The 230,686-nt window shown below is 51.6% G+C and carries 220 protein-coding genes, 1 tRNA gene, 2 pseudogenes and 1 riboswitch (1 of these 224 only partly in view); of the genes and pseudogenes, 60 read left to right on the top strand and 163 right to left on the bottom strand.

Annotated features, from left to right (window positions below; genetic code table 11):
* Nucleotides 1-58: 58 nt before the first annotated feature.
* The 4 genes from T458_RS45525 to T458_RS45540 all read right to left on the bottom strand — a co-directional run bounded on the left by T458_RS45525 (nucleotide 59) and on the right by T458_RS45540 (nucleotide 3,760).
* A complete protein-coding gene (locus tag T458_RS45525) occupies nucleotides 59-994 on the bottom strand; it encodes a 5'-methylthioadenosine/adenosylhomocysteine nucleosidase (RefSeq protein WP_023557749.1) in 936 nt (311 codons plus the stop codon).
* 39 nt (nucleotides 995-1,033) lie between these two features.
* A complete protein-coding gene (ccpA, locus tag T458_RS45530; protein WP_031305982.1) occupies nucleotides 1,034-2,044 on the bottom strand; it encodes a catabolite control protein A in 1,011 nt (336 codons plus the stop codon).
* A gap of 117 nt (nucleotides 2,045-2,161) precedes the next feature.
* On the bottom strand, nucleotides 2,162-2,476 hold the full coding sequence (locus tag T458_RS45535) for a metal-sensitive transcriptional regulator (protein WP_023557751.1): 315 nt from the start codon (nucleotides 2,474-2,476) through the stop codon (nucleotides 2,162-2,164).
* A 186-nt stretch (nucleotides 2,477-2,662) separates the two neighbouring features.
* Nucleotides 2,663-3,760 (bottom strand): bifunctional 3-deoxy-7-phosphoheptulonate synthase/chorismate mutase, encoded by a 1,098-nt coding sequence (locus T458_RS45540; protein WP_023557752.1) that lies wholly within the window; start codon nucleotides 3,758-3,760, stop codon nucleotides 2,663-2,665.
* Nucleotides 3,761-3,970: 210 nt separating this feature from the next.
* Here T458_RS45540 and T458_RS45545 point away from each other — a divergent pair, with 210 nt between their 5' ends.
* The 3 genes from T458_RS45545 (at nucleotide 3,971) to T458_RS45550 (ending at nucleotide 8,348) form a co-directional block, all read left to right on the top strand.
* The gene (locus T458_RS45545; RefSeq protein WP_051410085.1) at nucleotides 3,971-6,169 is read left to right on the top strand and encodes a cell division protein FtsA; all 2,199 of its coding nucleotides are present in this window, start codon (nucleotides 3,971-3,973) and stop codon (nucleotides 6,167-6,169) included.
* A 749-nt stretch (nucleotides 6,170-6,918) separates the two neighbouring features.
* Nucleotides 6,919-7,605 carry a hypothetical protein gene (locus T458_RS56970; RefSeq protein WP_023557754.1) on the top strand — a complete coding sequence of 229 codons (687 nt, stop codon included), beginning with the start codon at nucleotides 6,919-6,921 and terminating at the stop codon, nucleotides 7,603-7,605.
* A 14-nt stretch (nucleotides 7,606-7,619) separates the two neighbouring features.
* The gene (locus T458_RS45550) at nucleotides 7,620-8,348 is read left to right on the top strand and encodes a hypothetical protein (protein ID WP_023557755.1); all 729 of its coding nucleotides are present in this window, start codon (nucleotides 7,620-7,622) and stop codon (nucleotides 8,346-8,348) included.
* 848 nt (nucleotides 8,349-9,196) lie between these two features.
* On the opposite strand, the gene ytxJ is transcribed toward T458_RS45550, so the two are convergent.
* The 3 genes from ytxJ to T458_RS45565 all read right to left on the bottom strand — a co-directional run bounded on the left by ytxJ (nucleotide 9,197) and on the right by T458_RS45565 (nucleotide 10,441).
* A complete protein-coding gene (gene ytxJ, locus T458_RS45555) occupies nucleotides 9,197-9,523 on the bottom strand; it encodes a bacillithiol system redox-active protein YtxJ (RefSeq protein WP_023557756.1) in 327 nt (108 codons plus the stop codon).
* Nucleotides 9,524-9,640: 117 nt separating this feature from the next.
* A complete protein-coding gene (locus tag T458_RS45560) occupies nucleotides 9,641-10,036 on the bottom strand; it encodes a hypothetical protein (RefSeq protein ID WP_023557757.1) in 396 nt (131 codons plus the stop codon).
* Between the two features lie 168 nt (nucleotides 10,037-10,204).
* Nucleotides 10,205-10,441 (bottom strand): hypothetical protein, encoded by a 237-nt coding sequence (locus T458_RS45565; RefSeq protein WP_023557758.1) that lies wholly within the window; start codon nucleotides 10,439-10,441, stop codon nucleotides 10,205-10,207.
* Nucleotides 10,442-10,648: 207 nt separating this feature from the next.
* Here T458_RS45565 and T458_RS56590 point away from each other — a divergent pair, with 207 nt between their 5' ends.
* Both T458_RS56590 and T458_RS45575 read left to right on the top strand, forming a co-directional pair.
* A complete protein-coding gene (locus T458_RS56590) occupies nucleotides 10,649-10,744 on the top strand; it encodes a YjcZ family sporulation protein (protein ID WP_023557759.1) in 96 nt (31 codons plus the stop codon).
* Between the two features lie 174 nt (nucleotides 10,745-10,918).
* Nucleotides 10,919-12,031, top strand: coding sequence for an aminopeptidase (locus tag T458_RS45575; RefSeq protein ID WP_023557760.1), 1,113 nt, complete (start codon nucleotides 10,919-10,921; stop codon nucleotides 12,029-12,031).
* Between the two features lie 91 nt (nucleotides 12,032-12,122).
* Here T458_RS45575 and T458_RS45580 read toward each other — a convergent pair whose 3' ends face one another.
* From T458_RS45580 to T458_RS45590, 3 genes are all read right to left on the bottom strand, one after another.
* A complete protein-coding gene (locus T458_RS45580) occupies nucleotides 12,123-12,656 on the bottom strand; it encodes a PadR family transcriptional regulator (RefSeq protein ID WP_023557761.1) in 534 nt (177 codons plus the stop codon).
* Between the two features lie 175 nt (nucleotides 12,657-12,831).
* The gene (locus T458_RS45585) at nucleotides 12,832-14,184 is read right to left on the bottom strand and encodes a serine hydrolase (protein WP_023557762.1); all 1,353 of its coding nucleotides are present in this window, start codon (nucleotides 14,182-14,184) and stop codon (nucleotides 12,832-12,834) included.
* A gap of 70 nt (nucleotides 14,185-14,254) precedes the next feature.
* Nucleotides 14,255-14,713: a MarR family winged helix-turn-helix transcriptional regulator gene (locus T458_RS45590; protein ID WP_023557763.1), complete on the bottom strand. Its 459-nt coding sequence runs from the start codon at nucleotides 14,711-14,713 to the stop codon at nucleotides 14,255-14,257.
* Between the two features lie 358 nt (nucleotides 14,714-15,071).
* Between T458_RS45590 and T458_RS57620 the strand changes: the two are divergent.
* A pseudogene (locus tag T458_RS57620) lies at nucleotides 15,072-15,332 on the top strand (S1C family serine protease); the annotation flags it as partial.
* A gap of 27 nt (nucleotides 15,333-15,359) precedes the next feature.
* Here the strand turns inward: T458_RS57620 and T458_RS57625 are convergent.
* Nucleotides 15,360-16,442, bottom strand: coding sequence for a YheC/YheD family endospore coat-associated protein (locus tag T458_RS57625; RefSeq protein WP_252989858.1), 1,083 nt, complete (start codon nucleotides 16,440-16,442; stop codon nucleotides 15,360-15,362).
* 243 nt (nucleotides 16,443-16,685) lie between these two features.
* On the opposite strand from T458_RS57625, the gene T458_RS45605 reads away from it, so the two are divergent.
* The 3 genes from T458_RS45605 (at nucleotide 16,686) to T458_RS57800 (ending at nucleotide 18,879) form a co-directional block, all read left to right on the top strand.
* Nucleotides 16,686-17,006, top strand: a complete 321-nt coding sequence (locus T458_RS45605) for a winged helix-turn-helix transcriptional regulator (protein ID WP_023557766.1) — start codon at nucleotides 16,686-16,688, stop codon at nucleotides 17,004-17,006.
* A gap of 102 nt (nucleotides 17,007-17,108) precedes the next feature.
* Entirely contained in the window at nucleotides 17,109-18,581 is a 1,473-nt protein-coding gene (locus T458_RS45610) for a recombinase family protein (protein WP_023557767.1), read from the top strand.
* Between the two features lies 1 nt (nucleotide 18,582).
* Complete coding sequence (locus T458_RS57800) at nucleotides 18,583-18,879, top strand: S1C family serine protease (RefSeq protein ID WP_023557768.1); 297 nt, start codon at nucleotides 18,583-18,585, stop codon at nucleotides 18,877-18,879.
* A gap of 23 nt (nucleotides 18,880-18,902) precedes the next feature.
* On the opposite strand, the gene T458_RS57285 is transcribed toward T458_RS57800, so the two are convergent.
* Together T458_RS57285 and T458_RS45620 are read right to left on the bottom strand one after the other, a co-directional pair.
* The gene (locus T458_RS57285) at nucleotides 18,903-19,052 is read right to left on the bottom strand and encodes a hypothetical protein (RefSeq protein WP_023557769.1); all 150 of its coding nucleotides are present in this window, start codon (nucleotides 19,050-19,052) and stop codon (nucleotides 18,903-18,905) included.
* 62 nt (nucleotides 19,053-19,114) lie between these two features.
* Complete coding sequence (locus T458_RS45620; RefSeq protein WP_023557770.1) at nucleotides 19,115-19,396, bottom strand: DUF2325 domain-containing protein; 282 nt, start codon at nucleotides 19,394-19,396, stop codon at nucleotides 19,115-19,117.
* A gap of 252 nt (nucleotides 19,397-19,648) precedes the next feature.
* Here T458_RS45620 and T458_RS45625 point away from each other — a divergent pair, with 252 nt between their 5' ends.
* A complete protein-coding gene (locus T458_RS45625) occupies nucleotides 19,649-20,245 on the top strand; it encodes an IMEF encapsulin system ferritin-like cargo protein (RefSeq protein ID WP_023557771.1) in 597 nt (198 codons plus the stop codon).
* A 36-nt stretch (nucleotides 20,246-20,281) separates the two neighbouring features.
* The gene (locus tag T458_RS45630; protein ID WP_023557772.1) at nucleotides 20,282-21,130 is read left to right on the top strand and encodes a family 1 encapsulin nanocompartment shell protein; all 849 of its coding nucleotides are present in this window, start codon (nucleotides 20,282-20,284) and stop codon (nucleotides 21,128-21,130) included.
* A 90-nt stretch (nucleotides 21,131-21,220) separates the two neighbouring features.
* Here the strand turns inward: T458_RS45630 and T458_RS45635 are convergent, their stop codons facing one another.
* Nucleotides 21,221-22,060, bottom strand: coding sequence for a helix-turn-helix transcriptional regulator (locus tag T458_RS45635; protein WP_023557773.1), 840 nt, complete (start codon nucleotides 22,058-22,060; stop codon nucleotides 21,221-21,223).
* 126 nt (nucleotides 22,061-22,186) lie between these two features.
* Between T458_RS45635 and fabF the strand changes: the two genes are divergently transcribed.
* Nucleotides 22,187-23,425, top strand: coding sequence for a beta-ketoacyl-ACP synthase II (fabF, locus tag T458_RS45640; RefSeq protein WP_031305985.1), 1,239 nt, complete (start codon nucleotides 22,187-22,189; stop codon nucleotides 23,423-23,425).
* Between the two features lie 62 nt (nucleotides 23,426-23,487).
* Here fabF and T458_RS45645 read toward each other — a convergent pair whose 3' ends face one another.
* From T458_RS45645 to T458_RS45665, 4 genes are all read right to left on the bottom strand, one after another.
* Nucleotides 23,488-24,966: an Lsa family ABC-F type ribosomal protection protein gene (locus tag T458_RS45645; RefSeq protein ID WP_023557775.1), complete on the bottom strand. Its 1,479-nt coding sequence runs from the start codon at nucleotides 24,964-24,966 to the stop codon at nucleotides 23,488-23,490.
* A 370-nt stretch (nucleotides 24,967-25,336) separates the two neighbouring features.
* The gene (locus T458_RS45650) at nucleotides 25,337-26,536 is read right to left on the bottom strand and encodes an aminotransferase-like domain-containing protein (protein ID WP_023557776.1); all 1,200 of its coding nucleotides are present in this window, start codon (nucleotides 26,534-26,536) and stop codon (nucleotides 25,337-25,339) included.
* A 174-nt stretch (nucleotides 26,537-26,710) separates the two neighbouring features.
* Entirely contained in the window at nucleotides 26,711-27,181 is a 471-nt protein-coding gene (locus T458_RS45655) for a hypothetical protein (protein ID WP_023557777.1), read from the bottom strand.
* A 506-nt stretch (nucleotides 27,182-27,687) separates the two neighbouring features.
* Nucleotides 27,688-28,449 (bottom strand): class I SAM-dependent methyltransferase, encoded by a 762-nt coding sequence (locus T458_RS45665; protein WP_023557779.1) that lies wholly within the window; start codon nucleotides 28,447-28,449, stop codon nucleotides 27,688-27,690.
* Between the two features lie 243 nt (nucleotides 28,450-28,692).
* Between T458_RS45665 and T458_RS45670 the strand changes: the two genes are divergently transcribed.
* Together T458_RS45670 and T458_RS45675 are read left to right on the top strand one after the other, a co-directional pair.
* Nucleotides 28,693-29,148, top strand: a complete 456-nt coding sequence (locus T458_RS45670) for an AraC family transcriptional regulator (RefSeq protein WP_023557780.1) — start codon at nucleotides 28,693-28,695, stop codon at nucleotides 29,146-29,148.
* A gap of 88 nt (nucleotides 29,149-29,236) precedes the next feature.
* On the top strand, nucleotides 29,237-29,551 hold the full coding sequence (locus T458_RS45675) for a hypothetical protein (RefSeq protein ID WP_023557781.1): 315 nt from the start codon (nucleotides 29,237-29,239) through the stop codon (nucleotides 29,549-29,551).
* A gap of 77 nt (nucleotides 29,552-29,628) precedes the next feature.
* On the opposite strand, the gene T458_RS45680 is transcribed toward T458_RS45675, so the two are convergent.
* From T458_RS45680 to T458_RS45760, 19 genes are all read right to left on the bottom strand, one after another.
* A complete protein-coding gene (locus tag T458_RS45680; RefSeq protein WP_023557782.1) occupies nucleotides 29,629-30,810 on the bottom strand; it encodes a pyridoxal phosphate-dependent aminotransferase in 1,182 nt (393 codons plus the stop codon).
* A gap of 234 nt (nucleotides 30,811-31,044) precedes the next feature.
* The gene (locus T458_RS45685; protein WP_023557783.1) at nucleotides 31,045-32,307 is read right to left on the bottom strand and encodes an MFS transporter; all 1,263 of its coding nucleotides are present in this window, start codon (nucleotides 32,305-32,307) and stop codon (nucleotides 31,045-31,047) included.
* Entirely contained in the window at nucleotides 32,304-32,792 is a 489-nt protein-coding gene (gene moaC / locus T458_RS45690; RefSeq protein WP_023557784.1) for a cyclic pyranopterin monophosphate synthase MoaC, read from the bottom strand. The genes T458_RS45685 and moaC overlap by 4 nt, the downstream gene beginning before the upstream one ends.
* Nucleotides 32,793-32,973: 181 nt before the next feature.
* Nucleotides 32,974-33,795 (bottom strand): creatininase family protein, encoded by an 822-nt coding sequence (locus T458_RS45695; RefSeq protein ID WP_023557785.1) that lies wholly within the window; start codon nucleotides 33,793-33,795, stop codon nucleotides 32,974-32,976.
* Between the two features lie 43 nt (nucleotides 33,796-33,838).
* Nucleotides 33,839-35,002 (bottom strand): iron-containing alcohol dehydrogenase, encoded by a 1,164-nt coding sequence (locus T458_RS45700; protein ID WP_023557786.1) that lies wholly within the window; start codon nucleotides 35,000-35,002, stop codon nucleotides 33,839-33,841.
* Nucleotides 35,002-36,501: a M81 family metallopeptidase gene (locus T458_RS45705; RefSeq protein ID WP_023557787.1), complete on the bottom strand. Its 1,500-nt coding sequence runs from the start codon at nucleotides 36,499-36,501 to the stop codon at nucleotides 35,002-35,004. The genes T458_RS45700 and T458_RS45705 overlap by 1 nt, the downstream gene beginning before the upstream one ends.
* Nucleotides 36,502-36,503: 2 nt before the next feature.
* A complete protein-coding gene (locus tag T458_RS0129040; protein WP_031305986.1) occupies nucleotides 36,504-37,163 on the bottom strand; it encodes a 3-oxoacid CoA-transferase subunit B in 660 nt (219 codons plus the stop codon).
* Complete coding sequence (locus T458_RS0129045) at nucleotides 37,163-37,822, bottom strand: CoA transferase subunit A (protein ID WP_031305987.1); 660 nt, start codon at nucleotides 37,820-37,822, stop codon at nucleotides 37,163-37,165. Before T458_RS0129045 ends, T458_RS0129040 begins: the two co-directional genes overlap by 1 nt.
* Nucleotides 37,823-37,962: 140 nt before the next feature.
* Nucleotides 37,963-39,579: an ABC transporter substrate-binding protein gene (locus T458_RS45710; protein ID WP_023557788.1), complete on the bottom strand. Its 1,617-nt coding sequence runs from the start codon at nucleotides 39,577-39,579 to the stop codon at nucleotides 37,963-37,965.
* A 14-nt stretch (nucleotides 39,580-39,593) separates the two neighbouring features.
* On the bottom strand, nucleotides 39,594-40,562 hold the full coding sequence (locus tag T458_RS45715) for an ABC transporter ATP-binding protein (protein WP_023557789.1): 969 nt from the start codon (nucleotides 40,560-40,562) through the stop codon (nucleotides 39,594-39,596).
* A 3-nt stretch (nucleotides 40,563-40,565) separates the two neighbouring features.
* Nucleotides 40,566-41,561 carry an ABC transporter ATP-binding protein gene (locus T458_RS45720; protein WP_023557790.1) on the bottom strand — a complete coding sequence of 332 codons (996 nt, stop codon included), beginning with the start codon at nucleotides 41,559-41,561 and terminating at the stop codon, nucleotides 40,566-40,568.
* 49 nt (nucleotides 41,562-41,610) lie between these two features.
* The gene (locus T458_RS45725; protein ID WP_023557791.1) at nucleotides 41,611-42,498 is read right to left on the bottom strand and encodes an ABC transporter permease; all 888 of its coding nucleotides are present in this window, start codon (nucleotides 42,496-42,498) and stop codon (nucleotides 41,611-41,613) included.
* A 6-nt stretch (nucleotides 42,499-42,504) separates the two neighbouring features.
* On the bottom strand, nucleotides 42,505-43,455 hold the full coding sequence (nikB, locus tag T458_RS45730) for a nickel ABC transporter permease (protein WP_023557792.1): 951 nt from the start codon (nucleotides 43,453-43,455) through the stop codon (nucleotides 42,505-42,507).
* A gap of 32 nt (nucleotides 43,456-43,487) precedes the next feature.
* The gene (locus T458_RS45735) at nucleotides 43,488-44,939 is read right to left on the bottom strand and encodes an aldehyde dehydrogenase family protein (protein ID WP_023557793.1); all 1,452 of its coding nucleotides are present in this window, start codon (nucleotides 44,937-44,939) and stop codon (nucleotides 43,488-43,490) included.
* 33 nt (nucleotides 44,940-44,972) lie between these two features.
* Nucleotides 44,973-46,349 carry an aminotransferase family protein gene (locus T458_RS45740; protein WP_023557794.1) on the bottom strand — a complete coding sequence of 459 codons (1,377 nt, stop codon included), beginning with the start codon at nucleotides 46,347-46,349 and terminating at the stop codon, nucleotides 44,973-44,975.
* Entirely contained in the window at nucleotides 46,337-47,527 is a 1,191-nt protein-coding gene (locus tag T458_RS45745; protein ID WP_023557795.1) for a thiolase family protein, read from the bottom strand. Before T458_RS45745 ends, T458_RS45740 begins: the two co-directional genes overlap by 13 nt.
* 173 nt (nucleotides 47,528-47,700) lie before the next feature.
* Nucleotides 47,701-48,027, bottom strand: coding sequence for a DUF3870 domain-containing protein (locus tag T458_RS45750; protein ID WP_023557796.1), 327 nt, complete (start codon nucleotides 48,025-48,027; stop codon nucleotides 47,701-47,703).
* Nucleotides 48,028-48,158: 131 nt separating this feature from the next.
* Nucleotides 48,159-48,470, bottom strand: coding sequence for a hypothetical protein (locus T458_RS45755; protein ID WP_023557797.1), 312 nt, complete (start codon nucleotides 48,468-48,470; stop codon nucleotides 48,159-48,161).
* Between the two features lie 59 nt (nucleotides 48,471-48,529).
* The gene (locus T458_RS45760) at nucleotides 48,530-48,790 is read right to left on the bottom strand and encodes a hypothetical protein (RefSeq protein WP_023557798.1); all 261 of its coding nucleotides are present in this window, start codon (nucleotides 48,788-48,790) and stop codon (nucleotides 48,530-48,532) included.
* 173 nt (nucleotides 48,791-48,963) lie between these two features.
* On the opposite strand from T458_RS45760, the gene moaD reads away from it, so the two are divergent.
* Both moaD and T458_RS45770 read left to right on the top strand, forming a co-directional pair.
* Nucleotides 48,964-49,668 carry a molybdopterin converting factor subunit 1 gene (gene moaD / locus T458_RS45765; protein WP_023557799.1) on the top strand — a complete coding sequence of 235 codons (705 nt, stop codon included), beginning with the start codon at nucleotides 48,964-48,966 and terminating at the stop codon, nucleotides 49,666-49,668.
* A 3-nt stretch (nucleotides 49,669-49,671) separates the two neighbouring features.
* The gene (locus T458_RS45770) at nucleotides 49,672-50,697 is read left to right on the top strand and encodes a ThiF family adenylyltransferase (RefSeq protein WP_023557800.1); all 1,026 of its coding nucleotides are present in this window, start codon (nucleotides 49,672-49,674) and stop codon (nucleotides 50,695-50,697) included.
* A 102-nt stretch (nucleotides 50,698-50,799) separates the two neighbouring features.
* Here T458_RS45770 and T458_RS45775 read toward each other — a convergent pair whose 3' ends face one another.
* Genes T458_RS45775 through T458_RS45785 form a run of 3 tightly spaced genes read right to left on the bottom strand, consistent with a single transcriptional unit; the run spans nucleotide 50,800 to nucleotide 54,303 of the window.
* The gene (locus T458_RS45775) at nucleotides 50,800-51,870 is read right to left on the bottom strand and encodes a sensor histidine kinase (RefSeq protein ID WP_023557801.1); all 1,071 of its coding nucleotides are present in this window, start codon (nucleotides 51,868-51,870) and stop codon (nucleotides 50,800-50,802) included.
* A complete protein-coding gene (locus T458_RS45780) occupies nucleotides 51,867-52,541 on the bottom strand; it encodes a response regulator transcription factor (protein ID WP_023557802.1) in 675 nt (224 codons plus the stop codon). The genes T458_RS45775 and T458_RS45780 overlap by 4 nt, the downstream gene beginning before the upstream one ends.
* Nucleotides 52,519-54,303: an ABC transporter ATP-binding protein gene (locus T458_RS45785; RefSeq protein ID WP_023557803.1), complete on the bottom strand. Its 1,785-nt coding sequence runs from the start codon at nucleotides 54,301-54,303 to the stop codon at nucleotides 52,519-52,521. The genes T458_RS45780 and T458_RS45785 overlap by 23 nt, the downstream gene beginning before the upstream one ends.
* Nucleotides 54,304-54,607: 304 nt before the next feature.
* Between T458_RS45785 and acnA the strand changes: the two genes are divergently transcribed.
* Nucleotides 54,608-57,337, top strand: coding sequence for an aconitate hydratase AcnA (acnA, locus tag T458_RS45790; protein ID WP_023557804.1), 2,730 nt, complete (start codon nucleotides 54,608-54,610; stop codon nucleotides 57,335-57,337).
* A 90-nt stretch (nucleotides 57,338-57,427) separates the two neighbouring features.
* Here acnA and T458_RS45795 read toward each other — a convergent pair whose 3' ends face one another.
* Nucleotides 57,428-58,342 carry a DMT family transporter gene (locus T458_RS45795; RefSeq protein WP_023557805.1) on the bottom strand — a complete coding sequence of 305 codons (915 nt, stop codon included), beginning with the start codon at nucleotides 58,340-58,342 and terminating at the stop codon, nucleotides 57,428-57,430.
* A 123-nt stretch (nucleotides 58,343-58,465) separates the two neighbouring features.
* On the opposite strand from T458_RS45795, the gene T458_RS45800 reads away from it, so the two are divergent.
* Entirely contained in the window at nucleotides 58,466-58,789 is a 324-nt protein-coding gene (locus T458_RS45800; RefSeq protein ID WP_023557806.1) for a DUF3892 domain-containing protein, read from the top strand.
* Nucleotides 58,790-58,910: 121 nt separating this feature from the next.
* Nucleotides 58,911-60,044: a glycosyltransferase family protein gene (locus T458_RS45805; protein WP_023557807.1), complete on the top strand. Its 1,134-nt coding sequence runs from the start codon at nucleotides 58,911-58,913 to the stop codon at nucleotides 60,042-60,044.
* Between the two features lie 57 nt (nucleotides 60,045-60,101).
* Here T458_RS45805 and T458_RS45810 read toward each other — a convergent pair whose 3' ends face one another.
* The gene (locus tag T458_RS45810) at nucleotides 60,102-60,845 is read right to left on the bottom strand and encodes an IclR family transcriptional regulator (RefSeq protein ID WP_023557808.1); all 744 of its coding nucleotides are present in this window, start codon (nucleotides 60,843-60,845) and stop codon (nucleotides 60,102-60,104) included.
* Nucleotides 60,846-61,063: 218 nt separating this feature from the next.
* Between T458_RS45810 and T458_RS45815 the strand changes: the two genes are divergently transcribed.
* Entirely contained in the window at nucleotides 61,064-61,792 is a 729-nt protein-coding gene (locus T458_RS45815; RefSeq protein ID WP_023557809.1) for a YheC/YheD family protein, read from the top strand.
* Nucleotides 61,793-61,843: 51 nt separating this feature from the next.
* On the opposite strand, the gene T458_RS45820 is transcribed toward T458_RS45815, so the two are convergent.
* Nucleotides 61,844-62,671: an aldo/keto reductase gene (locus T458_RS45820; RefSeq protein WP_023557810.1), complete on the bottom strand. Its 828-nt coding sequence runs from the start codon at nucleotides 62,669-62,671 to the stop codon at nucleotides 61,844-61,846.
* 86 nt (nucleotides 62,672-62,757) lie between these two features.
* Entirely contained in the window at nucleotides 62,758-63,396 is a 639-nt protein-coding gene (locus tag T458_RS45825) for a pyridoxamine 5'-phosphate oxidase family protein (protein ID WP_031305988.1), read from the bottom strand.
* Between the two features lie 156 nt (nucleotides 63,397-63,552).
* Between T458_RS45825 and T458_RS45830 the strand changes: the two genes are divergently transcribed.
* The 4 genes from T458_RS45830 (at nucleotide 63,553) to T458_RS45840 (ending at nucleotide 66,211) form a co-directional block, all read left to right on the top strand.
* Nucleotides 63,553-64,467, top strand: coding sequence for a hypothetical protein (locus T458_RS45830; RefSeq protein WP_023557812.1), 915 nt, complete (start codon nucleotides 63,553-63,555; stop codon nucleotides 64,465-64,467).
* 3 nt (nucleotides 64,468-64,470) lie between these two features.
* Nucleotides 64,471-64,641, top strand: a complete 171-nt coding sequence (locus tag T458_RS57290) for a hypothetical protein (RefSeq protein WP_023557813.1) — start codon at nucleotides 64,471-64,473, stop codon at nucleotides 64,639-64,641.
* Nucleotides 64,642-64,749: 108 nt separating this feature from the next.
* Nucleotides 64,750-65,868, top strand: coding sequence for a deoxyribonuclease IV (locus T458_RS45835; RefSeq protein WP_023557814.1), 1,119 nt, complete (start codon nucleotides 64,750-64,752; stop codon nucleotides 65,866-65,868).
* 37 nt (nucleotides 65,869-65,905) lie between these two features.
* Nucleotides 65,906-66,211, top strand: a complete 306-nt coding sequence (locus tag T458_RS45840; protein ID WP_023557815.1) for a hypothetical protein — start codon at nucleotides 65,906-65,908, stop codon at nucleotides 66,209-66,211.
* 47 nt (nucleotides 66,212-66,258) lie between these two features.
* Here the strand turns inward: T458_RS45840 and hutI are convergent, their stop codons facing one another.
* The 8 genes from hutI to T458_RS45875 form a co-directional block, all read right to left on the bottom strand.
* A complete protein-coding gene (gene hutI / locus T458_RS45845; protein WP_023557816.1) occupies nucleotides 66,259-67,551 on the bottom strand; it encodes an imidazolonepropionase in 1,293 nt (430 codons plus the stop codon).
* Complete coding sequence (hutU, locus tag T458_RS45850; RefSeq protein ID WP_023557817.1) at nucleotides 67,548-69,224, bottom strand: urocanate hydratase; 1,677 nt, start codon at nucleotides 69,222-69,224, stop codon at nucleotides 67,548-67,550. The genes hutI and hutU overlap by 4 nt, the downstream gene beginning before the upstream one ends.
* A 161-nt stretch (nucleotides 69,225-69,385) precedes the next feature.
* Nucleotides 69,386-70,888: a helix-turn-helix domain-containing protein gene (locus T458_RS45855; RefSeq protein ID WP_023557818.1), complete on the bottom strand. Its 1,503-nt coding sequence runs from the start codon at nucleotides 70,886-70,888 to the stop codon at nucleotides 69,386-69,388.
* 98 nt (nucleotides 70,889-70,986) lie between these two features.
* The gene (gene lepB / locus T458_RS45860; protein WP_023557819.1) at nucleotides 70,987-71,547 is read right to left on the bottom strand and encodes a signal peptidase I; all 561 of its coding nucleotides are present in this window, start codon (nucleotides 71,545-71,547) and stop codon (nucleotides 70,987-70,989) included.
* Between the two features lie 188 nt (nucleotides 71,548-71,735).
* Nucleotides 71,736-71,966, bottom strand: coding sequence for a hypothetical protein (locus T458_RS57635; RefSeq protein ID WP_252989845.1), 231 nt, complete (start codon nucleotides 71,964-71,966; stop codon nucleotides 71,736-71,738).
* Entirely contained in the window at nucleotides 71,935-72,960 is a 1,026-nt protein-coding gene (locus tag T458_RS45865) for a diaminopropionate ammonia-lyase (protein WP_252989846.1), read from the bottom strand. Before T458_RS45865 ends, T458_RS57635 begins: the two co-directional genes overlap by 32 nt.
* Nucleotides 72,961-72,999: 39 nt before the next feature.
* Nucleotides 73,000-74,748: a glycoside hydrolase family 9 protein gene (locus T458_RS45870; protein ID WP_023557820.1), complete on the bottom strand. Its 1,749-nt coding sequence runs from the start codon at nucleotides 74,746-74,748 to the stop codon at nucleotides 73,000-73,002.
* Nucleotides 74,742-75,962, bottom strand: coding sequence for a glycosyltransferase family 4 protein (locus T458_RS45875; RefSeq protein ID WP_023557821.1), 1,221 nt, complete (start codon nucleotides 75,960-75,962; stop codon nucleotides 74,742-74,744). The genes T458_RS45870 and T458_RS45875 overlap by 7 nt, the downstream gene beginning before the upstream one ends.
* Before the next feature lie 138 nt (nucleotides 75,963-76,100).
* Here T458_RS45875 and T458_RS45880 point away from each other — a divergent pair, with 138 nt between their 5' ends.
* Nucleotides 76,101-78,449: a GH39 family glycosyl hydrolase gene (locus T458_RS45880; protein ID WP_023557822.1), complete on the top strand. Its 2,349-nt coding sequence runs from the start codon at nucleotides 76,101-76,103 to the stop codon at nucleotides 78,447-78,449.
* 55 nt (nucleotides 78,450-78,504) lie between these two features.
* On the opposite strand, the gene T458_RS45885 is transcribed toward T458_RS45880, so the two are convergent.
* The 16 genes from T458_RS45885 to T458_RS45950 all read right to left on the bottom strand — a co-directional run bounded on the left by T458_RS45885 (nucleotide 78,505) and on the right by T458_RS45950 (nucleotide 97,633).
* Nucleotides 78,505-79,311, bottom strand: coding sequence for a WecB/TagA/CpsF family glycosyltransferase (locus tag T458_RS45885; protein WP_023557823.1), 807 nt, complete (start codon nucleotides 79,309-79,311; stop codon nucleotides 78,505-78,507).
* On the bottom strand, nucleotides 79,308-80,384 hold the full coding sequence (locus T458_RS45890) for an NAD-dependent epimerase/dehydratase family protein (protein ID WP_023557824.1): 1,077 nt from the start codon (nucleotides 80,382-80,384) through the stop codon (nucleotides 79,308-79,310). The genes T458_RS45885 and T458_RS45890 overlap by 4 nt, the downstream gene beginning before the upstream one ends.
* The gene (locus T458_RS45895; RefSeq protein ID WP_252989860.1) at nucleotides 80,372-81,565 is read right to left on the bottom strand and encodes a glycosyltransferase family 4 protein; all 1,194 of its coding nucleotides are present in this window, start codon (nucleotides 81,563-81,565) and stop codon (nucleotides 80,372-80,374) included. Before T458_RS45895 ends, T458_RS45890 begins: the two co-directional genes overlap by 13 nt.
* A 5-nt stretch (nucleotides 81,566-81,570) precedes the next feature.
* On the bottom strand, nucleotides 81,571-83,091 hold the full coding sequence (locus T458_RS45900; RefSeq protein WP_023557826.1) for a hypothetical protein: 1,521 nt from the start codon (nucleotides 83,089-83,091) through the stop codon (nucleotides 81,571-81,573).
* Between the two features lie 2 nt (nucleotides 83,092-83,093).
* Nucleotides 83,094-84,695 (bottom strand): N,N-dimethylformamidase beta subunit family domain-containing protein, encoded by a 1,602-nt coding sequence (locus T458_RS45905; RefSeq protein ID WP_023557827.1) that lies wholly within the window; start codon nucleotides 84,693-84,695, stop codon nucleotides 83,094-83,096.
* Nucleotides 84,692-86,098 (bottom strand): UDP-glucose dehydrogenase family protein, encoded by a 1,407-nt coding sequence (locus tag T458_RS45910; RefSeq protein WP_023557828.1) that lies wholly within the window; start codon nucleotides 86,096-86,098, stop codon nucleotides 84,692-84,694. The genes T458_RS45905 and T458_RS45910 overlap by 4 nt, the downstream gene beginning before the upstream one ends.
* 19 nt (nucleotides 86,099-86,117) lie before the next feature.
* On the bottom strand, nucleotides 86,118-87,083 hold the full coding sequence (locus T458_RS45915) for a GDP-mannose 4,6-dehydratase (protein WP_023557829.1): 966 nt from the start codon (nucleotides 87,081-87,083) through the stop codon (nucleotides 86,118-86,120).
* 29 nt (nucleotides 87,084-87,112) lie between these two features.
* Nucleotides 87,113-88,039 carry a glycosyltransferase family 2 protein gene (locus T458_RS45920; protein ID WP_023557830.1) on the bottom strand — a complete coding sequence of 309 codons (927 nt, stop codon included), beginning with the start codon at nucleotides 88,037-88,039 and terminating at the stop codon, nucleotides 87,113-87,115.
* Nucleotides 88,036-89,364 (bottom strand): O-antigen ligase family protein, encoded by a 1,329-nt coding sequence (locus T458_RS45925; RefSeq protein ID WP_023557831.1) that lies wholly within the window; start codon nucleotides 89,362-89,364, stop codon nucleotides 88,036-88,038. Before T458_RS45925 ends, T458_RS45920 begins: the two co-directional genes overlap by 4 nt.
* Nucleotides 89,342-90,691 carry an oligosaccharide flippase family protein gene (locus T458_RS45930; RefSeq protein WP_023557832.1) on the bottom strand — a complete coding sequence of 450 codons (1,350 nt, stop codon included), beginning with the start codon at nucleotides 90,689-90,691 and terminating at the stop codon, nucleotides 89,342-89,344. The genes T458_RS45925 and T458_RS45930 overlap by 23 nt, the downstream gene beginning before the upstream one ends.
* Nucleotides 90,685-91,296: a sugar transferase gene (locus T458_RS45935; protein WP_023557833.1), complete on the bottom strand. Its 612-nt coding sequence runs from the start codon at nucleotides 91,294-91,296 to the stop codon at nucleotides 90,685-90,687. Before T458_RS45935 ends, T458_RS45930 begins: the two co-directional genes overlap by 7 nt.
* Nucleotides 91,297-91,303: 7 nt before the next feature.
* The gene (gene galU / locus T458_RS45940; RefSeq protein WP_023557834.1) at nucleotides 91,304-92,206 is read right to left on the bottom strand and encodes a UTP--glucose-1-phosphate uridylyltransferase GalU; all 903 of its coding nucleotides are present in this window, start codon (nucleotides 92,204-92,206) and stop codon (nucleotides 91,304-91,306) included.
* 16 nt (nucleotides 92,207-92,222) lie between these two features.
* Nucleotides 92,223-92,915 (bottom strand): YveK family protein, encoded by a 693-nt coding sequence (locus tag T458_RS0129055; RefSeq protein ID WP_051410088.1) that lies wholly within the window; start codon nucleotides 92,913-92,915, stop codon nucleotides 92,223-92,225.
* 150 nt (nucleotides 92,916-93,065) lie between these two features.
* Nucleotides 93,066-94,055, bottom strand: a complete 990-nt coding sequence (locus T458_RS0129060) for an LCP family glycopolymer transferase (protein WP_051410089.1) — start codon at nucleotides 94,053-94,055, stop codon at nucleotides 93,066-93,068.
* Nucleotides 94,056-94,197: 142 nt separating this feature from the next.
* Nucleotides 94,198-94,599 carry a hypothetical protein gene (locus T458_RS45945; RefSeq protein ID WP_023557836.1) on the bottom strand — a complete coding sequence of 134 codons (402 nt, stop codon included), beginning with the start codon at nucleotides 94,597-94,599 and terminating at the stop codon, nucleotides 94,198-94,200.
* A gap of 307 nt (nucleotides 94,600-94,906) precedes the next feature.
* Nucleotides 94,907-97,633 (bottom strand): DNA translocase FtsK, encoded by a 2,727-nt coding sequence (locus T458_RS45950; RefSeq protein WP_023557837.1) that lies wholly within the window; start codon nucleotides 97,631-97,633, stop codon nucleotides 94,907-94,909.
* A 164-nt stretch (nucleotides 97,634-97,797) separates the two neighbouring features.
* On the opposite strand from T458_RS45950, the gene T458_RS45955 reads away from it, so the two are divergent.
* Complete coding sequence (locus T458_RS45955) at nucleotides 97,798-99,081, top strand: RNA 2'-phosphotransferase family protein (protein ID WP_023557838.1); 1,284 nt, start codon at nucleotides 97,798-97,800, stop codon at nucleotides 99,079-99,081.
* Nucleotides 99,082-99,146: 65 nt separating this feature from the next.
* Here the strand turns inward: T458_RS45955 and T458_RS45960 are convergent, their stop codons facing one another.
* Nucleotides 99,147-99,923: an inositol monophosphatase family protein gene (locus tag T458_RS45960; RefSeq protein ID WP_023557839.1), complete on the bottom strand. Its 777-nt coding sequence runs from the start codon at nucleotides 99,921-99,923 to the stop codon at nucleotides 99,147-99,149.
* 107 nt (nucleotides 99,924-100,030) lie between these two features.
* Between T458_RS45960 and T458_RS45965 the strand changes: the two genes are divergently transcribed.
* Nucleotides 100,031-100,405, top strand: a complete 375-nt coding sequence (locus tag T458_RS45965) for a hypothetical protein (protein ID WP_023557840.1) — start codon at nucleotides 100,031-100,033, stop codon at nucleotides 100,403-100,405.
* A gap of 50 nt (nucleotides 100,406-100,455) precedes the next feature.
* Here the strand turns inward: T458_RS45965 and T458_RS45970 are convergent, their stop codons facing one another.
* Nucleotides 100,456-100,935, bottom strand: a complete 480-nt coding sequence (locus tag T458_RS45970; RefSeq protein ID WP_023557841.1) for a PaaI family thioesterase — start codon at nucleotides 100,933-100,935, stop codon at nucleotides 100,456-100,458.
* Between the two features lie 195 nt (nucleotides 100,936-101,130).
* Between T458_RS45970 and ilvD the strand changes: the two genes are divergently transcribed.
* The gene (ilvD, locus tag T458_RS45975; protein ID WP_023557842.1) at nucleotides 101,131-102,810 is read left to right on the top strand and encodes a dihydroxy-acid dehydratase; all 1,680 of its coding nucleotides are present in this window, start codon (nucleotides 101,131-101,133) and stop codon (nucleotides 102,808-102,810) included.
* Nucleotides 102,811-102,935: 125 nt separating this feature from the next.
* Here the strand turns inward: ilvD and T458_RS45980 are convergent, their stop codons facing one another.
* A complete protein-coding gene (locus tag T458_RS45980) occupies nucleotides 102,936-103,436 on the bottom strand; it encodes a C40 family peptidase (protein ID WP_023557843.1) in 501 nt (166 codons plus the stop codon).
* A gap of 407 nt (nucleotides 103,437-103,843) precedes the next feature.
* On the opposite strand from T458_RS45980, the gene trmB reads away from it, so the two are divergent.
* Complete coding sequence (gene trmB / locus T458_RS45985) at nucleotides 103,844-104,488, top strand: tRNA (guanosine(46)-N7)-methyltransferase TrmB (protein WP_023557844.1); 645 nt, start codon at nucleotides 103,844-103,846, stop codon at nucleotides 104,486-104,488.
* A gap of 112 nt (nucleotides 104,489-104,600) precedes the next feature.
* A complete protein-coding gene (locus T458_RS45990) occupies nucleotides 104,601-105,239 on the top strand; it encodes a hypothetical protein (protein WP_023557845.1) in 639 nt (212 codons plus the stop codon).
* 71 nt (nucleotides 105,240-105,310) lie between these two features.
* Here the strand turns inward: T458_RS45990 and T458_RS57805 are convergent, their stop codons facing one another.
* The gene (locus tag T458_RS57805) at nucleotides 105,311-105,442 is read right to left on the bottom strand and encodes a hypothetical protein (RefSeq protein WP_290367276.1); all 132 of its coding nucleotides are present in this window, start codon (nucleotides 105,440-105,442) and stop codon (nucleotides 105,311-105,313) included.
* A gap of 10 nt (nucleotides 105,443-105,452) precedes the next feature.
* Here T458_RS57805 and T458_RS46000 point away from each other — a divergent pair, with 10 nt between their 5' ends.
* Nucleotides 105,453-106,094, top strand: a complete 642-nt coding sequence (locus T458_RS46000; RefSeq protein ID WP_144083871.1) for a GGDEF domain-containing protein — start codon at nucleotides 105,453-105,455, stop codon at nucleotides 106,092-106,094.
* 35 nt (nucleotides 106,095-106,129) lie between these two features.
* Entirely contained in the window at nucleotides 106,130-106,324 is a 195-nt protein-coding gene (locus T458_RS46005; protein ID WP_023557848.1) for a hypothetical protein, read from the top strand.
* 77 nt (nucleotides 106,325-106,401) lie between these two features.
* Here T458_RS46005 and T458_RS46010 read toward each other — a convergent pair whose 3' ends face one another.
* The 5 genes from T458_RS46010 to T458_RS46030 form a co-directional block, all read right to left on the bottom strand.
* Nucleotides 106,402-107,073 (bottom strand): hypothetical protein, encoded by a 672-nt coding sequence (locus T458_RS46010; protein ID WP_023557849.1) that lies wholly within the window; start codon nucleotides 107,071-107,073, stop codon nucleotides 106,402-106,404.
* Between the two features lie 294 nt (nucleotides 107,074-107,367).
* On the bottom strand, nucleotides 107,368-108,234 hold the full coding sequence (locus tag T458_RS46015; RefSeq protein ID WP_023557851.1) for an ABC transporter permease: 867 nt from the start codon (nucleotides 108,232-108,234) through the stop codon (nucleotides 107,368-107,370).
* Complete coding sequence (locus T458_RS46020) at nucleotides 108,218-109,165, bottom strand: ABC transporter ATP-binding protein (RefSeq protein ID WP_023557852.1); 948 nt, start codon at nucleotides 109,163-109,165, stop codon at nucleotides 108,218-108,220. Before T458_RS46020 ends, T458_RS46015 begins: the two co-directional genes overlap by 17 nt.
* Before the next feature lie 84 nt (nucleotides 109,166-109,249).
* Nucleotides 109,250-110,428: a DUF4367 domain-containing protein gene (locus tag T458_RS46025; protein ID WP_023557853.1), complete on the bottom strand. Its 1,179-nt coding sequence runs from the start codon at nucleotides 110,426-110,428 to the stop codon at nucleotides 109,250-109,252.
* Complete coding sequence (locus tag T458_RS46030) at nucleotides 110,425-110,973, bottom strand: RNA polymerase sigma factor SigX (RefSeq protein WP_023557854.1); 549 nt, start codon at nucleotides 110,971-110,973, stop codon at nucleotides 110,425-110,427. Before T458_RS46030 ends, T458_RS46025 begins: the two co-directional genes overlap by 4 nt.
* A gap of 117 nt (nucleotides 110,974-111,090) precedes the next feature.
* On the opposite strand from T458_RS46030, the gene T458_RS46035 reads away from it, so the two are divergent.
* Entirely contained in the window at nucleotides 111,091-112,515 is a 1,425-nt protein-coding gene (locus T458_RS46035) for a L,D-transpeptidase (protein ID WP_023557855.1), read from the top strand.
* 104 nt (nucleotides 112,516-112,619) lie between these two features.
* Here the strand turns inward: T458_RS46035 and def are convergent, their stop codons facing one another.
* The 6 genes from def to tkt all read right to left on the bottom strand — a co-directional run bounded on the left by def (nucleotide 112,620) and on the right by tkt (nucleotide 120,757).
* Complete coding sequence (def, locus tag T458_RS46040; protein WP_023557856.1) at nucleotides 112,620-113,198, bottom strand: peptide deformylase; 579 nt, start codon at nucleotides 113,196-113,198, stop codon at nucleotides 112,620-112,622.
* Entirely contained in the window at nucleotides 113,195-114,475 is a 1,281-nt protein-coding gene (locus tag T458_RS46045) for an MDR family MFS transporter (protein ID WP_144083872.1), read from the bottom strand. Before T458_RS46045 ends, def begins: the two co-directional genes overlap by 4 nt.
* Before the next feature lie 165 nt (nucleotides 114,476-114,640).
* The gene (locus T458_RS56100; RefSeq protein ID WP_023557858.1) at nucleotides 114,641-115,465 is read right to left on the bottom strand and encodes a helix-turn-helix transcriptional regulator; all 825 of its coding nucleotides are present in this window, start codon (nucleotides 115,463-115,465) and stop codon (nucleotides 114,641-114,643) included.
* 89 nt (nucleotides 115,466-115,554) lie between these two features.
* Entirely contained in the window at nucleotides 115,555-115,905 is a 351-nt protein-coding gene (locus T458_RS46055) for a hypothetical protein (protein ID WP_023557859.1), read from the bottom strand.
* A gap of 98 nt (nucleotides 115,906-116,003) precedes the next feature.
* Nucleotides 116,004-118,586: a transglycosylase domain-containing protein gene (locus tag T458_RS46060; RefSeq protein WP_023557860.1), complete on the bottom strand. Its 2,583-nt coding sequence runs from the start codon at nucleotides 118,584-118,586 to the stop codon at nucleotides 116,004-116,006.
* Nucleotides 118,587-118,747: 161 nt separating this feature from the next.
* A complete protein-coding gene (gene tkt / locus T458_RS46065) occupies nucleotides 118,748-120,757 on the bottom strand; it encodes a transketolase (protein WP_023557861.1) in 2,010 nt (669 codons plus the stop codon).
* Between the two features lie 117 nt (nucleotides 120,758-120,874).
* On the opposite strand from tkt, the gene T458_RS57295 reads away from it, so the two are divergent.
* Together T458_RS57295 and T458_RS46075 are read left to right on the top strand one after the other, a co-directional pair.
* On the top strand, nucleotides 120,875-121,027 hold the full coding sequence (locus T458_RS57295; RefSeq protein ID WP_023557862.1) for a hypothetical protein: 153 nt from the start codon (nucleotides 120,875-120,877) through the stop codon (nucleotides 121,025-121,027).
* A gap of 27 nt (nucleotides 121,028-121,054) precedes the next feature.
* On the top strand, nucleotides 121,055-121,528 hold the full coding sequence (locus T458_RS46075) for an NUDIX hydrolase (RefSeq protein ID WP_023557863.1): 474 nt from the start codon (nucleotides 121,055-121,057) through the stop codon (nucleotides 121,526-121,528).
* Nucleotides 121,529-121,565: 37 nt separating this feature from the next.
* Here the strand turns inward: T458_RS46075 and T458_RS46080 are convergent, their stop codons facing one another.
* The gene (locus T458_RS46080) at nucleotides 121,566-121,769 is read right to left on the bottom strand and encodes a YqgQ family protein (RefSeq protein ID WP_023557864.1); all 204 of its coding nucleotides are present in this window, start codon (nucleotides 121,767-121,769) and stop codon (nucleotides 121,566-121,568) included.
* On the bottom strand, nucleotides 121,766-122,164 hold the full coding sequence (locus tag T458_RS46085) for a hypothetical protein (RefSeq protein ID WP_023557865.1): 399 nt from the start codon (nucleotides 122,162-122,164) through the stop codon (nucleotides 121,766-121,768). The genes T458_RS46080 and T458_RS46085 overlap by 4 nt, the downstream gene beginning before the upstream one ends.
* A 146-nt stretch (nucleotides 122,165-122,310) precedes the next feature.
* Here T458_RS46085 and T458_RS46090 point away from each other — a divergent pair, with 146 nt between their 5' ends.
* Nucleotides 122,311-123,501, top strand: coding sequence for an MFS transporter (locus T458_RS46090; RefSeq protein WP_084568005.1), 1,191 nt, complete (start codon nucleotides 122,311-122,313; stop codon nucleotides 123,499-123,501).
* Between the two features lie 52 nt (nucleotides 123,502-123,553).
* Here T458_RS46090 and T458_RS46095 read toward each other — a convergent pair whose 3' ends face one another.
* From T458_RS46095 to T458_RS46105, 4 genes are all read right to left on the bottom strand, one after another.
* Nucleotides 123,554-125,197 carry a peptide ABC transporter substrate-binding protein gene (locus T458_RS46095; RefSeq protein WP_023557867.1) on the bottom strand — a complete coding sequence of 548 codons (1,644 nt, stop codon included), beginning with the start codon at nucleotides 125,195-125,197 and terminating at the stop codon, nucleotides 123,554-123,556.
* A gap of 182 nt (nucleotides 125,198-125,379) precedes the next feature.
* Nucleotides 125,380-127,323 (bottom strand): ribosomal protection-like ABC-F family protein, encoded by a 1,944-nt coding sequence (abc-f, locus tag T458_RS46100; RefSeq protein ID WP_023557868.1) that lies wholly within the window; start codon nucleotides 127,321-127,323, stop codon nucleotides 125,380-125,382.
* 148 nt (nucleotides 127,324-127,471) lie between these two features.
* Complete coding sequence (locus tag T458_RS57300; protein ID WP_023557869.1) at nucleotides 127,472-127,624, bottom strand: hypothetical protein; 153 nt, start codon at nucleotides 127,622-127,624, stop codon at nucleotides 127,472-127,474.
* 78 nt (nucleotides 127,625-127,702) lie between these two features.
* The gene (locus T458_RS46105; RefSeq protein ID WP_023557870.1) at nucleotides 127,703-128,512 is read right to left on the bottom strand and encodes a protease complex subunit PrcB family protein; all 810 of its coding nucleotides are present in this window, start codon (nucleotides 128,510-128,512) and stop codon (nucleotides 127,703-127,705) included.
* 1,005 nt (nucleotides 128,513-129,517) lie between these two features.
* Here T458_RS46105 and T458_RS46110 point away from each other — a divergent pair.
* Nucleotides 129,518-130,111: a hypothetical protein gene (locus T458_RS46110; protein WP_144083873.1), complete on the top strand. Its 594-nt coding sequence runs from the start codon at nucleotides 129,518-129,520 to the stop codon at nucleotides 130,109-130,111.
* Between the two features lie 981 nt (nucleotides 130,112-131,092).
* Here the strand turns inward: T458_RS46110 and T458_RS46115 are convergent.
* Nucleotides 131,093-132,679, bottom strand: a complete 1,587-nt coding sequence (locus tag T458_RS46115) for an esterase/lipase family protein (RefSeq protein ID WP_023557875.1) — start codon at nucleotides 132,677-132,679, stop codon at nucleotides 131,093-131,095.
* Between the two features lie 171 nt (nucleotides 132,680-132,850).
* Here T458_RS46115 and T458_RS46120 point away from each other — a divergent pair, with 171 nt between their 5' ends.
* Both T458_RS46120 and T458_RS46125 read left to right on the top strand, forming a co-directional pair.
* Complete coding sequence (locus T458_RS46120; RefSeq protein WP_023557876.1) at nucleotides 132,851-133,183, top strand: transposase; 333 nt, start codon at nucleotides 132,851-132,853, stop codon at nucleotides 133,181-133,183.
* A complete protein-coding gene (locus T458_RS46125; protein WP_023555125.1) occupies nucleotides 133,174-134,103 on the top strand; it encodes an IS3 family transposase in 930 nt (309 codons plus the stop codon). The genes T458_RS46120 and T458_RS46125 overlap by 10 nt, the downstream gene beginning before the upstream one ends.
* A gap of 197 nt (nucleotides 134,104-134,300) precedes the next feature.
* Here the strand turns inward: T458_RS46125 and T458_RS57935 are convergent, their stop codons facing one another.
* From T458_RS57935 to T458_RS46145, 3 genes are all read right to left on the bottom strand, one after another.
* On the bottom strand, nucleotides 134,301-134,345 hold the full coding sequence (locus tag T458_RS57935; protein WP_354702694.1) for a hypothetical protein: 45 nt from the start codon (nucleotides 134,343-134,345) through the stop codon (nucleotides 134,301-134,303).
* 8 nt (nucleotides 134,346-134,353) lie between these two features.
* Complete coding sequence (locus tag T458_RS57475) at nucleotides 134,354-134,740, bottom strand: hypothetical protein (RefSeq protein ID WP_023557877.1); 387 nt, start codon at nucleotides 134,738-134,740, stop codon at nucleotides 134,354-134,356.
* Nucleotides 134,741-136,915: 2,175 nt separating this feature from the next.
* Nucleotides 136,916-137,317 (bottom strand): hypothetical protein, encoded by a 402-nt coding sequence (locus tag T458_RS46145; RefSeq protein WP_023557880.1) that lies wholly within the window; start codon nucleotides 137,315-137,317, stop codon nucleotides 136,916-136,918.
* A 264-nt stretch (nucleotides 137,318-137,581) separates the two neighbouring features.
* On the opposite strand from T458_RS46145, the gene T458_RS46150 reads away from it, so the two are divergent.
* From T458_RS46150 to T458_RS46160, 3 genes are read left to right on the top strand one after another with little or no spacing between them, the layout of a single operon-like run.
* Complete coding sequence (locus T458_RS46150; RefSeq protein WP_023557881.1) at nucleotides 137,582-138,409, top strand: amino acid ABC transporter substrate-binding protein; 828 nt, start codon at nucleotides 137,582-137,584, stop codon at nucleotides 138,407-138,409.
* Nucleotides 138,396-139,091, top strand: coding sequence for an amino acid ABC transporter permease (locus tag T458_RS46155; protein WP_023557882.1), 696 nt, complete (start codon nucleotides 138,396-138,398; stop codon nucleotides 139,089-139,091). The genes T458_RS46150 and T458_RS46155 overlap by 14 nt, the downstream gene beginning before the upstream one ends.
* 20 nt (nucleotides 139,092-139,111) lie before the next feature.
* Nucleotides 139,112-139,855, top strand: a complete 744-nt coding sequence (locus tag T458_RS46160; RefSeq protein WP_023557883.1) for an amino acid ABC transporter ATP-binding protein — start codon at nucleotides 139,112-139,114, stop codon at nucleotides 139,853-139,855.
* 467 nt (nucleotides 139,856-140,322) lie between these two features.
* Here T458_RS46160 and T458_RS46165 read toward each other — a convergent pair whose 3' ends face one another.
* Complete coding sequence (locus T458_RS46165) at nucleotides 140,323-140,865, bottom strand: nitroreductase family protein (protein WP_023557885.1); 543 nt, start codon at nucleotides 140,863-140,865, stop codon at nucleotides 140,323-140,325.
* 230 nt (nucleotides 140,866-141,095) lie between these two features.
* Between T458_RS46165 and T458_RS46170 the strand changes: the two genes are divergently transcribed.
* Nucleotides 141,096-141,599, top strand: coding sequence for an SRPBCC family protein (locus tag T458_RS46170; protein WP_023557886.1), 504 nt, complete (start codon nucleotides 141,096-141,098; stop codon nucleotides 141,597-141,599).
* Here T458_RS46170 and T458_RS46175 read toward each other — a convergent pair.
* Nucleotides 141,583-142,956 (bottom strand): peptide MFS transporter, encoded by a 1,374-nt coding sequence (locus T458_RS46175; RefSeq protein WP_023557887.1) that lies wholly within the window; start codon nucleotides 142,954-142,956, stop codon nucleotides 141,583-141,585. The two genes, T458_RS46170 and T458_RS46175, sit on opposite strands and share 17 nt — an antisense overlap.
* Before the next feature lie 163 nt (nucleotides 142,957-143,119).
* On the opposite strand from T458_RS46175, the gene T458_RS46180 reads away from it, so the two are divergent.
* Nucleotides 143,120-143,701: a TetR/AcrR family transcriptional regulator gene (locus tag T458_RS46180; protein WP_023557888.1), complete on the top strand. Its 582-nt coding sequence runs from the start codon at nucleotides 143,120-143,122 to the stop codon at nucleotides 143,699-143,701.
* Nucleotides 143,702-143,727: 26 nt separating this feature from the next.
* Nucleotides 143,728-144,558: an MFS transporter gene (locus tag T458_RS46185; RefSeq protein ID WP_031306004.1), complete on the top strand. Its 831-nt coding sequence runs from the start codon at nucleotides 143,728-143,730 to the stop codon at nucleotides 144,556-144,558.
* Between the two features lie 85 nt (nucleotides 144,559-144,643).
* Here the strand turns inward: T458_RS46185 and T458_RS46190 are convergent, their stop codons facing one another.
* The 11 genes from T458_RS46190 to T458_RS46240 form a co-directional block, all read right to left on the bottom strand.
* Nucleotides 144,644-145,456, bottom strand: a complete 813-nt coding sequence (locus tag T458_RS46190) for an inositol monophosphatase family protein (RefSeq protein WP_023557890.1) — start codon at nucleotides 145,454-145,456, stop codon at nucleotides 144,644-144,646.
* A gap of 131 nt (nucleotides 145,457-145,587) precedes the next feature.
* Complete coding sequence (locus T458_RS46195; RefSeq protein WP_023557891.1) at nucleotides 145,588-145,800, bottom strand: CstA-like transporter-associated (seleno)protein; 213 nt, start codon at nucleotides 145,798-145,800, stop codon at nucleotides 145,588-145,590.
* Nucleotides 145,797-147,884: a carbon starvation CstA family protein gene (locus tag T458_RS46200; RefSeq protein ID WP_023557892.1), complete on the bottom strand. Its 2,088-nt coding sequence runs from the start codon at nucleotides 147,882-147,884 to the stop codon at nucleotides 145,797-145,799. The genes T458_RS46195 and T458_RS46200 overlap by 4 nt, the downstream gene beginning before the upstream one ends.
* A gap of 157 nt (nucleotides 147,885-148,041) precedes the next feature.
* Complete coding sequence (locus T458_RS46205) at nucleotides 148,042-148,335, bottom strand: hypothetical protein (protein ID WP_023557893.1); 294 nt, start codon at nucleotides 148,333-148,335, stop codon at nucleotides 148,042-148,044.
* Nucleotides 148,336-148,365: 30 nt separating this feature from the next.
* Complete coding sequence (locus tag T458_RS46210; protein ID WP_023557894.1) at nucleotides 148,366-149,169, bottom strand: LytR/AlgR family response regulator transcription factor; 804 nt, start codon at nucleotides 149,167-149,169, stop codon at nucleotides 148,366-148,368.
* Entirely contained in the window at nucleotides 149,144-150,871 is a 1,728-nt protein-coding gene (locus T458_RS46215; protein ID WP_023557895.1) for a sensor histidine kinase, read from the bottom strand. Before T458_RS46215 ends, T458_RS46210 begins: the two co-directional genes overlap by 26 nt.
* A gap of 130 nt (nucleotides 150,872-151,001) precedes the next feature.
* On the bottom strand, nucleotides 151,002-151,742 hold the full coding sequence (locus T458_RS46220) for an amino acid ABC transporter ATP-binding protein (protein ID WP_023557896.1): 741 nt from the start codon (nucleotides 151,740-151,742) through the stop codon (nucleotides 151,002-151,004).
* A gap of 10 nt (nucleotides 151,743-151,752) precedes the next feature.
* Nucleotides 151,753-152,418: an amino acid ABC transporter permease gene (locus tag T458_RS46225; protein ID WP_023557897.1), complete on the bottom strand. Its 666-nt coding sequence runs from the start codon at nucleotides 152,416-152,418 to the stop codon at nucleotides 151,753-151,755.
* An 82-nt stretch (nucleotides 152,419-152,500) separates the two neighbouring features.
* Complete coding sequence (locus tag T458_RS46230; RefSeq protein WP_023557898.1) at nucleotides 152,501-153,322, bottom strand: transporter substrate-binding domain-containing protein; 822 nt, start codon at nucleotides 153,320-153,322, stop codon at nucleotides 152,501-152,503.
* A gap of 99 nt (nucleotides 153,323-153,421) precedes the next feature.
* Nucleotides 153,422-154,084 (bottom strand): 3-oxoacid CoA-transferase subunit B, encoded by a 663-nt coding sequence (locus tag T458_RS46235; protein WP_023557899.1) that lies wholly within the window; start codon nucleotides 154,082-154,084, stop codon nucleotides 153,422-153,424.
* Nucleotides 154,054-154,749: a CoA transferase subunit A gene (locus T458_RS46240; protein ID WP_023557900.1), complete on the bottom strand. Its 696-nt coding sequence runs from the start codon at nucleotides 154,747-154,749 to the stop codon at nucleotides 154,054-154,056. The genes T458_RS46235 and T458_RS46240 overlap by 31 nt, the downstream gene beginning before the upstream one ends.
* A gap of 272 nt (nucleotides 154,750-155,021) precedes the next feature.
* Between T458_RS46240 and T458_RS46245 the strand changes: the two genes are divergently transcribed.
* Nucleotides 155,022-156,476 (top strand): sigma-54 interaction domain-containing protein, encoded by a 1,455-nt coding sequence (locus T458_RS46245; RefSeq protein WP_023557901.1) that lies wholly within the window; start codon nucleotides 155,022-155,024, stop codon nucleotides 156,474-156,476.
* Between the two features lie 63 nt (nucleotides 156,477-156,539).
* Here T458_RS46245 and T458_RS46250 read toward each other — a convergent pair whose 3' ends face one another.
* Entirely contained in the window at nucleotides 156,540-157,304 is a 765-nt protein-coding gene (locus tag T458_RS46250) for a MerR family transcriptional regulator (RefSeq protein ID WP_023557902.1), read from the bottom strand.
* A gap of 159 nt (nucleotides 157,305-157,463) precedes the next feature.
* On the bottom strand, nucleotides 157,464-158,561 hold the full coding sequence (gene hppD / locus T458_RS46255) for a 4-hydroxyphenylpyruvate dioxygenase (RefSeq protein WP_023557903.1): 1,098 nt from the start codon (nucleotides 158,559-158,561) through the stop codon (nucleotides 157,464-157,466).
* A 187-nt stretch (nucleotides 158,562-158,748) separates the two neighbouring features.
* Here hppD and T458_RS46260 point away from each other — a divergent pair, with 187 nt between their 5' ends.
* Both T458_RS46260 and T458_RS46265 read left to right on the top strand, forming a co-directional pair.
* Complete coding sequence (locus tag T458_RS46260; protein ID WP_023557904.1) at nucleotides 158,749-159,432, top strand: class I SAM-dependent methyltransferase; 684 nt, start codon at nucleotides 158,749-158,751, stop codon at nucleotides 159,430-159,432.
* 26 nt (nucleotides 159,433-159,458) lie between these two features.
* Nucleotides 159,459-159,905, top strand: a complete 447-nt coding sequence (locus T458_RS46265) for an aminoacyl-tRNA deacylase (RefSeq protein ID WP_023557905.1) — start codon at nucleotides 159,459-159,461, stop codon at nucleotides 159,903-159,905.
* 76 nt (nucleotides 159,906-159,981) lie between these two features.
* Here the strand turns inward: T458_RS46265 and T458_RS46270 are convergent, their stop codons facing one another.
* Nucleotides 159,982-161,403 (bottom strand): hypothetical protein, encoded by a 1,422-nt coding sequence (locus tag T458_RS46270; RefSeq protein ID WP_023557906.1) that lies wholly within the window; start codon nucleotides 161,401-161,403, stop codon nucleotides 159,982-159,984.
* A gap of 140 nt (nucleotides 161,404-161,543) precedes the next feature.
* Between T458_RS46270 and T458_RS46275 the strand changes: the two genes are divergently transcribed.
* Nucleotides 161,544-162,533 (top strand): glycerophosphodiester phosphodiesterase family protein, encoded by a 990-nt coding sequence (locus T458_RS46275; RefSeq protein WP_023557907.1) that lies wholly within the window; start codon nucleotides 161,544-161,546, stop codon nucleotides 162,531-162,533.
* 1 nt (nucleotide 162,534) lies between these two features.
* On the opposite strand, the gene T458_RS46280 is transcribed toward T458_RS46275, so the two are convergent.
* The 3 genes from T458_RS46280 to T458_RS46290 form a co-directional block, all read right to left on the bottom strand.
* On the bottom strand, nucleotides 162,535-163,557 hold the full coding sequence (locus T458_RS46280) for a C45 family autoproteolytic acyltransferase/hydrolase (RefSeq protein WP_023557908.1): 1,023 nt from the start codon (nucleotides 163,555-163,557) through the stop codon (nucleotides 162,535-162,537).
* A gap of 95 nt (nucleotides 163,558-163,652) precedes the next feature.
* A complete protein-coding gene (locus T458_RS46285) occupies nucleotides 163,653-164,603 on the bottom strand; it encodes a methyl-accepting chemotaxis protein (protein WP_023557909.1) in 951 nt (316 codons plus the stop codon).
* 15 nt (nucleotides 164,604-164,618) lie between these two features.
* Nucleotides 164,619-165,383 carry a hypothetical protein gene (locus tag T458_RS46290; RefSeq protein ID WP_023557910.1) on the bottom strand — a complete coding sequence of 255 codons (765 nt, stop codon included), beginning with the start codon at nucleotides 165,381-165,383 and terminating at the stop codon, nucleotides 164,619-164,621.
* Nucleotides 165,384-165,468: 85 nt separating this feature from the next.
* On the opposite strand from T458_RS46290, the gene T458_RS46295 reads away from it, so the two are divergent.
* Nucleotides 165,469-166,881 (top strand): RsmF rRNA methyltransferase first C-terminal domain-containing protein, encoded by a 1,413-nt coding sequence (locus T458_RS46295; protein ID WP_023557911.1) that lies wholly within the window; start codon nucleotides 165,469-165,471, stop codon nucleotides 166,879-166,881.
* An 89-nt stretch (nucleotides 166,882-166,970) separates the two neighbouring features.
* Here T458_RS46295 and T458_RS46300 read toward each other — a convergent pair whose 3' ends face one another.
* From T458_RS46300 to T458_RS46355, 12 genes and pseudogenes are all read right to left on the bottom strand, one after another.
* Nucleotides 166,971-167,207 carry a hypothetical protein gene (locus T458_RS46300; RefSeq protein WP_023557912.1) on the bottom strand — a complete coding sequence of 79 codons (237 nt, stop codon included), beginning with the start codon at nucleotides 167,205-167,207 and terminating at the stop codon, nucleotides 166,971-166,973.
* Between the two features lie 98 nt (nucleotides 167,208-167,305).
* Nucleotides 167,306-167,932: a LysE family translocator gene (locus T458_RS46305; protein WP_023557913.1), complete on the bottom strand. Its 627-nt coding sequence runs from the start codon at nucleotides 167,930-167,932 to the stop codon at nucleotides 167,306-167,308.
* A gap of 5 nt (nucleotides 167,933-167,937) precedes the next feature.
* A complete protein-coding gene (locus tag T458_RS46310; protein WP_023557914.1) occupies nucleotides 167,938-168,372 on the bottom strand; it encodes an Lrp/AsnC family transcriptional regulator in 435 nt (144 codons plus the stop codon).
* 577 nt (nucleotides 168,373-168,949) lie between these two features.
* A complete protein-coding gene (locus tag T458_RS46315) occupies nucleotides 168,950-170,701 on the bottom strand; it encodes an LVIVD repeat-containing protein (RefSeq protein WP_023557915.1) in 1,752 nt (583 codons plus the stop codon).
* Between the two features lie 57 nt (nucleotides 170,702-170,758).
* Nucleotides 170,759-171,918 (bottom strand): annotated as a pseudogene (locus T458_RS46320) (amino acid permease).
* A gap of 25 nt (nucleotides 171,919-171,943) precedes the next feature.
* The gene (gene kynU / locus T458_RS46325) at nucleotides 171,944-173,227 is read right to left on the bottom strand and encodes a kynureninase (protein WP_023557916.1); all 1,284 of its coding nucleotides are present in this window, start codon (nucleotides 173,225-173,227) and stop codon (nucleotides 171,944-171,946) included.
* Between the two features lie 212 nt (nucleotides 173,228-173,439).
* Entirely contained in the window at nucleotides 173,440-174,060 is a 621-nt protein-coding gene (locus T458_RS46330; RefSeq protein ID WP_023557917.1) for a TetR/AcrR family transcriptional regulator, read from the bottom strand.
* Between the two features lie 147 nt (nucleotides 174,061-174,207).
* On the bottom strand, nucleotides 174,208-175,674 hold the full coding sequence (locus tag T458_RS46335; protein ID WP_023557919.1) for a DEAD/DEAH box helicase: 1,467 nt from the start codon (nucleotides 175,672-175,674) through the stop codon (nucleotides 174,208-174,210).
* A 193-nt stretch (nucleotides 175,675-175,867) separates the two neighbouring features.
* Nucleotides 175,868-177,307, bottom strand: coding sequence for a dipeptidase PepV (gene pepV / locus T458_RS46340; RefSeq protein WP_023557920.1), 1,440 nt, complete (start codon nucleotides 177,305-177,307; stop codon nucleotides 175,868-175,870).
* Nucleotides 177,291-178,022, bottom strand: a complete 732-nt coding sequence (locus T458_RS46345; RefSeq protein ID WP_031306006.1) for a GTP pyrophosphokinase — start codon at nucleotides 178,020-178,022, stop codon at nucleotides 177,291-177,293. Before T458_RS46345 ends, pepV begins: the two co-directional genes overlap by 17 nt.
* A 129-nt stretch (nucleotides 178,023-178,151) precedes the next feature.
* Entirely contained in the window at nucleotides 178,152-180,236 is a 2,085-nt protein-coding gene (locus T458_RS46350; protein WP_023557922.1) for a methyl-accepting chemotaxis protein, read from the bottom strand.
* An 85-nt stretch (nucleotides 180,237-180,321) separates the two neighbouring features.
* The gene (locus tag T458_RS46355; protein ID WP_023557923.1) at nucleotides 180,322-180,795 is read right to left on the bottom strand and encodes an N-acetyltransferase; all 474 of its coding nucleotides are present in this window, start codon (nucleotides 180,793-180,795) and stop codon (nucleotides 180,322-180,324) included.
* Nucleotides 180,796-181,033: 238 nt separating this feature from the next.
* Here T458_RS46355 and T458_RS46360 point away from each other — a divergent pair, with 238 nt between their 5' ends.
* The 3 genes from T458_RS46360 (at nucleotide 181,034) to T458_RS46370 (ending at nucleotide 184,546) form a co-directional block, all read left to right on the top strand.
* Nucleotides 181,034-181,627 carry a TetR/AcrR family transcriptional regulator gene (locus T458_RS46360; protein WP_031306007.1) on the top strand — a complete coding sequence of 198 codons (594 nt, stop codon included), beginning with the start codon at nucleotides 181,034-181,036 and terminating at the stop codon, nucleotides 181,625-181,627.
* A 167-nt stretch (nucleotides 181,628-181,794) separates the two neighbouring features.
* A complete protein-coding gene (locus tag T458_RS46365; RefSeq protein ID WP_023557925.1) occupies nucleotides 181,795-184,287 on the top strand; it encodes a U32 family peptidase in 2,493 nt (830 codons plus the stop codon).
* Nucleotides 184,288-184,312: 25 nt separating this feature from the next.
* The gene (locus T458_RS46370) at nucleotides 184,313-184,546 is read left to right on the top strand and encodes a DUF1128 domain-containing protein (protein ID WP_023557926.1); all 234 of its coding nucleotides are present in this window, start codon (nucleotides 184,313-184,315) and stop codon (nucleotides 184,544-184,546) included.
* Nucleotides 184,547-184,601: 55 nt separating this feature from the next.
* Here T458_RS46370 and T458_RS46375 read toward each other — a convergent pair whose 3' ends face one another.
* The 4 genes from T458_RS46375 to T458_RS46390 form a co-directional block, all read right to left on the bottom strand.
* Nucleotides 184,602-186,278 (bottom strand): DHA2 family efflux MFS transporter permease subunit, encoded by a 1,677-nt coding sequence (locus T458_RS46375; RefSeq protein WP_023557927.1) that lies wholly within the window; start codon nucleotides 186,276-186,278, stop codon nucleotides 184,602-184,604.
* A gap of 73 nt (nucleotides 186,279-186,351) precedes the next feature.
* On the bottom strand, nucleotides 186,352-187,974 hold the full coding sequence (cimA, locus tag T458_RS46380) for a citramalate synthase (protein ID WP_023557928.1): 1,623 nt from the start codon (nucleotides 187,972-187,974) through the stop codon (nucleotides 186,352-186,354).
* A gap of 137 nt (nucleotides 187,975-188,111) precedes the next feature.
* Nucleotides 188,112-188,951: an alpha/beta hydrolase gene (locus tag T458_RS46385; RefSeq protein WP_023557929.1), complete on the bottom strand. Its 840-nt coding sequence runs from the start codon at nucleotides 188,949-188,951 to the stop codon at nucleotides 188,112-188,114.
* Between the two features lie 29 nt (nucleotides 188,952-188,980).
* The gene (locus T458_RS46390) at nucleotides 188,981-189,343 is read right to left on the bottom strand and encodes a VOC family protein (RefSeq protein WP_023557930.1); all 363 of its coding nucleotides are present in this window, start codon (nucleotides 189,341-189,343) and stop codon (nucleotides 188,981-188,983) included.
* Nucleotides 189,344-189,479: 136 nt separating this feature from the next.
* Here T458_RS46390 and T458_RS46395 point away from each other — a divergent pair, with 136 nt between their 5' ends.
* Nucleotides 189,480-189,854 (top strand): hypothetical protein, encoded by a 375-nt coding sequence (locus T458_RS46395; RefSeq protein ID WP_023557931.1) that lies wholly within the window; start codon nucleotides 189,480-189,482, stop codon nucleotides 189,852-189,854.
* Between the two features lie 86 nt (nucleotides 189,855-189,940).
* Here the strand turns inward: T458_RS46395 and T458_RS46400 are convergent, their stop codons facing one another.
* From T458_RS46400 to T458_RS46425, 6 genes are all read right to left on the bottom strand, one after another.
* Nucleotides 189,941-191,053, bottom strand: coding sequence for a YheC/YheD family endospore coat-associated protein (locus tag T458_RS46400; RefSeq protein WP_031306012.1), 1,113 nt, complete (start codon nucleotides 191,051-191,053; stop codon nucleotides 189,941-189,943).
* A gap of 126 nt (nucleotides 191,054-191,179) precedes the next feature.
* Complete coding sequence (locus T458_RS46405) at nucleotides 191,180-192,373, bottom strand: M20 metallopeptidase family protein (protein ID WP_023557933.1); 1,194 nt, start codon at nucleotides 192,371-192,373, stop codon at nucleotides 191,180-191,182.
* A 79-nt stretch (nucleotides 192,374-192,452) separates the two neighbouring features.
* Nucleotides 192,453-193,451 (bottom strand): PHP domain-containing protein, encoded by a 999-nt coding sequence (locus tag T458_RS46410; RefSeq protein ID WP_023557934.1) that lies wholly within the window; start codon nucleotides 193,449-193,451, stop codon nucleotides 192,453-192,455.
* Between the two features lie 83 nt (nucleotides 193,452-193,534).
* Nucleotides 193,535-194,011: a dihydrofolate reductase gene (locus tag T458_RS46415; RefSeq protein ID WP_023557935.1), complete on the bottom strand. Its 477-nt coding sequence runs from the start codon at nucleotides 194,009-194,011 to the stop codon at nucleotides 193,535-193,537.
* Complete coding sequence (locus T458_RS46420) at nucleotides 194,008-194,802, bottom strand: thymidylate synthase (RefSeq protein WP_023557936.1); 795 nt, start codon at nucleotides 194,800-194,802, stop codon at nucleotides 194,008-194,010. The genes T458_RS46415 and T458_RS46420 overlap by 4 nt, the downstream gene beginning before the upstream one ends.
* A 169-nt stretch (nucleotides 194,803-194,971) precedes the next feature.
* The gene (locus tag T458_RS46425; protein WP_023557937.1) at nucleotides 194,972-195,187 is read right to left on the bottom strand and encodes a cold-shock protein; all 216 of its coding nucleotides are present in this window, start codon (nucleotides 195,185-195,187) and stop codon (nucleotides 194,972-194,974) included.
* A 229-nt stretch (nucleotides 195,188-195,416) separates the two neighbouring features.
* Between T458_RS46425 and T458_RS46430 the strand changes: the two genes are divergently transcribed.
* Together T458_RS46430 and T458_RS46435 are read left to right on the top strand one after the other, a co-directional pair.
* The gene (locus T458_RS46430; protein WP_023557939.1) at nucleotides 195,417-196,649 is read left to right on the top strand and encodes a YbfB/YjiJ family MFS transporter; all 1,233 of its coding nucleotides are present in this window, start codon (nucleotides 195,417-195,419) and stop codon (nucleotides 196,647-196,649) included.
* A gap of 73 nt (nucleotides 196,650-196,722) precedes the next feature.
* A complete protein-coding gene (locus T458_RS46435; protein ID WP_023557940.1) occupies nucleotides 196,723-197,220 on the top strand; it encodes a DinB family protein in 498 nt (165 codons plus the stop codon).
* A gap of 98 nt (nucleotides 197,221-197,318) precedes the next feature.
* On the opposite strand, the gene ltrA is transcribed toward T458_RS46435, so the two are convergent.
* The 6 genes from ltrA to T458_RS46470 form a co-directional block, all read right to left on the bottom strand.
* Nucleotides 197,319-198,575: a group II intron reverse transcriptase/maturase gene (gene ltrA / locus T458_RS46440; RefSeq protein WP_023554544.1), complete on the bottom strand. Its 1,257-nt coding sequence runs from the start codon at nucleotides 198,573-198,575 to the stop codon at nucleotides 197,319-197,321.
* 605 nt (nucleotides 198,576-199,180) lie between these two features.
* Nucleotides 199,181-201,148 (bottom strand): dynamin family protein, encoded by a 1,968-nt coding sequence (locus tag T458_RS46450; protein ID WP_023557941.1) that lies wholly within the window; start codon nucleotides 201,146-201,148, stop codon nucleotides 199,181-199,183.
* Between the two features lie 9 nt (nucleotides 201,149-201,157).
* Entirely contained in the window at nucleotides 201,158-202,798 is a 1,641-nt protein-coding gene (locus tag T458_RS46455; protein WP_023557942.1) for a dynamin family protein, read from the bottom strand.
* A gap of 226 nt (nucleotides 202,799-203,024) precedes the next feature.
* Nucleotides 203,025-203,549, bottom strand: a complete 525-nt coding sequence (locus tag T458_RS46460; RefSeq protein ID WP_023557943.1) for a type 1 glutamine amidotransferase domain-containing protein — start codon at nucleotides 203,547-203,549, stop codon at nucleotides 203,025-203,027.
* 129 nt (nucleotides 203,550-203,678) lie between these two features.
* Nucleotides 203,679-203,761, bottom strand: a tRNA-Leu gene (locus tag T458_RS46465).
* 151 nt (nucleotides 203,762-203,912) lie between these two features.
* A complete protein-coding gene (locus tag T458_RS46470; protein ID WP_023557944.1) occupies nucleotides 203,913-204,392 on the bottom strand; it encodes a hypothetical protein in 480 nt (159 codons plus the stop codon).
* A gap of 146 nt (nucleotides 204,393-204,538) precedes the next feature.
* On the opposite strand from T458_RS46470, the gene T458_RS46475 reads away from it, so the two are divergent.
* The 4 genes from T458_RS46475 to fosB all read left to right on the top strand — a co-directional run bounded on the left by T458_RS46475 (nucleotide 204,539) and on the right by fosB (nucleotide 207,283).
* Nucleotides 204,539-204,775 carry a hypothetical protein gene (locus T458_RS46475; protein ID WP_023557945.1) on the top strand — a complete coding sequence of 79 codons (237 nt, stop codon included), beginning with the start codon at nucleotides 204,539-204,541 and terminating at the stop codon, nucleotides 204,773-204,775.
* 224 nt (nucleotides 204,776-204,999) lie between these two features.
* The gene (locus T458_RS46480) at nucleotides 205,000-205,605 is read left to right on the top strand and encodes a TetR/AcrR family transcriptional regulator (protein WP_023557946.1); all 606 of its coding nucleotides are present in this window, start codon (nucleotides 205,000-205,002) and stop codon (nucleotides 205,603-205,605) included.
* Between the two features lie 29 nt (nucleotides 205,606-205,634).
* On the top strand, nucleotides 205,635-206,798 hold the full coding sequence (locus T458_RS46485; RefSeq protein WP_023557947.1) for an FAD-dependent monooxygenase: 1,164 nt from the start codon (nucleotides 205,635-205,637) through the stop codon (nucleotides 206,796-206,798).
* A gap of 59 nt (nucleotides 206,799-206,857) precedes the next feature.
* On the top strand, nucleotides 206,858-207,283 hold the full coding sequence (gene fosB, locus T458_RS46490) for a metallothiol transferase FosB (RefSeq protein WP_023557948.1): 426 nt from the start codon (nucleotides 206,858-206,860) through the stop codon (nucleotides 207,281-207,283).
* 9 nt (nucleotides 207,284-207,292) lie between these two features.
* Here fosB and T458_RS46495 read toward each other — a convergent pair whose 3' ends face one another.
* The 23 genes from T458_RS46495 to rbsK all read right to left on the bottom strand — a co-directional run.
* Entirely contained in the window at nucleotides 207,293-208,396 is a 1,104-nt protein-coding gene (locus T458_RS46495; protein WP_023557949.1) for a chymotrypsin family serine protease, read from the bottom strand.
* 163 nt (nucleotides 208,397-208,559) lie between these two features.
* A complete protein-coding gene (locus T458_RS46500; protein WP_023557950.1) occupies nucleotides 208,560-209,873 on the bottom strand; it encodes a nucleobase:cation symporter-2 family protein in 1,314 nt (437 codons plus the stop codon).
* 34 nt (nucleotides 209,874-209,907) lie between these two features.
* Nucleotides 209,908-210,498, bottom strand: a complete 591-nt coding sequence (locus tag T458_RS46505) for a xanthine phosphoribosyltransferase (RefSeq protein ID WP_023557951.1) — start codon at nucleotides 210,496-210,498, stop codon at nucleotides 209,908-209,910.
* 216 nt (nucleotides 210,499-210,714) lie between these two features.
* Nucleotides 210,715-210,816: riboswitch (purine riboswitch) on the bottom strand.
* Nucleotides 210,817-210,942: 126 nt separating this feature from the next.
* Nucleotides 210,943-211,986 (bottom strand): ribosome small subunit-dependent GTPase A, encoded by a 1,044-nt coding sequence (gene rsgA / locus T458_RS46510; RefSeq protein ID WP_031306014.1) that lies wholly within the window; start codon nucleotides 211,984-211,986, stop codon nucleotides 210,943-210,945.
* 306 nt (nucleotides 211,987-212,292) lie between these two features.
* Nucleotides 212,293-212,526 (bottom strand): hypothetical protein, encoded by a 234-nt coding sequence (locus tag T458_RS46515; protein WP_023557953.1) that lies wholly within the window; start codon nucleotides 212,524-212,526, stop codon nucleotides 212,293-212,295.
* A 27-nt stretch (nucleotides 212,527-212,553) separates the two neighbouring features.
* Complete coding sequence (locus T458_RS46520; RefSeq protein WP_023557954.1) at nucleotides 212,554-213,801, bottom strand: MFS transporter; 1,248 nt, start codon at nucleotides 213,799-213,801, stop codon at nucleotides 212,554-212,556.
* A 243-nt stretch (nucleotides 213,802-214,044) separates the two neighbouring features.
* Nucleotides 214,045-214,518, bottom strand: a complete 474-nt coding sequence (locus T458_RS46525; protein WP_023557955.1) for a DinB family protein — start codon at nucleotides 214,516-214,518, stop codon at nucleotides 214,045-214,047.
* Between the two features lie 64 nt (nucleotides 214,519-214,582).
* The gene (locus T458_RS46530) at nucleotides 214,583-215,212 is read right to left on the bottom strand and encodes a YcnI family copper-binding membrane protein (RefSeq protein ID WP_023557956.1); all 630 of its coding nucleotides are present in this window, start codon (nucleotides 215,210-215,212) and stop codon (nucleotides 214,583-214,585) included.
* Nucleotides 215,213-215,235: 23 nt separating this feature from the next.
* The gene (locus T458_RS46535; RefSeq protein WP_051410112.1) at nucleotides 215,236-216,471 is read right to left on the bottom strand and encodes a copper resistance CopC/CopD family protein; all 1,236 of its coding nucleotides are present in this window, start codon (nucleotides 216,469-216,471) and stop codon (nucleotides 215,236-215,238) included.
* A 146-nt stretch (nucleotides 216,472-216,617) separates the two neighbouring features.
* A complete protein-coding gene (locus T458_RS46540; RefSeq protein ID WP_023557958.1) occupies nucleotides 216,618-217,673 on the bottom strand; it encodes a polyamine ABC transporter substrate-binding protein in 1,056 nt (351 codons plus the stop codon).
* Nucleotides 217,674-217,690: 17 nt separating this feature from the next.
* On the bottom strand, nucleotides 217,691-218,479 hold the full coding sequence (locus tag T458_RS46545) for an ABC transporter permease (protein WP_023557959.1): 789 nt from the start codon (nucleotides 218,477-218,479) through the stop codon (nucleotides 217,691-217,693).
* Complete coding sequence (locus T458_RS46550) at nucleotides 218,476-219,279, bottom strand: ABC transporter permease (protein ID WP_051410113.1); 804 nt, start codon at nucleotides 219,277-219,279, stop codon at nucleotides 218,476-218,478. Before T458_RS46550 ends, T458_RS46545 begins: the two co-directional genes overlap by 4 nt.
* 44 nt (nucleotides 219,280-219,323) lie before the next feature.
* Entirely contained in the window at nucleotides 219,324-220,310 is a 987-nt protein-coding gene (locus tag T458_RS46555) for an ABC transporter ATP-binding protein (RefSeq protein ID WP_023557961.1), read from the bottom strand.
* A 170-nt stretch (nucleotides 220,311-220,480) separates the two neighbouring features.
* Nucleotides 220,481-221,005 (bottom strand): phage tail protein, encoded by a 525-nt coding sequence (locus T458_RS46560; protein WP_023557962.1) that lies wholly within the window; start codon nucleotides 221,003-221,005, stop codon nucleotides 220,481-220,483.
* A gap of 18 nt (nucleotides 221,006-221,023) precedes the next feature.
* Nucleotides 221,024-221,524 carry a phage tail protein gene (locus T458_RS46565; RefSeq protein ID WP_023557963.1) on the bottom strand — a complete coding sequence of 167 codons (501 nt, stop codon included), beginning with the start codon at nucleotides 221,522-221,524 and terminating at the stop codon, nucleotides 221,024-221,026.
* Between the two features lie 30 nt (nucleotides 221,525-221,554).
* Entirely contained in the window at nucleotides 221,555-222,076 is a 522-nt protein-coding gene (locus T458_RS46570; RefSeq protein ID WP_031306016.1) for a phage tail protein, read from the bottom strand.
* Nucleotides 222,077-222,153: 77 nt separating this feature from the next.
* Nucleotides 222,154-225,597, bottom strand: coding sequence for an Ig-like domain-containing protein (locus T458_RS56110; protein ID WP_084568007.1), 3,444 nt, complete (start codon nucleotides 225,595-225,597; stop codon nucleotides 222,154-222,156).
* Nucleotides 225,491-226,189: a hypothetical protein gene (locus tag T458_RS46575; RefSeq protein ID WP_023557965.1), complete on the bottom strand. Its 699-nt coding sequence runs from the start codon at nucleotides 226,187-226,189 to the stop codon at nucleotides 225,491-225,493. Before T458_RS46575 ends, T458_RS56110 begins: the two co-directional genes overlap by 107 nt.
* Before the next feature lie 227 nt (nucleotides 226,190-226,416).
* Nucleotides 226,417-227,352 (bottom strand): ribose ABC transporter substrate-binding protein RbsB, encoded by a 936-nt coding sequence (gene rbsB / locus T458_RS46580; RefSeq protein WP_023557966.1) that lies wholly within the window; start codon nucleotides 227,350-227,352, stop codon nucleotides 226,417-226,419.
* A 29-nt stretch (nucleotides 227,353-227,381) separates the two neighbouring features.
* Nucleotides 227,382-228,308, bottom strand: coding sequence for an ABC transporter permease (locus T458_RS46585; RefSeq protein WP_023557967.1), 927 nt, complete (start codon nucleotides 228,306-228,308; stop codon nucleotides 227,382-227,384).
* Complete coding sequence (locus T458_RS46590; RefSeq protein WP_023557968.1) at nucleotides 228,298-229,803, bottom strand: sugar ABC transporter ATP-binding protein; 1,506 nt, start codon at nucleotides 229,801-229,803, stop codon at nucleotides 228,298-228,300. Before T458_RS46590 ends, T458_RS46585 begins: the two co-directional genes overlap by 11 nt.
* Before the next feature lie 29 nt (nucleotides 229,804-229,832).
* Nucleotides 229,833-230,228 carry a D-ribose pyranase gene (gene rbsD, locus T458_RS46595; protein ID WP_023557969.1) on the bottom strand — a complete coding sequence of 132 codons (396 nt, stop codon included), beginning with the start codon at nucleotides 230,226-230,228 and terminating at the stop codon, nucleotides 229,833-229,835.
* A 12-nt stretch (nucleotides 230,229-230,240) separates the two neighbouring features.
* On the bottom strand, nucleotides 230,241-230,686 hold the 3' end of the coding sequence (gene rbsK / locus T458_RS46600; RefSeq protein ID WP_023557970.1) for a ribokinase. Its footprint extends 463 nt past the window's final position; only the last 446 of its 909 coding nucleotides appear in the window; its start codon lies off the right edge, out of view; the stop codon is at nucleotides 230,241-230,243.

Raw genomic sequence — 230,686 nt, forward strand, 5'->3', positions numbered from 1 at the left:
CAGTTCAGGCAAACAATGCCTGTCTACACGTTTCTTCTGTTTCACATACCTTCTTGCCTTACTCGGTACTCTCCATCAAAGCCTCAAGCTCAGCCGGCTGATAGCCTTTCACGGCCTTCTCTCCTTTGACCGTCACCGGAACACCCATGAAGCCAAAGCGCTCTACCTCCTCCTGGTAGGCACGGCTGGTCATGACGTCCCGCACTTCAAACGTGACCCCTTTTGCTGTAAGCCATTGCTTGACCAAATTGCAGTCGATACAGTTTTTCGTCGAGTAAACGATAACATCCGCAGCTGGTTTGATCGAAGCCAGCATATTTTTCACGATGGCGTAGGAACGCTCGGAGGCCAGCTTGGTAAATTCCAGGAAATTGACGTGAGCTGAACCGTCTGCCTTGTCGGACATGGAGCGAACCACGACGAATGGAACATGGTTCATCGCACAAACCTGTGCGACTGCGGCTCCCTCCATCTCGGTGCAGTGAGCCCCGAACTGTTCGTAGAGGGCTGCTACTTTTTCCCGGCTGGCGACAAATTGATCACCGGACAAAATGCGGCCCGTAACGACTTGAATCCCTGCTTCCAGCGCCTTGCCAGCATCGACAGCCTGCTCCGTGAGCTTCTGATCTGCTTTCCAGATCCATTGCTCCGTGTACGGGATCTGTCCAGGCTCAAAGCCGAGAGCGGTCACATCCATGTCATGCTGCAGACAATCCGTCGAGACGACAATGTCCCCAATGTTCAACTCAGGATGCAATGCGCCTGCGACGCCCGTAAAAATGACGTGGTCCACGGAGAACTGGTCGATCAGAATCTGCGTGGTCACCGCCGCATTCACTTTTCCTACGCCGGACTTGCACAAGACCACCTGCTGCCCTTCCCACTCTCCGCTGTAATACGTGATCCCCGCTTTTTGCGTCGTAGCGGGTTGACCCATTCCTTCCATATATAAGGCGATTTCTTCATCCATCGCACCGATAATTCCGATCCGCATCGAACATCCTCCTCTTGCTGTCCATTTCCTGCCGTATGTTTATGCCTGATCAGGTTTGGTACTCTCCCGATACTCGATTCGATGCGGCAGCAAAACGACATGCTGTTCCACAGGCTCATTGTTCATGTATTTTGTCAGCAGGCGCATCGCCACCGCTCCGATATCATACATCGGCTGCACGACGGAAGTGAGGCGGGGACGAACCATTTCCGTCAGACGGATATTATCATGCCCGATCACTTCCACATCGTTTGGCACATGCAGCCCCGAATCCTGCACGGCGTGGATGGCTCCGATCGCCATCTCATCGTTGGCGGCAAAAATGGCTGTCGGCGGCTGTTTGAGCTTGAGGAACTCCTTGGTGTGGGACAAGCCGGATTCATAGAACAGATTGCCGTGGGCGACCAGTTCTTCCTCTACTTGGACTCCAGCATCCGTCAGTGCCTGCTTGTAGCCTTCATATCGCATCAAACCGCCAAGCGGGTCGCTCATCGGTCCTGTAATCATCCCGATCCGCTTGTGTCCCCGCTGGACCAATGCCTGTGTCGCATCATAAGCGGCCTGAAAATGATCGATGGTGACGGACGGCAGCTTGTTGTCTGCGTCACGGGTAGCAGCCAGGACGGTAGGTACTTGCGTGCTGGTCAAGGCTTGCAAGTGATCCTCCTTGATCTCCGCTCCCATGAACAACAGCCCGTCCACCTGTTTTTCCAACAGCGTATTGATCAATTGCAGTTCCTTTTCCAGACGCTGGTCGGAGTTGCACAGAATGATATTGTACTTGTACATCGTCGCGATATCTTCGATCCCCCGCGCCAACTCAGAAAAAAACAAGCTGGAGATGTCCGGGATGATGACACCGACTGTTGTTGTTTTTTTGCTGGCGAGACCGCGTGCAACGGCATTGGGTCGATAGCCCAGGCGTTCGATCGCTCCGAGCACCTTCTTGCGAGTCATTGGTTTTACGTTCGGGTTCCCGTTCACAACGCGGGAAACGGTCGCCATCGATACTCCTGCTTCTCTTGCCACATCGTAGATTGTAACCGGCATCATGCACCCTCGCTTTCCCTATAAAATGGTTTTCATAATTATTTTCATAAATATATGCACCTATGATACGACAAGCTGTGCCTGTTGGCAATTGTTTTGCCAGGCCATACATGCCGCTTATTTCATCAGTTTATTCATGGTTTTCAACAGCTCGTCAATGACCTCTTGGTCCCCTTGCTGGATGCGTTCGATGACGCAGCTTTTCATATGTCCTTCCAGCAGGATTTTGCCGACTGCATTCAGCGCGGATTGGACGGCTGCGATCTGATTGAGAATATCGTCGCAGTAGACGTCCTTCTCGACCATCCCGCGAATCCCGCGAATCTGTCCTTCTACCCGATTGAGACGCGACACGAGATTGGATTTGATTTTGTCCGAACGCTCCGTAGCACGCCCAGATGAACAGCAATGGTCTTGTTCCAACTCCTCCATCCGGTACCATCCTCCTTTTGCATTTCCGTATGTACTATAAGCTTACCTTGGCATTCCCGGGTTCGTCAAACGGGGAGGGCCTGGTTGCGATTCCAGCGTTTTGATCAGGAAAAAGGCTGCCCCGCAAAAATCGGTTTCCCCGATCTTTTGGGACAGCCACTCTCAAGCCATACATCCTCGTCGTGATTAGCCTCTGGCTGCTACGACTTCCCCTTTGTACAATCCAGAAGCGATCAGTTCATCCACAAAGCGGTTGAAATCCGGGATATTCAACTGCTGCTTGGCATCGGACAGAGCCACGTCCGGATCCGGGTGAACCTCTACCATAATACCGTCGGAACCTACTGCAATACCGGCTTTGGCTGTCGGCAGGAGCAGATCGCGGCGTCCTGTCGAGTGGGTCACGTCGACAAAAACAGGCAGGTGGGTTTCCTGTTTCAAGAGCGGAACAGCGGAGATGTCCAGTGTGTTGCGCGTCGCTTTTTCGTACGTGCGGATCCCGCGCTCACACAGCATGACCTGCGAGTTGCCCTCAGACAGGATGTACTCCGCAGCGTAGATGAATTCTTCAATCGTAGCGGAGAGTCCGCGTTTCAACAGGACAGGATGGTTGAGACGGCCCGCTGCTTTGAGCAGCTCGAAGTTTTGCATGTTGCGTGCGCCGATCTGAATGACATCAATGTACTGTGCCGCCAGCTCCAGGTCCGCAGGCGTCACGATTTCGCTGATGGTGACGAGGTTGTACTCATCGCCAATGCGCTTGAGGATTTTCAAGCCTTCTTCGCCCAAGCCTTGGAAATCGTATGGCGAAGTGCGTGGTTTGTACGCTCCGCCGCGCAGGGTGCGAAGACCGCGTTTGACATGGTTTTCCGCAACAGCGCGCACCTGTTCGTAGCTCTCTACCGAGCAAGGGCCAGCGATCAGGATCGGGCTTGCGCCACCAAATTCCACGCCTTTTACGGTGATGACCGTGTCTTCGGCCTTCTTCTTGCGGCTGACCAGCAGCACTTTTTTCTTATCGTCGTTTTGCAGATCAAGAGAGACCTGGAAGATTTGCTTGAACAGATGGCGAATCGTGTTATCGTTGAATGGACCTTTGTTATGTTCTACCAATTGGTTCAGCATTTGACGCTCGCGCTCAGGATCAAAGCGGTTGCTGCCCTGTTTTTCTTTCGCCTTCCCGACTTCTTGAACCAGCGCAGCACGCTGATTGATCAATTCGAGAATCTGCAGGTTGATCTGATCGATCTGTTTACGCATGGTTTCGATTTGGTCGTGTGCCATGTCTCTCCACTCTCCTCTGTCTTCTGTAAAGTAAGGTGTCGTCGATAAATTAGGGTTATTATAATCGATTCATTCTCCCTTGTCAGCAGTTTAGCGCCAAAAAGCGCGAAAGTAAATTGGAAATCGAAAACATCTTATTTTTCGACAGGATTCTTTTCTTGCAAAGTCGAATTATAGCGTTATTACAAGATCAGGAAAGATGTATGAAAAATGAGGAGTGACCTACCTTTGCTAGAGGTTGAAAAGACAGCCCAAGAAGAGCTGATATTTGCTTTAGATATTGGAACGCGCAGCGTCGTCGGCCTGATCGTGGAGGCCGTCGGTGAGAAATACCGGGTCGTCGATTGTGTCATCCGCGAGCATGACGAGCGCTCGATGCTGGATGGACAAATCCATGATGTGATGGCCGTAGCCAAAGTGATTGGACAAATAAAGGAAGAACTGGAACAAAAAAATGGTCCCTTGCACCGGGTGGCAGTCGCGGCGGCAGGACGTTCCCTGCGGACAAAGCGGGTAAAAATGGATATGCCGCTGGCCAAGCATGCCTTCATTACCCGCGAAGACGTGGTGGCAATGGAATTCGCTGCGGTGCAGGAAGCCCAGGCACAATTGGCACAGGAGCTGAACGAGCAGGATGTGACCCGCTATTACTGCGTCGGCTACAGCGTGGTCAACTACCATCTCGACGGCGAATTGATCGGCAGCCTGATCGATCAGCGCGGGGACGTAGCCAGTGTCGATGTGATCGCTACCTTCCTGCCGCGCGTAGTCGTCGATTCCCTGATCACTTCTCTGAAGCGGTGCGATCTGGACATGCAAGCCCTGACACTGGAGCCGATCGCAGCCATCAATGTCCTGATTCCGGTCACAATGCGTCGCCTGAATATCGCATTGGTCGACATCGGTGCCGGCACCTCTGACGTCGCTTTGACAGAAGAGGGCGCGATTACCGCGTACGGCATGGTTCCGGTGGCGGGTGACGAGATTACGGATGCATTGATGAATGCCTTTTTGCTCGACTTCCCGATGGCGGAAGAAGTCAAACGCGCGCTCTCCGTCCACGAATCCGTATCCTTCACAGATATTTTAGGTCTGGAGCAAACGTTGCCCGTAGCAGATGTGATTGCCGCCATCCAGCCGGATATTCAGCAATTGGCAGAAAAAATTGCCTTCAAGATATTGGAGTTAAATGGAAAAGCGCCGCAGGCAGTCATGCTGATCGGCGGCGGCAGCTTGACGCCTGGCTTGACCGATAAAGTGGCGCATGTGTTGAAAATGCCCGCTGCCCGGGTGGCTGTCCGCGGGAGCGATGCGATCAAGCAATTTATCGGAGACGATCATCCTTCACTCAATGGACCGGAATTCGTCACGCCAGTCGGGATCGCAGTAGCTGCTCGTCGCCATCCGCTGCGCTATGTGACGATTACCGTAAACGATCAAACCATTCGTATTTTTGACCTGCGAAAAATGACCTTGGGCGATGGACTTCTTGCCGCAGGGCTCGACATTCGCCGACTGTATGGACGCCCTGGTCTCGCCATGAGCGTCACGGTGAACGGACGGATGAGGATCATTCCAGGCGGCCACGGAACTCCTCCGGTCATCGAACGCAACGGTGAGCCCGCCGGATTGGACACCACCCTGGAGGATGGCGATACGATCCGGGCAATAGCGGGAACAGACGGGGAAAACGCCAAGGTGCAGATCAAGGACTTGCTGGACCGTCTGGACACCCTGGACATCCTCTGCAATGATCAGCCTCTCTCGCTCGGACCGATCGCACGGGTCAATGGCGAGGTGCAGCCGCTGGACACCTGGCTTGCTGATCGCAGCGAGATCGAGATCCGTCTCCCCCAAACGGTAGGAGAAGCTCTGGTAGAAGCGGGCTGGGAATTGGCTCCTGTCGAAGCGGATGTGCCGAGCTTCCAATTTACCGTAAACGGGCATTCCTACAGCTTGCCTGCCCGGCAAGAGATTCTGCTGCTCAACGGCAAGGCATGCTCAAGAGCGGATTACCTGCGTCAGGGGGATGAGCTGGTGTATCGCCTGGAGGAAGTGCCCGTTCCGGCAATCCGCGATGTCATTCCATTGGAGGAATGGGTCCAGGAATCGATCACCGTCCATTTCAATGGCGAGCCCGTCACCATTCCCGTCGCCCAGGTCACGATCACCATGGGCGGCCGCGAAGCTCGCCCTGAGGAACCGGTCGCGAATGATGCCGTGATCCTGGTCAAATCTACGGTAGGTTCTACACCGGTGTTCAGCGACGTGTTCCGCTATGTAGACTTCTCGTTGGATCAACCGGACCGCGAAACCATCTCCGGCTTTGTCATGCTCGTGAACGGCGAGCCTGCTACGTTCCAAACCGAGTTGAAAACAGGCGACAAGCTGGAGTTATTTTGGGATTAAATTTGTTTACAAAACAAAAAGAGCAGTTGAAAGGGAATCGCTCCCGATCAACGGCTCTTTTAATTTTTTTGAATGCTGCGGTTACGCAGGAGAAGAAAAATTCCAGGCGCAGCTCATCGCGTAGTCCAACCCTGCATTCACATCGAAGCGACTTCGAAGTTGTCCGCTGAAGATAAGGAATAAGAGTAAAGTTGTTGGATTCTTAGGAAAGTTTTAAACTACAAAATCGTCGGGCCCCGTAATTTGAGTGTTAGACTCATTCCCTAAATTCGGAACAGCGGCAATCATGGACAAAAAATTTAAGTTCCAAGGTTGCTAGGTCAAGCAGACAGATATAAAAAAGGCAGATGTGGTGACCTTCGTTCGGTAACCGACTGGGCTAATAGTTTCAATTTGTTATCAGATATAGAAGAAACACTTCCAAAATACATGCACCGTGTATCTTTTTCGATAATTAGACAGATCTTGAAAACTTTTAAATTGTTACCTGTTTGTAACCATTACAACATAATGATGTTCTAATATTCAATTAGGATATTTTTCCAAATATCCTAATAACATCATAATTTAAATGTTTTTAACAATTAATTCAATAATGTAATAACAACTATACATTATTATGACGATTCGAGATTAGTTACATAAATTGGAGATCATACGTGTGAAAAATGATTGTCGGCAGACAGTTTTCAGTCGGCTTTCAATAAAAAACATTCATTAGAATTGTTAAATGAAAAGGAGGATTTTTTATGAAGTCAATACTGGTTCGTTTTCTGTTGCTATTATTGTTTGTAACGTCGCTTCCTCAAAATATAGCGATTGCACACCATTCATACGGTGAGTCTAGTTATTTTGAAAGAAGAGATAGGCATATCACAAGCACACACCTTAGATCTGTCGATGAGTTATTTTGTGTGGATACAAAACAATCCTCGCTTGACTTGAAAGAAACCTCAAATGCAATCAGAGATATTTTGTATGAAAGAAACTACGACTATTTGGGTAATAAGCGAATAAATTTTTATCGTGAAGGCGGAACTTCTAAACATTGCAGTGATTTAACAAAAAGCGAATTAAAAGATGTTAAGATAAGATATATTTTCACGGACAATACAGCACCATATTGTGGATCCAGTTCATATTCCTGTGCAGTAAGACCTGATCTCGATTATGATAAAGAACTTAATGTTTATCACTGCACATATGGAATTGCCTATATTAGACCTCGGGATTTCCAAAATGTCCCTGATTACATCATAAACCACGAAACAGGACATTTACTGGGTATGCCAGACGGGGGACCAAACGCACCTGATAAATCTCCATGTCAAGACAGTATTATGCATTCTGCAGATTATGGGTGTTCTAACGGCCGGCCAAAAAATCCAACGGCCAATGACTTAGCGACTGTTGAAAATGAAACATATTCTGACTAAGAGGAGGGATAAACTTGTTTAAAACTAGAATGTTTAACACCAGAATGTTTGTAACCGTATCCTGCTCAATTATTTTAGTCGCTGGTTTACTTATAGGAACAAATATTTCCCAAATCGTGAGCGCCCATGATAATAGCAGCATTCATCCAAGAGATGCAGTTGATCAGAGTCAGAATTATATCGTTTGCGTAGACAATGTCTCGTCTAGTGACAGCAGTGACATGAAAAGTGAAGCTCTTGTGAAACAAGTACAAACAAGCATAGAGAAGATCAGTTTGGAGAAGCAAACGGCTTGGAAGTCTAAGGGATTGGACAATAGGCAAGTTGAAGTAAAAAAAGGTTGTTCTTTTTCTCCGTCCTTACTTGAAGAAGGCGCTGCTCACCCCATATATACCGGGTTTGCACCTATCAGAATTGTTGATAAACCCAGTCCGGAAAGACTAGGTATTTTCATTGTAGACGAGAGTGTGATTCAAAAACACTTCGAAGGAGATTTGCCAAGGTTTTCTCCCGAAGAAATGATTTGTATTTCACATGAATGTGAAGGAGTAACAAGAGGTATCTATTTAAGTGCAAAAGAAATAACAAATGTGAACTTGGAGGATTTTTATCAACAACAAATCATGTACGGATTGGGGTTAGTGTCCATGACTCAGGATGATGATCCTGAAATACAGAAAAAACGAGCTGAAGAAAAGGAAAAAGAAATAAGGGAAATGAAAGAAAACAGTTCAAGAGAGTGAAAATATTTCAAACAATTAATGTATTTTAATTCCTGTAGGTTTCCCAACCTAAGGAATTTTTCAGATGACATATCTGAATTAGACTCGGTTGATTAAACCTTCCTAAATCCTTGGTTATGAAACACGTCCGAGATAGGGACTGACCCCAGTGAAACATCAAACACCTTCAAGATAATGTAACCATGTCGTAAAATATGGGGACGATCTTGGGGGTGTTTTTTCTTTGGAAATTATAGTGATTTTGTGTACGCCTAGAAACTGATGCACACGATACCAGTATGGTTCTCCACAGCAAGTAAGTCTGTCAAAGACGCTATAAATTTAGGGTGGAATACCATTTACCATAATACCAAGAGCCATGTAAATTCGTCCACCATCATTTGCTCACAAAAGGTGATCGTATATTTGCCTTGCCGTTCCCTCAAGTAAAAATGAGATCTTTTAAAATACAAAAATTGGGTGGGAAGCAACAGCACTGCATATTGACGATTGAATTAACTCAATCATGATTTGTTTATTTGAATTTAGAGCAAGGTAATCTTGAAATCTTGCAAAAAGTACACAATTGTGAAGGAATACAGCGGAAATACTAGGAAGACAGATGTCAATCTTAAATAGACCAAATAAATAAACTGTCCGCATTAAGGCAAACAATTTATATAAATTGTTTTAGCTATACGATAATTTTACATCTTTACCCAAAGTCAGTAAAAAATTTGTTTAACAATAAATCCTGTTATGACAATATTTTGCCCTAACAGGATTTCAAAATCAAAAAGCACTTTTAGATACAATCCAATGTCAAAGTTATATATGAACAGCGAAAATATTAATCATAACTCATCATTTCAAGCTTTCAACGCTTCAACAATCGCATCCTTGGTAATTTTCCAATGAGAAGTATGCCATTTTACCTGACCGCCATCCAACAGGAAAATCTGCGGAGACTCGTGCTTGATCGCAAACCGGTCTGCCACCTCATTGGATACCGGACGATCCTCCCGTACGAGAATGACCGCTGCCGGAACCTCTTGCTCCTGCAAAAAAGACTGAAACTCCTCATATGCAGACGTGCTGATCGGGCAGATCGTGCTGTGCTTGAACAGCAGGCGTTTGCCCTCTCCCGCTACGAATTGATCCAGTTCCTCAATCGAATGAAGTTCTTTTTGTGCCATGCTATCTTCTCCCTTCTGGCGTGACGCTATGGCTTCAGTATACGAAAACATGAAGGGTAAAGTCCATGTGCCAGGTGCAAAACAAAAAACCACCCTGCTCGCAAGGTGGTCATGGAATTACACCATAATTTTCGTCAGACGATGACGCAGCTCCAGCATCCATTTTTCGTCTCCCAGCGATTGGGCCAACAAGAACAAGTCCAATAGCTCGTTGACTCGTCCTTCCAGCGCTTCCCGCACCGTGGAATCGCCCTCATTGGCAATCAGCACCAATAAATTGGACAACTCTGACATTTCCTCAAACTCAATCGCCTGCCGCTCGGGATTCTGTCCCAATTCTGTCATCAAGTCTTTCAGGTCATCTTTGACAACATCCACTACTTGTGAATGGGCGCAGCAATCGTCCACGCAGACGTGTACGGGTACATTTAATATCTTCACCCGTTTACGATACACGACGTTGCGCAGCACGACCTCCATTTCACTGCCGCAGCGGCTGCATTTCTTCTGCATGAGTTCACCCCTATCTCTATCCACATATGTATGCGTCCCTTATGTATTCGCGCCTATCTTCTTCAATCCTGCTAAACAAAAGATGGTACATGGTGGATGGAGTGGCAGACAAATCAAAAACGATGCCCTTTTGACGGCATCGTTTCCCGAAGCAGATCTGCATCCTCATCAAGCGTAAATCGCGTTTACTTTTTCACAATGCGGACATACCGCGACCTTGCCGGAGTGACCAGCTTCGTCTTCCACCCGATACCCCGTAATCTGGTCCGAAAAGCAAAACAGGCACTCGGTATTAAAGTCCATGTCGTACTGCGCTTTCCAGACAATCGACTTGAAATCTTCCCCTACATTGATCGTAATGGGAAGCAGATCGTGTTGGAGACTGTGTAATGATGATCGTTGCATCGCAATGCCATCCTTTCGTGTATTGCAAAGTCTTTTCGTATCCTCTAGCTTTTCCTGATTTTCAGAATAATAAACATGGCGCCTGCATGGAGAAAAAAAGAATCTTCCTAAAAATGGGCGTTTGCCCGTATCGGCTCTTCGCCTATCCCCATATGTTATGGGTGTAAGCACAACAGCGGCTTAACACAAAAGGAGGTTTTTGATCGCATGAGCAGCATCTTTAACGGCGGTAATTTCGACGAGTTCACTCTGGTGTTGATCCTGTTCATCCTGTTGGTCATTGTAGGTTGCGGCTGCGATTAATCCAGTCCTTCCAGATAGCACAATTCAGCAGGAAGTCGCATATACTTGAACACCGGATCCTGTTAAGCGCGTTTCATACGCCAGCTACCCACCACGCGGGTAGCTTTTTTCCATTTTATAAGTGTACAATATGAACGAACCGATTTGGAAATGGAAAGAGAGGAACCTCCATTTATGAAAGATCCACGTATCGAAAAACTTGCTGACGTATTGGTTAACTACTCCACTCGCGTACAGGCAAATGACAACGTTCTCATCTACGCGATCGGTCAAGTGCACGAACTGGTTCGCGCCGTCATTGCGAAAGTGTACGCTGCCGGCGCCAACCCTTATGTGCAGTTGATCGACCAATCCATCCAACGCGAACTGCTTCTCGGGACCAATGAAGCCCAGCTCGAAGTCATGCGCGAAGCTGATGTGAGCTTCATGAAAAAAATGGATTGCTACATCGGCATTCGCGGCGGAGACAACATCAGTGAACTGGCCGACGTGCCAGGGGACAAAATGCAGCTCTATTCCCGCCTCCTGACCCGCCCGGTACTCGATGTCCGTGTACCGGAGACTCGCTGGGTGATCCTGCGTTATCCAAATTCCTCCATGGCACAGCTCGCCAATATGAGTACGGAAGGCTTTGAAGACTTTTATTTCAAGGTGTGTACGCTGGACTACGGCAAAATGGACAAAGCCATGGACAATCTCGTCGAACTGATGGAGAAAACGGACAAGGTGCGCATTACAGGACCTGGCACCGATCTGAGCTTCTCCATCAAGGGCATACCTGCGATCAAATGCGCCGGGGAAGCCAATATTCCAGACGGAGAGGTGTTTACCGCTCCGGTACGGGATTCGGTCAACGGCACGATTTCGTACAACACGCCATCCCCTTATCAGGGCTATACCTACGACAATATCAAGCTGACGTTCAAGGACGGCAAAATCATCGAAGCGACTGCCAACGATACTGCAAAAATCAATGAAGTCTTTGACACGGATGAAGGCGCTCGCTATGTCGGAGAGTTTGCAATCGGCGTCAATCCGTACATCCAAAATCCCATGAAGGATATTTTGTTCGATGAAAAAATCGACGGAAGCTTCCACTTCACACCTGGTCAAGCCTATGACGAAGCCTTCAACGGCAATAAATCGTCCATTCACTGGGACCTCGTGATGATTCAACGTCCGGAATGGGGCGGCGGTGAAATCTGGTTTGACGACCGCCTGATTCGCAAGGACGGCCGATTTGTCGTACCGGAACTGGAGTGCCTCAATCCTGAGAATCTGAAATAATCTGCGCAAACGAAAAAAGCGAAGGACTCCCAGTGGTCCCTTCGCTTTTTTATGTGCACATGCATAGCATTGCTTCGTGCATCCTTCCCTTTTACATACTGTAGGCGGGTTCTTTGATCAGAGCGGGCGTCTTTTTCTCCAAAAATTGAATGGTCATCTCCAGATGGTGAATGGTATACTCCCAGCAAAATTTCTGATACGGATCAAACGTTTTCTCCAGCTTGATGTAGTTCGCCTTGCTCTGCGCTAACATCTGGCGCTGGATCGACATACAGTTTTCCATGAGTTCGCGCTGTTCCTGCGGCGTGCGTCCATTGCCGAAGAACACCTTCACCAGCATGTCAGAGCGCAGCACTGGCGGCAGGATCGGTGCTTGCATCTCCTGCTGGAAGGCTTCCTCCCCAGTCTTTGTAATCGAATACAGGATCTTGTTGGGCTTTCCGGATTGGATGACCTCTTGCTTGGTCACGAAGCCTTCTTCTTCCAGTTTGCGGAGCGCGGGGTAAATGGCACCAAAGCTGGCATCGTAGAAGAAACCAATGCTGTTGCTGAATGCCTGTTTGATGTCATACCCGCTCATTTCTCCATAACTCAAAAATCCAAGAATGATCGTTTTTACATCCATCTCTTCGCATCCTCCCATACCATTCCGTTCTTTTCTCTCTGTCTTGGACCGAACAAGGATGTTCAGCCTTTATGTTCAAAATATTCTTGAACTAAACTTCATTATACGTCTATTCGAATGAACATACCAATGCTAATTCTTTATTATATCAATCAAAAATAATGATACAAAGTCCCTACTCCACCCGAATGGCAGATGATTCCTTCTCGCCCTCATAAATCGTCATGCTGGGAGCTTTGTGGGATGAATCAGTGTCGAACTCTACCTCCACCGACAGGACCCGGATAAAGAATCGGGTCTGTGACATGGGAGACAGCTCCAGCCGCATTCCTCCGTCCACTTGCAGGTACAAACGGTTCTGTTCGGTTGTCACTCTTGCATGCATGCCCTCACTCAAGCGATAAGAACCTGTATAGCGTTCATAAATCGCGGGATCAACCTGTATAGCCTTCCTCTTGGCAGGGCTCTTTGGCATTTCATAAGGCTCGTCAAACAAAATCTGTTGGACTGCCCCCAGGAAGCTTTGTTCAAATTCATAATCCTGTTCTTTATTGCTCAAGTAAATCAGCGTCTTCCCGGCGTCGACATAACGAAGCATCAGAGTCGCGTATCCCGGCCATCCCCCGCTGTGGCTGACGATGGTCCCCCTACTCTCCTTCTTTTCCAAGATCCAGCCGAATCCGTAGTCAAAGGTTTCCCCATTGTTTAACTGGACAGGCGTAAAGGCCTGCTCTACAGTTTGTTTGCTTACGAGCTTTTCCGTATATAATGCTTGATCAAATCTGAGCAAATCTCCAAGTGTCGAGTTTACCGTGCCATCTCCTTGAATCCCGTCCAAATACACGACATACTCGGTCTCAGTCAACTGGTCGGGAAGCAGGTATTGATCGGTCATGGCATCGTACACATAGCCATACGCATAGTCAGAGATTTTTTCATTGGAATGTCTCCGGTTGTATACCCGCGTATGCAGCATTCCGAGGGGACGAAACAAATGCGCATCCAGATACTCGGCGTAGCTCAGCCCGGAAATCCGCTCGATCAGCAAGGCGAGCAGGACATACCCGGTATTGCTGTATTCCCATTGCTCATTCGGCAAAAATTTGCGCTCTGGTTGATGCTCTGTCAACAGCCGCAACACATCTTCATTGACAGCGATTTGTTTCCGATCCCAATGCTTCTCAAACAACTCCATATAATCGGGCAATCCTGAAGTATGGGTAAGCAGATGTCTCACGGTAATTCCGGGATAGGGAAAGCCGGGAAACCATCTGTCGATCAAATCGTCATAGGCCAAATGCCCCTGTTCTTCCAGCAGCATGACGGCTGTGGCGGTTATAGGCTTGGATAGCGAAGCCAGCTCAAATACAGAGCCGAGCGTCAACTTTCGTTTGTTCTCCAGATCTCCAAATCCAAAGACAGCCTGATACAAAATCTCCCCATGCTCAGCTACGCATATCGCTCCGTTGAGCAGTTGTTTTTCGTGCAGCTCTGTGCATAATCTCTCCAGCTGTTGTTTCACCTTCATGAAAAAACCCTCCTCCAATTGCATTAGTATATTAAACTATTAAGATACCTAACTTATTTAACGTAAAAAATTACGGCTTGCGTAATTCCTCCTCTACAATTTTCTGCAATTTCAGCGTCAGCGAACGGAGCTGCTCTATCTCTTCAATCGCCATTTTCGAATAAAAACGTTCGATAATATCCCGCTCTACCGCCTCCTGCTTGGTGAAATAGGCAACGCCCTGAGGGCCTAGTTGCACAAGGATTTCACGCCGATTCTGAAGATTGATTTCCCGCTTCACGTATCCCATTTTCTCAAGCTTTCCCACAATCTGGCTGACAGCGCTAGAGGATACTTCCATCTGATCGGCAATTTCCCGGACCGTCATCCTCTGATGCTTATGAATCAGCTCCAGAAGCAACGCCTGCTTGGTCGTAATCTCATCATCCAGCAAGGAGCGATATTCATGCAGGAGCAACGTATTGATCAGATACTCGGCTTCATTCATTTCTTTCACACAACGGATGAGCTCCTCATTTCCATGTTTCATCCCAACTCATTAACCACCTTTATTGTTAAGGTATCTAACACATAAGATACTAGATTTCCTGCGGCAAGGCAAGTGACTCCATCGAGAAAATGGGCGTCCCTCCCCTCCCGCCCTGCCATAGGATGATACATACCTATCTGCTGTAGGGGGGGAGAGTTCATTGAAGAGTAAAAAGTGGTCCCACTATACACGTGTAAAATACCCTGTGAGCAGCAGCAGTTTGCATCCCTTCAATTTTTTCGTGCCGATTGTCGAACAGGTACAGGAGGGAGTCGTCTCCATCGTCACCGAAGACGCTTCCCCAACGAAAAACGTGGATTCCTTTCTCCGCAGTATGATCTCGGAAGAAGAGCCCCCGATGTCTGCTGAGCGAAGCTTTGGTTCCGGCTTCCTTTTTCATCCAAAAGGGTACATCCTGACCAGCGAGCACGTTATTGGAAAATCGAAACATATTTATGTCAAGCTGTTCAACGGGCGGGTCTTTGAGGCAAAGCGGGTGCTTGCAGACCGCGTCCGCGATTATGCTGTCATCAAGATCGATGCGGACTGCAAACTGTTTCCCCTGCCATTGGGGAGTTCTGCGCATACCAAGGTCGGGGAATGGGTGATCAGCGTCGGTTCCCCACCTGTCGACGTAGAGGCAAAATCAAACAGGCTTTCGCTCCCCCAGCTGAAGCGCGAACTGGACTGGTCTTTGAATCGCCAGCCTGTAGGTCTCCTTCTCCCCAATCTGGCGAAACACCTCGCGTCCTGGCTTGGGATTCACTTCGATCAGCCAGGGTCTCCCCTGTGCGTCTACGCCTATGTCCAGACCGAACTCCATCATCCTGCCAAATCGCTCCTCGAGAACTTCTGCGATCCGATGCGCCAATCGGTCGCATTCCTCCGCGATCAATTGCGCGCGGCTCTCGCCGAATTTTTGTGTGAAGAAAGGTAAAAAAGGAACTGCACTGCCGCCACCGTGCAGATTGGATGTCGAGCTCCCCGCCTTGCCTACACGCACGCCGCGGCCAGTCACGCTCCATTCGCCACGCTCGTCTTTTTGGATCAGCAAGCGCACATCCGCCACGCGATTGCCGACCAAAGCCAGATCCACCCCCTGTTGAACGAGAAAATTGCCGTCGCTGATCCGCTGCTCCCGCACCCAGCGCCTCACCCAATTCTCCACGCCTTGAATCGTTCCCAGCTTGGCTTTTACCTGCGAATATGTTTTTGAACGACCGAGCAGCTCATACCCCTTGTCCCTTGCCGCAAGCTTCAGAATGCTGCGCCCCCCGGTACCATTGCCGGGCTTGATGTACAGCAGCTTATACCGCTTGAGCATCGCACGCACAGCTCCGGGAGCGTAGATCGCGGTTTCCGGGATCCACTGGCTGACCCGTTCATCCTTTGCCAGCATCAGCGTCACTCTCCACTTCTTGCTGAACGGGCTGTTGGCAAACGTGAACAGATTGCTGTGCCGAAGCCGCATATACTGAGGCACCCTGCGACGATAGCGGTCAATCACCACATCCGGCCAAGGCTGCCACCGGCTTTCCCAGCCACCCTTCTTTTTGGGCGTGAAGCCGCGAATTTTTCGTTGGGCTGCATTCACATCCTGATGAGAAAAAAGGTACACGCGCGCTCCCAGTTTGCGGCCAGCCAGAACCAGGCGCCGCAAATAGTCCGGTTCTGAGAAGCGGCTTCCTTCCCGCCAGGTCAAAATGCCTACTACTCGCTCCTGTGCCAATCGAACCACCTCACCCATCATCGTCATCCACTGCCTAGTCTATGTGCCGCAGCCTAAGGGGGAGACATCCCGCGAAAAAACGGGCTTTTAACTGCGCTATCGTCTTCTGCGCATAAAAGGCAGCAAAATAAGCCACAATCTACGGGTAACAGCACACGCTACACTTCTGTTACTTACGTCATGTAAGATCCTGTGATACAATAGGGTTTAATGTATAACAAGGTGCATAGAGGTGACGTCCACGTGAGTCAGGATTTAGCAGGAGAACACATGTGTCCAAAATACGAATGTGCGATGAACATCTTGGGTAAACGCTGGACGGGCTTGATTCTCCATGTGTTGCTTCGCGGTGCTGTACGCTTCAAGGATATCCGCGAAATGGTCCCGCATATGAGCGATAAAATGCTGTCGGAGCGTCTGAAAGAGCTGGAGGAGCTGGAAATTCTGGAACGCAAGGTGTTCCCCGAGATTCCTGTCCGGATCGAATACGAACTGACCGAAAAAGGAAAAGACCTCCGTCCCGTCATTGATTCCATTCATACATGGGGTCAAAAATGGATGTAACCCTTCCCGCTTTCTAACAGGCGGGAATTTTTTTTGTCCAGGCATAACCTTCCCTGCTTCACTGTAGACTCTAGCATCCTGAGATGACGGGAGGCTGAGACTTTGCGAGCGGCAGTGTACATCCGCGTCAGTACGGAAGATCAGGTCAGGGAAGGCTTCTCCATCGCGGCCCAACGCGAACGCTTGCTGGCTTACCTGCACTCCCAGGGCTGGGAGCTGTCCGATTTCTACACCGATGAAGGCGTCAGCGCCAAGGATCTCCAGCGTCCCGAGCTGACTCGCCTTCTGGACGATGTGCGCCAAAACAAGATGGATGTCGTGCTTGTCTACCGGCTGGATCGTTTGACTCGTTCCGTGCTGGATCTTTACCAATTGCTGCAGACGTTTGACTTGCACGGGGTCCATTTTAAAAGCTGCACAGAGGTCTACGATACGACGACTGCCATCGGGCGACTGTTTATCACGCTGGTAGCCGCCTTGGCCCAATGGGAGCGGGAAAATCTGGCGGAGCGCGTCAAAATGGGGATGGGGCAAATGGTCCGCGAGCGAAAAAGACCCGGCGGTCCCCCTCCTTACGGCTATGCCTTGCAGGATGGGCAATTGCAGATCCAGCACGACGAAGCCTGCCATGTGCGGCTCATGTTCGAGCGATACGCCCAGGGACATTCCCCCCGTCAAATCGCAGAAGAGGTGAATCTGCGGGGAGCGCGCGGCAAAAACGGTGCCTGCTGGAGTGCCAGCGCCGTTCTTCGGCTGTTGAAAAACCCTGTCTACTATGGAGCCTTGCGCTGGAACTACGCCCATTCCGCTCCCCATCTGCGCCGCCAACGGGAGCAGAATGATTTTTTGTTGGAAGAAGCCGTCCATCCAGCCATCATCGATGAACCGACTTTCCAGCGTGTCCAGCAGCGCATGGCCGCCCGAGGCTCCCGTCATCCGCGGGTGCTCGGCTCCTCTTTTCTCTTTTCCGGCATCCTCTACTGTGCCCGCTGTCATGCCGAGATGCGCGGAAAAACCACACATAGCAAGGGAAAAAGCGGAAACCACTACACCCATACGTATTACAGTTGCAGCAACAAAGGAAAAGGCCTGTGCAACGCCGCCCCCATTCGGGAGGATCGGCTGGAGCAAGCCCTGCTCCAGACGCTGCAAGAGAGTCCACCCGAGTCACACGCTTTTTGGCGGAAGGTCTGCCGTGATGCCCATACTAGGTCGGCTTTTCCTGCACCTGCACCCGTGTCCGATGCAAAATGGGAAGAACGACGCAGACGCTGGGAGGAGGCCTATGAAGCCGGTGTCCTAACCCTGAGAGAATTGCAGAGGAAGCTGCACGATCTGGAGCAAAAGCAATTGGCAGATAAGGAAAAGCTGCCATCCCTCCCCCACATGCGGCATGAGGAAGAACGGGATGAGCAGCAGTCCCTTGCTTGGAACAAGATCTGGTCCGAGTCTACGCGCGAAGAGCGCAGACAGCTCGCCACCAGCCTGATCCAGCGACTGGAGGTGGAGGCATCACCGGCTTTTGGAAACAGGCGCGGTGTCAGCGTTCAGCAGATTCTGTTTATGGAAGATTAGCTTGGTTCTTTTTTTCTCTACGTGGGCATGTGGTTCTCCATTAGGGTTGGAAAATTCGGTCACAGCGGGGATCATCAGCGCGAAGAATCGGCGTTTGCAAGTCGCCAAGCGGATGTACGAGGAGATTTTTCAGACAGACGCAGCGATTAACCCCGGCAACAGCGGAGGACCATTAATCAATCTGAACGGCGAAGTAGTGGGCCTCAATGCCTTCATCATTCAATCCAGCCAATGTATCGGCTTTGCGATCGGGATTGATGCCTTGAAGCAGCAGTTGGAACAATTCATTTTTCACTGAGGAACCTAAGAGAAAAACCCCGTCTATTGGGACGGGGCTTGTTTCTCAAAGGCAATCAGATAGACATCCTTGCCGTCTTGATTGTTCAACTCACGTTCTGTCGCCTGAAGCTGTTTCAATTGGTCAGCAGTCAGTTGGGCAATCGGCAAATCGCCTAGACGCTCTTGGTTCACGGCGCACTCCCCCGTTAAGAAATCAATTCACGCCTAGTTTGCCCACCCAAAACGCTATGTATTTAAGCAGTCCGCTGAAAGGCTTTGGCAATATCCGAGCAGGAGCGCTTGCAGAACAGAATCGGCAGCTTTCGATCCTTGGCCTGGCTCTTCACAGTCTTGGCGAGGTTATGGTTGACGAAATCCGTCAGCACAAGAATCAATTGAACACCGGTCGGGATTTTTACTCCCGTCTGCGAATTTTTCCTTCCCGTCACGTGATGAATCTCCTGGAATCCTTTTCCTTCCAACAGCTCGATAATATTCCCTAGGCGATCTCCGCCGATTACCAAAATCGATGACATGTCATAAGCCTCCTTAAATAATGGTGTGCATATTCATGTATGTAGCCAAGCTTCTTTTTAATTGATAATGAGTATCACTCTTATTGATAAATATTATCATTCCCAATTAGCTTTGACAATACTCTCCTTGATAAGTTTTTTGGAAAAATCGAAAACTAGGGCGAACACGTGAACGTCCTACATAGTGGTTGCCGGGGGCTTTTTGACAAAGGTATAATGAGGAAATAGATCATTTTGCGAGGAGGTGGCGTCGTGCAAGAGCTTTCGCAACTACACGCCATTTTTGATCGGACCCAAGGATATATCCACCGCTTCATGAGCCTGATTCAGCCGATTATTGATGCTGCGCAGGATGAGCACACACGCTTGTACTATCACCATATATTGGAGGAGGAAGAGCAGCGCGAGGATCGCTTGAAAGAGTTGATTCCCTACCTGCAATCCCTCTCGGCAGAAAAAGCCGAACAGCTAAGCGACCGCGAACTGTCCCGGTTGCTCTCCGATATCAATCTGGAGCGCTTTGGGCTGCATAACTTCCGGGAGCATCTGGAGCTGGCACTCTACGAATTCCGCGACGAAGAGACGCGTCTGGACCTGGACGGGATGCGCGCAACCACCCATGAGGACTATCTGCGCGTCAAGGATATCATGGCCAGCTTGAGCGAGCGCTTTTCGGATGTATCCCACCCGGCTCTGACCGATCATGATGAGGGACATGACATCCATGCCGTAGACCATCTCAAGGCTTCTGCCGCTCTGCCAAAAGGAGTCGCATCCGTGATCAAGCATGAGACAAGCCCTGCTCCCGCTAAAAAAGGGCTGACGGTAGGAAGTTTGAAAGGAAAATAAAGAACGAAGAAGCCGTTCTATCATGGAGGTAATACAATGGACAAACTCCGTAAATACCCTGACTCTCCCCTGACGCACGACGAGTGGAAGCAACTGGACGAAACAGTCGTCGACATGGCTCGCCGCCAGCTCGTAGGACGCCGTTTTATCGATATTTACGGCCCACTAGGTGAAGGCATTCAGACGATCACCAATGACGTCTATGAGGAGTCCCGTTTTGGCGGTCTTTCCCTGCGCGGCGAATCTCTGGAAATGACTCAACCGAGCAAGCGCGTCAGCATGACCATCCCGATCCTGTACAAAGACTTCATGCTGTACTGGCGCGATGTGGCGCAAGCCCGTACGCTCGGGATGCCGCTGGACATGAGTGCCGCCGCCAACGCAGCAGCAGGCGGAGCCTTGATGGAAGACGATCTCATCTTCAATGGCGCAGCCGAATTCGACCTGCCTGGCCTGATGAACGTCAAAGGCCGCCTTACCCATCTGAAAAGCGACTGGATGGAGTCGGGCAATGCTTTCGCAGACGTAGTGGAAGCTCGCAACAAGCTGTTGAAAATGGGCCATAGCGGTCCCTATGCCCTGGTCGTCTCCCCTGAGCTGTACGCCCTTCTGCACCGCGTCCACAAGGGAACCAACGTGCTGGAAATCGAGCATGTGCGCAATCTGGTGACCGATGGCGTGTACCAATCCCCGACCATCAAAGGACGCTCCGGTGTCCTGGTGGCGACTGGCCGTCACAATCTGGATCTGGCGATTGCCGAGGATTTCGATACTTCCTTCCTCGGGGATGAGCAGATGAACAGCCTGTTCCGTGTCTACGAGTGCGTCGTACTGCGCATCAAGCGTCCGAGCGCAATTTGCACGCTGGAAGACACCGAAGAATAAGCGAACCAGTAGAAAAATGGCGTATCCCAAAGAGCATTTCGCTCCAACGGATACGCCTTTTGCTTTGCATACCGAAACTGTGGCCGCAGCCTACTTTCGCTCCAGCAATTTTTTCAGCTTGTTTTCTGTGGTGGAATCCGCAGCAGGCGTATAAATGCTGCAGCGCAGATCCGAATCGCCATGCACCTGCAGAGACGTCAAATGAAACAGCATCTTCCCCGCCTTCGCATGTCGGAACTCGATCAAGACCTCGGGGGCGGTTTTTACCTCGCTTTGCTCCCAAAGCGCCTCGAAATCGGGATGCACGCTCTTCATTTCCCCGATAAACCGATCATACCAGCCATCCTCCACGTACTGCCCGTAGTACACCCGGAGAATGGCAAGATACCCTCTGGTAAAATGCTCCCAATTCACCGCCAACCGCTGGAGTTCTTTTCTTGTGAACAACAGCCGAATCATATTGCGCTGTTCGGCCGGAATCTGCTCAAAATCCAAAAAGACGTGTGCTGCCGCCTCGTTCCAGCCGACGATAAAAAATCGCCTGTCGGTGATGATGGTCGGGCAAAAACGCAGCTCGTCCAGTATTTTTTGTAAAGACGGGCTGATTTCCAGCGGCTCTTCCTTCTGTACGATCGCGCCCGATCCCGCTTCCATTGCCAAGGCATACAGATACTTTCGCTCATCGATCGTCAATTGCAGCGCATTCGCGATTTGCTCGAGGACCGATGTGGACATCCTGATGTCTCGCCCCTGTTCAAGCCATGTGTACCAAGTGGTGCTGACCCCGGCCAATTGAGCGACTTCTTCTCTTCGCAGGCCCGGTGTTCTTCTGCGAGTGCCTGATGCAAACCCAATCGATTCCGGTAAAATGCTGGCCCGTTTTGCTTTTAAAAAAGCAGATAAAGCCTGTAGTCTCGTCTGCCGTTCCATGTCATCATTCCCTTAAACCGTTATCCTGGTACTCATTATACTAGGATAATCTATAACTTGTAATAGGATAAAGAACATGACACGATACGGGTATCAATTCCTATCGTTCAGGGAGGGGTTATGATCATGGAACGTGTTGTCATTACCGGAATGGGCGTTATCTCGCCGCTTGGAAATACAGTAGAGAGCTTTTGGACTCGTTTGATCAGAGGTGAATCCGGCATCTCGCGGATTGATACCTTCGATGTCTCCAGACAAAAGTCAAAAATAGCGGGATTGGTTCGCGACTTTGATGCAGATGCTCTTTTGGGGCGAAAAGAAGCGCGGCGCATGGATCGTTTTTGCCAGTTTGCCTTGGCTGCCGCCAAGCAAGCACTGGAAGATTCGCGCATTTCGCTGGAGGAGGTAGATCGGGAGCGTCTGGGGATTTACGTCGGCTCTGGTGTCGGCGGCATTCAGACTTTGCTCGAGCAGGATGCGATGCTTCGAGATCGCGGTCCTGAGCGGGTGAGCCCGTTTCTGGTGCCGATGATGATCTCCAATATGGCCGCTGCATTGATCAGCATCACATTCGGTGCCATGGGTCCGACACTGTCTCCCGTTACCGCTTGTTCTATCGGCAATACCTCGATTGGGGAAGCGTTCAGGCTCATTCGTGCAGGCGGAGCGGACATCATCTTCGCGGGAGGATCGGAAGCTGCTGTTACCGAGATCTCCTTGGCAAGCTTCGGCAATGCCACTGCCTTGTCCACCCACAACGATGAGCCGACCAAAGCCAGCCGTCCTTTTGATGCCGACCGTGATGGGTTCGTCATGGCGGAAGGAGCAGGCATTCTGGTTCTGGAATCCCTTACGCATGCCCTGCGTCGCAACGCTCCCATCTATGCGGAAGTAATCGGCTATGGAGCAAGCTCGGATGCCTATCATATGGTGGCGACTCACCCTGAAGGCATCGGTGCCTACCAGGCGATGAAAATGGCGATCTCGGAAGCCGGAATTCCCCCTTCGGCGGTGGATGTGATCAGCGCCCATGCGACCAGCACTGAAATCGGAGACAGATCGGAAACCATGGCGATTAAGCGCCTGTTTGGAGATGCTGCGTACCGCATTCCGATTACAGCCAACAAGTCCATGACCGGCCATCTGTTGGGTGCTGCCTGCGCTGTCGAAGCCATCGCGTTGGTGAAGAGCTTGCAACAAAATATCATTCCTCCGACGATCAATCTGGAAACGAAAGATCCGGCATGCGATTTGGATTACGTGCCAACTGAAGCTCGCGAGACGGCATTGAGCATCGGGTTGTCCAACTCTTTTGGCTTTGGCGGCCATAATGCGGTGATCGCGCTCAAAGCCTATCGTGAATGACCTGGAAAAGAAAAACCGTCCCGCAGTCCTGTTCGAGACTTGCGGGACGGCTTTCTGCCGCATCACAGTTCTATTCTTTTCGTAGCAATCTTGTCGCAAAACTCACTGTCATGCTCCACAAAAAGGATCGTGGGCGCATGTTCAAGCAGCAGCTCTTCGATTTGAATGCGAGAGAAAATATCGATGTAGTTCAACGGCTCATCCCAAATGTGCAAATGAACCTTCTCACAAAGGCTTTTGGCGATCAGCACTTTCTTCTTTTGGCCGGCGCTGTACGAAGATATATCCTTTTCAAATTGGACCCTGGAAAAATCAAGCTTCCTCAATATCGATTTAAACAAGCTTTCATCGATTCCATGGTTCCTGGCAAAGTCCTTCAGATTGCCCTGCAAATAGGAAGTGTCCTGTGAAACGTATGATATTTTCAACTGACTCCCTTTTCTCAGGGTACCCGTATGATCGATCTCCTCTCCCAGGATGAGTTTGATGATGCTTGATTTTCCCGAACCATTTTTCCCGGAGAGAGCAATTCGATCCCCTTGCTCAATTGTAAAGCTGATATCTGAGCAGACCCTTTTCTCCCCGTAATGAATCGAGATGTGTTCCAGCTCGGCAAGCTGTCTTTTATGATAAACAAGCTGGGACAGTTTCAAGCTGTCGGCGCTCTCGATATTCTTCAGCAGATTTGCCTTCTCCTCGATGGCGGATTGCTGTCTTTGCTCGATGGATTTCGAACGCTTCATCATTTTCGCTGCCTTGTGGCCGACATACCCTTTATCTACCTTGGAGCCGGAATTTCTGGTCCCATTCTTTGTTTTTTCCACTTCATGCGACCAGTTGTTGGTTCGTTTCGCGGCATCCGACAAGCGTTTGATATCCTTTTTCAATCTTTCGTTCTCTGCGAGCTCATACTGATCCCGTCTATTTTTGTTCTCCCACCAGTCGGAGAAGTTCCCCTTTTGAACCTCTATGTCGGTCTTATTGATCGAGAGGATATGATCCACACAGTTGTCGAGAAAGGCTCTGTCGTGTGATACCAGAATAAACCCGCTTTTGGAATTGAGATACTCGCTGACAATTTGTCTGGCCTCTCGATCCAAATGATTCGTCGGTTCATCAATCAGCAAAAAACGATTATCCTGAAGAAACAACGCAGCCAGCAGCACTTTTGTCTGCTCCCCGTTGGACAATGTCTCAAAAGGCCGGTCCAAAACATCCTCCGACACCTGCAGCAATGAAAGCTCACGCATGACCTGCCAGTGATATTCTTCTGGCACCCGATCATTGATCACTTCAAGCGTGCTTCTTTTCTTGTCTTTGACGGGAAACGGAAAATAATCAAAGCTGACAGACGCCGAAATGCTTCCGCTGTATTCATAGTTGCCCAGCAATAATTGAAGAAAGGTTGTTTTCCCTCTGCCGTTTCTACCTGTAAAGCCCAGTTTCCAATCGGTGTCGAGTCGAAGATTAACATTTTCAAATATGTTATCAAAGCTGCCATCATAGGCAAACGTGAGGTTTGTTACATTGATCATTGACATATAAGAATCCCTCCTGTATGCGAAAAAATAAAAGCCACAAGAAAGTTACCTTTCTTGCAGCTCAAATGCATACAGAAAATCCACCCCGTCACGGGGCTGGACCTGGATATCGTTTGAGCGGAGAAGATAACGTAACTTTCTTGCATACGAAAAATAAAACATGCGAAATACATCGCTTTTTTGTTTTATTTCTTAGCAAGAAAAAGTCAACATTATCCTCTTCAGCTCCCTTTAAAAATGTAAGCATATTTTATCATGCTTTTTCCTTCTTGACAACCAACCCTTCTCGGAAACACGCGGCACCAAAAAAGGGGAGCATCCCTTGGCCCTGTTGATGGCCTTTGGGACATCCCCATTTCGCGTACATTCTTTACACGGTTACTTTGCTGTATCTCTCCAGCGCTTTCCCCAGACGAGAAATCGCCAGCTCTGTATCCTCATGGTTGAGCAACGTGTAGTTCAGACGCATGTTGTTCGTCTTGGTATCAGCTGCATAGAAGGCTTCGCCCGGAACGAACGCTACCCCTTCCTCGACCGCGATCTTCAGCAGGTCTGCCGACACGACATGCTCAGGCAGGGTTGCCCAGAGGAACATGCCTCCTCTTGGCTTCTGCCAGCTAAACCCTTCCCACTGCTGGCGAAGCAGCAGTTCGTTCATCCACTCCATCCGCTCTTTGTACGAAGCGCGGATTTTTGCGATGTGACTCTCCAGATCAAAATTGGCGAGCAGTTGGTGCAAAGCGATCTGGTCGATGGTGCTGGACTGCAGGTCTACGGCTTGCTTTGCCTTGACCATCATCTGGATGACGCGCTCGTCTCCGAGAGCCCAGCCTGTGCGAAGGCCTGGAGCCACGATCTTGGAGAACGTGCTGGTGTAGACCACACAGCAGTTCGTCGGATGTTCATCCAGTGAGAAAATGGAACGATACGGCGCCTCTCCATCAAATTGGATCTCGCCGTACGGATCGTCCTCGAGGATGAGAATATTGTTTTCCTTGCATTGGCGCAAGAGTCCCAAGCGGCGTTCCATACTCCATACCTTCCCGGTCGGGTTGGCGAAAGTAGGAATGACATAAGCCATTTTTGGTTTGTACTGGGCAATTTTTTTTGCGAGGTCATCCAGATCCATTCCGTCTTCATCTGCTTCCACCGGAATGACCTGAATACCGCGGAAATGGAACAATTGGATCGCAGCCAGGTAAGTCGGATTTTCTACCAGCACGACGTCGCCTTCGTCCAAATATACACGGCTGAGCAAGTCGACGGCCTGCTGGGAGCCGGTGGTGACCAACATATTGTCCACGCCAACGTGGATATGTTTTTGCTTCATGCGTTCCGCGATCCATTGGCGAAGCGGAATATAACCATCTGTCAAACCGTATTGAAGCGCAGTCGCGCCTAAATGAAAAGCACCGTCGAAGGCTTCCCGCATCTCAGCGATTGGAAAAGAATCAGCTGCCGGCAATCCGCCAGCCAAGGACAAAACCCGACTTCCTTGGGTCAGCTTCAAGATTTCCCGGACAACCGAAGATGATAAAGCTTCAGTAGATTTTGAAAATAAATACTCCATGTTCGGTTCCCCCTAGATTTTACTTATTATTGTTTTATCACTGACGTAATCTAAAGTCCAATCCTCACTGGCTATCGGGGGATAGGTTTTAGCTATGTCGAAACATTCACGGTTTTTTGCCTACAAGAAAACCCCTTTCGCTCGGAAAGGGGTTCGTATTTTTCATCTATAGGGCTAGGCGATGCGTACCACACGTGTTTTTTCCTGCGCTGGGAGGAAATCCAGATCGACATGCGCACGGGCTGTTTCCAGTCCGATGTCCTGCGCCAAATGAGTGGCCTCTTCCTGGAAGGTCAGTGTACAGCTTCCTTCATTCAATTCGCAAAGCCGCTTCAAGCGCTTGAGGCGCTCAGCTGTTTTTTCCTCGCGCATAAGGTCATTTTGGAGCTCCCAGACATCGACGTGTCGGGCGTCCGCAATCATGCTGATATCATCGACGTGAACGATCAGTCTCTTGCCTTCTTCTGTGACAAAGCCGACGGAGCAAAAATGCGTACCGGACATTTCCAGACGAGTGAGAACGGCGTTGGTATAGATTTCACCTGTGCGCAGCCGAATCGAGCCAGCTTCAATAGCTCCGCCTACTTTTCGCTCGTTGGCGATCACTGTATACATGTCTGTGTAACCGTTTATCTGATAGCGCATGGCATCCTCCTGCTATGTAGATGAATGTGAGACTCATTATCATTCGCAACAACATCATCGTATAATGAAAATCATTATCTGTCAACGCTGAGAATGATTTTTATTGTCTCCTTTTTTCATTTAGGATATGCGGCTAGTGGGCAAATGGTTAGTAGAAAAAGCTGGGGGTCATAAATCCGGGCTTGTTTGGTTGGCGGTTGGTGGTTTTCAGACTGTGGTGGCGAGGGAGGAAAAGGGGAAAACGCTCCAGGCGGGGTGGGATCTTCGCTGTGGGCTTCACTGGTATCCTCCACTCCAAAGGCGGAACCGCGGCCAAAAGCAGCCCACTTCGAAGAAGTAATTCAAGGTTGTCCGCTGAAGGCGTGTTCCGCCTTTTCCGTTCCGGCTTGGTCAAGATCCTAAATGCCTTCGCTTTTTTCCCCTTTTCCTCGACCAGCACTCCTGATCTCTGTAGGGGTTAAAAGAAAAAAGCCCCAGGACATTTCCTGGAGCCAATTGCATAGACACTAAATCGCTTCCGCCAAAATCAAGAAGCGGTGCTGGCGGATTGCGAGGTAACCCTTGGATTGCATTTCCTGGTGGATCCAGTACAGTGCCTCCATCTGCCGCTCTACATCAAAATCAGGAGCTTGCCAAGGGATTGCGCGTAAGTAGTAGATGAGGGCTCCCACATCGTAGAAGCGCTGGGTCGGGTATTCCTCTTTGGAGCACAGGATACGGAATCCGTTTTCCTCCAATTGTCGGACTGCCGTCTCCAGCTTCCACTCGGTATAATCTGTCGGGAGCGGCAGTCCTAATTTTTCATTGAGCTGGCCGCAATCTTCGCCGCCTACTTGCTGGGTCAGGAAGATGCCCCGCTCGGCGATGAGCCGGCGCACTTCTTTTGCCGAAAAAGACTCATGCTTATTTAGGATCAGTTCGAATGATCCGTCTTCAAAAGGAAGTCTGTCGTCATCTTCGACCTGTAATACTTGCACCCCTAGCGGCTCCAAACGCTCTTTTGCAACCGGGATATTGGGCAGATACCCCTCCGTTGCAGACGTTTTCGCTGGCAACGGTCTTAGCATGGACAGAAATTCTCCCCCGCCTGTTCCCATATCAAGCAGGGAAGTCGCCTTCTGAATCTGCGCTATCGCCATGCTCCCGTACGACCAGGACAAAGGCTCGCTGTGAAGGCGTCCCGTCCCTGTGATCCAGGAGAAATCCCAGCCCTGAAAAGGCTGATTGGCTCCGTTTACGTAGGTCATGAACAGTTCGTCTTGTTTCATTTTCTCATCTCCTCAGGTGGAATCTTCTTTCATTCACCGTTGTTTTAACATATTGATTTTTTCTCTGATCTCATTCGCTTCCTCTTGTCCGATGTACCTCCCTTCCAACTCCCGAAACAGTCATCTCTCATACCCGTCTTTTGAATTATCCATATTATTTGATAAAAATCGAATGAATTATTTTTTATATCATGATAGCATCCAAATTGCGGAAAATAACCATTTGAAAGGAAGATACACGTTATGGAAACAAGAGTCGAAACTCTCCCGAACTATCGTATTGCGTATGTACGACAATATGGTCCTTATGGTCCTGCCAATCTGCAGGCGATGCAAAAACTAAAAAAATGGGCGATGGAGAAAGGACTGCTTACCGAATCAGCTATTTTATTCGGAATACCGCAAGATAATCCGCAAACAACCCTTCCTGAGAAATGTAGATATGACGCTTGCATTGCCATCAGGAATGATGAACAGATAGATGATCTCGTCTGCGAAAGTGAACTACACGGCGGAGTTTATGTTATTTTTACCATCAAACATACAGCAGAAGAGGTTCAACGAGCTTGGACTGAAATTTTCCCAGCCATACACAACATGGGATTTCAGATTGACGGCAAACCTATTTTAGAAAAATACAGTGGCGACATGCTAAAGAATGATTTTTGTGAAATATGTGTACCGATAAAACCGGTTTAGCCTGATGGTTTTCTGATGTAACGCATTCCTTTTTAAGAGCGTAACCATTCATAGTATTGTACATATTTTCCATGAAAGGAGTAAAGCTATGTATGGTTTGCTTAATCTTGGCAGTCTTGTTCTTGGTCTTGTCGCTTGGATCCTTCCTACTGTAAATCTTATGAGATATAAAAAGCATGGACATCAAAATTGGGGCGTTCTCTCCATAATGAGTTTCGGCGCTTGTGCGATTTCACTAAGTTTCCAAATTTTCTATCACAATCATCTGGTGACGATTGAGGACTGGGCTGCTCTGATGGATACGACGGACGCCGTGGCGTTCGCTACAGCCGTTCTTCTGATTGGTACTATCCTATTAAATGTAATGACTCTATTTCTATATCGCGACAGAACAACAAAGTAGGAGTTACACTTGCTGAAAGTACAAAAAAGCACCGGAAAACCGGTGCTTGCCTTATGATAATGATTTCTAATCTCCGTTTACTTCCCCTTCGCTAACAATCCCAGACGCTCGATCCGCGATACCGCTTCTGCCAGACGCTGTTCATCGGACAAGAGGGCAGCCCGTACGTAGCCTTCTCCGGTAGGGCCGAAGCCGATGCCCGGAGCGACGACGACATGCGCTTTTTCCAGCAGCAGGTCGGAAAAGGATTCCGAGGTATAGCCGGCAGGTACTGGCAGCCAGGCAAAGAACGATCCTTGCGACGGCTGGGCTTGCCAGCCAATGCGGTGCAGATTGGAAAACAGCGCGTTGCGTCGTCCCTCATAGACGGCTACCAGGTCGCGGACGCATTGCTGCGAATCGGTCATGGCGCGGGCTGCCGCCATCTGGACGGCGCCAAACATGCTGACAAAATAATGGTCCTGAATCAGGTTGATCAGACGAACCAGCTCGCGATTGCCCACCATCGCTCCTACGCGCCAGCCCGCCATATTGTAGGTTTTGGAGAGCGTGTAGAACTCCACACCCACTTCCTTGGCTCCAGGGAGCTGCATGAAGCTGACTGGTTTTTTGCCGTCGTAGCTGATCGCTCCGTAGGCAAAATCATGGCAGACGACGATCTCATGCTTTTTGGCAAAGCGAATGGTTTCTTCATAGAATTCGATCGGCGCATTGACTGCCGTCGGATTGTTCGGGTAGTTCAAAAACATCAGCTTGGCGCGATCCAGGTCCGCTTGCTTCAATTGGCTGTAGTCAGGCAAAAACTGATTTTCTGCCTTCAGCGGCATCATCACCATGCGACCGTCCACTACCGCTACACCGGACCAGTAATCCGGATAGCCTGGATCGGGAACCAGCGCGACATCCCCCGAGTTCATCAGCACCTGGCAGATTTCCACCAAACCGGTTTTGCTGCCGAAGAGGATCGCTACCTCCTCTTCGGGATCGAGATCGACGTCGAATTCGTTTTTGTACCATTGCGCGACGGCTTGCTTCAGTTCCAGGCGTCCGCTGAACGGCGGGTATTTGTGATGCAGCGGATTGCTTGCCTGTGCCTGCATTTCTTCAATAATATGCGGCGGTGTCGGCAAATCAGGATTTCCTTGTCCCAGGTTGATTACGTCATGTCCGGCAGCGATCACTTTGTTTACCTTCGCCACCAGCGTGGCAAAAAACTGTGTCGGCAACCGATCGATCATGTCGGCAGGTTGGATGCGCATCTCTCTTCAGATCCTTTCGCTCCTTGGAATAAAAAACCCCTCTTTCCATACAGAAAAAGGGGTATACTCACTTTCAAGTCAAGAATGGGCACAGCATGGGAAGCTGTGGGGCTTCTTCGGGTCAGTCCCTCCACCTCTAATATGGCAGTAAAACACGCGGAATATCATGTTTTGAATCTTCTTCATACTACTTGAGCGATTTGCGTGTGTCAAGAATTTGCTTGGCCCTCCTGCCTACATTTTGCCTGCGAGAGGTGTAGGCGATAACGGCTTTTTGCCGCGCTTTAGGAACTGGTGGTGGAGCGCAAAGAATCCCACGGAAACCAGCGCCAGACCCGTCATGATGTAAAGCAATCCCTGTGCATCGTACTCCTGGAAAAGAAAGGCGCCCAGAAGCGGTCCGAGCATCCTTCCGGCGGAGCCGGTCCCCGTCACCAGTCCCTGAATAAACCCTTCCTGGCCTGCGGGGGTAAATTGTGCTGCTACGGTCGGAACAGCAGGCCACATCAGCATTTCGCCCAGCGTCATGATGAACATCGCTGCGAAAAAGCCCGCATAGGCTGTCGTCTGCGTAAGGATCAGCATGGAGAGCGCAAATACGTATGCGCCGAGCAGCATCTGGGAGATCAGTGTTTTGGCAAAGCGGCGGATCACCCAGGAAATCAGCGGCTGTCCGAACAGAATCAATCCGCCATTGAGCGTCCACAAGAAGCTGTACTGGCGCAAGGAAATACCTAATGATTGCATGTAGCTGGACAAAACCGTCGTCCATTGCACATATACGATCCAGCTAATCAGAAGCCCTGCGCAGAGCAGAAGAAGCGCGGTCCAGATGAACTGGCGCGACATCGCGGGAGCTGCGGGATGGGACGTTGGTGTCCCCCCTGCCTGCGGCTCTTCTGCAACAGTAAATGGCATGCTCTGGCTGTCTTTTAAATACCGCGGCAAAATGCATACGAAAAGCAGCAAAGCTGCGGTTTGTGTGATGGCGTTCCCAAAGAAAGTCCAGGCAAAGGAGATACTGGCTAAAAGCCCCCCTAGCGCCGCCCCGGCCGCGACTCCGGCATTTTGCGCTACGTAGATCATATTGATGCCTTTTCGTCCTCCCTGCGGCCACAAGACGACTGCGAGTGCATTAATCACAGGGGACAGCATGCCGTAAAAAAGTCCGTTCAATAACAACAGAATCGTGTACATCGTAAAATCCTGGGTAAATCCCAGTCCTGCAGATACCGTTATAATGCCGATAGAGGCGATGACCATCGTCCGCAGCTTTCCCCAGCGGTCGAACATCATTCCGCCCAATACGCTTCCAACCAAAAAAGCCCCTTGGTTCAGCAGCAGCAAAAAGCCCGCCACCGTCAACGGCTTGCCCAGATGGTCGTGGATATAGATCGTGACCAAAGGCCAGATGCAAGCCATGCCAGTAGAAGAAATAACAGCAGCAATCGCCAGAAGACGAATGCTGCCCGGATAGGACTTCCATTTTTCTATCATTTTGAATGGTCCTCTCGTGTGAAATCTCCGCTCTTCCCTCCGGTTTTGCGCAAAAGTCCGGTCGATTCGATTACCATGGCTTTGTCCATCGCCTTGCACATATCGTACACCGTCAGTGCAGCCACACTCGCTGCTGTGAGCGCCTCCATCTCGACACCCGTTTTTCCGGTCGTCTTGACGGCAGCTTCGATCTCCAACGTCCGCTCATCTGCAAAAGAAAAGCGTATATCAATGCCAGTCAAAGGCAGCGGATGACACATCGGGATAATCTCCCAGGTTTTTTTGGCTGCCATGACACCAGCGACTTGAGCCACCGCCAGCACATCCCCTTTGGCAACCCGCCCCTCGCGGATGCGTGCCAGCGTCTCTTTTTCCATCACCATGCGGCTGTACGCGACGGCTTCGCGCTTGGTGACATCCTTGTCGGAGACGTCGACCATTTTTGCCCGGTTTTGTTCATTAAAATGCGTCAATTGATCGTTCATGCAGCCCTCCCGTTAGACAACCTTTTTCCTTATCGTTCGCAAATGATTCCTACCTTCCTACCTTACTCCCGCGACGCAATAATTGCAATGAGGAAAGTGGTGGTGTGCCCAAGCATTCTGAAAAATAAAATCCCGTACTGCATTCGTACGGGAAAAGGAAAAGCAAAGAATCGTTTTTTCATTACAATTGATGATGATTCACTCTCGGATGATGCTCTCTCTCCTTGAAAATCTGGATGAACTCCACCAGGCCATCGACGGCAGCCGCAAGCAGCTTCTCCCCTTTTTCCCGCGTGGCAACTGTCGGGTCTCCCAACGTACCCGTTTCTGAGATCGCGCTCCAGTACGGCATCATGACGACAGGACGTCCTTCTCCTTTCCCGACCAGGTCCAGCCAAAAATACTTGGAGTTCTTGAATTTGTCCAGGTCGCGAACTGCTTTTTCCATTTGCACAAGGTCTTCTTTGATCGCCAGATACATGGAGGTCTCCAGCTCACAGGCATGGTTCATCCCGCCCGGATTCTCGGATTCCCGGATCTCCTCCGCCATTTCGATCAGCGGCTGCAAATCCCAATGAGAGATCGAAGCGCACATCACCTCGGGGTATTCCAGGATCGTTTGACGGGCGACTACCTGCAGCAAGGAGACGTTGCTCCCGTGTCCATTGAGCAGGAGAATGCGCTTGAAGCCTTGATGCGCGAGACTGCGGCATACATCGGTGACGTAGCTGATGAAGGTAGCGGACGATATCGAGATGACGCCGGGAAAATCCATCTGATGAGGCGCATATCCATGATTGATCGGGGGAATCACGACCATGTCCGCAGGGCTTTTTTGCGCAGCGCGCACACACACTTCATTGGCAAGCACGAGATCCGTATCCACGGGAAGATGATGGCCGTGCTCCTCGATCATGGCGACCGGGACCACCGCTACCCGCTCCTCGCGGATGACCTGCTGGATTTCAGGCCATGTCATTTCAGCGAAAAGGTATTTGTTCATCCGAGCATTCCTCCTATTCCCTTACATAGTGGAAGTTGATGTCTTACCATGCGGCAGCTATCAGCTTGCGTACATCTGCTTCTGTGAGTCGACGGGGATTGTTCGGAACGTAGCCATCCTCGATCGCCTGCTTGGCGATCATGTCGATGTTGGAAGCCTTCAGACCCAGCTCCGTCAATCTTTGTGGCATCTGAAGATCCTCGAGCAGGGAGCGTACGACGGCTGCTGCTTCCTTCGCCTTTTCTTCCAAGCTCCACGCATGCCTGCATCCCCCGCCCAACAGTTCAAAAACGTCGGCGTATCTGGCCGGATTGGCAATCCAGTTCCACTCGATTGCATGCGGTAGCAAAATGCCGTTTACCAAGCCATGCGGCACATCATAATAGCCGCCGATGGCATGAGAGATGGCATGCACCACACCAAGCGAGGCATTCCCCGCCCCGATCCCGGCAATCGTGCTGGCAATCAGCATGTTGTTGATGGCTTCCAGATTTCGGCTGTCCGCCACGGCCGGACGTATGGCGCTGTGAATCATCGCAAGCGCGTGCCGATTCAACGCATCGGTGATCGGATTGGCCTTTTTGCAGACGTATCCTTCAATCGCATGTGTCAAAGCATCGATTCCCGTAGCCGCTACCAAATACGAAGGCAGCTTCGTAAGCAAACAGGCGTCGAGAAAGGCGATTTTCGGAGCAAGCGAAGGACCGCCGACGATCATTTTCAGATGGCGCTCATGGTCGCTGATGACGCATGCACGTGTTACTTCACTCCCGGTGCCTACTGTGGTCGGCACAGCAAATAGCGGAATCGCTTCTTTCTGAAATACACCGCGCCCCTCATAATTCCGAATGGAGCCGTGATTGGTCAGCAACAGAGCAAATGCCTTCGCTGCATCCATTACGCTGCCGCCCCCGACGGCGATGATCAGATCCGTCTGCTGTTCTCGAATGGCGAGATAGGCTTTGTCGATGTGGGCAACATCCGGATTGGACTGAACCTCGTCGAATACGGAATACCTGATTTTCGCCGCATCCAGAACTCCCATCACATGCTCAAAGACACCTGAGTGGACGATTCCCTGGTCGGTTATGAGCAAGATGTTCTCGTATCCCTGCTTGCGGATTTCCTCTTCCATACGCTCCACGCAGCCCGGTCCAAAAACAAGCCGAGTTCCCAACAAAAACTCTTGGTACGAAAGCATCGCCATCACCCCTCCTCCATAAATCCGCCATCGATTTCATCCAACGGCCAGATCGGGCGCGGGATTTGCTTGTAGGCAAAATGGGTAAAGTCGTTGGAAGCCAGTCCCGGTGCGTCTACGTAGATCACCTGGCTCACCAGCGGATCGAAGGCTGCCCGGAAGTGATTCTTCACTTTCAGCCCCAAGATCCGCTTCGTCGTCGGCTCAATCCCGATGTGGCGGAACAGCTCCGGATCATTCGCAGAGAGGGCACGACCCGTCAGCAATATATCCAATCCCCCTGCCCTGATATGAGCGGCGCCATTGGTATCCACAAGAAGTCCGGTGTTCATCGGACCCTTGTTTGTGAAAACGCCATTGGTCAGCGCCATGATTTTTGCATCAACTTCTACCGGAGGTCCGAATTCCGGAGACAGCTTTCCGCCGAGAGACAATCGAATCGTGGCTCCCGCTGCCGCTTCCATGCATGCCTGAAGCGACTCCTCGTCGTACAAAGCCCCGAACAACGCATTTTCGAGGTCCAGCGCAATCATTTCCCGCAGGAGCTCCGTCGTATCCCCCGTGCCTCCGCTCAACGGATTGTCCGAAATATCTGCCAGAGCAATCGGCTTGTCAGCCTGGATTTGCAAAGCGCTCTGAAGGGCATCCCGCACTTTCGGCAAGGCAATCACAAAACGCTCCCGATTTTCCCACACCTGCTGCGCCAAAAAGCGGGCTGTTTTCCGTGTTTTTTCTTGATCTGTCCCAACGACCAGGACGCTTGCTCCCGCCTCCGGGATGTCCGCGTACGGAAAGCCTCCAAAGATTGAAGCACCGCCGATGTCCGGATCCTGTTCCTGTTTTTTGGCCAGCTCCACTAGATCGTGCATCGGCCCTTCTGCTGTGCGCATGTTCAGGCTGGGCAGCAAGGCGCGCAGCTTGACAAAGGAAGCGTAAAAGCGCGTACCGCCATCGAGCTGCCGATAGAGCATAGTCGCTGCTTTGCAGCCTTGCTCATACATGTCCACATGCGGGTAGGTCTTGAATCCGAAGTGCAGCGGCGTAAAGTCGAGAATGCGTCTGCCCAGATTGGCGTGCATGTCCAGCGTCGTAGCGATGGGCAGGGACTCTCCGACCTTCTCTCTGATGGCCGCGAGCATTTCGACCTCGGGATCAGTCACACCTTCGACGACCATCGCGCCGTGCAGCGCCAGCAGGAGCCCGTCCATTTCCCCGGCCTGCTCGATGGCGTCCAGCATTTGACTGCGGATGACCTCGTAGGTCTCCCGGGTTACCGGTCCGGATGGAATCGCTGCCGCGCAGAGGAGAGGAACCAGGGTCCCTCCCTTTTCCCTGACCACATCGATGAATCCGCCGACCTCTGTCTTGGTTCCGGTGTATGCGGCCAATATTTTCTCACCCTTGTGGTAGCCTTCCTGGATAAAGTCGTCCAGCGTCGTGCGGACCGGACTGAATGTATGCGATTCATGATAGAAGAATGCGATACCGATTCGATAGGAAGCCATGTTTACACCCCTTTTGTCTCCATGTTTTCTCTCCATTCAATGTCAAACTCGGCGCCCGTCTTTTGCCGCACTTCCTCCAGTGTCGAGTGGGGAGCCAGTTCGATCAGGCGCAGCCTGCCATCCCTTACGCAGAAGACGGCCAGCTCGGTGACAATCAGATCGACAGGGCGCAGGGAGGTAAGCTCGAGCGAAGTCTCTTTGACAATTTTCGGCTGTCCGTCCTTGTTGGTGTGCATGGTGGCAACGATCACCTTCCCGGCTCCTTCCAACAAATCCATCGCACCGCCAACTCCCAGCACAGCCTTGCCGGGAACAGCCCAATTCGCAATCTGGCCGTGCTGGTTGATTTCGAGCGTCCCGAGAATCGTCACATCGACATGGCCCCCGCGAATCATCCCAAACGATGCGGCACTGTCAAAAAAGGAGCTGCCTTCCTCGACTGTGACGGGGAGCTTTCCGGCATTGACCAGATCGGCGTCCGCATGATCAGGACTTGGAGACGGCCCTACACCCAGAATCCCATTTTCTGAATGAACGAACACCCGGACGTCTCGAGGGAGGTAATCGACCACCAGAGTAGGTATGCCGATCCCCAGGTTGACGATGTCTCCGTCTTGCAGCTCTTTGGCTGTACGAGCTGCAATATACTCCTTGACCTTCATCAGTGACACTCTCCCTTCACAATCAGGTAATCAACGAAGAGATGCGGTGTCACGATTTCTTCTGCAGACAATGCTCCCACATCAACGATTTCGTCCACTTCCGCAATGACCGTCGCGGCGGCTGTCGCCATCATCGGATTGAAGTTGCGCGAGGATTTGCGATAGATCAGATTCCCCAAACGATCAGCTTTATAGGCGCGAACCAGGGCAACATCGGCACGCAAGGAGGGCTCGAACAAATATTCCTTCCCATTGATCAGCTTGCGTTCTTTTCCTTCAGCCAGCTTCGTCCCTACCCCCGTCGGCGTATAGAAGCCCCCGATGCCCGCACCGCCTGCGCGGATGGCTTCCGCCAACGTCCCCTGCGGCAGGAGCTGGATTTCCAGCTCTCCCTGCTGATTGGCCTGCACGACATCGGGATTGGAGGTAAAGTAAGAGCCGATTGCTTTTTTCACCCTCTTCTGCAAGACGAGAACACCCAAGCCTTTTCCCGGTTCTCCCAAATTGTTGCTGATAATCGTCAGGTCTTTTACATGCGATTGGCTCAGCTCATTTACAATGGTCAACGGGCAGCCTACCAGTCCAAAACCGCCGACCATCAAGCAATCTCCGTCTTTTATCAGCGCTACGGCTTCTTTCGCATCTATGATTTTTGCCATTGGAATCCCTCCGAAAAAAGAAATCCGGCAAAGAGGAAAAAACAGTTTCCTGTTTCCGCCACGCCTTTACCGGATTTAGATGAGACCATGGAAAGAGGGTATTTCTTTCCACTTCATGAAAATCCATCATTCGTGTCTTTTTATTTGTCGATCCATACATTCCAGAGTCGCGGATAGCCTGCGCTCCAGGATTGATATCCCTTCAAGTACGACTGGTGCGCTTCGATGACGGGATAATAGTAGGTAGCGGTAAAAGACAAATCTTCGCGCAAAAGATCCTGCACCTGGCTGTAAATCTCTTTGCGTTCTCCTTGGTCTACCGTCGTCACGCCTTTGTCGAGCAGTTCATCCATCTTCGGATTTTTATAGCCGTTGAAGTTGGAACTGCTGTGCGTGTAAGCATAGTAAATTTGATTTGGATCTGGACGCGGAGTGATATGGCTGACAGCCAATTGATAATCACCGGAGTTGCTGCGCTCGGAAATGAAGGAGGCCCACTCCAGGATTTCCACCTCCACGTTCATCCCGATCTTTTTCAACTGATTTTGGATCGTCAAAGCCGCTTTTTGGTGGTGGTCATAGGCCTTGGCAGTGGAGATCACGATTTTCTCCCCGTTGTAGCCCGCTTCTTTCAGCAGTTGTTTTGCTTTTTCCAAATCCTGCTGATAGTCTTTGGCATGCGCTTCCGTGTACCACTCCGTCTCGGTATAGACCGGCGAGCTGGCTACCTTGCCCAGACTCCAGGTGGCCACATCCACGATTTCCTGCTTGTTCAGCGCGTAGGCGACTGCCTGTCTCATTTTGAGATTGTCAAACGGCGGCTTTTTAAAACCGAAGAAGAGATAGCCCCAGTTCATAGAGGTTTCCTTGGCCAATACAATGTTGCTGCTGGTTTCCAGGCGCTTTACATCCTTTGGCAAAATGTCTGTGGCGAGATCGATCTCCCCTGTCTCCAGAGCGGTCAAACGCACCGTTGCCTCGGAGATCGGCTTGAAAATGACTTCATCGACATACGGTTTTTTCGCGCCGCCGAAACCGCTTGTGTCTCCCTCCGGAGAAGCGTATTGGTCGAAACGCTTCAACACGAGCTGCTTCCCCTGCTCCCATTTTTCAAACTGGAAGGGACCGGTTCCGATTGGCTTGGTTATCGTACCGCTCTGTTCCTCCGCGATCCCTTTGGGCATGATGACTGCAGGATTGTAAGGATTGGCCAGAGAGGCCAGAAACACGCCCGAAGGCTGTTTCAAGTGGAAAACAACCGTGTAATCGTCCTTGGCTTCGATCGAATCGACCATCGAGAATTCCCCTTTGCGGGCTGCCACTTGCATGAAGCGCTCGATGGAGTACTTCACGTCTTCTGCCTTCATCTCTTTCCCGTTGTGGAATGGGACGCCTTTGCGCAGGGCAAACGTGACGCTCTTGCCGTCTTCGCTCGTCTCCCACTTTTGCGCGAGCAGCGGGATGATATTCATTTTTTCATCGATTGTCACCAGCATTTCCTGTACGTGCAAAAGAGGAATACGGTCTGACAGCACAGTCGACCCGTGCAGGTCCAGCTTGGTCAAATCCGCGCTGACTCCCACCGTCAGCTTGCCGCCTGATTTAGGCGTTCCCTGCTCTTGCGGCGACGTAGTGCTTCCATTCTCGGAGCCCGCAGGCGGGGCTGAAGCTGAACCTCCGCAGCCTGCTGTCACCCAGGCGAGCATCAACACCATTGCGAACAGCGCAAACACGCGAATCTTCCTGAACTTTTGCATGAACGAACACTCCTTTATTGGATGAGATGGCAAGCAACCGCATGACCGTTGGATTCGATCAAGGGTGGAACTGTCTTTTTGCACGCTTCCTCCGCGTAGGGACAGCGCGTATGGAACTTGCAGCCCTGCGGCGGGTTCGCCGGATTGGGAATTTCGCCTGCGAGGGTAATGCGCTCCCGTTTTTTCCGGGGGTGTTCCGCCGGAATTGACGAGAGCAAGGTGCGCGTATAGGGATGCTGCGGATTGGTGAACAGCTCCTCTGCGGTCGCCAGCTCGACGATATTCCCCAGATACATCACAGCGATCCGGTGGCTGATGTGCTTGACGACACTCAAGTCATGCGCGATAAACAACAGGGAAATTCCTGTTTCTTCCTGCAATTCCTCCAGCAGATTGATGATCTGGGACTGAATCGATACGTCCAAGGCGGATACTGGTTCATCACAGACGATCAGCTTGGGATTCAGGGCCAAAGCGCGGGCAATTCCGATCCTCTGTCGCTGTCCGCCGCTGAACTGATGGGGGTAACGCTCAGCGTGCATGGGATTGAGCCCCACCTTATGCAGCAGCCCAGTCGCTTTTTCCCGCCGCTCCTGTTTGCTCATCTCCGTATGGATGCAGTACGGTTCTTCGAGAATATCCCCAATTTTCTGACGCGGATTGAGAGAGGAGAACGGGTCCTGGAAAATCATCTGCACCTCTCGCTTGAAGGCCAGCTTTTCTTTGGCACTCATGGTGGAGATCCCTTTCTTGCCAAACTGGATCTCCCCTGCGGTGGCTTGCAAAAGCTGCACGATGACCCGTCCCAAGGTGCTCTTACCACAGCCGCTCTCTCCGACAAGGCCGAAGGTTTCACCGGGATAGACCTGAAAACTGACCCCATCCACCGCTTTGACATTTCCTGTCTGTCTGCGCAGCAAACCCTGTTTGATCGGGTAGTATTTTTTTACGTCATGCAGTTCCAACAATGGTGTTTTGTCCACTTTTTACACACCTCCTTGCTTGGCGATGACCTGATCGCTGTGCCAGCACTTGACGCGATGTCCCGGCGCAAGCTCCTGGATGGGCGGCTCTTTTTCCTGGCACAACGAGGTGGCATACGAGCAACGGGGGTGAAAACGGCACCCCTTCGGCATATCGCGCTGCAGCGGCACACTGCCCGGAATCGAATACAGCTTCACCTTTTTGCCGCTGATCTTGGGGATTGAGCGCAAAAGACCTTCGGTGTACGGATGCGCCGTTTGATCAAACAGCACTTCCGTCGGAGCTTCCTCCACAATTTGGCCCGCGTACATGACCATCACGCGGTCACATGTCTCTGCTACCACGCCCATATCGTGCGTGATCATAATGATGGCGGAGCCGAACGTCTGCCGCAGGTCATTGAGCAGATCCAGAATTTGCGCCTGAACCGTCACATCCAGGGCCGTAGTCGGTTCATCGGCAATGATCAGCTGCGGATTGCAGGCCAAGGCCATCGCGATCATGACACGCTGCCGCATGCCTCCCGAAAGCTGATGCGGATACTCGTGGTATCTCAGCTCCGGATTGGAGATGCCTACGCGGCGCAAAAGTTCAATCGAGCGCTCTTTTGCCTCGTTCGCCGCAATCTTCTGATGGAATTGCATCGCTTCGTCGATCTGGCTGCCGACGGTAAAGGCCGGATCAAGCGAGCTCATCGGGTCTTGAAAGATCATCGACATGCTGTTGCCGCGGATCGAACGCAGGTAGTCAGGAGATTGTGCAAGCAGGTTTTTCTCCTGAAACCAGATCTCTCCGCCGATCTGTTTCGCGGGTGGAGACGGGATCAGTCCCATGATCGCCATCGAGCTGACGCTTTTTCCACAGCCGCTCTCTCCGACCAAACCGACAGTCTCCCCTTTGTTCACATGAAAATCGACGCTGCTGACCACTTCGACCGGTCCGTCCGGGGTGTGGAATTGAACCGTCAACCCTTTTACATCCAACAATCTGCTATTCATGTGTGCATCATCACCTCTGCTCGTAGAATCGTCTGTTCATAGGGATTGGCTATTTCATGCGAGGGTCCAGGTAGTCACGCAGTCCATCCCCCAAAAGATTCAAACCCAGGACCGTAACAGCGATGGCCACACCCGGAAAAACGGTGATCCAGGGTGCTTCCAGCATGTACTGGCGACCGTCGTACAAAATATTTCCCCAGCTTGGCTCCGGCTGCGGTACCCCGAGCCCGATAAAGCTCAGCGAAGCCTCTGCCAGAATCGCGTAGGCGAAGTAGGTCGTCATCTGGATCAGCAGAGGCGACAAGCAATTGGGCAAGATATGCTTGAAGAGGATGCGGATATGGGAGCCTCCCATCACCTGTATCGCCTCTACGTATTCCTTGTTTTTCACTGACAAAACGGTACCCCGCACAAGTCTGGCGAACAAAGGCGCGTACACGACAGCCAGCGCCACAATGATATTGCCCATGTTGTTCCCGAGAGCCGCCATCAGCGCAATCGCAAACAAGATCGGCGGAAAAGACATCAAACCATCCACGATCCGCATCAGGACGTTATCGACCCATCGACCGTAATAGCCGGAAATCAAGCCGATTACGATGCCGATCACCGCGGAAATCGTCACAGCAGACACGGAGATGGCGATGGAGACCTGCGCCCCCATCAAGACGCGGCTGAAAATGTCTCGTCCAAACTCATCCGTCCCGAACAGATGCGTAGCGGAGGGATTGGCAATTCGATTTCCGTAATCGACATCCTCCACGGGATCAAACGGCGCTAATAAAGGAGCCAAAATTGCGATCAGGATGACAAAACAGACGATGGCAAGGCCGAAGGCGGCTATCTTGCGGATGGAGAAAACCTTCCAGAAGGCACGCATCTGTTCGGCAAACTGGCCCTTTTTCTCTGCTTCTTTCGTAATCTCTACATATTCCATGCTTTCTCACCCCTCGTTGTAGTCAATTTTGGGATCGAAGTACGCATACAGCAGGTCTACGACCAGACTGATCAAGACGTAAATCACAGCTACGCACAGGATCACGCCTTGGATGACAGGATAATCTCGGTTGAAGACCGACTGAACCAACAGCTGCCCGATGCCCGGGATGCTGAAAATCGTCTCGACGACCACCGTTCCGCCGAGCAGGAGGCCGAAGTTGATCCCAATAATTGTAATAATCGGAATCATGGAATTTTTCAGTGCATGCTTCAGGATCACGACCTTTTCCGTCCCGCCTTTGGCTCGGATTGTGCGAATATAGTCCTGCTTCAGCACTTCCAGCATGCTCGAGCGCGTCATGCGCGTGACGATTCCCGCTTGCAAAAAGCCGAGCGCAAATGCCGGCAGGGCGAGATGCTCCAGATGCTTCCAGAGATTTTGCGTCACGTCGACGTAGCCCGTAGAGGGGAACCAGCCCAAATGAAGTGAAAAGGTCATAATGAGCAGAAGTCCCGCCCAAAAGTTGGGGACCGAAACCCCGATCAAAGCGATCAGCATGGCTCCGTAATCCCAGCGGGTGTTGTGTCGAACGGCCGAGATGATGCCCAGTGGAATTGCGATCACGACGGAGATGAGGAGCGCGTACATAATCAGTGCCATGGTGGCTGGCAGACGCTCCCAGAGCAAGGTCAGCACCTCCTTGTCGGAGACCAGGGAGTGGCCTAAATCGCCGGACAGCATATGCCCAAGCCAATTGAAAAATTGTTCTGCCAGCGGTTTGTTCAAACCGAGTTGTTCCTGCAGCTCAGCCAGCTGTTGGGGAGTCGCTTCGGCCCCCAGCATGACGGCAGCAGGGTCTCCCGGCACCAGGTGAACCAACAGAAAGACCACGATGGATACAACCAAAAGTACAGGAATCATTGAAAATAATCGTTTGATGACGTAGTTTGCCATGCTTGTTTTCTGCCTCCTTTCCCATGTAGGGGCTAGACATTCGTATAAATCGTCTTCCACTCTGTCATGCTGTCAAAAGCGTGGTGGGAGACCTCGCGATGACCATTTCCGGACATTTTCATCCCGCCAAACGGGGCTCCCGTCTCCGAGCTGGATGTGCCGCTGTTGATGTAGACGAGACCGGATTCCAACTCTCTCATCGCTCGTCCAGCGTAATGCAGGCTGTTGGTGTAGATGGCGCTGGACAGCCCGTATTCCGTGTTGTTGTTGATCGCGACCGCCTCTTCAAAATTTTTCGCCCCGAGAATCGCCAGCACCGGACCGAAGATCTCCTCTCTGGCGATGCGATCCGTTGGACGAACGTTGGTAATCACCGTTGGCGCGTAAAAATACCCTGCGCGCTCCAAGCGTTCTCCGCCCGTCAGCACAATGCCGCCCTGGGATTTCGCGATTTCTGCATAACGCTCGACGGTGTCCAGCTGGCTGCGCGTAGCCAGTGGCCCCATCTCAACCCCCGGCTGCAGGCCATCACCGACCGTGATGCTTTTGGACAGTGCAACGACGCGGCGCTCTAGTTCTTCGCGGATGGATTCTTCGGCGATGACGCGGCTTGCTGCCGTACATCGCTGTCCTGCAGTCGTGAACGCCGCTTGTACGATCCCCTCCGCCGCCTTGTCCAGATCGGCATCTGCCAAGACGATTACACCGTTTTTACCGCCTAGCTCCAGCGAGACCCGCTTCAGCGTCTTGCTTCCTTTTTCCGCAAGGCCAATTCCTACTGCCGTAGAGCCAGTAAAGGAGATGACCTTGACATCTGGATGTTCCACCAGCGCCTCCCCTACTTGGCTGCCCGACCCCAGAACTAGGTTGAGCACACCTGGAGGAAGTCCGGCTAACGCGAACAGCTCCGTAAAGGCACAGGCAGATAGAGCTACGTTGGACGCCGGCTTCCAGACAACCGTATTGCCTGCGATCAAAGCGGCAAATATCTTGTATGCGGCGAGCGCGATGGGGAAGTTCCAAGGCGTGATACAGGCGACGACTCCTATCGGCTCACGGATGGTCATTGCCATTCGCTCATTGGCAGATGTCGGGATCGTTTCGCCGAACAGCCTGCGTCCCTCGCCCGCCATATACCTGCAAGCCGCGATTGTCGCACCCAGCTCGCTTCGTGATTCGGCCAGCACCTTGCCCATCTCGATGGTCATGGTTCGGGCAATCGCCTCTTTGCGGGAAGCCAGCAGATCCGAAAACGTGTACAGAATCTCGGCACGGTGCGGTGCAGGTATTCTGCGCCAGGCTTGAAACGCCTCATGGGCGGACGAGACAGCTTCATCGACTTCTTGTTTCCCCGACATCCGGCAGGTTGCGATCACCTCCTCCGTAGCCGGGTTGATGCTTTCAAAGCATGAATCTGTCTTCGGCATGCGCCAGTCGCCTTTCACAAAGTTTCCTTTGTAAACGGGGCTTTGCACCTTGCTCATCCTCTCAACCTCCTTCTCTTCCACTCCCTATCCCTACTGCAAGGAGGCGCGAATCTGCTCTTCCCACATGGTGACGGCCTCATCCAGGATCTGCACCAGCTCATCCACCTCAGCCCGCGAAATCGTAAGCGGTGGTGCTACCAGCAGATGGTTGCCCAGAATTCCGTCTACCGTTCCCGTGCCGGGATAAAAGACTGCTCCCCGTTCCATCGCTGCCTGGTTAAGCCGCTCCGCCATGTCGAGACCCGGTGGAAAATGCAGATCTTTTTCCTGATCGAGCAGGAGCTCGACTCCGAGCAAGAGCCCTTTCCCGCGCACTTCGCCCATCATTGCGTGACGGCTTTGCAGTTCCTGCAGACGTAGGAACAGGTAGTCACCTTGTTGCGCGCCATTTTCCCTTACGCGTTTTTCCCGATAGTAGCGGACCGCAGCCAAGCCTGCCGCAACAGATACCGGATGTCCGCTGAAAGTGTACCCGTGTACAAACCGGCCGTTGCCGTATTGAATCAGGCTGTCGACCAGCTTGTCGGAGACGACCATGCCGGCCAGTGGAGCGTAACCGCCTGATACCCCCTTGCCAAAAGTCAGAATGTCCGGCTCCACGCCAAAATGCTCGATGGCAAAATTCGTACCCGTCCGTCCGAAACCAGTCATCACTTCATCGACGATCATGACGACTTCGTAGCGATCACAGATCTCCCGGATGCGGCGCAGATAGCCTTCTGGCGGGACGCCTGCCCCTTGCTGGCTCCCGACGATGGGCTCGCAGATGAAGCACGAGATATTTTCGGGACCCAGTTCGCGGATCAGCCGTTCCAGGTCGTCTGCACAGGCCAACGTGTTGTCCTTTTGACAGGTCTCCGCTGTTTTTCCGTATGGACAGCGCTTACAATACGGCGAATAGATATGTCGGGCGTGATTGAGCATCGGAGTGTACATCTTGCGCCTTTTGATATCTCCTCCGGCAGACAGGGAGGCCATGGTATTGCCGTGGTAGCTTTGCCAGCGGCCAATCGCGATGTGCTTGCCCGGTTGTCCACGGTCTGCATGATACTGTCTGGCGAGCTTGATCGCACTCTCATTGGCCTCCGATCCACCGGATGTAAAGTAAACCCGATTGAGGGTCGGGGGTGCCAACTCCCCGATCTCCCTCGCCAGCTCCTGCAAAACCTCTGTTTCAAAGCGAAGCGTATGGACGAAGCCCGCTTTCATTGCTTGCTGTGCCATCGCCTCCGCGATTTCTCCGACCCCGTGACCCAGATTGGCAGCCACAGCTCCGGATGAAGCGTCCAGGTATCTCTTGCCTTGCGAATCGTACAGATAGACCCCCTCACCGTGTGTGATAAGCGGATAGCTTTTTGTAAAATCGCGATGAAACACGTAATCCTTTTCCTGCTTTACTCCTCCCATTTTTCCACCACCATTGCCATGCCCTGACCACCCGCAATGCAGAGTGTGCCGAGCCCGTATTTTGCATCTCTCTTGCGCATTTCGTGAACCAGTGTCACCAGGATCCGCGCTCCCGAGCAGCCCAGTGGATGTCCCAGGGCGATCGCGCCACCGTTGACATTTACCCGCTCTTCCGTAATTCCCCACTCCTTGAGAACAGCGAGGCTTTGTGCGGCAAAGGCTTCATTCAGCTCGATCAGTTCCATGTCGCCAAGCTCCAGCCCCGCTATAGCAAGGGCCTTTTGACTGGCCGGAACCGGTCCTATCCCCATCTCTTTGGGGGATACACCCGCAGCGGCAAAGGAACGAATTCTCGCAAGCGGCGTCAGCCCCAAGGCCAGCGCTCTCTCTTCCTTCATCATCAAAAGCATCGCGGCTCCGTCATTTCTCCCGGAAGAATTGCCTGCGGTGACGGTTCCACCCTCGCGAAAGACGGGTGCCAGCTTCGCCAGTTTTTCCAGCGTGGTTTCGCGAGGATGCTCATCTACCGCGAAGAGGCGTGTGCCCAGCTTCCCTTCCTGTATCTCCACCGGCACGATCTCGTCCGTGAAAGCATGCGTCTGGATCGCACGTCTGGCCTTCTGCTGGCTTTTCAGCGCGTAGGCATCCTGCTCCTCACGGGAAATGGCGTACTTGTCAGCCAGCCATTCCGCCGTCTCGCCCATCGTAAAATGCCCATAGCGGGATTGCGGCTGCGAGCGCGGCTGACTCTCGGTGTTGGAATCATAGAGGGTGAGATCACCCGGCTGGATACCGAAGCGGTTCCCAACAAAGTAATAGGGAGCTTGCGACATGCTTTCCACTCCTCCAGCCAGCACGATCTCGGACTGCCCCGTCGCGATCGACTGGTAGGCGTTGGCGACTGCCTGCATCCCTGATCCGCATTGGCGGTGTACCGTGTAGCCTGTGACGCTCTCTGGAAAGATGGCCTTCAATGCGCTCACGCGGGCGATGTTGGGGGTGTGTGCGCTTTGCTTGGTTTGGCCGACGATGATCTCATCTACCAGGTCAGGAGTGAGACCGGATAAAGAGAGATTGTTGTTGATGACGAGTGCGAGCAAATCTTCTGGAGGGACGCTGGCTAATGCGCCTCCGAATCTCCCGATGGGGGTACGTAGTGCATTGACAATGACAACCATTTTTTCACCTCGATTGGTTATGGGGGACCTTGTGGAAAAACGAAAAAACCGAGCTCATGGCAAACAGACCTTCCAGGAATGAGGGTTCATTCCCAAGAGTCAATGCCGAGCTCGGTTTTGATGAGAACATGGAAAGAGGTTGTCTTCCCACTTCAAAAAAACCAATCCATATGCTATTTTTGCTTCTCCAAAAGGTCCCAGTATCGTTGTACGGCTGATTGCAAAGCGACGATGATCGCCTGCTGGGACGGAGCAAAGTAGTGGCTTTGAATGCGCTGAATCAACGGCTCCAAGCCATGATCGAGCTGGTAGCCGATCAGCAGCCTCTCAAAAAAGTTTTTGGTCAAGGCGGCCACAAAGGTAAATTCCACTCCAACAATCTTGTGCGAGATAAGGTCGACTTCCAAAACAATACCCGCATGCTTGTATACCTCATACATGGAAGTACCTTGGGGAGCCTTGGAATAGCCTGTGACTAGAACTGTATTCAATTCCTCCATGGTGCACGTCCCTTATCTTTTTTCAATTAGGAACATTATAAAAATACGGAATATTTATTGTCAATCATGGATCTTGTTTTTTTTAGAATTTCTTAACTTGTGCCCTGTTTTGTAAACTTGCGATTGTATCATCAATTGCCCTCTTTTCTCTTATATTTGCCAAACCCAACCTGGTCTACCTCATGCACACCGAGATGATGCAAGATGTAGATTCCGTCCTTTTCTCTCTGCATCGTCGCGAACTTTGTATTCATCCCGGACCAGCCCTCAGTACCGTCTTCGGAGTAGTTGCCCGTGGCAAAAAGTTGCGCATTTTCCTTGCTGTTCCACAGGGTAACGGTACGTCCCTTGACCTCAGGCAGTTGGTTCAGGATGCGCAGGATGTAGAGCTTTTGCAGATCCGTGTTGCGAGGTACTTCCTCACGGTATATCGGCGAGTACACGACCGTTTTCTCTTCATCGTCGGCAATGATTTCAAATGGAAAATCCTCATCATCCCCATTCAGGACTTGCGAGACAAAACGCTGGTATGATGCAAATGCTTCTCGGTCTCCTCCAACTCTTTTTGCAGGCCTTCCTGCTCCCCCACGTTTGCTTTTACCTTCATGGACAACGTGGCGATCTGCTGCTGCAATTGCTGGTTTTCTTTTTCTGCATCGAGGGTTTTTTTAGCATGTTCGTCCTGGATCGAAGTCAGGCTGAACCACCAAATCCCTGCTGTAGCCACACACCCTACGAACAATCCGAGAAAAAATTGTTTCATATCCTGATCCCCCTTGAAAACACCCCTGCGCCTTTTCGACTTCATCATAGATAGAGACGTAATGAAGCAAAAAAAGGATACCTGCCTGTCCGCGCATTGGCATCTCCCACTAAGTATGATATCTTCAAGCCATATAGAATGGTGTTACTATCTACGGGAAGCGAGGAGTTACTTTGACGATTACGATCTTGTTGTTTGCCGGACTTGCCGAACGAGCCAACCAGCGAGAGATTCAGCTTACCCTGCCTGAACAGGCGACGGTGCGTGATTTGTTGCAGGCAGCAGCCGAACAGTATCCCGCCCTCTCTCCCTTGCTCGGCAGTTGTTTTGTCTCTCTCAATCACGAATATGCGGCACCCGATCACGTCATTCAAGCAAGTGACGAGATTGCCCTCCTGCCCCCTGTCAGCGGCGGAGAAGAGCCCTTGTTTTCGATTACGACGGAGCCGCTCAGCGCAGACAAGCTGATCCGTCTGGTGAGCAATCCGCATGCTGGCGCGGTCCTTACCTTTGTCGGAACCGTGCGTGAATTTACACATGGACAGCGTACGGTCTATCTTTCCTATGAAGCTTACGCCCCCATGGCTGTTGAAAAAATGAAGCAGATCGCCGCCGAGATCGACGAGCGCTGGCCCGGTGCGCGGGTAGCGATGCAGCATCGCATCGGAGATCTGCAAATCGAAGAAATCGCCGTGATCGTCGCGGTTGCCACACCACACCGCAACGAATCCTTTGAAGCAGGCCGCTACGCCATCGAAAGGCTAAAGCAAATCGTTCCCATCTGGAAGAAAGAGATGTGGGAGGATGGCAGCGAGTGGAAAGGACATCAGCAAGGTCCGTGGAACCCGCTGGCGACCTACGATAAAGGGGGCCAGTAACACGTGGACACGCGATATTCCCGTCAAATCCTGTTCGCCCCGATCGGACGGGCAGGCCAGGAAAAACTGCGTCAAAGCCGGGTAGCCATCGTCGGGATGGGCGCGCTGGGGACCGTCTTGTCCAACCATATGGTGCGGGCCGGGGTAGGTTTTGTGCGATTGATCGACCGCGATTTTGTAGAGCCGAGCAATCTGCAGCGGCAGATGCTGTACGATGAAGCAGACGCTGCCGAGCATATGCCAAAGTCGATTGCGGCACACGCCAAGCTCTCCCGCATCAATTCCGAGGTTGCCATCGAGCCGATTGTTGCCGACCTGACAGCTTTCAATGCGGAACAGTGGCTGACAGACGTGGACCTCGTGCTGGATGCGACGGATAATTTTCAGGTTCGCTACCTCGTGAATGACGTCTGCGTCAAACACGGGATTCCCTGGGTCTACGGCGGAGCAGTGAGCGCGACCGGAACCTTTACCACGATTCGTCCGGGTGTCACTCCCTGCCTGCGCTGTCTGTTCCCGGAAGCACCCCGTCCAGGCGAGATGGCGACGTGTGATACGGCTGGCGGGATTGGCCCGATTATCCATATCATCGCTTCGTATCAAGCGACAGAAGCCTTCAAAATCCTGATTGGAGCGGAAGAAGCCTTCAACCCCAATCTGGAGCATTTCGACATCTGGAACAACCATCATCAGCAGATCAAGGTCGCCCATGCGCGGCACGCGAATTGTCCTTGCTGCGGTCAGCGGGAATTTTCCTTTTTGAATCCAGACACCCAGGACGGACAGGCCGTATCGCTATGCGGGCGAGATACCGTGCAGATCTCGCCTCTCGACAGCATGTCGCTCGATCTGGATGCACTTGCCAGCCGGCTTGAAGCATTGGGGCAGGTGGAGCGCAACAAGTTTTTGCTGCGGTTCCACGTCGCTCCCCATACGCTGGTCGTATTCCCGGACGGTCGGGTGCTCGTGCAAGGAACGGATGACGTCAGCCAAGCCAGGACTCTCCACGCCAAATATATTGGCGCATAACGAACCATTCCTTTTTCAGGGACAACAAAGAAGGGCGATCTCAGCCGTCGGATATCGACGGCGAGATCGCCCTTCTTTGCTTGATTCGCTGGCTTAATCCAGTCATGGTTCCACTCTTTTTGCCATCTCAGGCAGCGTAACGGTAAAAGTCGTTCCCTTTCCCAACTCGCTTGACACGGCAATCGTGCCATGATGCAGATCGATGATTTTCTTCACGATCGAAAGCCCCAGCCCACTTCCGCCGCCTCCGGTGCGGGTTCGCGACTTGTCTGCCTTATAGAATCGCTCGAAAATGCGCTCCTGATCCTCTTTGGCAATTCCGATGCCCGTATCGGTTATGCGTACGATCACATCTTGTTCTTGGCGATGCATCTGAATCCCCAGTCTTCCGCCTTGCGAGGAAAACTTGATGCTGTTGCTGATCAGATTGTTCCAGACTTGGCTCAGCATCTCCTCATCGGCGACGATCTCCACCTTCTCCAAGGCGATATCCAAGTCTAAGTCCTTCTCCAGCCATTGCGGCTCACACGCCAGAATAATGCGGCGCAATTGCTGATCCAGGCTGTAGGCCTTGCGCTCGACGGGATGATGCTTACCCTCCAGCGACGTCAGTTTGAGCAGATTGTCGCTGATCTTGGACAGTCTGGCGCTCTCCGCCTCAATGATTTCGAGATAATGCAGCTGTTCCTCGCGTGTGAGATTGTCATTTTGCAATGCCCTGGCAAAGCCGCTGATCGAGGTCAATGGAGACTGAATCTCATGGGAGACGTTCGAAATAAACTCTTGGCGCAATTTCTCCATCTCACTCAGCTGTTCTGCCATGTGGTTGATGCCGTCGACCAGCTCGCCCCAGTGACGGTCCATTTTCACATCGAGGTTGACGCTGAAATCCCCCTTGGCAATTCGGCGCAGCGCATCGATCAGCATGCGAAAGAGATCGAGATGACGCCTTGGAAACAGCCTGGAGGCCAGAAACATCACCCCCAGGAAGATGAAAAATCCGAGAAAGCTATGGATCAGCGCCAGAGAAAAGTCAGTAGCCTCGGGCCATATTTTGGGGTACAAAGCTGACGTAATGCCATAGGCCGCCGACCAACAGCCGGCCAGCAGGATCAAAAAGGCAAGGAGGCCGAGCAACCTGACAACGTAGCGCCACCCACGCCACGTTTTCATGGAAGCACCTCCAAGCGATAGCCGAGACCGCGAACCGTTCGGATCAAAAAGCCGTATTCCTCAGCAGCGAACCGCTCGCGCAACCGATTGATATGCACATCCACGGTACGCTCATTTCCTTCAAAATCATACCCCCAGATTTGTTCAATCAATTGCTCGCGGGAGAGCGTTTTTCCCGAATAGCTGGCCAGCATAAACAGCAGCTCAAATTCTTTGAGCGGGATCGTCAACAGTTTGTCATCCTGCGTGATTTCGAATGTTTGCCGATTTATTTGCAAGCTGCCCACCTGCACGATATGGGAAGCAGCGATGCGGTACCGCTTCAGCAATGCCTTGACCCGGACCACCAGCTCCGCAGGCTCGAAAGGTTTGACGAGATAATCGTCGGTGCCAAGCTCAAAGCCTTTGATCTTCTGCGACGTCTCCCCCTTTGCCGTCAGCATCAGCAGCGGAATGTCGTACATTTTGCGCAGCTCACGGCACAGCTCCCAGCCATCCATGTTGGGCATCATGATGTCGAGGACAACCAGATCAGCAGGGGTGTGTTCCAGTCGGGCGAGAGCCTCCTGACCATCCGCCGCTTCCACGATGTCAAAGCCTTCACGCTGTAAAAAGACTCGAACCAGCTCGCGAATATACGGATCATCGTCAACCACCATGATTTTTGCCAACGGGCTGCACCTCCTTCACACGCAATTGTTGGGTAGCAAATTCACGGTACATCGCATGAGTTGAAAACAGTTCAGCGTGCGTACCTCTTCCGGTAATTTTTCCCTTTTCCATAAAAAGAATCTGATCAGCATCCACGACGGTAGAGAGGCGATGGGCGATGACGAGCGTCGTACGTCCCTTCATGAGATTGGCAAGCGCCTGCTGGACGATCCATTCCGATGTGCTGTCCAAGCTCGAGGTCGCTTCATCCAACATGAGAATTTGCGGATCTCGCAGCAAAGCGCGAGCGATGCCGATGCGCTGGCGTTGCCCTCCAGAAAGCTTGACACCTCTCTCCCCCACCTGCGTGTCGTACCCATCAGGAAATTCCTCGATAAACTCGTCTTCATAGGCCATGGCAGCCGCCTGCTTCAACTCATCTTCGCTGATCTCACGCGACAAACCATAGCAAATATTTTCCCGGATCGTTCCGGCGATCAACGGGCTCTCCTGTGATACATACCCAATCTTGCTACGCCAGGACGCCAATGTAAAGTCTTGGATAGCTTCGTTCCCGAGACGTATCTCGCCGCTTTGCGGCTGGTAATAGCGTTCAAGCAAGGAAAACATGGTCGTTTTTCCACTTCCGCTCGGTCCGACAATCGCCGTGACCTTCCCGGGATCAATCGTGAAGCTGACATCGTCCAGAATCCTTTCACCGCCATCCTCGTAGGCGAAGTGAATATGCTCCACACGAATAGGCATCTCCATATTCTCCACGCTTTTCCCTAAGGCATGGTCTTCCTCTTCAGCTCCCAATGTAACGATGATTCGCTCCGTCGCTCCCATCGCCTTTTGCAATTGGGTAAAAAAGTGCGTGAATTGCCCCATCGGCATGATGATTTGAACGAGGTATAAGATGAAGGCGACCAATTCCCCGGCCGTCAGCGCGCCAGTGGACACGCGCATGCCGCCATAGCCCATGATCACGACCAGAAGCACCATGATGATGAAGGACATGAGCGGCCCGATCATCGCCTGGACTCTGCCTTCCTTGACCCCGAAGCGGAACAGGTTGTCGATGCCTTTTTTTCCGTTCTCATACTCTAACGGCTCGGCATTGGAGGATTTGACCAGACGTATCTCGGAGAGCACCTGACTCATGATCGCGGTAAAGCTGGCCGTCTCATCCTGCAAGCCTTTGGAGATCCGATACATCTGACGCCCCAAGGGAAGCAGGATAGCAAAAGAGATAGGGACGGCAATGAGGATCACCAGCGTCATCTGCCAATCGAGGTAAAAGAGCGTTGCTAGTGAACCGATGATCGCAATCACACCGGTAAAGAAGTTGGACAGATGCTCGGAAATCAGACTTTTGACGACACCGGTGTCATTCGTCATCCGGCTGATGGTGTCCCCTGTCTGGTGATTGTCATAGTAGGAGACCGGCAGCACCAGCAGCTTTTTCCACAGACGATCCCGCAATGCTGCTACGATGCTTTGCCCGACATGATTGAGCAAATAGATCGAAAGCCCTCCGGCGACAGCTTGCGCGACAAAGGCGAGCGCCAGAAGCGCGATTTGCCCCCTGCTGATGTCCGAAATCGTGAAGCTATCCACGAGATCTCGGGTAAAAAGCGGAATCACCAAGCTGACCAAAGTCGTGGCAACACTGAGGAACAGTGCAATGCCGATTTTCAGCTTGGAAGGCTTCGTTTCTTTTATTAATTGAAAGAAAGGGCGCCAGCTTGCCTTTGTTCGATCCGTTTTATCTGTTTTCATGTAAGATCCTCCCTGTTTCAAGATCGCTGTCCTCCCGATACCGCAGGAGAAACGAGCGTTTTTTCCTTGCAAGAGAAAAAATACCGCATGAATGTAAACGGAATATAAACGGAATAATACGGGAGACTGGGTCATTTTTTTATTTTATTTCGTTCCAATTTTGTTTTCAGATTATTTTTGTATATAAATGATGAATTTGGGGTAGAAGACAGGAGCCAAATCGAGTATAATAGGTTCGTAATTAATAAACGAAACTTAGTTTCATCAGATGAAACCCCAAGTTGACCAAGGGAGGTTGTATACATTGTCTAACAAAGATGCTTACAAAGTGAAATCTTCCCTTCAAGTAGGCGGCAAATCTATTGCATACTATCGCCTGCAAGGGTTGGAAGAACAAGGCGTTGGAGAAGTTTCCAAGCTGCCGTTCTCCATTAAAGTTCTGCTCGAGGCAGCCGTTCGTCAATTCGACGGCCGCGCGATTACCAAGGAGCATGTGCAACAACTGGCCAACTGGACAAAAGGCCGCGACGCTAACCAAGAAGTACCTCTCGCTCCTGCACGCATCGTTCTGCAAGACTTCACCGGTGTGCCGGCTGTCGTTGACTTGGCAGCAATGCGCATTGCGATGAAACGTGCTGGCGGAGATCCAAAACGAATCAATCCGCTGGTTCCTGTAGATCTGGTAATCGACCACTCCGTCATGGTTGACGACTTCGGCAACCCATTGGCGTTGGAAAACAATATGAAGCTGGAATTCGAACGCAACCAAGAGCGCTACCGCTTCCTGCGCTGGGCGCAAACTGCGTTTGACAACTTCCGTGCCGTTCCTCCTGCTACTGGTATCGTTCACCAGGTAAACCTGGAGTATCTGGCAACTGTAGTCGCTACTCGCGAAGTAGACGGCGAACTGGTCGCATTCCCTGATTCCCTCGTAGGTACTGACTCCCACACCACCATGATCAACGGTCTTGGCGTACTCGGCTGGGGTGTCGGCGGTATCGAGGCTGAAGCAGGAATGCTCGGTCAACCACTCTATTTCGTAACACCTGAAGTAGTTGGTTTCAAACTGACTGGCACTCTGAGCCCTGGTGCTACTGCAACTGACCTGGCTCTGACTGTAACCCAAATGCTGCGCAAAAAAGGCGTAGTCGGGAAATTTGTAGAATTCTACGGTCCTGGCCTGTCCAACATCTCGCTGGCTGACCGCGCGACTGTAGCCAACATGGCACCTGAGTACGGCGCAACTATGGGCTTCTTCCCAGTAGATGCGGAAACTCTCAACTATCTGCGCCAAACAGGCCGCGAAGAAGACCTGATCTCCCTGGTAGAAGCATACACCAAAGAACAAGGCCTCTTCCGTACCGACGATACGCCAGACCCAGTATTCTCCGAAACACTGGAACTGGATCTGTCCACTGTCGTACCTAGCTTGGCTGGTCCAAAACGCCCGCAAGACCGCGTAGAGCTGACTGCGATGAAGCAAAGCTTCAACGACAGCCTCCGTACGCCAATCGAAAAAGGCGGCTTTGGCCTCTCCGATGAGAAAATTGCAGCGGAAGCTCCTGTCGTCTATCCAAACGGCGAAAAAGCTACGCTGAAAACCGGTTCTGTAGTAATTGCAGCGATTACTTCCTGTACCAATACATCAAACCCAAGCGTTATGCTGGGCGCTGGTATCCTGGCGAAAAAAGCAGTGGAAAAAGGCCTGAAAAAGCCTGCTTTCGTGAAAAGCTCCCTGGCTCCAGGTTCCCGTGTCGTAACCCAATACCTGATCGACGCAGGTCTGATGGAATCCCTGGATGCCCTCGGCTTCAACGTAGTCGGTTATGGTTGCACCACTTGCATCGGTAACTCCGGTCCATTGCCAGAAGTTACAAGCAAAGCAATTGCGGACGAAGATCTGACTGTAGCAGCCGTTCTCTCCGGTAACCGCAACTTCGAAGGCCGTATCCATGCCCAGGTAAAAGCGAACTACCTTGCTTCTCCTCCATTGGTTATCGCCTATGCCCTGGCTGGTACTGTAAACATCGATCTGCAAAACGAGCCGCTTGGCGAAGACAAAGACGGTAAACCTGTTTACCTGAAAGACATCTGGCCAACTCCTGAAGAAATCGCAGCTGCGATGGACAAAGCGATGAACCCAGCTCTGTTCCGCGCTGAGTACGGTCAAGTCTTCACACAAAACGAAGCATGGAACAAAATCGACGTTCCAACTGGCGATCTGTACGAGTGGGATGAAAACTCCACCTACATCCAGGAGCCTCCATTCTTCCAAAACCTGCAAGGTGATGTAGGTCATATCGCGGACATCAAGACAGCAAGCCCAATCGCTCTGTTCGGTGATTCCGTAACGACAGACCACATCTCTCCAGCAGGTAACATTGCGCCAACAAGCCCTGCAGGTCTCTACCTGCAATCCAAAGGCGTAGAACGCAAAGACTTCAACTCCTACGGCGCTCGTCGCGGTAGTCATGATGTCATGATGCGCGGTACATTCGCCAACATCCGCATCCGCAACCAAGTGGCTCCAGGAACAGAAGGCGGCGTAACCAAATACCTGCCAACCGGTGAAGTCATGTCCATCTACGATGCTTGCATGAAATATCAAGCAGACGGTACTCCACTCGTGGTGCTCGCAGGTAAAGAGTACGGTACTGGTTCTTCCCGTGACTGGGCAGCAAAAGGTACCTTCCTCTTGGGCATCAAAGCTGTTATCGCTGAGAGCTTTGAGCGCATCCACCGTTCCAACCTGGTCGGTATGGGCGTACTGCCGCTCCAATTCGCTGACGGCCAAAGCTGGAAGTCCCTCGGCATCGACGGAACTGAATCCTTCAGCATCGAAGGTCTGTCTGACGATGTACAACCAGGACAGCGCGTAACCGTAACAGCTACACGCAAAGACGGCAGCACACTGCAATTCGACGTAATCGTTCGTCTCGACTCCATGGTAGACGTCGATTACTACCGCAATGGCGGTATCCTGCAAACCGTCCTGCGTCAACTGTTGGACGAAGGACAAAAGGTAAACGCGTAAAATCTAGTTTTTCAAATACGTCTGATACAGCACCCACCCATATAAAAGAGGCAGGCATCGCATATGCGATGACCTGCCTCTTTTGCTTGTTCATTTTTCGATCTGCTCGACGCTCACACTGCTCTTTCTTTTACCGCCGACAATCCCCGATGCAACCGTAACTCCCAGGAAGACCAGCAGACCTCCCCAGATTTGCGAAGCGGTGATGCTCTCTCCCAGCAAGACACTGATGATGGCGGTAAAGACGGGAATCAGATTGAGGGTAATCCCGGCTTTGTTGGCTCCCAGAGCACGAACCGACGTATTCCAGAAGACGAAGGAGAAGATTGACGGAAACAACACGATATAGAAGAAGCCTGTGATCGCAAGCGGCTGCATCGCTGTCAAGTCTACGCCCTGCCAGATAGCAAACGGAAGCATCATCAGGACGGCAAGTACCGTAGAGGACGCTGTCGCGGTAATGGGTGCCACTCCTTTTACCCTTCGTCCGATAATGGAATAAAACGTCCAGACCAGGACTGCCCCGATCGCCAGAAGATCTCCACGATTGTACTCCATATGCAGGAGCTGCCCGAGATTTCCCCTCGTCAATACGACGATCACTCCGAGCAAAGAGACCAAAAACCCGACTCCCTGCAAGCCTGTGATCTTTTCGCGCAGCAAGAAAAAGGAGAACAGCACGATGACACCCGGATTGAGGGCAGCCACTAAAGCCGCGTTCGTCGCCGACGTGTATTCCAGCGCCGAGTACAAAAACAGATTGTAGCCAATTACTCCGAAAAGCCCCATGAGCAGCAGCGGCAGCCATTGCCTGGCCACCTGCTTTGCGTCCGGCTTCTCCATCAGGATGGCCAACGGGATCAAGACGATCAACGCCAGCACCCACCGCGCAAAGGTGAGCCACAGCGGACTCAACACGGTCACGACGTATTTGCCAAACACAAAATTCCCTGCCCAAAACAGATTGCAGAAAAATAATAGCCACCAGGCACGGTGTTTCCCCAACCGTTCCACTCCTTCCCGCTTCCCCGACGCTTGTCCTATCCTATTTTCATTAATATTCCAACTTTACTCGAAGCGAATGGCCACTGTAAAGAGAAGCCACCCTATCACGGAGGAGGGATTGAAATGGATCGACAGGATTTCGAAAAGATTTACGAGGCTTATAAAACCGATGGCGAGCGCAGAGCAGTCGTAGAACAAGGAATGATTGAGGATCAAGCAAGCCCCGGTCAGGAACGGATCGTCGCCGTGCGCAAGAACGAGGATGGCGATCTGATCGCCTTTCAAACGGAGAGCGGACGCCAGCTGGATTACGTCACAGCCCTGCAGGAAGCGAAAGCGGGAAATCTCGCCCACGTCGATGTGTTTCACAAATACGGGCGTGATATTTTGCGCAGCGAACCAGACGGGATCAAAGAAAACAACTTGGACAATTTGCCGGAATTTTAGTTTCAGTAGACCTAAGAAAAGCAGGTGCTCTTTTCCGAAGAGACGCCTGCTTTTTGTTTTCCTCACTCCTCTCCCCCCTCTCCCATATCATGGTGAAGAGCCCTGTGAAGGAGAGAATCACGTGAGAATCTGTTTTTATTGCAATCTCATCGAGTTCAAGCCCAAGGGAAATGTCCTGCAGTTCTTCATCATGCTGCGAGCGCTCGATCGAAAATTAGCGCAGCTCAACAGCCGTGAACGGAAGCGTTACGCTTTCGACTGCGTTCTTCCCTTTTCGTTTCGCAACGGAACCGGCGGATTCCACTTTTCGCATATCCGCTTCCACCAATCGGATGATCCGACCCAAACCATCCTCTTGCTCGACCGAAAAAACAAGTATGACTTCATTTTTGTGCGCGGCCGCAATGACGCCCACAAGCTGCTGCAGCATAAGGAATCACTGTCGCAAAAACTGCTGTATTTAGCCACTCAATACAATCTGCAGGATCCGTACATCATGGGGCGGACCGATTATCTCTTCCGCAACAGTCGGATGGTATTTTTCCAGACGGAGCCCAATGCGGAGCGCTATCGCCGCTACCAGCTAAACAAGGGAAGCTACTCGGAGCAGGAGTTAACCCGTAAAATCCAGGTCTTGCCCCAGTTCGTCGAGCCGAGCCGTCACCCCCTGAAGATGCGCCAGGCGGATAAGCCGCTTCATCTGATCATGGCAGGGGTAATCCGACCGCGCTATGGACTGGCCGTCGCCGCAAAAGCCATCCAACTCATCCGCAAACATTCCCCCAAGGCGCGTCTGCGTGTGCTCTACCCGTCGATCGTCGGGACGTACAGAAAACGCGCCGAGCAATTGCTGCGCATGCCCGGAGTCTCTGACCACGGGCAAAAATCAATGTGGAAAACCAAAGAGATGATCGTGGACAGCGGGATCGGTCTCGCGCTTCTTTACGACCGGACCAGCGATCAGAACCCCTCTCATTCATACTTATCCCGCATCTTGGAGTACATGGCGCTCGGTGTCCCCGTCCTGACTACGCGCACAGTCGGCAATCTTGCATTGCTGGGAGAAGACTACCCGCTGTTCGTTGAATACGCATTTGATATCCGGGAAAAATACCTGCGGCTTTGCGATCCTCATTACTACGAGGAGATGAGTCAATATGTAAAGGAGCGAGGCAAGCGTTTTCTCGCAGAAAATGCGGTAGAGCCTCTATGGGACGCCCTGCATCGGGAATACAGGTTGGGAACAAAGAAATAAAGAAAACCAAAAAAGCCATCACTGGCATCGATCGCCTTGTCAGTGTTGGCTTCTTTCTTATCTCATCATTTTCCCCATTCGATATGCTGCCTCCAGGATATAAGGAGCGTACTGCTTCATCTTCTCTTGAGTCAACCGGTTGGACGGGCCAGATGCGGCAATCGCAGCGACGAGTTGACCGTTGCGGTTGAAGATCGGTGCCGCTACGGCAGCGGTTCCCAGTTCCCTTTCCTCCACACTGGTCGCGTAGCCCAACTGGCGGATTTGTTCCAGTTGTTCTTCATAGGAATCCCGATCTACATAATCTGGCCATTCCAATCCATTGAGGATTTCAGCCGTGACCATCGGGTCGTCATGGGCAACCAGCACCTTGCTGGAAGCTCCGACCGTCAATGGCATCCTGGCCCCTACCGGAGCAACCCTGCGAATAGCCTGCTTGCTCTGCACAGCCTGAATGCGGATTCGTTCATAGCCATCGCGCACGTACAGGCTGATCGTCTCCTCAACCAGGTCGCGCAATCGTTCCATTTCCGGCAGGAGCATCGTAGCCGGATCATCATTATGGGTGAGATTGGCAGACAATTCCCATACCCGAAAGCCCAATCGGTACTTTTCTGTCTGCACATCACGAATTAAAAATCCTTTGTTTTCGAGTGTTGCCAGCAAACGATGCACGGTACTTTTGTGCAAGGATAGACGGGTCGCGATCTCACTTAACCCCAAGTCTGTCGAATCCGTAAAGCAAAGCAGAATCTCCAATGCCCGCTCGACGGCACGCACGTTTGCTTTTGGTTCTTCCATCTGTTACACCTGCTTCCTTTTGTTGCGGTAAGTTTCACCTAATGAAACGAATGGCTACTTTTCAGTATACGAAAATTTGCACAGGAGTAAAGAAGAGATTGCAGCGACCAACTTCTTCTATCTATTTTTTCCCAATTGGACACCTCTACAAGCGACATACCGGTCCGTACATACATTAGGAGAAGTGCATCTAAACAAGGATTGGGGTTGATTTCGACTTGGGTAAAAAAAGTGAATCGAAATGGACCAAGCTTAAAATCATGCGTGCCCGTGCCTCGCTTTCCGGGGCCCTGCCCCGCACTAGCCTGTTCTCCCGCCGCAGTTTTCTTTCTTTTCTCTCACGCTATTCCAAGGTGATCGCCAAACCTGCCTCGGGGAGCGGCGGTGCCGGCGTCATTATGATCAAGCAGAAGAAAAAGAATGCGTATCTGGTGCAGCGAGGTGCCAAGCGAAAGACCATTCGCGGCAAACAAAGCACCTACCGCTATGTACGCAGGAAGCTCGGAACCCGTTATCTGATCCAGAAAAGAATCTCGCTGGCAAAGGTCGGCGGACGTCCCTTCGATGTCCGTGTCATGGTACAAAAAAGAAACGGTTCTGATTGGAAGGTGACGGGAATGCTGGCAAAAGTGGCTGGCAAGGGATATATCATCACCAATGTCAAGCGCAGCGGGGGCTATGTCCTGCCGTTATCCACGGCGATTGCGCGCTCCAATATCCCCAACTCTTCCTCTGCCGTAATCAATCGTCTGCGCCGAATTGCCCTGCTTGCTGCCAGAAGCCTATCCTCCTATTATACTGCCCAGCGCGTTTTTGGCTTTGACATGGGCATCGATGCAAAAGGAAAGGTCTGGATTATCGAAGCCAATCTGCGTCCGGATATTACGCTGTTTGCCAAACTGCGTGACAAGAGCATGTACCATACGATTCGCTCTTATAGAACATAGAAAGAAAAGCAGTCCTCCCACGCATGGAGAGACTGCTTTTCTGGTGCATGATTAAAAATTGAAATTGTCTGGATCTGGCCCAAAACGTTTATTTTCATTTAGTGCCGCAAGCCGCTCCACATCTTGTGGTTCCAAGGTAAAATCAAACACGTCTGCATTTTGGCGAATACGCTCAGGCGTGATGGATTTCGGGATCGTCACCACTTTTTGGTCCAGGTCCCAACGAATCACGATTTGGGCAGGAGATTTGCCGTATTTCTGAGCCAGTTCAGTCAGCAATGGATGATCGAGATTCCCCTGCATCAACGGACTCCAAGCCTCCATCTGGATCTTGTGATCACGGCAGTATGTAAGCAGATCTCGTTGTGTCAGCAGCGGATGGAACTCGACCTGATTGACAGCAGGAACGATTTCACTGACCTTGCGAAGCTCCTCCAGATGGTGAACGTGGAAATTGCTTACGCCAATCGCACGTACATAGCCATCCTTGTACAGCTTCTCCAATGCTCTCCACGTCTCGGTAAATTTGTCTTTCACCGGCCAGTGGATCAGGTACAGGTCCAGCGTGTCTACACCGAGCTTTTTCACGCTTGTATTGAAGGCGGCAAGTGTCGACTCATAGCCTTGATCCGAATTCCACACCTTGGTTGTCAAGAAGAGCTTGTCGCGTGCAATCCCTGACTCGCGAATCGCTTCACCTACGCCCTCTTCATTTTTGTAGATAGCGGCTGTATCGATGCTTTCATAGCCGGCTTCAATCGCCGAACGGACGGCATTTTTTACTTCGTCGCCCTCTTTTACCAGATAAACCCCAAGGCCAAGCCATGGCATTTTGACTCCATTGTTCAGTTCTGTGCGATCTGTGAGCTTTGTTGTCATACGATCTCCTCCATTCAGCGTAGAATTGGGATGTTGTCGATGTCAGTGTAGCATACACGAGGGGACAGGAAAAGCTGACCAGCACATTAGTACAAGCGGTTTTTATAGCTGTCCATAAGCCCCTCTGCCACTTCCTTCACTGTCAAGTCCGGCAGCTTGATGTGATCTGCCAGAATTTGCGCTGCGTTGGGTACGTTCTCCTTCGTAGGCCAGGTTTCCGGATTCCACAATCCCGAACGCATAAACGACTTCGCACAGTGCATATAACACTCCTCTACCTTCACGCCGATGCCGACGAGCGGCCGTTTTTCGTTCACCGCCATCTTCTCCAGAATCTCCTCATCCCGGATGACACAAGCACGTCCGTTGATGCGAAGCGTCTCCTGCAAGGTCGGAATCAGGAAAATCAGACCAATCTGGGAATTTGCCAGAATGTTGCGAAGCGAATCCATACGTTTGTTGCCTGGCCGCTCCGGGATGACCAGATGGCGATCATCGACGATATGTACAAAGCCCGGAGCATCTCCGCGCGGGGAAGCGTCGCATCTGCCTGCTTCGTCAGAGGTCGCAATGACCAGAAATGGTGATTTTGCAATAAAGTCACGGCAATGTTCATCCAGGTGATCAATGCTTTTGTTCTGCACCACGCGACTCGGCTCTCCGAACATCTCCCTCAACACCGTCTGCTCCGTTACTACATCCCGAAATACTCCGAATCCCTGCATCCTCAACACCTCTTTGTCTTTGCTTTTTTCTTGTCTGTGACCATCATAGCACAGGAAAGACATGTTTTCCTTTCACTCTCCGCGAAAAAATGGTAATGTTTACCTATTCCTTGCAATAATCAAGATTACAAACACATGAAGGTGGCGCGTTGCCAAATGAGCATGTTCATCAATATCCTTGCATCCATCGTTCTCATTGTCATGCTTGTCTATATCTATAAAAAACGCGAAGAAAACGAAACAAACCTTGGATTAAAAATCATCGGATATTACCTATTGGGCTCGTTTACTTTTCGCATGAACGAATTTCCTGTTCCCTTAGGCTTTTTAGTCTTTCTCTTCTTTTTCCGGCCCATTGCGAATCGAACAGCGAAGCACTATTCCGCTTACCTGGGTTTGGCCTTTTTTGTACTGCAATTGATCATTCCAGCAGTACAGGAGTATTGGTATGAGCGCCCACGTGACATTGCAGCCTCAAGCGCAAATATGTATCAGATATCCTTTTTACAAGACTGGTCCACCATTCGTGATCAATTGGACATCGATGAGAATGCCCGCTTGGAGAGGTTTCGAGCGGAATATGAAAAAGACGGCGAGATCATCAGGCTCTCTTATTATGTGGTCGGCCAATCAGATAACGAATTCATCCGTTATGGCATCGATTATTCATCCGAGACACAGACGTATACTGTTAAGCGCCGCAAAGTTGCCAGAAAATGGATGCAATATGAGCGCAAAGTATTTGCCTCGAGATTTTTTGAGGTTTTTGATGAGATTCAGGCCCGCAACTTGTCTCCCGAACAATCCTTTGACCGGATAATCTTGAACAGTGACGGAGAAAAAGACAAATATGCTATTGAAGATCGGAAAAAGCTTTTGATTATGGGAAAAGAGATCAGAGAGATTACAAACGAGGAACTCCCCGTCGAAGGATATATCATCAGCGCTTGCAGTATGGGAACGACTTCTGAAAACACTTCCGGCTATACCAGTTCAACCAGTTGTGAGGATATCGATTACTTTTTTGATGCGCTGCTAAATAAAGATGAATATGCAGAAAAGGATGTGTAGGTAATGGAAGGTGGATATGCAGTCGGTTGGGGAACGTTAGCCCTGATTAATGCCGGCTTGGCCCAGGGAAAGAATGAAAGCGGGCTGCTATGGTTTCTCCTCTCCCTTTTGCTTGGCCCCATTGCTACTTTTATGATTGTCATCTGGGTGAAGTTTCCCAAAAAGGATCCGTGAGTGAGAGTGGATGCCGATTCCTTTTTTGATACCTAACGCTCCAGATTGGACGAATCGGACGTCTTGCGCTATTTTTAAGTATAGTCATGATAAGGAGGTTTCCGCCCTATGCTCAAAATAGGATCGCACGTATCGTTCTCCGGCAAAGGCTTGCTGAATGCTGCCGAAGAGGCTGCCACCTACGGCTCGACTACGTTTATGATTTATACGGGTGCCCCGCAGAATCCCCGCCGCAAGCCCATTGAGGATCAATTTATCACCGAAGGCAAAGAAGTCATGGCCAAGATGGGCGTCGATGAAATTGTGGTACATGCCCCGTACATTATCAATCTGGGGTCGTACAAGGACGATACCTTTGAGCTGGCAGTCCGGTTCCTGCAGGAAGAAATCAAGCGAACCGACTACATCGGCGTCAAGAATATCGTGCTTCACCCAGGCGCTTACACGGACAAGGATGCAGAATACGGAATTGCCCGCATCGCCGAAGGATTAAACGAGGTACTTGCAGGGGTCAAGCACACTGATGTGAAAATCGCGTTGGAGACCATGGCTGGAAAAGGAACCGAGATCGGTCGCAGCTTCGAGGAAATAGCCGCCATTATCGAAAAAGTGGACGACAACAGCAAGCTGTCCGTCTGCATGGACACGTGCCACATTCACGATGCCGGCTATGATATCGTGAACGATTTCGATGGCGTACTCGAACAGTTTGACCGCATCATCGGCCTGGACCGTCTGGCTGTCGTCCACTTGAATGACAGCAAAAACTTCCGTGGTGCAGGCAAAGACCGCCACGCTCCGATTGGTGCCGGACTCATCGGGTTTGATGCGATGAACTACATCGTGAATCATGAGAAAATCCGCCATTTGCCGCTGGTGCTGGAAACGCCTTGGATCGGGAAAGAAAAAGGCAAGGAACGTCCCATGTACGAAGCAGAAATCGCCCTCTTGCGCGGCGAGGTGGAAGGCAGATTTGGCGAAGAATTCCTCGATCATGTGGAACGCCTGGACTTCTTCTTCCGCAAGCAGGATGTGTCCAGACGCGACTATGTCGTAGGAGTCTGGGAGCTGCTCAAGAACGACCCGAAGGCGAAGAAAGCAGATGGCCGCGAGCCGATGGAGCGTCTGTACGATATGGTGAAAGAAGCCAGACTGTTCCCTGATCTTTCGGAAGAACAGATCAACCATCGCTTGACTGGCTATTTTGCCTTTCCTGCTTTCACGTAAGACAATGCCCTCCCCTTGGGTAGGAGGCGGCAATCAAATGGCTTGTACATCCTGCGGTTATGAATTTGACCCGAATCAGGTCAATTGGAGATACCATACGGAGAATCTTTACATCATCCTTGCTCCTGTCCATCACGAATCCATTTTCAAGCAAATCGTCGACCATTATGTCCGCGAGATAGCAAATGGGCAGGATGATGAGGATGACATCTGGATCATCATCGATGAATACGAACCGGAATACACGCCGTGCAATGAATGCTGGCTGCAAAATAGGCGCACCAAACACCGGATGGAAAAGCTGTATGGCGAACAGAATATCACCTTTGGCTTTACATTTTAAACATATGGAAAAGCCGTCCCCCTTCAAGCAAGGGAGACGGCTTTTCTTCATGAATCCCGAAGCGGCTGCAAGCTCCCCTCCGAGACGACGACCCTGCCTTTTTTCAACACCGTATGGACGTGATTCACCCCGTAACGGTACTGGAGGGTCATGAAATCCGGCACATCGAATATCGTGATGTCCGCCTGCTTCCCCGGCTCAATGCTGCCGATCTGATCACCGCGGCGAATCGCATGTGCGGCATTGATCGTCGCTGCCGTCAGCACCTCAGCAGGGGTCATCCCCATCTTCAGACAGCCGAGATTCATGATCAGGGGCATGGAGACGGTAGGAGAAGAACCGGGATTGCAGTCCGTCGATAGGGCAACCGCTACTCCGGCGTCGATCATTCTTCGACCATTGGCAGACTCCGCCATCAGGAAAAAGGCAGTTCCAGGCAGAAGCACAGCGATCACACCTGCGTCTGCCATCATCTGGATGCCGCGCTCGGACGCCCGCAAGAGATGGTCGGCAGAGACGGCCCCGATCTCGGCTGAAAGCTCCGCCCCTTGATACGGCTCGATCTCGTCGGCGTGAATTTTGGGCAAAAGACCATGCTGGCGGCCAGCCTCCAAGATGCGTCTCGACTGCTCAGGCGTAAACACCCCGCGCTCGCAGAAGACATCGTTGAACTCAGCCAACTGACGGCGCGCTACCTCCGGGATCATCTCCCGGATCAAAAGATCGACGAAATCATCCGGGCGTTCCCGATATTCCAGCGGGACAGCATGTGCGCCCATAAACGTGCTGACGACATCGGCCGGATGCTTTTCATCCAGGAGCTTCGCCACTTCCAACTGTTTGATCTCCACATCCAACGACATGCCATAGCCGCTTTTCGCCTCGACGGTTGTGACTCCATGCAGCAAAAACTGGTCGAGCCGTTTTTTGCTCTCTGTAAACAGCTGTTCTGCCGATGCCTCGCGGGTCGCCCTGGTCGTCGCATGAATGCCTCCGCCGCTGTTCATGATCTCCATGTAGGTAGCGCCGTTAAGCCTCATATTGAATTCGTTCTGCCTGCTTCCAACGTGAACCAGATGGGTATGGGGATCGATCAGTCCTGGGGTGACCAGCTTCCCGGAAGCGTCGATGACCAGTGCCTCGCCGCTGCGCTGTCCATACTCTGCCGCGAGCTGGGCATCTGTTCCGACGCGCATGATTTTGCCGTCCTCCAGCCAGACGCTGCCATCCTCGATGATCGCCAACTGATTCATCCGTTCTCCGGTCACTGGCGCGTCTGATGTCCCCGCCAGCGTGACAAGCTGCTGCGCATGGCGAATCCATATCGGCTGGTGTCTCATATCCATTCCCCCATCATCGGGATGCGCACGCCTTTTTCCCTGGCTGTCTGCTGTGCCAGCTCGTAACCGGCGTCTGCGTGGCGGACAATCCCCATCCCCGGATCTGTCGTCAGCACACGTTCCAGACGCAGAGCTGCTTCCGGCGTTCCGTCTGCCACGATGACCATACCGGCATGAAGCGAGTAGCCCATGCCGACGCCGCCACCGTGATGCACCGATACCCAACTTGCCCCGCCAACCGCATTGACCAGCGCATTCAGGATCGGCCAGTCCGCTACGGCATCACTTCCATCCTTCATCGCTTCCGTTTCCCGATTGGGCGAAGCGACAGAGCCGGAATCCAGATGATCCCGCCCGATTACGATCGGGGCTTTCAACTCACCGCGTCCCACCATCTCGTTGATGATCTGCCCGAAGCGTGCCCGCTCGCCGTAGCCCAGCCAGCAGATGCGCGACGGCAAGCCTTGAAACGAGATGCGTTCCTGTGCCATGCGTATCCAGCGGCAAAGATGCGTATTGGCAGCAAATTCACGCAGAATGACCTCGTCTGTCTTGTAGATGTCCTCCGGGTCGCCTGAGAGTGCTACCCAGCGAAACGGCCCTTTTCCCAAGCAAAATTGCGGCCGGATATAAGCGGGGACAAAGCCGGGAAAGCGAAACGCCTCCTCTACCCCCTGATCCTTTGCCACCTGACGGATGTTGTTGCCATAATCGAAGGTAACAGCTCCTTGCTCCTGCATGGCGAGCATCGCACGGACATGTACCGCAATGCTTTCTTTGGACCGGGCCACATACACATCTGGCGACTGAAGACGCAGTGCTTCCGCTTCTGCCAAGGACATCCCCATGGGAATATACCCATTGAGGGGATCATGAGCTGAGGTTTGGTCAGTCAGCACATCGGGAATAAAGCCGCGATCCAGCATCTCGCGCAACACTTCCGGCGCATTGCCCACCAGTCCGATGGAGACTCCTTTTTTCTCGGCCTTCATCTGCTGGGCAAGATGGATCGCCTCATCCAGATCGCGGGTCATGACATCGAGGTACTTGGTGTCCAGTCTGCGCTGGATCCGAGCCGGATCGATCTCGATGTTGATGCTGACGCCGCCGTTGAGCGAGACCGCCAGCGGTTGTGCTGCACCCATGCCTCCCAGTCCAGCAGTGACAGTGATCGTACCTTCCAGCGTTCCGCCAAAATGCTGGCGCGCGCATTCGGCAAACGTCTCGTACGTGCCCTGCACGATCCCTTGGCTGCCGATGTAGATCCAGCTTCCCGCTGTCATTTGTCCGTACATCATCAGCCCTTTTTGGTCCAGCTCGTGAAAATGCTCCCAGCTGGCCCACGCAGGAACCAGATTGGAGTTGGCCAACAAGACGCGCGGTGCGTCGCGATGCGTCCGAAACACTGCTACAGGCTTGCCGGATTGGATCAGCAAGGTCTCATCGTCCGCAAGCTGCTGCAGCGTTCTGACAATCGCCTCAAAGCTTTCCCAATTGCGCGCGGCCTTGCCGATCCCTCCATATACCACCAGATCCTCTGTCCGCTCTGCTACCTGCGGATTCAGATTGTTCAGAAGCATCCGCAGCGCAGCCTCCTGCACCCAGCCTTTGGCATGCAGCTTCGTACCCGAGAACTGCTGAATCAACTGCTCGATTGTTTGTGTAACCGCCATCCTCATCCACCTGCTTTCTACTTTCTGCATTCTCTTTCTCAGTATAAAAAGGCAGGAAAACGCAAAAAAGGCACCAGCCTTTTGATTTGGTGCCTTTTTCTTTCGCTCCCTCTCCTCCCATCCGGGAGATAAGAAGGGAAAACTGTCTTTTTTTTCGATTCTTAGCTTTTCTTTCGATTTCGGTATACGCGCGGCGTGATGCCCAGCTTTTCCTTGAACACCTTGCTGAAGTAGTTCGCGTTGGAAAAGCCGCTTCGAACCGCGATCTCCCGGATTGGCAGAGAGGTTTCCGTGATAAGCTGCTGCGCTTCCTTCAGGCGCATGTTGTTTAAAAGCTGGCGAAAAGAGATGCCCAAACTGCTGCTGACCAAGGTACTGAAATAAGCCGGGCTGCGGTCCACATGCCGGGCTACTTCTTCGAGCCGAAGATCGGGATCGTTGTACTTCCCTTCCATATAGCGGATCGCCAGCTCCACGACATCTACGCGCCCTGTGTTTTCTTTGCTTTGCACCGCATCCATAAGCGCAAATATGTAGAGGAGCATCTCCTGAATCACGCGGTAGAGAATAGGGGCGTACAGGACAGTCTCAAATATCCGGTGGTACTCCTGTTCAAGCGGAGCGGCATCGAGTCCCTGCGACTTCATATAACGTCTCACTTGTGCAAGGATGCTGGTCAGCCGTATCCGCAATAGTCCAGGCTCCGGGTAAGGCTCTCTCAGATTGGTAAACTGAGCGTACATCCACATCTTGACCGCGTCCCTGTTGCCTTCCAAGAGCATGTCGATCCACGTTCGCTGTTCGGCTGGAGTCAGAAGAGGATCGATGGACGACCATGTGATGGGATCCTCGATGACGTACACCTGCCGATAGCCGATAAAGAAGCGCAGTTGCAGGGCTTGGCTGGCTTCCTCCCATTTTTCGTGCAAGCTCTTTGAAGGTGTCTGACCATGATGAATAACCAGCGATAACGGGGTAAGGTGACTTGCTTCCCACTCGCTCAACAGCCGCTTGCCCAGCTGCGGCATCGATACGGATGTCGCTGCTTCCCGGCTTGCAAAGACGAGGGCGATCACGTCAGGCAGCGGCAGAATGGCTGGCTTCTCGTGAAAGGGATATGCGTGAAGAAACGCGAGCAGTTCGGGATGCTGGCTCGGATCCTCCAATTGGGCAAGCATCAGGGGACCAGCTGCTTTCCCTCCTCCATCAGGAGCAAACAATTCTCGGTAAGAAGCGTGGGTTATCTCCGCGTCTGTTTCGGCGGCACCTGTACAGGACCTTTCTCGTCCCTTCTTTTTGCATTCCTGACAACAGCGGGTCAATACCCGCCTGATCGTCTGCGGCATCAGCGGCTTCAGCCAGAGGTCACGGGCATGCAGTTCGATCCCGAGCATCGCTTTTTCGAAAGTGGCTTCCGCTGTCATTACCAATACGATGGGGCGATACTGTTCAATCAGCACCTTGAGTCTGTCCCAACTGGTTCTGGCGATCATGTCCAGTTCCAGACAGATGACGTCAGGTGTTTTATTTTCCAGTGTATGGAATGCCTCCATCTCCGTACTCGCCGAAAATACCTGATCGTAGGGTATCGCCCAGCTGTTGAGCAGCCAGTTGATCCCGGCGCGCTCGTTGGGGTCCCGGTCGGCGATCATGATGCTGGGCATAATGCATCCCTCTTTTACGCAGAATATTCAGACATATGAGTTAGAAAGAGAAGCAAGAGCTTTCCTTGCAGAAAAACCCTTGCTCTTGCGTTCGCCATTTATTGCGAAGAAAACGGGTTGTTGATCATCGTTCCAATGATATGGTTCATCGGAATGGCGCCCAATTCACGTGAATCTGTGCTGTCATTGCGATTGTCACCCATTACGAAGACATGATTTTCGGGTACCGTCACTACCTGGTCGGACATATACTCCATCTTTTCCTTGATATATGGTTCCTCCAAAGGCACACCGTTGCGATATACCTGGTGGTCTTTAAATTCCAGCACATCTCCTGGTTTGCCGATCACACGCTTGATGTACATCGACTTGTCTTCCGGTTGCCCCGTGATCATTTTGACTAAAGGATGACCGGTTATATCATCCATCAGGGTACGGTTTCGTTTCACCCGGCTGTCGACGACCACGATGTCGCCGTAATCCGGCAGATACGAAAAGGTATGGGATAGTTTGGACACAAAAACACGTTGTTCATCCTGCAGGGTCGGATCCATCGAGTGCCCATCCACCTTGTAGGGCTGGAAGACGAAAATGCCCAGCGCAAGGGCGAGGACGATAGCAAAACAGATCGATCGGACCCATCCAAAAAATTCTTTCACGCGAGACCGACACTCCTTTCCAACAGCTCCTTCATCCATTCAACGCTATCATACCACAAAAAGCTGCCGAAACAAAAAAGAGGCAGTGCTATGCGGCTCCACTGCCTCTCTCAAGCTACCTGCAAGGGCGAAAGATCGGCTCTTCCGTCGGGACCTCAAAAGCTCACGCCAATTAAACAGATATCCGTTCATCTGCCCTTCGCGTCACTTCGGACAATCTGCTCATAGGACTCCCGGTCTGTGTCGCCCTCCGTACTAAAGCAAAGAACGACAGATGTCTCGTCCAGCTTCGCCGTTTTTCGAAAATCCTCCCACTCCTCTTGCCGCATGAACATATCCAACAGTCCGACACCGACAGCACCGCTCTCGCCGCTCACGATGGCCTGATCATCCCCGACAGGAAGCCCGAGGCTGCGCATGCCCTTCCGCCGCAACCGAATCCGGGCAGCTTGCAAAGGCATCTGCATAATCGCGGAGGATCTCCCACGCCAACGGACTCGGCTCGCCGCAAGCGAGTCCTGCCATGATCGTCCGCAGGTCGCCCATCGCGGGCAATGCCCGTCCATCTCCTGCTGCGGAGCGGTAGAAGCAGTCGGCCGCATGCGGTTCCACGATTATCGCAAACGGATATTGGGACGGGTTCCTGGCGACCACATAGCCAAGTACTGCTGCCGCCATGGAGCCGACCCCCGCCTGTAAAAAAAGATGGGTCGGGGTTTCTCCCGGGAACTGTTCCGCTATTTGCTGAAGGGCTTCTGCCGCCATGGTTGTATACCCCTGCATGATCCATGCCGGGATATCGGTATATCCCTCCCAAGCCGTATCCTGGATGACCTGCCAGCCTCGTTCGCGTGCCATCTGATCCGAAAGGCGAACGGCTTCATCGTAGTTGCCATTGATGACATGAGCATGCGCCCCGGTCTTGCGAATCGCCTCCACCCGTTGGGACGCACTCCCCTTCGGCAGATAGACGACGGCTTTTTGCCCCAATTGGGCGGCTGCCCACGCAACAGCCCTGCCATGATTCCCATCAGTCGCAGTGACGAAGGTCAGTTCGCCGAGTTGTCTTTTTACCTCCTCGGATCGCAAATAGGCGAAATCCGCTTCCTCGATCGGAATCCCAAGCTTTTCACAAAGATATCGTGCAATGGCATAGGAGGCTCCGAGCACCTTGAACGCGTTAAGTCCGAAACGATGGGATTCGTCTTTGACCAGAAGCTGTCGGATTCCGAGTTTGGTCGCCAACCCTGGCAAGCCTTCAAGCGGGGTCGGTTGATAATCGGGAAAGGTGCGATGGAAGGTTTCGGCGGTATAAGCGGCTTTCGGAGATACAAATTCCGGAATGCTCATTCCCTTTCCGTTTCGTCGATTCATCGGGTTCAAACGCACGTGAGTGGCTTCTTTTTTCACCATAGCGATTCTTCCCCCTAATCATTTCATTCTCTTCTCCAGCTAATTCCTTCTCTCATGGAGAAATCCTGCTATCACGACGAGGGGAGCGTTGTAATCAATCGCATATTCATTCGTTGCAAAAGAGCGGACATCGTCTATGTAGCTTTTTGCCCCCTGTTTGGCCACAGCGACGTTGTCATTTGCATTTGCGTTGGGACCGCCGACCAAAAGCCCCGGGACCAGTATTCCGCTGGCGGCTGCATAGCGGTGATGGGGATGGACGGGCGAAAACATGCCGATTCCGGTAACAAAGGACTGAGCCAGTGGATTGGCGCCCAGCACCCAGTCCAATTGCCGGGAAATGGCTGCCACATAGGCAGGCTTGGGCTCCAGCTGGTAAGCCACAGCGAGATGAACGCTGTACCCAAGTGCTGTCTTGGTCGAGGCCCAATCGTAATCACGGGCTTGAAGGACCGTGCCGTAAGGAGTCTGATTGATCCGGTTCACCACCTGGTCTGCATGATGAAGCAGCAGTTGACGCATCTGCAGCGTCAATTCCCAATCTGTCTGATGGTGCAAGGCCAGGGTGATGATTGTCATCGCAGAGGTATTTTGCCAATACGATGGGGCCAGCTTCTTCGGACGAAGCTCCAATTCCCCCAGATTCTGCTCGACATAGGAACGGTAGCGCACATCGCCTGTCGCGAAGTACAATTCAGCAGCCGCCCATACCCGGCTCTGCTTGTCGCTTTTGATGCGATAGGCTTGGACCGTTTCCGGGACCAGCAGCTCATTGGAACTTTCGAGAAATGCCCATGCTCTCATCGACGCGTCCAATAGCATCTGCGCGTAAGGCTCGTCATAGGATTGATAGACGCGGGCTGCCCGTGCCAACGCTGCGGCAAAGATCGCCGTATCCGGTGTCGACACAGGGTAGAGATACTGTGTCTTTCGATCCTCCTCGGGCAAAATCATCCCGGGAAACTCCGCTGTCTTCACACTGTGATGCACAGCCCCGTCCTCTCGCTGCATCTTGCGCATCCAGTCAAGCTCTACCCGAATTACAGCCAAGGTGTCCGGCTCATCAGAAAGGGCAACGCTCTCCCCCTCACCAGCCCGCGGCAAAAAGAGAGAGGTATTTTTCAGCGTCATCGGCGCCAGCTCATATGCCAGCAGCAGGTGGGCAGTCGTCATGCCTGCATTGGCCGTGTACTTGCCATAATCTCCGGCATCGTGCCAGCCTCCCGTCACATCCCGCTCCTCTCCTTGTTCGCCCATCACCTGGGCAGGTGCCAGATGGCAGGCTTCATGATGCACATGGGAGACGGGATCGGCGAGGGCAATCCCGCAGCGCTGCAATTCATAGGAACGCATGACGGTCTGATAGATGCTTTGATAGACTTGATCACTGATCGCGAAGGGGGCGCTGCCGCGTCCATTGGATAACTGAAGCTGATAAACGCCCGGTCTTTGAAACGAGGAAAAATCCATCTGATAGACTGGTTTTCCAGACTTTCGATCCTTTTGACTGATTGTCGGGACACCGCGAAATACCGCTTGATTGGCTTGCAAATCGACGAGCGAAAATTCTCCGACAGCTGTCGCCGTATACGCGATTTTGACAGCAGACGGCGCGTAGCCTGCCTGGTTGATCCCAATCTCCCGGGTTGCAGGCAGCGGGTTTACGAGATGAGGCGGAGGCATTTTGTCAACCCGGATCAAGTACAGAACAGCAAGGACTGCAAGCAGCAAAGCCAAGACGACCATCCATCCCGTCCACCGCGAGGAACGGACTTCCCGTTTTAGCATGATTGAATCTCCTTGTAGATGGACTCCATCTTCTGACCAAATGCCTCCCATGTGTGTTCACGGGCAAATGAATAGCCTATTGCCCCCATGCGCTTGCGCTCGTCAGGACGCTGAGACAGATAGGAGATTGCTTCCGCTATCTGCTTGACCGCCTGCTCCGGGTACACGACGGGTATCTTGATTCCCGCATCATCCGGCACAAAATCCCGCACACCGTGATGGTCCAGCACAATGACAGGAAGCCCGTACGCCATCGCCTCCAGCACCTGCGCGCCGAAGGAATCCCGCAGACTGGTAAACAAAAAACAATCGCTGCTCAGGTAGTGCTCCCTTACCTGCTCCCAGGGAAGCTGGCCAAGAAAGACCACCTGCTCCTCCACTCCATATTCCGCAATCCACCGCGGGACCTGATCTTCCAGCTCCCCACCGCCGATGATGTACAGTTGAACTCCCAACCCGCGATCCACCTGGGCCATCGCTTCTACGGCAAGCCTAAGCGCTTTGCGCGGCATCAACCGCCCTACCCAGAGAAGCTTCATCCCGCCTTCCGTTCTTCGTTCGGGCAGCTTGTCTGGGAAAAAATTACGGGGCAAGGAGGTATCCAGAAACAGTGAGATATTTTTTCCGCCGACCGCCTGGGCGATTTGGAGTGTATCCCGATTCGTCACCAACGTCTTGCTGGCATTGCGGATGGTTCCGCGCAGTACGGGATTCCAACCCGCCATCCTGCATCGCAAGAGGGATCGGGCAGCTTCCTGTACCCATTTATTCCCAAAATATTGTTTGAATTCAGCCGGAGCGGTTTGTCCTCCCCCGACAGGGCCGAACACCATCGGTTTTTTCAATCGCCACAGCCAGGAGCCCCCCTGCAGACTCCCCAGGGTCATATGGTGGATGACATCGAAGGAAAGGTCTGCGTCCAGCCGCTTCGCAGCCTTGTACGCCTGATGCTGCCAGTAAAAGTAATTGATAAAATAACCGGCATTCCCTCTGATCAAACGGCGAATCTGCGGGCGATCTTTTACATAGACAACATGTAAGGACGGCATATGTTCTTCAGCCAGCTTACGCTCAATGGCTGCCCTCCCCTCGGGACGGGTCAGCACCCAGACTTCGTTTCCCTGCCGGGCCAGCTCGATAGCAGCATTCCAGCCGAAGCCAGGCTCTGAACCGCGATCAGGCTCGCAGGCAAATGCAGACAGCAGTATTTTCATGCGTCTCCTCTCTTTCCAGCCCGAATCTATTTTACGCATTCCGTTGCCAATCGCCGATACAAGCAGGAGTGGATTTTCATATGCTAGGAATAGCAAGACAAGGTACGAATGTGACAAAAGGAGGTTTGATGCAATCCGATGATAAACGGCTTGCAAGTGAGTTCACCCATAGACAGGCGTTTTTTCGGGATCCAGATACAGGAACTTCCCAATATGCGCCCGCTCGGATTCGGTACGCTCCGAGTCGGTACAACCTGGAGGCAGCTCGAAGCGCAAAAAGGACGGTTTGACTTTCGTGAGGTAGATGCTTACGTCGCTTTTGCTGAGCAGGAAAAGCTCGATGTCATCATGCAGCTTGGACAACCGCCGAACTGGGCCACGGGAGGAATCTCATCTTCCCCCTACGGAGATCTGTTCAACAGCATCCCGCCACACAACATTCAGGATTGGCGCAATTATGTGGCGGCATTGGGTCAGCGCTACAAGGGGAAAATTCTCTATTACGAGGTCTGGAATGAGCCGAATCTGAGCGGATTTTACTCGGGAACATTGGCAAAGCTCGTGGAGCTGACCATGGAGGCCTACAAGATATTGAAAGCCATCGATCCGCAGATCCAGATCATCAGCCCGACTTACACGACTGTGGACGGCGTTGCGGGTATGGGAGATTTTTTGCGGGCCGGGGGAAAAGACTGGATCGATATCGTCGGCATCCATCTCTACTCTTATCCCAAGCCCCCGGAAGCCATGCTCGATCTGGCGAGAAAATATCGGCAGGTCATTACACAAGCGGGCGCGGGCGGCCTCCCTGTATGGAATACGGAGAGCAGCTGGAACAGCTTTTACTACAAAGGGGTGTTGTACGGCAGCGACGAAAATGACTACTCCGTCCAGATGCCGGACGATTTGGCCATTTCGTATATTCACCGGATGTTTTTATGCAATTGGATCGCCGGAATGGAGCGGGCCGTTTTTTACGGAATGGATCAGCCCTGGTCGCGCATCCGTCTGTTGGACCTCAATCGCCTGCCAAACGTAGCGGTTACGGGTCAATCCTACCAGCGAATGGTGGAATGGCTGACAGGCGCATCGATGCATCAGTACACCTTTTCCACACAGGGTATTCACACCCTCTCCCTTACCTACGCGGACGGACGATCCGGCTATATTCTCTGGATGGATGATGACCGCACCGCTCAGCTCTCCCTGCCGCCCGAGCTTGCCATGAGCCAGATGCAGACGGCAGACGGCAAGCAGGTCCCGGCAGCGCAGACCATCACGGTCACCTCTATGCCCCTCTATCTAAAATCCTACGACGATCATCGGGCACTTCCGGAGATTTTCCCGCAAAGCAAGACGCGCACCGAACTGCTCTACAACGGCGACTTTTCGCTGCGCCTCTCCGACGCTTCCTTCCCTGTCGGCTGGGATACAGGCGGCTTGAGCGTTAGCAAGTACATGGGAGCAGATGCACCTGCCAACCAGTCGACACTCACGCTCACCCCTTCCGTACAGTTTCAACAAATGGTCCAGCGTCTGAGAAAACCGCTCGCCAAAGGCGATCTCTATACCATGTCCATCACATACAAGCTCCCCACCGCACCCGTAGCAGGAAAATGGACGATGGGCCTGGATGTGGGGGCAATGGGAACGCCATTGCATGATCAAGCCTTTCTCGAGCTGCCCGTCCAGGATACCTTCCAAACCAGAGAAGTGACGTTCTATTACGCGCTGGAGGATCCCGATCCTTCCCCTGACCTGCGTCTTTCCATCGTCAACATGGCACCGACCGGAACCAAACAGCCACTGTATATTTCCCGTATCTCCCTGACGCAGATTAGCGACCGGGGACATGTCCTCCCTCACACCACAAACATCCTCTACTCTCCCGTCCTGCCTGCATCGGGCTCGTATTCCACGCATGATCAAATCTACTTCACAGATGCCAAATTGATCGCCACCGAGGGCCTGGGATGGGTGTGTCTGTCTTCGGGTACTTTTGGAGCCTTGAGCGGTGTCACCGGGACTTTGACCAATGGCAGCTATGTGCTCACAGTCAACAAAGCCAATTCCCTGCGTGTTGGTGATTACGTAAAGGTCGGCAATGATGCACAGGTCTATCTGATCGCCTATCAGGAAAGCCCTACCCGCTATGAGCTGGGATCGACAGCGAGAACCACGCAGCAAAACCAGACTGTCTCTTACGTTCCGCCTGTTTTTCTTCCGCTGGCAAAACCTGTGCAGCCCGTTCTCCCTGCACCTGCGGCACTGACAGCGACACGCAGCCCCTTCGTCTATAAAAATGCGCAGGTCTACCCAGTCGACGTCCTGGTAGCCAAAGGAGCCGTTTCCTTGATTGAATGGAGCCGCAATGGTTCCACCTGGTACGACACCGGTCAGACTGGCGGCATCATCTCTTTGTCGGCCGGGGATTCCCTGCGCATCACGTATACGTCTGCACCCAGACTCACAGTCGTTCCCCGCTGACGCAAGCAGTCTACCACCAATTTTCCTGCCCCCGCCCCGAATGCGGCGGGGCAGGCTATCCGAATGACTCGTCCCGCTCGTTTCGCTCCGGCAGCAAGGCCGGAATTTTTTTTAGTCCCAGCAGCTCGCAAAAGAGTGCCCAGAGATAGAGTGGATTTAAGTATAAATAGCGGCGCCATAATCTGCCCGGCTCCTGGATCAGGCGAAACAGCCATTCCAGTCCGGCTCGCTGCATCCAGCCAGGCGCTTGCGGCAGATTGCCCGCATGAAAATCGAAAGCAGCCCCGACTGCCACCAGCGGCATGGCGAGCTCGTCGCGGTATTCGTATACCCATGTCTCCTGCCGGGGGCACCCCAGCCCTACCAGGACCCACTTCGCCCCGCTCTCCTTGATCGTACGGATCACTTCTTGCTTCTCTTCCTGCGTAAGTCGGCGAAAACGAGAAGGCGAGCATCCGGCAATGATCAGGCTCGGGTATCGCCGGGTCAGATTTTGCCGCAGGCTTTCAATCGTCTCCTGTGTGCTCCCGTAGAGATAGACAGGTATCCGCTCATCCGCAGCCCTTTTCAATAAGCGCAGGGTTAACTCTGGTCCATAGACGCGGTCCGGCAGACGGATGCGGTGCAGGATTCGCAAGCCCCAGCGCACCGGTTGTCCATCCGGCACCAGCAGATCCAAAGCATTCAATCGCCTTCGCTGCGCCTCATCCAGTACACCGCACATCACACCGTGAACCGCCAGAGCCGAGACTCCGTAGCTGCTCCCCTCCCGAGCATGGGTCATGATCTGTTCTACTGCATACTCGTAATCGACGGCTGCGATCTGGACGCCAAGGACGGGGTGTCTGCCGTAATTGATCATAGGGCATGGCTCCATCTCTCTTGGTTTTCCGCATAGATTTCCTCCATGATCATGGAGATGGTGTACGTAATTCTCCAGTGCGGATAGTCTCGCATCAGCTTGCGTACATCGCTCACGTACCAAATATGGTCGCCTGCTCTGTGCTGCTCGCTATAGCGATGCTCCACTGGCCTGCCCGTAATTTTCTCAGTCAGCAGGATCGCTTCCAGCATGGAGACATTGGAAAAGATGCCGCCGCCCAGGTTGTACACCTCACCTGGCGCAGGTGGCTGGGAAAAGACTGCATGGATTGCCGCGATGACGTCTCTCGCATGGATCACATCCCGCACCTGTTTGCCCTTGTACCCCAGGATCGTGTAGGGCGTCCCCGTCATCGCGCATTTCATCAAATAGTTGATAAAACCGTGCAAGGGAACGCCCGCCTGCCTGGACCCGCTCAATACACCGCCGCGAAAACAGACCGTTCTCACCCCGAAGTAACGCCCGTATTCCTGGACGAGAATGTCGGCAGCCAGTTTGGAGGAACCAAACAAAGAATGCATGCTCTGGTCGACACTCATCTCCTCGCTGATGCCTTGGTGAAACGGATGGGTTTTTTCCACTTCCCAGCGCGTCTCCCCTTCCACCAACGGAAGGCGATTGGGCGCATCCCCGTATACCTTGTTCGTCGAGGTAAAGACGAAAACCGCATCAGGGCAAAAGCGCCGCGTCGCTTCCAACAGATGGAGAGTTCCGTTGGCATTGACCGTAAAATCCAGCAAGGGATCTTTCGCTGCCCAGTCATGGGACGGCTGGGCAGCAGTGTGAACGATCAGCGCGATTTCGGAAGCATAGCGGGAAAAGATCCGGTCCAGCTCTTCGCGATCGCGTATATCCACATCATAATGTTCGTACCGATGCTTGTAGGTGGAGAGCAGGCGCGAGCGATTCCACAAGGTGGAGCCCTCTTCGCCGAAAAAAGTCTGCCGCATATTATTGTCAATTCCGACTACATGGTAGCCTGCTTCCGCATAAAACGTCGCAGCTTCCGAGCCGATCAGTCCTGCTGCCCCTGTAATGATTACGACTGCCATATTTGCTCTCCTCCATCTGCCGCACTGCGGTTGTCTCGAGCGGCTTCCACTGCCCGGCATATGCCTCGGGCGAACCGCTCCGCCATTTCTTCAATCGTATAAGTCAGGCTCGCCTGCAAGCAGCCTTTCTGCAGCGTATTCAGGCTCTGATCATCGGTCATCAGCTCGATGACTTTGGCAGCGTATGCATCGGCATCGTCTGCCTGCTCCAGCATGACCCCGTTTTCGTGATTGCGCAGATACTCGATCTCCGGGCTGTGGTAACGGACCTGGGTCGTAACGAGCGGCACTCCCAACGCGAATGTGTCGAGGATCGCCAGCCCGACCAATCCCGGCATCAAAAACAACTTGGAGATCAAAAAATACGGTACCTTCTCCGCTTCAAATTTGGGTCCCGCATAGTGAATCCAGTCATGTCTCGCCGCTGCTTCCTTCACCACCCAGTCCTCCACACCGGCTCCGATAAAAATCATCTGAAAATCAGGGATGCTCTCGCGTATCCGTTCGCATGCCTTCAGTAAAAAAGGAAGCCTTTTTTCCGGATACATGCCGCCCGTGTACAAGCCGATGTTGTCGCTGGCAATACCCATGGACTGTTTGAAGGAAGCCAGTCGGTCCGTCGTCCAGGACTCTTTTTCCCGCACGAGCTGACGGGTGTCGATCGCATTTTGCACAGATGTGATTCGCTCCGCCGGGAACCCCAGCTCTTTTACGACCTCGGCGCTCAATTCATTGTAGGAGAACCACCAGTGGACATGACGGGACATCCAGGCCTTCATTTTTTCGCCCAGCCAGCTGGCATTATGATCCTGAAAATTGCGGCCATGTCCCCAAAAAGCAAGCCTGCGCGTGCCCCAAAGGCTTTGCAGCATCAGCACGTAATTGAGCATCAGCTTGCTCGCCTGCTCGACGATGACGAGATCGACTCCCTGCAGCAGGGGAAGGCAGGGCTGCCAGTACAGCTCACGCGGGCCCAAACGAATGATCTTGTTTTCAATCTTCTTCGCCCATGGCAAATGGATGGAATCCAGCTTGCTTGCCTCCGAGGCGCCGGGCTGACCGTAGATCAACTCAAAATCAATCCCACATAATTCCAATTGCGTTTTGAGCAGTTCATAAAACCGCCGGCGATACTGGGGTAATGATTTGTACACAATGGCTACGCGCGGACGTTTCTGCATCTGCCTCACGTCGTCTCCTCCTTGCGCTTGCTGGTCAATAGCCCGCTGCCCTTTTTCAATGCCTGGTAGCCGTAATAAAGTCCTCCGCGCAGCGCTTCCTTGCCCATTTTCCTGAGAAAGGACGGTGCCGACATCGGGTTGATGGGTTCCAGCAAGGTCTCTGGCCACATCTGCCGAATCATCTCCCGATACAAAAAATTGCGTGATCCGAAGCTGTTCTTCACTGCCAAAAGAGTGGTTAGAATTTTGCGGTTGTTGAAAGGGCTGAACTCCTCAATGGCAATATCCTGCTCAGCCGAATAGATCGCGCCCCAATTGCCGAAAATCTGTTCCCACTCGAACAAGGTCAATGGATTAATGCCCCATTTTTCATGGTCCTTGATTCCTTTCAGCCAAGCATCGAAGCTATTTATCACAAACGGGTTTTTCCCGAGCTTGGTATATCTGGCCAGAAAAGCACCCGTTACTTCTCGATTAGGATGGTAGTCGTAGTAGCACTCTCTCGCGATCTCACTGTAATTGCCGCTGATATTCACTTTTCCCTGGGAATGTAGGTAATGCTGGTAGATGATTCTCGTTTTGGCCAGATCGCGCATTTGCGCATTTTTTCTGTTGATGCGGACAAATTGTTCATCCATTTGCTCCGGTGATGGATGGATGTGAAAGGCGAGACCCAGCCGGGACAAAAGTCTTGAGGGAATCGCCACATCAGGCGAATCCTCCTCCAGACCAGGGTGAAGCGATATATAGTAATACACCTGTTTGCTTACCCCTCGGCTGGCAGCCAGCAATATCCGGCTGTCCCAGCCTGCTGTTACCGGGAGCATGATGTCAGATCGTCTGGCTATCGCTTCGATCGAGCCGATCAACATCCGGCAGGCACTGCTTACAGCCTCTTCCACGGCGAGCGGCTGCAGCTTTTTGACTGGCCAAAAACGCTCTACCTTGCCACTCTGCATGTCAAGACTGTGATTGGGAGGCAAATGCTTGATACCTGCATAGGGAGTGCCGTCTCCCGGCCATAGGTTTTCCTCGCTTTGAAAGGGCTTGGATTGTATAAACCTCCGCAGGTCTTCATTCTCATCCACTTCAGCACCGATGTATGTGGCAAGCGTGACCGCCTGAGATGCGCACCATATGCCATCGGGCTGCACACTGTAGAAAACCTGACGCATGCCGCAGGAATCGTGGAAGAGCTTTAGCGTGTTCCCTCTTTTGAACAAGAGAATCCATCTTCCCCCGCAATGCTCGACACCCTCCAAAAGCTGCTCAAATGAGGTGCACTGCTGATGGATGTCTTGAAGAATTTCTTCATCGCTCCACTCAGGATGTTCCGGGTCAATCAGATAGCCCAGCAGTGTCAGTTGGCTGTTTGGCCCGATGGATTGCACGACCTGCAAATCAGGGTGAACCGAGAGACACAAGCGATCATCAAGTGCAACCCGCTGCCAGTCGTCCATTCCCACATATCGGGTGCCGATGACAAATTGACGGCGATAGACGAGCCGTTCCGTATTGGGGATCATGATCATGACTCCTTTTGCTGCACGTCAACAAACCGATTCAACAGATTGGCCGTTACTCCCTGGATGATTTCACTTACGTTGCCTCGTGCATCTTCCCAAGGATTGGCCAGACCGAAGCACCAGTATATCGTGCCTGCGTCAAAAACCAGGGCATTCGTCCAATAGCGATAAATGGTCGTATGTGCTTCTGCCTTCTTTCCCTTCGTATTGACCAACGGAGAAGCAGCGATGATGTCCAGATTGGCCGGTGTAAAAATATCGTTTGTCACTGTGTCATACTCCCAGCCAACCAACCCCTTGACCGCCTCTCCCTTCTGGACGCGAAGCCCCTGGTACAACCAGTGATTCGGATTGCTCACGACCCAGTCATAGCCTTGGGAGACGAGACCTTCGTACATCTGTCCCAAGAGCTGATTTTCCGGTTCATTGATCTTGCGCCATTCTGTGGTCAATAATTTGCGCTGCTCGACAGGATCTTCCTCGATCGCTCGATATTTGTAGCAAACCTGCAGCTTCGGCTCTCGCCGCTCCCCAGCGTCTGTCTGCATGGAATCATCCTCGAAGCGGATCTGCCAGTACACATCGTTGGCTCCGAAGAAGGCCAGATGGACCCCTTGATCCCGCAGACGTTCCACGTACGTGCGCATTTGGCGGGAGTAGTACTCGTCGTGGCCCAAAGAGACGAATCCCTTCGGAGTCCACGGCACCCTCCCCAAATGGGTGTCGATATTCGTCACGTAGCCGATATCATAGCCCTTGGACTCCAGCCAGTAGACGGTCGGATACTCCAGGTACAAATCCCCCGAGCCGCTGTACTGTTCATATGGGCGGTTGTACGAAATCTTCACGGCGACATTTTTCGGATCGTCATCGTATTCGAGGTACTCCCCTGTCTCGTCGCCATAATGTCCGTAGTAGCCGTACCCTCCCCAGGCGCTGTAGGCATGCCACGTCGTCACGGAGGACTGGACCATGAGATCGTGCTCGTACTGCTCATCACGAACCAGAAACGGTATGTAGGACTGATAGCCGTTTGCCTCGGTCAATCGGACGACGTACAGGCCCGTCACCCAATCCTCGCCGATCACAAGCTCGAAAGAAGGCTTCCAGCCCAGATCCAACAGCTTCGTTTCCGGGTCTGGCTCCGGCAGCCCATGCCTGCCTTCCTGCTGCGACCACCATCCCTGTGCCTGGCCCGTCAGTCCCTTCTTGGAAAAAACCTGGCGCGCTCCCTTCCCCTGGTAGTACCCCAAGCGGTATACCTCCAGGTCGTATGGTTGCCCTTGGGTTTGGGTGCTGATATGCAGCTGAAGGGTATCGCCTCCTGTCACGCTGGTAGCAGAGGCATAGCCCTGTATCTGTCCGGCCGCAGGCTTTGTCACTCGCCAGTTTGCCGTTCCAGGCTTTTCATTTTCCGCTGCGATCATTGGTTTGCGCGGGAATTTCTTGGGGGCAGGCATCGCCAGAGCTGGAGCGGCTGCTGCCAGCTTCCAATTCCGGTGGATAAACGGAATGCCTCCGAGAGTGACCATCACACCGGAGAGCATCGCTACTTTCAAAAAATGGCGTCTTGAGATGTGGATTCGTTTTTTCTCTTCGTTCATTTTCCCATCACACCCAACGAAGGAGAGGCCTTTGCAGCCACACCCAGTCCTTGGTAATCAAAACCGCATGTTCGCATGCGCGAAGCATCGAGAAAATTGCGCGTATCAAGCAAGTACGGCTGCCGCATCATACCGGCCATCTGCTGCCAATCCATCTCTTGGTACATACTCCAGTGAGTCAGCAGGACCACAGCATCTGCGTCCTGTCCTGTCTGCACCGGGTCCGTGCAATACGTGATCGGCATATCGGGATTCAGCTCGCGAAACATGCCCATCCCCTGCGGATCATGGACACGAACCTGCGCCCCTTCCTCCAGCAGCTTTCCGATGATGTACGACGCCTGGGTACGACGCGCATCATCCGTATCAGGCTTGAAAGTCAGACCCAGAATGCCGATGTTTTTGCCTTTCAGGCCGTTCAGCCTGCGCTCGAGCTTCTCCACCACGTACTGGTGCATTCTTTCATTGGAGGCGACTGCCGCCTTGACTACCATCAGCTCGCTGTCCACCTTTTCGCTTGCGGACAACAGCTCCGCCGTATCCTTGGGGAAGCAGCTGCCGCTCCCGCCGCTGGATACCTGCAAGAACTTGGGTCCGATGCGGCTGTCCAGTCCCATGCCAGCCGCTACATCCAGCACATTGCCGCCGAGCGCCTCGCACAGCCTGGCGATTTCATTGATATAGCTGATTTTTACTGCCAGAAACGCGTTGGAAGCGTATTTGATCAGCTCCGCGCTCTTGGTATCTGTCTCAAAATAGACAGCGGGCGGTGCAGCCAGATCGTAGGAAAAGGAGAAATGCTGGCAGAGATCTTCGTACCCGCTTCGGTCCAGCACTCCCTGATACAGCCTGCGCATCGTCGACAAGCCTTGCGGATGAACGCTTCCGATCACGATGCGGTCCGGAAAAAAGACATCCTCCAGCGCGAAGCCCTCTCGCAGAAATTCCGGATTGCTGACGACAGTAAAATCTGATTCGGGAGTCAAGCCCGAGGCGTCAGCCAGCAAGGCTGTGACCCATTGGCAGGTGCCGACCGGGACCGTCGATTTCATCGCAATGACGGTAAAACGCTCACCTGACAGGTGCTTGCCGATTTGTTCGGCGGTCTGCTTGATGTAGCGCAGGTCAGCTGAACCGTCCGGGTTGGACGGAGTTCCGACCGCGATGAAGATCACATCGGCATCGGCTACAGCGTCATAGGACGTCGTCGCAAACAGGCTTTTTCCGATCAATGTCGGCAACAAAGTCTCCATCCCTGGCTCATAGATCGGGCATTCCCCCCGGCTCAACCGCTCGATCTTTTCCTGATTCACATCAATGATCGTTGTATGATGGTGGTTCGCAGCCAATGCCGTTCCCGTCACACTGCCGACGTAGCCTGCTCCGATACAGACGACCCTCATGTCCTCTCCCCCTTTGGCATTATGACTGGACACGCTCCACCCGCTGCTCCCTGTACGCTTTGATCGTACGGCGCAGCCCTTCCTCCAGATGGATCTGGGGCTTCCAGTCCAGCAGCAATTTTGCTTTTTCGATCACGGGTCTGCGTACTCTCGGATCATCCTTGGGCAGCGGATGGAAGGTGATTTCGCTGGTCGACTGACACATCTCTTTCACCATCCGGGCTACTTCCAGGATCTCGTACTCCTGCGGGTTCCCGATATTAATGATCTCTCCGGTCGCTACCTTCTTCTCCATCATCAGCTGCAAGGCGCGGATATTGTCATCCACATAGCAGAAAGAGCGCGTCTGCTTCCCGTCTCCGTATACAGTGATCGCTGCCCCGGTCAACGCCTGGTTGACAAAGTTGGAAATGACCCTCCCATCATCGTTGCGCAGTCCTGCGGAGTAGGTGTTGAAGATGCGCGCCACCTTTACCTGCACCCCAAAGCGCTGGTAATACTCGTAGCAAAGCACCTCGCCCAATCGCTTCGCCTCGTCGTAGCAGGCTCGCGGACCCCAGGTGTTGACATTTCCCCGATACTCCTCCGGTTGCGGATGCATCACCGGGTCGCCGTACGCTTCGCTGGTGCTCGCATACAGCAGTTTGGCGTGGTTCATCTTCGCCAATTCCAGCATGTGCTTGGTCCCGATGGTGTTGACCGCAATCGTGGCGAAGGGATCATTTTGATAAAATTTAGGTGATGCCGGTGACGCGAGATGATAGATTTCGCTCACATCCAGCAGGGAATCGAGCTGGAGCACATCCGGGTCGGACACATCGAAGTGGATAAAGTGAAAATGCGGATGATGTCTCACCTCCTCAATATGTGCCAAACGCCCAGTAGACAGGTTGTCGATCCCAATGACATGCTTTCCCTTCGCGAGCAAATCTCTCAACAGATGAGAACCGAGAAAACCGGCTACACCCGTAATCAGTGTTTTCATCGAAGCTCCTCCTGACTTTCCATGGCTCCTCATACGCCGTGCGTCTCTTCGTATTCCTCATATCTGCTGCCTGCAAGCCCCATCACCATTCCTGCGCCGATACAAATCTGCTGCAGACAACGGATCAAACGCACGGGTCCGAGCAAGACAGACGGGAGAAGCAGCAGCATGCCCCACCCGATCCGCATCACTCCCTTCACAGCGCGAAGCAGCAGGAGATGAGCAGGCAAGCGAAAATCCCGCTCGCACAGTGCATAGGTGTTTCCCGAACGGTACGCTCTTTGCAAAAGCCATCCCGGCTTGATTCTGCTCGCCGGCACCCATTCGTAGACGACGGCTTCGTCCGCCCAGATGATCTCGTGTCCTTGTTGGCGAACACGCAGGAAAAAATGGGTGTCCTCCCCGCCAGACAAGCCGTAGCGGGGGTCGAAGCGGTTAGCTGGATTTTCCAACAAGCTGGTTCGAATCAGCACATTTCCCGTTCGGGCCAATTCCATGCGAAAGCCTGTCGGATGGCGGGACCTTTCGTAAAATCTCCCTTTTTTGCTCCACGCGGGCGCTGGCTCCACCATTCGCGGCAGTACGGGACCTGTCACGACATCAGCCCCGTATTCCTGCTGGACAAATAGCAATTGATCCAGCCAATCAGGGGCCGGCTCCTCGTCATCATCGATAAAGGCGATCCCGTCATAGCCCTCCATACTTAGGTCCAAAGCCCGATTCCGCGCATGCGAGATGCCCCTGCGCGGCTCGTGGCTGTAACCCAGCTTCCATCGATAGCTTCCCTGCCGCTGTATGCAATCTTCCTGCGCACTTGCCTCTGGGTCATTGTCGATCACCAGAACGTGCACATCCGGCGTAGAAACCTTGTCAAAGGTGAGAAGCTCCAAGCCTGCCAAAAGCCTTTTTAGTCCATCCGGGCGTTTGTAGGTGAGGACACCAATCGCTACCTTCATGCTTCCCCCCTCCCCGCCGGCAAGTCATACCAGCGAATATGGCTTCTGCGTTCCGCCATTCTCCACTTTGGCAGCGAAAAGCCCAGGGCAATGAACAGCGTCCAGAAAAAGCTGTTGTGATCCAGCAAAGTGGTCTCCGTCAGATTGCACAGTACCAGGTAGAAGAGAAACAGCATGGGCCAATCATGCTCCCAGCTCTGCGAACTCATCTGATAAGGGAGCGTCCTGCGAATACGGCTGAGAAAGCTGAGCAATACGAGACCAAGACCGATCAAGCCGATGTCTAATGTGACGTCCAGAAAGCCATTGTGGGAATTGGGCGGTTCCCAGAACGTCACCCTCCAGATATAAGCGGACTCCCCTTCCCATCCAAGCCAGAAGCCGCTGTAGCCGTACCCGAGCCAAGGGTGCTGCAGAATCATTTCACTCACGATGTCCCACAGTCCTGTCCTGCCCGTCAACGTCAGATCGCGGCCAAAATAGCGCAAGATTGGCTCCAGATAGGTCAGAACCAGCACGCTGACACAGATGCCAGCCAGACCGACCGGCAGCCAGAGGAGAATTCGAGCGTATTCACTCCAGCGCAGCGTGCGAAGGAAGGGAATACAAACCAACAAAAGCAGCAAAACGATCAGAGCCGTCTTGGACTCCGACAAGAGCAGCAGCATGACACTTAGGCCAAAGCCGCCGACTGTCAACCAGCGCGGCCATACCTTCATCATGAACAGCAGGAAAAAGACGATGGCACCAAGAGACATCAACCGTCCCAACTGATTCTTGTGAGGAAAGATCCCTCTCCAGGCTGAGCTTCCCTGATACAGCATCTTTCCGATGTCCGGCATCAAAACGCTGACTACTGCGCTTATGAGCGCACCGCTCAACAAAACCCATGCGACCATTTGAAATTGTTCACGCAGGGTAAAACGCGAAGCCAGGTAGATGGCGAACAGATTGGTGCCTACGAATGCGACGCTTCTGCGTACCGTGATTTCCGGTGCGGCCGACCACAGCGCGGACAGTACGATCATCAGCAGGAGAACGAGAGAAAGCTTGTCTCGAGCCAGAACCGCCAGGACGCGTTTGCGGTGCACGAAGATCAGAACGGCGGCGATTCCGTAAATGATTTTCCAGATTGTCTGCAAGAGGGCATTGCCATCGGCTACGCTGTCCACCTGTCCAGCCTGGAAAAAAGGGAAAAACGCTTGCGCAAACAACAGGAGTGTCACGATGACGTATGCCTGCTCCAAACGCTGCCAGCGCTTTGCTGACTTCAAGCGCTTCTTCCGCGATTCTCCTCTCGTCTCAGCGATCACTCCATTGTGCAAATTTCGCCTCCTCATGGATCATGTGTCCCTCCAAGCGCACGGCGCGCTCACGACGCAACAGATATCCAATCATCACCCAGTAGCTGCAGCACAGCATCACATCGCCGATGATGCTGACCACAATCGCTCCCTTCCAGGAGTAGAGAGGCACGATGAGAATATGCAGGCCTGCCACGAGTATTGCCACCATGACCTGAATACTGGAGCGCCAGCCTTGAAACCCGGCTCCTGTCAATGCATCAGCCGCAAAAATATGCAGGCCCTTGAACAGCGGAATGATCGCCATCCAGCGAATCGCCTCGACAGCGAACAGGTAATCCTCCCCCAGCACCCATGGGAGAATCGGGGCTACCAGATAGAGGACCAGCCAGGCAATGGCGGCGTAGACAAGCGAGAACGGAATCAGCCGTTTGGCGTAGCTGACGCTTTTCACGATCCCGTTCTTGCCTTCCTGAAAAAAGCGGGAGAACGCCGCGCTCATCAGCGAATAGATCGGTGTCAACGCTACGTCTACGATTCTGCTTGCGGCAGCGTAAATGCCGGCATGCTCGGCGGAAGCATAGCGAACCAGCATGGTTTTGCCGATATCGGAATAGACGACGAGTGAAGACAGGCTGATCGAAAAATAGCTGCCCTCCTTCAGCTCTGTAATCAGTTTGCGTACGTGAAAGCGGGGCTTTCCCAACTCCTTGATCACCAGCGTCAAGGCAGCCGACATCATCACCAGCGTCGTCACCAGATAGAGAAAGCCCCACCATTCGATACTGTGATGCGAGGACATCCACGCCAGGGCGACAGCGCCCGCCAGTCTGATCCCGCCCATGAGCATATTGAATTGCGCCGTTCGCTTCAAACGCTCCAAGGCTTGATAGGATTGCCCGCAAATCGAGAACACCCGATAGAAAATCAGATCGGACAAGGCGACCCAGAGGATCACCATGGGATGGATCGTATCCGGCAGGAACAGCCCCCCCAGCGTTACGGCCAAGATCGTCAGCATAATCCCCGAGATCAGCGTCATGAGCAGGGCATTGCCCAGATATTCCGAGAATGCCGACCTGTCCCGTGATACATGCATGACGAGCAGTTCACCGCGCCCCAGGCTGGAAAACGGGGCCATGATCGCGACCAGCGTAACGACGCCCATAAACAATCCATAGCCGTTCGCTCCCAATGTCCTGGCGATGATCACGAAATACCCCATCTGCAAGACCAGCTTGACTCCCTCGCCCATCAGCATCCAGAGGGTGTTGCGCAGCAAGAGGCTGTTCCAGCTTTGGCGCCATTCCAGCAAATGCTCTTTCAAACCTCCGAGAGGCCTCAGCATGTATTGCTCCGCATGACGACCTGTATCGTCCGGCAAATGATGGTCAGATCCAGCCAAAAGGACATCTGTTCCAGGTACAGAAAGTCATGCTGCAAATTTTCATGAATCGGCTTGTTGCGGTCCTGACTGATCTGCCACAGCCCGGTCATTCCTGGTTTGACCAGAAATCGCTGCTTCTCGCGGATGGTATACAGCTCTTCCACGATCTTTTTCTGTTCCGGTCGGGGGCCGACAAAGCTCATCTCCCCGCGCAGAATATTCAGCAATTGAGGCAATTCATCCAGGCTTGTTTTCCGCAGAAATCGTCCGAATCGCGTAATTCGCGGATCCTGGTCCGAGGTCGGCGAGAAACCTTCTGCAGGCACGTCGGTATGCATGGTGCGAAGCTTGTAAATGGTGAATTCTTTGCCGTGCTTGCCGACGCGGACCTGTCGAAAGAAGATGCGTCCTGGAGAATCGAGATACAAAATGACAGCGAGTAGAAGAAAGAGGGGGAGGAGGAGGATGAGCAGGAAGAAGGCAAAAACAATGTCAAGAACACCCTTTACACAACTCGCATACAATGAGACGGTAGCCCTGGGCCGTGTAACGCGAATATAGTCCATTTCTTCATCATCCTACGGGAAGCTTCCAATTGTTTACCAAATATTTGTGCTGGATGTTGTTCAAATACAAACCAAAATCTTTGTTCAATTCCTCATTTTTCATGGCAAACTCTACCGTTGCCTTCAAAAAGCCGAATTTGCTTCCGACGTCATACAAGGTTCCCTCATAGCGATATGCAAGCAAATCCTGTTCGCGCGCAAGCATCTGGAGCGCATCTGTGAGTTGAATCTCCCCCCCTACTCCCGGCTCGATCTGCTCCAGCAGGTCGAAGATACGCGGCTCCAGAATATATCGGCCAATGATCGCCAGATTGGACGGAGGATTGTTCTGCGGCTTCTCGACCAGATCATGAATCAGATCAAGGCGCTCTCCGATGGCGACTCCTTCGATGACACCGTACTTGCTCACCTCATTCCAATCCACCGCCTCGACCGCGATAACGCTGCTTTGCTGCTGATTATAAATATCCATCATCTGTCTGAGGCACGGAATCTCGCTATCGATCACCATATCCCCCAGCAAAACCGCGAAGGGCTCATTCCCGATGAATTTACGGGCGCACCAGATCGCATGCCCCAGACCCAACGCTTCTTTTTGCCGGATGTAATGGATCTCTACCAAATTGGTCAAGCCTTCCACGATCTCGTACAAATCGGTCTTGGCGCGTTCACGCAGATTGACTTCCAGCTCATAGTTCTTGTCAAAATGATCCTCGATGGCCCTCTTGCTCCGTCCTGTCACGATGATGATATCCTCGATTCCAGAGTTGACCGCTTCCTCGACGATGTATTGAATCGTCGGTTTGTCCACGATCGGGAGCATCTCCTTGGGCATGGCTTTGGTGGCGGGAAGGAACCGGGTACCCAGGCCTGCAGCAGGAATCACCGCTTTTTTAATCTGTTTCTTCATAACCATCACCTCCCACCTATTCGTGTTGTACCATGGGCTCCGGTTCGAATCCTGGTCCTGTCACCGGTCCAGGCTGCTCAAGACTCATCCGTTTTCTGTTCGATTTTCTCCTCATCGCCTCCAAGGCCTCCATCCAGATCAGCACACCGACCATCAGCACCAGACCCACGCCAAATGCCGCTGCCATATTGACCAAAGGCTTGGGAGATACGGGCTCCATCCCCGCTTCATACTCCGCTTCGTCCACGATCATGACGTTGTCGATGTTCATGAACAAATTGACGTTCTGGGAAAAAGAGCGGGAGACTTCATTCGCAATCTGTACAGCGCGAAGCGGGTCCGTGTCGCTGTAGGTCACCGTGATGATAAAGGAAATGTTGGACGTTTTGACATCCAATCGCTCCATGAGCTGTTCCGGTGTTTGGGACAAGCCCAGCTTGCGAATGACGTCTTGTGCCATCCTCCGGGTTTGAATCAACCCGCTGTATGTCTTGATGAGCTGTTGATTGCTGAGGATGCTGTTGTAGAGGTCCTGCCTGTCCAGATCCTGCGGCTTCACCAGCATGGTCGTCGTCGCTGAATAGGTAGGGACCAGTACGAAATAACTGATATACCCACTCGCCAATACACAACACAACGGAATGGTGAGCATCAAGACCCAGCGCTTGCGAATGGCTTGGAGAACCAGCAATACAAATTCCAGATTCATATGAGCATGGACTCCTTTTTCGTTCTTTTCTAACCCACCACCCCTGGCAACCGTCAGGACGGCCCTCTAGGAAGGCCCTTCTCAGCGGTATGGATAGTCCATATTCCCCAAACTTAGAGCCAGTATATGTACAAAGCGTGGGAATATATGTCATATTCCCACGCCTTCCGTCTCCTTTTTTTCTGCCTGGATTGTTACGCTGGGACCAGGCTCGCCGATGAAACGCTCGATCTCCTGTTTGATTCTCAACCGCTCCTGCTCGGGCACAAAGTAGTAATACACGCCTTGATACATGCCGCCCTCCCCTTGCAAACGCTGGGTTTCGAGGTGGTCCAGGGAGCTTCTGTAATTCAGCATCAGCTCCTGCATGTCGCTCAGTGTGAGATTTGTTTTGAAGCTGTTGCCGATATTGGCCAGTATGTCGTCCATTTTGCCCACGGTGCTGATCTGCTTCGCCTTGCTCATCAATTCGCGGAGGATGAGCTGCTGTCTTTTATTGCGTCCAAAGTCGCCTTCCGGATCTTCATAGCGCATCCGTGCATAGGCAAGCGCCTTTTCCCCGTCCAGTGCGATCATCCCTTTGGGAAAATGATAGCCCTCATAGTCGAAGGCGAACGCATTGTCCACTGCAATTCCGCCCAAAGAATCGACGATCGCTGCAAAGCCCTCCATTTCCACCTTTACATAGTAGTCGACCGGAACGTCCAAAAAGCGCTCCACTGTCCTGACTGTCGCAGGGATCCCGCCTTTGCTGTAGGCGTGGTTGATCTTGTCCTCCTTGTCGCTGTCGGCCAAAAAGGTACGGGTATCCCGGGGAATGCTGAACATCAGCGTCTCTTTTTTCCCTGGATGGATCGCGAGAAAAATCAGGGTATCACTGCGACCGGGATCACTTCCCCTTTTGTCTACACCAAAAAGTAGAAGCTTCAGCGGTCTTTTGTCCTCCCCCTGTCTGGGTTCCTCGGGCTTGGGCTTTTCCATTTTTGCGGCTGCGACGGAAGGCACGGGAGGAGGCGGAAGTGGTTCGTAGATGCTCTTTGCTGTCTGCTGTACACGCCCAAATAGTTGGTGCACGTACCACGTCGTTCCTCCCAGACTGAGCAGCAGCAGCCCGATGATGATGAGGCGCAATCGTTTCATTTACACGCATCTCCTGGTTCTTAGGCATCTGGATTCGTCCCATTACCAAGGTATTACGCTTCCCCTGATTTCTTTCCCACCGAAAAAGAATCGCCCCCTCCTCTCAATCGAGAAAAGGGGGCGATCCATCAGCAGCGCCTGATCAGGAAATGCGGCGCAAATCCGGGTTGTATCGTTGAACATAGGTAAAAATGTCTTCTCCGGACAAAAAACGGAGTTCGGGCGAACCTTTCTGTTGGCTGAGGTGAGCCAGAAGCTGTTCCTTGCCTTTTTCCAGTCTGCGCTTGGCGGCATCAGGCAAGGTGAGCACATGAGGAACGAGCAACTGCAGATACCATCTTCCCTCTTCTTCCTCCGAGACATCGATCTCCAATTCCATATCGGAAGAATCAAACGCAAATAAATGATTAAACAAAGCCTCACGCGTTCCGGTGTCGATGGCAGACACATCTGCGAGGCTAACGCTCAGATAATATTCATCGTTGAACAAGATCATGTCGTCGTTGATTTCCTTATACGTTTTGAAGAGTGGATTCGCTTCCATACGGTTGGCCTCCTAACAGGTTCGTGGACGTTTCGTATAGCATACTATTTTTCCAAACTTTCGCGCAACTTATGGGTTGGAGGTATTCGGACTGAACAGGCGGGGTGGGGTCTTCACTGGTGGCCTCTCTGGCCGCCTCCACTCCAAAGGCGGAACCGCGGCCAAAAGCAGCCCACTTCCAAGAAGTAAATCAGGGTTGGCCGCTGAATGCGTGTTCCGCCTTTTCCATAGCGTCTGGGTCAAGATCCCAAATGCCTCTCGCTTATTTCCTTTTTTCCTCGACCAGCTGGTTCAATCCTCCATTTTTTTACACCAAACTCGAACCTTCCGCTACCGCTTGCGCGTCTTCAAGCGTGATCAGGACTGCCCTCGCCTTGCCGCCGCTTTGGCCGGCGACATAGCCGTCTGCTTCCATCATTTCGATCAGACGGGCCGCACGGTTGTACCCCACCCGGAATCTGCGCTGCAGGCCGGAAGCGGAAGCCTGTCCCTGCTCCGCGACGAAGACGAGCGCTTCCAGGTAGAGGGGATCGTCTCCGGCGTCAAAGGATTGCACCTGTTGCTCCAGATCTTCTTTGCTGAATAGGTAGGAAGGTTTTCTCTGCTTCTTGATGATGTGCGTGATTCGTTCAATCTCGTCGTCCGAGACGAAATTCCCCTGCAGCCGAAGCGGCGTGGTTCCGCTCTCCAAAAAGAGCATGTCCCCTCTGCCGAGCAATCGCTCCGCTCCGGACTGATCGAGGATCGTCCGAGAGTCGACTTGGGAAAACACCGCAAAGGCAAGGCGAGTCGGCACGTTCGCCTTGATGTTGCCTGTAATCACATCGACGGATGGTCGCTGTGTCGCCAGCAGCAGATGGATGCCGCATGCCCTTGCCTTCTGGGCGATCCGAATGATGCAGTCCTCCACATCCTGCGGGGAGACCATCATCAGATCGGCCAATTCGTCGATCACGATGACGATATAGGGCAAATGATCATCTGTCGTCTGATTGTAGCGTTCAATGTCGCGTACCCCCGCATCCACGAACAGGGCGTAACGCTTCTCCATTTCCTCGACTGCCCATTTCAGCGCGGCCGTCGCTTGCTTGGCTTCTGTGACGACTGGTGTCACCAGATGCGGCAAGTGGTTGTACGGAGCCAGCTCTACCATTTTAGGATCGATCAGCAGCAGCCTCACTTGTTCGGGCGTCGCCTTGTACAACAGACTGACGATGATCGAATTGATGCAGACGCTCTTACCGGAACCGGTGGCACCAGCGATCAGTCCGTGCGGCATCTTTTTGATGTCCGCAATAATCGGAGCCCCTCCGATATCCATCCCCAGAGCGACTGCCAATGCCGAAGGATGCTGTTGAAATTCCGCGGACCCGATGATTTTCTCAATCAGCACCGGCTGGCTGGACAGATTCGGGACCTCGATCCCTATCGCATTGCGACCCGGAATCGGCGCTTCGATCCGAATGTCCTTGGCAGCCAGATTCAGCTTGATGTCATCGATCAGGCTGGTAATTTTGTTTACTTTGACGCCTGGAGCTGGCTGCAGCTCAAATCTCGTTACAGACGGACCTTTCACGATCCCGACCACCTGCGCGCTGACATTGAAGTTCGCAAGCGTCTCCTCCAGCAGCAGCTTTTGCAATTGTGTATGCTCGTCATCATCCCCCGCAACCTCCGGGCTTGGATTGAGCAAATCCAGCGACGGCAACTGATAGGAAGGCACAGCTTGCAGGTCGTCAGGCTGCTTTTGTTCCGTCGGCTTTTGCACTGGTTCAATGCGCAATGGCTCGGTATGAACAAGCGGAGCTGCGTAAGTTACGTTGACTGGCGTTGCCGCTGTATCGTCCTGTTCTTCCTCTACAGTCGTGAGTGGACTGAATTCCGCACGTTCCAGGAGGCGAGCTATCTCGGGACTCTGCCCAGCCTCCATAGCGGCTTTCTCGAAGTCCACCTTCTCTTCCCCCTGCTCCATATCACTTTCTATGAAAACGATGCTCTCGTCTTCCCCTGCTACATCGTCTTCCTCTTGATCTGGCGAAATCTCGCTTTCAAGGAACTCCACCACTCCGCTTGATGTATCCGGAATCTGTGGTTCCTCGATCACAGTTTCTGCTTCGATTTCAGTTTCTGTTTCGATTTCAGATTCTGTTTCGTTTTCTACCTCGGCTACTGCTTCCGTCTCTATTACATGATCTGCTTTTGCTTCGGATGATTCATGCTGTGGAGCTTCTGGCCAGGCTGTCTCCTCTTCGCTTTCCTCTTCCTCGACTGGAGGCTGCTGTTTCCTTGCAAATAGAAACACCGGCTCGATTGAGGTATCTGCCTCTTTCTCCACCGTAGCCTCGCTTGCGGCCGCTGCTTCGTCAGCAGCTGTCTCCTCGGCAGGCTCGTCTGCCATTTCCTGCGGCTCATTTTCCGTTTTTCCTGCCATCTGCATCTGCTGCCACAGCTTTAATTGGTTTAGCTGCTCTTCCTGCTCCTGGAGCGGGTAGACAATGCCCGCCGTTGTATGAATGCGATGCTCCATCTCCATCGTGGCCGGCGTAATTTTTCCGTATACAGGAGAGACAATATCCGAAGGCTGATAGGCTCTTTTTTCGCTTCCTGCCGTCTTCTGATTCCCCGGCTTCGTAGAAGCTCCCCGGTGATCCACCTGTTGTTTTTTGACTGGCAAGGTCTTCTCCTCCGGCTGCTCCACTGCTTTTGCAGCCCTCCGGTTGGGCAACCTCTCACGTGAAGAAGACTGGTTCTCCTGGTTTCCTTCAAGAAGATCCGGATCCAGACCCATCTCCTTCTCTATTCTTCTGCGCTCCGGATAGTGGTCTGGGACGACCGGAAACCGGAACTGCCGCTGCTTGTCCGTTCTGAACTCGTCATGTTCCCGACTGCTTTCACGCTCTCTCGGGTAGATGCTTTTCGTTTTTGCCTGGAGCTGACGGGATTTCGTATGGTTGGGTGGATGCGTCTCATCCTCATCCACTTCCCTCTCTTCCCCCCGAAACACATTCATCAGCTTTTGGAACCACGACCACATGTTGCAACGCCCTTTCTCACTTGCTTCATTTCCCTTTTATTTTACCAGAAAAAAAGACTTGCGTTCGTTCGATTCTGTTTTTTTCGTATTTATGAAACTTTTGGTGGGTCTCACACGTACATAGTAAGGGAAAGAAAAAGTATATACATAGGGAGGAATACCGCATGTGGAAGAAGGGGAGTGCCCTACTGATAGCAGGGATGCTCGTATTGTCCGGATGTTCCGGTGAAGCATCACTGGTCCGCGATTCCATCGTCCAAACGCTGGATAAACCGAATTACGACTACCAAGGCACGTTGAAATTGACGGGTGACATCGACAAATTGCCGGAAGCATTGGGCGAGACGGTCGATCCTGAAGGAAAAGCCGTATTGGAAGCTCTGAAAGCGGGCGTCACAGTGAAAGGTTCGCAGCTTGATCTGGAAAACGCCAAGGCTGTCATTGAAGTAAACGACGACAAGCTGTTGCGCGACAACAAGCTGTGGTCCGGGGATAAAAATGCTTCGGTCGAGCTTTTGGTAAGCAAAGATTCGTTCTATTTGAAATCTCCGCTGGACAGCAAATATCTGGTGATGAGCGCTGATGTTTCTGGTGATATGGCCGCGATGGGCGCTTCGGAAGCTGCCAACCCTGCCAAATTGAAGGAATATCAGGAAAAAATGAACGACCTGACGATTTCCTTCATTAAGAAATATGTAGCAAAATACGGCTACAAGCTGAACAACGTGAAAAATCTGGGAGCGGCTACCGTTGAACTGCCAAACGGCGAAAAAGCGGAAGCTACCCACATCGCGATCAAGCTGGATGCCAAAGAACTGGTCAACATGTTCTTCTACACAGCAAATGACGCGGTTGCAAGCCAAGACGTCAAAGCTTTCGCTATCGACATGATGGTCCTCTCCACTTCCCTGCAGGAAGAGATGTTCCCAGAGGATGGCAAGACGACTGAAGCCGAAAAACGCGCCATGGCTGAACAGGCTGTAACAACCGGTCTGGCTGAAGCGAAAAAATGGCTCGAGGAATCTGGCAAAGTATACACAGCTGACAAGGTTGTCGAAGAAATGAAAGCCGCTGGTTTCCACGCTTTGAACTGGAACCTCGACTTCTACATCAACAAAGATAAATTGCCTGTTCAACAAAAAAGCGCTTTGAGCGTAACATTCCAGGTTGACGGCATGAAACAGCCTCTGACAGTAGGTCTCGAAGCTGATCAGTATGCCTACAACTTCGGCAAAGCGACCAAATACGAGATCCCTGGCAAAGATGCCGGCGTGACCATCGAACAACTGTACAATGATGAAAAAGCAATCGACAGCTTCAGTGACAAAGGCTTCTTCCGTCACTTTGTCCAGTCCTCCCTCGACCAGTACAAAGTCCAGAAAGAATGGGAAGAGGAATGGGCGAACTGGGAGCTGGAAGATGCAGCTGAGGGAGAAGCAGCTGAATAAGCATTCCTCCCATCGAAAAAAGCACGATGCCCACATGGCGTCGTGCTTTTCTGCTTTCATCTTGCCTACTCTTTGATCAAGCCGCGGATCGTCTCGTGCAAGATTCCGTTGCTGGCGACAAGGGATGCGAGCTCCTCCACCCGAAATGCCTGGTGACGATAAGGCTCTCCCTGCCAATTCGTGATGGTTGCCCCCGCTTCTTTGGCGATGACAATTCCTGCAGCGACATCCATGATGCTGGAGCGCTGCATGATGATATAATCAAGCCAGCCGTTGGCGAGCAAGCACCAGTCCAGTGCAGGCGCGATGTTGCGCATCAAGCGTTTGGTCTGCATCACGAATGGCTCGGTGAACGCCAGCTCTTGCTCCTTGGTGACGGAATGGCGCCCGCGAATATACGTACCCACGGCCTTCGTCTGATCAGCGCGTTGATTGATGGAGATGCGTTTTCCATTCAGGAAAGCACCACCTCCCTGCTCTGCCCAGAACATCTGTCCCGCTACCGGATTGTAGACGACCCCCAAAACCAGTTCGTTTTTATGCTGCAAGGCGATGGATACGGAAAAGTAAGGGTATCCTATAAAGTAATTATTGGTGCCGTCCAATGGATCGACAATCCAGAGGTACTCTGCATCCCGCTCCAACAGCCCGATTTCTTCCGAGAAGATCGAGTGCGCCGGAAAATGGCGATGTAGCACTTCGATGATGCGCTTTTCGCTTTCCTTGTCCTCGGGCAGTTTGACATCATTATGCAATTCCTCGTCTGGAACAAGCTGTTCCAGAAAACGCTCCTGCAAATAATCACCCGCCGCTTTTGCTGCAGCTTTGGCTATTTCCAGCATTCTTTCCACATCCTCATGAAGTTTCATTCGTGTTTTCGGTTGCCACTCAAGCCCTACATTTACTATGATAGATAGACGCCCTACTACAGAATGGGAGGGGATTTCACATGAACAGCGATTTTATCCGCCTGAAAAATCTGGAAGGCGAACTTAAGCTGTCCCAAATGAACAAGCACCTCGGCTGTTCGGTCACCAGCAAGGAACTGGTTTTGTATAAGCCGCATCTGACCTATCATCTGTTTCTGCACGATATCGTGAGCATGGTTCCGATCCAGCAGGATTCCATCCCCGTCCTTTTTCGCAAGCAAGGGAAGCAACGCCCTTTCTTCGACTCCCAGACCTACAAGCTGGTAGCCAAATGGGCACGGGTCGTCTCCCGCTCCGGCATCGTGGAAAAGGAGAACATGGAGTTTATCCTCCCCATCTCTTCCAAGATGCTTTCGTACATCTCGGAATACAGCGGCCTGGTAGTCATCCGCTGAACGTTTTCTATCCAAGCCTCTATCCCGCATCACCGCGGTTTAGAGGCTTTTTACTTTGCTTTTTTGTCCAAGACGATAAACGTCCCGGTACCATGCGCAACCCGCTTGTTGCGGTCATCGTAGATGCTGGTGTCCATAACCACCAGTGTTTGTCCGCGATGCAAAAATGTCGCTTCTGTGCGCAGGCTCTCTCCCAAAGCCGGACGCAGGTAATTGACCTTCAGCTCTGTCGTCACGGCATACTTATCCGGCGGCAGGGAGCGGTTGATCAGGGAACCCATCGTGGAGTCGATCAACGTAGCCAGAATTCCGCCGTGTACCGCACCCGTCGAGTTTTTCATAAATGTGGTGATCGGCACCTCGAAAGAATAGGTGCGATCATCGAGGAACCTCCCCTGCAAGCCAAGGAACCCGGATAGAAATACACTTTTTCTCTCTCGTCTTTGGCGAATGGACTGAAGCGTTAGCGCGAGCAGCTCCCGTTCCTCCTCGCTGCCTTCTTCCCAGATATTTTTCAATTCTTCTATCATTTTTTCACTCCACCCTAAATCGTCGCTTTCTCTATTTTAAAGCAATTTTCTGCATTTTTCTATGCAGCACTTGTCCAGCAAGTGTTTGACTCTGAGCAAATGTTCAGACTTTAACGGTTGTTTCTATTTAGTGAAAAGTGTTAAGATAGTGCAAAATAGAAGGCTGGATTTTCTATTCGGAAGGAGAGTTTACAAGTGGCCAGACTGAGAAGTGATATGATCAAAAAAGGATTTGACCGCGCACCTCACCGCAGTTTGCTGCGTGCAGCAGGTGTGAAAGAAGAGGATTTCGACAAACCGTTTATCGCGATCTGCAACTCGTATATCGACATTATTCCAGGTCATGTACACTTGCAGGAATTCGGGAAAATTGTGAAGGAAGCCGTTCGCGCTGCCGGAATGGTTCCTTTTGAATTTAACACCATCGGCGTGGATGACGGGATTGCCATGGGCCACATCGGTATGCGCTACTCGCTCCCAAGCCGCGAAATCATCGCAGACAGCTTGGAGACCGTTGTTTCCGCTCACTGGTTCGATGGCATGATTTGTATTCCGAACTGTGACAAGATTACTCCGGGGATGATCATGGGCGCACTCCGCGTGAATATTCCGACAGTATTCGTGACAGGCGGTCCGATGAAGGCCGGAAAAACCAGCGATGGCCGTTCGATCTCGCTCTCGTCGGTCTTTGAAGGCGTTGGCGCTTATCAAGCCGGCCTGATCGACGACAAGCAATTGGATGAGCTGGAGCAATACGGCTGTCCAACCTGTGGCTCCTGCTCCGGCATGTTCACCGCCAACTCGATGAACTGCCTGCTCGAAGCCATCGGTCTGGCGCTGCCAGGCAATGGTACTGTTCTCGCAGTCTCGCCTGAGCGCAAGGAACTGGTAAAAGCATCTGCTGAAAAACTGAAGCACCTGATCGAGCGCGATATCAAACCGCGCGACATCGTAACGCTGGAAGCGATCGACGATGCTTTTGCCCTCGACATGGCAATGGGCGGTTCCACCAATACCGTGCTGCACACCCTGGCAATCGCACAGGAAGCCGGCATCGAGTACTCGATCGAGCGCATCAATGAAGTAGCCAAACGCATTCCGAACATCTGCAAGCTGGCTCCTTCCTCCGACTACCACATCGAGGATTGCCACGAGGCAGGCGGCGTCTCCGCCATTCTCAAGGAAATCTCGAAAAAGCCTGGAGCGATCCACCCGAACCGCATTACCGTTACTGGCAAAACACTGGGCGAAAACGTCGCAGATGCCGAGATCAAAAACGATCAGGTCATCCGTCGACTGGACAACCCGTACAGCGAATCCGGCGGCCTTGCCGTCCTCTTCGGAAATCTGGCAGAACAGGGCTCGATCATCAAAACTGGCGGTGTGGATCCTTCGATCAAACGCCATGAAGGTCCTGCCATCTGCTTTGACTCCCAAGAAGATGCCCTCGCAGGGATCGCGGCTGGCAAGATCAAGCCTGGCCACGTCGTGGTAATCCGCTACGAAGGTCCAAAAGGCGGCCCTGGCATGCCTGAGATGCTTGCACCGACTTCCCAGATCGTCGGTATGGGCCTCGGCAAAGAAGTGGCTCTCGTAACAGACGGACGCTTCTCTGGAGCTTCTCGCGGAATCAGTATCGGCCACGTGTCTCCTGAAGCTGCAGAAGGTGGACCGATTGCCTTCGTCGAGGATGGCGACATCATCTCCATCGATCTGGAAGCGCGGACGATTGAACTGCATGTCGATGAAGCCGAACTGGCACGTCGTAAAGAAGCCAATTGGAAAGGGTTCGAGCCGAAAGTAAAAACCGGCTACTTGGCCCGCTACTCCAAAATGGTGACCAACGCCAGCATGGGCGGCATTCTGAAAATCTAATCCAGGACAAAAGATCAGCCCCGCATCTGCTCGGATGCGGGGCTGACTCTTTCTTTTTCTTATTTACAAAATTTGCTGTCCCTTTCGACGAAACCAATCGCCGCGTGATGCGTCTTATATGATAACTACATCATCCGCCGGGCGGTGACGAAGCGTTTCTCCCAGGAGGTCCCCCGGAATGTACTATAGGTAACCCCTGGCTTCCCATAGGTATGTAACAGTTTGTTATTTCCAGCATAAATGGCAACATGCGTAATTCTCTGCGACGATGTAGTCGTACTCGCCTTGAAGAAAATCAAATCGCCTTTTTTCAGATTGCTTTTGGAAATACGGGTTCCCACCTTCGATTGTGAACGCGAATCGCGGGGCAGCTTCTTGCCAATAGCTTCTCTGAAAACACGCTGCGTAAACGACGAGCAATCAAAAACAGCCGTCGTATTTTTGCTTGCACCAAATTTATAGGGCCTGCCCATATATTTTCTTCCGGTGTTGATGACTTTGTCTGCCTTGCTCTGACTCCATGCGGCATGCGCAACGCCAATGTCACCTGGTATCGGTGCTACTACGGCCGTCAACCCCATCGTGACGCCCATTAGAATTCCTACAATCGCTTTTCTTACCTTCATGTTGTTCATCCTCCCTTTTATGAAAAGTTTGGTTGATCTTCCGCTGTTTCTCTACTCTACCATCCCTCTTCTATCTACGAAATTGGCAAAAAGTTTCCAAGCAGACTAACCACATTCGGACGAAATTTCCACTTGACGCCTCGAAGCCGCAGTTTTATAGGCATTTGTCAAATTTTCAGTCTTCTTCATTTGCCAACATGTTCCTCCGGAATCCCCCAATTTTTTCCGCACCTTATATAGGCCTTTTCGCATATCCTGTGACTTTTCTCCTGCGTTTCATTGTAAAAAATCCCTGAACGATGCAAACAGGACTGGTCTTTCCTGGAATCATCCATTTCTACTCTCTACTTGCAACATCAGGGGAGTCATCGTAAAGTAAATAGGAGTTCGTTATCAAGGAGGAATCTATGCGACTGCGTAATATTCCAGGCGCCGAGTCGGCCCTGGCTGAATATCCGACGTTTGTGCAAAATCCTGTTTCCTACAAAGGGAAATGGAATGAACGCTTCGGGAACAACAATCCCATCCACGTAGAGATCGGATGCGGGAAGGGACGTTTCATCAACACATTGGCTGCCCAGCATCCCGACATCGACTTCATTGCCGTTGAACTGAAGGCTGAAGTGGTCTTGCGAGCCGTACAGCGCACGGAATACCGCGAGATTCCCAATCTCGCCTTCGTCCAGTACAATGCAGCGATGCTGACAGACCTGTTCGCTGATCATGAAATTTCTCGACTCTATCTCAACTTCAGCGATCCTTGGCCAAAGACGAGACATGCCAAGCGTCGTCTCACCTATTCTAGTTTTCTGCAAACCTATCGCCAGGTATTGAAGCCGGACGGTGAGATTCATCTCAAGACAGACAATGAAAAGCTGTTTGAGTTCTCGCTGAACCAGATGGCCGCAGAGCGTTTCCAGCTTCGCAACATCACCTTTGATCTGCACCAGTCCAAACTGGCTCAGGACAATGTCATGACGGAATACGAAGAGCGCTTTTCCTCGAGAGGACAACGAATCTATCGGGTTGAGGCAGCTTGTTCCTTCCATTGATACGCAAAAGTCATCTCTTTCTCTTTCTCCAGATCAGCCGCTGGCAATCCAGCAGTCTGCTCTGGAGAAGGAGTCCTTCCGTTCTCTTCCATACCTGTGTAAAGGATTGAATATGGATCAAATGAAAGCACATACAGAGAATTTCCACTATTCACACTTGTCTTTTCTGCTCAAGCGATTGCATGTCATTTCCATTGCACTCCTAGCACTCTATGCCTTTTACTTCTACGTCGATTTGGTTCTCTACCAGCATGTTGCCGGCACTCCTTTCCATACGACACTGATCCTTATCCATGCTGCCGGATTTCTGGCTTCCCTGTTCTACATGGGGATCTACCCACTCGTCAAGAAGAATCAGCGTTTTCTCCAATCGGTGGGGCCTGATCTGCTCCTCGACTTCTACGTTTTCCTCTACATCGGCTCCAGTGCGCTCGCTTCCCTAAATAGCTACAGATTGAGTGGTCACATCGATATGTACCTGGTTGTTCTCGTGGCTTCCGCTGTCCTGCTGCCGATTCGTCCCAAGCATTTTTTCTGCATTCTCGCAATCATTCATGTGCTGTTTCTCTCCCTGCTCTCATCCTTCATCGACGATCCGAATCTATTAACTTCCAAACAAATCATCTCTACCATTGCAGCTTTTATCTCCTTTTTGCTCTTGGTGCTGCTCTACTCGTCCCGGGAGCAAGAATTCCTGCATCAACAAAAACAGGATGAACTGCAAAAAACTTTCGCACCTTATTTGAGATGAATCCCTATCCGCTTATCCTGTCCAGGCTTTCCGATGGCAAATTGCAGCTCTGGAACAAAGCGGCTGCAGAATCATGCCCGCCCTCCCAGACTTCTGATTCTCTGACTGACCACCAGCTCGTCTTCAGCAGTCCGCAAGAGCGGCTTCAACTCGTCAGTGAACTGCGCATGCGAGGAAGCATCAAAAACTACATACTGAAGCAAGATCAGCCGCTTGCAAGATCAGCCGCTTGGGACAACGAAATGGGGAATGGCCCATTATGAGCTGATCATGTATGGAAGCGAGACCTGCATTCTCTCAGGAGTTACGGATATCACTCCCTTGAAGCGGGTAGAAGAGAATCTGGCAGAGCACGCCAACTACGACGCATTGACAGGAATTCTAAATCGTCGGGGTGGACTGGAGGCATTGAACAACTGGCTAGCCAATCCCCATTCAGAGGCATCTTCGTGTATCGTCTGCTTTATTGACTTAAACAATCTCAAACAGGTGAACGATTGCTACGGGCATCAAGCAGGGGATGAGATGATCAAGGAAGTCTGTACGGTGATCAGTGAGCGCTTGCATGCCGAAGATCTCTTTTTCCGTTACGGCGGAGATGAATTCATCATTCTTTTCTTTCAAAAGGATTGGCAGCAAGTCACTTCAATCTGGGCATCCATCCAGCAGATGTTCGCGGAGAAGAACAGCAGCAGCGGCAAGCCTTACACGCTATCTGCCAGTCGAGTGCTCTATCATTGCGAGAAAGACACGGATTTGTCCATCGAAGAAATCATCAAGAGGGCTGATCTTGAGATGTATAAGGATAAGCAAGGGCAGCGCCTTGCTTCCTCTCCATTTGGAGAAATGGTATAATATTGGAATGTCTGGAAGACTTGGAGGAACCTACGATGGACCTTGGATTTGCTTTTGCTTCCTTTATTCCGCTTTTGCTGATGCTGGCCTTCTACGCCCTCATCATCTACTTGATCGTGCAAGTCATTCGTTTCATGAAACAAAAAACGCTCCATGACCAACAACGAAATGAAAAGCTGGACGCCCTAATCCAGCTCTTGCGTGAAAAAGAAAGAGAACAGCAACCCTAACGTAAGACGTTCTCTTTTGAATGAACAAGAGAAAAAGCATGACCATTCACATGTAGAATAGGTCATGCTTTTTCTCTTTAATCAGTGACTTTTTTAAGTTCAAAAGATGTTGCCTCTAATAACAAGATAAGCCTATCATTATTAACAATAAAAAAACTTAGAGGTATGCCAAGTTGTGTAGAAGAGTCATTTATTACTATGTATTTTACTGTATCATTATTATTTATATTTAAAGGATCGGGATCTGTTTGAAATAAACGATAAAAAGAGTCTGAGTTATCGCATATAAAATCAAGCCTATATAATGGGTTCTTCAGTTCGTGTTGATAATCATGATAGTTTTTAAGTCCTTTTGATGAAAAGAAGTCTTTTTTGATTATCATTTCATCACCAATTATTTTTTGCCCTGTTGGATATTCAGAAGCATCATTGTATGAATTTGCAAACCCCAAAAGTTTCTCAACTTTCCAAGTTCCATAGAAAGACTTTTCCGTTTCATCATCCAAATTTGTCCATACCCCATCACAGTATTCAGCGGTACTCTTTGGAATAATGGACTCATCAGTTTCAGATTCATGCTCACTGGTAGAATTTGTTTGCGAAGTATCTGCACCTTTGGGAACCGTTGTATTTTCTACGCTATTATTCGAAGTATTTGAAGTTTTTGTAGTTGATGCTGTTTGAACATTTTCACAAGCCGATGACAGCATCAACATGATCGTAATACAAACCAAGAATCCTTTTTTCATATTGCACACCCTGTTTTAATTTTTTTTACTAACCTGCCTCGTTAAAAAAAGACTACTATTGAATTTTGACAAACGCAAACTTCTAACAGGTTTTCATTTCCTTTGAAATGCTCTCTCTTATTTCACAATTATATCCTTTACGTCAAACACTTTATTGTTAATCCGATTCGTTGAGCAGGTATAAAAAATAGGGTACGGGAACCATTGCGATTCCGCACCCACTTTGTGTTGCGAATTCAATTCAAAAGAGAACGTCTTAACCCTAATGGCCGTTCTTTTTTTTATGTCTTCCATTCATACATCTCTTCGCTGAAAAATCCGGATCGCGATCAGCAATGCGACAAGTCCGTACCCAAGGGTGTAGTATAGCATTGCGGCGCTTGGCGGAGAAGAAGTGCCGAAAATCCCTTGGGAAGCAAAAGACAAGGGATTGTCCACCGCCTCAAACAAGGAGAGCATGCTCAGCCGAAACAAGGAATCGGTCGGAAAGATCAGGCTGGAGACAATGCCGATCTGAACGAGGGACTCTTGGTGTATCAAGGAGCCCAATTGTTCGACGAAACCGCCGATAAAGCTGATGCCATAAAGAATGATCAGGAAAATGCCGCCGGTGACGGTCGTCGTCATGCTGCTCATCAGCAGGGATACGCAAACCAGGATGACCGGCAGGAGAAGAAAGTAGCCCAGCCCTGTCATGACCTGCGTTGCACGCAGCTGCACGGCCATCTCACCGCCTCCGACCCATTGATTGATGGCGATCAGTCCCAGATAGAGCATCGCTGTATAGAGAATCAGCATGCTGGCCAGTCCGAGGAATTTACCGAGCATATATTGTCTGCGTGGCATCGCGCGCGCAAGCCACGTATCGATCTGATGACTCTCGATTTCCGAAGCGATGCTCCCCACACTGCTCAGAATCGCCAGTAACGCGGCGATAATCGAGCCAAAATACAAACCCATTCCCAGCAATTGCGTCGAGAAAAACCCTTTCATCATCATCGCATCGCCAGAGACCGCGCCCATTGTTTCCCTGATCTCGCGCGCGGCGAACCAGGTCGCGACGCCGAATAAGAGCAGGAACGCCAGTGACATCAAGACGGTGATGGTAAAAATCCGTTTGGAGATCATCTCCCGGTATGTGATTTTAATGATTGGCCACATGCGTTTCCCTCTCCTTCTGCTGGACCCAGTACAAGAACACTTCCTCCAACGATTGTTGCTTGCGAACGACCTCGTGAACGGCAGCCCCACTTGCCACCAGCTCCTGCAAAAGAACAGGCACCCGTCCCTCCTGATCCAGCGTCACGAGCCAAGTCGCTTGCCCTTCCCGTTCCTTCAGCAAGCGCTGATCCGTTACAAACGGCAAATGGGCATGCCAATCCGCTGTCGCCTGCTCGATGGTGATCTCCACCTGGGGCTTTACTGCGCTTAGCTTGCGCCACTCTCCAGAGGTGACCAGCTCACTTCGGTGAATGATGCCGACATAATCACAGACGCTTTCCATCTCGCTCAGCAGGTGACTGTTGAGAAAAATCGTTTTTCCCTGATCACGCAGGCGCGCAATCAGCTCCCGCACTTCTTTTCTGCCGATCGGATCAAGCGCAGATGTCGGTTCATCCAAAAAGATCAGCTCCGGGTCACTCAGCAGGGCGCAGGCCAAACCAATTCGTTGCTGCATCCCTTTGGAATAGCCGCGAATCCGTTCGTCGACCCGCCCGCCCAGACCGACAACCTCGACAACCTCGCCGATCACCCGGTCCCGCTGGCTTTTGGACAAGCCGCAGATCTCCCCGTGATGCTTGAGCAATTGCCTGCCGGTAAGCCAGTCCGGATAACGGAACAGCTCAGGCAAATAACCGACTTTCCGGCGTGATTCCACGCTTCCGATGGGGTGGCCGAGCATCGTCGCACTTCCCGCAGTCGGGTGCAGCAAGCCCAGCATGGTGCGGACGAAGGTGCTCTTCCCAGCGCCATTTTGCCCCAAAAAGCCAAATACAGAGCCGCGCGGAACTTGCAGCGTGATCTGCTTGCAGCCGCCTTTGCCGTCGTATTGCTTGGATAAACCTATCGTTTCGATGACATTGTCAGACATAGTACCCTCCCAGACTCTCAGACAAAATAAACGGGCAAAAGCAAAGCCCACCTCGCCCGGTAAGCTCTGCCAATTTGACAGCCATTATTTGACTTTTTTTGCGAAGGACATCAGTTGCTCGGCTTTGTCTTCCGCGCCGTCCAGCATGTGAATGGAGCCATTGTGCTGCCAGATCAGGTAAGAGCGATGCGGCGATTCGATCAGCAAGCCCTCTTCGCCATTGACGTTTACGTTTTTCACCTGGCTGTCCTTGTCCTCGATGTAAGGCAGTGGCAAGGTGTGCTGCCAGTCATCCAGATTGACCATCTGTTTTTTGACGTTCTCCGGAATAAACGGCAGGGCCAGCACCGTATCGCGAAGTTCAGCAAGATCTACCCCTTCAGGAGCTTGCAGCTTCAATCCCCCCACTACATTGTAGGTAAAATCGGCATCTCCCGACTTCAGGTACAGGTTCATGGTTTGCGGTATTTGCAGCGAGAATGGCTTGCCATTCAGTTGGTCGTCGAAGCGTTTGTCCATGCCGACTTGCTCGAGCAGGCGATTCGCTTTTTCCGTATCGATTTCAAATTGGACGCGATGCGCAGCATGCACATCCACCCCATTGAAGCTGACGTCGCTCGGGAGCTCAGGAAGCTGGACGCCTGCCTTCTCCGCCTCTTCCTTCGACTCATACCAGACCGAGCCATCGCCGTTCTGATCCGAATCATCGATGCTGATTTTTCCAATTCCATTTAACTCCAATTCCCCGGCCTTTCCGGAGGACAGCCACATTTCCGCGTGCTGCAAATCCTCCGCGGTCACTTTGACGAATGCTACCTTGTCTACGCGAAAAATAGACAAGAGATCCTTGGCCGCCACTTGCACCTGCGGGATAGACAGCGCTACGGCGACTGCCGCTGCTGTCGATACACCTGTGATCCACTGTTTGGTTCGCTTGTTCATATGACTCCAACTCCTTTTATTCATCGGGCTGCTGGCAGGAGCGGCTCCTATTTCCGCATCCTGCTTGCCGATGTTCTGCTGATTGATCTGTTGGGAAAAACGTTGCCATGCTGCCTCCGTATCTACCTTCACTTCATGGGGCGAGGAGAAAAACGACTTCTCTACCTTCTCCCTGGTCCAATTCTCCAGTTCGGATAGTTCGGTAAAACGTGCTTGACAGATGGCACAGGTTTCCAAATGCTGGGAGATGTTTTGAAACTCCTCATACCCGCATTCTCCGTCCAGGTAGATTTGAAGCAAATCTTCAGCCACGCATTTCATTCAGCTTCCCCCCTCATCTGTTTGTAGATACTGCGGAATTTCAGCTTGGCGCGAGAGAGCAGCTTGCCCACTGACCCTACTTCGACACCTGTTGCTCTCGCCAGCTCCGTATAGGGAAAGCCGGAGTATTTCATGACCAGCAGTGTGCGCTCCCGTTCATCCAGTGCGGACAACACGTCGCGCACTTGCCCGATCTCATCCTGCTCCAGCCATATCTCTTCCGACGACGGCGCGGTATGTGTCCGCTCGGCTTCCACCTGCTCCTCTCGCGCATTTCTTCTCTTTTCCGATCGCAGATAGTTGTACGCTGCATATATCGAAGCTTTGGACAGCCAGGCTGGAATATGCTCGATTACGGTTCGATCCGTACGGTAAAAGGTGAGGAAGACTTCCTGAGCCAAATCCTCCGCAGTCTGCTGGTCTTTGACGATCCGTACGATTTGCCGGACGACAAACGGATAATAGGCCGTAAACAGCTCTTGAAAGTTGTCTGCATCCTGCTTTCCTCTCATGGATTGAATCGCCAGTTTGGCCTGCACACCCACTTCCTTTCCTCCTTTCGCCTCGTTCATTTTATAGAAACCGCCGAATCCGGTTTTGTGACAAGTTCACGTAAAATTTTTTGCTGTCTTTTCCGATACACCCAATAGGGAGGAGTTTACATGGAAAAGCTTTCCTTTCTCCAGGAAAAAAGTTCGTTTCACATGCGGTATCCGCAGCAGAGCGATCTCGCCTTTTACCGCTGGTTCACCGAGCAGTACCCGCAGGAAGCCATCGGCTGGTATCACCTGGGACGGGAGCATGAAGCACGCGGGGAACGAGACTTGGCGCTCGCCGCACACAGGCAAGCCTTGCACACCCGACCAGGTCCGTTCCAAGAAGAAGCGAGACAAGCCTTCCAGAACCTGCTGCGCGAACGGCAGAAGGAAGCCTGGAGGAGACGCTCCCGCCTTTTGCTTGGCTCTCTATTGTTTTTCTACCTGCAGTTTGTTTTTTCGCCAGGTTTGCTGACAGATCCGCTTCCGGCTGTTGCACCTGCACAGGCTGCATCCGAGTCGATGGCCCCCGCCACCATGGACAAGCCCCATGTGGAGGTCATTGCCGTACCGCCTTCGCTATCCGTCGAGGAAATGAAAAGTCAGGTCAGACGTTATTTGTTGGGGCGACGACCGGCTCTTGAACAGCCCTACACGGTCATGATCGTGCCTGAGGCTTTTGGCTTGCCGTTGTTTACACCGCTTTTGTTTTATCAACCCAAGGAAGTCCTTGGAATTGTCAAGTATCATCCGTCTTCACGCATGGTCCTGTCGGAGCAATGGTTTGCCCAGCCCGCAAGCTACCAGACGGAGAACGCATTGAGCCAGGCTAGAGAAGCATTCACCCGAGAGCAGATGGTCTACCAGCATATCATCACCTTGCGCAACGCCCTTTACCGCCATTATCAGCAAAAAGGAGCCTTGCCAGCCCGTCTGGAAGATCTCGCCGGAGCGTATCCCGGCAACAGTCTGCCGCAAATTCCGCTCCCGCCCGCCGAATGGGGAATGACATCTTATGCATACCATCCAGAAAAATGGGACTCTGCCCTTGCTTGGGACAGCTTGCCGGAAGTCCTGCCCCTGCCCGGATATCCGGAGCCTGTCGTACCGCTTGAACCGATGCAGCTGCATCTTTTCCAGGCGAGCCACAGAGTGGAGTTGCGAAGCGGTTCCCACGTGATTCGCAGTCATCCGATCGGAATTGGCAAAAACCAGGCAACGCCAAACGGGCTCCATACGATCCTGCAAAAAATCAACAAGCCCCGCGGTCACGACAATATTTACGGCACACGTGGCCTCGTCTTCATGCCGGAGGGCTATGCCATCCACGGTACAAACGACCCGGCCAGTATCGGTCAAAACTCGTCTCTCGGCTGTGTACGGCTGCACAATGCCGACGTCGAGGAACTGTACAGCTTCGTCTCGCTGGGGACAGAGGTCGTCATCTCCGCCATGCCTGCCAGTGCGGACTGGAGCAATCCCGCCCCCTTCGTTCTGGCTGCAGGACCCGAGGAAGAGACGCCGCATGTGGTGTACAAGTGGCTGCATTAAGGTCTGCTAGTCAGGACGTTTATGAACACCAAAAGTTACGTTCCACAAACAGGAAAGCGCGCCCTCTGAGAAGGAGGAGCGCGCTTTTTGGATACTTCCTTGTTTTACAACGCCTCGATCGGAACACCGGAAGGCAGGAGATACGGATGCTTTTTATTGATGTGATCGTAGAACATGATCCCGTTCAGATGATCGATTTCATGCTGCGTCACGATCGCCCCATATCCCTTGAACGACAGGACGACTTCTTTGCCTGCTGGATCGTAGGCCCTTACCTTGATCCGCTGATAGCGGGGAACATAGCCTTTGACAGACCGGTCGACGGACAGGCAGCCTTCCCCCTCCGACAAATAGATCATCCCGACGGAATGGCTGATAATCTTCGGATTGATGAGCATGTACGCCTGCGACTCCCCCGTCTCATCCGGAAAATATGCGGCAAACATGCGCTTATCCAGCCCGATCTGATTGGCCGACAGCCCCACGCCGGGGCGCAGGCGATATCGCTGGGAAAGCTCGGGGTCTTGACTGTTTTTCAGATACTGCAGCATGCATTGCAGTTCTTCTACATCCTCTGCCGCAGGAGGAATGCTCACTTCTTCCGTCACTTTGCGCAGAATCTTGGCCCCTTCGCGGACAATATCCTTCATCGTGATGACATAATCCTTGGTAAATTTGCTCACTTTCCAAACACCTCGTCTATCGTATCCTTCACACGTTTTTTCGTTTTCTTGCTTCTGTTCTCCTGCCGTGCAATCCTTGTATGCCTGGCTAGTCGGCTCTGGGCCACGATAAACAGCGGGATGGCGAGCAACGTCATCCCTGCCAGAACACCAAAGACCAGATGCCCCTCGGCAAATCCCAGCAGCTTGAGCAAATACCCCCCGAACCAAGGTCCGATGCTTTGTCCGAGAAAGGGAATACCGCTCGCCCCGAAGTACGTGCCTTTGGCATGCTCAGGCGCCAGCTCCTGAATAAAGACCTCCGACATGACAAAACAGAGAATCTCGCCTACTGTAAACAGTACCATGCAGAACAGAAGCGGCACAAGCGATTTGAACAGGCCAAAACCGAACAAACCAAGCGCGAACAGGACCGTCCCGAGCTGCAGCGACTTCATCGCGGGGAAGCGCCTCGCCAGGCGCAAGACCGGAACCTGCAACAGCAGGACAGCGACAGTATTCGCAGTCACCAGATATGAGAACAGCCGGACACCATCAGTAAATCCGGGAGCACTCCCCATGTATTGTACGAGAGTCGACTCCAACTGTGCATATGCTGCTGTCAAAAACATCATCCCGATGAGAAACGCGCAAAACACCTGATCGGAAATCACGACTGACAGTGCCTGTTTGACCGTAATGGCAGTCTCATCCGGCGCTTCTTTTTGCCTCACCGACGCTTGCGGCCACCTTGCTTGCAGCAAAAGGATGATCAGCAGGTAGAAGCCGTAGGTGCCGGCAGTCAGGAAAAACGGGGCCGCCGTCTGCGCGCTGCCTAGATATACACCTGCGATCGGTCCCAGCGCGGCACCCGCATTGATCGCCAGGTAACGTGCATGAAATACGGTGGCCTGCTCTTCTATGCTGGTCATATCGGACAGCAGCGCCTTCGAGACCGGCTCAAAAATATTGCGGAAAAAGCCGTTTAGTGCGCTGATGAGAAAAAAAGCGAAGGGTGATTCGGCATAAACAAAGCCCAGGAAGGTAAGCGCCCAGCCAAGCAAGGCCAGGATCATCACGGGATAGCGTCCATAGCGATCCGAGATCATTCCTCCCCAAAAGCTGCTGGCCACTCCGACCAAAAAGCTGATGCCAATCACTGCTCCGATCCAGTCCGCATCCATCCCTTTACTCTTGTATAGATAGATCGCCAAAAACGGCATGGTCATATACGTCGCCACTCTGGATAAAAAGGTCCCTGCAAGCAAACTCCACACGACAGGATGAAAACGAGCCATACGATCACCTTTTCTTTCTGATGCATTCTTTCCCCACTTTACATGGGGAGCGGTGATGGTACGGCGCAAAAATTGCCAAATAAACAGAGCAATTTTTACAGCAAAAAACCACGGAAAGTCAGCCGCGGTCACTGGGTTTGCTTGCTTTCAACAAGTGTCGGTAGTTTACTGCATCCTGCGAAACTCGCTTGGGCTCATGTGATGCTTTTGCTTAAACAAGCGCTCGAAGGTATCCAGACTGCCGAAACCGACGTCATAAGCAATCTGCGTGATGTCAGCTTTGGTTTCGATCAGTTTTTGCTTCGCTTTGGAAAGCCTGACTTCCGCAATGTAAGCGCTGGGGGTCTGCCCGAGGTACTCCTTGAACAAGCGGATGAGATAGTACTTGCTAATGCCTGCTTCTTTTGACAGGACGTCCAGACGCAGATCAAGCGACAGGTCGTCATGGATGCGGCGAAGCACTCTTTGCAGAGTCGGATGCTCCAAACGCGGCGTGCGCTGCTGCCAGCCTTCTGTATGGCTCCCTTTTCCCAGCGCAAACAGCAGCGAAGCCAGTTCGTATTCCAGCTCCAGCAACGGCGCTTGATCGCCATCTCCTTCCAGGGCAAGCTGCATCAGGCTCAACGCCCCTTTGCGTAGAGCCTCTGCCGGCCCTCCCATCCACGGCATAAACTCGACCTGCATTGCCTTCTGTTCCAAATGCTCCGCCAATACCTGCTGCAAAAAAGAATGCTCCAGGTTGATCAACAGCACCTTCGCCGGTCGGTCGTTGGCAAAATGGTAGTGCTTCTCGCCAGGAGCCGTGATGCACCACAGATTTTCTTCCAGCCTGCGCGTCTCCTGCTGATAGCGGATATACGGAGAGCCGGCCAGCGGGATACTCAACTGAAAGTCGGTGCCATGCGCATGCTCCTCGGGATCTGCTGTATTAGGAGAAAATTGAATCATCATGACTTTGCTGTTTGTCAGTTTCAATTCGATTAGCTTCATGCATCCACACCTTCATTCGGCCATTTTTCCAGTTTGCTCCATGTTTATCCAAAAAAGCGCGCCCCCTGCTGGAGACGCGCTCAACCTGACTATTTTTCTTCCTCTAGCTGGCCAATCTTCTCTTCTTGCTCCGCTTCCGGATTCCAGTAGTCGAGTACCTTGCCCTGCAAAACCTTGCCTTCGATGAACTGTACCTGCTGTTCTGTAAAGTCAGCCTTCCACTCAATCCCGAGTTCTTGGGCCAACCGCACCACAGTCAGCAATTCCGACCAAGCCACATACCTCTTATACCAGAAAAACTGGGGTTGCTCGTTCATGTATGGGTAAAGGTCATCAAAATCGGTGTGTTTACAGTCGAGAGCTCGCTCAAAATTCACCTTGGCACGGCGTAATTGCTCGATAAAAAATGGGGGTAAATCTGTTTTTGCGAAGTCAGACATAGACTTTCCCTCCTGTCTCCCGATTTATAGGTATTGTACCACGCGAAGAAAGTTGTGCAAATAGGTGAAACTGTTCGTATCTTTATCTATTCTGTCGATCAGCCGTGTGTGTCACCCGACTCTTCATCTGGCGGAGGAGGGAGCTCAATGCCCGAACCAGTTGAACCGGAATTCGGAATTCCCAAATCTGGCGGGATCACAGGGATGCCTTCACCCGAGTTCCCGGAATCCCCAGAGTTTCCGGAGTTTCCGGAGTTTCCGGAGTTGCCTGCATTTCCGGAATTCCCGTGGTTCCCCTGATTGCCTGGATTCCCAGAATTGCCTCCATTTCCCGAGTTGCCTGGAGGCCAAGGTTCATCTGTACCGCCATTGGAGTCGCCCGAATCCCAGGAATCGTCGCCTTCGATCGGATACTCGCTGCCGTCCTGGTGATGCTGCTCCCCGCCTTCGAACAAATTCTCCAACGTCTTGGTGTCAACATCCACGATAGGGGAAGGCGTTCTTTCTTCTCCATCAGGTGTTCGCGGAACGACCACATATTGGTAAATGGTTGATCCATCGAGAACATCAACGTATTTGGTATCCGCCAGATTAGACGCGATCGGAATCCGTTCTCCATTCGCCTTGACACGATAGACATCGTACGTGTATTCCGGCAAACCGCCGATCCAGCTAAGCACCACGACCGGGTTGTTGTTATCCAGCGTCAGGACTGCCGCCAATTGAATCGGGAGATCTTTTACTTCCTCTTTCTCCTCCGTCTCCCGCATCCCGGCAGGCGGAACAAACTCGCTTGCCTTCACACCTTTTAACCCTTCTCCCAACACCTTGGAAAACATGCTGGCCGTCATGCTGCTGCCTTGTGTCATCAAATGCTGTTTGTCCTCGGGATCAAAGCCCATCCAGACCGCGGCGACGTATTCAGGCGTGTAGCCGACGAACCAGGCGTCCTTGTTGACGTTGCTGCCGCCAGCGATGGACTGTGTGGTCCCTGTTTTCCCCGCTACATGACGTCCGGAGATGCGGGCTGCTTTCCCGGTCCCTTCCTGAACGGCCCGCTCCAGCATGCGATGCACTTCCCAAGCCGACTCTGGCTTCAGAGCCGCAGTCTGCTTGGCTTCATGGACAAGCGATACGCCCAGCGCTTTGTTTTCCAGCTTGCTGATGGCAAAAGGCTCTGAGACGATGCCGCCATTGGCGAAAGCCGTGTATGCCTGGGCCATGCGCAAAGGCGAGGTCCCCTTGTTGAGACCTCCCAATGCGATGGCCAGATTCCGGTCCTCAGGAGTAAGTTCAATCCCGAATTTCTCGAGATACTTCAAGCTATTCCCTACCCCGATCTCATTCAACAGCCAGACGGCAGGCACATTGAGGGAGTCGATCAAGGCGCGGTTCATGCTTACCGAATCACTGTATTTATTGTTGTAGTTGCGCGGCTCATAGCCATTGAAGCTTTGTTTTTTGTTGCTCAAGGACGAATTTCGGTTCCACTTGCTGTTCAAGTCGATCGCAGGGGCAAAGACAGCCAACGGTTTGAAGGCAGAGCCAGGTTGGCGCTGCATCTGGGTCGCGTAGTTGAACCCTTTTGCTGCGTATTTGCGTCCTCCGACCATCGCTGCGATTCCGCCGTCTTTGGAATCCAGCACGATCATGGCAGATTCCACCTGGCGTGTTGCCCCGTCTTTCGGGAAGTTTTTCGGATTGCTGTATTGTTCAGACATAGCATCCTGCATTTTGGAATCGAAGGTCGTATAGACCATCCAGCCGCCCCGGTACAGTTCTTCCTCTTTGACGTCGTATTTGGTCTCGGCTTCATTCAACATATAATCAAAGAATGCCCTGTACTCTTTTTTCACACCCGAGCTTGGTGCCTTGTGTTCTGTCTCTTCAGGCAGAGGCTCGGCTTGGGCTTGAAGCTTTTGCTCCTCTGTGATGATGCCCTGCTCCGCCATCAAACGAATCACGGTATCCCGGCGCTCTTTCGCAAGATCCGGATAATTGAATGGCGAATAGTACGTCGGCGATTTCGGAATCGCTGCCAGCATGGCTGCTTCCGCGATCGAAAATTCGGGATCATCGACCGGCATGTCAAAGTAAAACTTGGATGCATCCTCGACCCCGAACTGTCCTTCACCCAGATAGACGCGGTTCAGGTACATTTCCAAAATCTGATCCTTGGAGAATCTGCGCTCCAAGCCAATCGCGATGCTCATCTCTTTTGTTTTGCGCCAAAAGGTTTGATCCAGGTTCAAAAACACATTGCGCGCCAGCTGCTGGGTAATCGTGCTGCCGCCCTCAGCCAGCGAACGCTTCTTGATATCGTTGATGATCGCGCCGCCAATCCGTACCATGTCAACGCCCTTGTGTTCATAGAAGCGTTTATCCTCCACGGCAAGGAAAGCTTTGATCAGAATTTCCGGCATTTCGCTGATTGGTTTGTATTCACGGTTCTTCTCACGGATCAGTCTCCCGATTTCTACACCGTGCTTGTCGTATATGACAGTCGGTTCGACTTTCAAATCCAACAGTTTCTGTTCATTTTCCGCAATCATCCGCTCTCCAGCGTAAAGGAGAGAGAAGTATCCCCCGACCACACTCAAGAGCAGGAAGATGATAAACGATACGGCAATCAACAGCAATTTGTTTTTCTTTCTGACTTTTTTCTTGGCTTTTTTTGCCATTTCTTACCTCCTGTTTTCTCTCTTCCCCCATCTTATAGACGGATACGATCGAAAAAAGTTTCTTCCCCGGTCCATTGTCTATCATTCCATACGAACAACGGTTTGTCACTGGAAAAAGCCTACCCTCCATGGCAGAAGGTAGGCTTTCTCCTATCGAAATGCTATTTTTTCAACAGTTTTTCCGCTTCGGCAACGACGTTCTCCACGGTGAAACCGTACTCCTTCATGATTCGCTCACCCGGCGCGGATGCTCCGAATTGGTTGATCGCAATAACTTTTCCGCTGTCGCCTGCATAGCGTTCCCAGCCCATCGGCGATCCCATCTCGACCGCGAGACGTGCTTTTACGCCGGACGGCAGGACGGCTTCACGATATTCTTGCGGCTGGCGCTCAAACAGATTCCAGCTCGGCATCGAGACCACGCGTGCTTCGATTCCGCGTTCCAGCAATGCTGCACGAGCTTGCATCACCAGAGAAACCTCGGAACCCGTTGCGATCAAGATAAGCGCAGGCTTGCCGCTTGGCGCATCTGCCAGTACATAGGCCCCTTTGGCAACGCCTTCTGCTGCTTTTTCCAGCGTTTCCGGCAGGACCGGCAGATTTTGACGGGTCAAGACCAGAACAACCGGTTCATCTGTGCGGGAAATCGCGTATTTCCATGCTTCATTCGTCTCCACTGCATCAGCCGGACGCAGGATGGTCAGGTCAGGCATCGCCCGCAGGGAAGCCAATTGTTCAACTGGTTCATGCGTCGGTCCGTCTTCCCCGACAGCGATCGAGTCATGGGTAAAGACGTAGACCACTGGCTGTTTCATCAGCGCAGACAGGCGAATCGCCGGGCGCAGGTAGTCAGAGAAGACGAAGAAGGTACCGCCGTACACTTTTACGCCGCCATGCAGGGCCATCCCGTTCAGCGCTGCCCCCATCGCGAATTCGCGGACCCCGAACCAGATGTTGCGGCCCTCATAGGTGCCTGGGAGGAAATTGCCGCCTTCCTTGATCAGCGTGTTATTGGAGGAAGCCAGGTCAGCGGAGCCGCCCAGGAAGAACGGAATGCCTTTTGCCAACGCGTTGATGGCACTGCCGGAGGCCGCACGGGTCGCCAGTTTTGCACCTGCCTCGTAGGCTGGCAGCTGTTGTTCCCAGCCTGCTGGCAGCTTGCCGTCTACTGCCAGCTTAAACTGCTCAGCCAGTTCAGGATGTGCTTTTGCATAGGCTGCGAATTGCTCATTCCAGGCAGCTTCCGCTTTTTTCCCGTTGGCCGCCAGCTCGCTGTAGAACGCGGATACTTCTTCCGGTACATGGAATTCATTTTCATGGGTCCATTCGTAATGCGCTTTTGTCAGCTTCACTTCGTCTTTGCCCAGAGGAGCTCCGTGAGAAGCACTGGAGCCGCCTTTATTCGGGCTTCCGTAACCGATGACCGTTTTCACTTCGATCAGCGTCGGGCGATCCAGGTCCTTCTTCGCTTCTGCGATCGCCGCTTCGATAGCAGCGAGATCGTTGCCATCCTCGACGCGCAGGTATTGCCAGCCGTATGCCTGGTAGCGCTGCGCCACGTTTTCCGAGAAGGAGCGGGACAGTTCGCCATCGAGCGAGATGTCGTTGGAATCGTAGAGGACGATCATTTTGCCCAGTTTCAGATGAGCAGCCAGGGAAGACGCCTCACTGGACACGCCCTCCATCAAGTCTCCGTCTCCGCAGATGACGTAGGTGTAGTGGTCAACGAGATCAAAGCCGTCCCGATTATAGGTAGCAGCCAGATGTTTTTCTGCCATCGCCATTCCGACTGCCATCGCAATCCCTTGGCCGAGCGGTCCTGTCGTCGCATCGACGCCCGGCGTGTGTCCGAACTCGGGGTGCCCTGGCGTCTTGCTTCCCCATTGACGGAAGTTATGTAGGTCTTCCAAAGAAACATCGTATTTCATCAAATGCAACATCGAGTATAATAGCATAGAGCCATGTCCAGCCGAGAGAACGAAACGATCCCGATCGATCCAGCTCGGATTGCTGGGGTTCACTTTCATGAAGCGGCTCCACAATACATGGGCCATGGGAGCTGCCCCCATCGGCATGCCTGGATGTCCGGAATTTGCCTTCTCGATGGCATCTATGGCCAGCGTGCGGATTGTATTAATGGAAAGCTGATCAACAGTAGATTGCTGAGTCATCTTACACGATCCTCCCTGTCTGTACTTGTAATATTCGGGTAATAACATGACTGTCCAATTATAGCACAGTTCCTTTTTACAATCATGCCAGCAATTGAAAAAGGAGGGGAAACCAACTTGTCTCCTGCGTTATCCTTGACCATCGGTATTGTTCTGGCGCTAGCTGGATTTGGGATGTTGATTTTTGCCTTTTCCAGCTCGCCTATGTTTAAGAAAAATCGGGAAAAATTGCGAAAAAAACGGGCAGAACAAGAGAATCGCCCGTCCTGACAGCTAAACCTTGAGGAGCCGAATCTGATGAGCGATAAAAAACGCTTTACCATGCCCGTAGCCGTCCATCTATTCTTGTTGAAGGGAAATGAAGTCCTCCTTCTGCGAAGATACAACACAGGGTATGAAGACGGGAAGTACAGTGTCCCTGCTGGACATATGGACGGGAACGAAGAGGTCAAGCACGCCGCAATCCGGGAAGCGCGTGAAGAATGCGGAATTGACCTCGCGGAAGAAGATGTGCAGGTAGCAGGCGTGATGCATCGCCGCTCTAGTGACGAACGGATTGATTTTTTTCTCGTCGCATCAAAATGGAGCGGTGAAATCACCAATACCGAGCCGGACAAATGCGACGAGCTGATCTGGGTGGACATGCAGCGTTTGCCTGAGAATATGATTCCCTATGTTCGGCAAGCTATTACGAACTATCGGGACGGCAAGTGGTTCGACAGTTTTGGCTGGAGGGAAGCCGCAGATCAAGTGCACGCCAAACAACCGTAGGGTCAGCCTCTACGGTTGTTTTTATATGGGCGTTTCGTCAGGACCGCAGCCCGCTTCTTCTGTTTTTGACCGCCGCCAACGCCTCAATGAACTCTTCCTTGTCGATGACGTTCAACTCGTACAGCTCACGAATCTCGTCTTCGATCAGCAGAAGATCCCCTAACGGATCTCCTGTATACACAAATAATGAGTAACGCTGCAGAAACGCGTTCAAATCGAAGTCGTTCGGGCTCCTTCTCAATGTGATCCCTCCAGATCGATCTCCATCCTAGCGAGGACGGCATCGTAGTCAAACTCGACAGCAAAGCCGGTAATCACGACGATCTTCGCGTGCGGATACGTTTCTTGCCACGCCTTCTCCTCATCTGGTCGCAATCCGACGATGTACAACGGATCAGCGGATAAAAACGGGTCCGCCATGCATTGTTGCAAAAACGCATGACATCTCTGTTGTTCCTGTGCAGCATTCAGAACGAGCACCGCACGCTCCACTTCACCGGACTTTCGCTGTTCTGCCAGCATGGCGAACGTCTTGGCTGTAGGGACAACCGCGTTTACTTCAGGGAAACGATCCAGCATCTCGTCCAGCCAATCATCTTCATGCCAGGCCAGGTAGTACATCATCGCAGTAGACATGGTTTACAAACTCCTCAGAAATAGATAATTTCCATAGTAAAGTATATGGTAATTTTCACATTCATTATAGCACGTAGCTCGGAACATGCCCATTCCCTTGCTTGACTTCACTGACACCTTCACGTAAGGTAAAAACAGCTAATTTCGTGTGGAAAGAGGTATTTTCTGTGAAAAAGAAACATCTCGCCCTCTTATTCTTGATTGCGTTTCTCACCATGCTGGGCTTTGGAATTATTATTCCCATACTGCCATTTTTTGCAGAAAAACTGGGAGCCTCCTCCTTTGACCTCGGTGTCCTGTTTGCCAGTTTCAATATCATGCAATTCATTTTTGCCCCGCTTTGGGGTACCCTTTCGGATCGGATCGGACGCAAGCCGCTCGTCTCCTTTGGCTTGTTTGGATTTGCCATCACGTTTATCCTGTTTGGATTGGCGGACAGTTATACAGAAATGTTAATCTACCGCATCCTTGGCGGAATCGTCTCCGCTGCAGCCCTGCCTACGGTACACGCGATGGTCGCTGACCTGTTCCCTCCCAAGGACCGCGCAAAAGGAATGGGTATCGTCGGCGCTGGGATCGGACTCAGCTTTGTCTTTGGTCCTGTGATCGGCGGACTGCTGAGCAGTTATGGCGTGGCCGTACCCTTCTTTGTCTCGGGCGGCGTAGCGTTGCTTACTTTTTTTGTCATTTTATTTGCCTTGCCGGAAAGTCTTCCGAAAGAAAAACGCAGCTCCTCCGGAAAACGCAAGGGAGCCAATCCGTTTGGCGCCTTGTTCGGTTCGCTGTCCTTGCTGTATGCCATTCTGTTCATCGTATCGTTTGCCTTTTCCGGGCTCGAAACGACTTTTGCCCTCTACATCAGCGATTTGTACGGATTTGATTCGCGTGATCTCGGCTATATGTTTTTGGTCATGGGGATTATCGCGGCATTCGTACAGGGAGGCATGATCGGCAAGATGGTGAAACGCTGGGGGGAAGCAACCGTGTTGACCATTGGGATGTGCCTGTACGGCATTGGCTTTTTCACGATTCCGGTATTCGGGAACTTCTGGGCCTTTTCCTTGATCCTCGCATTGTTTGGCGCTGGACAAGGCATGATTCGCGCTACGGCCAATGCCATGATCACACAGCGCACCACGATCGGACAAGGAGTCACCACTGGCGCGATCAGCTCGATGGACAGCTTGGGGAGAATCCTCGGTCCCCTGGCGGGAGGAGCGGTCTACCAGTTCACCGCAAGTGGACCTTTCATCTTGGGCGGGGTCCTGATGGTCATCGTCCTGCTCTGGTTCCGTCTGCGTCATCAGAGGCTGCCTGAGCCAAGCTTGGAAGCTTAAAAGAAAGGCTGGAGAAGCATTCGATCGCTTCTCCAGCCTTTTTGATTGACTGCTACTTCATCTCGACATACTTCAGATCGCCGTTGCCTAATACATCGACGTAAATGCCTTTGGCCACATTCTCTCCTTGCAGCCAACTGTCCTTATAGAAATAGATCGGGGCAATCGGCATTTCGTCCATCAGAATTTGCTCCGCCTCGCCAAAAAGCTGCTGGCGTTTTTGGGGATCTGTTTCCTTGCTGATTTGGACCAACAGTTGATTGTACTTGTCATTGATCCAGTTCGTGCTGTTGTTTCCTTTTTTCTCCCGGAAAATCTCCATGAAGGTGATTGGATCGTTAAAATCCCCCGCCCATCCGCGCCGAGCTATTTGATAATTCGTTTCGTCCACCGTATCCAGGAATACCTTGAACTCCAAATTGGTCACTTTCACATCGACGCCGAGCGTTTGCCGCCATTGATCCTGGATTGCTTCGGCAATTTTTTTATGCGCGTCGCTTGTATTGAAGATCACCGAGATTGGCGGCAGCTGGCTGATCCCAAGCTCCCTCATGCCTTCCTCCAGCAGCTGCTTGGCACGTTGGGTGTCGTGATCCTGGAAGTAGCCCTCCGGTTTGACAGACATGGTAGGGGGCAAAAAGCCAAGTGCAGGGATCTGTCCTGTCTGCAAGATATTCTCGACAATCTCTTTTCGATTGATCGCATAGCTGAACGCTTTGCGGATTTTCACATTATTGAAAGGGGGCTGCTCAATGTTGAAGGAGTAGAAATAGGTCGATGCGACTGGCTTACCTTGCAGTTTGCCAGAGTCCTTTAGCACAGGAATAGCATCGGTAGGCAAAGTGACCATCGGGGCACCCGCCCAGTCCAGCTCCCCATTCTCAAACATGGAGAAAGACGTGTTGTTGTCTTCGATCATTGTGGCGTCTACTTTATCGACCTTGACGTTGTCCTTATCCCAATAGTGGCCGTTCTTCGTGAACTGCATGGCGCTTTTATGCTCCCATTTTGCCAGCGTGTACGGCCCGTTGCCGATGTGGGTACTGGCTTCCATCGCCCATTCGGGATTATCCTTGACCGTCTTCTGATGGACCGGATAATAGGTGGCAAATGCGGTAAGCTCCAGGAAAAACGGCGTCTGATTTTCCAGATGGACTTCAAGGGTATGGTCGTCGAGTGCTTTTACGCCGACGTCATCAGCCGTGGCATTGCCTGCGTTGTATGCTTCGCCGTTCTTGATGTAAAAGAAATTGTAGGCGTAGCTGGAAGCAAATGCGGGATCAAGCGCGCGTTTCCACGCAAACTCGAAGTCATGCGCTGTCACCGGATCGCCGTTGCTCCATTTGGAATCCCGCAAATGAAAGGTATAGACCAAACCGTCCTCAGAGATGTCGATCTTTTCGGCGACGGCATTGTGGATTTTGTCGTCCACGCCTCTTCGCGTCAAGCCATCGAAAAGGGAGGAGACGACCAGAATCGAGGTGCTGTCATCTGCCAAGCCGGGGTCTGCTGTGGAAGGCTCGGAGCCGATGTTGATCCGGAACACTTTGTCGCCAGCAGACGGGGCTGGACTGCTCGTGCCGCCTGATGGATTCGTTGCGCCAGACTCCGTAGCAGAAGGTGCCTGCCCTGTACAACCTGCCAATACTCCTGTCACCAGGATCAATGTGGCTATGGTGGACATGATTTTTTTCATGCAAGATCCCCCTTATTTTTCCAATTGCCCTTACTATAGCGCAGGAGAAAAGGGGAATGAACAGATCTGCGATAGATTTTATTATGATTTATCAAAATATTCCGTTTATATACATTAATAAAGAAAAATAACCACCAGCTCCGTCATAGAGGCTGGTGGTGCCAAGACTGCCTCACCTTCAATCACTCGTTTTCCTGCATCGCCATCCACTGCTGGAAGGAGGCATCGAGCCTCGTCTGAATCTGATCCAGCTCTTGCTGCCATTCCAGCAATCGCGGATAACTCTCTTCGCTGGCCGACAAAAGCTTCGTTACTTCATCCCGCTTTGTCTCCAGCATAGAGATCTCCCGCTCCAGTTCTTGCAGCTTGTATAGGTTGGTGCGCTTTGCAGAAGTCGCATGGACGCCTATCTCTGCATCTGTCTTCGGCGCGCTTGCCTTGGCCGCAATCGGCTTGGGCGTTTCTTCCTTTACCGGCAGCGTGGCGATCATCATCCGTTGCTTCCGCTTTTCCCTCGCCTCCTCATAGCTGCCGACATCATGCCAAAGCCGCCCATTCTCCACCCAAAACACGCCATCCACCATCTTTTGCAGAAAATAGCGGTCATGGGAGACGATAAAAAGCGAGCCGCGGAAATCCGCCAATGCCTCCTCCAGCGTCTCCCTCGCTTCGATGTCCAGATGGTTCGTCGGTTCATCGAGAATCAACAGATTGATCTCCTGATGCATCATCTGGGCGAGGCGCAGTCGCATCCTCTCTCCACCGCTTAGTTGGCTCAGCTGCTTGAAGACCTGTTCACCGTAAAAGAGAAAGCGGGCGAGCAGATGCCGCGCTTCTGCTTCAGTGACGGCGGCCACCTCCCGGAACACCTCGATGACCCGGCGTGTTTGATCTCCTTCCAACGCTTGCTGGGACAGATAGCCTACCTTCACACTGCTGCCGATGGTGACGGTGCCCTGATCCGGCACGACTTCTCCGAGCAGCATTTTGATCCATGTCGATTTGCCGCAGCCATTGGGCCCCAGCAGTGCTTTGCGTTCCCCGTACCGCAGCAAGAAGCTCGCATCAGCAAACAGTGTTTTGGCTCCGAATGTTTTATGCACACCCTCCGCTTTCAACACATCCTGTCCGCTGCGCTCCGTCTTCTGAAATTGCAGCCCCATCCGCTCTGCTTCCAGTCGCGGCTTGTCGATGCGCTCGATTCGCGCCAGCGCTTTTTCCATGCTTTTCGCCCTGCGGTGGAACGCTTCATTCGGCGGATTGGAGCGGTTGCCCCATTCTTTGAGGCGTTTGATCGTTTCCTTCATCTTTTTGATCTTTTTTTGCTGCTCCTGATAAGCGGCAAATTGGCGCAGGAGCCTCTCCTCCCGCTCCTTGACAAAAGCCGAGTAATTCCCGATATAATAGTCGGCTTCCCCGCCGTCCACATGATAGATCGATGTGACGACGGCATCGAGGAAATAGCGGTCGTGAGAGATGATCAGCACAGTCCCGGGATAGCTTTTCAGAAAGGTTTCCAGCCATTCCATGGATTCCACATCCAGATGGTTCGTCGGCTCATCCAGCAGAAGGACGTCACTTTGCTGACACAGCAGCCTGGCCAGCCCTGTCTTGGTCTTCTCGCCACCGCTTAACTGAGCGAATGGCGTATTCAGGAATTCTTCTGACATACCGAGCCCTTCTGTCACTTGCGCCATGCGCGTCTCCCACTGATAGCCATCCAGCTGCTCGAATTCCTCTTGCAGCTTCTGATAGCGATTCATGAGCCGTTCCAGGTCTTGCGCGGATTCGGCTGCTTCTCCCATCTGTTCTTCCAGTGCGCGCATCTGCTGCTGCAAGGCTCCGATCTGCGCGAAAGCCCCCGCGATCACGTCTTTTGCCAACCAAGAGGGATTGTACTGCGGCGTCTGCGGCAGATACGCCCAGACTGTCCCCTTCGCCCGGTACAGCTCTCCGCTGTCAGGAGTCTCTACACCTGCGAGCAGCTTGCACAAGGTGGTTTTGCCCGCGCCATTTGGCCCTACGATACCGACGCGTTCTCCAGCTTTTATTTCAAGCGTCACATCCTGCAGGACAGGATCTGCGCCATATGCTTTTTGTAATTGTTTCGTAGCTACAATAATCATGATTTTCCTCCTTGAAATGGGGCACATCACCGCACCAAGCGGGGGGAGAACACAAAAAAGCTGCAGGCATGCACCCGCAGCATCATTCGTGAAAAAAGTATCTGTCCAAGCACTCATCATGCTTATCCATTCTACTTCTCGTGATCGCTTACCATGCGATTCCCGCTTGATGGTTGGTACGCCTTTGAATGTTCCGTTCAGTTGTATGGGCAAAAATGGGCAGACTGATCCCGTTGACGGTAAAATCATGTGTCATACTGGAAGTTTCTACCACAAACCATACGTGAACGGCTTCAACCACGTACCTGCACCTCCCTTTCCAAAAAGAGAAAAATGGAATCTGAAACGAATATACAACATCTGTCGAAAGATCTCAATATTATTGTGGATTCGGCTCCTGGGCAAACAGCTCTTTCTTGGTGTCAGCATCAAGGAAGACGACCGTGGTATACGGAGGCAGCTCTGCCTTTGCCACAATTACGGGATAGGTAATGACTTGCGGATACATGCGATCCGGCTCTGGGGAAGTCTGCTTGACGTACACGATGAGCTGTTCCCAGGTCCATTGGGTAGCAGTCACCTTCAAGCCATAACCCGGATTCGGGGATTCTCCCCGAGCAATCACGAATAAATCGCCTTGCTGATGAATGCCACGGGTTTTCTTGACCGATTCCACAAATTTCTGTTCTTCGGCACTCAGTTGCTCCGTATTCATCAGTGTCAGTCCGCCCTCTTTGAGCGTCGTAGTGATCTGAACTTGATGCTCCTGTTCGTTCCAAGCGATCTCATGACCGGCCTGTTCCACGATCCATCGCAGCGGCAGGTAGATGTCCTGCCCTTGTACGATTGCTTGCTCCCCCTGCTCTTGCCATTCGCCGTTTACCGCGACTTTTCCGGTGTCCCATTGAAAGCCAAGCGAACGACTGTCCCCGATCTGCAGGGTGCCAGTTTTCCCGTCCAATACCCACTCGGCTTGCAAAATCCTGGCCGCGTCTTGAGCAGTGATATAGGTTTTTTCCTGTATAAGAATCGGTTCCTTCACGAGATGGGTCAACTGACCATTCACCATCAATGATGCAGGTGCTGGGGGGGAAGCGGTGATGTCTTGTGCGGAGGCTTCCGCTGAAAGAAAGGCGGAGAAACCGATTTGCAAGCCTAGGACAACCGCAACTACACTCTTGCCATACATAACGCCAACCTCCATTCATTCTGATCCTCTTTGCCAGTGCTATCCTGTAAGACTCGTGTCGGGATCGATTCGTTTCATATACTCTACCCTCATTTTACGCTGGTAAAACGTGACAGAAGTACCATCTTGGGTTGGTGGTTGTCGGGCTGCAGTGCTGGGAAGGAAAAAGGAGAAAATGCTCCAGGCGGGTTGGGATCTTCATTGGGGCAGTACTGGCCGGCTCCATTCCAAAAGGCGGAACCGCGGCCAAAAGCAGCCGACTTCGAAGAAGTGGTTCAGGGTTGGCCACTAAGGACGTGTTCCCCCTTTTTCCATTGCGCCTGGGTCAAGATCCCAAATGCCTTCGCTTTTTTCTCCTTTTTCCTCGACCAGCTTATTCAAGTCCCCGTTCCTACAATTGTGGGTTTCTCTTGGAGCAAAGAAAAAACATCATAATACTAGACAACCCAATAAAACATGTAATTTCATGTACATCATTAACGTGTAGCTTGCAAATAAAAAGCAATAGCATCAGGAATTTACGATTAGTTACAGAGTACTTAATCTGGTACATAATTTTTCTCACATATTAACCTTTTTTAGTCGCTTTATGTCGGACTATTATGAATAGTTTGTTATAATATGTACAATACTAGTTAACTTTGATGAATGTATGAAGGTAAGGGGGAATTTCATGACGAATTCTGTTGTTCATTTTGGTGGATTTTCTCATAATCCTGAAATCGATTCTTTCCGTTTTTTGTACAGACGTGGCCTTTCTACAAATAGATAATATCCGAGAATATCGTAAACATTCTGTAATCATGCTAAAGAACTCCATTACAAATCAATCAATCATACACCCTTTGACTGCATTTATCTTTTGGAAATGGAAACGGAAAGAATATAACACACAGCGGTTGCAAGCGATCCACCTTTGTCAGTTTTTAAACTACATTCTAATAGAGAAAAGAAACGTACTGCACTTCGTATAGCTCCACGAATTAGTCTCGGATTTATATGTCTATGTTTGGTGGACTGCGTGCAGGAGAAGTTGCAAATATAAGAGTAATCGATATTACGCCCTATGGTGATTCACATGCCTCAGGGGGAATGAAAGTTTCTATAGTGACCCAGGATTTAAGAAAAGACATTGGAGACAAGTCAGGCACGAGCCAAGTCAAACGGGAGAGAAAACAGTTCGTTTTTAACATCAAAGATGTGCTTCCTCTCCTTTATAAAGAACATATGAAACGCTATTCATTATCCGATCGATCACAAAAATCCTCCATTTATGATCCCCTGTTTATAAATCGAGATGGGAAAGCGATGACCGGTAAGAGCATTCGCTATTACTCCAATAAGATCAAAGCCGAATTTATCAGGGAGCTTCTTGCTTCAGACAACCCCGACGATGTAATTACCGCCCTCAATCTGCAATCGACGAAATGGTCTTTCCACATCGGAAGAAGTATCTTTACAAATCTGACAGCAAAAACCGCCAAAAATCCATATGAAGTGGCACTCGCAAAAGGTGACCTAAGCATTTATTCAGCCCTTACCTATATGTCAGATACACCTGAATGCCCTGTCCATTGCAGGCTCTACAGTCATTGTTAATTGCATCTCCAAGCAAAAAGTGGACTACTCTGCTATCACAAAAACTGTGAAAAGACTTCGAAAGATTGATTGGTCTACAAACGGAAACTTAATATTTGTTAAAGGGTTAAACAGTTCAAAAACACTCGCTTCTGACTTCGTTGCGCAAATGACATCTTAATCATACACAGTAATTTAAGGTGTTTGTTTATGCTATCGATAAAAATTCTTTACACCTTGGGAAATAAACGTTGGTGTAGGGGAACATTTTTCAAGCCGATTAACATGTAGCCCACCTTCCTTACATTTAATACCATTAGCGCATCCATGTTGTCACCAATCCACTGTAATCGACGAAGGTGAGTTGTAGTTCTCTTCTCAAGATAGTCTTCTACATTGAGACTAACCGCTAATCTGGTTCCTGTCGACTTAGTAGAATTCCATTCGTTTTGTGATACCAGGTACTCGTCGAAGTCTTTATGCTGTCTACTTCCGACAATGGAAACATCTGCGGACCTACATAATTTCTTAGTTCCATAAGAGAATCCATTTCATAGTAATGCTGATAGTTCCATCCTCATCAAACACATGTTTTTACCATCCGGACTCTAAAGAGGGTACCGCTGCCCCACGCTAAGAACTTGGATACAATAATAAAAGCTCGAGTTCATGTACGTTGAACTCGAGCTTTTTATAATGAGGATTGCTCCTATCCAGATCCGGAAATACTCGGGAGTGATTATGGTTCAAATACCAATAACTGCGCCTCGTTTTCTTGGAGTTATTTGGAACGACGTACGGCTTTACATGGAGGCGCGGGCACGATAGGTTGGGTTGCCTTGCGATATATGGTCTTCCCCATAGCCCAATTGCAAGAATCCATGCCCATCAGAGCCTCCATGTCAAGCTCGGCAGAAGCAACATCATTTTTACGTCTGGAGCTTATATAGTTACGCGTGCCAGCCATTTGCAAGTAGTTTCAAGAAGGCAGAAAAGTGGTTTTTAGTCTTTTGAATCATCATCGTAATCTCCAGTTAAGGCTCTTTCAACATAGTGAGGAACCCTTGGATGTAAACGCATACTACTATGTCCACCGAATTCATCATCCCAAATTAAGAATCTCCTATTCATCAACACTGGATCTTCATTATAAGAGTAATCCGGGTCGTAATCTGAGCCTAATGCAGAATCAATATTAACGTTTCCATCTCCAATATCAAAACGTGTCGGGTATTCACCCGTCTTGTCATAGTATTTTTCTTGTACATAGTCGTACCAACTACTATATAGTCTATTCGGCCCAACTCCTAGCCCTGTACCATAAATGTTTCGAATATCACCAAAATCAGGATCAACAAGCTTACGGTACGAAGGATTCCACCCAGCAAATGCAATCATTGGCTTTGTGAAATCATTGTCTAAACTTCGAGAACCATTCCATAACTCACTATTATCTCGACTAAGATCACCATCAGGTGCTTGATCACTTCCAAAATGAGGCGTTCCTAAAGTGATTACTCTCTCGACATCTGCTCTAGATATATTTTCGACTAAATAACGAGATACTAGCCCCCCCATACTATGGCCAACTAAGTTGACATCTTGTGTTCTGCTACTAAAAACTTCATTTTTAAGATCTGTGATAACATCTTCTAAATGATTCGCTGCTACCCTAACAGTACCATCTACACCTGAAGCATTGTAAACAAATGCAAAAATATCTTCGTTAGGAGTGTAACCATATTCTATAATTAGTTTAGATCCAAGTTCTTCGTCATTGACGATACCTGTTATCGAGTGAACATCAATGTTTGAATAAGTACTTTCAGTATGAGTTGGATAGCTTGTCCCAGTTATAGTTTCATATCCTCGAATCGGTTCCCCAGCCCACGGTTCATCATAAAAATTATGAACCCATCTATCTTCGAATCCCCATGTGTCTGCTCCCCCAAAAAGTCCATGCACTAATATAACTGGTGTCTTTCCTGATTGCAAAGTAACAGCACTTGCACTTAATACCATTGTTTCATTTTCTTCATACATTTCATCAATCATATAAGTAGCTTCTAATACAACTTCGTCCTTTTCTTTAAGATTTTTGTCACTGAGTATTTCATTATCTAAACTATCTTCATCTTTAAACTTCACTATTTTTGAAATCTTAAATGTTCCATTTTCCGTAAAATCTTTACCGTCTAACTCTAACGGTAGGTTATTAATGCGTGCTTTACCGTTAAACTTTTTGAATTTAGTTTTCTTTCCTTCAGTTGAGAGTCCGTTTTCTTGCACTTTATTGCTCGATAAAACTACAAAAGTTCCGCCACCTTCAAATGTTGCACTAATGGTTTCACTTTTCTTGTTGAATTTTTGTTTTTTTACGGTCTCAAGTTGCACTTCTTTATGATTATATTTTAAAAGCAAAAAATCTTCTTTCTTAGATTGGACTTCGACTGGGATTTCCAAATTAAATTCAATAGTTGGATCTAAGCTTACTATATCAAAAACAAGAGCATCTTCAATTTGCTGCATCAATAAGATAGGTGTATCTCTAACAATCACTTTTTGTGGCACATTAAAAGTACCAACCATTGTCCCCTCAATTTCAAACTCATTACGCGGGAATTTGTACTCATGCTCTTCCTCACCATCGGGAATATCATTATCATTTTCATCTGGTTTCTCTTAAGCCCCAAAATTGGATTTGAGTCTACCCCCCTTATCTTGTTAAGCTGGTATCAGAAGAACAGAGGGGGATTTTTTATGCAACGAAAACGCTATCCAATCGAGTTTAAACAACAGCTGGTTCAAGAAGCCCAAGATGCAGGAAATGCAAGCCAAGTTGCCAGACGGCATGGGATCGATGTGAAAATGTTGTATCGTTGGATACGTGATTCGAAACATGCGGATTGGAAAAACGCTCCTGCCGAAGCCAAAGCGGTAACGAGTTATACTCCGAGCCCGGGAGAATTTCGTGAATTGGAAACCGAGAATGATCAACTGAAGAAACTACTTGGAGAAAAGGATTTGGAAATCGCGATCCTCCGTGATCTTGTAAAAAAGGTGAACCCAGCTTATCGGACAAAGTGGAAATAGCCGACAAGTGGATACAGCTGGGGTATACAGCCAAATTGGTGCTACGTATTGTCGGCATCCTTGAAGCAACCTACTACTATCGGAAAAATAAGGCCTCTCAAAAGCCACGGGTTTACCATGGAGGGCGGCCGATCCCTGGTTATTCATTGTCAACGGACGGACAACCTGTCAGTGACGAGCAAATTAAAGAATGGATATCGGAACTGATTGCGGATGAAGAATCTGCTTATGGCTATCGAAAGCTTACGGTCTGCCTGCGGCGAGATCACCAGTTGATCATCAACAAGAAAAAAGTGTACCGCCTGCTGAAAGAAGAAGGACTTTTACAACCACAACGAAAAAAGAATAGTCATCATCCCCGGAGGCTTGCCAATAACCGAGAGATCACCGCTCCGAATCAATTGTGGGAGATGGACGTAAAATACGGATTTATCGCCGGGGAACATCGTTTCTTTTTCCTGATGAGTCTCATTGACGTCTATGATCGAGCGATCGTAGACTATCATTTTGGTTTGTCATGCGAAGGAAAACATGCATCTCAGATTCTTCAAAGAGCTTTGTGGAAACGGCAACAATTCGACAACGAGAATCCCCCTGTTATCCGTACGGATAACGGTCCGCAGTTTATTAGTCATGTATTCGAGGAGGCCTGTCAAAGCTTCCGAACCGTTCACGAACGAATTCCTCCAAAGACGCCAAACAAAAACGCTCACATTGAGTCCTTTCACAGCGTTTTGGAGAAAGAATGTTTGCAGCGGAATGAATTTCAGAGCTATCAAGAAGCCTATGAAACCGTGACAAACTATCTGCTCTTTTACAATCAGCGCCGGATTCACGGAAGCTTGTACGATTTATCACCTGTAGAATTTGGTAAAGCTTTTACCCTGCAACGCATTACACCATTTGTTGTGAAAGTGTAGTGTGGCAAAGGATTGCAGAACGATCCCTACTTCAACCTAGCTGACAAGCAGAAAGGAAACCGTCTGGGGTCAAGTGATCTCCTTGACGCTAGACGGTTTCCTTTCTAGACTCCGACTCCAAGGTGGTTGAAGTAGGGAAGAAGGAAGAATCATATGAAAATGCGAGAATAAGGGAGAAAGACTCTAATTTTGAGGGGTTAAACCGGTTTTAATGGATCAAATTTTAAATACTTAATTTCAATACCATCCTTTAACCCATCACCATCAGTGTCGGCAACATCTGGCTTTGTACCATATTCATCAATTTCTTCTTTGTGTCTAATCCATCGCCATCGCTATCGATTTTATCCATTCTTGTCCCTAATTCTTGTTCTTCGAGATTTGTTAATCCGTCACCATCGTAATCTTCATCGCCATCTAAAACTCCGTTTTTGTCGGAATCTGAATCTTTTGTGTTTGTATTAAATAGCTCATAAAAATCTTTTAGACCATCTCCATCTGTGTCCAAGTCGAAATTTTCGGTAATATTCTTTTTAGACTTTGCACCTACTTGTTGCGGATTGAACGCAGCTTCAACAAACAATGAGGTTACTAATAGTGTTGAAACAAAAAATAATGAAACTTTCTTTCGGCGCATAGAGCACTCTCCCTTGTTTGAAATTTTTTCCACTCTATCAATATTAGTCGAAATTTATATTATTTTCAATATATTTGTGGAATATTGAAAAAATTACAATATTGAGTTCATAAACCATTTTTTACAAGACGGCCGTTAAGGCAGCGGTTAGGCGGTTATCTCTGAAAACCGATTTTGAATGCTGATCAAAAAGATGACCATATTTGGGGCAAACGATCATCTGCGAGTTTACATCCTACGATGTTTCCTTACACACAAAGCAGCATTTTATTATCTGAACCGATAATCGTAAAAGGGAAAGGGTAAACCCATTGCCACGCAAGCCCTTGACGATAATCAGTTCAGCAAAAATATCTGCAAATAGATCTGAAAATGATGATGTGTTCTCAACGTGTCGGATGGGTAATATTATGTTGAGCAAAGTGGTTAACTTTTTGGCGATTGTTCCCATCTTCAGCCCTCATCATCCATTCGACATGTACTGGTACTCCATTGATAAGGAATAGACTGTATCTCCCACAGGCAGTTGTGGCTTGCACTTAACTCAAGATTACCGATTTCATGGTTTCAAATCGTCCCGTCTTTTGTCCCTGATTTTATCAGGGCTTTATCCAGCTTTCAGTCCCTACTTTTGTCGGGAGTTTATCGAAGCTTCCTACATCGAAGGGCACTCAGTTCATACCGAGTGCCCTAGCGCTTTGTACAATTGCATCTTTTTTTCATTCGTAACACTGGTCTCTCGTCAAACCTAAGTCCGGTTACACATTGATGTCTTTAACCCTTGAAGTACTGAGATACTTCTCTTCAATGATCCAAAGTACAATCTCATCAAGTGAAAACTGTAAAGTGCGTTTAAGCCTCGTTTATTATCTCTGTTGGTTGAAACCTTGGGAGCAGTTGATCTACGCCCTTCTCTATAAGTTGCTTCTTATTCTGAACAGCAACATCGAGAGCTTTATATTCTTTGAGTCCAATCACAAAAGCCTCCCTTATTTCCGTTCACTCTTATTTTTGTTGGGTACCAAAGAAATTTGGTACTTTTTGTTTTTTAATACAGCATTAAAATAAGGTAACAACATAAAATTAGGAGGGGTTCAGTAAGAAACTATAGGATATGGTCAATTATATGTATAGGGGTCTTCGCCAGTTTATTTAGCAAAAAGACAATCTTTTAGTCAGCCATATAATTGTTGCCTACAAATCCAATACATAGTAATGTTTTCCTATCCAGGAGGTGTTTTGTGTTGCAATCTTTTGTTGAATCAATGTTGGAGCTTCTATTCGCTCAGCCAGAAGATTCTCGTTTTACAATTTGGCAATATATTTATTATAAATACGTGTTCGTTTTTATTATTACGTTAGTAATTATTCCAATTTTGATTGCTATATTAAAAAGATCCTATAAACCGCTTTTTTTCATACTGATCAATTTTGCTTGTTTCTTTATTCCATATTATATTTCAACTTGGAATGCCACTTCAGGAATAGCCTATCGTATCGTTCTTTACTTTTTTATAATTAGCTCGATAAATTTAGTTATCTTTATTTTCACATTTCTAGAATACGCAAGAAAATCACGAAAATTTAAACAATGATCACTTTATTAAGTTCATTATTCTTTGCTACTATATTACAAACGCTGCTAAATTAAGTGGCGTTTGTAATCTATATTTTGCAGGAATTTTCAGATACTTTTTATTTCCTTCTTTGTGCTTCACTATACTTCCTCTTACCAACCAGCTCCCTGTTTCATCCGTAGAAAACCACAGAAACGTAAAGCGTAACATTTTTACAAACACCGATTGGGAAATGGAGCCAAAAAAATAAAAAAAATGTCCATTCTAAGCAGGACAATTCTTAGTGTACAAATATCATTCTACACAATGTACATATTAGTAATTATGTACATAGATATGATTGTTATAATTTTTTGGAAAATCTAGTTAAAATATCGAAGCCTATATTATGTACATTAATTTTTGGTAGTCTTAGGTTCAAAAAAACCGAACCCCTTCTGAAGGATTCGGCTATTTTGTCACTTTTTCCAGCAAACTGCCCATATACACGACGACCGGGATGCTCAGCATCGCCAGCAAAAAAAAGCTCGTCATGACGCCCATCTTCTCATCTACCGCATAGCGCCCGAACAGAATCGAGGCGAGGGTCAGCGCGGCATCACTGCTCTACTTCCTGCCAGCTCAGCTCCACGGGCTCGCCTTTTTCACAGGTGCGCAGCAAATCACCGCAAATCGGGATGACCTTCTCGACAGGGACGCACCAGCTCGCCGGAAAAGCAATTTCTTCTCCCTCGATGACCAAGGTTGCCATCACAGCAGACTGCTTGTCCGATGCGAGCACATAATGCCGTTCGGAAGGCTCATGCTCCTTCCATTGCACCAGGACCTTTCCCTTGTTTCCGCCTGCCACCACTAGATCGACGTGGTCTCCGTAAGCGGCGTGGACGAGCGTATGGGTCTTTCCGTTCAGCTGTGCAATCCCCTTCAAAACCTCATGCCAGGCTACGTGCTTTTGTTCTTCTCCTGTGCCGTCCATATAGACACGCCAATCGTTCAACATATCGTTAACTCCTTTATCGGCTGTAATACCTATGCGTATTCGTTCCTATTGTACGCTTCTTTGGCAGGCTGCTCAACTGTCAAACACGTTTCTCCCAGCGCTTGGACATACCCGGAAGCGTTAACGCGTACACTAAAGGAAGCAAACGGGAATCCGCATAACCAAGTAAGTGAATAGGAATTAGCGTTTTTATCATTGACAAACACCCAGTGAAACCATACCATATATTCATTAAATCAGATCAATTTAAAGGGGTTTTCCATCGTGAAGAAAATTCTTTCCTCCCTCTTATTTGCAAGTCTACTCGTCGGTCTGACCGGATGCGGCACTTCTGGTCCCGCTGCTCCTTCCGAACAAAACAATGCGGCTCCAGCACCCGCGGCGAACAAATCCTTGCTGGAAAAAGTCAAGGCAGACGGCAAGCTGCTGATCGGTACGGAAGGCACCTATGCTCCCTTCACCTTCCATGACCAGTCCGGAGCATTGACTGGCTACGATATTGACGTAGTGACTGAAGTGGCCAAACGGATCGGCGTTGAGCCCGTATTTCAGGAAACCCAATGGGATGCGATGTTTGCCGGACTGGACTCCGAGCGCTTTGACGTGGTAGCCAACCAGGTCGGCATTCGTCCCGATCGCCAGGAAAAATATGATTTCTCCAACCCTTACACGGTATCGACTGCCGTTCTCGTCACACATAAAGACAATACCAATGTGAATGGCTTCGCAGATATTAAAGGACTGAAAGCCGCTCAAACGCTGACGAGCAATCTGACTGATATCGCCAGGGAAAACGGTGCGGAAATCGTCGGTGTCGAAGGCTTCAACCAAGCGATTGATCTGCTGGTCTCCAAGCGTGTGGACGTAACCATCAATGACGGTATCTCTCTGCTCGATTTCATGAAACAAAAACCTGAAGTGCCGATCAAAATCGTCGCCAAGCATCCGGATGTCGCGAAGAACGGTTTCCTTTTCCGCAAAGGAAGCACTGATCTGGTCGATGCCTTCAACAAGGCATTGGATGAAATGAGCCAGGACGGCACGCTGAAAAAAATCTCCGAGAAGTGGTTTAACGAAGATGTTTCCAAATAACCTGTTTGAGAATCCAGAAAGGCTGAACCGTCTCATCGACATCGCGCAAAGCTCCTTTCTCCCTTTGGTGAAGGGAGCCTTGCTCTATTCTATTACGATTGCTCTCGTGTCTTTTGCCGTCGGTCTGATCATTGCGGTACTTACCGCCCTAGCCCGTATTTCGGGCATTCGTCCACTCGTCCTTATCGCCCGCATCTACGTCTCGATCATTCGCGGGACTCCGCTATTGGTTCAATTGTTTATCATCTTTTACGGCTTGCCCAGTCTCGGGCTGCGGATCGATCCCATCCCATCCGCTATCATCGGGTTTTCGCTGAGTGTGGGCGCTTATTCTTCGGAGGTCATACGGGCTGCGATCCTGTCTATTCCCAAAGGACAATGGGAGGCTGCCTACTCCATCGGGATGAGCTACACGCAGGCTCTCAGACGGGTTATCCTTCCGCAAGCTACGCGAGTGAGCATTCCTCCCTTGTCCAACTCCTTTATCAGTCTGGTCAAGGACACATCGTTGGCTGCTGCCATCACTGTACCGGAGATGTTTCGCAAGGCCCAAGAAATCGTCGCTTCTACCTATGAGCCCATGCTGCTCTATATCGAAGCTGCCCTGATCTACTGGCTAATCTGTTTCCTGCTCTCCATCCTGCAGGATCGCATCGAAATCAGACTGGACCGCTATGTCTAAGAAGCAGGTGAATACCAACGATGATTCAGGTTCGTGATTTGCATAAGCAGTTTCATTCCCTCCAGGTATTAAAAGGAATCTCCCTCACCGTGGAAAAAGGAAAGGTCGTAGTCGTGATCGGCCCTTCTGGTTCCGGCAAAACCACCTTGCTGCGCTGTCTGAACGCCTTGGAGGTGCCGACGAGCGGGACCGTTCAGATCGGAGACGTCAAGCTGGACTTCTCGCAAAAACCGGATCGTTCCCGCATCCCGCTTCTGCGCAGGCAGACCGGAATGGTGTTTCAAAGCTACAACCTGTTTCCTCACATGACGGCTCTGCAAAACGTGATGGAGGGACCTGTCACGGTAAAAAAGGAAGATCCCCGCAAAGTCCAACTAAAGGCTTCTGCCATTTTGGCAAAGGTAGGACTCGCAGACAAGGTGGATCATTACCCTGCCCAGTTGTCTGGCGGGCAGCAGCAGCGGGTAGGGATTGCTCGGGCATTGGCCATGGACCCCCAGGTGATGCTCTTTGACGAGCCTACCTCCGCTCTCGATCCCGAATTGGTCGGCGAGGTGTTGAAAGTGATGAAGGAATTGGCGCAGGAAGGCATGACCATGATCGTCGTCACGCATGAGATGAGCTTCGCCCGCGATGTGGCAGATGAAGTGATCTTCATGGACCAGGGCGTCATCGTCGAGCAGGGTCCTCCCGAGCAGATTTTCCGCCAGTCTCGCGAGGAGCGTACGCGCCAGTTCCTCCAGCATTTGCAGGTGCGAGACTGACAGACTCCCCTGTCCTCGCATTCGAAAACAAAAAGACTCTGTGTTCCGAGCCAGGACACAGAGTCTTTCCTTTTTATTAATCTGACAAAAACGCTTAGTCATCGAACAGAGCAAAAATCAGCAGGATAATCAAAATGATCCACCAAAAGTTTCCGCCGCCAAACCCACGGTTTCCCATCGCGCTCTCCCCCTTCCTGTCCGGATTGAAAGAGGCTGCCATTGTTGAGTACAGCGTCTCATTTTTCAATTTATGACAGGTTGGCCCCAACCGCATGGATGCCTGTCTAGGGAAAAGGGAAAACGGGTGAATGACGGAAGGCAAACATTTACAATCTCTTCAAATCAACTCTACGTTTCCTTCATATCCATAAGCTAGAATAGAATCTGTCAGTGAAACGATGGACTTGATGTCCCCGTTTTCGCCGCCCGTACCGCCCCCTTATGTATGACGGGCGGTTTTTTTGATCTTACTCGAATCGCGTGAATTTTTCCTCGGCTGGGGTTCTTGGCGCAGCTTGCGGAGTCTTGTCTGGATCGAAAAAGCCGAGATGCAAAAAGCCGACGATTTTTTCACCCGGCTGCACGCCCAGCACCTTGTGTGCCTTGGGGTCGAGGTTATGCGGGTTGGTTTTCCAAACGACACCGAGACCTTTTTCCCAAGCGAGCAATTGGAAGTTTTGGATCAACGCACTCGTGGCGCTGAAGTCTTCCTCCCACTGCTTTTGCCGCGGATCTTCCTTCATGATTACAATCAAAAAGGCTGCCGGTTCGCTAAACAAAGCCCGCCGCTTTTCTTGTTGATCCGCTGGATAAACCGGCATCATCCGCTCAATAAATTCTTCCTTCTTCTCGGTTGGGATAAACAGAAAACGCCAGGGCTCACGCAGCCCGTGGTTGGGTGCATACACCGCATCGTTCAAAAGCTCGAGAATCAGCTTTTCCGGCACTGCGTCCGGTTTGTATCCGTTTTTAATGGAGCGCCTGCCCCGAATAATAGAAGCAATTGACACATCATTCACCTCTTCGTTGATTGTCCACGAACATGATAATGGTTATCATTTTCATATATTAGCGTGAAATCACTGGCAAATCAAGTGAAAAAACCCCGGGAATATTCTCCCGAGGGTAATCGGTAAAAGGGATTTTCGCAATCAAGAAGAAATCTCTGTCTCTTAGATGAGATAAACTAAAGAAAAACCTGAGGTATGACAATACCAATTGTTCATAGGAGGATTGGATCATGACGAATGCGTCTGACAAGAAGAGAGCGGATACTGCCTCAAAAGTGATTACGGCATCTCCGCAAACCATCTATCAGTCGTTCATGGACCCAAAGGCGCTCATTTCGTGGCTACCGCCGGAGGGGATGAAAGGCCGTATCGACATGTTCGACCCCCGTGAAGGCGGAGCCTATCAAATATCGCTCGTTTACATCACCCCCGATCGTTCCCAGCCTGGCAAAACTTCAGAGGACACCGACGTCGTACGAGGGACATTTCTCAAGCTGGAAGAAGGCAAGCGAATCGTGCAGCTGATTACATTCGAATCCGATGATCCGGCGTTTGCGGGCGAAATGACCATGACCTGGAATCTCGACGCTGTCCCGGAAGGCACCAACGTTACGATTGTTTGCGAAAACGTACCTGAGGGAATCCGGCAGGAAGACCACGATAAGGGTCTGCGGTCCACACTGGAGAATCTCGCTACCTATTTACAAAACCCAAAGGTCAATCCATCATTCTGACGAGCATGCGCGAGACCAGGAGCAGAAGCAAGCCCATGAAGATGGAGACCGCTCCGATCAGACTGAAAACTTCAAAATAGCCCAGTGACTGGGTAAAGGCTGCCAGCTTGCCCCCGAGGATATTGGCGACACCGGAGCTGGCCAGCCACACGCCCATCAAAAGCGATGCCAGCTTGATCGGAGCCAGCTTGCTCACCATCGACAGTCCCACCGGAGAGAGAAAAAGCTCCCCCAGCGTATGCATGAAATACGTCAATACAATAAACAGCAGATTCGCTTTGGTGACGATATGTTTTTCGTCACTGCCTGTCTGCATCACCGCCAGAATCAGGATCATGTAACCGATCCCGAGCATCACCATTCCCAGCCCCATTTTCGTCGGGGCGCTTAGATCCCCTCTTTTGGAGGAACTCAGCTTGACCCAGAACGCTGATAAAATCGGGGCAAAAATCACGATAAACAGCGGATTGAGCGACTGGAACCAGGAGGTAGGCACCTCCCAGCCAAACAGATGCTTGTCCACAAATATATCCGTATACAGTGTCAAAGAGCTTCCCGCCTGCTCAAAACCAGCCCAGAAAAAGACGACAAAGCAGGTGATGATAATGATGACTGCAGTTCGCTGCTTATCCTTTTTCGACAGCGGTGCTCGGGCTGCTGCAGCTGCCACCGGGTCCTCCGACTTCCCGACCGGCTTTTTGCCGATGTCGCCCAGATAGCGGTCTCCCAGGGCATTGAAAAGAATCTGCCCAATGACCATGCCGATCGCGGCCGCAAGAAATCCGTAGCGATATCCGTATTGAACAACGCCATTTGCAGTTGTCTTGAACAGATCCTCCGCCAGGTAGCCGCAGACGAGCGGGGCAAAGAATCCTCCTACGTTAATGCCCATGTAAAAAATGGTGAACGCGGCATCCTTGCGCTTGTCCTGGTCCGTGTACAGCTCGCCCACCAAGGTCGAGATATTCGGTTTGAAAAAGCCGTTGCCGATGATGAGAAATGCCAATCCTGTATAAAGGCCGAATTTGTTGTGCTGGGCAAACAGCATGAAATTGCCCAATGCCATCGCAATCCCGCCAATTGTAATCGCCAATCTTCGCCCGAGGAAGCGGTCGGACAGATAGCCTCCTGCAAGCGGAGTGAAGTAGACCGCGCCAGTAAAAAAGCCGTACAAACTCATCGCCGTTGTTTTCTGAAATCCAAGACCGCCGCTGACGAGGGCCGTCGTCAAATACAAGGTTAAGAGCGCTCGCATCCCGTAGTAGCTGAAGCGCTCCCACATCTCGGTCAGAAATAACAGGTATAATCCTGGAGGGTGTTTTTGTCTCCCCTGCTGTCCTTGTACGGATGTATCCATCCACTTTCCTCCTCTCTTCGCTTGTTTTAGGATTTGTCGGGAGGGCTTTTTTATTCCACTTACATCCCTGTTGAAAAGCTGCCGAATTGTTTTGCTGCTTGCTACTGTTTCCTTTTCTTGTTATGCTAACTGACGAACGTTCGTTAAGTTGGAGGTGAGGTCATTGAAAAGCAATGAAATTAAGGAAGCAGCGCTCAAATATTTCACGATCCACGGCTATGAGGGAGCATCGCTTTCCCAAATAGCGGAAGAAGTCGGCTTGAAGAAGCAATCCATATACGCCCATTTCAAGGGGAAGGATGATCTCTTTCTGCAGGTTTTACGGGACGCGAAAGAGGCTGAGCTGTCTTCCAAGCTCCACTATTTCAGCAAGGTCGATTCACAAAATCCCGAAAAAGATTTATACGGATTCCTGCAATTGGTGATCGATTTATTCCAAAAAAATGAGCTGCTAAGGTTCTGGCTGCGCATGACTTTTTTCCCGCCGGCTCATCTTCGGAATGAAATCGGCGAAGAAGTAGCCGATATCGAAGCGAAGGTGCAGTCGGTCCTGGAGGGGAAATTTCAGGATTGGATTGATGCAAAAGTCATCGTTCATGATATAGCGAAAACGCCGACCCTGGCCTTCGTGGGGGTAGTCGACTCCATTCTGATCGAGCTTGTATACGTCAATGATGAAAAGCGGCTGAAGGATAAATTAGAAGCTTGCTGGTCCGTATTTTGGAGAGGAATTTCACATTCATGATTTTTCAGAAAGGGGGGGTTGATACCATGGGGAAAACCATCAAACAACAAAAATGGGTATTAACAATCCTTCTAAGCAATATATTCATTGCATTTCTGGGAATTGGCCTCGTCATCCCGGTGATGCCATCCTTTATGAACATCATGCATTTATCAGGAAAAACAATGGGCTATCTTGTCGCCGTATTTGCGGTGGCACAACTGCTCATGTCACCAATCGCCGGCCGCTGGGTTGCAGAAATATCGGCCCATACAACGCAGACTAATTTTGTGAGTGACCTAAAAAAATCCGTAAATCCGCTGTACTTTACGGCGTTTATTATTGTATTTGTACTCGCGTTTGGTTTGTCGGCTTATGAAACCGTCTTTAGCCTTTTCTCCGACCATAAATTCGGCTTCACTCCGAAGGATATTGCCGGCATTATTACCATTAGCTCGATTTTCGGCGTGGTCGTGCAGGTATTTCTATTTGGAAAAATGGTTGATCTGCTCGGCGAAAAGAAGCTGATCCAAATCTGCTTGTTCTCGGGTGCCATATTAGCGGTAGCCTCCACCATGATTGCCAGCTATTTTGCCGTGTTGGCCGTAACGTGCTTGATCTTCCTTGCCTTTGACTTGCTCCGTCCAGCATTGACGACATTTCTGTCGAGAGCAGCCGGAAAAGAGCAGGGATTCGTGGCTGGCATGAACTCCACCTATACCAGCTTGGGAAATATCGTCGGACCAGCAATGGGTGGAATTCTGTTTGACGTCAATATCAACTATCCTTATCTGTTCGCCGCTGTGATTATGGTCATTGGCCTTGGCATTACGTTCGTATGGAAGGAAAAAACGTTGGCAGAAGGCGTAACGGAATAAAAGATCGCATAGCAAAAGAAAAAGACGTGCTGGCTGGCACGTCTTTTTGCATGTCTATCGGAATGTTTGCTCCCCAAGCACTATTTTATCCATGGCTCTCGGAGAGGTTCAAATAATGCTGCAATTCCTCGTAAAAGGCTGGATTGCACGCCATGACACTGCTTTTTTGATCAAAGGGCAAAGGTGTTCCCGCCATGGACGTGACGCGGCCTCCTGCTTCCTCGACGATGATCCGGCCAGCGCCGAAATCCCATGCATTCAGTGAAAGGCTGACGTAACCGTCCAATCTGCCTGCGGCTACATACGCCATCTCCAAAGCGGCGCTGCCCAACAGGCGCATACCGCGTACCTTTCCTGCCAGCTTTTTGACGATTTGATCGATCCCCATCTGCTCTGCTCGTTTGTTCCAAAATACGCTGGTACACAGCAAAGCTTCTTCCAGACGAACATGCCGTTCGAGACGCAGTGGACGATCATTCAGAAAAGCCCCTTCTCCTTTGACCGCGTAAAAAAGCTCGTCGCGCGAAGGATCGTATACAGCTCCGACCAATCCCTCTCCCTTGTGGTACACCGCGATCGAGACGGAAAAATTAATCTGCTGATGGACGAAATTGGTCGTGCCATCGATGGGATCAATCACCCAGAGCGTCTCGTATTGACTCGGGTCACCGGCAAAGGTTCGCTCCTCGCCCAATATCCCGTGATCAGGGTACTGCGCCAGGATCAAATCGATGACGTGCTTTTCCACTTCTTTATCGACGGCCGTAACCAGATCGGAGGCAGATGTCTTGTATTCTACGGTAAACGGCTCACTCATCCGAGCCAGGCTCAGCTTTCCCGCAGAGCGGGCACAATGCAGAGCGTGCTCCTTCAGCGCCGCCAGTGATGATGTTTGCACTCGTATCGCCACCCAAACATGACTTTGCTATTAGTGTACCATACTTTACCTCCTGTTACACCCCGCTGGTCGGCCAAGTGCAAAAGGAGAGGAGGCCCGTTCTCGTGCGGACCTCCCTGAAAGTGACCTCATTAACAGCAGCGCGTGATGCCGCCTTTTTCATAACGTTCGCGCAGGGCGTACATATAGTATTCTCGCTCGGTCATCGGAAAAATTCCCGGAGACGCATGCGTAACATACCAGTGCTGCAGATAACGATCGTAGTCCGGCATCCCGAAAATCGTCTTGATCGCAGAGCTTACGCGGCGCAGGGACTTTCGGATCGTTCTCCACTTTTTCCTCATGCGACGTGACCTGTACCGTCCAAGATGTCCCCTTTGGATTTGACGTAGGGAGACTCATGCAGCTCGTACTGTTTGCCGCGAAGAATATTGATCCAAAGCCGGATGCCGTCCAGAATGATGCCGATGGTAATCACCATGAAGATCGCGCAAACCACAGCGTCGATCTGGTCGTTGAGAATCATCTTTTGCGCAGCCTCTACCGTTTTTGCCCCGGCAGGCAATGTACCTGCATCTAGTGCTTTTTGGAATACCTCCGCATGCGCCAGGAAGCCGATTTTCGGATCTGCGTGGAACAGCTTTTGCCAGCCTGCTGTCAATGTCGCCGAGGTCAGCCAGGCCATAGGCACCAGCGTCACCCAGGAGTAGCGCGCCTTGCCCATTTTGAAGATGATCGTGGTACCTACGGTAAAGGCGATCGCTGCCAGCATCTGGTTGGCGATTCCGAAGAGCGGCCACAGTGTGTAGATGCCGCCGAGCGGGTCCATGACACCCTGCAGGAGGAAATAGCCCCATCCGATCGAGATGATGGCAGACCCGATCAGGTTGCCGGGCAGCCAGTTTACCTCTTTCATTTTCGGAATGACGTTCCCCAGCATATCCTGCACCATGAAGCGTCCGACGCGGGTTCCCGCATCGATGGTCGTCAGGATGAAGACGGCTTCAAAAAGGATCGCAAAATGGTACCAGAAGGCCATCAAGGCTTTTCCGCCGAGAATGCCGGAGAAAATGGTGGCCATCCCGATCGCAAGCGACGGAGCGCCCCCGGTACGGGACAAGATGGTTTTTTCCTGAATATCATCAGCCAACGTAGTAATCATATCCGGGGTAATCGTATACCCCCAGCCGGATATCGTCTGCGCTGCCGCGACAGCATCAGCCCCAATCACAGCACCCGGCGAGTTGATGGCGAAGTAGATTCCTGGCGTCAAGACGCACGCCGCGATCATCGCCATGACCGCCACGCCGGATTCCATCAGCATGCCGCCATAGCCGATCAGCGGAGCATGCGATTCTTTGGCAATCATCTTCGGCGTCGTACCCGAGGAGACGAGGGCGTGGAAGCCCGATACTGCCCCGCAGGCTATGGTGATAAAGAGGAACGGGAAGAGATTGCCCGCAAAAACCGGACCTGTGCCATCGATAAATTTAGTCAAGGCAGGCATCTGCATCGGGGGCAAGGTCAGGATAATCCCCACAGCCAGCACCGCAATCGTCCCCACTTTCAAAAAGGAGCTGAGGTAATCGCGCGGAGCCAGCAAGAGCCAGACCGGCAGTACCGATGCGACAAAACCGTAGACGATAATCATCCAGGCCAATTGCACCTTGGTAAAGGTAAAGGCAGGTCCCCACACTGGCGAGTCTGCCACTGCCTGCCCCCACCAGAGGGAGAGGAACAAGAGCGCCAGTCCGATGAGCGAGCCCTCCACGACTCGTCCCGGCCGGATGTAGCGCATGTACAACCCCATCAGGATCGCGATCGGCAAGGTCATAAAGATCGTAAACGTAGCCCAAGGCGACTCTGCAAGAGCGTTGACCACAACCATCGCCAAGACGGCAATCAGAATGATCATAATCGCAATAATGCCGATCAACGCTAAAGCACCGCCAAAAGGACCGATCTCTTCCTTGGCGATCTGACCCAATGTTTTACCATTGCGGCGCATCGAGCCAAACAAAATGATGAAGTCCTGCACAGCTCCGCCGATGACGACCCCGACGATAATCCAGATCGTCCCCGGCAAATACCCCATCTGAGCGGCCAAAGTGGGTCCTACAAGCGGCCCCGCACCGGCAATCGCGGCGAAATGGTGCCCGAACAGGACCCATTTGTTCGTCGGCACGAAATCCTTTCCGTCGTTGTTCACCTCTGCAGGCGTGGCCCGATTGTCATCCAGGCCCATGATTTTCTTCGCAATAAAACGGCTGTAAAAACGATAAGCAACAGCATAAGTACAGATTGCTGCAGTCAACATCCAGAACGAGTTGACAGACTCCCCGCGCGACAATGCCAGCACACCGAAACCGATGGCACCCAGCGCGGCAATCCCACCCCAGATCAGGATGGAGAGAAGCCATTTTTTCATCTGTTCTCCTCCTCGTTTCAATATTCAGGCAACGAACCTGAATAGAAGGTACCACAGGGAGGAAACGAGCCATATAGAAAATGGCTGAACGGTAGAAAAGGGGACACGAATCGTAGAAGATCGGACATGGATGAAAGCGAATACAAAAAAGTCAGCCTTATACGTACGCCATGATGATGTAGACAACAAGGCTTGGCAGTGCGAGCAGAATGAGGTTCCTCGTCCAGCGGAATCTGCTTTTGCTCTCTCTTCGCGCGTTGTTCTGGTCATGAAAGTAAGCAATAGAGGTATCAGGCCCCAAAGAAGTGATGCTGAGCATCCCCGCGAAAAGAACGCATGCCCCAACTAGATAAAAGGACAACGTATCAGCCAAACCCATATCCCCCACAAAAAAGCTGACGAGCCAAATCACTGCTTGCAGCAGACAGCCGATGATCAAGGATTTTAGCATGTTCTCTACTCCTTTTTATGAAATCGGCCCCTAAAAGCCCAACCTGCGCTTCAGCTCCTTCACTACGTTGCGGCTTACCGGCACCTCCGTTTTCCGCTGATCCTGCATGACGAGATGAATCGCCCCTTTGAACCAGGGGACAAGCTCTGCAGTCTTGTTCAGATTGACGATATAGGCCCGGTGCGTGCGAAAAAACTGGTGCGGGGACAAGCGATTCTCCAATTCCTGAAGCGTAAAGGAGCTGGCGTATTGCTCAAATCTGGTGTAAATGCTGGCATATCTCCCCTCCAAGGTCGCATACACGATTTCATTGGGATCGATCAGCATGATTTTTCCGTTTTTTTCCACCGGAACACGTCGTGGCGATTGTTCCGTCAGCACGTTTTGCAGCAGGCTGTGCAAGCGCTCCTCCAGATTTTCGGCAGGAGACGGCTCCGCCTTCAAGAGCGGTCTCGCACTTTCTTTGCGTAGCATCCATTTTCGCACGCGATTCATGGTCTTTTCCAGGCGGCTTTCGCTAAACGGCTTGACGATGTAATCGACGGCCTCCGTCTCAAAAGCGCGTACAGCATGAATCTCGTAGGCGCTGGCGAAAATGATGACTGGCGGATTGACCATGGATTCCAGCAGCTCCTGTCCCAGGTCGACACCGTCCCGATCCTGCAGATGAATATCCAAAAACACGGCGTCCGGCTCCAGTCCAAGAACCTGCTCGACCGCCTCTTCCCCGCTGCCCGCCTCTCCGATGACCTGTACGTCGGCAAATTGCTCCAGCAAATAGCGAAGCTCTGCTCTCGCAGGCGCTTCGTCATCCACGATGAATACTTGCGGCACGCAGATTCACTCCTATCGGAAGTTGTATGGTGCAGGTCGTTCCCCCACCCGGTGTGCTTGAAATGACAATTCCATACGGTGGCCCATAGATGGACTGTATCCGTCCCTTTACATTGGCAAGGCCGATCCCGGACAAGCGTCTCTTTCCGTCCTTTTGCGGCTGCGGCGTCGGGACCTCGTCCACATCCATCCCTACTCCGTTGTCCGAAACGGTCAACTCCAGCACCTGCTTATCCAGGCGTCGCGCTGATATGGTTACAACCCCGCCTTCTTTTTTGGGCAGCAGCCCGTGTTTGACCGCATTTTCTACCAGGGGCTGCAGGATCAGTCCAGGCACCACAAACCGTTCCACCCCTTGCTCGATGTGGTAATCTACCTTCAGCTTCTCGCCAAAGCGCGCGCGCTCGATCGCCAGATACGCCTCGATGTGCTCCAGCTCCTCGGCTAAAGTGACGAACCCTCCTGAATCGTGCAGATTCCGGCGAAAATACTCGCTGAGATGGATCAGCAGTTCGCGCGCCTGTTCGGGACGAAAACGGATGAACGAAACAATCGTATTGAGAGCGTTGAATAAAAAATGCGGATTGATCTGTGCGTGCAAAGCCTTGATTTCTGCATCAGCCAAAAGTCGTGACTGCCTCTCCAGCTCGGCCAGCTCCAATTGGGTGGAAATCAGATTGCCCAATCCGCGGACCAGCTCGAGGTCGACGGCTGACAACTTGCGGGATCGATCCTGATAGAGCTTGAGCACTCCGACAGTCTCCCGCTTGCGCAGCAGCGGCACCAGGATGGCGGAGCGAAGCGAGCAGTTTTGCTCCTTGCAGCCGATCTCCTCTTTGTTGCGCGCGATCATCACCTGCCTGGTGTCCAGCACCTCCCGCGTCGCTTTTGTCGTGATCCCCTGTCCGACTACATGATGGGAGGCTCCCGCTCCGACATGGGCCAGAACGGTCTTGGTATCCGTGATGGCGACGGCAGCTACCCGTGTCGTCCGCAAAATTTCCTCTGCTACCTTCTGTGCAGATTCGTAGGTCAATCCTTGTCGCAGGTAGGAGAGCGTCTTGTCCGCCACCTGCATGGTCCTCTGGGCTTGCAAGGCACCGACGCGATCCTCTTCTTTTTTTGCCAGGTCAATGATGATGATCAGAATGGCGATGCCGATTGAATTGACCACTGACATCGGAATACTGATAGACTTGACCAATGCCCAAGCCTCTGCGTACGGCCGCGCCAGCAGCAGGATGATGCCCATCTGCATCCACTCCGCGATAAAGCCCACGACCAAGGCAGTCGTCCAGCCGATCTCCTGGTTGCGGCTTCTGCGATACTGGTACACCAATCCCGCGATTACCCCTTCGCTGATCGTCGAAACCGCACAAGCCAGATCCGTAAAACCGCCCAAGGTATAGCGATGAATCCCAGCTATCAGCCCGGTCAAGAGCCCGACCCAAGGCCCCGCCAACAGTCCCGCTACAACCGTGCCGATGACGCGGGAGTTGGCGATGGCATCCTGATACCAGATGCCGTTGTAGGTGCCCATGATCGAGATGGCGGAAAAGATTAAAACCATAATGGCATTTTCTTTGCGAGTCGCCCTCTGATTCAAAATACTCCGAAAAGCGCGAACACGCGTAAATAACAATGCGGCCACAATCAATACGGCAGTCCGTTCTGCCAAGGGAACCATCAAGTCAAAATTCATCGGCTTCCTCCCACTTTTTCCGCAAACTGCCATCACTTACCATTATCATAAGGGAGTACGGAATTGGTCAAGCAGGCAAAGAAAAAAAGCGATAGGCGAAACCACCGCTTTTCTTTGCTGTTGGCCTGTTTTACAAGACACGCGTCAAAAATTCCCTTGTCCGCTCTTCTTTCGGATGGTTAAAAATCTCATCTGGCGCTGCAAGCTCCAGGATTTTTCCTTTATCCATAAAGGCCACCCAATCCGCTACATCCTTGGCGAAGCCCATCTCATGCGTAACAATAATCATGGTCATCCCTTCGCGGGCAAGCTGTTTCATCGTCTCCAGCACCTCACCAACCAATTCGGGATCAAGTGCTGAAGTCGGCTCGTCAAACAACATAATTTTCGGCTTCATCGCAAGCGAGCGCGCGATCGCCACACGCTGCTTTTGACCTCCGGACAACGCAGAAGGATAGACGTCCGCCTTCTCTTCCAAACCGACTTTTTTCAACAGCTGCATGGCTTCCTTCTTCGCTTCTTCCTTGTCTATTTTGCGGACGATCAGCGGTGCTTCGATGACGTTTTCCAGAACCGTTTTGTGCGGAAACAGGTTGAAGTGTTGAAAGACCATCCCTACCTTTTGGCGCACCTTCGAGAGATCATCCTTCTTCGGATCGATGCTCTTGCCTTCAATGAAGATGTCTCCTCCGTTTTTGATTTCCAGGAAATTGATGCAGCGAATCAACGTGCTTTTTCCCGAGCCACTGGCTCCGATCAGCACGACAACCTCCCCTTTTTTCACCTCGAGATTAATGTCCTTCAACACTTCAACTGCTCCGAAGCTCTTCTTCAGGTTTTGCACGCGGATCATAGCTTGTTTCTCGCTCATGGTATCCCTCCTACGAGTCCCCTTTTGCCAGACGCTTTTCCATTTTATTGACCAAATAGGTGAAGAGCATCACAATCACCAGGTAGTACACGGCGACGATCAAGAAGAATGTCATCTCATCAAATGTCTCTGCGGACAAGCGGCGAGCCATCGAGAACAACTCGTCCATCGCGATGAAAGCAGCGAGAGAAGATTCTTTTAATGAAAGAATGAATTGATTTCCCAATGGCGGTATGGATCGTTTTAAAGCCTGCGGCAGGATGATGCGGCGCATGGTTTGCGCAGGCGACATCCCCAGTGAAAGCCCGGCCTCCATCTGTCCTTTGTCAATCGATTGAATGGCGCCACGGAAAATTTCCGCGATATACGCGCCGCTGTGTACAGCCAGAGCCAGCGCAGCCGACCAGAATTGGCCCAGATCCACAACCTTGTAGAAGCCGAAATAGAGGACGAAAATCTGAACGATCAGCGGCGTACCGCGAATGACAGTGATGTAAACATTCGCGATCATAGGACCGAGCGGAAATTTGGAAACTTTTAACAGCGCGACGAACAGGCCGATTACCGTCCCTACAACTACAGAGGCGAACGTCAATTCAAATGTCAACAGCAACGGCTTCAGAAAAAACGGGAATGTGCGGATAAACTCTTCGATCAAATGTGAGATACTAGGCACCTTTCCACCCCTCGCTTGTCATGGAATGAACCTGCCAAACCCTGCGAAGGCATTTGGCAGGTGTAATGGCTACTGAGGCTGATCAGTCTTTTTTGCTGATATCGCGTTGGAAATACTTTTCGCTCAGCTTCAAATACGTGCCGTCTTCGTGCATTTGTTTAAGTGCTTCGTTGATTTTCTTCAGCAGTTCCTCATTGCCCTTGCGTACCGCGATCCCGTGTTGGACCTCGGTCAGGGCTGCACCGCTCTTTTTGATCTTCAGACCTTGTTGAATGGCAATTTCGCCCACGACGCTGTCTGTAATGACGACATCATGCTTGCCTTGTTCCAATGCGCGCATAGCGGTCACATCGCTGTCATAGGTCTTGATGTTGTCCGTGTACTCGCGAGCCATCTTCTCATGCGTCGTGCCGAGGGCAACAGCCACCTCTTTTCCTTTCAGAGCTTCCAAGGTGCTTACATCACTGTCCGGACGCGTGAAAAGCTGACCACCAGAGAGGTAGTACGGATCGGCAAAATCGACCTGCTGCTTGCGTTCATCCGTGATCGCATGGCTGGCAATCGCAGCATCGTAGCGCCCTTCTTTTACCCCGGCAATGATCCCGGAGAAAGGAGACGTGACGGCTTTTGGTTCCAGGCCCAGTCTCTTGGCGATTTCTTCCCCGATCTCGATGTCAAAACCGGTCAGTTGGCCGTCCTTGAAGTAGCTGAACGGCTGATACTCCCCTGACGCCGCGTACGTGAACACACCCGCTTCCTTGGTCATGGAAGAGCCGCCGGCAGCAGGGGCAGGGGCTTGTCCCCCGTCGCCTCCTGCTGGAGCCGGAGACGACTGACCACATCCGGCGATTAGCAAAGTCATGGTGAGCAGCATAACGGAAATACCATTGATTGTTTTTTTCATCTTTCTTTCCCCCTGTATGGTTTGTTTGAGCTTGAAACGTGCAACTGCCTGCCTCCAACACCTCCTACATTCAGGCACACCTCCTTTGAAGCAGATTCGCTAGTCCACCATTTGCAAATATTCTGATATCATCAGCGGCGCCCCGGTTTTCGTGACGACCTCTTCCAAAGAATAGGGGTACATGACCTCTGTCAGACACAAGCCTTGCTTGGTCACTTTCATTACAGCCCTTTCGGTGATGATCATGTCGACACAGCTTTTCGCTGACAAGGGCAACTCGCACTCCCTGAGGATTTTCGGTTCATTCCTTTCGTTGAGGTGACTCATCAGTACAATCACCTTTTTTGCGTAACGGGCCAATTCCGGTCCACCACCAATTCCGTAGACGCGTTTGCCGGGCACGATCCAGTTCGCCAAATCCCCTCGTTGACTTACCTGCAAAGCACCTAAAAATGCCACATCTACTCTCCCGCTGCGCACCATGCCATACGCAATAGAGCTGTCGAAGAAGGAAGCCCCGGAGTGAAGCGTGACAGGCGTCCCTCCTGCGTTTGAGAGATGCGCGTTTTCCTCGCCTTGAACGGGGAACGGCCCTACTCCCAAGATTCCGTTGACCGAGTGAAACATAACGTTCCATTCACTCGGCAGAAAGTCGGCTACCAGTTCAGGGATGCCGATACCCAAATTCACCGTCATACCTGGAAGAATCTCGCGTGCTGCCCGGCGAGCAATCATGTTTCGCTGATCGATCTGAAGCCCCATTCTCCCATCCCTCCGCTTGTTCGCACGATATAGTTTACGAAAATGCCGGGAGTGACAATGTGCTCTGGATTCAGCTCTCCCGCTGGCAGGATCTCCTCCACCTCTGCGATCGTGATCTTTCCAGCCATGGCAACCAATGGATTGATATTGCGAGCTGCCTTCTCATAGATGAGATTTCCGTAGGTATCCGCCTGCTTGGCATACACGATTCCTACATCTGCGGTCAGGGCTGGTTCGATGACATAGTTTTTCCCTGCGTACCTGACGAGTTGCTCCTGTTGGCTTGGGCCAATTCCCACGTCCGGCTCGACGAGAATGGCAGGAAGCCCGACTCCGCCTGCTCTAATCTTTTCAGCCAAAATCCCCTGCGGATAAAATAAGACCTCGAGCTTCCCTTCCATCATCTGTCGTCCAGCATCTGGATTGGAGCCGATGTGAGTCGTGAGCAGCCGCTTCACTCTCTCGTGGGAAATAAGCCTGCCAACTCCCTGATCAGCAAATCCGGCATCATTGCCAATCAGCGTCAGATCTTGCATTCCTTTTTGCAGGATCCTATCAATCAGGCTGACAGGCGTACCAATCCCTCCGAACCCTCCGACCATTAAACGAATGCCGTCTCGAATTTGATCTACGGCTTCTTCTATCGAGATTAGTTTTGAGACCATGGTTCCATTCCTTATCATTCGTTATCGTTTGTAAGGGCACCTCACGTCCTTCCTTAAAGAAGCAAGCTTTATGCCAACAAAGAAAGACGTTTATACCGGGCCTGAAATCTTTCGTGGTCTTCGTATTGAGTTGAAATCGACTCAAACGGGATTTTACTTTTCTGATAATGCAATCTTTTCAGTCGAATCGATTTCGAATCACTTGTTTTCAAAATCGATTCAGTTTACAATTTTGATGGACCATATCCTCGATGAGTTGGAGGCTTTCAAAAATGGAGAAAGATGCAGAAATTTTCGCCATGTTTCAAACCAGCCGTTTCATCGACATTTTTAATGCCTTAGCCGACGGGATCTACATCTCGGATGCGCAGGGAACCACCATCTGGCTTAACAATGCCAGTGAAAACCTGTGCGGCTTGCCCAAATCACAGCTCATCGGACAAAATGTGGCCGACCTGGAAGCGCTTGGGATCTTTAATCCGTCCGTCACGAGACTTGTCATGGAAAGCGGAAAAACCACCACGACGATCCAACTCGTCAACAATAAAGGCAAATTCCTCGTCACAGGCCACATCATACCGGACGAGTCAGGAAACCCGGACCTGATCGTCTCCCACTCTCGCGACATTACAGAGGCAGCACGGGCCAGTTCGCAATTGGAGGAGACCAGCGCGCTTCTGAAGCGATACAGCGAGGAAATCCAACTCATGAAACGGGAAGCAAACCAGAACCTTTCCCGGACGGTAATTGGCAACAGTCGGGCCTATCTTGCCTTGCTTGACCTGATCAAAAAGGCAGCAGTCGCAGACACTACCGCCCTGATTACCGGAGAGACAGGGGTGGGCAAAAGCTATCTCGCCGAACAAATTCACCAGCTTAGCGAACGCTGTGCCGCTCCATTCATCCACGTCAATTGTAGTGCCATCCCCGAAACCCTGCTGGAGTCTGAACTGTTTGGCTACCAAAAAGGCGCATTTACCGGAGCCAATCATTCAGGCAAGCTGGGGCTTGTCAAAATGGCGGACAAAGGCACCCTGTTTCTCGATGAAATCAGCGATCTTCCCTACCACCTTCAGTCTAAATTGCTATTGCTTTTGCAAAATAAAACCTTCATGCCGATTGGCGGAACCAAAACGTACACCGCCGATATACGGATCATTGCCGCCACCAACGCCAATTTGCTGGATCTGGTACGTCAAGGGAAATTCCGACATGATCTTTACTATCGTCTCAATATTCTGCCAATCAATGTTCCGGCACTCCGTGAGCGAAAGGAAGATATTTTCCCGCTGCTTCACCACAACTTGAAGAAATTTAATGCCAAGCATAATCAGAAGCGGCGTTTCTCTGCTGAAGTCCTAGACCGCTTGCATCACTACGAGTGGCCCGGGAACGTGCGTGAGTTGGAGAATCTTGTAGAGCGGATCGTCATCACCTCGAAGCTGGACGAGATCTTGATTACCGACTTGCCGGAGGAATTGCGCAATATGGGGGAAAATGAAGATCATCTGCTCACAATCGGCGGTCATCTTTCGTTGAATGAGAGGCTGGAAAAGATCGAGCTGGAGATCATCACACATGCACTGAAACAGCATAAAACCACCCGCAAGACGGCCGCTGCATTGGGCATTACCCAATCTCTACTCATGCGGCGCATCAAGAAATACGGGATCGCGGTTGATCATTCTGGAGATGGGAGCTTTGACGACCCTCTCTTCAAGCTGTAGTGGAGGCGAGGAAAAAGAGATGAACCGCCCCTATCGCCGAGGCGGATTCATCTCCCTTCCCTCCTATTTTCCAATTCCTGTATATACCCCAATGGCATCTCGCAAAAATTCCGCTGCTCCTGGCTGCACAGCGTCGTAATACGCATTGAAGCGTTCATCCTCCACGTACATCTGCGCCAATCCGGCATGTGCTTCCTTGCTGTATTCATTCCAGGTGAAGCTCAGCCATTGCCGGTGCAGGTCTGCTGCCTTCTGTGCTTCTTCGCTAGCAGGATCTCCTTTTTGGAGGGCAGCACCCAGCGCGGCGAGGACCTCGTTTTCCAAGCGCTTCATCTCGTCATATTGCTCGGCTGTCATTCCCATAAGCTTTTGATTGGATCGGTCCACGACGTCATCTCCGTACTTTTCCCGTATTTCTTTTCCGTACTTCTGCTCATTTTCTTCCACTAATTTTTGCGTAAACCCGGCAAATTTCTCTTGATCCGTCATCATCGTTCTCCCCTCTTTCTGAGCGATTGTCTTCTCCACGGTGGCAATCAAGGCATCCAACTGCTTCCTTCTGTCCAGAAGCTGTTGGTAATGCTCCTTAAGCGCCTTGTTCTCGTCGAAGGTTGGCGAGTTGATCAGCTCCTTGATCTGATTCAGCGGCAGACCGAGCTCGCGGTAAAACATGATTTGCTGCAATTTATCAACCTCTGCCTGGCCGTAGATCCGATAGCCGGAGGAGTTGATTCTCGCTGGCTCCAGGATCCCGATCTGGTCGTAATAACGCAGCGTGCGCGTACTGATTCCCGCCAGCCGTCCCAGCTTCTGCACGGTGTATTCCACTGTCTTCACCTCCCGACAATTTCACTTTACAGATTGACGTAATGTCAATGTCAACACGATTTTATTTTTTCCACGGTGGAGATTTTTCTCAAAAAGAAAAGAGCATTCGAGGTGGAGTTGCGACTCCTCGATTGCTCTATATGGTAAGGGTTAGTTTATTTACAGATTGCCGCGCAGCTCCTGCTCGCGCTCCAGCGCTTCAAACAGGGCTTTGAAATTGCCGTTGCCAAAGCCGCGCGCGCCTTTGCGCTGAATGATTTCAATAAATAGTGTCGGACGGTCCACGATCGGTTTGCTGAAGAGCTGCAGCAGGTAGCCTTCATCGTCTTTGTCCACCAGGACCTTCAGCTTTTTCAAGGTTTCTACGTCTTCGTCGATCTCGCCGACGCGGTCCTTGAGCTCCTCGTAGTACGTATCCGGTACAGAGAGGAAATCCACTCCGTTGGCGCGCAGCTTGGTGACCGTATCGATAATGTCGTTGGTCAGGATCGCGATATGCTGGACGCCTGGACCTTTGTAGAACTCCAGGAATTCCTGAATTTGCGATTTGCGGCGTCCTTCTGCCGGCTCGTTGATCGGGAATTTGATTCTGCCTGTCCCGCTCTGCATGACTTTGGACATCAGCGCAGAATACTCGGTGGAGATGTCGTCATCGCTGAAATTTTGCACCGCCGTAAAGCCCATTACTTTTTCGTAATAGGAGACCCATTCGTCCATTACTTCAACATTGCCGACGATGTGGTCAATACCGATCAAGCCTGTGCTCTCGCTGGCCACCGGAGATTCATAGGCGACATAACCGGGGAAGAATGGTCCGTTGTAGTTCTTCCGTTCGATGAAGGAGTGAACATTCTCTCCATAGGTGCCAATCACCGCTTTTTTGATGGTGCCGAACTCATCCGAATATTCAGTCGGCTCCATGATCGGAATAGCCCCGCGCGAAATCGCCTCTCGATACGCCTGTTCGCAGTCATCCACGCGCAGCGCCACGTCCTTTACCCCGTCACCGTGCTTTTTCACGAAATCAGCGATGGGATGGTCTGGCGTCAGGGCCCCACTAATTACAAATGTCATGTGTTTTTGTTTCAACACATACGACACTTTGTCCCGTGAACCAGTTTCTAATCCAGCGTAAGCCACTGCTTGAAACCCGAAAGCCTTCGTAAAGTAATGCATCGCTTGTTTTGCATTGCCGGTGTAAAACTCCAGGTAGTCCCAGTCTTGAATCGGAAAGAAATCGGTGTTGGCCTTGCTCATAGATAACCCTCCATTATCCTTGTCATATTTGGGATTTTCAGGATGACTGATTCGTTACTTAGAGAATATATGGAAAGCGTTTTCTTTCGCAAGAACACCAACCACCGCGAAAACGCAACAACGCTTTTATTGCTTAAAGCATTTGGTACAATGAAGGAAACGACTGGATGAAAGGGGCTTATGCGAAATGCGTGATTGGAATGAAAAAACGGCGAAGACCTTTGACCATATGGCGGAAGAATGGAGCCGGAAGAGCGATGACATGTGGGAGACGGGCAGCCGCAAGACGATACTTCCCCTGTTCATGCGTCACGTTCCGCCCATGTTTGGTCCCGTCCTGGACGCAGGGTGTGGTGACGGCTATGCGAGCTGGAGGCTGGCAACAGATGGCTATCAGGTAGAAGGCGTGGACATTGCCGGGGAAATGATTCGTCTGGCCCAGCAGCGAGCTGAGAAAATGGGTTTCAAAATCCGCTTCCAGACGGGAGACATTAGCAATCTTCCTTTCGCGGATCAGACGTTTGCCGGCATCCTCTCCATCAACGTCATCGAATTCACCCCGTCTCCACTGAAGACGCTCCGGGAATTGCATCGCCTTTTACGACCGGGTGGCGTCTTGGTTGCAGGCATTTTGGGGCCGACTGCCGGACCGCGCGGACACAGCTACCGCAGGCTCTATGACGAGACGACCATTCAAAATACCATGATGCCGTGGGAAGCCAAGCAGTTGGCAATCGAGAATGGCTTTGAGCTCCTGGAGGAAGAGCCTGTCTACAAAGAAGGAGTTCCTTCCGAGCTGGCTGACCGCCTGCCTGTAGATTTGCAGGAGGCGTTGAGCTTTTTGACGCTGTTTGTTTTGAGAAAGAAATAGTCTGGGTGTACAGGAGGAATCGCGGGATGCTTCCACTGGAGACGATCTTGCAGGATAACCAGGTTGAATACGAAATCATTCAGCACACTGCCACGATTCGGACTGCAAAAGAAGGGGCTGCTCTGCTGGGCATCGAAATCGGACAGACAGCTCCTACTCTTGTCCTTCGGTCCGAAAAAGCGTTTTTTGCCTTGATCCTTTCCGGAGCTCGCGGTCGCATTAATATGGATGATATTTCCAGTTTGCTGGACAGCGAAAAGCTGAAGATGGCTGCCCCGGAAGAAGTAAAGCAGGTTACGGGCTGCACTGTAGGCAGCGTTCCGCTTGTCGGCCACTCTTTGCCTTGCATCATGGACCGGATGTTGTCCCATCATCCCTTTGTCTACGGCGGGACGGGCAGCCCAACTTCCACGCTTAAAATCAAGCCGGCTGATCTGGAACGGGTCAATCACGTGGTGGCTTTTTTCGAGTAGTCAGTCCCTCATAACAATGCAAAAAAAACAAGCAGGCGCATCGGTCTGATTCATGACCGATCCCTGCTTGTTTGGCTTATTTTATCTTCACATACGGTATATTGTTGCGCACGATCCAATCCCACTTGCTTGCCATCAATTGCGCAATCACAGGCTCTTCCTGACCGTAGATCTCCTTGTAGAGCTGCTGCGTTTCCAGCAAATCGTTATAGGTGAGATATGGATAGTCGGGGCGGGCAAATGTACCGTCCGGATAGTAGGCATAGTGGAGGTCTCCGTTCGGAAGGATCCACTTCTTCCCGAGCTGGACAACTCCCGCCAGCATGATATCAGCCAAATCCTTGTCTTCAGGTCGGCCAAACACTTGATAAAAGCTGTACAGGTAGTTGATCTCCGCAAGCTGATGGTTGAGTGAGACATGCGTATCCTTATGCGGCTGCGTCGAGGCGTAATCTGCCACCAGCCAGCCTGTCTGGCCTTCTACGGTATAGTGGTTTGCTTGTGCATGCTGGTGAAAATAATCTGCATATTTGCGCGCAGATTCGCAAAAGTCCGGCTCGTCATATCTCTTGCAGCCCTCCAGCATTTTTTCGGCTGCACCTGTGTTAAACCGCGTATCATAAAAGCCGGCTGGAATTTGGTAATCGTCACGCAGCCATTGGGACATCGGCAAGGTTTTCCAATGCCCGTCTGGCTCCTGCTGCTCCAGGCTGGTTCTCAGCATGACGTAGGCCATATGCTCTGCCGCCTTGCCGCCGCCCGTAAATAATAACGAGTGCAGGATGTAATTATCCGGGATGCGCCAGAATCCATTTTCTGCTGTCGGCTCATAGGTGCTTGGGCTCTTGTAATGATAGCCATTGTATAGCCATTTGGCGTTCTGCGTGAGATCACGTGAGAGCCAGATTTGCTCCATTGAGCCCTCTCTCCATTGGATCAACGGCTCCTTCGACTCCATCGCCCAGATTTCACTGACATATCCTGCTCGCTTGGGCAAGCGGATTTCCAGGGTGATGCCTCGAGAAGTCTGCACCACTTCGATGGGTATCTCCATTCCGGGCATGGCTTCGACCGTTCCATTTCCCAGTTCCCTATAGACGATCGGTTCCCCGATCCATATGTACTTTCCTGCTGCCTCGATGAATCCAGGAGCAACAGGTAGTGTCTTCACTTCCTGCAGATTTAGATGCCGCCAGTAAGGCTTTTTGTCCTCCCCGCTGGAGAGCTCCCGGTAACGAAACGCAGCGAATTCCTCTCGCAGCGGAATCCTGATCGAATAGGGCTCTTCATCAGCCTCCGCCGTCACTTGGTGCATCCAGTACGTTGTTCCGTCCTCAAACTCAAATTCCCTTTTTTTCAATATGGCACTGCCATCTATATCCAAGGTATCGCGTTGGATCGGTTTTTTCGGATTGGCATTGGTTGGAACATTTACAGTGAAAATTCCCGCAGCTGCTACAACAAGCACAGCAAGCAAAAACAAAATACGTCGTGACATGTCACTTCTCCTTTCGCAAGAAGTTGGTTGGCCTGTCGTGGAGCAGACATTAATAGGGACGTCACAGCTTGCAGGAATGTTTCACTTGGGTTATTTTTGCCACTTTGAACCCGATCGACTATACTCGGGAGGAAAGGAAGATGCGGATGATAGGAAAAAAACGAGGAAAGCGCAAATGGCTGGTTCTTTTTTTGGTAGTTATCGCGTTTGTCTATGTAAACAACAGCTCGTATTTGGCTCAGCGGCATGACGAAAAGCCGCTTCTGCTCGCCCATCGCGGCTTGGCCCAGACCTTCGATTTGGAAGGCGTGAAAAATGATACCTGTACCGCTACTCGTATCCATAAACCAGAGCATCCCTACCTGGAAAACACCCTGGCGTCGATGGAGGCGGCATTTCTGGCTGGCGCGGATCTCGTAGAATTCGATATCAAGCCGACCAAGGATGGGCAGTTCGCCGTCTTCCATGATTGGACTCTCGATTGCCGAACCAACGGGCAGGGGACAGCCAGCGATTATACGATGGCAGAACTGAAGCAATTGGACGTAGGCTACGGATACACCTCTGACGTAGGAAAAACCTATCCCTTCCGCGGCAAGGGAGTGGGCCTGATGCCATCGATGGATGAAGTCCTGGCCCGTTTCCCTGACAAATCGTTTTTGATTCACATCAAAAGCAATGACCCCGCAGAAGGAGAGCTGCTGGCCCGGCACTTGGCTGCACTCCCGGAACAACGATTGGCGCAACTGACCGTCTACGGCGGAGATGAGCCGATCGCTGCCTTGAAGGAAAAGCTCCCTGCCGTCAGGGTGATGTCCATGGCGACGATGAAAAGCGGCCTCATTCCCTACATATTGATCGGCTGGACGGGATATGTTCCCGATGCGTTGCGCCATACACAGGTACATATTCCCGAAAAAATAGCCCCTTGGCTATGGGGTTTTCCCCATCGCTTTCAGGAGCGGATGGATCGTGCCGACACGCGAGTGGTTCTCGTCGGCGGCGACGGCAGTGATTTTTCCAGCGGATTTGATACGGCTGAGGATGTGAAGCGCCTCCCGCCCGGTTTTTCCGGCTTGATTTGGACGAACCGGATTGATCGAATCGCTCCGTTGTACGGGAAGGAATAGGCTATTTGTTCTCTTCTATTTTGCCTTCCAGCCATTCGACTGGGGTGTCCTGGCCTCGCACCCAATCGGCAAAATTCAGCGTAAAGAAGCGCTCTCCCTGTGCAAGAACAGTGACGATCCTCGCATCTTGATAGGCGTAGGAGAACGTGTGCAGCGTCCCGAACAAATCGGCATAATCTCGAAAAAAGAGCGGCGACTCTTTATCCTTGAAGAGCTGAACCATTTCGTCTTGCGTATAGGCTTTGTCTTGCAGCCCCTGCATATAGGCATTTCGCTTGACAGAGCCGGCGATGATCGAACGGTTTTTCGGAGCGAGCAGATCGGTTTGGAAGTGATTGACGCAGGACAATAGCGCTGCGTCTCGTCTGACCTGGATGCCCTCGGGACTTGCCTCGACGACGGCTAGATCGCCGCTTTTGTCCCCGATGGAGAAGTTGTAGCAAGCGGCATGAGGCAGCTCTTGTAACAGCTGGATCGCATCCTCCACATTCTGGCAGGTGTCCAGGACCATCCGAACCGCTGTCCATGCCGAGATTCCGCGCGTATAGCCCGCATTGCTGACAAAGTGAAGGCCGATCACCAGCCCGTGTTCATTGACGCCGTCATGCCTCCCGATCAGCTGCAGATTATAGCCTGCCGTGGCAAATGCCTGATCCGGCTGCAGCAGGCTGAAAAATCCATCATAGAAGTCTGGGGAAAAATCATAGTTGCGCACGTAATAGTCGCGGGTCAGAATAGCGGAACACCCCATCGCCTCGGTCTTCGGCACGTCATAACCACCAAAACGCGCGCAGACCTGTCCCCAAGTGAGCTCCAATCCTTCCGCAAGCCCTCTCAATTCCTCCAATACATGCGGGGCAAACGCAGTGTAGATCGATTCCATCGCTTGCACATCGATCTGATCCCTCGTTATTTTTTCAAAGGTCTGTACAATCGGATTATGTCTCGCCTGCTGGCCCAGCGTTTTTCCGATTTCATAAGACGATCCTCTATGCTGGAGGACCTTTACCTGAAAGTGCTGCATGAAAATCACCTCTCCAGATTACAAATATGGGAAATTGTCTCAACCAAGGGTGTCAAAAAGGACGAGCATCATCTTCTCGTCCCTTCCGAAAAAAATTATGATTGCAACAACTTCTGCACTTGCGCTGCGCTCGCCTGAATCTGCTCTTCCACCTGATTGGATTGGTTTATAAGCTGTTCGTTCTCTTCGCGCCATGCGTCCAGCAGGCTGTTCGCAGCAGTCAGTTCATGAGAGACCCCATCGGCAAACTCCTTCTGTTGATGGATAATTTGGATCACATCCGTTACTTGGGCCTGCACATCCGCAAATGCCTGGACAATGCCATCCATTTTATCCGAAGCTTCCTTGCTGAGCGTAAGGCCGTTTCTGATCGCCTGACTATTTTGATCACTGTTGGCCAATGCGTCTTTGGTTTCTTCCTGAATTTTGCCAATCAGCTCGGCAATATGTTTCGTGGAGTTCGCTGTCATCTCCGCCAGCTTGCGCACCTCGTCAGCTACCACGGCAAACCCTCTGCCCTGCTCTCCTGCGCGAGCGGCTTCGATCGCAGCATTGAGTGCCAACAAATTGGTCTGGTTGGCAATATCACTGATGACCTGAACGATGCTGGTGATCTCGGACGAACGCTCCTCCAGTCTGCTCATGGAGAGGGTGGTATTCGTCGATTGCTGGTCGAGCAGCGTCATGACCTCTACTACCTCGTTCATCGCTTTCTTGCCTTCCCCTGCGCGTTCAACCGATTGCTGGCAGATGGTTTGCAGCTGTTCGCCCCGGCTGTGGAGCTGACCTGCTGATTGATCATCCTTTTCATTGATCTGCGAAATGTTGGCGACAATCTGGCTCATCTGATTCCCCAGCATCTCGATTTTCCCATACTGCTGGTGAAGGGATGTATTGTGCGCCAAAATGTCTCCCAGTTGTTCATAAATGGTTTGCAATTCTCCCTGCAAGAACGCCTCTTGGTCTGGCTGTACCGCTTCTACAGCCGCTTCTGCCGTCGCAACTGCACCAGCTTCCATATTCCCTTTGCTCTTCTTCCAGAACATCTCCAATCCTCTCCTCTATCCGATCGGTTTATCTTCTCGATGTGCGAAACTGCGTGATTCCATAATTCCCGGATGCTGTTTCGCCAACAGTAGCAGGTTTTCCAAGTAATAATAATGGCCCTCTAAAATCTCCACGTCTTTGCGCTCGAAATGTTTCGCCTGCAAGTACTGCTGCATCTCCCAGGCGTAACGCTCCAGCTTGTCATGAAAGTCGTTGGCGCGGATCATTTGCTCCACTTCAGGGTACGCTTGCTTCAACCGGACGATCTCGCTGTAGACCTTGCTGCCTTCCAAAATCATCTGGTAGGCCGCTCGTTCCAAGGAGGCCAGTGAAGCCGCTTTTTCCTCCTCACGCTGCTGGCGCAATGCTGACAAGTACGTGATAAAATGATAGACAGTGAGAAACAAAGGACCTAAAAATAGGATGATTCCTGCTTTGTAGACATGCTGATTGGATAGATTGCTGATTAGCAGGAACAGATGAAACAGGATTGCTCCAAGCCAGGCGTAGATAATGACTTGGTGATTGATCGCGCCTGCCGTTTCCTGACGGGAAAAAACAAAGGTTAAACCCAGCAGGTAAAAGGCAAGCAGGGTAAAACTGGCTGAAAACAAGGCCATCTCCATTTCTTGCAGCCAGCCAGCTTCTACCGGGATCTCGATAAAAAACTCGAAGGCTAGCACCAAGAGTGAGAAAAGCAACCCCATAATCCAAAAGCGGCTGACATCAGAGTCGTTTCTCCGTCTGGAGCGATATCGTTCCGCGCGGGTCCCTTTCATAATCCTTCTCACCTCAAAAGCTATGATTCGCCATTGTTCTACATTATTCCTTTCTCGGCGACCAGAATTTGACAAGGAGGCTTTCATGACCCCACAACTTCCATCCGCATTTACGCAGCGCATGCAATCGTTGCTGCAGCATGACTTCGAGGCTTTCCTCGACTCCTATCGCGGGGAAGCTTTCCACGGTTTGCGCGTCAACACTCTGAAGGTAGCCCTGGAATCATTTCGCCAGATCTCCCCCTTTCCACTCGACCCGATTTCCTGGTGTCCGCAAGGCTTCCGCTACCCCGACGAAGTGCGTCCCGGCAAGCATCCCTATCACGCCTGCGGGCTTTACTACCTGCAAGAGCCCAGCGCGATGTCCCCGGCCGAGGCGTTGGGAGCACAGCCCGGCGAACGGATTCTTGACCTGTGCGCTGCACCGGGAGGGAAATCGACCCAACTCGCCGCAGCACTGCGCGGGGAAGGACTGCTCATCGCCAACGAGATCCATCCGCAGCGCGCCCGTATCCTGGCGGAAAATCTGGAGCGCTGCGCGGTTCGCAATGCCGTCGTCACCAATGAAACGCCGGAGAGATTGCAGGAGCGCTTCCCCCAGTTTTTTGACCGCATTCTGGTAGATGCCCCCTGCTCGGGAGAAGGGATGTTTCGCAAGCTGCCGGAAGCCATCACGGACTGGTCAGAGGAGAAGGTCGCAGAGTGCCATCGCATGCAAATCGACATCCTCGACGCGGCAGCAGGGATGCTCAAGCCCGGGGGCACCTTGGTCTACTCCACTTGCACCTTCGCGCCATTGGAGAATGAACAGAGCATCACGAGCTTTCTTGCCAGACATCCCGAGTTTTCACTCATCGCTTTGCCCCATCACGAATGCTTTGCACCCGGAAATCCGGAATGGGCAGAACCTTCATTGGCAGACTTGCAGATGACCGCTAGACTGTGGCCGCACAAGCTGGAGGGAGAAGGACATTTTTTAGCCAAGTTAAAAAAAGACGAACAGCATGCGGAAGAGCTGTCCAAACCCAAACGAAAGGAAAAACGCAACGGTAAAGCGCTGCCTGCCGGTAAAAAAGAAGCCTTGGCCGTATGGCGCAGCTTCGCAGATGAGATCATGCCGCAGGCCGCTAGCCAGTACAGCGACGAATCCGCCTTTCTTCTCTTTGGCGAACAGCTTTATTACTCTCCTGCACCCGAACTCGACTGGGATGGCATCAAGGTCCTGCGCATAGGCCTTCACCTGGGAACCGTCAAGAAAAACAGACTGGAGCCAGGACATGCTCTTGCTCTCGCCTTGTCTGCCGAAGAGGTGGCTCGACTCGCAACCTATCAAGCTGATGATCCAGAAATCATCCGCTATTTGCGCGGCGAAGCACTTCTTCGGGAAGGTCCTCCAGGATGGACGCTCGTGACTGTAGACGGGTATTCCATCGGCTGGGGCAAGCAAGCAGACGGTCAACTGAAGAACCACTACCCCAAAGGGCTGCGCTGGCTCTAAGCCAAACCTGTGCCTCTGGCAAGAAATCTAGAAAAGTCCACGTCCTGCAGATCCGATCATATCTGTGAGGTGGACTTTTTCTTTCTTCGTCATGATCTCCTGTGGACATCCTGATCGACTACCGTCAATGACCCCGATTTGATAAAGCGGAGAATCTTGGAAATCGAAATGCCCGTCGCGTTTGCAATCTGCATCGCATTGGAATTCGGGTAGGTCTTGACGTAATTTCGAATCAATTGATATTCGTCGTAGTCATTCTGCCCGCAAACGGAACAGATCAAATCTTTGGCATTCATGGGACTTCCACATTTCAGGCACGATTCCATCTCAGTTTCTCCTCATACCTTGTACACAGGCTTGCCTGGCACATAGGGTTTTCTCTCCTTTACTAGTACCCAGTTTCGGGCATGAGCAAAACCTACTTTCAGCCAATCAGTCCTTTTTGCAAAAGAAGAAGCGCAAAACCGATCAGCAATACGCCCACCAACTGATCCAATCGGCGGATCCACGAGGGTCTGAGGATGCCAGAGAGCCAGCGTCCGCACATTGCCACCATCGTCAAAAAGAAGACAGTCGCTGCGATGCATCCGACAGCAAAGCCCGCCAGTGACAGATGATCTGACAGGGTTTGGGAAGCCATCATGGAGCCGAACACACCAGCCCAAAAGATGATCGTCAACGGATTCGTCAGCGTCAATCCGATTCCATACCAAAAGCTCCCCTGTCCCTTCTCCTCGCCGCGGACAGGCGGCTCCGCTTCCTTGCGCTGCTCCTCTTCCGGTTTCGCGCGGAAGCTGCTCATGCCAAACCAAATCAGCGTTGCCCCTCCTGCGATCAGGACGAGGGTTTGGACCCAATCGATCTGCAGCAGTGCTGTAAGACCGCCGATAGCAGCCAGCATATAGAGCGCATCGGCGCAAGCCACACCCCACACCATCCAGATGGCTTCCCGCATGCCGTGCGTAAGAGAGCGCCGCCATACCGCCAGGCACACCGGCCCCACAGAGAGCTGCAGCAGCATGCCAAACAAGAATCCTTCCCAGATGACCATTCCGGTCACATCTCCTCTTTCATCGTTGACAGCACGATCATGGTATTGGTTTTCGCTACCCCTTCTACCCGCTTGATCTGTTCCGAGATCAGAAGCTCCAGCTCACTGGTGTTTTTCAATGCGACTTTGAGCAGATAGTCATAGGAGCCTGCGATGTGGTGGCATTCCCGTACGCTTGGCGTCTGGGCGATCATCTCCCGAAAGCCTGCCACATGCTCTGGCTTCTCCAGCTGCACCATGATAAACGCGAGCAGGTGAAGTCCAATCTGTTCCCGATTGACACGCACGGTAAATTTATCGATGATCTGCGCTTCTTCCAGTTTGCGAATTCGCTCCGAGACGGCGGGAACGGATAAATGGACGTGTTTTCCGATCTCTGAGCTGGTCATTCGCCCGTTCGCCCCCAACAACTCCAAGATCTTTTCGTCAATCTGATCCACACGGTTTCCCTCCTTTGGGAACATTATACTGGAAAATGAAATAAATAAATGAATTCTTGGTTAATACGAAAATTTATTATGTATTTTTCCTATTTACTTTAAATTGTATTGCTCCATCTTTTTCAGCAGTAACGTTCTTTTTATTTTTTAACTCGAAGGAGGGAGCATGAGGCATGGCCTTTGACCAACTGTAGCGGCTGGGCGGAAAAAGGGGAAAACGCTCCAGGTTAGTTGGATCTTCGCTGTGGGTATCACTGGCCGGCTACACTCCAAAGGCGGAACCGCGGCCAAAAGCAGCCGACTTCGAAGAAGCGGTTCAGGGTTGGCCGCTGAATGCGTGTTCCGCCTTTTCCGTTTCGCCTGGGTCAAGATTCCAAATACCTTCGCTGGTTTTCCCCTTTTTCCTCGACCAGCTTGGCCTGGTCCTCCCACATTTTGTAGGCTTCTCATGGGGCATTTTGAACTTCGAACATTTTCGAAAGGTTTTCCCACAACTTATAAAATCCAATCTGGTATGAAAAAAGGACCCGACATCTGTCAGATCCAATTTTTATTAACTATTTCCACAAGCCTCTCGTTATTTTGTCTGCGGCAATCCGTACTTGGGTTCCCCCAGCAAAGGCGTAGACAGCACGTAGATGCCGTGGTTGGAGAAGGCCCACACCAGATTGCGGTCCCATTCCACGAAAATGCTGTGGACAGGATTGGAGTGTTCACTCGTTTCAAATCCGCTGCCATCGTTGCTCAAATACTCTCCCGACATCTTGGGTACGAAATAAGCGCCGATGGTCGGTTTTTTGAGGTCTTTCAGAGCAAAGATTTGCACCCCGGCATTGTAGAAGGCATACGGCATGATCAATGGATTCGGTGTTCCCGGCTGAATCGCCGCATAACCGCTGCGCTTGGGTCCGAAGCTGCCGCGACGCTGGCAGTAATCCGTAAATGGGGCATTTTCCGGCGGAGTCGGCCTTGGCAAGACATAAGCGATTTTCGGATGGAGCGGGTCGCGCACGTCGATGGCATAGATGTCCTTGTACGGCTCATGACAATCTTCTCCCAAAGGATAGCCGCTGTAGTACACCATTCCTGTCTTCTCTACCTTGGTCACATCGATGTTGTCCCCTTCCGTTCCGCTCACGCTGACGGGCATGTCGATATGGGATACAGCCTTCATATTGGCCGGATCAGAAATATCCACGATCCAGAAACCGAAGCCGCCCATTGCCGCATATCCGTATTTTCCGCCCTCTTCGACCGGCTTCGGAATGAACAGCGGCATCCTAGCTCCCATCCAGCTCGTTTTGTTGCCGGCACGCAGATTCTTGTTGTACTCCTTTTCCTCTCCTTTGCGTTGCCCGGGAACCCACCATGTAGACAGGCGCTTCGGCTTGGTTGGATCGGAAATGTCAAACGCCATCTGGCCTGCTGAATACAGGTAGCTCTTGTACTCGGTGTTGGAGAAGCTGTCGTCCGGAGCTCCTGCAAGGAATAGATACTTGCCGCCATCGTATACGGGAACATCCAGTCCGCCGGAGCCTTGCTGGACGTCATCTGTCGCATCCGCGTTCGGATCGAGCGCTGTCTCAGAGAGCAGCTTCCAGTCTGTCCACAGCGGGCTTGTCACTTCATAGATTCGGAAGCCGCGGAGCATTTTGCGGTTTTTGATCGCCTCGATTTCCTCAGGATTCGTATACTTGTTGGACAAAACGCCATAGCGCGGCACTTCATAGACCTGCACGGCAATCGTTTTGCCCAGCTCCTTGTTGTACTTCACAGTAAACGGTCCGAATTGGTGCTCGACTTTGGTATCAAAGCTTTTGTATGCGATGCGCTTCGCGTTTCTCGGATCTGTAATATCAAACACGTTGTACATCGTCGTTTCATAGTCGTACAAATAGCGCCGTCCCTGCCAGTCGAAGGTAGCCTGCCAGCTATGGCCCCATCCTGCTACGTACGGATAGAATCCCTCCACTTTCATATTTTTGATGTACTGGTTCTGATCCAGGTACGGCAGGCTTCCGTTAAAGGGCTGCGGCCCTTCATTGTCCGGCGTCGCTTGCGGGTGGGTAAATGTCCCTGATTTACGATCGTATCCCCACGTACCGGGTGCTGGCTCTGTAGGCTCTCCCGGCAAAAGCTTGCGTTCCTCCGTTGAATAAGGGGCTGGCGCATCAGGAGCATTTGCATTAAGTCCAGTCCGCGGCGCTGTGAACACCTCCGATTGCTTGGCCGCCTCGGCATTCACGGTGGAAAACGGCAGCACTGCACTTACAGCCAGCGCGGTTGCCAGCGCCATCCCTGCCAGGCGTTTCCTTCTCTCTTTTTTCATCGACCCAATCCCTCCAGACATTCATTTTCAATCAAGCCGTATGCATGATCTGGATGCTTATGAAGGTATGTCCTTGTTGCTGCTTTGCTGGGCTGAAGCTTCGTAGGCTGCTGGATTCGCCTTTTTCCAAATGAAGTAGGCAATGGAGATCAGGATGAGCAGCGGAAAGCCCATGGTCAGGGTGTCTTTAAACTCCGGTTGGAACCATGTGGAGAGGACCACGCAAGCCAAAAGCGCCGCGCCAAAGATCGTCAGGTACGGATAGCCGATCATCCTTACAGGGAGCTTCCTGCCGCCCATTTGCTCCCATTTGCGGCGGAAGAACAGATGCGTGACAAAGATCATAAACCACGCAAACATCGCCCCAAAGCTGGACAGTGAAATCATCACGACAAAGGATTGATCCGGAGCAACGATGTTGATGTAGGAGGCAATCGCAATTCCGATGGTCGATAAAGCAAGCGCTTTCAAAGGAACGCCCTTTTTACTCAGATCGCCTAGCTTGGCAGGAGCGAAGCCAGCGCTTCGCCGGCGCTGACAGCGATCATCTCAATACTCAAGTAGCTGAACAAAGAAATGAAAATGGCAATCCACATGCCCCATAGACCATTCGGGAAAAATCCGCCGTTGTTGGTGAAGTTCTGCGGTCCGATCTCCGGGTTGCTGCTGCCGAATACAACATAGGCTCCAAATACGATAAACAGGATGATAGCCGCTACTTTAATCATGGAGAACCAGTACTCGACACTGCCGAATAAATGGACGCTCGTCGCATTGACGTAAATCAATACAGCGGAAAAGATCGCGATCCACACGATGGCAGGAACATCGGGGAACCAGTATTTCATATAGACGGACATAGCTGATACTTCCGTCCCGATGGCACACACCAGAGAGAACCAATAGGCATACCGGACAGAAAAGCCTGCCCATGGGTTGATGTAACGCTCAGCATGCGCCCCGAAAGAGCCTGTCGTCGGATGCGCCACGGTCATCTCCGCGAGGCAGCCCATCAGCAGCAAAGCGATCACAGCCCCGATCAAATAGCTGACGATCACGCTCGGTCCGGCAAAGCCAATCGCCATCCCGCTGCCGAGAAACAATCCCGTACCGATCGCGCCGCCAATCGCGATCATGGCGAGCTGGCGGGTCGTTAATCCGCGCGTAAGCCCCTTTTCCCTTTCCATAATATCTGGAACGTTTGTTTTGTTTGACATGGAATAACCCCCTTTGACTTGGGCGCTAGGCGACGACCCCGCGCTTGTTTTCGAATTTTTCATACGTCTTCTCAAGCATGATCGTCTTCAGGATCTGCACGCTTTCCCAGACTTCTGTATACGTGGTGTAAAACGCAACCGGAGCCAGGCGAATGATGTTGGGAGCCCGGAAGTCCGGGATGACTCCTGCTTCTTTGAGAGCTCGGCAAATGCGAACCGCCTCCTCATGCTCCAGACTTACATGTCCTCCACGCCGATCGTCTTCCACGGGATTGGCCAGAGAAAAGCCCATCCCCGCCAGCTCGCTCTCGATCAAATCCATCATGTACCGCGTGATCTTGAGGGATTTTTCCCGGAGCTTTTCGACCGTCACTTCTTGAAACATCTCGAGCGACCCGATCAACGGTGCCACGCTAAAGATGTGCGGGGTCCCCGTCTGATACGCTCCCGCCGACTCGGCAACAGTCAGCATGTGCTCCATGTCAAACTGCTTATCCTTTCTGGAGCTGTACCAGCCCGCCAATCCGGGAACGGTACCGAAGTGCTTGCGATTGACATAAATGCTGCCCACGCCGCCTGGGCCTGCATTGACGTACTTGTAGTTGCACCAGTAAGCGAAATCCACCTCCCATTTGCTGAATTCATGCGGAATGGCTCCTACAGAATGACACCCATCAAAGCCGATCATGATGCCCCTCTCGTGCGCTGCTTTCGTCAGTCGCTCGATGTCAAGCAGTTGACCGCTGCGATAAAGCACGGTAGGCAGGACAACCAGTGCGACCTCCTCCGTCATCGCAGCGATGATGTCCTCTTCCTCCATCATGCGCCCGTCTCTTGAGGCGACCAGAATCAACTGCTCATCCGGATCCAGGCCTTTCAGCTTGATTTGGCTTTGCAGGGCGTAAATATCTGTAGGAAAATCAAGATCCGTGGCAATGATCTTGGTCTTATTCCCTTCCGGCCGATAAAAGGTTGCCGCCAGCTGATGCAGGTTCAAGGTGGTGGAGCCGGTCACGATGACTTCGTCCGGGTCAGCCCCTACCAGAGGTGCACTCATTTCCCCCAGTTTCTCCGACAGGAAAAACCATGGGTGCTTTCCTGTAGTCCAGCCTTCGATGCCAAGCGCCTTCCAGGAGTCAATCAGCTCCTGCAAGCTGCTCTCCGCTCGTCTGGACATCAGTCCCAGCGAGTTGCCGTCTAAGTAAATGCTTGGCAGCAAATAAAATTCATCGCGGTAGCTGGCAAGCGGATCGTTTGCGTCCAGCTCTTGCGCAAAGCTCTTCGTAAGTGGGACAGATGGTGTAGACATGGTACGTCGCCTCCTCAGTCTTAATTTTCTGTATATTCGTGCAATAATTAGGATTATAAAATGAATCCGACATGATGTATATATTTATTTCGATGATTTATTTCAAGTTTTAATAAGATATAGCAATCATAATGTAATGATTATAGACTTCATGTCGAATTTTAAATGGCATAACAAAAGCCTTGGTCCGTTATTCCAAGGAACCAAGGCTTTTAATCCAGGTAAATGGCGTCAACATACATCGTTGTTAACGTATGGGCAATTTCCTCCAAGGTATAATCATTTTTCTTGAATACAATCTCCCATTGGTACATTTCGTTCGAAAAAAACCAGCTGCGTGCGACCACCTCGGCTTTCAAATCCGTGCGAGCCAGCCCTTTTACTTGCGAATACGTAATATCCTTTGTAATGCTTTGAATAAACCTCTGTCGAATCTCCTCCCACTTTTGGTTGATCGTTTGGGAGAGTCCGATTGCTTCCGAAAAAACCTTCATGATTTCTCTTTCATTTTCCGCAATTTTCAAAAATTCCAATACTTGACCTTGAATGATCTGCTTTGCTTCTTCCCTTGTTGCCGGAAAAAAAGGCGTATGCGCGATCTCAAAAAATTGGTTCATGACATCTTCCATCAAAATGATGAGCAGATCATCTTTTCCTTTAAAATGACCATAAGCGGTCCCGTACCCTGTTTTTGCTTGCTCGATTATTTGCTTGATCGTTGTATTTTGAAAGCCTTCCTTCAAAAAGACATGATGTGCCGCGTTAATGATTTTATTTCGGGTTTTCATCGACCTTAAGTGCCGTCCATCTTCTATATTGATTTGGTGTTTCATGATTGCCCCACCTACTTCATTTATTCAATCATTAAATCCATTGGCTTCATCATACCATTTTTTTGATAAACTTTCATGGCCGCCTCTTCTTTCTGAATGTAAAAAAAACTGCCCATCACCCTGTTGGATGCATGGACAGTCGTCTGGTTATCCTCTTGTTTTTCCTCTGCCAGTGGACGGGCGTTTCGATTGGCCGAAGCCGCCTTTGCCCGCTTTCCCGCCTGCAGCCGGCTTCGGATTTTTTCCAGCCTTACGTGCAGCGATGGCTTCTGCTTTTTTGCGGTTTTTCTCGTATCTGGTTTGCAGCTCATCCAGTTCACGAGCCAGCTTTTTCTTGTAGCCAGGTTTTACCTTGGTCTTTTTCTTGATCGCTTCGCGAACAGGGGCAAATTCCTTGTCCTTTTCCTTCTTCTGCTCCTGCTGCTGTTGCTTGCGCAGCTCGACAAAATGAGCTTCCCGCTCTTCGGCGCGTTGCCGACGGCCTGCGTCCAGATGGCGGCCCGGCTGGAGAATTCGCTCCTCGATGTTTGCCTTCGTCGATTTGGCGAAGCGCGCCAGCAGGTTTTTCTGGCGAGGAGAGATCAGCGAGATCGCCTTGCCCTTCTGTCCCGCACGCCCTGTGCGCCCCACGCGGTGGATATAGCTCTCCACATCATTGGGCAGGTCGTAGTTGATGACATGAGTGACACCTTCTACATCGAGACCACGCGCAGCGATATCTGTCGCAATCAAATACTGAAAGCGAATCTCGCGGAACTGCTTCATCAATTGCTCCCGTTTGTTCTGCGACAAATCCCCGTACAGAGCCTGGGCTGAAAAACCGTTTTCCTGCAGACGCGCCGTCAATTGCTGAACGCGAACCTGCGTATTGGCGAAGACGATGGTCAGGTACGGCTGCTCTTGCTCCAGCACATCCACTAGCGCATCTGTCTTGTCGCTTTGGTTGACGACGTAGTAAAACTGCTCGATTTGCTCGACCGTTTTTTGCTTGCCCTCAATCTTCAAATGAGGCGGCTGCTTCATGAAGCGGTGCGCCAGCTTTTTCACCACATCCGGCATCGTCGCGGAGAACAGCAGCACCTGACGGGTGGACGGAGTCCCGATGATTACCTGCTCCACGTCCTCGAGAAAGCCCATCTCCATCATTTTATCCGCTTCATCCAGCACGAGGGTGGAGATGCGTCCAAAATGAAGGGAGCCGCGCTTCATATGATCCAGTACACGTCCCGGCGTACCGACTACGATATGAACGGTTTCCTTCAGCTTGGACAATTGTCTGTCGATGTCTGTTCCCCCATGCAGCGAGAGAACGTTGACGCCCATGTGCTTGCCGAGCTTCTCCACCTCTTTTGCAATCTGGATCGAAAGCTCCCGCGTCGGAGTCAGGACCAGCGCTTGAATATCACGTTTGCCCTCCTGCAAGCCATTCAGGATCGGCAGCATAAAAGCTGCGGTCTTGCCCGTCCCGGTCTGTGCTTGTCCGATCACATCTTTTCCTTCCAGGATAAGCGGAATCGCCTCTTCCTGGATCGGCGTTGGTTCTTTATAGTACAGGTCTTGAATCCCTTGCAACAGCTCAGGTCGAAAACCAAAAGACGCAAATGTTTTTGCCATGTATTGCCACTTCCTTTCACAAACGTGCCGATTCCTGCCACCGCATGCTGCATGGACAACCTGTGTGCCACATCGGCTACCTTTACCTTCATCCTTCCCATACTATATGAGTGAATACAAAAAAACAACAAAAGACAGGGAGAACCGGATGCTTTTTTGCATCGTCCCCCTGTCTTTTTGCCGATTATCATGATTACTTAGCCAATTCGTAGATCGCTTGGGCGTAAATCGCCGTCGCTTTGATCAGATCTTCCACCAGGATGTACTCGTCCCGCTGGTGTGCGCTGTCAGGACGTCCAGGAAACAACGGTCCAAAAGCAACTCCGACATCAAGGGATCGGCCGTAGGTAGCGCCCCCGATCGCAATGATTCCTGCCTCTTCCCCGGTCTGCTCAGTGTAGACGCGCTGCAGGGTCGTTACAAGCGGATGATTCGGGTCTACGCGGTGAGGCGGCAGATGCTCGACCACTTCCAAAGCGAAGGCACCCTCCTGCAATAGCCCTGTCAGGACACCCGACCATTCTTCAAAAGAAACCGAGTGCGGGTACCGGATATTCACTTGGATCAGTGCATCTCCGTCCGCTTGATACTCAAAAACCCCCGGATTGACGGTCAAGGCGCCCATCTCTGCATCTAGATGCGCGATTCCAAGCGCAGCGCCGTGATGCTCGTGGTGCAGGTAGCGATCAACAAACGACGTATACAGACTCGCCCGCTCGTCCAGAGACAGCGTACGCAAGAAATGAATCAGCTCTGTTCCGGCATTGACACCTTTTCCAGGGTCCATGCCATGCACGGATACGCCCTCCATCATGAGGACAACCTGTCCATTCCCTTCCTCTGCATGTCCAGTGCGCCCCGTTTCGCTTAGGTACTGGCGATAACGATCTGCGATCTGCGTTCCCGTCATCTGCAGTGGTTTCAAGACAGCCTCGGCTTTGTCAGGCACCATGTTCATCCTGCGTCCGGCGGTGAAGGAGACGAGGGCAGCCTCAGCCTGTGATGCAGCCGGAAGATTCAGAGCGCGAAAAGCCTCGATAGTTTGGCGCCATTTCAGATCCGTCAAGCCTTTCTCCGCATAAATCAGCGGAAAGTCCGCATCCGGGGTGAAGCCCATCGTCGGCATCTCTTCGGTCTGAAAATAGCGTTGGACGCATTTCCAGGAGGATTCTTCGTCCGTCCCAAAGATCAGGCGGACCCTCTTGGAGAGCGGCAACCCCAGCTCCAGCACCAGTTTTGCCGCAAAAATGGCAGCCATAGCAGGACCTTTGTCATCGATCGCCCCGCGCGCGACCAGCTTGCCGTCTACGATCTGCGCAGCATACGGCGGCGTGCTCCAGCCGTCCCCCTCCGGAACGACATCGACATGACAGAGAATTCCGATCAGCTCATCCCCGGCCCCGAATTCCGCGTGAGCCGCATAGCCATCGACGTCTTTGATAGTCATTCCGGCTTGGCGGCATACCTGCAAGGCAAAATCCAAGGCCTCGCGAATTCCTTCCCCAAAGGGTGCCCCCTCCCGTGCCGTCTCGGGATCAAGCACGCTTTTGATGCGCAAAAAGGCTTGCGCCGTCTCCAGCAGTTCCTCTTGCCGTTTTTGGGTCTGGGCAAGCCAGTCAATGTTTTTCGTCATTCGTTTCGATCCCTTCTTCCAGGTTCATTTCCTCGTATTCCTCATCAACATCCAGATCAATCTCTACCAGAGAGAGCAGCGAATCCATCGGCACTTCTTTTTGCGTAAATTCGGCTTGCGCTTCTTTGATTTCGTCGCGGATATTGTTCATCTCGCTGTCCAGCTTGTAGGAAGCCTTGGCTGCTTCTATGAGACGCTGGCGCACGTTGGAGGGGAGTATTCCCTCGTACTTGTAATTCAGCGAGTGTTCGATGGTCGCCCAGAAATTCATGCCCAATGTGCGAATCTGAATCTCTACGGGAATGGTGACCTGCCCATCCGCCATATTCAGCGGGTACTCGACTGCAAGATGATAGCCTCGGTATCCACTCTCTTTCGGCGTCGTGACATAGTCCTTTTCCAGATAGACTCGCATGTCCTGGCGCTTGCGAATCATCTCTACGACCGCCGGAATGTCCTCGATAAATTGGCAGATGACACGTACTCCCGCGATGTCCCGAATCTCCCAGCAGATGTTCTCGTCGATTGGAAATTGCAGTCGATTCGCCTTGTTGTAGTTGCTGGGGATCGATTTCACTCTCCCCATCGCAAATTCGATCGGGGAGTGCTCTTTTCTTTTACGCAACTCGTTGCGGATATTTTTCAGCTTTACCTTGATTTCTTCTACAGCTTGCTCGAACGGCAGCAGATATAGTTCCCAGTCTAGTTTGTGCACGCTTTCGTCCCTCCGCCCGGTTACTCCAACATCTTTATCATTCAACATTTTAATTCTGATATCCTCCCAAATAGGAAAAAGAGACCGTGGATCGGTCTCTTGATTGCAAGGTTTTCCCGCAGGAGATCCTCATTCTGATGATTCTGACAATATAAACGATGATAAGGACTTCTGCAAATTGTCAGCTAAAGCAGCTAAGCGATCCGCAGAACCGACGATCAATTCCATCGATGAACTTTGCTCCTCTACGGCTGCCGAGATCGTCTGAACCCCTGCAGCGGCTTCACTCGAAGCGGCTGATACCTGATGGGCGACTGCTACGACCTGTTGCGCCTGGGGAGCCATCCTGCTGCATGTCTGGTTCACGCACTCCAACTCCTGCGAGACACGCAAGATATTGTGCTCGATGTTTTGGAACATCTCGCCTGACTGACGGGCAATCTGTCTGCCGCGCTCAGTCGTACCGGACCCTTCCTCCATTCGTTCGACCGCGTTTCGAGTGTCCTTTTGAATGTCTCCGATCATCTGGACGATCTGCTGGGCGGCTTCATTCGTCCCCTCTGCCAGCTTGCGCACTTCTCCGGCTACGACAGCAAATCCTTTTCCATTCTCCCCCGCGCGGGCTGCCTCAATCGCCGCATTCAGGGCCAATAGGTTGGTTTGTCGCGCAATTTCGGTGATGACAGCGATGATTCTCGAAATGTTCTGTGATCGCTGCTCCAGAGCATGGATGACTTCCTTGGCAGCATTGACGGAACGATTGATCTCCTCCATGCTGACGATGACTGCTGTCACAGCCTCTCGTCCTGCTTCGGCGTGCCGTTTCATTTCTTGCGAGGATGAGGAGACGCGCTGCACGTTATCCGTCACATCCGCTACGTCGCGGGTTAACTCCTCGGCCAGATGAAGCGTTTCCCCCATTTTGTCCAATTGATTTTCTGCCGAGACCGCGACACTGTCTACCACTTGGACGATCTGCTGGCTCGAGGAAGCGATCTCCGCGGTGTTGCCGTGAATTTGCAAAACGGAATCAGTGACGGAGGAAGCGGAGTTGCGCACCTGCAGCAGGATCGCATGAAGCTGTTGGCGCATCTCGAACAACGATCTCCCCAGCTCTCCCAGCTCGTCTTTTCGCTTGAGCAGTCTCACCGGGAAGGGACTCGCAAAATCTCCTTTTCCGATCCGCGCCGCTACTCCCAGCAATCCCTGAAAGGACTGGCTAAGCCAATTCGCCGTATACGTAGAGATCAGTACGATGAGCAACAAGACAATCCCATTGAAGAGAACCATGGCCTGCATGATCTGGTTCGGTCCCTGCATGATCTCGGTCATATCCATCTCTGCGAGAATGATCCAATTGTGCTTGCCCACACTTACCTTGTCATAGGAAACGAGCACCTCATTGCCCAGGTAGTCGGTGCTCATCTTCGTTCCTTCTGATTGATCAGATGAAAAAGCCTCCTGGACAATCTGCGTGTCGACGAGCTGTGCAAGCAGCGTCGGCTGTTCGCGTCCCAGCTCGGAGCGCATCAGCTTGTCTGCGCCGACCAGATAGATTTTCCCTGTCTCCTGCAAGCCCTCTCTCCTGTTCAACTGTCGGGAAATATACTCCAGGGAGGTCTCCACGGCCAATTGGCCAATGATCACTCCCTTGTCGTAGATCGGCACCGAGATGAACACGCCCGGGACATCCCCCGAAGGTTCATAGCGTGCGAGGTCGGACATTTCCGTGCTTTGCTGCCCTGCTGCTTTCTGCACCGTCTGGCCCAGGACCGAATTGGCGTATGGCCCCGAGAGGAGATTGGTTCCGAAATCGGCCTGCGGCTTGATCTGATAGATGACATCCCCGCGGTCATTGATCAGGGATGCATTGGCGAAGCCATAGCGGGAGACCTCCATTTTCAATTCTTTTGCATAGGCGGACTCTGCCTCCTGATAGGCATCAGACTCCCTGCCAAGCTTCCATACCGGGTCAAAGGATTGAATCGCCGTGATGATCGTCCCTGAAGCGGCCAGGGTCTCGACATTTCGCGTCCGTTCCCGGAAGTAGTTCTCGACCTGTTCTTTGTTGCTGTTGCGCAAGGATTCTAAGGTGGCGGCACTGCTGTTCAACAATTCCTCTTTGGTTGCGTGATACGAAAACACACCTGCGGCAGTTAACGGCACGATTCCAGCAAACAATAAGGCAATCAGTACGCGCGCCCCTAGCTTCATCAGCAGCCCCCCATGACTTTCTGTACTATTCTCTCTATGAATATAGTACCAGAAAACGAAAATGGAAGGCTATACCATTCTGCAATTAGGCGGTCTCAAATATCATGGCGATCTCGTCGCACATAGGTAATTTGGAGCAATTGATGCAATCCTTCCATACCTTTTGCGGCAGAGATTCCTTGGCTACAATCCAAAAACCGCATTTCTCAAAAAACTCCTTTTGATACGTTAAAGCCAGCACGCGGTTGATGCCCAAAACGCGGCATTGCTCTACCAGATGCAAAACAAGATGTTTTCCTACACCCATGCCTTTGGCTCTTTCCGCAATCGCCAACGAACGTATTTCCGCCAGGTCTTCCCACAAGATATGAAGGCCCGCTACACCGACGACCGTCTCCCCATCATGGGCTACGATAAACGATTGCAGGTGCTCGCACACCGACAGCTTGGTGCGCGGAAGCATCAACCCTTGCCGTGCATATTCATTAACAATCTCCAGCATTGCATCTACGTCTTTCATTGTTGCCTGACGTACGGTCAGCGCCTTGGTGACACTCATCTTACACTCCTCCACTCCACGCTCAGGAAGCCTGGTACAATATCATAATTATTCATTATAGTATATAAATATACATTCGCAATGGTCAGAAGTCTATCCCTTTTTTCATTGTCTTGTCCCCGTTCATTCAAATGAATTCTTTCGAAAGAACAAATTATGGTATAATGTCGGATAAGACATCGGTCAGGAAGTAGGTCCAACAGCATAAACGATGAAGCCAAACGGAGGTGTACGCGATTTGACGACACGAAGAGAACGTAAAAAACGGGAGACGCGGGAAAAAATCTTCAATTCTGCCATCAAACTGTTCAAGGAGCACGGCTTCGAAGGAACAACCATCGATATGATCTCCGAGGAAGCCGATGTGGCGCGCGGAACGATTTTTCTCCATTTCACCTCCAAAGAAGCGATTCTCGCCAACTGGGGATACGAAAGGCTTCATGAAATTGAGGAACGTCGGGATGAGTGGGATATCGATGATGATTGCAAAGCGAAGGTCTTGCGCATCTACAAGATTATGAACGAAGTCACCATCAACAATTTCGACTTCATTAAAGTTGTCGTGGAGTCTTCGATGAAACACCGCAAAGTGCTGGAATCGGAGAAAAACATGTATTTTGAACTGCGCCAGCTTTTTGCGGATCTGATCGAAGATGCCCAGGAGAAAAAACAGCTGAAATCCAAGTTCAATCCTCTGGTCGCCGCCAACATGCTCGAAAACATCTACTACAACGCGCTGTACGACTGGGTTCGCAGCGAAGGAGCATGGGCGTTGGAAGAAATCATGGAAGAAAAGGTCTCTATCGTATTTGAAGGGCTGCACACAGATTAAATCTTGTGATCAGCCCTTCGCGTTTTCTGCGCATCCTTGCTCCCTCTCTTTCCCCCTGCTCGCAGCACTTTCAACATCTACCAGCCTCGTTTTTGCTTGCGGTCACTATCACAATTCCCTATGATGAAGTTAGCTTGTTTGAAGACCTTGGAGGTAATGACATTCAGATGCGAAATGGAATCAAGCGTGAAGATATTGAATTGCTGGCTCCCGCAGGCAACTGGGATTGTCTGAAGGCTGCTGTAGCCAACGGAGCCAATGCCGTATTTTTTGGAGTCGAAAAGTTCAACGCCCGTGCCCGGGCCGAAAACTTTCAAATGGCAGAACTGCCAGAGATTATGTCCTACCTGCACATGTACGGGGTAAAAGGCTTTTTAACCTTTAATATTCTGGTATTTGAAAACGAATTGCAGGACGCCCAGGAGCTGATCGACGCCTGTATCAACGCGGGTGTGGATGCTGTCATCGTCCAGGACCTCGGTTTGGTCAAGCTGATCCGTGAGATGTCGCCTGACTTCCCGATCCACGGCTCTACCCAGATGACCATCACCTCGCCGGAGGCAGTCGAGTTCACCAAGCCGTTCGATATCGAGCGAGTGGTGCTCGGACGGGAAAATTCACTCAAAGAGATCCGCAAAATCGGAGAGAAAGCCAAGCTGCCGATGGAAGTATTCGTCCACGGCGCTTTGTGCGTCTCCTACTCCGGCCAATGCCTGACTTCGGAAATGTGGGGTGGCCGCTCCGCCAACCGGGGGGAATGCGCACAAGCCTGCCGCTTGCCGTACGATCTGATGGTGGACGGCGTGCAAAAAGAGATGGGCAATATCGCGTACCTGCTGTCTCCCAAGGATTTGGCTGCGATCGAGCTGGTGCCCGAGCTGATCGAAGCAGGTGTCACCTCGTTTAAAATTGAGGGAAGACTCAAAACCCCGGAATATGTCGCCAACGTGGTCAGCAAATACCGCGCTGCCATCGACCGCTATTTCGACGGTATCGACACGCCGCCGAATGAACAGGAAATCCGCGAGCTGCAACAGAGCTTTTCGCGCGGCTTTACGCATGGCTTCCTGGAAGGAACAAACAATAAAAAGCTCGTAGACGGAAGCTTTCCAAAGAGCCGAGGCGTCTATCTTGGGGAAGTCAAGAAAAAGCTGTCCCACGGCTTGCTCGTCGAAATTGCCTCCCCTGTCAAACGCGGGGACGGAATTGTCTTCGACGCTGGTGATCCGACTCAGAAGGAAGAAGGCGGGCGCATCTACGACATCCTCTCGCGCAGCAAAAAGGTAGAGGGTGAAGTTTCAAAGGGGCTGTACGAGATCGTCATGGGCCGCAACGATGTAAACCTGAAGCGCATCAACGTCGGCGACCGCGTCTGGAAAACCAGCGATCCCGAGCTGGACAAGCGACTGCGCAAGACCTTCGAGACCGAAAAGCCGTATCATACGTTCCCAATCGCAGTACATGCCAGCGGAAAGCTGGGTGAAAAGCTGAAGCTGACTTGGGTGGACCTGCAAGCGCAGCATGCTGTTACCAACCAGTCCCAAATTCCGCTGGAGCAAGCCTTGAAGCGTCCGCTGACACATGAACTGCTGCACGATCAGCTGGGACGTCTGGGCGGTACACTGTTCCATCTGAATCAGGAGGATTTGACAATCGAGTTGGACGGGGAACTGATCCTTCCAGTAAGCGAGCTGAACCGGTTGCGCAGGGAAGCTGCGGAGCAGTTGCTCTATCTGCGTTCCAAGCCGCCTGTCTATCAAAAGCGTCCCGTGAATGCGTTCGCAGACATTCCTCGGAAAAAACAGGTGGAAAAGCCCTTGCTCACTGCTCTGTGCCGTTCCCTTGAGCAATTGGAAGCAGCTGCACAGACAGATGTGGACTTTCTCTACGCAGATTTTGAATTCGTGAAGCAATATCCAGATGCTGTCAAGCTGGCGCATCGCTACAACAAAAAGATCGGCATCGCGACGATGCGCATCCACATGCCGGATGAGAACGGCGTGCTGGCCTTGATCGCGAAAGCCAAGCCAGATGCCATCCTCGTGCGCAACACCGGAGCCTTGTACTACTACATGTCCAGACGCGGCGAAATCAACATCCCGCTGATCGGCGACTTTTCGCTCAACATCGCCAACCACAAAGCGGTCGAGCTGTTCCTGGACTGCGGCCTTGAGCGGGTAACGCCGTCCTATGACCTGAACATCCAGCAGATGGTGGATTTGCTGGAAAACGCGGACGCTGCCCAGATGGAATTGGTCATTCATCAGCACATGCCGATGTTCCATACCGAGCACTGTGTCTACTGCACCTTCCTCAGCGAAGGGACCGATCATACCAACTGCGGTACGCCTTGCGAGACCTCCCGCGTCTCCCTCAAGGACCGCGTCGGCTTCTCCCATCCGGTCCGTGTCGATACCGGATGCCGCAACACCGTATACAACGCAATCGACCAGTCTGGGGCAGAATACCTGAATGAATTCCGCTCCCTGCAGGTAGGTTCCTACCGGATCGAGTTCCTGGAGGAGGAGCCTGAGCGCGTCCAAGAAGTCATCTCCCTGTATCGCCAGGCGCTGCGCGGAGAAGTAAGCGGAACCCATGTCTGGCGCACCCTCAAAGCGACCAATCAACTGGGGGTCACCCGCGGACAACTTACCAAATAAAAGCGAGACGAGAGGAGATGTTTCCATGGCTGACCTGAACCAACCATCGGTAGAAAACCTGTCTATCCTGATCGAGGGCATCAAAGCCAAGCTGAATATGGCGAATACCGCTGTGATGCGCCCGGAGGACTTCGATCTGGAGCACTACGAGGATCTGTTGTACCTCTACAACATGGTGCAGAAGAAAAGCACATTCGGCATCAATGAAATGACTGCTATCGTCGAAGAACTGGGCCAAATGCGCAAGCAAGGATCCTAATACGAGTATAAAAAGAAGAGTATGGGCAAAGAACATCTTTGCCCATACTCTTTTTTCATGTTTGCTGCTGGGCAACCTTCCCTCTCGCTCTGGCTCTCTGTCTTTCCGGACCGGGTGAATCATGAAGAAAGAAGGCGAGAATCAATGCGGCAGCGGCGAAGCAGGTGGCGACCAAAAACGCGTCATTGGTGCCCATCGTCATTCCCTGCAGGGTCGCTTGCCCCATCTGGACCTGGTCTGCGGGATTGATCTGGCGCTCGCTGACGATCCGGGAGATATACGTCTCGCTTCGGATCGTCATGATCGAGACGAACAGGGCCGTTCCGATCGCCCCTCCTATCGCATTGAGGGTATTGGACATCGCTGTGCCATGCGGATTCAGCCGCAACGGCAAGGAATTAAGCCCCGCCGTCATCACCGGCATCATCAGCATCGACAGTCCGAAGCTGCGGAAGGTGTAGATCGTCGCCAAATACCAAAAAGTCGTGCCCAGACTCAGTCTGGTCAATCCAAAAGTCGTCACGATGGTAATCGACAAGCCGATAATCGCCAGCCATCTCGCTCCATACTTGTCAAACAGCCTGCCGTTGATGATGCCCATCAGAATGCTTCCTGGCAATAACAACAATCCAGACTGTACAGGCGACAAGCCCAAGATGTTTTGTACGAAGACAGGCAGCAGGATCAAGCCAGAGAACAAGGTCATATTCAGTAACAGGCTTATTAAGACGGCAATCGTATAGGTCGGCGTGCGAAAAATGCGAAACTCCAGCATGGCGTGTTCAATGGACAATTGCCTGCGGACGAAAATCACCAGACTGATGATCCCGATCAGAACGGGGACAATCACATGGTAGCTCCCCCAGCCATATCCACCTGCAGAGCTGAAGCCGTAGAGGATCCCGCCAAAACCGATCGTGGAAAAGATGACGCCCCATGGATCAAATTTCGGATTCTCGGTTTCCGTTACATTTTTCAAGAGAAAGGCAGCTGCGATGAGAACGATCAAAGCGATCGGCAAAATGATAAAAAACAGGACGCGCCAGGGGTAATGTTCGACCACCCAGCCTGACAGGGTCGGACCGATTGCAGGTGCAAAGACCATGGCGACTCCGACAAACCCCATTGCCGACCCCCTCTGTTCTTTGGGGTACATGTTAAAAATGACATTGGTCATTAAAGGCATCATAATTCCCGCACCGGCCGCTTGAATCATCCGCCCTCCCAGCATGGAGAGAAAATTGGGAGAAACGCCGCACAGCAATGTCCCGATCGAGAACAAGGTCATCGCAGTCAAGAACAGCTGTCGCGTCGTAAATCTCTCCATTAAAAATGCGGTCGTCGGGATCAATACCCCGTTCACCAGCATGTAGATCGTGATGACCCACTGTGCCGTCGAAGTACTGATCTGAAAATCTTGCATCAAATGGGGTATCGCTACGTTCAGCAAGGTTTGATTGAAAAATGCTACGATGGCTCCTGCAATCACAACACCTAGTATGAGTCCCCGGTTATAGCCCGCTTGCGTCATGCCATTCCTTCCTTTCCTTGTGTCATGACTGCTATTCCCACGGAAGTAGTATGTGAAGGTGTTGCATTTTCCATTCTCTGACAAGATTAAGTTTGCGTTGGACAGGCTTTCGTGCAGGGGAGGAAAAAGGAGAAACGCTTCAGGCGGGTTGAACGCTTTTTCCCCTTTTTCCTCGACCAGCTGTGTCTGGTCCTCCATCATTCTGGAATCTCTTGGAGTATTCAAATAAAAGCAGCGCCCAAATCCGTAGATTCAGGCGCTGTCTGTTATGTCATTAATGATTGAGAATCCCCACCCGGGCTTCCGAGGCAACCAGATTCTTCGCTTCCTCGCAGCCTTCCTTCCAAAGAAGATAACGGATACTGTCCGCCAGAGCCTCCCAGCTCGCTTCGATAACGTTGGTAGAGACGCCGACGGTGCTCCATTTTTCCCCATCGCAGGCGGATTCGATCAGTACGCGGACTTTCGCGGCCGTTGCACCATTTTCGTCCAGCACGCGTACCTTATAGTCGGTGAGATGCATCTTGGAGATGCATGGATAGTAAACTTCCAGCGCTTTTCGCATCGCGTTGTCCAGCGCATTGACCGGTCCATTGCCATCCGCTGCTGTATGGACGACTTCTGTATTCACATGAATCTTCACAGTCGCCTCAGACGTGATTGCGTGTGAAGCTGATTTCTCCATGAGAATTTTGAAGGAATCGAGCGAAAACAGATTTTTCAGCTTTCCGGACGCCTCCAGCAGCATCAAGGTAAGCGACGCTTCCGCTCCTTCGTACTGGTAGCCCTGGAACTCGCGCTCTTTGATCGTTTTGATGATTTCGCGCGCTTCTGCACGCTCCAGGGAGAGGTCGATCCCCAGCTCTTCCATTTTCGCCTGCAGGTTGCTTTGTCCTGCCAGTTCAGAAACCAGGACACGCCGCTTGTTGCCGATCTCCTCCGGCTCGATATGCTCGTAGGTTTTCGGGTCGCGCAAGACCGCGCTGACGTGGATGCCCCCTTTGTGGGCGAAGGCGCTGTTGCCGACAAAAGGCTGGTTATTCGGCAGCGTCATGTTGGCGATCTCAGCCACATAGCGGGAAAGCTGTGTCAGCTGCTGCAGCTGCTCGCTGCTTACGCAGGAATACCCCAGCTTCAATTGCAGGTTGGGAACGACAGAGATCAGGTTGACGTTGCCACAGCGCTCTCCGATGCCGTTGATCGTGCCTTGCACTTGTGTCGCACCCGCTTGAACCGCTGCCAGCACATTAGCGACGGCGACTCCGCTATCATTGTGCGGGTGTATTCCAAGCGGAACTTGCAGGTTTTTTAATACAGCCTTCACGATATCGTAGATTTCTGTCGGAAGGCTTCCGCCGTTGGTATCGCACAGGACGATCCAATCAGCCCCGGCCTGCTCTGCCGCCTGCAAAACCTGCATGGCATAGGCGGAATTGGCTTTGTAGCCGTCAAAAAAGTGCTCAGCCAGGAAGAGCGTGGTCAAGCCCTGTGATTTCAGGAACGATACGGAATCGCCCACCATCCGCAGGTTTTCCTCCAAGGTTGTTTTGAGTGCGTCTGTCACATGCATATCCCAGGACTTCCCAAAAATAGCCGCCGCTTTTACGCCGCTCTCGATCAGCGCTCTCAGATTGTCATCTTCTGCTGCCGCCACATGAGGTCGACAGGTGCTGCCAAACGCAGTGATCTTCGCGTGCTTTAGGGGAACTTCCCGTATCCGCTCAAAAAAGGCCATGTCCTTGGGATTGCTTCCTGGCCAACCGCCTTCGATAAAATCAATCCCAAACTGATCCAGCCGCAATGCAATTTTTATTTTGTCTTCCACTGACAAACTGATGCCTTCACCCTGCGTTCCGTCACGCAGCGTCGTATCGTACAGATACACTTTTCTCTCCATGTGTCTCCACCCCATACGAAATCATTTTTTCTTTTTTCAGAATAATCTAACCATTTAAACTCCTGAACACTAGACAGTATAACATAGCCCAGAAGGAAAGAAAATGCGGGAGGAGACGGAAAATCCGCCCTCCCTTCCTATGTCCATCTGCTGTGGACAAAATCAGCTGTCAACCGGATCGCTTCCTCCAATTGAGGTGTGCTTCCCGCAAATGGATGACGAGCGTTGAAGGTATGGTCTGCCCCGTCGATCCAGTACAATTCACTGTTTTTGGCGGCTGCATGCAGTCGCTCAGCCCCTTTTACCAGTCGGGCAAAATCTTCACGTCCCTGGATGATGCGCAATGGCTGATCCATCTTCGCTACTTTGTCCAGCAGATCGTATTCTTGTCGATGGCTGTCCACGTCTTCAATGACGACACGGGTAATCGGCATCTGCTGCCCTGTACGTGCATTGGGGATATAGCCGACACCATGCTGCGCAATTTCGGCGCGAAGCTTCTCATCGAACAGGTTGACATCGGCGACACCGTTCCAGGTGATGATACCTGCCACATGCGGATTTCCTGCCCCGAACAGGATCGCGTCCGCCCCGCCTTTACTGTGTCCTGTTACAAACAGCTTTTGTCTGTCGGCAACCTCTGGCAAATCCAGTTCATTCGCCTGTATCGCTTCCACCAAAGCTTGCAGATCCGCTATTTCTCGCGCATACGTATTTCGTCCGAATTTTTCCAGCTCGTCGAAATGGGTTCCGCTCTCCCCGACACCATTGCAGGAGAAGTTCAAGCGTATCGTGACAATTCCCCTTTTTGCCAGCTCATCCGCAATATACGGGAAGCTGCCCCAGTCCTTGAAGCCCTTGAAGCCGTGGCAAAACAACAGGATCGGCTGCCGCTCCCCTTTTGTTCGATCCGCATGCCAATTTCCCCGCAGCGTAAGTCCTTCCCCGAGGGACAGGGAAAATGCTCTTGTCTCCATCCGGAACACCTCTCGTTTTTGATAAACAATCAGCTTTTCAATAAAAATGTATTCCCATCTTCATCTTTAAATTGTACAAAGGTTCCCCATTGCATCTGATTGGGTTCTCCCAGAAACTCGACTCCCCTTGTTTTCATTGTTTCATATGTACCTAAGCAATCGTCACAAGCGAAAACAATGGATGCTTTCATGTTTTCTGAGCCTTGCATCATCGATTTTGGATAAATGACCAAACGGGTTTGGGCACCCTTAGTGGCTACTTCAAGCCAGTGTGCATGTGGACCCATCGGATGGTCTGCGATGACCTCAAAACCAACTTTTTCAGTCCAAAACCGTTTCGCCTTTTGCTGGTCTTCTACATATACCGCAACCGTTGCAATCTCTTTAATCATATGGTCCTCCCTACAGTCTGATATCTATATTATACGGTACTATTTTTTGATATGCGAACGGGGTTCAAGCGACTATCTCGGCGGGTACGTTATCTGGTATAGTGAAAGTAGCCCGAAACTAGAGGAGGGGTAGCCGTTGGCAAGAGAACTCCAATTTGATGATGAAGGTGTCATTTTAACCCTAACGGGAGCGACCGGATTTTTCGCTTTAAAATTCAATCTGAAAATGCCCTACAGCACAATCAAAAATGTATATGTCGATTATTTTGACGCTCCGCGATGGATGCTCAGGATGCCTGGAACTTCCATTCCTGCGCTACATATTTTCGAAGGGAGCTTCAAATACGCGGATGAATGGTACTTTCTTTCTTACGAGAGCAGAGTCCCCCTTTTAAACATCGAGCTGGAAGGACATGAGAAATATAAGTATGTGATTTTTGAGATCGATGACCCTACCGGGGTTGCAGCCGATATTCGAAGACGCTTGGCAAGACATACAACCAACGGGTAGCGTTCGTTGGCGAACCAGCCAAAGAAATAGCGGCAGTCTAAGACTTTCGTTCCTTGTCTTAAACCACCGCTATTTTTTATATCGCTCTAGACGTAAGCATGATTTTCATCGGACACTTGTTGGTCATTCAAAAGCAGATGGGCCGCGTATTCCAGCGGTCTGCGCACGGCTTCGAGATACCGTTTTCTCTGTCCCAGCTGGCGAAAGATTTCACGGCCAGGCTTGGGATTCATCTCAATCAGCCAAACATGTCCCTTCACATCAATGCCGATGTCAAAGCCGAATTCCATCATCTGACCGAAGTGCTGCTCGATCCGCGATACGGCATGCAGTGCCAGCTCCTTGCATTCGCCGATGATCTGCCGCGTCATCTCGTAGCCGAAATGCTCCGTGAGAAAACGCGCAGCCGGGACAGCCGTCCCTCCACTATGCAGATTGGAAGTGGAGGATCGCCTGGCTCCCAGCCGAATCGCCATCCCGGTCAATCTCCAGTTTCCCGTCCCGTCTTTTTGGGCGAGCAGCCGCGCATCTACCGTTCGTCCCGGCACCAGGGAAAGCTCCAGGCCCTGCTGCAAAAAAAACTGCTCGTTGCCCTGCTTCTCTTGTTTTATCCACGCTTGAAGCCGTTGATGCAAAACATCGAGACTGGGGATGCTTTCGGAGATCTTCTTCTTTTTCTTGGTCTGTCCCTGCAGATGAAAGCCACCTGGCGTTCTCACGACCCGCAGGATGCTTCGCCCACCTGTGCCATTGGTTGGTTTCACATAGACGACCCTATGCTCTTGCAATAAAATCGCCAATGACTCTCGGGAGTACTCCATTGTTTGCGGGAGCCATTTTCTCAGAATGGGGTCTTGCTCCAATACCCGGTGAACGGAGAATTTATTGGCGAAGCGGCTGTTCGCGTAACGAAACAGTTGTTGTCGACGAAAGGGCAGATACCCGGCATGCTTGGGAACCGGGTAGTAGCGATAACGGTCGATGACAATATCGGGCCAAGCGTACCAGTCGTTTTTCCAGCCTGTCTGTGTTGGCGTATACCCTCTTATTTTTCTCGCAGTGAGATCGACATCTTGTGGACTAAAGAGGAAGACTTCCAAATTCATTTTCTCCCCCTCTCTGACCATCAGACGCAGAATGCCAGGCTCGATAAAGCCCTTCTCTCCTCTGTAGGTAAGGACCCCGATCCTTTTTTTCACTGACAGCAACACCCGCCTTTCTTCTTCACTTCCGCCCTCATCCCCTTGACAGTTTATGCCGAAAATGAAAAAAGCGCCTTTGCCTGTACTAGGCATTAGCGCATCTTTGGACTCCTTGTCTGTATTTTAGGACGAATGTTTTTCCAGGTAGAGCAAGGCTGTACGCCCCAACAATTCCCCTGCGACCAGCATGGCATCCTCGTCGATGTCAAAGCGCGGGTGATGGTGCGGGAAGTTGGCAAGCTTTTCGGGATTGCCTGCTCCGACAAACAGAAAGGCTCCAGGCACTTTGCCCAGATAGTAGGAAAAGTCCTCTCCGCCCATCAGCGGCTTCATCGGCTTCACACGCTCCGCACCAAACGCTGCCAAAGCTGCTTCCCGAGCCACCTGCGCTTCCTTCTCGCTGTTGATGACCGCGGGATAATCGCGAATGTAGCTCACCTTCGCAGAGGCTCCCATCATCGCTGCGGTTCCCTGAGCGATCTCGGTCAATCGTTCCTGCGCCCGATCACGCACTTCCGGCATAAACGTGCGAACCGTTCCCGTGAGGCGGCAGCTGTCTGCGATCACGTTGTTGTTGTCACCGCCGTGGAAGGTTCCGACTGTAACCACGACACTTTCCATCGGGCTTACGTTGCGGCTGGCGATGGTTTGCAGGGCACCGACGATCTGCGAGCCGACGACAATCGAGTCAATCGTCTCATCGGGAATGGCACCGTGTCCCCCGCGACCTTTGACCTCAATCACGAAATCATCAATGCTCGCCATAATCGGACCTGGGCTGATGAACACCTGCCCTACCGGCAGCATTGACCACAGATGCACGCCGAAGATCGCATCGACGCCATCTACGGCTCCGTCCTGCGTCATCTGGATCGCACCGCCCGGCGACTCCTCCTCGGCATGCTGGAAGACAAAGCGGATCTCCCCGGCAAATTCCTCGCGATGCTTGGCAAGAACACTGGCAAGACCGAGCAATTGGGACGTATGCGCGTCATGTCCGCAAGCGTGCATGACCCCCGGCACAGTCGACTTGTACGGCACTTCCTTTTGATCCTGAATCGGCAAGGCGTCAAAATCCGCACGCAACGCTACAACAGCGCCGGGACGGACGCCTTTCAGCACACCGATTACACCTCGACCGCCTACACCTGTACGAACCTCGTCCAGCTCCAGCTCTCTGAGAATCTCGGCGATCATGGCAGGCGTCTTCTCTTCCTGAAAAGAAAGCTCCGGATTTTGATGCAGATGACGACGCCAGCGGATGATTTGCGGTTCCAACTCTTTTAATTCTGCGGTAAGCCGTTCATGCAAGGACATGATGATTCCCTTCCTCCCCTAACAATCCTGGTTCTTTTCTTTCATCATAGCAGAAAATGGACAGGATCAGGATGGAAGATTAGACAAGCGGGTAAATCTGCCGCTTTCTTTGTTCAAAGACCGAGATCGAAGCAAAGCCTGCCCGTTTGAGCAATTTGTATGCCTCTTCGCTGAAATTCCCCAATTGCTCTGGATAGACAGAGCCAGACGAAGGCACGACAGCTACCGCATGCTGGGCCAGGATCTCCAACAGACGATAGCTGGGACTCATTTCTTGAATCGGGGCGAGACTGCGATAGCCTGCAGTATTGATCTCTGTCGCCACCTGACAGCGCCTGAGAGATCGGGCCACCCGCTGGTAAGTAGACAGCAGAGAGGCCTCCTCCGGCCGATACCCGCAAGCTTTTACGCCGTCCAAATGAGCGATCAGGTCAAATATTCCGCTTCCCGCGGCCAACTCGACCAGATCGAAATAGCGGCTGTACAAACTCTCCGGCGGCATGCGTCTGATATACTCCCTTGCTTCCGGCAAGTGAACGGCGATTCCCTCGACAAAATGAACAGCACCCATGCAGAAATCCCAGTCGTACGCGGTCGCAATCTGATTGAGAGCCTTCTCTTCTCCCGGGAAAAAGTCCAGCTCGATCCCGACTCGCAAGGAGATGCCATCCTCCTCCCAGCGATTTCGCTGCGCTTCGAGAAAACGGACATACTCATCCAGCCGCTCGCAGCAGACCTGGTCCAGCCAAAGCCGCTGTTTTTTTCCCAATTGACCAGAGCTTCCGCGCAGTTGCCGTTCGTAAAGGGGTCTGCACTCGACAAAGCGGTATCCATGCTCGACGACCCCGACGATCCGAATCCCGCGCTGCTTCGCCCGCTCCCTGTAGAGATCCAGCCAAGCGGTCGAATAAGGACCTTCCTGTATCCGTTCCTTTATTTTTTTGGCTACTCCGTCCATCCAGGCCCGACCGCCCGGCTCATCCCCTGATACCGTGTCAGCCAGAGATTCCGCCGTATGCTGCAGCCAGTTAAGCGAATACGGCCCCTCTTCCAAATGCACGTGAAAATCTACCTTCATCCCGATCCCCTCCGCCGGGTAAGTCCCATCTTCTTACTTGTTTGTATGTGGAGGCGATCAGGCATATGTCAAAGCAGGTTATCTCATGTCGTTTTTTTCTCAAACACATAAAACGTGTGCGGATAGCGATTCTTCTCGTCCACGATTCCCTCCCGTTGTTCCACCATGGCATAGGCATCCCGGTCCCACGGCGGAAAAAAGGTGTCTCCCTGCACATCTAGATCAATCTCGGTAATATAAAGCCGATCTGCGGCATCCAGAAACTGGCGGTAAATCTCAGCGCCACCGAAAATGATCACATCTCCAAGCGCGAGAACCTCTTCCTTGGAATGAACCACCTCCACACCCGGCATATGAAAATCCGGATTGCGCGTGAGGACGACATTGCGGCGGTTCGGAAGGGGTTTTCCAATTCCTTCCATCGTCTTTCTCCCCATCACAATGGTCTTGCCAGTCGTCACTTCCTTGACATGCTTCAAGTCAGCAGGCAAATGCCAGGGCATGACTCCATCCTTGCCGATCACCTGGTTGTTCGCGTACGCGACGATCAGGCTAATCATACCGCGACCTCTCCTTTAATATGAGGATGGGCCTCGTAACCGACAATGTCGATGTCTTCAAAGGTAAAGTCAAAGATGGACGTAACCTCTGGATTTAACACCAGCTTGGGCAGCGGCTTGGGCTCCCGGCTCAATTGCAGCTTCACCTGCTCGATGTGATTGAGGTAGAGATGAGCATCGCCCAAGGTATGGACAAAATCTCCCGGCTCAAGCCCTGTAACATGCGCCATCATCTGCGTCAACAGCGCATAGCTGGCGATGTTGAACGGCACCCCTAAGAACGTATCGGCACTGCGCTGATACAGTTGGCAGGAGAGCTTCCCATTGGCAACGTAAAATTGAAACAGCAGATGGCACGGCGGCAAGGCCATTTCATCCAGTTCAGCCGGATTCCAGGCACTGACAATCAGGCGGCGGGAATCGGGATTTTTCTTGATCTCATCCACTACCCATTGGATCTGATCCACAGTCTTCCCGTCACGTCCGACAAAGGAACGCCATTGCTTGCCGTATACAGGTCCCAAATCGCCATTTTCATCTGCCCACTCGTTCCAGATGCGAACCCCGTTTTCTTGCAAATAACGAATGTTGGTGTCCCCGGAGAGGAACCACAACAGTTCGTGAATGATTGATTTCGTATGTAATTTCTTGGTCGTGACCAACGGAAAGCCCTCACTCAAGTCAAAGCGCATCTGATGGCCGAAGACACTGATCGTCCCGGTCCCGGTCCGATCCTCCTTGGTGACTCCCTCGTCCAAAATGCGTTGGCACAGATCCAAATATTGTCTCATTTCCCTACACCCCTTCTCATACACTAGTCTATACGATAACAGACCAAGCCCGCCAGTGAGAAAAAAGTGGAGGTCTGTCAGTTTGTACGGAATCGGTGTCCGGGCACACTCAAAAAAACGCCGTCAGCCCCTTTTCTTGAGGAGCGACGGCGTTGTTTGCGTTCATCATCTATGAGTTGTTTACAGCAATCCGTGATACATTAGACGCTTGCTGGCCGCGCTGGCCATTCACGATTTCAAAGGTGACCAGCTCCCCTTCCTCCAGATTGCGGTAACCAGATCCATTAATAGCCGAGTAGTGTACGAAGACGTCCGGACCTCCGTCCCGTTCGATAAACCCGTACCCTTTTTCTTTGCTGAACCATTTTACTTTCCCCTGAATCATTGCAGTTCCTCCCTGTACAAAGTGAAGCTCTACGCTTACCTTATCCTATGCGGATGGGAGGGATGAGGAGATAGCGTTATGAAAATTATCGGGTCACTGGCTCGCTACTGGATGGGATGCCGGCAATCTCAGCGATGCCCTAAGCGATTTATTCAAATCATTCAATTTTACAAAACCTTCCCACAAATTTACACTATGGTCAACGGATTATTTTAGGGATGGTGTGACAATGGGGACGAAATCTGCATGTAATTGGATGACTCTTTGGGCATCCATATTATTCGTCGTGATCCTCGGTTTTTCCAGGCTCTCCTACGGCATGTTCTTGCCTGGGATACAGAGGGAACTCGGCGGGAGCTACGGTCAATTAGGCATCTTAAACACGGTCAATTTCATCGGATATTTGGTGGGGACCTTATGTCTCCCTCCTCTGATCGCTCGGTCTCCGGACCGCAAGCATGTGATCAATCGACTGACGTGTTTGTTGCTTGCAATCGCTATGATTGGCTCGGCATTTAGTGAAACTTTCATCCAGCTTGGTCTATGGCGATTCTCTATTGGCCTGTTATCTGCCTTCGCCACGGTGTTAGTCCTGTCCATTGCAATGGATGCCATACGACCGGCGGAACGAGGAGTGGCGTCGGGTCTTATCTGGCTGGGCGGGTCAGCCGGCATTCTTTTGACGGGTTTATTCGCCCCCTTTACCATTGATCCTTCTCACTTGCAGGGATGGCGATATGCATGGGTGGCCATGGGCGTTTTCGGCTTGATCGCAGCGTTCGGCTTCGAGCTCGTCACCCAAAAACAGGGAACTGCAAAAATACCCCAGCCGACGGAATCGAAGCCACATGACCAAGGAAGCGTGAACGTGTACCGTCTCTTGCTGAACCCCAAAGAGTTCTTGTTCTTAATCGCTTCTTATTTCTTCTTCGGCTGGGGATACATCATCTATTTCACGTATTTGATTCCCTATCTTGTGAGCAAAGGCATTCCGTCCCTCTATGCCGGGTTGATCTGGTCCGGAATCGGTTTTGCGGGTTTGTTTAACGGATGGATCGGAGGCAAAGCTATCGATCGATGGCCGAGCGGATATACGCTTGCGGCGGGGGTTATCTTGGGGACGATCGGTGTGAGCGGCGTCATTACAGATCAAATGTTATATACGGCATGGGGTGCTGTCACGGTTGGATTGGTTTCCTTTCTTACACCGCCGCTCATGACGACCGCGCTTCTTCGTCGCCATGTCCCTCACAGCGCTTACGCGGCATGCCTTAGCATAGCCACAGCCTTTTTTGCCTTCGGGCAGATTATAGGTCCCATCGTTGGTGCCGTGATGGTCGATCGGTACGGATTGCAATTCGGTGTTGCATCCAGCGCACTCTTCTTGGCGATAGCCGCCGCGTTGGCTGGTTTGTACGGACAGCAGCAACGAAAACAAGAGATCCGCGATTTGCAATTATGACGAAAGCTGTCACCATTGACGTATATGATGGATCCGGGAGACAAACGTTTATAGGCAGGAAAGGGATGACAACATGTACGTTACAGTTACAGATTTGATCGCCGAATGGAAAAACGAGGCCGGATTGACCCAGAAGGTGTTGGACGAATTAACGGATCATGCACTCTTGCAGCAGGTATACCCAGGGGGGCGTACGTTAGGAAGAATTGCGTGGCATTTTGTCACGAGTATCCCGGATTATTTCACGGAATTCGGAGTCTCGGTAGAAAAAGTGTCAAACCCGAATGAAGTACCGTCTGCCAAGGAGATCGCACAGACCTTTACGAAGGTAAGCTCTCAAGTAGTCAATGCGCTTGGAGAGCAGTGGAAGGACGATTCACTACAGCAAGTTCAAAATGCGTTTGGAAGAATGGAGTCCAACGCGACAATCTTCATGGGATTGATCAAGCACATCGCTCATCATCGGGGACAGGTTACGGTTCTGATGCGCCAAGCCGGGTTGCCGATCCCTGCTGTGTATGGTCCTGCTAAGGAAGGTTGGGCGAAGTTGGGAGTGACGCCACCTCTTTGAGTGTGTGTGCGTCATCCCTGGGAAATCGAGTAGGAGGGGGTGACTAACCCCCGTCCTCTCACACCACCGTACGTACCGTTCGGTATACGGCGGTTCATTTAGGTATGACGCAAATAGGTGTATCTGTCTGACAAACTCTTCAAACCTTGATTACGCCAGTAAGCATTATTCAATGCTCGGTGAAGAATTGGACTACATGCAATTCGCCATTGTTTCTTTCGTGAATTGCCCCATTCATAGGCTTTTTCCTTGGGAACTCCTAAGGAGATAAGCCTTTTTACTTTTGTTTTCGGGCGCTTCCACTCTTTCCAGAGACACATTCGGAGTCTTCTTCGAATCCATTCGTCAAGATGGCTGAACACCGAAGGGGTATCAGCCAAGGCAAAATAGCCACACCAACCTGTAAGGTACTCATTGAGATCGTCAATTCTGTATTCCATTGGGAGTGGTTTAGTGCGGGAGGTGATCTCCCGAATCCTCTGTTTTGCTCGCTTCAGACTATCGTTCGCTATTCGAATCTTGGGCGATTTGTTCACCGTGAAACTGAAACCAAGAAATTTACGATTCCATGGGCGATCAACGGCGCTTTTCTCCATGTTGACTTTTAGCTTGAGCTTTCTCTCAATGAACGTGGTCACGGAATCCATCACGCGGATTCCTGCCTTCTTTGACTTCACATAGATGTTGCAGTCATCTGCGTAGCGAAGGAATCGAAGCCCCCGCTTTTCCAGTTCCTTGTCGAGTTCGTGCAACATGATATTGGATAAGAGCGGACTCAACGGGCCACCTTGCGGCACCCCTTGATCGCTTTCAATTTCCATACCATTAACCATAATCCCTGATTCGAGATAGCGTCGGATGAGGGTTAGGATAGTTCTGTCTTTGACATGTTTTGCGATAAGCCCCATAAGTTTATCGTGGTTTACCTTATCGAAGAACTTCTCAAGATCCATGTCTACGACCCAACGGTATCCTTCCTCGATGTATGTCTGTGCCTTCTTGACTGCGTCATGTCCCCGTCTTCTTGGACGGAATCCATGACTATGTTCGGAGAACATAGGATCAAATATCGGAGAAAGAACCTGTGCAATTGCTTGTTGGATGAGACGGTCGGTCACGGTAGGAATGCCTAATAGCCGAACACCACCGTTCAGTTTCGGGATTTCGACTCGTCGGACTGGCGAAGGTACATAGGTTCCATTCTCCAATGACGCTCGTAGGGAGTCCCAGTTGGATAAGATATGTTGACGTAGGGATTTTACGGACATACCATCCACACCGTGGCTTCCTTTGTTCTTTTCTACTCGCTTTAGTGCCAACAGGAGGTTTTCCCGTGACAGCAGTTGTCCCATCATAAAACCAGATATCCTTTCGCGTGAACGTTCTTTCTACTTGTGCCACTCTCTATTCCGCCCTCTTGAAGTCCCCCATGGATTCACCATTTCCTCCTTCAAGTAAGTCCATCTGGATTGTCTGCATCATCATAAAGAGTGAACGCCTAGCGTCCCGTTCTTCCTAAATGTTCGGCCCTTCCCGTTTCAAGCGTCCTCTACTCCGGTACTATGGCCTCTGCTGACTCCTGACCGTTCAGTTTCTCCTAGCGGAGAAGGTTACCATGAGGGCATGGCGTCCCAGTCAGGTCTCCCCGGGTAAGAACGTTGTCTTTCCCTCCATCCACCTGCTTCATTTACTCCCGATAGCCTTTGGCAACATGGACTTCGTCTTGTATGGCAGACTCATCCAGCTATCGTTAGCCTCATATGAAGTTCGTGTTCCTCAGGCCGGAGGTTTGCCGCAGACTTCCTTCAGATTCCACCTCGCGGTGGACACCCTTGTCGTAAGCTAGTGGCTACTGTTGCCTTCGCCATTCGGGACTTTCACCCTAGAGACAACGCCCATGCCGGGCACACCACCAAAAAAGCGCGGGGGTTTCGTCCCCCGCGCTTTCCTATATACCCAACTACTCCAATTCGGATGCCACTCGATTCATTTTCCCTGCCAGTTCGTCCAAATCGACCTTCATCTCCAGCGCTGCCAAAAGGCCGGTGAAGTAGGAATTGACCTGCTCCTTCACACGCGAACGCTCCACTTGCACGACTTCGGCGAACACGGCCGAAAACTGGTCCTGAAGCTGCTCGCTTCCTTGAGCTACGTAGGCAGTAACTGGCTCCTGCAAACGTTTTTCCAATTCCTCGCGCATTTTCACCCTGCCGTCCTGCTCGAAGAAATCCTTGGTGTTCTTAAACAAGGACAGCGCAGGCTGCAAGGCTTGAGCAGATACGGGCAGCTCTTCTGCAAAGGTCAAGGTCTCTACCTGTCGCGGCTGGTACGGCGTAAGAGAAAGACCTGCGGCATAGCCCTGCACATCGCGCTGCCAGTTTTGGACGAGGGTAAGACCCTGCTTGTTCAGAAACTTTTCCAGACGCAGCGTCGTAGCGCGCAGCTCCTGTGCCAGATCATAGCTGATGGAGCGCAGCAGATCGGTGAGGCAGCCTTGCAGAGCCTGCTTCATATTGCGTCCGTCTTCCTTCAGCACAGCCGGATTGAAAGCGAAGCCGTACAGTTCGTTGAAGCGGAAGAAGAGGCGCTGTTTGACATAGTGAAGCAGCTCTTCCCGTTCTTTGTCCAGATCTCTTTCCAGCGAAGTAACCGACAGCGCATCGACGGCTGCCAGTGCGGCTGCTTGAGCCTCGTTGGCAGCATCGCGTCGAGCCTGACGCTCGCTTTCCCCTGATTGGGCCATGCGCATGAATTCCGCCAATGTCTGATGAGCGCGGCGAATCTCGCCCAAGGCGGCATTGACCGCAATCTGCGTAAGTTCGTCAATGGTGAATCGCAAGAAATCCTCTTCAAAATGCGCCATCCCCGACAGGGCAAAGGCTTCGCCTGCAGGCATAAGCTCTTCCCCTTCAGCGGATTGCGTACGCTGGCGATAGACTTTTTCCGCCGAAGCATTCAGCTTGCCAGCCTCGTGCATCCGCGCCAGGAGCGCCGTCTGGCTGGAGACGGGATAGATGCGCGGCAGACGAATGCCGCAGGTAAGCAGATTTTTTTCCACGTGGGTGATGACACCCTGCAGTTCTTCTTCGGATGCTGCCAAATCGGCCGCGTTGACGATGAAGAACATTTTGTCCATCTCAAACGTATCCTTGACCCGTCCCATTTGCAGCAAAAACTCGCGGTCTGCCTGGGAAAAGGCGTGGTTATAGTAGGTGACAAACAGCACGGCATCAGCGTTTTTCATGTACTCGAACGCAACACCTGTGTGACGGGCATTGATCGAATCCGCACCCGGGGTATCCACCAGGACGATTCCCTGGTCGGTCAACGGGCAGGAGTAGAACAGCTCGATGTACTCGGCGAAGCATGCTTTCTCTTCCTTGGCGACAAAGCCTTTAAACGCCTTCATATCGACGAGCAGCTGTCCGCCGAGATGTTCCGCCATCTCCCCGAGACCTTTCGTGACCGCTTTTAAGAAGGTGTAGTGCGGTTTGGCTGTAGGAGGAATCTGCGTGACATCGATTTTGTTCAGTTCATCCAACGCTCCTTCAAGGTCAGCAGCAGAGTGACCGAATACAGCCAGCGAACGCAAGACATCCTGTTCGACTGCATCTCTGCTTTTCAGTACGACCCGTACGGTGCCATGCGGTTCAGTGTCCGTGGGCGGCATGATCTTGTTGATCGCGGCCGTCGTCGGGTTGGGCGATACCGGCAGCACCAGATCGCCCATCAATGCATTCGCGAAGGAGGATTTGCCCGCGCTGAACGCTCCGAACAAGGCTACGGTAAAGCGATTGGCCGTCAGCCGCTCCGCGCGGTCCAGCATCGCTTGCGCCTGGTTCTGCATGCCGGGCACATCGATGATTTCTTTACTTGTACGCCGCAAACGCTCAGCCGCGGCAAACAGCTTCTCTCTCAACTGGTTCATAATCGTGGGCTACGCTCCTTCTTGCAGGATCGCCTGCAACTGTTCTTTGGCTGCCTGTTCGCTCGAAGCGAGCTTCGCCAATTCGTGGTGTACTTCTGCCAACTCGCGCAGCACGGACAGTCGCTTTTGCGCCTCTCCGCTTTGCACTTGCACTTGCTGCTCCAACTGTTTCACGACCTGCTCGATCAACGCAAGGCCGGCTCTGCGGTATTCCAGCTTGATCCCGTTGGAAAGGTCGTTGCAGTAATTCATTACGTATTCGCGGGAAACCGCCCCGTTCTTGATATGGGAAGCGAGGAACTCGCCTGTCAATTCCACCTGGGTGGCGTGGACAGCGGCATGATACGCTTCGTCGCGCATGTCGTATGTCTGCGGCAGCTTCGCCATCAGTTCCTTGAAATGGAAGTCGAGATTACCGGCTACCTTCTCACGCAAATCGGCCAGCAGAGCCTCTTCACGCCGCGCCCGCTCTTCTTCGGTTTTCTTTCCGGCGAACAAAAAGCCCGTCTTGAATCCCGGCTTGCGGCTTTCAAGGTAGCTCTGTGCCGCTTCGGATGTGCTGTAGTAGGTGAGTCTTGCATTGTCCAGCAGCGAGCCAAGCTCCTTTTCCATCTGCTTGCGGGCTTCGGCTGTGCGGGAAGCCAATGTCTTCTCTTCTGCCTCCGCCTGTCGGAGGGCTGCTGTGACGTTTTCCGTATCCCGGCTGTCGACTCCCTCCAGGTGGATAGCGTCGAGCTTGTCTTCCAGCTTTCGCCGCGCTTCCTCATTGCGTCCCTTCAACACCTGCACATGTTCGTCGACCAGATGATGGGCAGCGCTGCGCACACTGTCAGCGACGAGCTTTTCACGGTCCGCGATCAACTGAGACAGGAGAGCGGAAAACGCCTCGTACTGGTTCTCATCATGGTCCGGCTCTGCCAAAGAGGTGTAAAAAATCCCGTCCGGGTGAATATTCCACGTAGCAAATGCTTCTTCGACACTTTCCTTGTAGGAGTCAAAATCAAGCTCGAAGTCGATGTGCTTGTCGATCATGTTCACGACCAAATAAACCGGCTTTCCCCGGTCCTTCAAGGTTTTCGTGAAATTGAAGTTCTCTTCTGCCTGGACGTGATTGTAGTCCATCATGTAGATGACGACATCAGCCAGATGCAAGGCCGATTCCGTCGCGATCTTGTGGGCGGCATCCGTCGAATCGATCCCAGGCGTATCGAGCAGGCTGGAATACTCATCTAAGAACGTGCCCGGGTATTGTACCTCGACCCACTCTACCGTATCTCCATCCACAGCGAACTGCTTCAGCTTCTCCATCTCCGTGTCCGGATCGAAGGTGACGACTCCGTTTTCTTTTGTATAGACGCGCGCGGCCTTTTCTCCACCGCGAATTTTGACTACATTGGCACTCGTCGGGATCGGATTGGAAGGAAGCAGCTGCACGCCCAACAGCGTGTTGATCATCGTCGACTTGCCTGCGGAAAAGTGACCGCAGAACGCGATGTTCAGCTCCGCCTGACTGGTTTTTGCAGCCAATTGATTCAGCTTCCCTGCTGTGATTCCATCCCCGTTTTCATCCATATACGCAGCAGCCCGCTCCCAGACCTCTGCCATGCGGGCAAACGCTGTCTGCGGCTCTAGCACATGCGTGTGAGGCATCTTTACCATCCTCTCCAATAAACCTGCTCTCTTTATTCTCTCTCGTATCTACCAAGCCGAATGTACCATACCTGCAGGGGTAGTTCAATTATTTGTGTGAAAGTTTGCACGTGGAACTTTCATCCGCAACTACATCCTATTCATCTTTCCCTGAAGAGGTCGACAGGAAGGAAGCGGAAGAAAGCCCGTTCGTCCATCTCGCTGAACGTACGGGCTTCCCGAAATCTTATTTTTGCGCTACGAGATCCGCGAATGCCTTGGCGTAGGCAGGCAGGTCAGGCGGTCTGCGCGACCCTACGATATGCCCGTCGACCACCACTTCCTCATCGATCCAGATCGCCCCCGCATTCTCCATATCGTCCTTGATCCCGGGTGTTGACGTCGTCTTTACGCCCTGCAGGATCTTGGCCGAAGCCAGCACCCATCCCGCGTGGCAAATATGTCCGATCGGTTTTTTGGCTTCATGCATGTCTTGTACGAAGGAGAGAACCTCCGGATAGCGGCGCAGCTTGTCCGGCGCCCATCCGCCCGGCACGAGCACGCCGTCGTAATCAGCAGCTTTCACCTCTGCCATGGCAAGGTCCGTTTCGCAGGGGACACCGTATTTTCCGATGTATACGTGCTTGGCTTTCGGCCCGACAAGATGCACAGCGGCACCTTCCTCCCGCAGCCTCAGCACTGGATACCACAATTCCAAATCTTCAAATTCCGCCTCGACGAAGCAGACGATTTGCTTTCCAGCCAATCGCATGGAATCAGCCTCCTTTTGTTTCGTTTTATTGATCTATTGTAACAGGAACAATCGCGAAAAATATAAAAAAGTGAGAAACAGGTTTCTTACGCTGTCCCCCACCTTATAACGAAATAAAAAAAATATGGCTGGTGCCGGTAGAGGGACTTGAACCCCCACGGTTTCCCTCACGATTTTGAGTCGCGCGCGTCTGCCAATTCCGCCATACCGGCATTGTGAAACCCATCACATGATTCGACATAATTCGTCACGTTTCGATATCACTTTCTTACTATAGCAAGGATACGTGGACGGCGCAAGACCTTTCTATTGATTTGACAGAAGAGATTCACACCTCCTTTTCTCCAGCGACATGGGCTGCTTCTATCTTCTCCCCTGGCAAGGCGCACAACAGCCTGCAAGAATTCGGCGTTGGCCCGGCTTGTCGAAAGGATAATCGAGCGGATGTCTCCCTACCACGATCCAGCGTCCATTCGGCTTTTTGAAAAGCTGGTAGACGCGAAAAAAACGATCACTCGGATCAAAAGCAAACCACGCAGCAATCGTTACACGTCTCGGCGATTTGGATAACACCTTGGTTTTGACGATTGGGGGTGCCCCGATGCCATCTCCCACGGGGATGGCTAATTTGCCGCGAATCCGGCGCAGGTCGAGATTGCCGATTACCCTGTTCGCGAGGCATCTTGTCATGTTTTTTTGCAAGAATCGGCGAATCTTCGGGACTGTGTCAAAGCGTTTGGGCAGGATAACACCCCGACCACCCACTCGTTTTTTGGCAGAGAAAACAATGGTCCAGAAATCCCTTTCTGCTTCCCTGATCGTCTTGACCCATTTCCTTCGCATCCGGCATTCCTCCTTCTTACAAGCGTATGCAGCATGCCCTGCCCCTGGTTGGGCGTTCTCAGGGTTGGGCGAAGAGATGTATAACTTTGCCATGGACGGACAAAGTAACAAGGTATGTACCATTTTCGGTGAGGAGGATATGACGCATGCCTAGTCAAATCAATACGGATTCCCTGAAAAAGGCCGAGGTCTCGGCCACGCTGGCAAAAACGATGATTACGCAAGCGATTGAACAATCTGCTGCCAATCCTCAATTGGCGGAAGAGGCACTCAAAGCAGCTTCTACAGAGATCGCGCAGGCGCAAACGATGATTTCCCAGGTCCAATCCACGATTCAGACTCAACAGCAACAGCAGCAACAACAACAGCAACAAAAATCCTGATTGCCAGAGAACAGGCCAAGGGTTTGGCAACAGTTGGTTGAAAGCAGCATTTCGAGCTGCAGGAAAAAGGCCGCATATCCCGATCCAGATGGGTCAGGGAAGTGCGGTTCTTTTATTTGTTGCAAGGACGGATAAGCGGATGGATACATGGTTGACGAAATAGGTGAAGGTATAATACCATGAGTACCAATATTGTATTTTAGGTACTAAAGGAGACGAAACGGATGGTTAAGGAACATAAGATAAGAAAACGCATCTTGGATTATGCCCAGCAACAGTTTTCAACAATCGGTTACTCCAAAGTTTCGACTGCACAGTTTGCGTCCGACCTGAAGATGAGCAAATCGACGTTTTATAAATATTTTTCAAGTAAAGAAGAACTGCTGTTTGCCGTAATCGACGATTTCTATCATTCATTCGAGCAGGAAATGCAAAGCATCATCAACGACGATAGTCTGGAGATCACAGAGAAGGTTCAGTCGTTCATTCTAAGTGTCAGGAAGCGGTTTCGTCACTTGCACGTCTCGGTCGTCGAAGACTTCCGAAAGGCCGTCCCAGAAGCATATGCCCATCTTGAGGAACGCCGGAGGAGCCTCATAACGGGAACGCTGATCGGCATGTTCGAACAAGGGGCGAAGGATGGGTTATTCCGCTCCGATATTCCGCCGATGATTATCGCGAATGTATTGATTCAGGCGATGCAGCATTTGGAGCATCCGGAGGTGATCGGCGGGTTGCCGTACAGCTTCGCTGAAATGTTTCAGCACGTGTTCTCGATCGTGATGGAAGGCAGTTTATCCGAGGAGGGTCGTGAACGGTTCCGCTCTTGATCACATATATGGAAAGCGGTGAATGAACGATGAAAGCAATCATTATCGGCGCTGGCATCGGAGGGCTTGGCACAGCCATTGCGTTGCGCAAAATCGGGATGGATGTGAAAGTATTTGAAAGCAAGCAGGAAGTGCGTTTCGCAGGTGCCGGGCTCGGAATCGGGGCGAACGCAGTCCGAGCATTGCAGCAGCTTGATGTTGGCGATCAAATCCTTCGGGCAGGAAAAGCGTTGGATGAGCTTCGCATCCTTACGCCTGCAGGGAAAATCCTGCAGCGTACGGAAACAGCGGCAATAAGCCACAAGTACGGACCCGACAATGTCACGATTGAACGGGGAGTGCTGCTGGAGTTGCTTATGAGCGCTTTAGGTCCAGAGCAAGTTGTCCATACGGGAAGGACTTGCAGCCGTTTTGAGCAAAATGGCTCCGGGGTGAAAGTGTGGTTTGAAGACGGTTCAACGGAGGAAGGCGATTTGCTAGTCGCCGCGGATGGTGTCCACTCCAACATTCGCGAAGCCCTGCTGCCGAACGCAAAACCGCGATATGCCGGATACACTTGCTGGAGGGCGGTTGTGCAGGCTGAACCGGACTTGCTTCATTATAATCCGAATATATTTATCGAAACATGGGGGCGCAGGGGACGCTTCGGATTGGTTCCCTTGTCGAACAACCGAATCTATTGGTTCGCCTGCTTGAATGCCAAAGCCCCAGATTCCTCACTCAGAACCTATACGGCACGGGACTTGATGAAGATCTTCGAGGGCTATCATGAACCCATCCCTCAAATCCTGGCACAAACCTCTGATCATCACATGCTGCAGCATGATATTTATGATCTGCCGCCAATCAGCCGTTTTGCGTTCGGACGCGTCGTTTTGCTCGGTGATGCGGCTCATGCTATGACGCCCAATATGGGGCAAGGCGCCGGACAGTCTGTGGAAGACGCCGTCATCCTGGCAAGTCACTTGAAACAGAGTCCCGTCATTGAAGACGCATTGCTTAGATATGAACGCGAACGAATCGGCCGAACCGGGCAAATTACCAGAATGTCCGACCGAATCGGAAAGGTAGCACAGCTGCATGGGCACGTTTCCAGCGCCCTTCGCGATGCGCTGTTCCCGCTTATTCCGCCAAGGATTTTGGAGAAGCAATTGAAATATCTGTATGAAGTGAGGCTTGACGGATTGTTGTAACGAAGATCGCTTCTTGTCTACAATAGAGGGAAATGTCTGAAAGAAATGAGGATGATCCCATGCCAAAGCTAAACGGCATCAATCATTTTTGGTTTTCTGTATCCGATCTTGAGCGGTCCTTTTGTTTTTATCGCGATGTCCTTGGGGCGCGTCCACTCGTCCGCGGCAGGAAGCTGGCCTATTTTGAGTGGAATGGATACTGGCTGGCTTTAAATGAAGAAAGCGATATTCCCCGCCGTGAGATCCAAGATTCTTACACACATCTGGCCTTCTCGATCGACGAGGAGAGCTTCGACACCTGGAAGTCGCATCTGGAAGCCCACCAGGTGCATATCCTGCCCGGACGGGAACGGGATGAGCGGGATCGGCGTTCCATCTACTTCACCGATCCGGACGGACATAAATTTGAATTGCATACCGGAACGCTCGAGGATCGACTCGCGTACTACCGGGATGAAAAGCATCATATGACCTTCTTTGAGTAGTGGTGGCAGCTATCGACCAGATCTTCGGCCCATGCCTCTGATCTGCTTGCGAATCGAACGAAGCTCAGTTGGGTTCAATCGTCTGGTCGAGTTGGGACGACGACGCGGATGTAATCGAGATGTTCGAGAACGCGCCCTGCTTGCGGTGGCACGCGCCACTCGAATGCCAAATGCCTGCAGCGCCCATTGAACGGGGAATGAAATGGAGAGACGGCCATCTTCGGAACCGGCAAAATTGACAGCGGCAGCACGATTCCCTGACGTCAGCCAGACGGAGCCGGAATCCCCGGCAAGCGAAACGGCCCGTGAACCGCGAATCACGGTCTGATTGCGGAAACGAATCTGCCCCAGGCCCCCATAGCGGCCGTAGTCAACCATGATATCGGTGTGAATCGAGACGACAACGCCTCTGACAAAGCCGGAGGAGCGTCCCACCTTTTTCAGGCGGCTTCCCAATGCATACGAGCGTACTGACCCGGGAATCCTGCCGATTCTGGCATAGCGTGGGGCGAGCAAACGCTGACTGCTTGGTATCGCGATCGCCGCATCAAGGTAATTGACCCCGCCACGTCTCAGTCGCACATAGCGGGACATCCTGCCGATTCGGTCCCTTCCCGGGCGTCCGCCGTCCGCACCGCCGGGCTGCAAGACTTCCGTATAGGCGCCGGAATTGTTCCGATTCAACACGTGGTTGTTGCTCAGCAAAAACCGCCGTGCCTGGTTGGCCGCCTGGCTGACGATCAAGCCCGCTGTGCCGGATATGCCGCGCCTCCCCACACTGTATCCGGCTATGACGGGACGAATTCGGCTGCGAAGTCCTCTGCCGGTCGCTTTCGGTTTGACAAGAGGATGGCAGCAGCAGCGGCCGGATTTGACGATCCTCACCGGTACACGTACGGAATTGCCCGTCTTGGCGTTGGGGACGTGAACGCAGGACGGGCATTTCTTTTTCATGGAAGCCTGCGAATGCAAGGTGTACAAGACGACACATAATCCGCCCGCCCTGTTCACTCCGTTGGCAAATCCCACTCCAATCCCTACAACTCCAGGCAATTTGCCCCAGTCCTTCACCAGTTTCTCCTTGGCACGCAAGGCGTGTTGCATCGTCGCCATCGTATCCCTCCCTCTTCGGTGTGAGACGAAGTTCTCTTCCTCATCGTATGTTCGATGTGGCCAGGTACCTCGGACAGATGCAGCGGATCTGAAAGCCTTTTTTTATACAGAAAAAAGGTGCTCCACAAGCAGGAAATCTGCTCGGGAACACCCTCTTCTTATTTTACGACGCTTCGGAGACCGTTTGGTTGTTTTCTACCAGGGCTTGCTTGAGGTTCTTGTTCCAGTGAACCAGCACCAGATTCAATACGACGGCTGTCAAGGAGCCGGTGACAATTCCGTTTTGCAACAGCATTTTCAACATCGTCGGCAGCTGCTCGAACATGCCCGGCACAGCGGCAGAGCCAAGGCCGACCGCGATGCTGCACGCGGCGATCAGAAGATTTTCATTTTGCCGCAGGTCTACTTGAGACAGGATGTTGATGCCGGAAGCGACTACCATCCCGAACATGGCGATCATCGCTCCCCCCAGAACGGCGTTGGGAATGACGGTTGTCAATGCAGCCAGCTTCGGCAGCAGACCGAGCACGACGAGGATGCCGCCCGCCCCGATCATGACGTCACGGCTTTTGATGCCGCTCAATTGGACAAGACCCACGTTTTGCGAGAAAGCAGTATACGGAAATGCGTTGAAGATTCCCCCGAGAACGATCGCTACCCCTTCTCCGCGCAGGCCTTTGACGACGTCCTCGTTGCTGACTTCCTTGTTGGTGGTTTTGCCCAATGCGAAGTACACGCCTGTAGACTCGGCCATGCTGATAATATTCACCAGGATCATCGTAATGATTGCTACAACACTAAACTCAGGAACACCAAAATAGAAAGGCTTGACGACACTGAACCAGGAGGCTTCGACAACCGATCCGAAATGGACGATTCCCATCATATAGCCGGCCACTGTACCTGCGATCAACCCCAGCAGAACAGAGATGGCCCGGACAAATCCGGTCGCAAAGCGGTTGACCAGCAAAATGATGATCAGCGTGCCCAAGGCCAACAGCAGATTGCTTGGCTGTCCGAAATCAGGGCTGTCCTGGCCCCCAGCCGCATTGTTCATCGCTACGGGAATGAGCGAAAGACCAATGATGGTTACGACGGAGCCTTGTACTACCGTCGGGAAGAATTTCAGCAGTTTCCCAAAGAGAGGAGCAGCCAGGACGACGAAGATCCCGGATATGATAATCGCCCCGTATGCAGTAGCCAGATTGCTGGTCGAAGCGATGGCGATGATCGGACCTACAGCTGTAAAGGTACAGCCTAGCACGACCGGGAGGCGAATTCCCGTATACCGGGTGCCGATTACTTGCAAAAGCGTCGCGATTCCGCATGTGAACAAGTCTGCAGCGATCAGGTAAGCGATTTGAGCAGGCGTCAGCTTCAACGCTGCCCCGATGATCAAAGGAACGACGACAGCGCCTGCATACATCGCCAGGACATGCTGGAAGCCCAGGGTAATCACTTTTTGTTTGGATAGCATGACGGTTCGATACTCTCCTCTATTTGCGCGTATTTTAAACGAGGCTGGAAGCCGGTTCGATAAATTCGATATGCTCCGTGGACATGGACTGAATCCGGGCGAGGGATTCGATGCGGACACCTGCTTGTTCGAGCAGGCCGCGCCCCTCTTGGAAGCTTTTTTCGATGACTGCTCCGATGCCGACCAGTTGGGCTCCAGACTCCTTGATGATCTGAGTGAGTCCGACCAATGCTGCTCCTGTCGCGAGAAAATCATCGACGATCAAAATCCGATCCTCCGCAGACAGATACTGACGAGCTACGCTGATCTGATAAGTCTCCTGACGTGTGAAGGAGTGGACGGGTGCAGCGTATACCTCTTCGGACAAGGTGATTGCCTTTTTCTTTTTCGCGTAGATGAACGGCACCCCGAGCGTGTAAGCCGTAGCCATCGCGAAGTGAATTCCGCTCGCTTCAATCGTCAGCACCTTGGTGATGCGCTCCCCTTCAAAACGCTTGGCAAAGGCTTGTCCGATCTGCATGGTCAAGCGCGGGTCGACCTGATGATTCAGGAACGAATCCACTTTCAACACAGATGCAGATAGAACTTTTCCATCCCGCATGATACGTTCTTGCAATTCCTTCATGTCTGTTTGTCCTCCCTTTATCTCCCCAGCTTCACTGTAACGCAATAAAGCCCAGAGCAGACAGGTCCCTGGCTGGTTACCTAACAACCAACACCAAGTGAAACCTGTCCCTCTGGGCTTTTCTCCCTCAGGTGTAGCACATGACGTGCCAGCGTCGCTCGGACCAGCCTTTTCCCTATGTGCAAAAGACAAAAACCGACATAGGAAAAACGGAACCCTAGACGCTCTTTCACTCGTAGTCAGGCGATTTACGGTCACCCGGTAGAAACTGTTGGGCCTTATTCCCAAAATTATACGAGCACACAGTATCTTGTTTCGATACTGACCAATCTACCATATCTCATGAAGTGGTATCAAGCGTTATTTTTTTGCAGGCTGCCAGAGTAGCCAAAAGCAAAAGCAAAACCCCCGATCCAGATTGATCGAGGGTTGCAAGATCCTGTGTTATTTCTTTTTTTGGCGTTGGCCCATCGTAATTTTCTTCCACTTTGCCTTCTCGGCCGCCCGCAATGCCGCATCTTCCTTGCGCGCCAGATGCGCCAATTCCCGTTGCAGCTTGCGGTAATTGTCGTAGCGCGATTGGTCCAGTGTACCGTCAGCCAAGGCTGCTCGAATCGCGCAGCCGGGCTCGCGCAAATGCTGGCAATCGCTGAAACGGCAGGACTCCCCGAGCGATTCGATATCGTCGAAGGCGTCGCGAAACCCTTCATCCGCTTCCCACAGCTGCAGCTCGCGCATTCCCGGGGTATCGATCATCAAACCGCCGCGCGGCAAAAGGAACAGCTCCCGATGTGTCGTCGTATGGCGTCCCCGGTCATCTCCGGCCCGAACCTCGCTGACACGCTGCATCTCGGCACCGCTCAGCTTGTTGATCAACGTGGATTTTCCGACACCGGAAGAACCGAGCAAGGCGACAGTCTGACCTTCCCCCAAATAGGGTGCGAGCTGGTCCAAGCCCTCATCTTGTTCGGCACTGACGACATGCACCGGTACCCCGATCGCGACGGACTCAACCTCCGCGATGCGGGCTTCCAGATCGTCGCACAGATCCGCCTTGCTCAGCACGATGACGGGTGCAGCCCCGCTCTCCCAAGCAAGGATGAGATAGCGCTCGATCCGACGCAGATTAAAGTCGTGATTCAACGCATTGACGAGAAACACAGTATCGACGTTGGTGGCGACGATCTGCTCCTCTACCGTACTTCCCGCCACTTTGCGGGAGAACTTGCTTTTTCGGGGAAGCAAGGCATGGATCGTCGCTTTTTGCTCCTCCGGCCGCGGGCTGATCACCACCCAGTCGCCAACGGCCGGATAATCCTCCCGACCGGATGCCTCATAGCGAAGCTTTCCTGTCACCTCGCCCAAAAGCTCTCCATGCTCGCTTATCACACGATAGATTCGTTTATGTTCCAGCGTGACACGTCCCACGCTGTAGCCTTGCTCGGCATAAGGGGCAAAATGCGCTTCAAAGGCTGCATTCCATCCCATTTTTTGTAAAATACGTTCTGCTTTATTCTCTTGTTGAGGCTGATTCACCTGCGGATTCCCCCTGTAAATGGTTTCACACTTCCACCAGTCACAGTCGAATCCTCATCTGGTAAACGGGTTGTCGTTCGTTTAAAAGGAGGATTCCTGCGACCCGATTCCTGCAATTAGCTGTTTGTTCATGTACATAGTTTCCATAATACATCGCTCCTTTTTCTACAGAACCCATTACCTTTGATGAAGGCAGTATGGATCTTGCGTATTGTTTCCCAGTTATTGTAACACGAAGTATGCGGAATGCAATAGCGGCTAATCGCCGCCGCCACCGCCTCCATCTCCGCCCCCGCTGTCACTGCCGCTGTCGCTTCCCCACCAACTGTCGGAGCTTTTGCTCGGCTTGTCATCCGAGTAATACGAAGAGCCGCCGGAATCCCCTGATGCGTGATTTCCACGCTTTTTCTCTTTATTGGCGATATTGACCACTGCCAAGATGACGAACAATGCCAAAAACGCGAAGACGATCCCGATTGCCATCAGTCCCATACAGCACCTCTCCTCTCCATCCAAATTTTATCTGCTTGTTTTCTTCCTCAAGACACGTCCAAAGATCAACAGGATGGGCGATAAGAGAATCGCCGCCATGACCAGGGAAGCGCGTATCGAGTAACGAGTGCCAACCCAGCCCACAAAAGGCCCGCCAGCAGTCTGTCCCAACGCATCCGTCTGTCCCATCATCGAAATGATGGTAGCCCGCACCCTGCTCTCGATGTTCTGATTCAGCCAGGTATCAAACAAGGGCTGCGTGAGCGAGTTCAGCATCCCGATCAACAAGAGACAGACCAACGCCCATGTAAACGTCGGTGAAAAGGCAAACGCCAGAATCGCAGCGATGCGAATAAAGGTTAGTACGAACATCCCAACCATGACAACTCTTTCGTTGTTCATATCCAGCCGCCGTTCTCCTACACGAACGACAAAAATACTCAGGAACGTCGAGACCGCTGCGATCAAGCCAAACCACATCGCCATCGACAGGTGGGACTCCGGTATCCCGATCTCCGAGATGAGATGCGCCTCCCACAATCTGTCATACCCTTCTGACGCCGCTCCGCTAAAGAGCGTGACGACGAGGATCAGCAGCAGCATCGGTTCGCGGCGGATCACCTTTGCTCCGCTCAACCAAGTGGTCTTCATCTCCTGCCAATGGGACGAGTCTGCAGTCCGCTCAGGACGAACAAAACGAGGTTCTTTCATAAAAAAGATCAGGAACAGCCCCAACCCCAGATAAAGCAATCCCCCCACTGCATAAGGAAGATGTGTTCCCAAGGTGGAAAGACCGACACTGAGGGCAATCCCCAAGAGTGTCCCCATCAGGGAATAGCTTTTGGCCCGCAAGAAAAGGCTTCCCATCTTCTCGGTGCCGACTTCATCGACCACCCAGGCGGTATCCGCCCCGCTGATAAACGTGTAGCCAATCCCGCAAATCAGTTGGCTGACCAGTACCCAGACAAACACGCCTACGAACGGGATCAGCGTCTCCAGACTCGGAATAAAGCCCTGCAGCACAAATCCTGCACCCAGCGCAAACATGCCGGCAATGACAGATAGACGCCGGCTGTAGGTATCCGCTACAACTCCGGTAATCCCTTCAAAAATCAACACAGTCACTTCCAGCACCATGCCGACGATCAGCAGCTCCAGCGGGTTTAATCCCAGCGTGGCAATGTAGAAGATCGCATACGTCGTAAACATCGTGCTATTGGCCAATGACTGCAAAAATGCCATGATCATGTATACCTGTGACGCGTGAAATTTCATGTTTCCCCATCCACCTTTTCGGCAGACGACACGTCACGTCTCACTTGCTATTCAGTTGTCCATGACTGCGGAAGGCAAATGCGTACGTGTCGCCTAGCTTTTGTTTGGTCCTTTGATTTGTACTTGTTTGAACGCATGAGAAAATGTTTGCATGCTTGTACACCTCCTGATTGAATTCCTTACATTATAATGGAAAAACGCACTTCCTGGTTAAGAAAGTGCGTTTTTCATCGTGCTCTTTGTTTAGGCGTTGTGATTGATTACTTTTACCAGACTGGAGATCGTGCCGGCATGCATCGCTTCATGGATGAAAGCAAAGTTGCACAGCTCAGCTACAGTCTCAAAGCGCATGGGCCCCATTTCGATCGGTTTGGGCAATGCCCCTTCCAGCGATTCGGGCGACAGCTCGGAGAGTTTGTTCAACTGCTCCGCGAGAACAGCCAACAGTTCGTCTTTCGTCGGAGGTGTGATGGTCCAGTCTGCCGGCTTCGTCCCCATATTGAAAAGCGACTCGTAAGATTCTGGAAGCTCGATGACGTCCAGGGAACAGAGTGCAAGAATGCTGTTCTGCACGACTGCAATATGGCCAAGATTCCATTTGATCGTGTTGTTGAAAGCAGCCGGCTGTACATCGTAAAGCTCCTCTGGAATCATTTGGGCCCGGTGAAGCAACACACTGCGAATGGTTTTTCCTGAAGATAAAATCGCGGATGACATCAATGGACACCTCCATGAAATGGTAATCTTTTACCACTCCCATTGTACACGATTTTACGGACTGTTAGGCTTTTTTTCGAAAGAGACTGACGAGCGAAATCAGCAGAGCCAATCCGGAGAGAACCAGCGGCAAGGTGGTGCCGGTGCCGGTCGAGCCGCCTTGTGCTGCGGCTGGGGCTGCTTGCTCATCTGCGTGACCGTGATCGTGTCCATGTCCAGCATCCCCCGCTCCTTGTCTGATCGTTGTCACAGAGGCCGGCGTCTTGGAATCCTGTTCTCCCGTCCATTCTACGACTTCGCCATCGGTATAGGTCTGATAGGCTTTCCAGGAAAGCTCTCCCGCTTCCTTGGGATTGGCCCCGACGAAGGCGAATTCCACGAACTCATGCGGCCCGATGCCACCATCTGTCGCCGTCCAGATCAAGGCTGTATTGCGCCCCTCTGCGTCCTTTTCGAATTCATAGCTCCATCCAGGCACAGGTTGAACGGTGCTGACCTTCACTCCAGCGGGAAACTCCACTTTTACTTTGACGGTGTTCGTGTCTTTTTCCACCGGAACGCGGACCGTGTACTTTTCATAGGCACCCGTTGTGGTCTCCTTGGGATATACATTCACATGAGCCTGGGCTCCAGCGGCTGTCATCCAAACCACACCTGCCACCAAGAGACTGCTCATCCATTTTGCTTGTTTCATCTTTCTTCCTCCTCGACTTGTCTTTAACCGGGATACGGCATTTGGCTCATCCACAATCCTGCGAAAATAGCCAAAATCCCAAAAACAACTTCCCAGCGCAAACGCTTTTCGTTCAACACATGTTTTCCGAGCCAGCCATTCCTCTGTCGATAAGCGACAATCAGCATCAACAGGACCAAGACCAGCTTCACCACCAACAGATCGTTCCAGATCATCCAGCTTTCCAGCATCTTCGCGAGATCGGTCTGCACCCACAGCATGAGAATGCCTGTAAGCAGGGAAACCAGTGCCGCCATCGCGACAAGACGCAAAAAGAAGTGCTTGAATGCTTCATTCCCTCGCTGCGCCTGCGATCTGTGCAACAACAGGTAGGCGAGTGCTCCCAGCCATAGGGCAATGCTCAGGACGTGCAGCACGCGCAGCAGCAAAGCCAGCCACAAGGGGGAAAGCCCCCAGGCATGGCCGCCAAATGCTTGCGTGACGATCAGCAAGAGCCACACCGCGACATACCAGCCTGTGATCATGCCGGGTACTCCAAGCAGCAGAAGCAGCAATGCGGATACCAGAAGCATGATAGCAAAGGGAGATTGCGACAAGACAGAGACATTGCCTTGCCATAGCGCAGTTGTCAAGGAAGCAGCTGGAAGAGAGGCATCGTAGACGAACCACAATGAGGTCAGGCCGATGAACATCAGCAGCCAGCCGATCGGTCTGCCTCTTCCCAAGGACTGCGCAAAGGACGGCAGGCCATAGCGTTGAGCGAGACAAGCCACCAGGTACAAGCCCCCTCCGACGAGCAGGATACTCTGGGTAAGGAATCGGAGAAGGATCAGATACGTCGGATCTGCTTGCTTCTGGGACGGCTCAGCAACATGCGCACTCTTTTGTCCCAAGGAAAAGATCAGCCGCTCTTCCACCGGATGTCCATCCTCCGACACCACCGAAACGATTGCTGTATACGTCCCTTCCGCCAGATCTGGAGGCAACGAAACATGCACGTGCGACGCGTCACCCGGCTGCAGCTTGGGCCGCTCCAGCTTGACTTCCTCTCCGTTCCAGTCGTACAGATGAATCTCGACCAGATCTGCCTCCAGGACCTCTGTAAAAGCAAACGAGAGTTGTCCCGGGTTATGGTGCAGGAGTTCTCCATCTTTTGGCGAGCTGTCCACCAATCCGGCGTGGGCCTGGACATTGCCGATCCCTCCCATGAGGATCAGGAGAAAACAGATGATCCGTACTAGGATCTTCGTGCTTTTCATGTTCATTTCGATCACCTTCCGCTACATAAGCCTACCAGAACGACGGCTTGTTCCATATGGCTCACCCGGGCTATTTTCAACGAGTATCGCCAAAAAAAGAAAGACCCAGACCGGATTTTATCCAGCCTGGGCCTTCATGCCTCTATTTATCTGCCGCTCTTCATTTCTGTCCAATAGCGGTCATACTCTTGCAGGGTATCCCCTACATCGACCAGCCACTCTGCCCGAGCAATGTCTTTCGGGTCGAGGAAGATCATTTTGTTGGAGCGGTACTCTTCGCTGTGCAGAGGATACGCCTGCTCATTCGGGTTGCTGTATCCGATGGATTCGTAGTTCTTCACGCTTACCTCTGGGTCCATCAGGTAGTTGATGAATTTCTCAGCCAAATCCTTATGCTTGGCTCCTTTGGGAATCGCCATGGTATCCGCCCAGATGGTTGCCCCTTCTTTCGGAATGACGTAGTCCACATTCGGATTCTCGGCTTGGATAAACGCAGCGTCGCCAGACCAGACAGAGCCGATCCACGCTTCTTCCGCAATCATCTTCTGCTTGATGTTGTCGGTGTCAAACGCGATGACATTTGGCAACAAGGTCTTCATATCGGCAAATGCCTTTTCCAGTTCGCCCTTGTCAGTCGAGCTGTTGGAGAAACCGTTTTTGATCAGGGCCATTCCCATGACCTCACGCGGGTCATTCAGGAGAATGACACGGCCCTTGTACGCTTCGTTCCACAAATCATTCCAGCTTGTCGGCTGTTCTTTGACATAATTCTTGTTGTACGCGATCCCGGTAATCCCCCATGTGTAGATGATGGAGTGCTTGCTGCCAGGGTCAAACGGCGGCGTCTGGAAGGAGGAGACGATGTTTTTCAGGTTTGGAATGTTCTCTTTGTTAATTTCCTCCAGAAGACCAAGTTCAATCATCGTCGCTACCATGTAGTCGGATGGCTGGATCAGGTCGTAGCCCGATGCGCCCGCCTGGATTTTGGCCAGCATCTCTTCGTTGCTGCCGTAGACGTCGTAGTTTACCTTGACGTTGAATTTTTGCTCGAAGTCGGCAATGACTTCGGGATCGAAGTTGTCAGCCCAGCTGTAGATATTGAGCACTTGGGCTTCCTGCTCCGAAGACGAGGAACAGCCTACGGCCGTAAAAGCGAGTGCGGCGGTCAAAGCGCCGATCAAAAGTGATTTGAAGCGTTTCAATGCAGATCATCCTCCTATCAATATGGGATCGTCTTAGAGTCCTTGCGTCTGAAGAGCTCAGCTACGATCACCAGAAGTACGGTACTTGTGATTAACAATGTAGATAAAGCATTTACCTCTGGAGAAACTCCCCGTTTCACCAGCCCGTAAATATACAGCGGCAAGGTAGTCGAGTTCGGCCCCGCCACGAAAAACGAGATAATGAAGTCGTCCAGCGACAAGGTGAAGGACATCAAAAATCCTGCGACAATCCCGGGCATAATCAATGGCAATATCACGTAGCGAAGCGTCTGCCACGGAGTCGCGCCCAGATCCTGCGACGCTTCCTCCAGATCCTTGCCCATATCTGCGAGACGAGCGGAAATGATGACCATCACAAACGGAATACTGAAGGTCGTATGCGCCATGATCAGTGTCGCCTTGCCCAAATCAACCTGGAACTGGCTAAACAGGATGAGCAGCGCCAAGCCGAGCATGATCTCGGGAATCACAATCGGCAGATAGATCAGGCCGTTGATGATATTTTGCCAGCGCAGCGAATAATGCTTGATCGCCAAGGATGCGGCAGTGCCGAGAACCGTAGCCAGCACGCTGCTGATGAGGCCGATCGACAGGCTGTTCGTCAGCGCCTGCATCACCTGCCTGTTCTCGAACAAGGAGATGTACCACTTCCAGGTAAAACCGCTCCATACCGCATTGATCCGCGATTCATTAAACGAGTAGAGAATCAGGACCGCAATCGGCAGGTAGAGGAAGACAAGCATCAGCCAGGAAAATCCTGACAACGCCTTGGAGCGCTTTTTCATGCTGATCCCTCCTTCGCACCGCCGGCTTGCGTAGCCTTGAAGTAGAGCAGAATCAGCAGCAAGGACAACAGCATCAGCACGATGGACAACGCAGATCCGAACGGCCAGTCACGCGCCGAGAGGAACTGGTTCTGGATGACGTTGCCGATCAGGGCCGACTTCGCTCCCCCCATCACATCCGGAACGACGAACATCCCGATCGAGGAGACGAAGACCAGGATCGAACCCGTCACGACGCCCGTCTTGGTCATCGGCAGGGTCACATGCCAAAATGCCTTCCATGGCGTCGCGCCCAGATCATAGGCCGCCTCCAGCTTGCGGTAATCCATCTGCTCCAGTGATACGTAGATCGGCAGAACCATGAACGGCAGGAGCGTGTAGACCATCCCGACGAGCACGGAGCCGGAATTGTACAGAAGCGTCAGCGGCTCGTCGATCAAGCCAAGTGACTGCAAAATGGTATTGACGACCCCTTGCGAGCGCAAAATGATGACCCATGCGTAGGAACGAACCAGGAAGTTGATCCAAAAAGGAATCATGACCAATAGCAGCCAAATTTGCTGCTTGGACTTCTCCAGCCTGGAAATGTAATAGGCCAGCGGATAGCCGCACAGGATGGAAAATACCGTCGTCAATACGGCGACAACCAATGTATCCCAAAAAATCAGACCGTATAAAGGATCAAAGATGCGTATGTAGTTGTCGATGTTAAATTGATAGACAACTTGCCCGTACGTGCCTCGCTCCATGAAAGATAAGGCCAGCATCAGGATCATTGGCAAGACGAAGAGCGCCCCCATCCACACAAGTGTCGGCAGCGCAAGGAGTTTGATTCGCTTTGTCTTCAACAAGAAAGCACCACCTCGTCCGTCTGTGACCAGCCAATCGCCACTTGATGATCCACCTGCCAGTCATAGCCTTCGTTGGCGTATTGATGGGCCAAGACGCTCATTTCTGTTCCATCCAAGCGAATATAAATCTTTCGCAGATTTCCAAGAAATACGACGTCCGTGATCCGTCCCGTCTTCTTGTGCTTCTCTGATTCCACATCTCTTGGATACAGCTTCAATTTTTCAGGTCTGACCGCTGTGCAAGTCCCATCCTCCTGGAAGATGTTGTTCTCGCCGATAAACGTGGCGACGAACATCGTTTGCGGTCGGTTGTAGATTTCGGCAGGGGACGCGATTTGTTCGATCCGGCCTTTGTTCATCACAGCGATCCGATCTGACATCGCCATCGCCTCTTCCTGGTCATGCGTCACATAGATGAACGTGATGCCCAGGTTTTTTTGCAGATTTTTCAATTCCAATTGCAGGCTTTTGCGCAGTTGATAGTCAAGCGCTCCCAGCGGCTCGTCCAGCAGCAACACTTTGGGGTTGTTGATGATGGCTCTGGCGATCGCAACCCGCTGCTGCTGGCCTCCGGAAAGCTGCTTGGGAGTGCGCTTTCTCAGCTCGCTCAACTGCACGTATTGCAACACCTCTTCCAGCCTCTGCTGCTGCTCGGCTCCGTTCACCTTTTTCATCTTCAGGCCAAACAAAATGTTTTGCTCGACCGTCATGTGAGGAAACAGCGCATACTGCTGGAACACCATGTTCATATCCCGCTTGTAAGGAGGAACCTGGGAGAGCGGCTTGCCATCGAGGGAGATCTCGCCGGACGTCGGCTCTTCAAAGCCCGCAATCATACGAAGCAACGTGGTTTTGCCGCAACCACTGGGACCCAGCAATGTCAAAAACTCCCCTTCTTCTATAGAAAGAGAAAAAGGGGGGACTACGACAGAGCCGGCAAATTGTTTTTCAATGGTATCCAATTGTATGATTGTTTTCATCTTGTCATCTCACCATATGTAGAAATACTCATGCCAATCTAGGTAAATATATCGTGTATGATTCGTTTTGTAAACAGTTTCAAGGCAGGAATGCAATTTTTCCTTCGATTATTTTCCAAAAAAAGACACCGAATGTCGCCGCATCCGGTGTTGATCCCTTTTGCAATTCCCTACCCTTTGGAAGGGTATTCGCCATACAGACAAATGATATAGTGGACTCCCAGATAGGGCTGCATATTGTTGTGAGGCTGATCATTCCCCGCTACACCAATCGCCAATGGGCTCATGGTTGTCCCGTCTGCAGATGGGGCATACGCAGGAATACCTCCCCGGATGTTCGTTGTATTTGCCCAGATCGCTTGGGTAGGATCGGCTGCATTCGCCGCCTGGATCACCCGCGGGGTATGTGTGTGTGCAGGGATTTCCGATGTCCGAAGAGCAACCGAGCTTGTCCCCGTTGTCTGACCGTTCACCCGCGGTGTCAGACCGGGCCCGTGACCGAAGTGCATCGGTGCTTTCCCCCGCAAATCAGGCAGGCAAAATGTCGATTTGCAGTCTCCGCCATACCTACATCCCAAAATACTGTATAGAGCCGTATTTCTACTGATTTGCAGCTCTTGTCCTTCGCAAAATGCCCAATCCTTCGGTGGATATTGTCCAGCAAATATTCGGATTTCTCCTACAAACCCATCCATGTCCCAAAACCTCCTTTATCATGAATCCCGTGGGGGAAATACCCCTTGTATGCAAATGCAATAATTGAGCACCGTGTAAGGCTGCATGTTCGGGTGGGCTTGTCCCTGTCCACTCGTTGTCAAGGCTTGTCCATGCATGACGCTATTCGCACTGGAATGGTAGAGTTTTGTCGCCTCGTTGTTCGCCCATCGTTTCTTGTCAGCAATCTGCTCAGTCGCCGGCGCGTTCGTACCGAAAGCCTGATGCTGATGGGCCGGCATTTCCTGATTTGTCAGGACATGGCTTTCTTCTCCTCCCGTATATCCTGCTCGGATGCCCGCCCCTGCGTGAATGGGTACACGCCCGCGCAGATCCGGCAGACAAAAATGGATTTTCCCATCTCCTCCATAGGTCGTTCCCAGTAAAGAATAGAGCGGTTGATTCGTTATAATCGCCAATTGTTGTCCATCACAAAAAGCCCAGCCTGGCGGGGGATAATCACCCGCGAACAGACGAATTTCACCTAGAAATGGCATCATGACATTTCCTCCCTTTTTCGTGGTTGTTCTTTAGCTTTTCGGTGGATACAAACCCGTGACCGCGATAATAAAAGTAATGGCAAGCGACGGCATCATATTGTCATGCGGCTGATTCCCGCCCACATTCGACAGACTGTTTGCATCCATCAACGCTGAGGGAGCTTCAGCCGCTGTGGAAAAAACTTTTGCACTTTGCGCCCATACTTGATTTAGCGGTGTATCTGAATCCCCCTGAAGCTGGGAGGCATGGACGTTATGCGTATGGGCAGGGAGCTGGGGCAAGGAGAGCGTGACTGTCTCTGATCCTGCTTTTGCACCAAGATCGTATTTCGTGCCTGTCATGGGATTCGTCCCCCGATGCACAGGAAGTCTTCCCCGCAAGTCAGGCAAAGCAAAGGTCGACTGCCCATCTCCTCCATACGTAGTGCCAATCAAGGCAAACAAGACTTCGTACTCGGCTATGGGCAATTCTTGTCCGTTGCACAAGGCCCACCCTGCCGGGGCATATTCTCCTCCGAACATCCTGATTTCTCCAACATAGTAATCTTCCATCGTCATTCTCCTCCATCGCAGCATCTGTTTGTTTGAAAAAGTGCCGGCCAGGAGTTGACCGGCACCTTCTTTCCAGATCATCGAACGACAATCCGCACCTGCGTTTCAAATCCTTCATAACGAACTGTCAGAATGGTTTCGCCTGTTTTCAGCGCCTTTACCTTGCCAGCCTTGACCGTGGCAATGCTTGTATCCTCAATCTCCCAGTCCCAGTCGTCAGATACAATCTCGTCATATCCCTTTTCATACTCTGCATACAGACGAAGCTGTCGGGATTCCCCTTCCTCCAAATTCAGAAAGAGCGGGGACAGCCTGATCTCCCGGATCTCCTTTTCCTCCATGACCAGGACGCGCACGGTAACACTCTGTCCGCTGTAACGAGCCGTAATGGTTGCTTTTCCTGGTTCTCCTGCGGTGATTTCCCCCTCATCGGTGACACGGGCTACATCCGGGTCGCTTGATGTCCAGGCGGCCAGATCGGTCAATTCAGGATCGGTGCCGTTTTTCGTCGTGCCATACAAACGGAGCTGCTTTTCGCCACCCGTCTCCAGAATCACATTCCTGCCTGCATCGATGCTGAGCGAACGAATCGATTCTCTGGATATGGTGACAGGGATGGTTAACTCTTCTCCCAGATAGCTGACGGTAATCCAATCTTCGCCTTCTTCTTTGCCCGTCTTGATGCGTCCGTTTTCGAATGTGACGAGACCATTCTCGGAATGAAAGCGGGTCTCGGGATCCCGATTAATCTTTGTGCGAATGCCATCATTCCGATAATAGATGCTGACGCTGGTCGTAATTCCAGGATAGAGCCAAAGCGCAGAATCCGATGCCACCAGCGTGCCTTCCCTGTCATTCTTTTTGCGGACGGTAATCGCTGCCGTATCCGTTTTTTTGCCGTCTGCGGTCGTGACGGTGATGGTAGCCTCTCCTGCTTTATGGGAGGTTACCACTCCGTCTTCATCCACACTTGCCACCTTGGGATGGCTGCTCGACCAGATCACGGCCTGGTTGGTAGCGTCGTTCGGCTGCACGGTGGCCTTCAGCTTTTGGGTTTCCCCCACCAGCAGCTTGAGAGAATCCTGATCCAGCTTTACGCCTGTTACGGGAACTTCCTCTACTGCTTTTTTCACTGTTACTTTCGCAGAGGCGTTTTTTTGGCCCTCCATGGTGGTTGCCATGATGACGGCATCGCCCGGATTTTTGGCTGTTACCACACCTCTGCCATTCACCTCAGCCACATGAGGATCGCTGCTCGACCAGATCACGGCCTTGTTCGTCGCGTGACTGGGGAAAACAGTCGCAATCAAGGTTCTGCCCTCGCCTTCGAAGAGGGTAAGGCGGTCTTCATCCAGCGAGATTCCCGTCACAGGCACCCATGGCGTTGGATCAGAGACGCGCAGCACAATGCTCTTTTCCAGGGAAGTGACGTTGCCCGCCTCATCACGCAGTTCCAGCAGGACTTTTTTCGGGCCATTTCCGTTGGGCAGTGTCCAGGAAACCGAGCGACTGTATGCTTGCCAGTTGCTCCATGTGCTGTTCTCATTCGCGATGCGCATTTCGATCTGTCCGAGATTGTCCGTTGCGCTGATGGACAGATTCACCCGTGGGGAACTGGTCGTCCCAGCTCCGTTGTTAATCGCAAAGCTTCCGCTTGGGGGAGCTGTATCTAGAATGATGCTTTGGGTGTAGACTTGGCTTTCGTTCCCTGCCTGGTAGCGAAATTTGATCGAAACGGATTTTGTACCATCTATGCCTGGCAGTTGCAAATGTTTCGTCGAGGAGAATGGTTCAAAAGTGCTCCATGCTCCATCTGTGTTGTATGACATTTGCAAGCCGTCAGCAGAACCGTTTGCCCTGATTTGCAACGTGACGTCCCGTGATGCTGTAAACAGGGAACCATTGTTGATGGTAAATCCGCCGACAGGTGTAGATTTGATGATCGAAAATTGAACGGTTGTGACATTTCCGGCTTCATCGGTCACCACCAGCTTGTATTCCCCTTCGAGCGAGACAGTATGGCCGTTGGGAATTCTCTGTCCGTTCAGCGTTGCACTTCCTTCTGAAAAAAAGATCGTCCTGTCGGTGTTGTACACTGCTTGATTCGTCACACCACTTACGATAGGGGGCGTTGTATCCAGGATGATACTGGCTGTCTTGGTCGCCTGGTGTCCCAGTACATCCACCAGCTTGACGTATACGGTTTTTACTCCGTCGCCGCTGCTGAGATTCCAGGTCTTTGTGCCAACATATGGTTCTTCTGCTGTGAAACCCGATGGTTCATTGGCAAAAGACATCCTCATGCTCGTCAAATCTGTTGCGGTAATGGTTACATGTACTTGGGACTGATTGGTAAAAGCCGCTCCGCCATTTATCTGAACTGCCGCCTCAGGAGGTGATTTGTCCACGATAAACTGCAGGGCGTTCGTATTGCCCGCGGAATCGGTCACGATTAAGTCATACTGGCCTTCTTGGGTAATGGTATGGCCACTGTTAATCAGGACACTGTTTAAGGTTGCCGAAGCCCCGTTCGAATCTGAGAAGGTTACGGTTACATCGTTCTTGTATGCTCCTCCCATTGAGACGCCAGAAATCACAGGAGCTATGGTATCAAGAATAATGGTTGCGGATTGTTTGGCTGTCTCATTGCCTGCTGCATCGCGGAACACCGCGTACACGTTTTTGGTCCCGTCTCCAGGGGTCAATTGCCAATGAATGGGACTTAGCAGATCGTACCACGTCGTAAAAGGGCCGTCTTCCTGATTGGAAACACTTACCTGAACCGGGAGACTTGCTTCGCTCGTACCAATGTCCACATACAAGTCGACATCCCTTGATAAGGTATAGGCTGTTCCGTTATTGATGGTGAATGTTGTCACGTCAGGCGGAGTTTGATCCAAGTAGATGGTTCGCGAAACGACTTGCGATTCCAGCCCTGCGGAATCCCTCGCCTGTACATAAACCGTCTTTAGACCCTCGCCAGCGGAGAGGTTCCATTCATACTCAGGCGTATAGGGCATCCAGGCGGAAGTCCACTCATTTTCCACATTGGAGAGACGCATTTGAATGCTGTCTCCAGAATCTGGGTCTGTGATCAATGTCTTGATTGTTACCTTCTGACTGCTTGTCGATGCCGCGCCATCATTGATCAAGAACGACTCGATGATAGGAGGCTCATTCACATCCAGGACCTGAATGGTAAAAGACTTGGAAAAGGTCCCGCCTGATGATTTTGTGACGTGAATCAAAAATGTGTACAAGCTTTTGGTTTCATAGTCCAAGGGGCGTTTTGTCAACAGATCGTTTTCTTGAACGAAAAATGCTTCTGCATCCGTTCCGCTTAGGGTGAAAGTAAAGGTTTCATCTGGGTCGGGGTCAGTCGCGGTGAGGAGACCGATCTCCGTGCCAGCCAGGCTATTTTCGGGGACTGTGTGATTGGATAATTGGATGTCTGTAGGTGGTGAGTTGAAGGTTACTTCCAGGTAGGTTATCGTACTGTGGATTCTCTTCGAAGCTGTCATTAAAAAAGAAGAATGTCCGTGTTCCGTCGTCGCTAACCGTATTTCCCTCCAAGACAAAGGTAGCTTTCTTTCCGTTTGCCTCAAGTTTCGGTGTTACATAGCTCGTTACGTCTATCCGTTGCCTTCCTTCGGAGACTACCGGGTACCTGGGGGAAATCTGGCTGCCCTTTACAGGCAAGGCTCGGCTTTCATCCTCCGTCCAATCGTCATGATCTGAACCGAACAGATCCAAAAATGGAGGTGAGCCCTTGGGTTCAAGACCTCTGACGTTCAGACTGAGCATGACGGACTTGATCTTTGCGTCGGGGTTTTGAATCACATGCTCCTTGATCGGGTCCAGATTGAATCGGATTGCCCCTGTCATAATCCCGAAAGCTTTTTCGTAACCAATGAACATGACGTGATCCTGAGTGACTAGGGGTCCTGACTCCCCCTTTGGATGGCCAGCTAGGTCGTCCACAAACTTGTCCGCCTCTGGCCTGATTTTCAAAGTTTGCGGATCAGCAGCCATGGCGGATTGTGGAACCGTCGCTGCCGGAAATAAACTAAAAAACAAGACAAAAACGATCAGACGTGCAAGATGCCTTTTCATGTATCCTCCCCTCTCTCTTATAAAAATGGATTAGAAATACAAGATCCTGGTTGATTATATATGCAACCCGGCACTCTTTTCTGTAATCCTCGTCACAATTGCAAAAAAGCGTGTCGGAAGTTTTCTGTAGATTCCTTCCATAAAATGCCATAAAAAGACAAAGAGTCCCGTCAGCAGAATACTCTACTCTCGGGACTTTTTCCTTCTGTCTTTACCAGATTATTTGTTTATTTTGTCACCAGTTCCAGTGCTACCGGAATATTGCTCTCCACTTTTTCGCCTTTCGCTACTTTCACTGCAGTTTGCAGAGCAGTCTCACCGATCGCTGCCGGTTTTTGCGCGACTGTTGCTGCCATTTTTCCGTCTTGTACCGCTTTCACCGCATCATCCGTAGCGTCGAAACCGACGACCAGCACATCCTTGCCTTGTGCTTCTACAGCTTGCAATGCGCCCAATGCCATCTCGTCATTGTGTGCAAAAACGGCCTGGATGTCCTTGTTGCCTTGCAGGATATTCTCCATGACACTCAGCCCTTTGGCACGGTCAAAATCAGCAGGCTGGGATGCGACTACCTTGATGCCTTCTTTGTTGTCTATCGCGTCGTGGAAGCCTTGGCCGCGGTCGCGAGCAGCGGATGTTCCGGCGATGCCTTGCAGCTCGACGATGTTGCCTTTTCCGCCTAGTTTTTCCAGGATGAACTCGCCTGCCATTTTACCTCCTGCCGCATTGTCGGAAGCGATATGGGAGACCACCTGTCCGCCTTCTGCCGCACGGTCAACGGTGATGACCGGAATATTGGCTTTGTTCGCCGCTTCGACTGCGGTCACGATCGCTGCGCTGTCGGTCGGATTGATCATCAGGACGCTCACTTTTTTCTGGATCAGATCCTCCACGCCGCTGATTTGTTTCGCTGTATCATCCTGCGCGTCTACTACCAGCAGCTCGACACCGGCTTCCTTCGCCGCTTTTTCTGCTCCTTCTTTCAAGGATACGAAAAACGGGTTGTTCAAGGTGGATACGGCCAGACCGACTGTCACCTTGCCGTCAGTATTGCCTGTCGATTGCTCCGGTGTATTGTTCTCCAAATTGGACGTCGTGGAACAGCCAGCCAAAACACCAAGCACCAGAGATGAAGCCAGTGCCATTTTCAAAAACTTTTTCATGAAAACCATCCTCCTTGTTTTCTCGCTGTCTATTTCTTTGCTTTAGATCGGTCGATCAATACTGCCAGCAAAATAACTGCCCCTTTGACTACCGACTGGTAAAAAGAGGAAACATTCAGCAGATTGAGACCGTTATCTAACACACCGATGATCATCGCGCCAATCAAGGTACCGACGATCCAACCATTTCCCCCGGACAAGCTGGTGCCCCCGAGTACGACCGCCGCGATAGCGTCCAGCTCGTAGGAAGTACCCGCTGTCGGCTGAGCCGAATTGAGCCGGGATGTGAGGATAACCCCGCTGATCGCGGCAAAAAGACCGCTGATGGCATACACCATGACTTTTACCTTGGACGTGCTGATTCCAGACAAGCGGGTCGCTTCTTCATTGCTCCCCAGTGCGTAGACATGACGTCCAAATGTTGTATGGCGCAAGATAAAATACAAGATCGCAAAAGAAATCAGCATCCAGATGACAGGCATCGGAATCTCTAGAAAGAAGCCCTTCCCGAGAATGGCGAAATCGGGGTTAAGCCCGGTGATGGGTCTTCCTTGGGTATAGACCAGTGTCAGACCGCGGAAGATCGTCATGGTCGCCAGTGTCGCGATAAATGGCGCAACCCTTCCTTTGGCAATCACCACGCCATTGATCGCCCCCATCACGGCACCAGCCAGAAGACCGATGAGGATGGCGAGCCAGGTATCCATGCCGCCCGCCATCAAGCCTGCTGTTATCGCGCTCGATAGCGCCAGGATGGAACCGACAGACAAGTCAATGCCCCCGGTCAGGATGACAAAGGTCATCCCGAACGCGATCAGGGCGTTGATCGAAATCTGCCGCAGCACGTTGAAAATATTGCTTACGGTCAAAAAGTCGTTCGTAATAATCGACAAGACGATCACAATGAGTGCCAGCCCCAATAAAGGGCCCATTTTTTTCAAAAAGTTAAACGGCATGGCTCTTCCCTCCTGTCGCCGCATGCATGATCAATTCCTGTGTCGCCTCTGCGCGGGTGAACTCCCCGGTGATCCGTCCCTCATGCATAACCAGAATCCTGTCGCTCATTCCGAGCACCTCTGGCAGCTCGGAGGAAATCATCAGAATGGCTACCCCTGACTTGGCCAGATGGTTCATAATGTCGTAAATTTCCTTTTTCGCCCCGATATCTACGCCTCGCGTCGGTTCATCGAGAATGAGAATCTTCGGCTCGGTCGCCAGCCACTTGCCAATGACCACCTTTTGCTGGTTGCCCCCAGACAGGGAGCCTACGATCTGCTCTCCGCCTGCTGTCTTGATGAGCAACCGCTTGATCGCATCATCGCTGAGCTCCTGCTCATGTTTTGGCCGCAGCACGCCAAGCGAAGAAACTTTGTCCAGATTGGGCAAGGAGATGTTTTCGCGGACGGGGAGGGACAGCACCAGCCCTTCCTCTTTACGGTCTTCCGTGACCAGGGCAATGCCGGCGCGGATCGCATCGATGGGACGAGTGATGCGCACAGGCTGATGATCGACAAAAATCTGACCCTCGGACACATGCTCCAGTCCGAAAATCGCTTTAGCCATCTCTGTGCGTCCAGCTCCCATCAGTCCGGCAATCCCTACGATCTCGCCGCTTCGGACCGAGAAGCTGATCTTCTCCAGTTTTCCTTTGACGCTGAGATTGTCCACACGCAGCCGCTCGTCCCCGCATTCGATCTGTTCTTTGGGAAAACGGTCCGTAATCTCGCGTCCCACCATCATCCTGACGAGCTCATCCATATTGGTCGAGGCCGTCTCGACTGTGCCGACGTATTGCCCGTCGCGCAGGACGGTGATCCGGTCGCTCACCTGGAAGATTTCTTCCATCCGGTGCGAGATGTAGATCATGCCGACCCCTTTTTGCTTCAAGGAGGCAATCACTTGGAAGAGGGCGTCGATCTCCCGATGGGTCAAAGCTGCTGTCGGTTCATCCAGGACCAGGATGTCGGCCTGCATCGACAAAGCTTTGGCAATCTCAATCATCTGCTGCTGTCCGACCGACAAGTCGCCCACGAGGGTATCCGGGTCCAGATCGATCTCCAGCTGCTTCAGCCAATGCTTGGCTTCTTTTCTCATTTTGGCCCAATTGACGAATCCGGATCTGCCGTAGGTAAACTCGCGTCCGAGAAAAATATTCTCCATGACCGAGAGATGCGAAATCAGGTTCAATTCCTGGTGGATGATCGCAATGCCTAGCTTGCTCGCGATATCCGGAGTCATTTTTTCCTGCGCTGCTCCCTTGACGAGAATCGTCCCGGCATCCCGCTCGTAAATCCCGCCGAGGATTTTCATCAGGGTAGATTTGCCTGCCCCATTCTCCCCCATGAGTGCGACCAATTCGCCGCTTTTCAGGTTCAATTGGACGTTCTCCAAAACCTTGACACCCGGAAAGGATTTGCTGATTTGTTTCATTTCCAACAGATGTTCCGACACTGCTCTCCCTCCCTTCCCCTGCACCTCCGTCAGAAGGTGACACCGGACTGCAGGATGATATTGGCATATGGCGTGCACTCGCCTGTACGGATAATCGCTTTTGCGTCTTTGCTGAGCTGCTTGAATGTTTCGTGGCTCACGCTCTCCCGCTGTACGCCTTCAAACGTCTCTTCCAGACGCGCCAACAAGGCTGGCTGGGCCGCCTGGAGTTCTTGCGCATAGATCACTTTTTCCACCTGCATCTCCAAGAGGACAGCGTCCAGGACCTCCACGAAGGTAGGCAGGCCGGGGACGACAGCCAAGTCGATGCGAGTCACAAAATCAGGGATGGGCAAGCCCGCATCACAGATGATGATTTGGTCGGTATGGCCAAGCTGGCTGATAACACTGGAAAGTTCACTGTTTAAAATGCCACATTTTTTCATAATAACCCCCTGTTATTGGTGAAACTGCTCGACCTGCGCCAAGGTTGGCATTCCCGCTTGCGCCCCCAGACGCGTGACTGCCAGGGCTGCCACTTTTGTCGCGAAGGCCACGGCGTCCCGAACCGATTTTCCGCTGGCAAGCGCATAGGAAAACCCGGCGTTGAAAGAATCTCCCGCTCCTGTGGTATCGACGACAGGCACTTGATGACTGGGTACAACTCCGCTTTCTTCCTCCGTCAAAAAGGCTGCTCCCTTCGCGCCCAAAGTCGTGACAACGATCCGCACGCCTTTTTTCTGCAGGGAACGCATGGCCGCCTCCAGACCCTGTCCCTTCTCTTCTGCCAGGATGAGCAATTCGGACTCGTTAGGAATCAGGACATCGACGTGCTGCAGCAATTCATCTGGCAGCGGGCGGGCTGGTGCAGGATTCAGGACTACCGTTTTGCCGAGGCTTTTGG

Origin of the sequence: Brevibacillus panacihumi W25, from assembly GCF_000503775.1 — a bacterium.
Taxonomy (GTDB): Bacteria; Bacillota; Bacilli; order Brevibacillales; family Brevibacillaceae; genus Brevibacillus; species Brevibacillus panacihumi_A.

Coding starts and splice junctions, on each gene's coding strand:
- T458_RS45525 (WP_023557749.1), bottom strand. CDS start 994: ATGCGGATCGGAATTATCGGTGCGATGGATGAAGAAATCGCCTTATAT.
- ccpA (WP_031305982.1), bottom strand. CDS start 2,044: ATGCCGGTTACAATCTACGATGTGGCAAGAGAAGCAGGAGTATCGATG.
- T458_RS45535 (WP_023557751.1), bottom strand. CDS start 2,476: ATGGAGGAGTTGGAACAAGACCATTGCTGTTCATCTGGGCGTGCTACG.
- T458_RS45540 (WP_023557752.1), bottom strand. CDS start 3,760: ATGGCACACGACCAAATCGAAACCATGCGTAAACAGATCGATCAGATC.
- T458_RS45545 (WP_051410085.1), top strand. CDS start 3,971: ATGAGGAGTGACCTACCTTTGCTAGAGGTTGAAAAGACAGCCCAAGAA.
- T458_RS56970 (WP_023557754.1), top strand. CDS start 6,919: ATGAAGTCAATACTGGTTCGTTTTCTGTTGCTATTATTGTTTGTAACG.
- ytxJ (WP_023557756.1), bottom strand. CDS start 9,523: ATGGCACAAAAAGAACTTCATTCGATTGAGGAACTGGATCAATTCGTA.
- T458_RS45560 (WP_023557757.1), bottom strand. CDS start 10,036: ATGCAGAAGAAATGCAGCCGCTGCGGCAGTGAAATGGAGGTCGTGCTG.
- T458_RS45565 (WP_023557758.1), bottom strand. CDS start 10,441: ATGCAACGATCATCATTACACAGTCTCCAACACGATCTGCTTCCCATT.
- T458_RS56590 (WP_023557759.1), top strand. CDS start 10,649: ATGAGCAGCATCTTTAACGGCGGTAATTTCGACGAGTTCACTCTGGTG.
- T458_RS45575 (WP_023557760.1), top strand. CDS start 10,919: ATGAAAGATCCACGTATCGAAAAACTTGCTGACGTATTGGTTAACTAC.
- T458_RS45580 (WP_023557761.1), bottom strand. CDS start 12,656: ATGGATGTAAAAACGATCATTCTTGGATTTTTGAGTTATGGAGAAATG.
- T458_RS45585 (WP_023557762.1), bottom strand. CDS start 14,184: ATGAAGGTGAAACAACAGCTGGAGAGATTATGCACAGAGCTGCACGAA.
- T458_RS45590 (WP_023557763.1), bottom strand. CDS start 14,713: ATGAAACATGGAAATGAGGAGCTCATCCGTTGTGTGAAAGAAATGAAT.
- T458_RS45620 (WP_023557770.1), bottom strand. CDS start 19,396: ATGTCATCGATTTTGGTAATCGGCGGAGATCGCCTAGGGAATATTATC.
- T458_RS45630 (WP_023557772.1), top strand. CDS start 20,282: ATGGACAAACTCCGTAAATACCCTGACTCTCCCCTGACGCACGACGAG.
- T458_RS45635 (WP_023557773.1), bottom strand. CDS start 22,060: ATGGAACGGCAGACGAGACTACAGGCTTTATCTGCTTTTTTAAAAGCA.
- fabF (WP_031305985.1), top strand. CDS start 22,187: ATGGAACGTGTTGTCATTACCGGAATGGGCGTTATCTCGCCGCTTGGA.
- T458_RS45645 (WP_023557775.1), bottom strand. CDS start 24,966: ATGTCAATGATCAATGTAACAAACCTCACGTTTGCCTATGATGGCAGC.
- T458_RS45650 (WP_023557776.1), bottom strand. CDS start 26,536: ATGGAGTATTTATTTTCAAAATCTACTGAAGCTTTATCATCTTCGGTT.
- T458_RS45655 (WP_023557777.1), bottom strand. CDS start 27,181: ATGCGCTATCAGATAAACGGTTACACAGACATGTATACAGTGATCGCC.
- T458_RS45665 (WP_023557779.1), bottom strand. CDS start 28,449: ATGAAACAAGACGAACTGTTCATGACCTACGTAAACGGAGCCAATCAG.
- T458_RS45670 (WP_023557780.1), top strand. CDS start 28,693: ATGGAAACAAGAGTCGAAACTCTCCCGAACTATCGTATTGCGTATGTA.
- T458_RS45675 (WP_023557781.1), top strand. CDS start 29,237: ATGTATGGTTTGCTTAATCTTGGCAGTCTTGTTCTTGGTCTTGTCGCT.
- T458_RS45680 (WP_023557782.1), bottom strand. CDS start 30,810: ATGCGCATCCAACCTGCCGACATGATCGATCGGTTGCCGACACAGTTT.
- T458_RS45685 (WP_023557783.1), bottom strand. CDS start 32,307: ATGATAGAAAAATGGAAGTCCTATCCGGGCAGCATTCGTCTTCTGGCG.
- moaC (WP_023557784.1), bottom strand. CDS start 32,792: ATGAACGATCAATTGACGCATTTTAATGAACAAAACCGGGCAAAAATG.
- T458_RS45695 (WP_023557785.1), bottom strand. CDS start 33,795: ATGAACAAATACCTTTTCGCTGAAATGACATGGCCTGAAATCCAGCAG.
- T458_RS45700 (WP_023557786.1), bottom strand. CDS start 35,002: ATGGCGATGCTTTCGTACCAAGAGTTTTTGTTGGGAACTCGGCTTGTT.
- T458_RS45705 (WP_023557787.1), bottom strand. CDS start 36,501: ATGGCTTCCTATCGAATCGGTATCGCATTCTTCTATCATGAATCGCAT.
- T458_RS0129040 (WP_031305986.1), bottom strand. CDS start 37,163: ATGAAGGTCAAGGAGTATATTGCAGCTCGTACAGCCAAAGAGCTGCAA.
- T458_RS0129045 (WP_031305987.1), bottom strand. CDS start 37,822: ATGGCAAAAATCATAGATGCGAAAGAAGCCGTAGCGCTGATAAAAGAC.
- T458_RS45710 (WP_023557788.1), bottom strand. CDS start 39,579: ATGCAAAAGTTCAGGAAGATTCGCGTGTTTGCGCTGTTCGCAATGGTG.
- T458_RS45720 (WP_023557790.1), bottom strand. CDS start 41,561: ATGAATAGCAGATTGTTGGATGTAAAAGGGTTGACGGTTCAATTCCAC.
- T458_RS45725 (WP_023557791.1), bottom strand. CDS start 42,498: ATGGAATATGTAGAGATTACGAAAGAAGCAGAGAAAAAGGGCCAGTTT.
- nikB (WP_023557792.1), bottom strand. CDS start 43,455: ATGGCAAACTACGTCATCAAACGATTATTTTCAATGATTCCTGTACTT.
- T458_RS45735 (WP_023557793.1), bottom strand. CDS start 44,939: ATGAGCAAGGTGCAAAGCCCCGTTTACAAAGGAAACTTTGTGAAAGGC.
- T458_RS45740 (WP_023557794.1), bottom strand. CDS start 46,349: ATGGGAGGAGTAAAGCAGGAAAAGGATTACGTGTTTCATCGCGATTTT.
- T458_RS45745 (WP_023557795.1), bottom strand. CDS start 47,527: ATGGTTGTCATTGTCAATGCACTACGTACCCCCATCGGGAGATTCGGA.
- T458_RS45750 (WP_023557796.1), bottom strand. CDS start 48,027: ATGGAGGAATTGAATACAGTTCTAGTCACAGGCTATTCCAAGGCTCCC.
- T458_RS45760 (WP_023557798.1), bottom strand. CDS start 48,790: ATGAAACAATTTTTTCTCGGATTGTTCGTAGGGTGTGTGGCTACAGCA.
- T458_RS45775 (WP_023557801.1), bottom strand. CDS start 51,870: ATGAAAACGTGGCGTGGGTGGCGCTACGTTGTCAGGTTGCTCGGCCTC.
- T458_RS45785 (WP_023557803.1), bottom strand. CDS start 54,303: ATGAAAACAGATAAAACGGATCGAACAAAGGCAAGCTGGCGCCCTTTC.
- T458_RS45800 (WP_023557806.1), top strand. CDS start 58,466: ATGGATCGACAGGATTTCGAAAAGATTTACGAGGCTTATAAAACCGAT.
- T458_RS45810 (WP_023557808.1), bottom strand. CDS start 60,845: ATGGAAGAACCAAAAGCAAACGTGCGTGCCGTCGAGCGGGCATTGGAG.
- T458_RS45820 (WP_023557810.1), bottom strand. CDS start 62,671: ATGACAACAAAGCTCACAGATCGCACAGAACTGAACAATGGAGTCAAA.
- T458_RS45825 (WP_031305988.1), bottom strand. CDS start 63,396: ATGCAGGGATTCGGAGTATTTCGGGATGTAGTAACGGAGCAGACGGTG.
- T458_RS45830 (WP_023557812.1), top strand. CDS start 63,553: ATGAGCATGTTCATCAATATCCTTGCATCCATCGTTCTCATTGTCATG.
- T458_RS57290 (WP_023557813.1), top strand. CDS start 64,471: ATGGAAGGTGGATATGCAGTCGGTTGGGGAACGTTAGCCCTGATTAAT.
- T458_RS45835 (WP_023557814.1), top strand. CDS start 64,750: ATGCTCAAAATAGGATCGCACGTATCGTTCTCCGGCAAAGGCTTGCTG.
- T458_RS45840 (WP_023557815.1), top strand. CDS start 65,906: ATGGCTTGTACATCCTGCGGTTATGAATTTGACCCGAATCAGGTCAAT.
- hutI (WP_023557816.1), bottom strand. CDS start 67,551: ATGAGACACCAGCCGATATGGATTCGCCATGCGCAGCAGCTTGTCACG.
- hutU (WP_023557817.1), bottom strand. CDS start 69,224: ATGGCGGTTACACAAACAATCGAGCAGTTGATTCAGCAGTTCTCGGGT.
- T458_RS45855 (WP_023557818.1), bottom strand. CDS start 70,888: ATGCCCAGCATCATGATCGCCGACCGGGACCCCAACGAGCGCGCCGGG.
- T458_RS57635 (WP_252989845.1), bottom strand. CDS start 71,966: ATGCGCAGCCTCGGGCTTCCTGTCGGGGATGATCAGGCCATCGTGAGC.
- T458_RS45865 (WP_252989846.1), bottom strand. CDS start 72,960: ATGGTGAAAAAAGAAGCCACTCACGTGCGTTTGAACCCGATGAATCGA.
- T458_RS45870 (WP_023557820.1), bottom strand. CDS start 74,748: ATGCTAAAACGGGAAGTCCGTTCCTCGCGGTGGACGGGATGGATGGTC.
- T458_RS45875 (WP_023557821.1), bottom strand. CDS start 75,962: ATGAAAATACTGCTGTCTGCATTTGCCTGCGAGCCTGATCGCGGTTCA.
- T458_RS45880 (WP_023557822.1), top strand. CDS start 76,101: ATGATAAACGGCTTGCAAGTGAGTTCACCCATAGACAGGCGTTTTTTC.
- T458_RS45885 (WP_023557823.1), bottom strand. CDS start 79,311: ATGATCAATTACGGCAGACACCCCGTCCTTGGCGTCCAGATCGCAGCC.
- T458_RS45890 (WP_023557824.1), bottom strand. CDS start 80,384: ATGGCAGTCGTAATCATTACAGGGGCAGCAGGACTGATCGGCTCGGAA.
- T458_RS45895 (WP_252989860.1), bottom strand. CDS start 81,565: ATGCAGAAACGTCCGCGCGTAGCCATTGTGTACAAATCATTACCCCAG.
- T458_RS45900 (WP_023557826.1), bottom strand. CDS start 83,091: ATGATCCCCAATACGGAACGGCTCGTCTATCGCCGTCAATTTGTCATC.
- T458_RS45905 (WP_023557827.1), bottom strand. CDS start 84,695: ATGAACGAAGAGAAAAAACGAATCCACATCTCAAGACGCCATTTTTTG.
- T458_RS45910 (WP_023557828.1), bottom strand. CDS start 86,098: ATGAGGGTCGTCTGTATCGGAGCAGGCTACGTCGGCAGTGTGACGGGA.
- T458_RS45915 (WP_023557829.1), bottom strand. CDS start 87,083: ATGAAAACACTGATTACGGGTGTAGCCGGTTTTCTCGGTTCTCATCTG.
- T458_RS45920 (WP_023557830.1), bottom strand. CDS start 88,039: ATGAAGGTAGCGATTGGTGTCCTCACCTACAAACGCCCGGATGGACTA.
- T458_RS45930 (WP_023557832.1), bottom strand. CDS start 90,691: ATGCTGAGGCCTCTCGGAGGTTTGAAAGAGCATTTGCTGGAATGGCGC.
- T458_RS45935 (WP_023557833.1), bottom strand. CDS start 91,296: ATGGACTATATTCGCGTTACACGGCCCAGGGCTACCGTCTCATTGTAT.
- galU (WP_023557834.1), bottom strand. CDS start 92,206: ATGAAGAAACAGATTAAAAAAGCGGTGATTCCTGCTGCAGGCCTGGGT.
- T458_RS0129055 (WP_051410088.1), bottom strand. CDS start 92,915: ATGAATCTGGAATTTGTATTGCTGGTTCTCCAAGCCATTCGCAAGCGC.
- T458_RS0129060 (WP_051410089.1), bottom strand. CDS start 94,055: ATGAAACGATTGCGCCTCATCATCATCGGGCTGCTGCTGCTCAGTCTG.
- T458_RS45945 (WP_023557836.1), bottom strand. CDS start 94,599: ATGGAAGCGAATCCACTCTTCAAAACGTATAAGGAAATCAACGACGAC.
- T458_RS45950 (WP_023557837.1), bottom strand. CDS start 97,633: ATGTGGTCGTGGTTCCAAAAGCTGATGAATGTGTTTCGGGGGGAAGAG.
- T458_RS45955 (WP_023557838.1), top strand. CDS start 97,798: ATGTGGAAGAAGGGGAGTGCCCTACTGATAGCAGGGATGCTCGTATTG.
- T458_RS45960 (WP_023557839.1), bottom strand. CDS start 99,923: ATGCTGGAAATAGCCAAAGCTGCAGCAAAAGCGGCGGGTGATTATTTG.
- T458_RS45965 (WP_023557840.1), top strand. CDS start 100,031: ATGAACAGCGATTTTATCCGCCTGAAAAATCTGGAAGGCGAACTTAAG.
- T458_RS45970 (WP_023557841.1), bottom strand. CDS start 100,935: ATGATAGAAGAATTGAAAAATATCTGGGAAGAAGGCAGCGAGGAGGAA.
- T458_RS45980 (WP_023557843.1), bottom strand. CDS start 103,436: ATGAAGGTAAGAAAAGCGATTGTAGGAATTCTAATGGGCGTCACGATG.
- trmB (WP_023557844.1), top strand. CDS start 103,844: ATGCGACTGCGTAATATTCCAGGCGCCGAGTCGGCCCTGGCTGAATAT.
- T458_RS45990 (WP_023557845.1), top strand. CDS start 104,601: ATGGATCAAATGAAAGCACATACAGAGAATTTCCACTATTCACACTTG.
- T458_RS46005 (WP_023557848.1), top strand. CDS start 106,130: ATGGACCTTGGATTTGCTTTTGCTTCCTTTATTCCGCTTTTGCTGATG.
- T458_RS46010 (WP_023557849.1), bottom strand. CDS start 107,073: ATGAAAAAAGGATTCTTGGTTTGTATTACGATCATGTTGATGCTGTCA.
- T458_RS46015 (WP_023557851.1), bottom strand. CDS start 108,234: ATGTGGCCAATCATTAAAATCACATACCGGGAGATGATCTCCAAACGG.
- T458_RS46020 (WP_023557852.1), bottom strand. CDS start 109,165: ATGTCTGACAATGTCATCGAAACGATAGGTTTATCCAAGCAATACGAC.
- T458_RS46025 (WP_023557853.1), bottom strand. CDS start 110,428: ATGAAATGCGTGGCTGAAGATTTGCTTCAAATCTACCTGGACGGAGAA.
- T458_RS46035 (WP_023557855.1), top strand. CDS start 111,091: ATGGAAAAGCTTTCCTTTCTCCAGGAAAAAAGTTCGTTTCACATGCGG.
- T458_RS46045 (WP_144083872.1), bottom strand. CDS start 114,475: ATGGCTCGTTTTCATCCTGTCGTGTGGAGTTTGCTTGCAGGGACCTTT.
- T458_RS56100 (WP_023557858.1), bottom strand. CDS start 115,465: ATGAAGCTAATCGAATTGAAACTGACAAACAGCAAAGTCATGATGATT.
- T458_RS46055 (WP_023557859.1), bottom strand. CDS start 115,905: ATGTCTGACTTCGCAAAAACAGATTTACCCCCATTTTTTATCGAGCAA.
- T458_RS46060 (WP_023557860.1), bottom strand. CDS start 118,586: ATGGCAAAAAAAGCCAAGAAAAAAGTCAGAAAGAAAAACAAATTGCTG.
- tkt (WP_023557861.1), bottom strand. CDS start 120,757: ATGACTCAGCAATCTACTGTTGATCAGCTTTCCATTAATACAATCCGC.
- T458_RS46075 (WP_023557863.1), top strand. CDS start 121,055: ATGAGCGATAAAAAACGCTTTACCATGCCCGTAGCCGTCCATCTATTC.
- T458_RS46085 (WP_023557865.1), bottom strand. CDS start 122,164: ATGTCTACTGCGATGATGTACTACCTGGCCTGGCATGAAGATGATTGG.
- T458_RS46095 (WP_023557867.1), bottom strand. CDS start 125,197: ATGAAAAAAATCATGTCCACCATAGCCACATTGATCCTGGTGACAGGA.
- abc-f (WP_023557868.1), bottom strand. CDS start 127,323: ATGATTATTGTAGCTACGAAACAATTACAAAAAGCATATGGCGCAGAT.
- T458_RS46105 (WP_023557870.1), bottom strand. CDS start 128,512: ATGTATGGCAAGAGTGTAGTTGCGGTTGTCCTAGGCTTGCAAATCGGT.
- T458_RS46110 (WP_144083873.1), top strand. CDS start 129,518: ATGTTTGGTGGACTGCGTGCAGGAGAAGTTGCAAATATAAGAGTAATC.
- T458_RS46115 (WP_023557875.1), bottom strand. CDS start 132,679: ATGGTTGGTACTTTTAATGTGCCACAAAAAGTGATTGTTAGAGATACA.
- T458_RS46120 (WP_023557876.1), top strand. CDS start 132,851: ATGCAACGAAAACGCTATCCAATCGAGTTTAAACAACAGCTGGTTCAA.
- T458_RS57475 (WP_023557877.1), bottom strand. CDS start 134,740: ATGCGCCGAAAGAAAGTTTCATTATTTTTTGTTTCAACACTATTAGTA.
- T458_RS46145 (WP_023557880.1), bottom strand. CDS start 137,317: ATGTTGAACGATTGGCGTGTCTATATGGACGGCACAGGAGAAGAACAA.
- T458_RS46155 (WP_023557882.1), top strand. CDS start 138,396: ATGTTTCCAAATAACCTGTTTGAGAATCCAGAAAGGCTGAACCGTCTC.
- T458_RS46160 (WP_023557883.1), top strand. CDS start 139,112: ATGATTCAGGTTCGTGATTTGCATAAGCAGTTTCATTCCCTCCAGGTA.
- T458_RS46170 (WP_023557886.1), top strand. CDS start 141,096: ATGACGAATGCGTCTGACAAGAAGAGAGCGGATACTGCCTCAAAAGTG.
- T458_RS46175 (WP_023557887.1), bottom strand. CDS start 142,956: ATGGATACATCCGTACAAGGACAGCAGGGGAGACAAAAACACCCTCCA.
- T458_RS46185 (WP_031306004.1), top strand. CDS start 143,728: ATGGGGAAAACCATCAAACAACAAAAATGGGTATTAACAATCCTTCTA.
- T458_RS46195 (WP_023557891.1), bottom strand. CDS start 145,800: ATGAGGAAAAAGTGGAGAACGATCCGAAAGTCCCTGCGCCGCGTAAGC.
- T458_RS46200 (WP_023557892.1), bottom strand. CDS start 147,884: ATGAAAAAATGGCTTCTCTCCATCCTGATCTGGGGTGGGATTGCCGCG.
- T458_RS46205 (WP_023557893.1), bottom strand. CDS start 148,335: ATGCTAAAATCCTTGATCATCGGCTGTCTGCTGCAAGCAGTGATTTGG.
- T458_RS46215 (WP_023557895.1), bottom strand. CDS start 150,871: ATGAATTTTGACTTGATGGTTCCCTTGGCAGAACGGACTGCCGTATTG.
- T458_RS46220 (WP_023557896.1), bottom strand. CDS start 151,742: ATGAGCGAGAAACAAGCTATGATCCGCGTGCAAAACCTGAAGAAGAGC.
- T458_RS46230 (WP_023557898.1), bottom strand. CDS start 153,322: ATGAAAAAAACAATCAATGGTATTTCCGTTATGCTGCTCACCATGACT.
- T458_RS46235 (WP_023557899.1), bottom strand. CDS start 154,084: ATGGGGCTTCAGATCGATCAGCGAAACATGATTGCTCGCCGGGCAGCA.
- T458_RS46240 (WP_023557900.1), bottom strand. CDS start 154,749: ATGGTCTCAAAACTAATCTCGATAGAAGAAGCCGTAGATCAAATTCGA.
- T458_RS46245 (WP_023557901.1), top strand. CDS start 155,022: ATGGAGAAAGATGCAGAAATTTTCGCCATGTTTCAAACCAGCCGTTTC.
- hppD (WP_023557903.1), bottom strand. CDS start 158,561: ATGAGCAAGGCCAACACCGATTTCTTTCCGATTCAAGACTGGGACTAC.
- T458_RS46260 (WP_023557904.1), top strand. CDS start 158,749: ATGCGTGATTGGAATGAAAAAACGGCGAAGACCTTTGACCATATGGCG.
- T458_RS46265 (WP_023557905.1), top strand. CDS start 159,459: ATGCTTCCACTGGAGACGATCTTGCAGGATAACCAGGTTGAATACGAA.
- T458_RS46270 (WP_023557906.1), bottom strand. CDS start 161,403: ATGTCACGACGTATTTTGTTTTTGCTTGCTGTGCTTGTTGTAGCAGCT.
- T458_RS46275 (WP_023557907.1), top strand. CDS start 161,544: ATGCGGATGATAGGAAAAAAACGAGGAAAGCGCAAATGGCTGGTTCTT.
- T458_RS46280 (WP_023557908.1), bottom strand. CDS start 163,557: ATGCAGCACTTTCAGGTAAAGGTCCTCCAGCATAGAGGATCGTCTTAT.
- T458_RS46285 (WP_023557909.1), bottom strand. CDS start 164,603: ATGTTCTGGAAGAAGAGCAAAGGGAATATGGAAGCTGGTGCAGTTGCG.
- T458_RS46290 (WP_023557910.1), bottom strand. CDS start 165,383: ATGAAAGGGACCCGCGCGGAACGATATCGCTCCAGACGGAGAAACGAC.
- T458_RS46295 (WP_023557911.1), top strand. CDS start 165,469: ATGACCCCACAACTTCCATCCGCATTTACGCAGCGCATGCAATCGTTG.
- T458_RS46300 (WP_023557912.1), bottom strand. CDS start 167,207: ATGGAATCGTGCCTGAAATGTGGAAGTCCCATGAATGCCAAAGATTTG.
- T458_RS46305 (WP_023557913.1), bottom strand. CDS start 167,932: ATGGTCATCTGGGAAGGATTCTTGTTTGGCATGCTGCTGCAGCTCTCT.
- T458_RS46315 (WP_023557915.1), bottom strand. CDS start 170,701: ATGAAAAAAGAGAGAAGGAAACGCCTGGCAGGGATGGCGCTGGCAACC.
- kynU (WP_023557916.1), bottom strand. CDS start 173,227: ATGTCTACACCATCTGTCCCACTTACGAAGAGCTTTGCGCAAGAGCTG.
- T458_RS46330 (WP_023557917.1), bottom strand. CDS start 174,060: ATGAAACACCAAATCAATATAGAAGATGGACGGCACTTAAGGTCGATG.
- T458_RS46335 (WP_023557919.1), bottom strand. CDS start 175,674: ATGGCAAAAACATTTGCGTCTTTTGGTTTTCGACCTGAGCTGTTGCAA.
- pepV (WP_023557920.1), bottom strand. CDS start 177,307: ATGACGAAAAACATTGACTGGCTTGCCCAGACCCAAAAACGGCAAGAG.
- T458_RS46350 (WP_023557922.1), bottom strand. CDS start 180,236: ATGAAGCTAGGGGCGCGCGTACTGATTGCCTTATTGTTTGCTGGAATC.
- T458_RS46355 (WP_023557923.1), bottom strand. CDS start 180,795: ATGAGTGTCACCAAGGCGCTGACCGTACGTCAGGCAACAATGAAAGAC.
- T458_RS46365 (WP_023557925.1), top strand. CDS start 181,795: ATGCGAAATGGAATCAAGCGTGAAGATATTGAATTGCTGGCTCCCGCA.
- T458_RS46370 (WP_023557926.1), top strand. CDS start 184,313: ATGGCTGACCTGAACCAACCATCGGTAGAAAACCTGTCTATCCTGATC.
- T458_RS46375 (WP_023557927.1), bottom strand. CDS start 186,278: ATGATGGAGGACCAGACACAGCTGGTCGAGGAAAAAGGGGAAAAAGCG.
- cimA (WP_023557928.1), bottom strand. CDS start 187,974: ATGGAGAGAAAAGTGTATCTGTACGATACGACGCTGCGTGACGGAACG.
- T458_RS46385 (WP_023557929.1), bottom strand. CDS start 188,951: ATGGAGACAAGAGCATTTTCCCTGTCCCTCGGGGAAGGACTTACGCTG.
- T458_RS46390 (WP_023557930.1), bottom strand. CDS start 189,343: ATGATTAAAGAGATTGCAACGGTTGCGGTATATGTAGAAGACCAGCAA.
- T458_RS46405 (WP_023557933.1), bottom strand. CDS start 192,373: ATGTCCTTGCATGAACGGCTTACCGCAGAATTAAAAGAGTTGGAACCG.
- T458_RS46410 (WP_023557934.1), bottom strand. CDS start 193,451: ATGAAGGTAGATTTTCACGTGCATTTGGAAGAGGGGCCGTATTCGCTT.
- T458_RS46415 (WP_023557935.1), bottom strand. CDS start 194,011: ATGATTAGCCTGATCGTCGCGTACGCGAACAACCAGGTGATCGGCAAG.
- T458_RS46420 (WP_023557936.1), bottom strand. CDS start 194,802: ATGAGACAATATTTGGATCTGTGCCAACGCATTTTGGACGAGGGAGTC.
- T458_RS46425 (WP_023557937.1), bottom strand. CDS start 195,187: ATGATTCAGGGGAAAGTAAAATGGTTCAGCAAAGAAAAAGGGTACGGG.
- T458_RS46430 (WP_023557939.1), top strand. CDS start 195,417: ATGGGGACGAAATCTGCATGTAATTGGATGACTCTTTGGGCATCCATA.
- T458_RS46435 (WP_023557940.1), top strand. CDS start 196,723: ATGTACGTTACAGTTACAGATTTGATCGCCGAATGGAAAAACGAGGCC.
- ltrA (WP_023554544.1), bottom strand. CDS start 198,575: ATGATGGGACAACTGCTGTCACGGGAAAACCTCCTGTTGGCACTAAAG.
- T458_RS46450 (WP_023557941.1), bottom strand. CDS start 201,148: ATGAACCAGTTGAGAGAGAAGCTGTTTGCCGCGGCTGAGCGTTTGCGG.
- T458_RS46455 (WP_023557942.1), bottom strand. CDS start 202,798: ATGCCTCACACGCATGTGCTAGAGCCGCAGACAGCGTTTGCCCGCATG.
- T458_RS46460 (WP_023557943.1), bottom strand. CDS start 203,549: ATGCGATTGGCTGGAAAGCAAATCGTCTGCTTCGTCGAGGCGGAATTT.
- T458_RS46470 (WP_023557944.1), bottom strand. CDS start 204,392: ATGCGAAGGAAATGGGTCAAGACGATCAGGGAAGCAGAAAGGGATTTC.
- T458_RS46475 (WP_023557945.1), top strand. CDS start 204,539: ATGCCTAGTCAAATCAATACGGATTCCCTGAAAAAGGCCGAGGTCTCG.
- T458_RS46480 (WP_023557946.1), top strand. CDS start 205,000: ATGGTTAAGGAACATAAGATAAGAAAACGCATCTTGGATTATGCCCAG.
- T458_RS46485 (WP_023557947.1), top strand. CDS start 205,635: ATGAAAGCAATCATTATCGGCGCTGGCATCGGAGGGCTTGGCACAGCC.
- fosB (WP_023557948.1), top strand. CDS start 206,858: ATGCCAAAGCTAAACGGCATCAATCATTTTTGGTTTTCTGTATCCGAT.
- T458_RS46495 (WP_023557949.1), bottom strand. CDS start 208,396: ATGGCGACGATGCAACACGCCTTGCGTGCCAAGGAGAAACTGGTGAAG.
- T458_RS46500 (WP_023557950.1), bottom strand. CDS start 209,873: ATGCTATCCAAACAAAAAGTGATTACCCTGGGCTTCCAGCATGTCCTG.
- T458_RS46505 (WP_023557951.1), bottom strand. CDS start 210,498: ATGAAGGAATTGCAAGAACGTATCATGCGGGATGGAAAAGTTCTATCT.
- rsgA (WP_031306014.1), bottom strand. CDS start 211,986: ATGGGATGGAATGCAGCCTTTGAAGCGCATTTTGCCCCTTATGCCGAG.
- T458_RS46515 (WP_023557953.1), bottom strand. CDS start 212,526: ATGGGACTGATGGCAATCGGGATCGTCTTCGCGTTTTTGGCATTGTTC.
- T458_RS46520 (WP_023557954.1), bottom strand. CDS start 213,801: ATGAAATTTCACGCGTCACAGGTATACATGATCATGGCATTTTTGCAG.
- T458_RS46525 (WP_023557955.1), bottom strand. CDS start 214,518: ATGTCATCCGCGATTTTATCTTCAGGAAAAACCATTCGCAGTGTGTTG.
- T458_RS46530 (WP_023557956.1), bottom strand. CDS start 215,212: ATGAAACAAGCAAAATGGATGAGCAGTCTCTTGGTGGCAGGTGTGGTT.
- T458_RS46535 (WP_051410112.1), bottom strand. CDS start 216,471: ATGAAAAGCACGAAGATCCTAGTACGGATCATCTGTTTTCTCCTGATC.
- T458_RS46545 (WP_023557959.1), bottom strand. CDS start 218,479: ATGAAAAAGCGCTCCAAGGCGTTGTCAGGATTTTCCTGGCTGATGCTT.
- T458_RS46550 (WP_051410113.1), bottom strand. CDS start 219,279: ATGGGGGCGCTCTTCGTCTTGCCAATGATCCTGATGCTGGCCTTATCT.
- T458_RS46555 (WP_023557961.1), bottom strand. CDS start 220,310: ATGAAAACAATCATACAATTGGATACCATTGAAAAACAATTTGCCGGC.
- T458_RS46560 (WP_023557962.1), bottom strand. CDS start 221,005: ATGGATGGGTTTGTAGGAGAAATCCGAATATTTGCTGGACAATATCCA.
- T458_RS46565 (WP_023557963.1), bottom strand. CDS start 221,524: ATGATGCCATTTCTAGGTGAAATTCGTCTGTTCGCGGGTGATTATCCC.
- T458_RS46570 (WP_031306016.1), bottom strand. CDS start 222,076: ATGGAAGATTACTATGTTGGAGAAATCAGGATGTTCGGAGGAGAATAT.
- T458_RS56110 (WP_084568007.1), bottom strand. CDS start 225,597: ATGACAGCTTCGAAGAGAATCCACAGTACGATAACCTACCTGGAAGTA.
- T458_RS46575 (WP_023557965.1), bottom strand. CDS start 226,189: ATGAAAAGGCATCTTGCACGTCTGATCGTTTTTGTCTTGTTTTTTAGT.
- rbsB (WP_023557966.1), bottom strand. CDS start 227,352: ATGAAAAAGTTTTTGAAAATGGCACTGGCTTCATCTCTGGTGCTTGGT.
- T458_RS46585 (WP_023557967.1), bottom strand. CDS start 228,308: ATGCCGTTTAACTTTTTGAAAAAAATGGGCCCTTTATTGGGGCTGGCA.
- rbsD (WP_023557969.1), bottom strand. CDS start 230,228: ATGAAAAAATGTGGCATTTTAAACAGTGAACTTTCCAGTGTTATCAGC.